Raw genomic sequence first — 229,175 nt, 5'->3', positions numbered from 1 at the left:
GGACTCATGGCCGCCACGGCCCGGACCCCGGGCAGCCGGCCCTGGGACGCGAGCAGAAGGGAACCGAAGCCTCCCATGGAGAGGCCGAAGAGGCCGATCCTGCCGAGGTCGCAGCCCTGGCTGCCGAGGAACGGAACAAATTCCGTCACCAGCATCGACTGGGTGTCGCTGCCGTCGGCGCGGTGGTGCCACCAGGTGTTCCCGCCGTCCACTGCAGCGATCGCGAAGGGCGCGCCGCCGGCGTCGACGTGCTCCTGGAGGGCCTCGTGGGCAGCCAGGCCCTCCAGCAGGGCGACATGGCTGCTGCCAAGTCCATGCAGGAATACTGCCACTGGCAGTTCCGGCGGTTTGCCGCCGGGCGGTAATTCAGGTGCGGTCAGTGACCAGTGGCTGACGACGCCGCGGCGGAAGGCGGAGACGAAGGAGCCGGTGCCGGTCCGGACGGTCCACGGTGACGCGGCGGCCGGGGGCACGGTGGCGGCGGGAGAGGACGCCTCCACGGGCGGGATGCCCTCCGTGCACGCGGGCAGCGCGGCCGCACCCAACCCGATTCCAGCCAAGGCCAGCAGCCGGCGCCGGCTCAGGACGGATTCCTCCATGCCCCGATCATAGGCCCGAGCGCCGGAGGTGTCCTCCGACGGGTCAGACCTGACCGTAGAATGGACAGCGGATGGGTTGACCAGGCGGCCGCGCGTCACGCAAGTGGCTCGAGGAACGTCCGGGCTCCGCAGGGCAGGGTGGTGGGTAACGCCCACTCGGGGTAACCCGCAGGCCAGTGCCACAGAGAACAGACCGCCTGCATGCGGTGCGTGCTTGCACGCGCGGCAGGGCAGGTAAGGGTGAAACGGTGGTGTAAGAGACCACCAGCTTCCCGGGTGACCGGGAAGGCTAGGTAAACCCCACCCGGAGCAAGGCCAGACAGGGCACGTTTGAGGGCTGCTCGCCCGAGTGTCCGGGTAGGCTGCTGGAGGGCGTCGGCAACGGCGTTCGTAGATGGATGGCCGCTACTCCCGCGCCGGTAACGGCGCGGGAACACAGAACCCGGCGTATCGGTCAACCCATCCATTCACGCCGCAGGGAGTCCCTGCCGCCGTTTCGCTGCCGAGGGCCTTCCGCCCGCGCGAATATTCGGGCCGAACCGAATGCGTGGAAAAGGCCGTCGGTGTGGTCCTTCAGTTTGCCTCCAGGTGCCGCACGCGGTGTGAGTCATTTCACGCGGCACCGGGCGCCGGACTCCGCCGGGCCGACGGTAGAATGGTGCGTGAACGTAGAAGTTCTGCCGCCGGGTCTGCGTTCGCAGCCGGTGGCTTTTCTTTGCTCGACAGGCACCCGGGGTGGACCGAATCCCCGGCGCCGAGGTTCCGGACACCCTCCGGCAGCCGATTTCCGCATACGACGTCGTATGCAGTGGATTCTAGGAAGGTATTTTCTGTGAGCCAGACGTCAGATTCTTGTCTTGATACGTGGATGGGCCGGGAGGCGCTCGCCGAGGCCATGATCCCGGTGATCGGCCGGCTGTACCGCGAGAACAACGTGGTCACCTCCATCCACGGTCGCAGTTTGATCAACAAGTCCACCATGAACATCCTCAAGGCGCACCGCTTCGCCCGCCGGATGAGCAAGGAAGAACTGCGTCTCGAAGAGACAGCCCCGCTGCTGGATGCCCTGACCAAGCTTGAGCTCGGCGCCGCTGCAATCGACATTGCCCGGCTCACCGAGAAGTACCGGGTTGAGGGCAAGGGCGCCAGCCTGGATGAGTTCCTTCGTGCGGAACTCGCCGAGGTTGTGGGCAAGCGCGGCGGCGATGACCGCACCAGCACCGACGTTGTGCTCTACGGCTTTGGCCGGATCGGCCGCCTCCTGGCCCGCCTGCTGATCGAAAAGGCCGGCGGCGGCCACGGCCTGCGCCTGCGCGCCATCGTGGTGCGCCGCGGCTCGGACAACGACCTCACCAAGCGCGCCAGCCTGCTGCGCCGCGACTCGGTCCATGGCTCCTTCGAGGGCACCATCAAGGTGGACCTTGAGAACGACACCATCACCGCCAACGGTGTCCAGATCCAGGTCATCTACTCGGACAACCCGGCCACGGTCGACTACACGGCCTACGGAATCCACAACGCCCTCATCGTCGACAACACGGGACGCTGGCGCGACGCCGAAGGCCTGTCCCAGCACCTCCAGAGCAAGGGTGCTTCCCGGGTGCTGCTCACCGCTCCGGGCAAGGGTAACCTGAAGAACATCGTGCACGGCATCAACCACGGCACCATCACCGAGTCGGACAAGGTTGTCTCCGCGGCCTCCTGCACCACCAACGCCATCACCCCGGTGCTGAAGGCGATCAACGACCGCTACGGCGTTGTGCACGGCCACGTCGAGACGGTCCACTCCTTCACCAATGACCAGAACCTGATCGACAACTTCCACAAGGGTGACCGCCGCGGACGCTCCGCTGCGCTGAACATGGTCATCACCGAGACCGGTGCCGCCAAAGCCGTCGCGAAGGCCCTGCCGGAACTGCTGGGCAAGCTCACCGGCAGCTCCATCCGCGTCCCCACCCCGGATGTGTCCTTGGCCATCCTGAACCTGAGCCTGGAAAACGGCACCACCAAGGACGAGGTCAACGACTACCTGCGGGAAATGTCGCTGCACTCCGGTCTGCGCAAGCAGATCGACTACATCGATTCGCCCGAGGTAGTCTCCACGGACTTCGTCGGATCCCGCCGCGCAGGGATTGTTGACGGCCTGGCCACCATCTCCAATGACAAGAACCTCGTGCTCTACGTCTGGTACGACAACGAGTTCGGCTACAGCTGCCAGGTGGTCCGCGTCATGGAGGAAATGGCCGGCGTGAACCCGCCGTCGTTCCCCGCCAAGGATGCAGCAGCCACGCTGGAAGCAGCCGGCCTGCCCGTCGAGGTCACGGCCTGACGCCACCCCCTGCGAACTCTGTTCCACCTTTCCCGGCCGATCCTCTGGAATCGGCCGGGAAAGGGCACCACAATGGTGCAATGGAACAGAACTCGGCAGTAGAGCACGAAACCACGCTGGAACACGCACTGGACGTCGCGCGGCAGAACGCCAAGGAAGCCAAACGGCTCCTCGACGATGCCCGCGCCAAGTACGCGGCCGGTGACGTCAATGAGGCACGCGTACGGCAACTCGAATCGCTCATGGCCATCGCCAACGAAGACCTTGTGCGCATGACGAAACTGAACTAGCAGGGCACCCGTCCTCCACACTGTGGACAACTCCTGCAGCGTCGGAGACCGGGCCTAGGCTTCGGGAGTGGAAAGAGTTCGCCCCGCCCGGGAACGCGCTGGCCCCCAACGCCCTGCCCGGGACGGGCAGGGCGGGGAGCATTCTGCCGGCGTGCCTGCATGACCCGCACCTGGGCCGACTTCCGGCGGGCACGACGGCGGTCCCGCCAGGCCTGGGCCCTCCTGGCCGCGGCAGCACTCGCCGTGGCCGCCGGACTTGGCTGGTTCTTCACCGCCGGACAGTTTGCCGCCGTCGAAGGGCCCGCCGACGGTCCCCGCGAGGCTCCCGTATTCGCTTCCGGCTGGATGAACGCCGTCCCGCCCGTACGGCAGGTCCCACCGGGCCCGGTCGCGGCGCTGCTGGACACCCTGGCAGTCAAGGGCCGGGCGGCCAAGGACAACTACGACCGGGCCGCCTTCGGCCAGGCCTGGCTGGACTCCGACCGCAACGGCTGCGATACCCGCAATGACATCCTCCGCCGCGACCTGCCGGACGCCGAATTCACCGAAGGATCCCGCTGCCTGGTGGCCGCCGGATCGTTCCGGGAACCGTACACGGGGCACCTGGTCACCTTCCGCCGCGGAGCCGCGAGCAGCAAGGCGGTGCAGGTCGACCACGTCGTGGCCCTCGGGGATGCCTGGCAAAAGGGAGCGCAGCAGCTAACCCCCGCGCAACGCGAGCACCTGGCGAACGACCCGCTGAACCTGATCGCCGTCGACGGGCCCGCCAACCAGGACAAGGGCGCGTCCGACGCCGCCACCTGGCTTCCGCCGAACAAGGCCTTCCGCTGCCACTATGTCGCCCGGCAGATCTCCGTCAAGGCGGCCTACCGGCTGTGGGTTACGCCAGCGGAGAAGGAAGCGATGAAGCGGATCCTCGGTTCCTGCCCGGGGCAGCAGACGATTGTCGCCGCTGCTCAGTAGATCCCGGCCCATGGCTCGGGCGGCGGCCCTAGACCGCCAGACCGATCGGGCCTGCGGTGGCTGGCCCGCCGCACTGCTCGCTGCCGCCGACCCTGGTCCAGCCCAGGTCAACTTCCCGCTCGGCCAGAACCGTGCCGTCAGCTGCGAGGGCCCGGACCGTTACGTGTTTCGGGGATTGCATCAGAAAGCTGACCTTCCAGGTCCGGTCGTCAATCCTGGACGCCGTGTAGGAGCTGAAGGGCATGGAGGATGATGCGGGAAGCGGCGAGATGGAGGGCGGCGCTGACAGTGCGGAGGGCGGTCCCGGCGCAACCGGCGCGGGCACGGCGCCCGGGCTCACAGACGTCGAGGGGAAGGGGACCGGGCTATCCATGCGCACCGAGCAGACATCCGCCGCGCAAAGCTCGACGAGGGCCACGTTTTCAACACTGCCGTCAAGCGTCACCGTGAGGGAGTTGGACCACGCGATGGCCGGACAGGCGATCGGTCCGGAGCACCCAGCCGTGCCGGCGGCCAGCAGCAGCGCAACCGCGAGCTTTGCGATTCCCAGTTTCACCGTGGCGTCCATGGCCCCAGCATAGGAGCATCGGGCTGCCGGTGTCCCGGCAGGACGTCCCCTTGTGGGCGGTCGGCCGCTCCGCGAGAATGGGCGCGGCAGCGCCGGCGGCACGAAGTCCGCCGCTACGAGTGGAACGGAAACCATGGCACAGACAAAGGGCGGCCCCGGCAAGGCTCAGAAACGCCGGAAGGGCGCCAAAGGACACCGGTCCGGGCGGCCACGGCGGCTGGCCCTGGACGTCTACGAAACCGAAATGCTCCGGCTCCAGGCCGAACTCGTCGCCCTGCAGGAGTGGGTCCGCAGCACAGGTGCGCGCGTGCTGGTGATCTTCGAGGGGCGCGACGCCGCCGGCAAGGGCAGCGCGATCAAGCGCGTCACCGAATTCCTGAACCCGCGCGTCGTCCGCATCGTGGCGTTGCCGGCCCCCACGGAGCGGGAGCGGGGTCAATGGTATTTCCAGCGCTATGTGCCGCACCTTCCCGCCGCGGGCGAGATCGTCCTGATGGACCGCTCCTGGTACAACCGGGCCGGCGTCGAACATGTGATGGGATTCTGCACACCCACGGAACACAAGCGCTTTATGGCCCAGTGCCCGGTCTTTGAACGCCTGCTGATCCAGGATGGCATCCTGCTGTTCAAGTACTGGTTTTCGATCAGCCACGCGGAACAGGAGCGGCGCTTTAAGTCCCGGCTGGATGATCCCCTGCGGCAATGGAAACTCTCGCCGATGGACCGGGAAGCGATCCTCCGCTGGGAGGACTACTCGCGGGCCAAGGACGATATGTTCATGCAGACTGATACCGCCGAATCGCCCTGGTACGTTGTCGAAGCAGAGGACAAGCGCCGGGCCCGGATCAACATGATCGCCCATCTGCTCTCCAGCATTGACTACACGGAGGTCCGGGCGGAGCCGGTGACCCTGCCGGAAAGGCCGAAGGCGGTCAACTACACCCGCCCGCCGCGGGATCTCTACCGTTACGTTCCGGACCACGCTGCCATCCTCCAGCAGCCCGGCGAGGAATGACCAGGCGGCGGATCCCGCTTCCCGGAGCCGGGTGCCGCAGGCTGGCCCGGGCAGGTAGGGTACCGGCATGGACATTATCCTCGTACCTGGATTCTGGTTGGACGCCTCATCGTGGGACGAAGTGACTCCGCCGCTGCTTGCCGCCGGGCACCGGGTCCACCCGCTCACGCTGCCCGGGCTGGAATCGGCCGGCGCGCCCCGGGCCGGCATCGGGCTCCGCAGCCACGTTGACGCCGTCGTGGCGACGATCGACGCCCTCGATGCCCCGGTGGTCCTGGTGGGCCACTCGGGCGGGGGCGCCATCATCCACGGCGCCGTCGATGCCCGCCCGGACCGGGTGCTTCGGGCAATCTATGTCGACAGCGGTCCGCTCGGCGACGGCGGCGTCATCAACGATGACCTGCCGGCCGACGGCGACGAGGTGCCGCTGCCGCCGTGGGAGCTGTTCGATGATGAAGACCTCACCGATCTCGACGACGCGCTGCGTGACATGTTCCGTGCCCGCGCCATCCCGCAGCCCAGGGGCGTGGCGCAGGACCAGCAGCGGCTGCACGACGAGCGCCGCTACAACGTCCCGGCGACTGTCATCGCGTGCGAGTTCCCGTCCGCCATGCTCATCGACATGATCGGGGCCGGCCACCCGTACGTCGCCGAACTCGGGCGGGTCCGGGAGGTCGACTACGTCGACCTCCCCACCGGGCACTGGCCGCAGTTCACCAGGCCGGCGGAGCTGGGCGAGGCGATCCTGGCCGCCGTCGGCCGGAGCAGCTAGGCGGCACCTCCAGGCGACACCCCGGGCCGGGACCTAGTGGCCGAACGGGTCCGGGTCCACGCCCGGCATCCAGGTCAGCCCGGGCACACCCCAGCCGCTCTTCTTGGCCTGTTTCATGGCCTTGCGGGCGTAGCGGTCGATCAACCGGTTGATGTAGAGCTTGCCGTCGAGGTGGTCGTATTCGTGCTGGATGACCCGGGCAAACCATCCCGTTGCCTCGAAATCGACGGGCTTGCCGTCCCCGTCGAAGCCCTGCACCCGGGCCCACTCCGCGCGTTTGAGCGGGTACTGCCCGCCGGGGAAGGACAGGCAGCCTTCCTCTTCCTCGTCCGGATCCGGCAGTGCGCCGGAGATTTTGGAGAGCGTCAGCACCGGGTTGACGACCGCGCCGGACGGCGGGGCGCCGTCGTCGTTCTCGTACTTGTAGATGAAGAGCCGTTTGCCGACCCCGACCTGGGGCGCGGCGAGACCCACGCCGTTGGCGGCCTCATTGGTCTCGAACATGTCGGCGATCAGGGTCCGGAGCCCGTCGTCGAAGACGTCGACCTCCGCGGCGCGGCGGTGCAGCACGGGCTCGCCCCAGATCGTGATGGGCAAAACGGTCATGTCAGAAAAGTTCCTCTGCTGCTTGGCGGCCGGGTCGGATCAGTCGGCGATGGTGCGGCCGACGACGTCGCGCATTATTTCATTGGTGCCACCGAAGATGGTCAGCAGCCGGGCGGCCAGGTAGGCCTGTGCCACGGGGTACTCCAGGATGTAGCCGTAGCCGCCGTGCAGCTGCAGGCACCGGTCGGTGACGGACTTGGCGCGCTCGGACGCCCAGAGCTTCGCGCGGGCGGCGGAGGCGGCGTCGAGCTCGCCGGCGTTGAAGGCCAGGATGGCCTGGTCGACGTAGGTTTCGGTGACCTCGACCTCGGTGAGGATGTCGGCCAGTTCGAAGCGGCTGTTCTGGAAGTCGATAATGCGATCGCCGAAGGCGTTGCGGTCCTTCGTGTAGCGGACGGTCTCCTCGTAGACGGAGCGGACGACGGCGGAGCTCGCCACCGCGATCGCGAGCCGGCCCTGGGGGAGCTGCCCGGCGGCGTACTGCAGGCCCTTGCCCTCCTCACCGACGAGGTCCGCGTGCTGCACCCGGACGTTGTCGAAGAACAGTTCCGCGGTGTCCGAGGCCTTCAGGCCCATCTTGTCCAGCTGGTTGCCGGTGCTGTAGCCCTCGCCCTTGCGGACCATAAACAGGGAGAAAGAGTCGCGGCTGCCGCGGCCGCTGCTGCCGTCGGTGCGGGCCAGGACGAGGGAGGCGTCACCGGAGATGCCGTTGCCGATGAAGGTCTTCTGGCCGGTGATCAGCCAGTCATCGCCGTCGCGGACGGCCTTGGTGCGGATCCCGCGGAGGTCAGAACCCGCTCCGGGCTCGGTCCAGGCGATCGAGGTGACCGTCTCGCCGGAAACCATGCCGGGAAGCCAGCGGCCCTTGAGCTCGTCGGAGCCGTAGGCGAGCAGGTGCGGCAGGACGAGGTCATCGTGGAGGTGGAAGGCCAGGCCCACGGCGAGGTGGTTGCTCTTGGCGAATTCCTCGTCCAGCACAGCGCGGAACCGGTAGTCGTTCATGCCCATGCCACCGAATTCTTCCGGGACGGCCAGCCCCAGCAGCCCCTGTTCGCCGGCCGCTGTCCACAGGTCACGGGACATCATGTGATCCTCGTCCCATTTGGCGTAGTGGGGCGCAATGGCGCGGGTGTTGAACTCGGTGGCCATCTCACGGAACATCTCGTGGTCTTCTTCAAAAAGCGTGCGCTTCATCGCTGTTCCTTCCGTTCACGGTTCCATGGACAGACAACAAAGGCCGCACCGGATATCCGGTACGGCCTTCGTCTAAGGTCGGACAATTACTGCCGTCCTTCATGAGGGTGAGCGACGGGGGTTGAACCCGCGACCTCCTGGACCACAACCAGGCGCTCTGCCAACTGAGCTACGCCCACCATGTGCCCTTGCACGCCCTCCGGCGAACCGGCTGGCTGAAAAGGCAACGACAAATAGCTTACCTGCTCTTTGGGGCCGCTTTTGCCACTTTTCGGGTTTTCGTCAAAATTTTCCGCAAAACGTGGCGCAGATTACTCGGCCGGGGCCGGTTCCTCCGCGGTTCCCATCACCTTCCGGGCGATCCGCTGAGCGGTGGCGCTGTCCGGCCCCGGCGCGGGGACGAAGACCGCCTCGCGGTAATAGCGCAGCTCGTCGATCGAATCCTGGATGTCGCCGAGCGCGCGGTGGCCGCCGAGCTTGGCGGGGGACTGGAAGTAAGCGCGCGCGTACCAGCGCCGGGAGAGTTCCTTGATGGTGCTCACGTCGATGACGCGGTAATGCAGGTGTTCGACGAGTTCGGGCATGTCGCGGACCAGGAAGACACGGTCGGTTCCCACCGAGTTGCCACCCAGCGGGGCCTTTTTGGGATCCGGCACCCACTTCTTGATGTAGTCAAGGACGATCGTCTGGGCCTCCGCCATGGTCTTGCCGTGCGGAAGCTCCTTCAGCAGCCCGGAGCGGGTGTGCATGTCGCGGACGAAGTCGTTCATCTGCGCCAGGGCGGCGTCATCGGGCTTGATCACGACGTCGACGCCGTCGCCGAGGATATTGAGCTCCGAGTCCGTCACCAGCGCGGCCACCTCGATGAGGGCGTCGTTGATGGTGTCCAGGCCGGTCATTTCGCAGTCGATCCAGACGATGCGTTCATTAGATATAGGCACGCGCCCAGCCTACCGTTTCGTCGCCGCCGGACGGTCCGGTGCTAGGATTTCGGGTACGCGGGCGGAGACATTCTTCGCCGCCGCGGCGTGCCCCGGGCCGGTTCTCAGGCCGGCTGAGGGTGGAGACGAGCCCCACAACAGATTGGACGATCCTGCGATGACGGTGCCTGTGCCTGCGGCGGGGAAAACGGCTGCCGGCACGTCCCCGACGGCAGCCCTTGCTGATGTGGACAATGCCCGTTCACCGCTGCTGGCGGGATTTGTTGGCTCGCTGTTCATGGCAATCGGATCGCTGGGTGTGGGCTGGCTCGCTCCCGTGTCCGAACTGCGCCGCGTGCCGTTGTTCATCTGGATGCGCACCGAGGCGGTCGGCGTCGCGCTGTGCATTGTGCTGCTGGCCGTCGGCGGGATGCTGCTGGTCCGGTCCTGGCTCAGGCTCGGCCAGCGCGTGCGGGTCTGGGGGGCCGAGGCCCGCAAGGCCACCCTGCAGGCGGTCGCGCTCTGGGGCCTGCCCCTGATGTTCTCCGTCCCGCTGTTCAGCCGCGACGTCTACGCCTACATCGGGCAGGGCCGCCTGATGGTGGAGGGGTTCAACCCCTATGAGAACGGCATCTCGGCGCTGTCGAACTATTTCCAGCTTGGGGCCGACAAGATGTGGACCGAGGCGCCGGTGCCGTACGGCCAGCTCTTCCTTTGGATCGAGCAGCTGGTGGTCTGGTCGACCAACGTGCACCCGGAAGCCAGCATCATGCTGTTCCGCCTCGCCGCGCTTGCCGGGATCGTGCTGTGCATCATCTACGTGCCGAAGCTCGCCGAGCTGCACGGCGTCAACCCGCACCGCGCCCTCTGGCTGACCGCAGCCAACCCGCTCTTCCTCACCAACTTCATCGCCAGCGTCCACAACGATGCCCTCATGATCGGCCTGGCCCTGGCCGGGCTGTACTACTGCGCCACCCGGAGGGTCATCCTCGGCCTGGTCCTGGTGACCCTGTCCATCTCGGTCAAGCCCATCACCATCGTCTTCCTGCCCTTCATTGGCCTGCTCTGGGCGGGAAGGGGCGCCAGCTGGCCGCGGAAGTTCGTGTTCTGGGGGCTCACCGCAGGGACCAGCCTGGCCCTGCTGTACGCCATGAGCCTGGTCAACGGCTTCGGGTTCGGCTGGATCAACGGACTCTCCGCCCCGGGCAGCATCTGGATCTGGTACGCCCCGGTCGGGCTGCTGGGCCTGGTGGTCGCGTCCATTTTCAACGCCTTCGGGCTCGACGGCTGGGGGCTTGCCAAATGGGTGTACGACGCCGGGAAACTGCTGGCGGTCGGCATCATCGCCTGGCAGATCTTCCGCGGCGACTATGACCGCCTGATCCGCCGGCTCACGCTGGCATTCGCCGCCGTCGTCGTGCTGGCCCCGATGATCCAGTCCTGGTACGTCGTCTGGCTCATCCCGCTCTTCGCCGTCACCGGCATCCGTGACGACTGGCAGGTCAAGGCCCTGTACTTCATCGTGTCGTTCTTTATGGTGTACGCGATCTCGGACCAGCTCGAGGTGTTCCCCTACCTGCAGACCGCGGATCTCGGCCTGGCCCTGGCCCTCGCCCGCAACGCCGCGGCGATCATCGCGCTGCTCTTCGCCCTCTACCTGATCTTCCTTGACCCCAAGACCAAGCTGCTGTTCAGCAAGTCCGAGGAACCCGTCACCACCCGCCCGGTCATCTGAGTTTCCGCAGGGCTTCGCGGCGGGCGAGCGGACTCAGCGCCTCGCCGTGCCGCGCCGCGAAGTCCCGGACCCAGTCCGGATCCGTGGCGGCGTAGTCCCGCAGGGCCCAGCCGATCGCCTTCCTGATGAAGAACTCCGGGTCGGCCAGGTTGGGTTCGATCACCGCCGCGAGCAGGCCGGGATCCGTCGCGGATTTCGCACCCAGCTGGGACGTGATGGCCGCCCGCCGAATCCAGAAGTCCGCGTCCGTACTCCAGCGGCGGAGTACGGGGGACATGTCCTCCCGGTGTGTCTGCAGCAGCCCGCACAGCCGGTGCGAGACCCCGTCCACCAGATCCCACCAGGCACCGCTGCGGATGATTTCCTCGTAGAGCGGGAGCATGCTCAACTCGCCGGCCGCCTGCCGCAGCCCCGTGAGATCGATGGCCGCGTAGCGTTCCTCCCGCCAGTTGGCGCCCCGCCACAGCTCCAGCACGGTGCACTGCAAATCCTGGAGCGAACCGGGAGGCAGCTCCTTCGCTGCGGTTTTGACGATCCTGCGGACCTCCGGCACCCGGACGCCCAGCGACGGCATCTCGGACTTCAGGTAGGCCTGTGCCCCTGCACCCCTGACAGGATCAGCGGCAGCCCGCAGCCGGGATCGGATCGCGGACATGAGTTCAGCGTTGGCCATGGGGCAACTTTAGCCACGCCCCGGCTGGCCCTAGAGTTGAAGCCATGTCGATGATCAAGAGCCCCGCCGAGATTGCCCTGATGCGCGAAGCCGGCCGGGTGGTGGCCAACACGCTGGAACGGGTCCGGGCCGCCGCCGCCGTCGGCGTGTCCCTCAAGGAACTCGACGGGCTGGCCGCGGCGACGATATCCGACGCCGGGGCGACGCCGGCTTTCCTGAACTACCGGCCGCGGTGGGCCTCCGTGCCGTTTCCCGGGGTCATCTGCACGTCCGTCAACGACGCTGTGGTGCACGGGATCCCCAACGACTACCGGCTCCAGGACGGCGACCTGCTCAGCGTGGACTGCGGCGCATTCCTCGACGGCTGGTGCGGTGACGCGGCAATCAGCTTCATTGTGGGCACGGCCGACCCGGCAGACCAGGCCCTGATCGATGCCACCGACGCCGCCCTGGCCCGCGGCATCGACGCTGCCCGGATCGGTAACAAGATGGGGGACCTGGGCTACGCAATCGGCGGGGCATCACGCCGCGCCGGCTACGGGCTGCTGGCGGACCACGGCGGCCACGGGATCGGCAAGACCATGCACGCCGAGCCGTCTGTGCCCAACGACGGCCGCCCCGGCCGCGGCATCAAGCTGACCGAGGGCCTGGTCATCGCGATCGAGCCGATGCTGATCGTGGGCGGGAAGGACGACTACGTCCACGACGACGACGAATGGACCCTCCGTTCGGCCAACGGCCGCCGCGCCGCCCACAGCGAGCACACCGTGGCCATCACCCGGGACGGACCGGTCATCCTGACCCTGCCGTAGGGCCGGGCCTACGGTGCCCGGCGGGGAATGCCCCGGACGGGCGGCGCGCCCGGCGCGGGCGCCGTCAGGCGGACGACGGCGCGTCCCGGGACCGCGTCGCTGACCACCGTGAAGCCGGCCGCCAGGGACAGGCCCAGGGTGCCGTGGTAGAGGTCGGCCGGACCGGCCTTGGGCCGCTGCGCGGGATCGACCGGGTACCCCTCCACCACCGCCGCGCCGTGGGCGGCGGCGTGCCCGACCGCAGCCGCGAGAAGCGCCCGCGCCACGCCGGTCCGGCGCTCGCCGGGGGAGACCACAAAACAACTCACGGACCAGACCTGGTCCGCGGCGGGGTCCCGGGCCACTTCAGGTCCTGCCGCCGACAAAACCTTCGACCGCAGGATCCTGGGATAGCACCCGCGTGGTTCGACGGCGCACCAGCCCACGGGATTCCCGCCGCGGAAGGCCAGCACCCCTGGCGCGGCGGCGCCGGCGTCGAACCTGTCCCGCAACTGGGCCTTCCGCTGGTCCGGGGTGGCCGCGGACCACTGCGGTCCGGTCAGGGCGAAGAACCGGCACCAGCAGCGCGACGGCTCGCCGCGGACGCCGAAGAGACGCTCGACGTCGGGCCACTGCGCGGCAGCGGTAGTGACGGCTGCCTGCCCCCGGGGTGCTGCTTCGCCCATGGGACGAGGTTAGCGCCCGCCGGCCTGGCGGACGGTGCGCTGGCGATGGGCGGCGAGCCTGAGCTGGATGATGCGGGCGGCACCGGCGATGGCGACCAGGACACCGCCGCCGACGGCCGCAATGAACAGTGCAATTCCGAGCGGAACCGACCCTGTAAGACCGAAGAATTTCACCTGCACATATTCCTGGTTCTGCAGTATGAAGGCGATCAGCAGGATCAGGACCACCAGCGCGCTGGCGACCGCGACCCAGACCATTCCCGCCCGGGTGACCTGACGGGTTTCCGGGGCCGGTGCTTCCGGCGCCGCTGCCGGGGGTGTTTCCACCACCGGCGCCGGCGCTGCGGTGGCTGGGGGCCCGGATACAAGATCGGTGCCGCCGGCCCGGGTGCCCGGGCCGTAGCCGTCGCCGGCCGACCCGGACGGGACGCCCGGCATGTCCGCGTCGGCGGGCGAAACATTATGCGGATCGTGGGGATCGAATCCGCGGGGTGTCTGGGTCATGGCGGCCGTACCTTTCGGTTGCGGGCAGGGCTCGCAGTCCTCCCGTGGACTGTCCTGCCTGTCCCCTCCATACTAAGTGTGCTGATGGCTGACGGGGCCCAAGGGCGGGGTACGGCACGGTGCGGGTACCGGCAGACCGGCCGATGCTGCTGGAACGGGCAGTTGGCACCGGGCGGGCGACGGTATAGCGTCGCAGCCAAGGGATGCCGGGAGGAGGAGTCGCTGCCGTGACCATTGTGGACAACGCGGTTTACGTTGACGGTTACCGTACCGCGGACCCGGAGAGCCTGGACGAGACGTATTTTGTCCTCCGGCAGCGCCAGGGCATGGCCTGGATCGGGCTCTACCGGCCGGATGCCGACGAACTGCGCTCCGTGGCCCAGGAGTTCGACCTCAACCACCTCGCCGTCGAGGACGCGATGGCGGGCCATCAGCGGGCCAAGCTGGAACACTACGGCGAAACGCTCTTCGTGGTTCTGCGCCCGGCCCGGTACCTGGACGACCAGGAAAAAGTTGAATTCGGCGAGATCCATGTCTTTGCCGGCGAGGATTTTGTGGTCACGGTCCGCCGTGCCGAATCACCGGATCTGGCCCGGGTCCGGCGCCGGATGGAATCCCAGCCCGATTTCCTGGCCCTTGGCCCCGACGCCGTGCTCTACGCAATCCTGGACCAGGTCGTTGATGAGTACGAGCCGGTGGCTGCCGGCCTGGAAAACGACGTCGATGAAATTGAGGACGATCTCTTCGCCGCGGACCCGGGCGTGTCCCGCCGGATCTACGAGCTCTCCCGGCAGGTCATTATGTTCCAGCGGGCGACGGCGCCCCTGATCATGATCCTGCAGTCACTGATGGCCGAGGTGCCGGGCCGTCGGCCCCGTCCCGAGCTGCAGGACCACTACCGGGACGTCCTGGACCACGTGCTGCGGCTCAGTGAACGGGTTGCGGCTTTCCGTGCGCTGCTGCAGAACGCGCTCGCCGTCAATACGGCGCTGGTGGCCCAGCGGCAGAACGACGAAATGCGCTTGCTGACGGAGTCGAGCTATGCCCAGAACGAGCAGGTCAAGCGGATCTCCTCGTGGGCGGCCATCCTGTTCGCGCCGACGCTGATCGGGACGATCTATGGAATGAATTTCCGCAGCATGCCTGAACTGGACTGGGTCTTCGGCTACCCGATGGCCCTGGGCCTGATGGTGGCCATGGGACTGGTGCTGTACTGGACCTTCAAGCGCAACAAGTGGATCTAGTGGTCATCGCCCGCGCAGATACCCTGCGGCCGGAGCCGCAGCCCCGGCCGCGGTAAGTTCCGCAGGCCGGGGCCGCGCTGTGTGCCCCAGGAGGGAATCGAACCCCCGACCGGCGGATTAGAAGGCCGCTGCTCTATCCCCTGAGCTACTGGGGCACGTCGGCGCCGGACCGGCTGCTGCCGGGGGACGCCTCAAAAAGTTTACCGTGCCCCGCGGGTGTCCGCCGTCAAGGACACCCGGGCGCGCTGAGTTCCGCCTGGCCGGCCAGCAGCCGGCCTCCCCGGGCTGTGTCCGGCCGGCGTTATCCACATGGAGTGCCGGGCCCCTCGCGAAGGGCCGCCGCTGGCGCGAAGCTGAAAGAGCCTGCTAGGGCACGACATTTCGAGACAGGACATGAGCATGAGTGACACCATCACGATCCGTGGCTTCGTCGCCACGGAGCCCAAGAGTTCGACGACGCCCGGCGGCGTGGCGACGGTATCCTTCCGGCTGGGTTCCACCGACCGGCATTACGACCGTGCCGCCAACGCCTGGGTTGAGGGGACCATCGACTTCTTTACAGTCCAGGGCTACCGGCAATTGGCCGGCAACATCGGCTGTAGCGTCAAGAAGGGCCAGCGGGTCATCGTTGTGGGACGAATCAAGTTGAGGAGTTGGGAAACTAACGGCCAGATCCACCACGTGGTGCAAATCGATGCTGACGCTGTCGGCCACGACCTGAAGTGGGGTTCGGCCAACTACATCCGCACGTCCGGCAACGGTCCGCAGGCCGCTGCCGGTCCCTCCACGTTGCACACCTCATCCCCGGACGCGGACGGTCGCGACGGAACCCACGACGACGACGGCCGCGAACGTGACGAATACGACGGCGCAGACCCGGCCGCCCGCACTGTTTTCCTCAATGACGAGAACGGCGACGTGGAGGAGCTCGATGAGGAAACGGGCGAGCTGAAAGGGGCGGCCGCCTGAAGGGCGACTGGTTCCGCGCGTCCAGCACCGGCGTCACACCACGTCGGGCTGGACCCGGACCGTGCGAAGCGTCGCCTGCGGACCGCATGGATGTGAGATATCCGGGCCGAACCACTAGATTTGTAGGCATGGCGGAATTTATCTACACAATGACCAAGGCCCGCAAGGCTGTTGGCGAAAAACTTATCCTCGACGACGTAAGCATGTCCTTCTTCCCGGGGGCCAAGATTGGCGTTGTCGGCCCGAATGGTGCCGGTAAGTCCACCATTCTCAAGATCATGGCCGGACTGGACACACCATCAAACGGTGAGGCCCGGCTCAGCCCCGGCTACACGGTGGGCATCCTGCTGCAGGAACCGCCGCTGAACGAGGACAAGACTGTCCTGGGCAACGTCCAGGAAGGGGTCGGCGAGATCATCGGCAAGATCCAGCGCTTCAACGAGATCTCCGAAGAGATGGCCAGCCCGGACGCCGACTACGACGTCCTCCTTGAGGAAATGGGTCAGCTGCAGGAAGCGATCGACGCCGCCGATGCCTGGGATCTCGATTCCCAGCTTGAGCAGGCCATGGACGCCCTCCGCTGCCCGCCGGCCGACGCCGACGTCACCCTGCTCTCCGGTGGCGAGCGTCGCCGCGTCGCCCTCTGCAAGCTCCTGCTCCAGAAGCCGGACCTGCTGCTCCTGGACGAGCCCACCAACCACCTCGACGCCGAGAGTGTGCTCTGGCTCGAACAGCACCTCTCCGCCTACCCCGGCGCCGTCCTCGCCGTCACCCACGACCGGTACTTCCTCGACCACGTGGCCGAGTGGATCGCCGAAGTTGACCGCGGCCACCTATACCCCTACGAGGGCAACTACTCCACGTACCTCGAGAAGAAGCGCGCCCGCCTGGAAGTCCAGGGCAAGAAGGACGCCAAGCAGGCCAAGCGGCTCACCGAGGAACTCGAGTGGGTTCGATCCAACGCCAAGGGCCGCCAGACCAAGTCCAAGGCCCGTCTGGCCCGCTATGAGGAAATGGCGGCCGAAGCCGACCGCACCCGCAAGCTGGACTTCGAAGAGATCCAGATCCCGCCGGGACCGCGCCTGGGCGGCCTCGTCCTGGAGGCGAAGAACCTGCAGAAGGGCTTCGAGGACCGCACCCTGATCGACGGGCTGTCCTTCACGCTGCCGCGCAACGGCATCGTCGGTGTCATCGGCCCCAACGGCGTCGGCAAGACCACGCTGTTCAAGACCATCGTCGGACTCGAGCCCCTCGACGGCGGCGAGCTGAAGATCGGTGACTCAGTCAAGATCTCCTACGCGGACCAGAGCCGCGGCGGCATCGACCCGAACAAGACCCTCTGGGAAGTTGTCTCCGACGGCCTGGACTACATCCAGGTCGGGCACGTTGAAATGCCGTCCCGCGCCTACGTCGCCGCCTTTGGCTTCAAGGGCCCGGACCAGCAGAAGAAGGCCGGGGTGCTCTCCGGTGGTGAGCGCAACCGCCTGAACCTGGCCCTGACCCTCAAGCAGGGCGGAAACCTGCTGCTCCTCGATGAGCCGACCAACGACCTCGACGTCGAGACGCTCAGCAGCCTCGAAAACGCACTGCTTGAATTTCCGGGCTGCGCCGTCGTGGTTTCGCACGACCGCTGGTTCCTGGACCGGGTCGCGACCCACATCCTTGCCTACGAAGGCGACGAGGAGAACCCCTCGAAGTGGTACTGGTTCGAGGGCAACTTCGAATCATACGAGGAGAACAAGGTCGAGCGACTGGGCCCGGATGCAGCCAAGCCGCACCGCGTGACCCACCGCCGCCTCACCCGCGACTAGGTCCGCAAGGCACACAGCGGACCAGTAAAGGCCGGCTCCCCAGTTCCGGGGGAGCCGGCCTTTGGCATGTCGCCAGACACAGGGTCCGCAACGGGCAGGCTCAGCCGCGGTCCGCCTTGCGCATCTGGTGCTGCAGGACCCTGGACTGTACCGCGCCCTTGACCTTGTTCTTGAAGTCCGTCGGAACCCGGATCATGCCTTCCTGCGCCACCGTGGCCACATGCCGGCCGTCGCGGCTGAAGATCTTGCCGGTAGCCAGGCCGCGGGCGCCCTGCGCGCTGGGGGACTCCTGCACGTAGAGCAGCCACTCGTCCACCCGGACCGGCCGGTGCCACCACATGGCGTGGTCCAGGCTCGCCACCGACATGCCCGGCGTAATCCAGCTCATCCCGTGCTTGCGGAGGATGGATTCCAGCAGGGTGTAATCACTCGCGTAGGCCAGGGCGGCCCGGTGCAGGTCCGGATCAGCCGGCATCGGCCCAAACGTCTTCATCCAGACGGCGTTCCGCGGTTCCTTGTTCCCCTTGGCCGAGACGTACAGCGCCGGGTCGACATGCCGGATATCGAAGGGCCGCTCGTAGGCCCAGTGGCGTGCCACCGGATGGTCGAACTTGCCGAGCAGGTCGGCCGTGCTGGGCAGCGATTCCGGGTCCGGGATGCCGGCCGGCACCTCGGACTGGTGCTCGATTCCCTCGTCCTCGTCCTGGAACGAGGCGATCATGGACAGGATGGGCACGCCCTCCTGGTACGCGTGGACACGCCGCGCGGAGAAAGAGCGGCCGTCCCGGAGCCGCTGGACGCCGAAGGTGATCGGCTTGTTGGCATCCCCGGGCCGCAGAAAGTATCCGTGCATGGAGTGCACGCCGCGGCCCTCGGGAACAGTCCGGCTTCCGGCGATCAGCGACTGCGCCAGCACCTGGCCGCCAAACACGCGGTGCCGGGGCTGCTGCTGGGAGGGGCCCATGAAGATGTCCTCATCCGTCCGGGCGCCCTCCAGCTCACCGAGGTTCAGCAATTGGAGCAGCGAGGAGGTGGGGTCCTGTGTTGGCGGCGCCTGCAATCCGGCTTCGGCTTCAGTCATGGTTCGACTCTAGACGGCCCCCGGGCACGGTCCCAACGAGGCACAGCCGGTAGAGTCGATATTGTGTCTGACGTCCTCACCCAGCCCCTGAAGTTCACCGATCCGCGAGACCTTGCCGATCTTCGTACTTTCGCCACCCGCGCCCGGTCGATCGACGACGGCGCCATCCGACTCCAGGCGTCCGGTCAGGTGCTCGCCGCCTACGTTTGTGTGCTGCGGCCGCGCCTGCTGGGGGAGTCGACCCCGACGATCCTCGGCCTGCGGACCATGGCGCTGGCTGACCCGGCGGACACTGATGTCACCGTTCCGATCTCGGCCGTGCTGGATCGGCTGGCACGTGCGGGGGAGAACGACGTCGAGCTGCCGCTGCCGCCGGTGACCGTCACCGAATCGTGGGCCGGCGTCGGCGCGCCGCGCGCCGGATGGGAAGCCGTCGGCGCGTTGCCGGACTCCGAGCTGCGCCGGTCCGCCGAGGCCGGGATCACCGAGATCGCCGCCATCATCCCGGACAAACCCGGAGCGTTGATCGTCAACAACGCCCGTGCCACGGTCTGGGGCCGGGAACTGCCGGGTGCCGGCGGACTTCCGCTGGGCGCGGCGTTCGCAGCCCTGACCCTGGGCTTCCTGGCCGATGGGGAACAGCAGCTCTACCGGGCCGGGCGCTGGTTCCGGCTCAGCGGAGCCCGCGGGCACGTCCTGGCCCGAACCGGTTCGGGACTGTAAAAGCCCCCGCACCCGGCGGTGGGCTCACGGACCCCCGCCACGTCGACCGGGCCGGAGTACACCCCAGCGGAATCCTCAGTGACAGGCCCTCCCGCTCAGGCATTCCGGACCGGGCGAGCGTCCGCCTGCGTTATCGCTGTGCCGCTTCGGACGGGCTGTTCACCATGGAGAGGGCCGCCCGCTCCATGTAGTCCCAGAGCGTTCCCTCGTACAGCGGCGGCAGCTCCAGGGCATCCACCGCGGTGCGCATGTGGTGCAGCCACCGCTCCTTGGCCTCGGGGGTGACCCGGAACGGCATGTGCCGCATCCGCAGCCGCGGGTGGCCGCGCTCCTCGCCGTACGTCGTCGGGCCGCCCCAGTACTGCTCGAGGAACATCAGGAAGCGCCGCTTGGCGGGGCCGAGATCCTCCTCCGGATACATAGGCCGCAGCAGCGGATCCGACGCCACACCGTCGTAGAACACGTCGATGAGCTTCACGAAGGTCTCGTGGCCGCCCACGGCGTCGTAGAAGTTGTCCGTGTAGCCGGGCTGGCTGAACGGATCGTTCTGCAGCAGCTGCTTGGGCTGGCCAGGTTCGCCGGCGCTGGGAATCGTCATGCGTCTATTCTCCGGCCTTTTGCTGGCGTGCGTCGTCGGCCTCGTCCGCCTCCGCCTCCGCCGCCGGCGCATCCGGCGGAACGTAGGTGCCCTGGGACCGGTTGCCCACACGCAGGATTTCGCCGTTGCGCAGGTACCAGATGGTGCCGTCTTCTGCCAGGACCCGGGTGATCCGCAGGTTCATGGCCTCCACGACGCCCACCACTTCGGAGGTCTCGATAATGTCGCCGATGCCGTACTGGTCTTCGATCGTAATGAAGATGCCGGCCAGGAAGTCGCGGATCAACTGCTGGGCACCGAAGCCGATGGCCACGCCGAGGATTCCGACGCTCGTCAGGATCGGCGCAACGTCCACGTCCAGGTACTTGAGCACGTACACGATAGTGAGGACGGCCACCAGGACGCCGACCACGCTCCGCAGCAGTGCGCCGATGGTGTGTGCCCGCTGCACCCGCCGCTCGTGGTCCAGGGCGCGGAAGGCAGGAGCCACCCAACGGAAGTGCGAATGCTTAAAGAGTGTGCTGCCCGCAGCAACTCGTTTGGTGATTCCGGTGATCACGAAGGATGCCACAAGCCACACGGCGACGCCGATCCCCAGACTGATGAGGCCACCCGGCAGGTTGACAGCCGAGATGTCCGGCGCGGTGATTGGTTCGATGGTGGTCAGGCTGATCATCGGCGGGGGAGACTCCTTGTTTACTGCGTCCCTGCTGCCGGGCGGCAGCAGGGCTGGACGTCCGGATAGGCGTCCGGCGTTCGCCGGGCGCATAACACTCTGGTCTCCTTCAACATTAGCGCCGTAGCGTGGCCCCATGCGCATCCTGGTTCTCGGCGGGACGATTTTCCTGTCGGCAGAAATAGTCCGGCAGGCCCTGGCTGCCGGCCATCAGGTCACCTGCCTGGCGCGCGGTACCCCCGCTGCGCCGCCCGACGGCGCCACGTGGCTGCACACCGACCGCTCGCAGGGCACAGCGGCGTATTCGGCCGCCTCCGGCGGCGGCTGGGACGCCGTCATCGACGTTTCGCGGGACCCCGGCCAGGCGCGGGAGGCGCTCGAGGCGCTGGCCGGCTCCGCCCGGCACTGGACCTTCGTCTCCAGCTGCTCCGTCTACGCCGACCATTCCATGGCCGGGGCGGCCGAGGATGCCGGCGTGCTGGCGCCGCTCCCGCCCGGGTCGGAGCTCAGCGCCGGAAACTATGGCGAAGCCAAGTCAGCGATCGAGCACTGGACCACGGAGCTCGCCGGGGATAAGGCCCACCTCTGCCGGGCCGGGCTCATCGGCGGGCCGGGCGATGGCTCGGACCGCTACGGCTACTGGCCGGCCCGTTTCGCCCGGGACTCAGATCCCGTCCTGGTCCCGGACATCCCCACGGACTCCACCCAGATCATCGACGTCCGCGACCTCGCGGCCTGGATCCTCACCGCCGCCGGCAACGGGACCACGGGGGCGCTGAACGCCGTCGGCGAGCCGGTGCCGTTTGCCGCCTACCTTGAGGAATCCCGTCAGCTCGCCGACGGTTACGGCGAGGTCGTCGCCGCCCCGGAGGACTGGCTGGCGTCCCACGGGGCGAACTACTGGGCAGGTCCGGACTCGCTGCCATTGTGGCTGCCCCCCGGCCACGAGGGCTTTGCGACCCGCAGCAGTGCCGCTGCCCGGGCCGCCGGGCTGCGCACCCGGGCCTGGATGGACACGCTGCAGGACACCCTGGCGGATGAACGCCGCCGCGGACTCGGCCGCGAACGCAAGGCCGGGATGAGCCCGGTGACGGAACGCCGGATCCTGTCCGAGTACAGGGCAGCGGTCGCGGCAGGGGCAGGCTGAGCAGCTCAGTCTTCCGGGAGCTCCACCACGGCGGTCGGTTCGTGCAGCACCGGGAAGTTGACGCTCCGGGCGATGAAGCAGACCCTGTTCGCCGCGGCGTGGAGTTCCGCCATGAGTTCCGCCGCCGCGGGAGCAGCCAGGGTGACCTGCGGCTTGAGCGTGACCGATTCAAACTGTCCGCTGCCGTCCCGGTTGGTCCGCATCAGGCCCTCGGCCCGGTCCTCGTACGCCGTCACCACCACACCGTGCTTCACGGCGACGTGCAGGAAGGACAGCATGTGGCACTGGGACAGTGCTGCCAGCAGCAGCTGTTCCGGGTTGTAGCGGGTCCGGTCGCCGTGAAAGGTCGCGTCCGCGGAGCCCTGCAGGAGGGGCAGCCCGGGGATCTCGATGTCGTGGTCCCGTGAATAGCCGCGGTACGACGCCGTCCCCTCGCCAAGGTTCCCGGTCCAGCGGACTGTCAGCGCATAGCGGTGTTCGTCAAGGCTCATGCGGCCAGTCTAGAACGACGGAACCCCGGCGCCGCACGGGGCGGCGCCGGGGTTCCAGGACTGCCGGGCAGCGTACTGACGTCCTAGCCGACGTCGGCCTGGCGGGCGCGCAGCGCGCGGGCCACGCCGTCGCGGTTCTCCAGCATCATCCGCCGCAGCGCGGCGCTGTCCTCCGGCAGCGAGGCAAGGAACTCATCCGTGCGGTCCACGGTCGCCTGCGTGGTCAGCTGTGCCGGGTAGAGCCCGACGACGATCTGCTGGGCCAGCGCGTGCGTGCGGTCCTTGACGATGCCCGGGACGGCGTCGAAGTACTTCTCGGCGTACGGCTCCAGCAGCGAAGTATCGAGCACCCGGGTGAAACCGCTGACGGCCGAACCCTGCAGCGCGTTGGACAGTTCGCCCCTGACCACAATCGCCTCCCAGGCGGCGGCCTTGGCCTCGGGCGTCGGAATGGCGGCCTTGGCGAGGGCCGCCGCGTTCTGCCCCGTGGCGGTGTTGTCCTGCTCCAGCTCGGCGTCGATGGCCTCGTCGCCGGCGCGGCCGCCGGCGACGAGGGAGGTAATCAGTTCCCAGCGCAGGTCCTGGTCCACGGTGAGTCCGGGCAGCGTGAGGCTGCCCTCCAGCAGGCCGGACACGGTGTCGAGCTGACCGGCGCTGCGTGCCAGCAGGGCATAGGACTTGACGAACTGCAGCTGTGCGTCGGAGCCGGCCGGGACGCCGGAGGCGAGCTCCCAGAGCCGGTCGGCGGCGGCAGTCGCGGTGGCTTCCTTGTGGTCCGCGGCCACGTAGAAGTTCAGCGTGGTGGCGAGCTGGCGCAGCTGGACCTGGATCACGGAGGAATCGGATTCCTCGGCGATGTTGGCCAGGATCAGTTCCACATAGCCGCGTGCCGGCGTTTCGCCGTCGCGGGCCGCATCCCAGGCCGAGCCCCACACCAGGGTCCGGGGCAGGCTCTGGCCGAAATCCTTGAGGTGGGCCGTGGCCGTGGCGAGGGACGCCGGGTCGAGGCGGACCTTGGCGTAGGCGAGGTCGTCGTCGTTGAGCAGGATCAGGTCCGGCCGGGGGAGCCCGGCCAGCGCCGGCACCTCGGTGCGTGCCCCGTCGACGTCGAGCTCCTCGCGGTGTACGCGTTCCAGTTTTCCCGCGCCGTTGAGGTTGTAGAAGCCGACGGCGAGCCGGTGCGGCCGGATCGTGGGCTGGTCCCCGGTGGCGGCCTGCAGGATCGCGAAGGAGGAGATTGTTCCGTCGGTGTCCACGGACAGTTCGGGCCTGAGCGTGTTGACGCCGGCCGTCTCCAGCCAGAGCCGGCCCCACCGGTCCAGGTCACGGCCACTGGCCTTTTCAAGTTCCGCCATCAGGTCGACGAGCTCGGTGTTCCGCCAGGCATGCTTGCGGAAGTACTCGCGGACACCGGCCATGAACTCCTCCGGGCCCACCCAGGCCACGAGCTGGCGGAGCACCGAGGCGCCCTTGGCGTAGGTGATGCCGTCAAAGTTCACCTCGACATCCTCCAGGTCGTTGATCTCAGCGAAGATCGGGTGGGTCGTGGGGAGCTGGTCCTGGCGGTACGCCCAGGACTTTTCCACCGAGGCGAACGTCGTCCAGGCGCGGTCGAACCGGGTGTTCTCCACGGCGGCCAGGTGGGACATGTACTCGGCGAAGGACTCATTGAGCCAGAGGTCGTTCCACCAGCGCATGGTCACGAGGTCCCCGAACCACATGTGGGCGAGCTCGTGGAGCACGGTGATGGCGCGGCGCTCCACCTGGGCGTCGGTGACCTTGCTGCGGAAGATGTAGCCTTCCAGGATGGTCACGGCCCCGGCGTTCTCCATGGCCCCGGCGTTGAACTCCGGCACAAAAAGCTGGTCGTACTTCTCGAACGGGTACGGGCAGCCGAACTGCGCCTCGAAGAACTCGAAGCCCTGGCGGGTGAGTTCGAAGATGTTGTCCGCGTCGAGGTACTGCATCAGGGACTTGCGGGCGAAGATGCCCAGCGGCGTGGCCTTCCCGTCCGCGGAGACCACTTCGCTGCGGACGGACTGGTACGGTCCCGCGATCAGCGCCGTGACGTAGGAGGAAAGCCTCGGTGTGGGTGTGAATTCCCAGACGGAGCGGGCGCCACCGTCGGTGCCGGGAATGGTCTCGACCGGCACAGGAGTGGGGGAGTTGGACACAACATCCCAGTGCGAGGGGGCGATGACCGTGAAGGTGAAGCTGGCCTTGAGGTCGGGCTGTTCAAACACGGCGAACACCCGCCGGGAGTCCGGAACCTCGAACTGGGTGTAGAGGTAGACCTCCTGGTCCACCGGGTCCACGAAACGGTGCAGCCCTTCGCCGGTGTTCATGTACGGGGCCTCGGCGACGACCAGCAGTTCGTTGTCCGCAGCCAGCTCCGGAAGCTGGATGCGGACGCCGTCGGAAACTTCTGCCGGGTCAAGCTCGCGCCCGTTCAGCGTCACGCTGAGCACGTCGGCTGTCACAGCGTCGATGAACGTCGAGGACCCCGGCCTGGCCGAGAACTTCACGGCGGTGGTGGTGCCGAAGACCTTTTCCCCGCGGCTCAGGTCAAGCTCGACCTCGTAGGAGTCGACGGCGATCAGCTCGGCACGCTCGCGTGCTTCGGCGCGCGTCAGGTTCATTCCAGGCAAAATTGGGCCTCCGGGATGCTAATGGACGGGGAAACTCGTTAGAAGTGAAATCATTCTTTCACTTCCGCGGCCCAGGGCAAGTTGCCTTAGGTCACACCAACATATCGAACCCTGAACCGCCGGGGTAGCGTGGGGGATATGGGAAAGCTGCGGGAATCCGTCGACGCCAGGGCGCTGCGATTCGCGGTGGGGTTCCCCCTGATGCTCGCGGCGGCGTTTGTGGTCTGCGCGTTCCTGATCCGCGCGGACCTGCCGGAGCCACTCGCGATCCGCTGGACCGGGGGCGGTGCCGTGGACTTTGCCCCGTTCGGGGCCGTCGTCGGAGCCGGCGCCGCCATGATTGTGCTGATCGGCTGGGCCGTGCTGGTCCAGGCCGTGCCGCTGTCCCGTCCGGCCATCATGCGCCGGATCATGATGGGCGCCGGACTGTTTGTGAGCCTCTTCCTCACCACCGTTCTCGCCGCGGTGCTGGTCGGCCAGGTCGGGTTGGAGAACGCCCGGCAGGCGCAGGTCGACGTCGCCGTGCTCGCCATGGGCAGCGGCGCCGCGCTGGGCCTCGGCGTCGTGATGGGCTTCGTCTTCAAGGCCGACGAGCGCTGGTCAACGGACGATGACCGGGCCATGGAGGCGGCCCTCGCCCGCGAACTGGATCCGGACCTGGTCCGGGATTCGGTGACCCTGTGGGTCCACGCCCGCAGTTCCGTCTTCGTGATGCTCGGGATCGCCACCCTGCTCCCTGCCGCGCTCCTCACCATCGCCGTGCCCTGGCTGGCTGCGCTCCTCGCCGCCCTGGCCCTGGTCACCGCCGCGTGCCTGGTTGCCCGGCTCCGGGTGGACCGGAGCGGCCTCCGGGTCTTCGCCGCCGGATTCGTCCGGGTCATGGACGTGCCGGCCGCTGCCATCGAGGCGGCGACGCCGAAGGAGATCCGGGCCGCTGACTATGGCGGCTGGGGCTACCGCAGCCAGGGCACCTCGACGGCCCTGCTGGTCAGCAGCGGACCCGCCGTCGTCGTCGACCGCCTGGACGGGCGGAGACTGACCGTCAGCGCCGGGAGTGCCACGACGGCGGACAATATCGCACAGGTGATCTCACGCGTGGCGGCGCGGGCGCGCCGGAACGGCGGCGTCGCGGGTTCATGAAGTCCCGCCGGCCGCACCGGCCGGCCCCGGGCCCCGGTAGGCTGGGAACAGCCCCCAAACTGCCCCGCAGCCCCGGTGATTCCACTGGCCTGCCCCACTGAACGGATACGCCGTGACCCTTACCGACTTCCCGCGCGTGCACATCGCCACCGACCACGCCGGCATGGAACTCAGCGCCCACCTCGTCAAACACCTCAGCGCCAAGGGCTACGAGGTCGTCGACCACGGACCCCAGGAATACGACGCCCTGGACGACTACCCCTCGTTCTGCATCAACGCCGCGCGCGCGGTGGTGGCGGACCAGGAAGCCGGCACCAACGCCCTCGGGATCGTACTCGGCGGCTCCGGCAACGGCGAGCAGATTGCGGCCAACAAGGTCAAGGGAGTCCGCGCGGCGCTGGCCTGGAACCTGTCCACGGCGAAGCTGGCCCGCGAGCACAACGACGCCAACGTGGTCGCCGTCGGCGGCCGCCAGCACAGCGTCGACGAGGCCACGGAAATCATTGAAGCGTTCCTCGCCGAACCCTTCAGCAACGACGCGCGCCACATCCGCCGGATCGGCAAAATCGCCACGTACGAGCGCACCGGCGAGGTCATTGCCTAGTGCCGGAAGGACACTCCGTCCGCCGGCTGGCCCGCCAGTTCGGGGACGTCTTCACGGGGGAGCGGCTCGCGGTGTCGAGTCCGCAGGGGCGTTTCGTCCACGGCGCGGCCCTGCTGGACGGGCACACCCTCACCGGCGCCGACGCACACGGGAAGCACCTGTTCCTGGCCTTCGAACACGGGCTGCTCCTGCACGTCCACCTCGGCCTCTACGGCGCCTGGGACTTCGGCGGCGACGCGACTTTCCGGGGCGCGTCCAGCATTGGGGCGCCCCGCAGGGTGGGGGAGCGGGAGCTCTACGACGGCGGCGGAGCGGCGGAGCCGGCCCGCTACGACGGCCCGCCAGCTCCGGTGGGGGCCGTCCGCGTCCGGCTCGCCGGCGCGCACGGCTGGGCTGACCTCCGCGGCGCGACCACTTGCCAGACGGTCAGCGAGGCGGAGGCTGCGGCCGTCCTGGCCCGGCTCGGTCCCGACCCGCTGCGCAACCTCCCCGGCGACCGCGCGTCCTTCATCGCGGGGATCCTGGCCCGGCGCACGCCGCTCGCGGCACTGCTGATGGACCAGAAGGTTGTGGCCGGCATCGGCAACGTCTACCGCGCCGAACTGCTGTTCCGGCAGCGGCTGGACCCGTGGCTGCCGGGGAAAGGGCTGACCGGGGACGACGCAGGGCGGCTCTGGGACGACACCGTCGCCATGATGTCCGACGGCGTCCGCGACGGACGGATCATCACCACACCGCCGCCCTACTGGGCCGGGACTGCCGGCGGTACCGGCGCCGCCGCCCGCGGCCTTCCCGCCCCGGAGGAATCCCACTTCGTCTACCGGCGGCAGGGACTGGACTGCCGCGACTGCGGAACGCCGGTGGCCCTGACCGAACTCGGCGCCCGGAAGCTCTACTGGTGCCCGGCCTGCCAGGCACCCTGACCGGGACAAACAGACGCCGACACATCAGGAAACAAAACATCAGGAAACAAAGCAGCCCCTCCGGGGAGGGGCTGCTTCGTCACAATTCTGAGGGGACGACGGGAATCGAACCCGCGTAATCAGTTTGGAAGACTGAGGCTTTACCATTAAGCTACGTCCCCGGGAATTCGCAGGAGCTCTCCTGCAAGACTTCCGGGCGGCTGTTGAAGCCGGATACAACTAAACCCAATTCAGGGCCCCGGTGTCAAATGTGCAAACCGGCGCGTTTTGACCGTAGACTGTTCTGTGCACTTACGGGGTGTAGCTCAGCTTGGCTAGAGCACCTGCTTTGGGAGCAGGAAGTCGCAGGTTCAAATCCTGTCACCCCGACTCTGCTGGATCCGCCAGACCTTGGCGGTGCAGAACCCCACCCCCTAAAACCAGGAGTACTTAGACTGTGAAGAGCGCTGTCGAGAACCTCACCCCCACGCGGGTCAAGCTCAATGTTGAGGTCCCCTTTGAGGAATTGAAGCCCAGCATCGCAGAGGCATACAAGACTGTTGCTTCGCAGATCCAGGTCCCCGGTTTCCGCAAGGGCAAGGTCCCCTCCAAACTCATTGACCAGCGCGTCGGCCGCGGCTACGTGCTGGAAACTGCCATCAACGACGGCCTCAACGGCTGGTACCAGGCAGCCGTTCAGGAAACCGGCATCCGCCCGCTGAGCCGTCCCGAGGTCGAAATCACCGAGGTTCCGGACCCCTCCGCCACCGACGGTGAACTCAAGTTCCACGCCGAGGTTGACGTCCGCCCGGAAATCGAACTGCCCGACTACGCCGGCATCAAGGTTGAGGTTGCCGCCGCTGAGTCCACCGACTCCGACGTCGACAAGGCCCTGGACGAACTCCGCGGCCGCTTCGGCACGCTGAAGTCCGTGGACCGCCCCGCCGCGGACCAGGACTTCCTGACCATCGACATCACCGCCACCATCGACGGCGCGGAGGTCGATTCCGCCGCCGGGTTGTCCTACCAGGTCGGCGCCGGCACCATGCTCGAAGGCCTCGACGAGGCCGTCACCGGCCTCAGCGCCGACGAGGACGCCATCTTCGACACCACCCTCGTGGGCGGCGAGCACGCCGGCGAGTCCGCCCAGGTCAAGGTCGTCGTCAAGTCCGTCAAGGAGCGCGAGCTTCCCGAGGCTAACGACGACTTCGCCCAGCTGGCCTCCGAATTCGACACGCTGGCCGAACTGCGCGAGGACCTCGCCAAGCAGGCTGCCGAGTCCAAGGTCGTCGAGCAGGGCGTCGAGGCCCGCGACAAGGTCCTCGACAAGCTCGTTGAGCTCGTAGCGGTTCCCGTCCCGGACTCCGTCGTCGAAGAGCAGCTCGAGCAGCACTTCAACGCCGAGAACGCCCACGGCGAAGGCGAGCACGACACCGAGGAGCACCGCGCCGAGGTCAAGTCCAACACCGAGCGTGCGTTCCAGAACGAGATCATCCTTGACGCCATCGCGGAAAAGGAAGAAGTCAACGTCAGCCAGAACGAGCTGATCGACTACATCGTCACCACCGCCGGCCAGTACGGCATGGACCCGAACCAGTTCGCCCAGATCATCGACCAGAGCGGCCAGGTCCCGATGATGGTCTCCGAGGTCCGCCGCCGCAAGGCGCTGGCCGTCGTCCTGGGCCAGGCCGAGGTCACCGACTCTGAGGGCAACAAGGTTGACCTCAGCGACTTCGTCCGCCCCGGCGGCGAAGAGGCACCGGCCGAGGCAGCTGCCGAGACCGACATCGAGGACGCCGCTTCCGAGGAAGCAGCACCCGAGACCGCGAAAAACGATGACCCGGCAGCAGTGAAGTTCTAACCCTTTCTGTTCCCGTAGTTCCCGCAGCACCCCCGGATCTTTGCTCCGGGGGTGCCGCTTTTTAAGCCCGTAATGAACCCTCCCGGTCAATCGTGCGCCGTCAGCGAACAGCCCCGCGCCTGAGCACAATGCAGGCCGGAAAACCGTTAGTGTCCATGTAGGAAAGTTCAGTGATGCCGTTCAGTGGCGTCACCGTCGCCAGCGAGAGGTAAGTACATATGTCACAGCAAGCAGGGGCACCCCGGATGGCTACTGTCGATCCGGCAGCCCAGGATAACTACATTTACAACCGCCTGCTGAAAGAGCGCATCATCTGGCTCGGCTCCGAGGTCCGCGACGAGAACGCCAATGCGATCTGCTCGCAGCTGCTGCTGCTCTCGGCCGAGAACCCCGAGAAGGATATCTACCTCTACATCAACTCACCGGGCGGCTCCGTCACCGCCGGCATGGCCATCTACGACACCATGCAGTTCATCCCGAACGACGTCGTCACCGTCGCCACCGGCCTTGCCGCCTCGATGGGACAGTTCCTGCTCTCCTCCGGCTCCAAGGGCAAGCGCTACGCCACGCCCAACGCCCGCATCCTGATGCACCAGCCCTCCGGCGGCATCGGCGGCACGGCTTCGGACATCAAGATCCAGGCCGAACTCATCCTGCACATGAAGAAGATCATGGCCGAGCTGACGGCCGACCAGACCGGGCAGACGGTCGAGACCATCCTCAAGGACAACGACCGCGACAAGTGGTTCACGGCCAAGGAAGCCCTCGAATACGGCTTCTTCGACAAGATCGCCGCGCACGCGGGATCCGTGGCCGGCGGCGGCGGAACCAACGCCAACGCCAACGGCGACAGCACCGTCACCTCATCCACCGAGAACTGACCGGCACGCAGACAGCAATGAATTCAGGAGCAATGAACATGAACTACAACTTCGGTTCGACTGCCGGCAACCTGCCGAGCAGCCGCTATGTGCTGCCGCAGTTCGAAGAGCGCACACCCTACGGCTTCAAGCGCCAGGACCCGTACACCAAGCTCTTTGAGGACCGCATCATCTTCCTCGGTGTCCAGGTCGACGACGCCTCGGCCGACGACGTGATGGCGCAGCTGCTCGTACTCGAGTCCACCGACCCGGACCGCGACATTACGCTCTACATCAACTCCCCGGGCGGATCCTTCACCGCCATGACGGCGATCTACGACACCATGACGTACATCCGCCCGGAGATCCAGACCGTCTGCCTCGGCCAGGCCGCCAGTGCCGCCGCGGTGCTCCTCGCCGCCGGTACCCCGGGCAAGCGCCTCGCGCTGCCGAACGCCCGGGTCCTGATCCACCAGCCCTCGCTCTCCGGCGGCCAGGGCGGCCAGGCCTCCGACCTGGAGATCCAGGCCGCAGAGGTCATGCGGATGCGGGCCTGGCTCGAGGACACCCTGGCCAAGCACTCCGGCCGGACACCGGAGCAGGTCAACAACGACATCGAGCGCGACAAGATCCTCACCGCGGCCGAGGCCATGCAGTACGGCCTGATCGACCAGGTGCTGGATTCCCGCAAGATGAAGCCCCAGGCAATCACCAGGTAGCGGACCATTACGTAACAAGCACGACCCGACGCCGGTGCGGCCCCTAAATGTGGCCGCACCGGCGTCCGCTTTCCACCCAACAGGCCCAAAGTGACCTAGAGTGGAACATGTCACGGCGGCCTTCCCCCGGGAAACGTCCGTGATTCCAGTAACGGGTGCAGCGCTGCGCAGGATTTCCACGGAGCCGGCAGCAGATACTAAAAGGGGTTCACATATGGCTCGGATTGGCGAGAGCACGGATCTGCTGAAGTGTTCTTTCTGCGGAAAGAGCCAGAAACAGGTCCGCAAGCTCATTGCCGGGCCCGGCGTCTACATCTGCGACGAGTGCATTGAACTCTGCAACGAGATCATTGAAGAAGAACTCGCCGAAGTAGCCGATCTGGGCAGTTTTGAACTGCCCAAGCCCCGCGAGATCTTTGACTTCCTGCAGGAATACGTGATCGGCCAGGAGCCCGCCAAACGCTCGCTCGCCGTCGCGGTCTACAACCACTACAAGCGCATCCAGGCCGGCCACGCCCCCAAGAGCGGCAGCCTCGCCGACGGCGTCCACCACGACGACGTCGAGATCGCCAAGTCAAACATCCTGCTGATCGGCCCCACCGGCTGCGGCAAGACCTACCTGGCGCAAACCCTGGCCCGCCGCCTCAACGTGCCCTTCGCCGTCGCCGATGCCACCGCGCTGACCGAGGCCGGCTACGTCGGCGAGGACGTCGAGAACATCCTCCTGAAGCTCATCCAGGCCGCCGACTACGACGTCAAGAAGGCCGAGCAGGGCATCATCTACATCGACGAGATCGACAAGATCTCGCGCAAGAGCGAAAACCCCTCCATCACCCGGGACGTCTCGGGCGAGGGTGTGCAGCAGGCCCTGCTGAAGATCCTTGAGGGCACGGTCGCCTCGGTCCCGCCGCAGGGCGGCCGCAAGCACCCGCACCAGGAATTCATCCAGATCGACACCACCAACGTGCTCTTCATCGTCGCCGGCGCCTTCGCCGGGCTCGAGGAGATCATTGGATCGCGGTCCGGGCGCAAGGGCATCGGATTCGGCGCACCGCTCAATGAAGTCAAGAACAACACCGACTCCTACGGCGAGGTCATGCCCGAGGACCTGTTGAAGTTCGGGCTGATCCCGGAATTCATCGGCCGCCTGCCGGTCATCACCACCGTCTCCAACCTGGACCGGTCGGCGCTGATCCAGATCCTGTCCACACCCAAGAACGCCCTCGTGAAGCAGTACCAGAAGATGTTCCAGCTTGACGGCGTCGAACTGGTCTTCGAGGACGAGGCACTGAACACGATCGCCGACCAGGCGCTCGAACGAGGCACCGGCGCCCGCGGGCTCCGCGCCATCATGGAGGAAGTCCTGCTCCCCGTGATGTTCGACCTGCCCAGCCGCGACGACATCGCCACGGTGGTCATCACCGAAGAGGTCGTCTCCAAAAAGGCCGCGCCCACGTTGATCGCCCACGACGTCAAGCGCCGCAAGTCCGCCTGATCCGGAACAGGCCCGCACGGGAATAAACAGCCCGTACCTGTCGCTGTCATCTTTGGCGCGCCGTGTAATTGATCCACCGCAGCGCCGGTCCCGCAGACTTCCTAAAGGAGAACACCTGTGCCTGAAACCATGACCAACAAGGCCGACTTCTGGTTCGACCCGATGTGCCCCTTCGCCTGGGTGACCTCCCGCTGGATCGGTGAGGTGGAAGGCGTCCGCGACATCAGCACCGACTGGCACGTGATGAGCCTGGCCATGCTGAACGCCGGCCGCGAGGAGCTCCCGGAGGAGTACAAGGCCTTCCTCACCAAGGCCTGGGCCCCGGTGCGGGTCATCACCGCCGCCGCGGAGCAGCACGGCACCTCCTACGTCAAGGCGCTCTACGACGCCATGGGCACCAAGATCCACAACGAGGGCAACAAGGACATCGCCGAGGTCATCGCCAAGTCCCTCGCCGAGGTCGGCCTGCCGGCGGAACTCGCGGCAGCAGGCCAGAACGACGAATTCGACGCCACCCTGCGCACCAGCCACGAGGCCGGCATCTCGCTGGTCGGCCAGGACGTCGGCACGCCGATCGTCGCCTTCGACGGAACCGCCTTCTTCGGCCCCGTGCTCACCCGTATCCCGCGCGGCGAGGAAGCCGGCCGCCTGTGGGACGCCACGGTGACGCTGGCATCCTTCCCGCACTTCTTCGAAATCAAGCGCAGCCGGACGGAAAGCCCGGACTTCAACTAGGTTCCCGGAGGGCGCTGAACGAGTCCACAAAGACGCCAAAAAGCCCCGGAAGAATTACTTCGTTGTAGTTCTTCCGGGGCTCTTGCGTATGCCGAAGGGCGGGACAACAATAGAACTTACCCACTTCGAAAGAAGCGGGACGCAGAAACCAAAGATTCAGTGACACTCATCCGACGCAGCCTTCGGCAAAGTCAGATGATGGCTACCAGTGACGAGGTAGGAAGACCTGGAAATCTGAGGATTCTGCCAGATTGTCTAAGACGTCACGTGACAATCGAAAAGTCGAAGCCCCACCAACGGCAACACGCTGATGGGGCTTCCCCTTTGCCTCAAAACAGGCCAGCCCCAAAACAGGCCAGCCCATGAACAGGGTGCCCCCATGAGCAGTGAACCCATCGGCAGCTACGCCCTCCTGTCCGACTGCTCCTCCGCGGTACTCGTAAGCTCGTCCGGCTCCGTGGACTGGCTGTGCTTCCCGCGTTTTGACAGCCCCTCGGTCTTCGGACGGCTGCTGGGCCCGGCGGCCGGGTTCTGGTCGATCCGCCCGGTCGGAGCCCACACCTCAACCCGCCGCTACTTCGGCCCGACGATGGTGCTGGAGACCACCCACACCACCGCGGACGGCAGCGTCACGGTGACGGATGCCCTGGTGCTCGGCGACGGAAGGCGGGGCCACGACCTTGGCGCGGATTCGCCCGGAACCCTGCTCCGGCAGGTGTCCGGCACCGCGGGAACCGTCGAGCTCGACATCATCTTCTGCCCCCGGCCGGACTACGGCCTCACCCGGCCCCAGTTGCGCAAGTTCGACGGCGGCCTGCTGGCCACCGCGGGCAGCCAGCTGCTGGCCCTCTCCAGCCCGGTCGCTTTTGAGCTCGAGGAAGGCACGGCGAGGGCCAGGCTGACGCTTCACGCCGGCGACATCAGCGGCTTCGCCCTCCATCACCAGCCCGCCCCTTCCGGCGGAGGCTCCGACTGGAGCCAGGCTGACATCACCCGCCGGCTCGCCGACACCGTACAGGGCTGGACCAGCTGGGCGGAGATGCACCAGCACTACCAGGGCCCGTGGCAGGAACTCGTCGCCGGCAGCGGACGGATTCTGCAGGCCCTCACGTACTACCCCACCGGCGCCTTCGTGGCCGCCCCGACCACGTCACTGCCGGAGGTGGCCGGAGGCACCCGCAACTGGGACTACCGGTACACCTGGATCCGGGACGCCAGCATGACCCTGCAGGCCCTCTGGGTGGCCGCCTGCCCGGACGAGGCCGGGAAGTTCTTCCAGTTCCTGGCCACCGCGGCCGCACGCCAGCTGGCCGGCGGCGAGGAGCTGCAGATCATGTTTGGCGTCGGCGGGGAACGCGAGCTGCCCGAACGCGAGCTGGTGCACCTGCCCGGCTGGCGCGCCAGCTCCCCGGTGCGGGTCGGCAACGGCGCGTGGAACCAGCGCCAGCTCGACGTTTACGGTGAACTGCTCGACGCCGCCGCCACGCTGCCGAAGTACCTCGCCGGGCTATCACCGGACACCCGGCTGTTCCTCGCCGATGCCGCCGACGCCGCGGCAGCTCGCTGGCGCTCGGCGGACCACGGCATCTGGGAAGTCCGCGGGGAGCCACGCCACTATCTGCACTCCAAGCTCATGTGCTGGGTGGCCGTCGACCGGGCCATCGGCCTCGCCGGGATCCTCAGGACCCCCGAGCGGGTACCGCACTGGGCCGAGGCGCGGGAGCAGATCGCGGCCTCCATCCGCACCGAGGGCTGGAGCCCCGCGGCGAATGCCTACACCCAGGCCTACGGCTCCGACGACCTCGACGCTTCGGCGCTGATGCTCGCCATCGTCGGGTTCCTCCCTCCGGAGGATCCGGGCATGCGCGCCACGATCGCGGCGATTGAGCAACGGCTCACCGATCCCCGCGGCCTCGTCTACCGCTACCGGGCCCGCGACGGCTTCGCGGGCGAGGAAGGGACATTCCTGTTGTGCACCTTCTGGCTGGCGCAGGCCCTGGCCCTGGCCGGCGAGACCCAACGCGCACGGGACGTCTTCGAACGGGCCGCCGGATTCGCCACTGACCTTGGCCTCCTGGCCGAAGAGATCGCCACGGACAGCAGCGAGCTGCTGGGCAACTTCCCGCAGGCGTTCAGCCACATCGGCCTCGTCAATGCCGCCTGGGCGATCCGCCTGGCGGAGGAGCCCGGAAACGGGATAGGGAGGCGTTCCGCCCGGCCTGAGCCGGGCGGAACGCCTCCCTCGTCCTAAGCCGCTAGGCCTGTGCGGGCTCCTCCGCCGGCGGCGCCAGGACGACGTCGCTGACGGTCAGTTCGCCGTCGCCGACCGCCAGGGTCAGCTCCCGGGCGTTGGCGGCAGCCTTGAGGTCGGCCAGGCCGGCCCTCAGCTGCGTGGTGAGGGAGTCCGAGCCCGTGATGGTCGCGGACAGCACTTCGGTGCGCTGCTTGACCTTGGCCTCCGACTTCGCCTTGCGGATGCCGCTGAGCGCCGTTCCCACCGTGGCCAGCAGCGTGGTGTCGCCCTCGGTCGCAACCGCGGACGGCCAGGCGGCACGGTGCACCGAACCGGTGCGCCACCAGCTCCAGACTTCCTCCGTGGCGAACGGCAGGAACGGCGCGAAGAGGCGCAGCAGCGTGTCCAGGCTCGTCGCCAGCGCCGCCAGCACGGAAGCCTGCTCGGCCTCCCCGGCGGCACCGTAGGCGCGGTCCTTGATCAGCTCCACGTAGTCATCGGTGAAGTGCCAGAAGAAGCTCTCGGTGATCTGCAGGGCCCTGGCGTAGTCATAGCTTTCGAACGCCTTGGTCGCCTGGACGACCACGTCGGCGAGCTGGGCCAGCACGGCCCGGTCCAGGGTGTTGCTGAGCACGGACAGGTCTCCGGAGACCACGGAGTTCTCGGTGGCGCCCAGGTTCAGCACAAACTTGGAAGCATTGAGCAGCTTGATCGCCAGCCGGCGGCCGATCTTCATCTGGGCGATCTCATAGGCCGTGTCCGCGCCCAGCTTGGCCGAGGCGGCCCAGTAGCGGACCGCGTCCGAGCCGTACTCCTCGAGCACGTCGGTCGGGACAATCACGTTGCCCTTGGACTTGGACATCTTCTTCCGGTCCGGGTCCAGGATCCAGCCGGAAATGGCGGCGTGCTTCCACGGTGCGGAGTCCTGCAGGGCGTCGGCGCGCACCGCGGACGAGAACAGCCAGGTCCGGATGATGTCGTGGCCCTGCGGTCGCACGTCGAAGGGGTAGACCTTGGCGAACAGCGCCTCGTCGGTGCTCCAGCCGCCCACGATCTGCGGGGTCAGCGAGGAGGTCGCCCAGGTGTCCAGCACGTCGGCGTCACCGGTGAAGCCGCCCGGCAGATCGCGCTGGGCTTCCTGGTATCCGGGTGCCGCGTCCGCTGCGGGGTCCACCGGCAGCTGCGCGTCGGACGGGACGATGGGCGCCGCGAAGTCCGGGTTGCCGTCGGCGTCCAGCGGATACCAGACGGGCACCGGCACGCCGAAGAAACGCTGGCGGGAAACGAGCCAGTCGCCGTTCAGCCCGGAGATCCAGTTCTCGTAGCGGGAGCGCATAAACGCCGGGTGGAAGTCGATCTCGTGGCCGCGGGCAATGAGCCGCTCCCGGCGTTCCGCGTCGCGGCCGCCGTTGCGGATGTACCACTGGCGGGAGGTCACGACTTCGAGGGGCTTGTCGCCCTTCTCGAAGAAGTTCACCGGGTGCATGATCTTCTGTGGTGCACCGTCGAGGAGGCCGGCGGCGGTCAGGAGTTCCACCACGCCTTCCTTGGCGCTGAAGACGGTCTTGCCGGCGATCGCCTCGAAGCTGGCGCGGCCCTCGGCGGTGGTGATCCACTCCGGGGTCTCGCCGATGATGCGGCCGTCGCGGCCCACGATCGCGCGGGTGGGCAGCTGGAGTTCGCGCCACCAGGTGACGTCGGTGAGGTCGCCGAAGGTGCAGACCATGGCGACGCCGGAGCCCTTGTCCGCCTTGGCGAGCGGGTGGGCCTTGACCTCCACCTCCACGCCGAACAGGGGGGAAGTGACCTTCTTGCCGAACAGCGGCTGGTACCGTTCGTCGTCGGGGTTCGCCACCAGGGCGGCGCAGGCGGCCAGCAGCTCCGGCCGGGTGGTTTCGATGTAGATCTTGTCGCCGTCCTCGGTGAAGAACGGGTAGCGGTAGTAGGCGCCGGCCACCTCGCGGTCCTCGAGCTCGGCCTGGGCCACCGCGGTGCGGAAGGTGACATCCCACAGGGTGGGTGCCTCGGCCATGTAGGCGTCGCCGGCGGCGAGGTTCGCCAGGAAGGCGCGCTGGGAGATGGCCCGGGACTTGTCGTCGATGGTGCGGTAGGTGAGGTCCCAGTCCACGGACAGGCCGAGGGTCTGGAACAGGTTTTCGAAGACCTTTTCGTCCTCGACGGCGAGTTCCTCGCACAGTTCGATGAAGTTCCGGCGCGAGACAACGTCGAAGTCGCGCTGGTTCTTGGCAGGCTCGGCCGGCGGGCGGTAGCCGGCGTCGTAGGCGGTGGTCGGGTCGCAGCGCACACCGTAGTAGTTCTGCACGCGGCGCTCGGTGGGCAGGCCGTTGTCGTCCCAGCCCATCGGGTAGAACACGTTTTTGCCGGTCATCCGCTGGTAGCGCGCCAGGACGTCGGTCTGGGTGTAGGAGAACATGTGGCCGACGTGCAGCGACCCGGACGCCGTCGGCGGGGGAGTGTCGATCGAGTAGACCTGCTCCCGGGTGGTGTCCTGGTCGAACTTGTAGGTTCCTTCGTCAAGCCAGCGCCGGGTGAGGGCGTCTTCCAGCCCCTCCAGGGCGGGCTTGTCCGGAACGTTGATGGGGGCGGTGGTGGGCGTGTCTGTACCCTGCGTGTCTTCAGCCATGCGGCAATTCTTTCACGGTCCGTGCGGGCAGACCGCCGGGGCCTGCCGGGCGGTGCGGCGTAGCATGCGCAGATGGAGACATTTGCCGGGCCCTTCGCGATCAAGCGCATCTATGACGAACCCGCCGACGACGACGGCTGCCGGGTCCTGGTGGACCGGCTCTGGCCGCGGGGTATCAGCAAGGAACGCGCGCAACTTCAGCTGTGGCTCAAGGAGGTGGCGCCCTCGCCGCCGCTGCGGACCGAGTTCGCGCACATGCAGGAACGCTTCGCCGACTTCCGTGCCGCCTACGAGGCGGAACTCGACGGCAACCCGGCCGTGCAGACGCTGCGGGACCTGGCCGCCGAGCACGGGAAAGTGACGCTGCTGTTCGCGGCGAGGGACCCGCAGACCAACCATGCCCGGGTCCTGCAGGAGTTCCTGGCCAGCCGTTAGGGTAGTGCCATGACTGAAGGAATCAACAACAAGGCAGCAGTAGCCAAAGCAGCAGTTGTCACCGGGGCCAGTACAGGCATCGGCGAGGCCACCGTGCGCGCGCTCCGAGGCGAGGGCTGGACCGTCTACGCCGTCGCCCGCAGGGCGGACCGGCTGGAGGCGCTCGCCGCGGAAACCGGCGCCGTCGCCCTGCCGGCGGACGTGACCGACGACGCCGACGTCGCCCGGCTCCTCGACGAGGTGACCCGCGCCGGCGGCATCGACACGCTCATCAACATTGCCGGCGGCGCCCGCGGCGCGGACACGGTGGCCGAAGCCAAGACCGGGGACTGGGAATGGATGTTCGAAGTCAATGTCCTGGGCACGATGAAGCTCACCCGGGCGTTCCTGCCGATGCTGCGCGCCGGCGGTGAAGGCACCGTCCTGAACCTGACCTCGACGGCGGGACTCTCCGCCTATGAAGGCGGCGGCGGGTACAACGCCGCGAAGTTCGCCCAGCACGCCCTGACCGGGGCCCTGCGCCTCGAGGAGGCCGAGCACAACCTCCGCGTGATCGAGGTGGCACCCGGCCTGGTCCAGACCGAGGAGTTCGCCCTGAACCGGCTCGGCGACCAGTCCGCCGCCGCCAAGGTCTACCAGGGGGTCGAGAAGCCGCTGACCGCGGCGGACGTCGCCGACGTCGTCCGGTACGCCGTCACGGCACCGCACCACGTCAACCTCGACCAGATCGTGATCCGCCCGGTCGCGCAGGCCGCCAACTACAAGCTGATCCGCAAGGCCTGACTGCCGGTTCCCGCGCGGCCGGTCAGTGCAGGCATTGCGGGCCCAAGACAGTTGTTAGACTTCTCCTAACAGCTTTGACCCGGCCATCACCGGTGAGCTTCCGGAAGAACGCCCCGGCGCCACGAGTTTCTTGCGCCAGGGCCGGTAGAACCGGACGGGTAAGCCCGTCACAGCAGTAATGAGCGGCCGACACCGCGCTCCCTGTCCACAGGGAGCGGGACCGGTGCCGGTAAGTGAGGTGGTACCGCGGTGCCGGTGTTGTCGAAAAGACAGTGCCAGGCCGTCCTCGCATCCTGAATGAATACATGTGTTCACCAGCTCAACCCAGGATGTCGAGATGACTTATTACCCCAAGGCCTCCGCCGCAGGCGCCGGCTCCACCACCTCCACCACCTCTGGTGTGCCGGCCTCCGTGAAGTTCCCGGAGATCGAAGAGCGCATCCTGAGGTACTGGGACCAGGACGGCACTTTCCAGGCCAGCATCGACCAGCGCGCCGCCGACCTTCCTGGCGGCGCGCCCGGCAGCAACGAATTCGTCTTCTACGACGGTCCCCCGTTCGCCAACGGCCTGCCGCACTACGGCCACCTCCTGACCGGCTACGCCAAGGACCTGGTCGGCCGCTACCAGACCCAGCGCGGGCGCCGTGTCGAGCGCCGCTTCGGCTGGGACACCCACGGGCTGCCCGCCGAGCTGGAAGCCATGAAGCAGCTGGGCATGACGGACAAGACCCAGATCGAGGCCATGGGCATCGACAAGTTCAACGACGCCTGCCGTTCGTCCGTGATGAAGTACGCGGACGAGTGGAAGAGCTACGTCACCCGCCAGGCCCGCTGGGTGGACTTCGAGAACGACTACAAGACGCTCAACGTCGAGTACATGGAGTCCGTGCTCTGGGCCTTCAAGCAGCTGCACGAAAAGGGCCTGACCTACAACGGCTACCGCGTGCTGCCGTACTGCTGGAAGGACGAGACACCGCTGTCCAACCATGAGCTGCGCATGGACGACGACGTCTACAAGAACCGCCAGGACCAGACCGTCACGGTCACCTTCCCGATCACGGCGGGGGAGTCGGAGCTGTCCCGGCAGCTCGCCGGAGTTCAGGCGCTGGCCTGGACGACGACGCCCTGGACACTGCCCACCAACGCGGCGCTCGCCGTCGGGCCCGCCATCAGCTACGTCGTCCTGCCGGCCGGCCCGAACGGCGTCAAGGCAGCCTCCGCCGACGCCCCCGTCGCCGGCAGCTTCCTGCTCGCCGGGGACCTGCTCGGCACCTACGCCAAGGATCTCGGCTACGGGGACGGCGCCGAGGGTGCCGCCGCGGCCGAAGCAGCGGTGACCTCCCGCCACACCGGCGCCGAACTCGAAGGCCTGACGTACGAGCCGCTCTGGGACTACTTCGCCGACGACGAGAAGTACGGCAACCAGAACGCCTGGCGCTTCCTCGTGGCCGACTACGTCACCACCACCGACGGTACCGGCCTGGTGCACCAGTCGCCCGCCTACGGTGAAGACGACCAGAAGGTCTGCGAGGACGCCGGGATCCCCGTCGTCCTCTCCGTGGACGAAGGCGCCAAGTTCCTGCCGCTGTTCAGCCACGGCCCGCTGGCGGAGATCGCCGGCCTGCAGGTCTTCGAGGCGAACAAGCCCATCACCCAGGTACTCCGCGCCCAGGGCCGCCTGGTCCGCCAGGCCAGCTACGAGCACAGCTACCCGCACTGCTGGCGCTGCCGCAACCCGCTGATCTACCGCGCCGTGTCGTCCTGGTATGTCGAGGTCACGAAGTTCAAGGACCGCATGTCGGAGCTGAACCAGGAGATCAACTGGATCCCCGGCAACGTCAAGGACGGCCAGTTCGGCAAGTGGCTCGCCAACGCCCGCGACTGGTCCATCAGCCGCAACCGTTACTGGGGCAGCCCCATCCCGGTGTGGCAGTCCAGCGACCCGGACTACCCGCGCACCGACGTCTACGGCTCACTCGCCGAGATCGAGGCCGACTTCGGCCGGCTGCCGCTGAACAAAGCCGGCGAGGTGGACCTGCACCGTCCGTTCATCGACGAGCTGACCCGCCCGAACCCGGACGACCCGCGCACCCCGGCGCAAGGCCAGTCCGTGATGCGCCGCGTCGAGGACGTCCTGGACGTCTGGTTTGACTCCGGCTCCATGCCGTACGGCCAGGTGCACTACCCGTTCCAGAACGAGGAATGGTTCGACACGCACAACCCGGCGGACTTCATCGTCGAGTACATCGGCCAGACCCGCGGCTGGTTCTACATGCTGCATATCCTGTCCACCGCGCTGTTCGACCGGCCGGCCTTCCGCAACGTCATCAGCCACGGCATCGTCCTGGGCTCGGACGGGCAAAAGATGTCCAAGAGCCTGCGCAACTACCCGGACGTCTCCGAGGTCCTGGACCGCGACGGCTCCGACGCCATGCGCTGGTTCCTGATGTCCAGCCCGATCCTGCGCGGCGGCAACCTCGTGGTCACCGAGCAGGGCATCCGCGACGGCGTCCGCCAGGTCATCCTGCCGCTGTGGAACGTGTACAGCTTCTTCACGCTCTACACGAACGCAGCCGGTGGACAAGCGCGCGGCTACGACGCGAAGCTGCGTTACGACGGCTACGCCGACACGCTGGACCAGTACGTGATGGCCAACACCGGCGACCTGGTCCGGAACATGACCGCCCGGCTGGACAGCTACGACATCTCCGGTGCGTGCGATGAACTCCGCAGCTACCTGGACATGCTCACCAACTGGTACGTCCGCCGCAGCCGCCAGCGCTTCTTCGACGAGAACGTGGACGCCTTCGACGCGCTCTACACCGCCCTGGAAACGGTCTGCCGGGTCTCGGCCTCGCTGCTGCCGCTGGTCTCCGAGGAAATCTGGCGCGGGCTCACCGGCGGGCGCTCCGTGCACCTGGCCGACTGGCCGGACGCGGAACTGTTCCCGGCCAACCCGGCACTCGTCCAGGCCATGGACCGGATCCAGCAGATCTGCTCCACCGGCTCCTCGCTGCGCAAGGCCGCCAACCTGCGGGTGCGCCTGCCGCTGCAGGAACTCACCGTCGTCGCGCCCGGCGCGGCCGCCCTGGACGGCTTCGCCGCCGTCGTCGCCGATGAACTCAACCTGCGGTCCGTCCGGCTGCTCGACGCCGACGGAGCCTCCCCCGAGGAATTCGGCATCGAGCAGAAGCTCGTGGTGAACGCCCGCGCCGCCGGCCCGCGGCTGGGCAAGAACGTCCAGCAGGCCATCAAGGGCTCGAAGTCCGGGGACTGGTCCGTGGACGACGCCGGTCTGGTCACCGCGGGCGGGCTCACGCTCGAACCGCAGGAATACACCCTGGAAACCGTCGTGGCGGAAGCCGCGGAAGGCGAAGGCTCCCGCGCGGCAGCCGTCCTGCCCGGCGGCGGCTTCGTGGTCCTCAACACCGAGGTCACGCCCGAGCTTGAGGCCGAAGGTGCAGCCCGGGACATGGTCCGCGCCATCCAGCAGGCCCGCAAAGACGCCGGACTGAACGTCAGCGACCGGATCCGCACGTCCGTCACGGCGGCGCGCGACGTTGTCGACGCCGTGAAAGCCCACGAAAACCTCGTGGTCACAGAAACGCTTACCGTGGAGCTTGGCTTGTATGCCAGCGGGGACGGCACCGAGTTGCAGATCACTGTGGAAAAAGTAGGAGCCTAAACCATGACCGACGAATTCTCCGTGGAAAGCGTCTACGCCGAGCTGCTGGGCCGGGCGCCGGAAAACAAGATGGAACCGCGGCTGGCCCCGCTGTACCGGGCGATGGACATCCTGGGGGAGCCGAACAAGGCGTTCCCGATCATCCATGTCACCGGCACCAACGGCAAGACCTCGACCGCGCGCATGATCGAGGCCGGTCTCCGCGCGCACGGGCTGAGCACCGGCCGCTACACCAGCCCGCACCTGTCCAAGGTCACGGAGCGGATCAGCATCGACGGCGCCCCGGTACCGGATGAGACCTTCGTCCGGATCTGGGACGAGATCCGCCCGTACCTGGCCATCGTGGACAGCGAGCTCGTTGCCGAGGGACAGCCCCGGCTGACCTACTTCGAGTGCCTCACCATCCTCGGCTTTGCGGTCTTCGCCGACCAGCCGGTCAACGTCGCCGTCATCGAGGTGGGCCTGGGCGGCATCACCGACGCGACCAACGTCGGCGACGGCCAGGTCTTCGTGGTCACGCCGATCTCGCTGGACCACACGGACCTGCTGGGTGACACCACCGAGGACATCGCGCACGAAAAGGCCGGCATCATCAAGCCCGGCGGCTTCCTGGTCAGCGCCGCGCAGCCCCGGGACGCGGCCCAGGTGCTGCTGGACAAGGCCCAGGAAACGAACGTCCCGTTCCGCTTCGAAGGCGTCGAATTCGGCGTCGAATCCCGCACCGTCGCCGTCGGCGGGCAGGTGGTCACCATCCAGGGCCTCGCCGGCCGGTACGAGGACCTGCTGGTGCCGCTGCACGGCGCGCACCAGGCCGAGAACGCCGCCGTCGCGATCGCCGCACTGGAGGCCTTCTTCGGCGCGGAAAAGCCGCTCGACGCCGGACTCGTGCAGGAGGCGTTCGCCTCCGTCACCTCGCCCGGCCGGCTTGAGGTGGTGCGCACCGCGCCGACCATCATCGTGGACGCCGCGCACAACCCGGAAGGCATCCGGGTCTCCGCCGAGGCCATCCACGAGGCCTTCAGCTTCACCAAGCTGGTGGTCGTCGTCGGCGTCCTGCGGGAAAAGGACGCCGAGGAGATCCTCCGCCAGCTCAAGGAATCCCTCGGCGGCCTGGCCGCCGAGTACTGCTTCACGGAGTCCAACTCGCCGCGCGCCGTCCCGGCCGAGGACCTCGCGGAACTCGCCGTGGAGCTGGGGTTCGGCGAGGACAACATCCACGTGGCCCAGAAGCTCGATGACGCGCTCGAATGGGCGGTGGAACGCGCCGAAGCCAACGAAGACCTCGCCGGCGGCGTCCTCGTCACCGGCTCCATCACGCTCGTCGCGGACGCCCGGATCCTGCTCGGAAAGGCGGACGCCTAGACCATGGCGAAACTCACCAAGGCCCAGCGCGAATGGCGCCCGGGCATGCCCAAGAAACGCCGTTCCACCAAGGTCATGTTCGCCTCCACGGTGCTGCTGCTGGAGGCCTTCGTGGTGCTTTTCGGCACGCTCACCGTGTTCGGGCTGCGGCGGGACGAGTTCCCGCCGGTCCTGATCTTCTCCGTCGGGATCGCGTTGTGCCTCGTGTATGTCCTCACCTGCGCGGTGCTGTCCAAACCGTGGGGCGTGGCGCTGGGCTGGATCCTGCAGATTGTGCTGATCCTGACCGGGATCCTGGAGCCGGCGATGTTCCTGGTCGGCGGCCTTTTTGCGGTGGCCTGGTGGTACGGGATCCGCACCGGCATCCGGATTGACCGCGAGGCCGCCCAGCGGGAACGCGACCAGGCCGCCTGGGACGCCGCCCACCCCGAAGAGCAAAGCAACTAAACTGATTTCCGAACCCAACCCACACACATTGGAGCACCTGTGAGCATTGAGCGCACCCTCGTCCTGATCAAGCCCGACGGAGTCACCCGCAACCTGACCGGCAGCATCATTGCCCGCATCGAAGCCAAGGGATACACCCTGGCCGAGCTCAAGAAGGTCGACGCCAGCCGCGACCTGCTGGAGCAGCACTACGAGGAGCACGTGGGCAAGCCGTTCTACGAGCCGCTCGTCGAGTTCATGCTCAGCGGCCCGGTCGTCGCTGCGATCTTCGAGGGCCACCGCGTGATCGAGGGCTTCCGCACGCTCGCCGGCACCACGGACCCGACGACGGCGGCTCCGGGCACCATCCGCGGCGACTTCGGCCGCGACTGGGGCCTGAAGGTGCAGCAGAACCTGGTCCACGGCTCGGACTCCGTGGACTCCGCGGAACGCGAGATCAAGATCTGGTTCCAGGGCTAAGCTCCGGGATGCAGCCGCGCCACCGCGAGGTGACAGTTAAGGCCAATGAACGCGCGCGTTCATTGGCCTTAACTGTCACCTCGCGGCGGTTGTGCGTGCTTAGTAGCCGGACGTTCCGATGAAGACCTGGATGAAGGCGAAGAAGATGGAAGCGACCACGGCGATGTAGAGCAGCGCCGTAATGATCCAGCCGGAGTCGCCGAGGATCCGGGTGGGGCCGGCGGGGAGCTTGATCACGCCGTGGGTCACGTTGCGGACGGTGACCCAGACGAACAGTGGAATCATCGCCGCCCAGACGACCATGCAGAACGGGCAGAGGATGTGGATGGAATACAGCGCCTGCGACCACAGCCACACCACGAAGGCGAAGCCCAGGGTCACGCCGGCCTGCAGCCCCAGCCAGTACCAGCGGGCGAAGCTGGCTCCCGCGAGCAGGCCCATGGCGGTGGTGATAATAATGGCGAACGCCACGATGCCCATGAACATGTTGGGGAAGCCGAACACCGATCCCTGCCAGGTCTGCATGACCTGGCCGCAGGAGATCCACGGGTTCACATCGCACACGGTCACGTGGCTGGGATCCTTGAGGACCTCCAGCTTTTCCAGCACCAGGGTCCCGGAGGCAAGCCAGCCCACGACGCCGGTGATCAGCAGGAGCCACGCGAACGGTCGGTCGCGGGTCATCGGGGGCAACGGCCGTTCCGCAGCCGATGCGCTGGAGCTTCGCTGCTGCGCGGCGGCCTCGCCGGTGGCACTGGAGATGCTGGGCATGGAATCAATGTCCTTCGGATCGGGTGCGTCTGGCCCGATTCTATCGCCGGAGGCCGAATGAAGTCCGGGATGCGTCGCGCCGTCACGAGTGATTCGGTACACGGTGTGGGCCGGATGGCTTGCTTACGCCTCCTTTGACGGGTCCTGTGAGACAATGAACGTGGCTGGAACCCGATCCACATCCGGATTCCGGTCCGGCGACTTTGTTCCCAAGACCGCCAATGATGAGCAGGGAGCTACGGATCCTCTGATCCGGGCTGTCCCGCAATGCCATTGGACGGCACCTGGTTGTGGCGTGTAGATCAACGGGTTTCAGAACAATTCCGCCGGCCCTCCAGGGCTGCCGCACCCCACTGCCGGTGCGAACCTGAGGGTATCCAATTGACTTCTGTCAATGCCTGCGGGTGTTGACAAATATTTGCCCCAACGGGTGCCGGATGTGGCGGTACGTCAGGGGCAGGAGTGTCGCCACATATGGATAATGACCAGGTTGTAACAGGCAACGAAGACGCGCTTGTCACGAACGAAACAGCCGGCGAAACAGCGGAAGCCGTGACTGCAGCCACGCCGCCGAAGCGGCCGGTCCGGACCCGCCGCAAGCCGCTCCCCAAGACCGGCGCGGCCGCTGACACAGCAGCGGCTACAACTGTCCCCGCCGAGGGCCCGGTCCCCGCCGAGCACGCAGTCCCGGCCGAGGGCGCCGCGGCTCCGGCCGCCGAGGCCACGGCCAAGGCCCCCGTCCGCCGCTCCCGCGCCCGCAAGGTCGCTGAACCGGCCGAACCCCTTCCGGCCTTCGCCGCCGACGCCGCGACTCCCGCCGCCGGGACCCCGGCGGCAGAGACAGCGGCGGCAGAGACAGCGGCAGCCCAGACCGCTGAGGCCCCCGTTGAGAAGCCGGTCCGGCGCCGCGCCAGCCGCGCCAAAACCGCAGCCCCCGTCGTGGAAGCCCCGGCCGCCGAAGCTCCGGCAGCGGAAGCCGTGGCCGCGGCGGAAGCCCCCGTGGCCGCTGCCGCCGGTGCCCCGGCGCCCGTGGGCGCCGGCGCCGAAGCCCCCGCAGTACCGGCAGACGAGACACCGGCCGAAGCAGCCTCCGCGTCCTCGCTGTTCCTGGAGCCGGGAGCGGTCACCTCGATGATTTTCCAGGCGCCCGACCTGACCGCCGTCGTGCGCCCGGCCCCGGCCCCGGCGGCCGTCGCCGTAGCAGACGCTGACGAAGAAGAAGAGGGCGAGGAAGGCGAGGACGCCGGCAGCCGCCGCCGGCGCCGCAGCCGCGGCCGCCGCGGACGCACCGGCCGCGGGGCCGACAGCGAGACCGGCGCCGGGAACGACTCCGAAGCCGCCGGAGACGAAGAAGAGGAAGGCTCCGAGGAGGCGCTCGAAGAAGGCGTCACGTCGCGCCGCCGCCGTCGCCGCCGCCGTGGTGACCAGGACCTGGAACTGACCGGCGGGGAAGGCGACGATCCGCCCAACACGGTGACCCGCGTCCGTGCACCCCGTGCGGCTGCCGAGGCGCCGGTCAACAACCGCGTCACATCCCTGAAGGGCTCCACCCGGCTTGAGGCGAAGAAGCAGCGCCGCCGCGAATCCCGCGACACCGGCCGCCGCCGCACCGTCATCACCGAAGCCGAGTTCCTGGCCCGGCGCGAATCGGTCGACCGCCAGATGATCGTCCGCCAGCGCGACGACAGAATCCAGATCGGCGTCCTCGAGGACGGCGTCCTGGCCGAACACTTCGTGTCCAAAACCCAGCAGGATTCCCTGATCGGCAACGTCTACCTGGGCAAGGTCCAGAACGTGCTGCCGTCCATGGAAGCCGCCTTCGTCGACATCGGACGCGGCCGCAACGCCGTGCTCTACGCCGGTGAAGTCAACTGGGAATCCGTGAACCTCGAGGGCAAGCAGCGCCGGATCGAGAACGCGCTCAAGTCCGGCGACTCCGTCCTGGTCCAGGTCACCAAGGACCCGGTCGGCCACAAGGGCGCCCGCCTCACGAGCCAGATCTCACTGCCCGGCCGCTACCTCGTGTACGTACCCGGCGGTTCCATGACCGGCATCTCCCGCAAGCTGCCCGACGTCGAACGCAACCGCCTCAAGCGGATCCTCAAGGACCGGCTGCCGGAAAACGCCGGCGTCATTGTCCGCACCGCGGCCGAGGGCGCCTCCGAGGAAGAGCTCACGCACGACATCAACCGCCTCCGCGCCCAGTGGGAAGGCATCGAGGGCCAGTCGACCTCCACCAAGATCCTCGCCCCCGAGCTGCTCTACGGCGAACCCGATCTGACCATCAAGGTGGTCCGTGACGTCTTCAACGAGGACTTCTCCAAGCTGATTGTCTCCGGCGAGGAAGCCTGGGACACGATCGAGGCCTACGTCACCTACGTGGCGCCCGACCTCGTGGGCCGGCTGGAGAAGTGGACCAAGGACACGGACATTTTCGCGGCCTGGCGCATCGACGAGCAGATCCACAAGGCCCTGGACCGGAAGGTCTTCCTGCCCTCCGGCGGCTCCCTCGTGATCGACCGTACCGAAGCCATGACCGTGGTGGACGTCAACACCGGCAAGTTCACCGGCAGCGGCGGAAACCTTGAGGAAACCGTCACCAAGAACAACCTCGAAGCCGCCGAGGAGGTCGTCCGGCAGCTCCGGCTCCGCGACATCGGCGGCATCATCGTCATCGACTTCATCGACATGGTGCTCGAATCCAACCGCGACCTTGTGCTGCGCCGCATGGTCGAGTGCCTGGGCCGGGACCGGACCAAGCACCAGGTTGCGGAAGTGACGTCGCTGGGCCTCGTGCAGATGACGCGCAAGCGGATGGGCACCGGGCTGCTGGAAGTCTTCGGCGAACAGTGCGAAACCTGCGCCGGCCGCGGCATCGTCACCCACGACGAGCCGGTGGAGCACCGCCGCGCCAACGTGGTGGCCGCCGAGCACCACATCCCGCGGACCGAGCACCAGCCCGCCGCCCGGGTCGAACGCAAGAGCCGCCGCCGCGGCCGGGGCGGCCAGGGTGCGGAGGAGCAGTCCGTCCCGGCGGCAGTCCACCCCGAGCCCACCGAGGCCGAGCGCCACGCCAAGGCCGAGGCAACCCGCGCCGCGCTGGCGAATATCGCCGCAGCGGCGCACGCCGCGCACCTGCACGACGGCGAGGCAGCCACCGCTGCCGACGCCGCGACCCGCCATGCCGCTGTCGAGGCAGCCGTCGAGCTGGCCGCAACGGAGGAAGCAGCCGGACGCCCCGCCGCCGTGCTGACGTTCGGCGGCGAGCAGGTCGCCCTGCCGTTCGTCGAGCACCCCGACCAGGCGAGCACACCCGCGCTCACCCTGGACCTGCTGACCGAGGCGTTCGCCCACCTGGGTGAAGCCGAGGCCGCCCCGGAACCCGCAGCCCCGGCAGCAGCCCAGGAACCGGCGGCAACGGCGGCCGCCGCCCCGGCCGCCCGGACGGCGGCGGTCGCTCCGGCGCGCACCGGCGGAACCGGCCCGGGACGCGTCCAGGCGCCGGGTTCCCAGACCGAGGCGGACACCGAGGCTGGCACCTCGCGTGCCCGCCGCGGCCGCCGCAACCGGAGTGCCAGCCGCGCCCAGGGTGCAGCCAACGAGACCTCGGTGGAACAGCGGCGGGAAACCCCGCACGCCGCGCCCGTGTCAGTGCACGAGGCCAAGGTCCCGGCGGCACAGCCGGCCGCCAAGCCTGCCGCGAGCGAGCCGATCATCCTCGGCGTCGGCGTTCCGGCCTCGGAGCTCTAACGCGGGAACAGTTCAACCAGGCCGCGGGTGCGGTCCGGACTGCGTAGCAATACGGGCAGTTTCGGGCCGTGCCCGCGGTTGCGTTAAGGGATCGGGCTAGGCTGTTACCTGACACGGGGTGCCGCGCATCGGGCCGGCTGAGATCCAGACCCGTTGAACCTGTCCGGTTAGCACCGGCGAAGGGATGTCTCCCATGACCATCGCCTCATCGTTTCTTCCGCCTGTCCCTGCCGCTTCCGCCTCCCGGATCCCCAGGGTGCTGGCGATTGCCGGCTCCGATCCCTCCGGCGGCGCAGGCATCCAGGCCGACCTCAAGAGCATTGCCGCGCACGGCGGCTACGGCATGGCGGCCATCACCGCCCTGACCGCCCAGAACACCCGCGGCGTCAGTGCCGTGCACGTCCCGCCGGCGTCCTTCCTGACCGCCCAGCTCGACGCCCTCAGCCAGGACATCAGCATCGACGCCGTCAAGATCGGGATGCTGGGGGAGGCCTCAGTGATTGACGCCGTCCGCGGCTGGCTCGAAAAGGCCCGGCCCGGCGTCGTGGTCCTGGATCCCGTGATGGTGTCCACGAGCGGCGACCGGCTGCTGCGGGAGGCCGCAGCCGATGCACTGCACACGCTGTTGCCGTTCGCGGACCTGATCACACCCAACCTCGCCGAGCTCGCGATCCTGCTCAACGAGCCCGTCGCCGGAAACTGGGCCGGGGCGCTGGAACAGGGCAAGCGGCTCGCCGCCCTCACCGGCACCACGGTCCTGGTAAAGGGCGGCCACCTCGACGGCGGCAGCGGCACCGGAAACCCCGGTGACCGCAGCAATGACGGCGGCTGCCCGGATGCGCTGGTCAACACCGTCGGGCTCCTGGCCCAGGACCTCGTGGTGGTGCCGGGGGAGCGGGTGCCCACCCGCAACAGCCACGGCACCGGCTGTTCGCTGTCCTCGGCGATCGCCACGGTGCAGGCCAGACTCATGGGACAAACCGGAGCCGGGGACTGGGAGGCTGCGCTGCGCGAGGTCAAACCCTGGCTGCGGGAGGCCCTCCGCGCCTCGGACCGGCTCGACGTCGGCACCGGCAACGGCCCGGTCCATCATTTCCACCACGTCCAGCAGCACACCCAGGAGCATGGCCAAACCAGCCGCGTCCCCGCCGAGGGCGCCTTCGCCGCCGCGCTCCGGGACGCGGCAACCGCCGACCTCGAAGCGATCCACGGCCTGGACTTCATCAAGGCCCTGGCGGACGGGTCGCTGCCGGAGAAGGAGTTCGCCTACTACCTCGCCCAGGACGCGATGTACTTAAACGGCTATTCCCGGGTCCTGGCCCGCGCCGCCGCCATCGCGCCCACGGAGGCCGAGCAGCTCTTCTGGGCCCGGTCCGCCCAGAACTGCCTCGAAGTCGAGTCGGAGCTGCACCGGACCTGGCTGAGCACCCGGACGGCCGACGGAACGCTGGGGCCGGTCACCAAGTCCTACGTGGACCATCTGCTTGCCGCCTCGGTCTCCGGCAGCTACGGGGTGCTCGTGGCCGCTGTGCTGCCGTGCTTCTGGCTCTATGCCGAGGTGGGGGAGACCCTGCACGGGCAGTTCCTCGCCGCCGGCGCCCCGGACGCGCACCCTTATGCGGTGTGGCTGCGCACCTACGCGGATGCGGAATTCGCCGCCGCCACCCGGCAGGCCGTCGCCTATACCGACGCTGCGGCGCGGGCGGCGTCGGCGGGCGAACGGGACGCCATGACGCTGGCCTTCCGGCAGTCCGCCCGCTACGAGGTCGAATTCTTCGACGCGCCGCGGCTGCACGCCTGACCGCGGGAGCCGGGGGGAGCCTGTACGATAGGTGGGCACGGTTCCGGAAGTCGTTACAGCGGGCTCTGTCCATACAGAGTTGTGACTACCACGTTCTTCACGTCGGAACCAGCCTCATTTGCGGCCGAAGGCAAAATTAGCGTAGTCTAGATCTTCGGTGCTTACGCCAACACTTGGGTTATGACCTTGAGGACGCTCCACTTGATTTCGAGTGCGATTGTCCACGGGATAGCTCATGGGTTCCCCCGGGGAATCCACCGGCGTAGAGGCACAGCGTGAGCCGGACCAGAAACTTTGGACCCAGGTTCCGCACGCAAATCTAGTAATAAACGTCGAGAGAAGTGAGTTCCCCAGTGGTGTACGCGATTGTCCGCGCAGGCGGCCGCCAAGAGAAGGTTTCCGTTGGAGACTTCGTTACCCTGAACCGCGTCCCCGGTGGAGCCGGCAGCACCTTTGAGTTGCCCGCACTGCTCCTGGTGGATGGTGACAAGGTCACGTCTGCAGCTTCGGACCTGGCCAAGGTAAAGGTTACGGCTGAGATCCTTGAGGACCTTCGCGGTCCCAAGATCGTCATCCAGAAGTTCAAGAACAAGACCGGCTACAAGAAGCGCCAGGGTCACCGTCAGGAATTGACCAAGGTCAAGATCACCGGTATCAAGTAACTACTCGTTACTGTTCAGGTTTTCAGCAGATTCCCCAGAATTTTAAGGCAGGCATTTCCAAATGGCACATAAAAAAGGCGCGAGTTCCACTCGCAACGGTCGTGACTCGAACGCCCAGTACCTCGGCGTCAAGCGCTTCGGCGGCCAGGTAGTTTCCGCAGGCGAGATCATCGTCCGCCAGCGTGGCACCCACTTCCACCCGGGCGCCGGCGTTGGCCGCGGCGGCGACGACACCCTGTTCGCCCTGACCCCCGGCGCTGTCGAGTTCGGCACCCGCCGCGGTCGTCGCGTCGTGAACATCGTGGCTGCTGCAGCTGCAGAGTAACACCAAGTCTTAAATCGGTGGGGCGGGCCATTAGGTCCGCTCCACCGGTGTTTTAACCGCATTACAATCATCTTGGGCGTCTTTGCACGCCCGGGGAACAGCACTGAGGAGATCCACGTGGCCAGCTTTGTAGACCGGGTAGTACTGCATGTATCCGGCGGTACCGGCGGCCACGGTTGTGTCTCCGTCCACCGCGAGAAGTTCAAGCCGCTCGGCGGTCCGGACGGCGGCAACGGCGGCAACGGCGGCGACGTCATCCTGCGCGTGGACCCCCAGACCACCACCCTGCTCGACTACCACCACGCCCCGCACCGGCACGCCACCAACGGCGGCCCGGGCATGGGCGACTGGCGCGCCGGCAAGCACGGCGAAACACTGATCCTGCCGGTTCCCGAGGGCACCGTGGTCAAGTCCAAGGACGGCCGGGTCCTCGCGGACCTCGTCGGTGAAGGCGCCGAATACATTGCGGCAGCCGGCGGCATCGGCGGCCTGGGCAACGCCTCGCTCTCCTCGCAGAAGCGCCGCGCCCCCGGCTTCGCGCTGCTCGGCATCGAAGGCGAAGCCGCTGACGTCGTCCTGGAACTGAAGTCCATCGCCGACATCGCCCTCGTGGGTTTCCCGTCCGCCGGCAAGTCCAGCCTGATCGCGGCGATGTCCGCCGCTCGGCCCAAGATCGCCGACTACCCCTTCACGACCCTGATCCCGAACCTCGGTGTTGTCCAGGCCGGCGAGGTGCGCTTCACCATCGCCGACGTCCCGGGCCTGATCGAAGGCGCCAGCGAAGGCAAGGGCCTGGGCCACCACTTCCTCCGCCACGTCGAGCGCTGCGCCGCCCTGGTGCACGTCCTGGACTGCGGAACGCTCGAATCGGACCGCGATCCACTCTCGGACCTGGCCGTCATCGAGGCCGAGCTGGAAAAGTACGCCGTGGACATGAGCTTCGCGGGCTCCGACGGTGAAGTCGTTCCGCTGAACCACCGCCCCCGCCTCGTCGCCCTGAACAAGGTTGACCTGCCGGACGGCAAGGACATGGCCGAATTCGTCCGCCCGGAACTTGAATCCCGCGGCTACAAGGTCTTTGAAATCTCGGCGACCAGCCACGAGGGCCTCCGCCAGCTCGGCTTCGCGATGGCCGAAATCGTCCAGGCCGCCCGTGACGCCGTCGCGGCTGCCCCGCCGAAGGTGCACGCTCCGGTGCTCAAGCCCCGCGCCGTCAACGAATCAGGCTTCAAGATCCGCCGCGAAGAGAAGAACCTGGAACCCCTGTTCCGCGTCCTGGGCGACAAACCCGTGCGCTGGGTCAAGCAGACCGACTTCACCAATGAGGAAGCCATCGGCTACCTCGCCGACCGCCTGGCCAAGCTCGGCGTCGAAAATGAACTGTTCAAGCAGGGCGCCAAGCCGGGCGACATGGTCGTCATCGGCGAGGACGACGGCGTCGTCTTCGACTGGGAGCCGACCATGATGGCCGGTGCCGAACTGCTGGCCGCCCCGCGCGGCACCGACGTGCGCTTCGCCGACATCGGCGACCGGCCCACCCGCGGACAGAAGCGCGACGAGCAGATCGAGCGCCGCGAGGCCAAAGCCGCTGCCCGCGCGGAACTCGAAGCCGAGCGCAAGGCCGGGATCTGGACCGAATCCGTCAGCAGCCGCAGGGTCGCCAAACCGCTCAAGGAGAGTGGACTGGGCGCAACCGATGACGAGTAAAGCCGTCACTGTTCCTGCCGAGGCGGTCGTCCCGGACCACCGCCCGGCGGCGGACGCCCCGTCCCCGGACCGGTCCGTGCTCTCCAGTGCCCGCCGGATCGTGGTCAAGGTCGGATCGTCCTCGCTGACGTCGATCAAGGGCGGCATCTCGGAGGAGGCCCTGACCGAGCTCGCCGACGCCCTGGCGCACAAACGCAACGCCGGCACGGAGATCATCCTGGTGTCCTCCGGCGCGATCGCCGCCGGCCTCGCCCCGCTCGGGCTGGCGAAGCGTCCGCGCGACCTCGCCACCCAACAGGCGGCCGCGAGCGTGGGCCAGGGTCTGCTGATGGCCCGGTACACCCATGCTTTCGGGGCGCACGGGGTCACCGTCAGCCAGGTGCTCCTCACCGCCGAAGACTTCATGCGCCGCAGCCAGCACACCAACGCCCTGCGCGCCCTCGACCGGCTGCTCAACCTCGGCGTCGTGCCTGTGGTCAACGAAAACGACACCGTCGCCACCCATGAGATCCGCTTCGGTGACAACGACCGGCTCGCGGCCCTCGTGGCGCACCTGGTCCGCGCGGACGCCCTCGTGCTGCTCTCCGACGTCGACTCCCTGTATGACGGGCCGCCCGCACACGGCGCCCGGCGGATCTCCCATGTGTCAGGTCCGCAGGATCTGGAGGGTGTGGCGATCGGACGCACCGGCAAAGCCGGGACCGGCACCGGGGGAATGGTTACGAAGGTGGAAGCGGCCACCATCGCCGCCGGTTCCGGCATCCCCGCCCTCGTCACCTCCACCGGCAACGCCGCCGCCGCGCTGGCGGGCAAGGACGTGGGCACCTGGTTCTCGGTCAACGGCTCCCGCAAGCCGGTCCGGCTGCTCTGGCTCGCGCACCTCGCCTCCGTGGAAGGCACCCTCGTGCTCGACGACGGCGCCGTCATGGCCGTGCGCGACCGCCACACCTCGCTGCTCCCGGCCGGCATTTCCGCGGTGCACGGACAGTTCGAGGCCGGCGACGCCGTGGAGATGGTCTCCTTCGAGGGCACGGTGATTGCCCGGGGCCTGGTCAACTACGGCGCTGCCGAACTTCCACAGATGCTGGGCCGCTCCACCAGGGAGCTCGGCAGGGAGCTCGGCCGCGGATATGACCGCGTGGTTGTTCATGTTGACGATCTGGTGCTGGTCTAAGCCACCTGCTCGCCTAAACTGGAAGCATGACTGAGGCCCTGACCCCCCGCTCCGCCGTACTCGCCGAACAGCTCTTTGCGAATGGTCTGCTCCCCGCGGACGGAGCGGCCGAACGCAGCCCGGAAACGCCCCCGGAAACTGCCGGAGCGGCCGACGTCGAGGCCGCCGTCCACGCCATCGCCGACCGGTCGCGCCACGCCGCCCGCAGGATGGCCCGCGCCAACCGGGCCTGGAAGGACCGCGGGCTGCGCGCCGTCGCGGCGGCGCTGCTGGAGCGCAAGGCCCAGGTCCTCGCCGCCAACGGCAAGGACGTCGCCGCCGGCAAGGCCAACGGCACGTCCGCGGCAATGCTGGACCGGCTGACCCTCACGGGCGCCCGCATCCAGGGCCTCGCCGACGCGCTCGAGAACCTCGCCAACCTGCCGGATCCGGTCGGCAACGTGGTGCGCGGCCAGACACTCCCCAACGGCCTGCGGCTGCGCCAGATCAACGTGCCCATGGGCGTTGTCGCCGCCATCTACGAGGCCCGCCCCAACGTCACGGTCGACATCGCCGGGCTCGGACTGAAGAGCGGCAACGCCGTCATCCTGCGCGGCGGGACCGCCGCCGCCGCCACCAACGCCGCCCTCGTCAGCGTGCTCCGCGACGCCCTCGATTCGGTCGGTCTTCCCGCCGACGCCGTGCAGAGCGTCGACCAGTACGGCCGTGAAGGCGCCAACGCCCTGATGCAGGCCCGCGGACGGGTCGACGTCCTGATTCCCCGCGGCGGACGGGAGCTGATCCAGTCCGTCGTGACCAACGCCAAGGTTCCCGTGATCGAGACCGGCGAGGGGAACGTGCACATCTTCCTGGACGCCTCCGCGAACGAGGAAATGGCCGTGGAAATCCTGCTGAACGCCAAAACCCAGCGGCCCAGCGTGTGCAATACCGTCGAGACCCTGCTGGTCCACTCCGGCTCGACGGTGCTGCCGGCCGTCGCCGCGGCCCTGCGGGCCGCCGGTGTCACCCTGCACGCCGACGAGCGGATCCGGGCCGCCCTGCCGGCCTCGGTCGCTTCGGTCCCCGCCACCGATGAGGACTGGGCCACCGAATACATGGACCTGGACCTCGCCGTCGCGATGGTGGACAGCCTGGACGACGCCGTGAAGCACATCCGCACGTGGTCCACCGGCCACACCGAGGCCATCCTGACCAACGACCTCGGCAACGCCGAACGGTTCATCGCGGAGGTCGATTCGGCCGCTGTGATCGTCAACGCCTCCACCCGTTTCACCGACGGCGGCGAACTGGGCCTGGGAGCCGAGGTCGGCATCTCCACCCAGAAGCTGCACGCCCGGGGGCCGATGGGATTGACGGAACTGACGACCACCAAGTGGATCGTCCAGGGCGAGGGCCAGATCAGGGCCTAGCAACGCTGTAACATGGAACAGAAGTCCGGAACGGCGGGGATAACCGCCGTCGTCACATTTTGAACTCACTAGGGGAGAACATGCTCTCGCAGCAGATTGCCACCATCGTCGCCGCCGCCGGCGGATCCGGCCACGAGGAACTTGCGCCGCTTATTGCACCGCCGTTCGTCGTCGGCGCCGTAATTTTCGCTGTCCTCATGATCATGCTGTTCGTCACGCTGTCCTACTCCAACCTGGGCAAGCGCCACGTGGCCGTCGAGGAGCACGCGGACCCGCACCGCCAGCACCCCAACAAGCACGACCACGGCCAAGGGCACTAATATTTCGGCCATCGTCAAGCAGCGCGGCGCCCAGCGCCGCCTGCGCCTGGGTGTGATGGGTGGCACGTTCGATCCCATCCACCACGGCCACCTTGTCGCGGCCAGCGAAGTCGCGGCCAAGTTCGACCTGGACGAAGTGGTCTTCGTGCCCACGGGCCAGCCTTGGCAGAAGATGAGCAAAAAGGTCAGTGAGGCCGAGCACCGCTACCTCATGACCGTCATCGCCACGGCCTCTAACCCCCGCTTCACCGTCAGCCGGGTGGACGTGGACCGGCCCGGGCCCACGTACACGATCGATACCCTCCGGGACCTGCACACGCTGCGTCCCTACGCGGACCTGTTCTTCATCACCGGAGCCGACGCCCTGGCGCAGATCCTGTCCTGGAAGGACATCGACGAGCTGTGGTCCCTCGCGCACTTCGTCGGCGTCACCCGTCCCGGCCACGTCCTGGACGGGATGGGCCGTAAGGACGTCAGCCTGCTCGAGGTTCCCGCCATGGCGATCTCCTCGACCGACTGCCGCACCAGGGTGGCGGCGGGGAACCCCGTCTGGTACCTCGTCCCCGACGGCGTGGTCCAGTACATCGCCAAATACGGACTCTACGGCGGCGACCCGGACACCGGGGACACCTCCGCCGGCAATGGCGCCGCACGCTATGATCGCAGCACTGAGATAGCCCAACCCGCCAGCACCGAATGAGTTTGCCATGAGCCAGGAACAGCCTCCAATCCGCAGCCGCCGCCAACTGCGGCAGGCCAGAGATGAACGCCTGGAAGCGAACCGGGAGACCGGCACGCCGGGTCCTGGCGCGGTTCACCCTGCCTCCAATAGTGCTGCCCCGAATGGTGCTGCCCCGAACAGGCCTGCTGTCCCGCGCCCCGCGGCCGCTGCGGAGCCCGGCGGGCCCACCGAGTCGGAAGTCAGCGGCCGCCGCCGGATTCCGGGTCCGGTGGACTCCGTCGGCAGCAGCGCAGGCTCCGAACGGTCCTCGCAGGTCCGCGCCCGGGACCGTGCCACCCTGCGCACCATCAAGGAACTTGCCGAAAAAGAGGGCAATCTCGCCGGCGGCGGAGCGCCCACGCGGCGCCAGCTCCGGCTGCTGCAGTTGGCGGCCGAAACCGCCCCGGCAACCTCCGCCAACCTGATCGTCCCCGCCTCGCCGCGGACCCGCGCCACCCCGGTCGTTCCCCGGCCCGGCAAGGGCCCCGGCGCGCAGCCCGGCGTCGAGCCTGCTCCCGGACCCGGCGGTGACGTCCCCGGGCAGAAGGCCGACGGCGGCCCCGCCGGTCCCGGCGCTCAGGTTCCCGGGGGAATGACCGTGGAACAGGCCCTGGCCGCCCGCGAACTTCTTGCCCAGCAGGCCAAGAACCAGCTGGCCAAAATGGAGCACATCAACGCGACCGACCCCGACGCCGTCGATCCTGACTTGCTGGCGGAACAGATCGCCCTGGCCGAGCGGGCCGCCGTGCTGAACCGGCGGGCCGCCGCCAAGCAGAAGCTGGCCGACGCGAACAGCACACCGGTTCCAGCGCGCAATGATCCGACCACGGCCAACAACCTGGCCATGGTGACACCCCTGGAGTTCGTCCAGGTCCCCGGCGTGGAGCGGCCCGTCCTCAAGCGCCCTGCCACGTCCTACGTTCCGGTCGTCACCAACCCGGGTCCCCGGGTGGCACCGCCCCGGAAGTCCGGCAACCGCCGCCCGGCGCCCTCCCGCCAGCGTGGAGAGGGATCCGGCAGCGGCCGCTCCGGCGTGCTGGCCCGCGCCGAGGCCGCCGCGACCCGGCCCGCGGCAGCGGACCCCGCCGCAGCCCAGTCCGAAGAAGACTTCACCGGCAGGGGACCCGTCGCGGCTAATGCCGCCTACGGGCTCGAACCCCTGGACGCGGCCACCGCCGGCCTCGGCCGGGCCCGCCGCCTCCGCCTGGTGCAGCTGGCGGTGCTGGCCCTGGGCCTGGTAGCCCTGATCGCCGGCATCACGCTGATCATCACCGGCCTCTCCGGCTAGTCAGCCCCGTTCCGGGCCGCGCTGCCCCCGCAGCCGGCCGCTCCCCGCATATTCACCACACAAGCTTTTTCACCCCAACAACTTTTCACCACAACAAGGAGTCCCGTGACTGCAACAGATTCAGCCATCGCCACAGCCCGCCACGCAGCCCGCGCTGCCGCGGAAAAACTCGCCGAGGACATCATCGCCATGGACGTCAGCGAGCGGCTGGCCCTGGCCGACATTTTCCTGATCGCCTCGGCACCGTCCGAACGCCAGGTCAACGCCATCGTCGACGGTATTGAGGACGAGCTCTCCAAGTTCGAGCTCAAGCCGATCCGCCGCGAAGGGCGCTCCGGCGGCCGCTGGGTCCTGCTCGACTACGGCGACATCGTCATCCACGTCCAGCACGAGGAAGACCGGGTCTTCTACGCCCTGGAGCGCCTCTGGAAGGACTGCCCGGTCGTGGACCTGCAGCTCGGCGACGACACCTCGGCGAAGGCCGCGGCAGCAGTCGAATCCGAGTAGCAGCCGGGAAGCAAAAGCGGAATATGCCCGATTTGGAATTTTCCGACGGGCTGTTCTAAGATATTTGAGTTGCTTCGGAGAGATCCGGACAAAGAACCGGAGCCGAAAGCGCAAGCTGACGGAGCCGAAGCAACGAATATCCGGGGCTGTGGCGCAGCTGGTAGCGCACCTGCATGGCATGCAGGGGGTCAGGGGTTCGAGTCCCCTCAGCTCCACCGGACAATCCGCCGGAATCGAAAGATTCCGGCGGATTTTTTTGTCTTTGAATTAGTCTCCCGGCCCGGAAAAAAGGACGCGAACCGGCGGTTTTGTCACGGGCGGGCGCGCCGATTCGCGTGAACGGGAATTGTGGTTTAAGATAAACAGGTTGCTTCAAGGAAGACGGTCCTAGCAGGAAAGTCTCCAAGGCAAATTCGGGGCTGTGGCGCAGCTGGTAGCGCACCTGCATGGCATGCAGGGGGTCAGGGGTTCGAGTCCCCTCAGCTCCACCGAAGAGGTCCTGCTCACTGAGCAGGGCCTCCTTTGTTTTAACGGCAACGCTGAGGTGGCTGATGCCGGCAATGTACCCCCACAGGCCCAGGTCCTGCCCACTGGACTAATATTGGGGACGTGAATGAGACCCTGCCCCCGTGCCCCGAATGCTCCAGCGAGTACACCTACGAAATGGGGGCGCTCCTGGTCTGCCCGGAGTGCGCGCACGAGTGGTCACCGGCCGCGGAACCGGAGTCCGATGATCAGGAAGCAAAGCCGATCAAGGACGCCGTCGGCAACATCCTCGCCGACGGAGACACCGTCACGGTTGTCAAAGACCTCAAGATCAAAGGCAGTTCCACCGTGATCAAGGTCGGCACCAAGGTCCGCGGGATCCGGCTCGTCAACGGCGTCGGCGACCACGACATCGACTGCAAGGTCGACGGCGTCGGGCCCATGCAGCTGAAATCCAGCGTCGTCAAGAAGATCTGAGCATCATGTCCGCAGGGATCGACGGCCCGGTCCGGTCCGCCGACGTCGTCGTCATCGGCGCCGGCCAGGCGGGGCTCTCCGCCGCCTACCACCTGCAGCGCCGGGGCTTTGTCCCGGCGGGAACCGGTCCGGAAGACCGGGATCCAGCCGGCGCGCCGGCGCGGAGCTACACCGTCCTCGACGCCGAGGACGGCCCCGGCGGCGCCTGGCGCCACCGCTGGAAAAGCCTTCTGATGGCCACCGTCAACGGCATCAGCGACCTGCCCGGCATCCCGCAGCCCTCCGTCGACCCGGAGGAAGCCAGCGCAAGCTTCCTGACCCGCTATTTCGGCGGCTACGAGGAGCAACTCGCGCTGGCCATCGAACGTCCCGTCAAGGTCCGCGCCGTCGCCCGGGAGGACCACAACCCGGCCGGACGGCTGCGAATCGCCACCTCCCGCGGCGACTGGTCCGCCCGGGCCATCATCAACGCCACAGGCACCTGGACCCGGCCGTTCTGGCCGATCTACCCGGGCCAGGCCTCCTTCCGCGGCCGGCAGCTGCACGTCGCGGACTACGTCTCCGCCGAGGAGTTCCGCGGCAAGCACGTCATCGTGGTCGGCGGCGGGATCTCCGCCGTCGGCCTGCTCGACGAGATCTCCCAGGTCACCAGCACCAGCTGGTTCACCCGCCGGGAACCTCTCTGGCGGGACGCAGTCTTCGACCGGCAGGCCGGACACGACGCCGTCGCCCTCGTCGAGGAGCGCGTCCGGCAGGGCCTGCCGCCGCAAAGCGTCGTCGCGGTGACCGGACTGATCTGGACCCCGGCGCTGCGCGCTGCCGCCGCCCGCGGTGTACTGGAGCGCCAGCCCATGTTCAGCGCCATCGAGCCCGGGGGAGTACGGCTGGCGGACGGCGGCTTCCTGGCAGCCGGAGTGATCCTCTGGGCCACCGGGTTCCGGGCCGAGCTGGAACACCTCGCCCCGCTGCAGCTGCGCGGTCCAGGCGGCGGGATCGCGATGGACGGCACCCGGGTGGCTGCCGAGCCGCGGGTCCACCTGGTTGGCTACGGACCGTCCTCCTCCACGATCGGCGCCAACCGGGCCGGCCGGACGGCGGTGGCAGGCATCCTGCATTTACTCGGTGAGCAGGATAAGTTGGCAGAGGCCCTCAACGTCCCGGCCGGAACACCCTGACCCAGAATAAAGGCGGCAGCTCGCGCGTGGCGGACAACACTCTTGAATCCCTCTTCTCCCGGCTGGGCAGGTTCCCCGACGTGGAGTCGGCCAACCTGCAGGCCTGGGACGCCACGGACCGGCTCCTCCTGGACACCGCCGTCGAGCTGCGGGCTGCCGGCGGACTGCCGCCAGGCGGCCGGCTCGCCATCGTGGGGGACCGCTACGGGGCGCTGACCCTCGGCGCGCTTGCCCAAGGCGCGGCGGGCCCCGGGCCGGTCCGCGTCCACCAGGACCTCATCACCGGGGAGCGTGCCCTCCGGAACAACGCCGCCGCGCTGGGCGTCGACGGCGGTTTCGAACAGCTCCCGCTCGGCGCCGGGCTCCTCTCCGGGGCCGGCCTGGTGCTCCTCCAGCTGCCCAGGTCCCTCGCGGAGCTCGAGGAGATTGCCGACGCCATCGCCCGCCACGCCGCGCCCGACGTCGTGCTGCTGGCCGGCGGCCGGGTCAAGCACATGAGCCTGGGCATGAACGCGGTGCTCGAGCGCCACTTCGGCTGGGTCCAGCCCCAGCATGCCCGGCAAAAATCCCGCGTCCTGCTGGCCCGCGGCCCCCGTCCCGCCGACGGCCCGCCGCCGTTCCCGGTCACCGAGGCCAACTCCGAGCTGGGACTGACCGTGTGCGCCCGCGGAGCCGTCTTTGCCGGCACCGGGCTGGACATCGGCACCCGGTTCCTGCTGGAGTTCCTGCCCCGGATGCCGGCGGCACGGCACGCCGTCGACCTGGGCTGCGGCACCGGGATCCTCGCCGCCATGTACGCCCGCAGCAACCCGGGCTCCCGGGTGACGGCCACCGACCAGTCCGCGGCCGCCGTCGACTCCGCGAGGGCGACGGCGGAAGCCAACGGGCTCACGGCGCAGATCACCGTCCTCCAGGACGACGCCATGGGCCTGCTGCCGGCCGGTGACGCGGATTTGATCCTGCTCAACCCGCCCTTCCACGCCGGCGCGGCGGTGCACGCCGGGGCCGGCGTCAAACTCATTGAGGCGGCCGGGCGGGTCCTCGCGCCGGGCGGGGAGCTGTGGACGGTGTTCAACAGCCACCTGCACTACCAGCCCGCACTGCAACGGCTGATCGGCCCGACCCGGGAGGTCGGCAGGAACCCGAAATTCACCGTGACCGCCAGCATCCGAAAATCAGCCGAAGTGTGAAGCGCACAGGCTGGGCGGTCACAGGAGCGTAACGTACGATTCTGACATAAGCAGTGCGCAACCAAAGACGTTTAGGGGTTACCAGTGCCTGAGATCCGCCAGCCCTCGCCGCGGCGCGGAACGAATCTGCCCCGCATGGGTGACTTCAACCTGACGGTGATCCTCGACGCAATCCGCCGCTCCCCGGCTGGCCTGAGCCGCGTCGAGCTGGCCCAGATCGTCGGACTGTCCCCGCAGACGATCTCCAACATCTCCCGCCGGCTGCTGGACCAGGACCTGATCTACGAGGCCGGCAAGGAAGGCACCGGACCGGGTAAACCCCGGACCATGCTCCGGCTCAATTCCACCGGAATGTACGCCGTCGGAGTCCACCTCGATCCGGCCGTCACAACCTTCGTGGTGCTGGACCTGGTCGGGGCGGTCGTCAAGCACTCCCGGATCAAGACCCCGGCCGGCACCGACGCCCGGGCCGTCATCGACACCATCGCCGCGGAAATCAAGCAGCTCATCTCGGAGTCCGGCGTCGACCCGGCCAGGATCGCCGGCCTGGGTATCGCCTCGCCCGGACCAATCGACCTCGAGGAGGGCACCGTCGTGGACCCTCCGCTCCTGCTCGGCTGGGACCGCGTGCCGCTCCGCGACGCCCTGGCCGCGGCCACCGGTCTGTCCACCATCGTGGACAAGGACGTCACCAGCGCGGCCGTGGCGGAGACCTGGGCCGGCGGCCCCAGCGGTGCCGGCAGCTTCGTCTTTATGTACATGGGCACCGGAATCGGCTGCGGCATCGTCCTCAATGATGAGGTGGTGCGCGGCACCTCGGGGAACGCCGGTGAAATCGGGCATATCATCGTGGACCCGGAGGGCGCACCCTGCGATTGCGGCCTGCGCGGCTGCATCAAGTCCTCCTGCATCCCCCAGGTCCTGGTGGCCCAGGCGGTCGAGGCCGGAGTGCTGGACGGACCCCTCGCTGACGTGACCGGTCCCGCGCTCCAGGAGAGCTTCCTTGAACTGTGCGCCGCCGCCGGCTCCGGCGATCCGCGGGCAGCGGCGATCATCGACAATTCCGCCGTGCTGGTTGCCCGCGCCGTCTCGACCATCACCAACGCCCTGGACGTGGACCGGGTGGTCTTCGGCGGACCGTTCTGGACCTGCCTCTCCCAGCGCTACCTCGAACGGATCCCGGCCCTGGTCCGGGAAGGCAGTGCCACCCGGAAGATCCACGAGATCGAGGTCGTCGGCACCGGCGTCGGCGAGGATGTCGGCGCGGTAGGCGCCGCCTGCCTCGTGCTGGAGCACACGCTGGCACCCCGCTCGCAGCGGCTCCTGCTGGGGGACTAGCCGATCCTGGGGGACTAGTCGATGTCCTCGACGACGGTGCCGAAGGGGATTGACTCGTCCACGTGCGCCTGGTGGCCCGTGGGTCCGGGATTGTAGGAAACCCGCACACCGTGCGACTTGTCCGCCGCCGACTGCATCAGGATGGGCCGGACGGTGTTGATGAAACTCTCGCTCTTGCCGGCGAGATACTCCTGGTAGCTGGCTGGAAGCTGGATCATGGCAAAAGAATAGTCCTGAGAGGCCAGGTTGGGGAGGGCCGGGGCGAAACCGCCACCCCGTCCGTATCGTGGACCGGACAGTCATAGGGACGTTCGGGGCGAAGAATGTTCTGTGCCGGGACGAAATGTGCCGTAAAGGTGAGTCTTAATTCGGAAACGGACTTGAACCACCTCCCGGGTGGCCCTAGAGTTCTATCCAAGTTACCTCAGTAACGTGTCAGCGATCCTCCGCTGAAGGCACGCCCCACGGCGGCCGAGGAGGGTGTGGGTGCCCCCATGTGGGCCTGACATTTGCTCACGGAGAACTTCGTATCAGGCGTAACAGTCGCGGCTGCGTCCTGCTGGAGTTTCCTCCGTGTTCCCCAAACTCAATCCACCGACGGCCCCCGTTTTCCGGGCAAAGCTGTCAGTGTTCACAGCCAAGGACGCAAATGTCTCCACCCAGCCTTATTGACACCCACCCAAATCTGGCCGGCACGGCCCCGGTCGCGCTGTCCTATGAACTGTTCCCGCCGCGGTCGGCCGCGGCGGCGGAATCGCTCTGGACCACCATCGGCGAACTGGAAGCCACGGACCCGGACTATGTGTCCGTGACGTACGGCGCCAGCGGCTCCAACCGGAACACCGCCGTCGAACTCATCAACCGCCTTGTCCAGGAAACCACCCTGCGGCCGCTGGCGCACCTGACCTGCGTGGGGAATTCCCCGGAGGAGCTCGCGGACATCATCGGCGAACTGCTCGACGTCGGCGTGCGGGGCATCCTGGCCCTGCGCGGCGACCGGCCCAAGGACGGCCGCGTCCCTCCCGCGGGAACGCTGCGCTACGCCCAGGACCTGATTGAGCTCATCCGCCGCGTCGAACAGCGCCGCTCCGCGCTGCTGTGCGCCGGGAAGGTGGCCGTCGGTGTCGCCGCGTACCCCACCCGGCACCCGGAATCCCCGAGTGAGGCGCACGACGTCGAGGTGCTGCTCGCCAAGCAGCGCTCCGGCGCCGACTTCGCCATCACGCAGGTCTTCTTCCACACCCAGCAGTACGCGGACCTGCTGACCCGGGCACGCCGGGCCGGCGTCACCATCCCGATCATCCCGGGTGTTATGCCGCTCACCAGCCTCCGCCGGCTCGCCCGCCTCAGCGAGCTGACCGGCGTCGAACCCGACCCGGCCCTGATCGAACGGCTCGCCGCCGCCGGGACCGACGCCGAGCGGACCCGGATCGGGGTCAGTGCCACCGTGGACCTGGCCAACGCGGCCCTGGCCGCCGGTGCACCCGGTCTGCACCTCTACACCTTCAATGAACACGCCGCTGCCCTCGATGTGCTGGACAAGCTCGCGCTGCCCCGGCCGCACCGCAGCCACCAGCGCTCCGCCGGCCGCCGCCAGCTCGCCAGCTGACGGCGCCGGTACGGCATCCCTGCTTCCCTCCGCACCACACCACCAACCCCAAGGACATTCCCATGACTGACCAGATCACGCTCAACCCCACTCCGTTCCCGGCTGCCTCGATCCTGGGCTACCCGCGCATCGGCCGCCGCCGCGAACTCAAGAAGGCCGTCGAGGCCTACTGGGCCGGCAAAATCGACGCCGCAGCCCTGGATGCCGCCGCCAGGGAAATCCAGCTCGGCACCGCCAGGCGCCTCCAGGGTCTGGGCCTGACCGACGCCGCCGCCGTCCCCGGCACGTTCTCCTACTACGACCAGGTGCTCGACGCCGCCGCCCACCTCGGCGCCGTGCCGGCCCGCTTCGGGAACCTCCTCAACGCTGAGGCACAGCTCGACATCGACGGCTACTTCACCCTGGCCCGCGGCAACACGGACCAGCAGCCGCTGGAAATGACCAAGTGGTTCGACACCAACTACCACTACCTCGTGCCCGAAATCGGCCCGGAGACCAACTTCGCGCTGACCTCCAGCCGGATCGTGGAGGAATTCGAGTACGCCCTCGCCAACGGGGTCGAGACCCGCCCGTACCTCGTCGGCCCGGTTACCTTCCTGCTGCTGAGCAAGGCCTCCGACGGCGCTCCGGCCGGCTTCAACCCGCTGTCCCGCCTCGAGGACGTCCTCCCGGTCTACACCGCCCTGCTTCAGAAGCTCGCCGCCGCCGGCGCCAGCTGGGTCCAGCTCGACGAGCCCGCCCTCGTGGTGGACCAGGACACCCCGGCCGAGGCGATCCAGGCCGCCGTCGCCCGCTCCTACGAGGTCCTCTCCGCCGCCGCCCGCCGCCCGCAGCTGTTCGTTTCCACCCCGTACGGTGCGCTCAACGGCCAGCTCGGCACGCTCGCCGCGACCGGCATCGACGCCCTCCACCTGGACGTCTTCAAGGGCGGGGTGCCCTCCGCCGCGGCCCTGGCCGCGCTGGGCAACAAGACCCTCGTCGCCGGCGTCGTGGACGGCCACAACATCTGGCGCAATGATCTCGCCGCGTCCGCGAAGAAGATCGCCGAACTGAAGAAGTCGGTGGCCAAGCTCGCCATCAGCACCTCCACGTCCACCCAGCACGTCCCGCACGACGTCGAGGAGGAAGTCCAGCTGTCCGCGCAGCTGCGCAGCTGGCTCGCCTTCGCCGACCAGAAGGCCACCGAGGTGGTCACCCTCGCCGGCCTGCTGACCGACCCGGAAGCCGTCCAGCCGGCCATCGATGAGGCCACCCGCGTCATCGCCTCCCGCGCCGAGGCCGAGGGTGTCCGCCGCGCCGGGGTCCGGGCCCGCACCGCGGCCCTGGCCGGCGCCGACTTCAGCCGCTCCGCCTACGCCGTCCGCGAAGCCGCGCAGACCAAGGCCCTGCACTTGCCGCCGCTGCCCACCACCACGATCGGCTCCTTCCCGCAGACCGGCGAAATCCGCACCGCCCGGGCCCGCGCGATCAAGGGCGAGCTCAGCACCGAACAGTACGAACAGCTCATGAAGGATGAGATCAAGCGTGTGGTGGAGCTGCAGGAAGAGCTCGGCTTCGACGTCCTGGTCCACGGCGAGCCCGAGCGCAACGACATGGTCCAGTACTTCGCCGAGAACCTCGAAGGTTTTGACGTCACGGTGCACGGCTGGGTCCAGTCCTATGGCTCGCGCTGCACCCGACCGTCGATCCTGTGGGGCGATGTCACCCGCAGCGCCCCCATCACGGTCGAGTGGGCCAGGTACGCACAGTCGCTCACGAACAAGCCGATGAAGGGCATGCTGACCGGCCCGGTCACGATCCTCGCGTGGTCCTTCGTCCGCGACGACCAGCCGCTCGGCGAGACCGCCAACCAGGTGGCCCTCGCCCTCCGCGACGAGATCGCCGACCTCGAAGCCGCCGGCATCAAGATCATCCAGGTCGACGAGCCCGCCCTCCGTGAGCTGCTGCCGCTGCGCAAGGCCGACCAGGCCGCGTACCTGGACTGGTCCGTGAAGTCCTTCCGGCTCGCCACCGCCGGCGCCGGGGACGCCACCCAGGTCCACACGCACCTGTGCTACTCCGAGTTCGGCGCCATCATCGACGCGATCGACGGCCTCGACGCCGACGTCACCTCGATCGAGGCCGCCCGCTCCCGGATGGAGGTCGTCCACGACCTCGAATCCCACGGCTTCGGCCGCGGCGTGGGCCCGGGCGTCTACGATATCCACTCGCCGCGCGTCCCGGGCGAGCAGGAAGTCACTGAGCTGCTCAGCACCGCCGTCAAGCACGTCCCGTCCCGCCAGCTCTGGGTCAACCCGGACTGCGGCCTGAAGACCCGCGGCTACGCCGAGACCGAGGAGTCCCTGCGCAACCTGGTCACCGCCACCCGGACGGTCCGCGCCGGACTGCTGGAAAAGGCCAAGTAGCACCCGCCCGAACCAATCTGAAACAACGACGCCGGCCGGCCACCTTCGAGAGGTGACCGGCCGGCGTCGTACGTTCTATTCATCGACTGCTGAGCAGCCGCCCTTTTCAGCGCCCGGAAGGGCCGTTACGGAGCAGTCGATTCAGGATTCCCAGAGGATCTCGTCGTCCACGACGCCGTCCTCGTCCGCGGAGGCCACCAGGACCTCGTCGGTGAAGTGCTTGCCGAGCGTGAAGTCGAGCACGAAGTAGCGTTCCGGCTGGCCGGGGAAGATGCCCACATGGCCCAGCTTCAGCGCCTTGAGGAAGACCGCGTCGGTGAGCTGGTTCTTGTCCTCGACGCCGAACACCGTCTTCAGCTGCTCGTCCTTGATCGCGTTGCAGTGGAAGTGCCGGTACTCCTGCGGGCTGGTGCCGTCCTCCTGAAGCTCCTCGGCGATCATTTCGCGGACCTGGTCCACGAGTTCAGGCAGGAAGCGCAGCCGGTAGTCAACTTTGTGCAGGGCCGCTTCGTCGAAGTGGTCATGCGCATTGACATTCAGGTCAAGCTCCACGGTCTGGCCCGCCAGTTCGCGCGTGGCGGTGAAGTTGTGGTCCCTTCCGTGGTTGAGCTCGACCTCGCCGAAGTGTTTGCTCGCTACCTTGTTCATATCTTCAACATAGTCCTCAAAACCGGCCCGTTCCAGCATTCCCAAGGTTTTATCCGGTACCGGACCCGGGCGGCCGCCCGCTGCCGGTACATTGGGCGGATGCAAACCGTTGCCCCCGCCGTCGCCCGCGCCCGTGACCTTTTCAACACCGGAGCCACCCGCCCGCTGGCCTGGCGGCTCGAGCAGCTGGGCAGCCTGCGCCGGATGCTGGCCGAGCGCCGCACGGAATTTGCCGAAGCGCTGGGCAGCGACCTCGGCAAGCACGCCACCGAGGCCCTGCTGACGGAAATCGGTTTTGTCACGGCCGAAGCCGCGCACCTGGAAAGGAACCTTGAGGCGTGGCTGCGTCCGCGTCCGGTCGCCGTGCCCCTGGCCGTCCAGCCGGCCAGGGCCTGGACCGAACTGACGCCGCTGGGTGTGGTCCTGGTGATCGGCCCGTGGAACTACCCGCTGCAGCTGCTGCTCGCCCCGCTGGCCGGGGCCCTCGCAGCGGGCAACACCGTGGTGCTCAAGCCGAGCGAACACGCCCCGGCCACCTCGGCGGCCCTGGCGCGCTGGATTCCGGAGTACCTGCCCGGCGCGGCCGAGGTGGTGGAGGGCGGCATCCCGGAGACCACCGCCCTGCTGGCGCTGCGCTTTGACCACATCTTCTTCACCGGCGGCGACGCCGCCGCCAAAGTGGTGCTGCGCGCCGCGGCCGAGTACCTGACCCCGGTCACCCTGGAACTGGGTGGCAAGTCCCCGGCCTACGTGGACTCCTCCACGGACCTGGCCAAGGCGGCCAAACGGCTCGCCTGGGGCCGGTTCATGAACGCCGGGCAGACCTGCGTGGCGCCCGACTACATCCTGGCCACCGAGGACGTGCTCGTCCCGCTGGAGCGCGAACTTGTCACGGCGATCGGCGCGCTCTTCGGCGCGGACGCCGCCGCCAGCGAGTCCTACGGCCGGATCGTCAACGACCGGCACTTCGCCCGGATCGCCGCCCTCGCGGACGGCAGCACCGTGGTGCACGGCGGCGAACGGAACGCCGCCAGCCGCCACTTCGCCCCCACCCTGCTCCGGCCCGCCCCGGGGGACGCCGTCATGGGGGAGGAGATCTTCGGACCGCTGCTCCCGCTGGTCCCGGTGGCCGGGCGGGATGAGGCCATCCGGATCATCAACGACGGCGCCAAACCGCTGGCGCTGTATGTGTTCAGCAACGACGCCGGCACCCGCCGGGCGTTCGCGGAACGCACCTCCTCGGGGGCGCTGTGCTTCGACGTCCCGGCGGCGCACCTGATGGTTCCGGGCCTGCCGTTCGGTGGGGTCGGCGGCAGCGGCATGGGCGCCTACCACGGGGAGCACTCGCTGAAGACCTTCTCGCACGAGCGCTCGACCCTGGCCAAACCGTTCCGTCCGGACACCCTGGCCCTGATCTACCCGCCGTACACCAGGACCAAGCACCGGATCATCAGCGCCCTCGCTGGCGCCGGCGCCGGGCTACGGCAGCGGTTCCGGCGGCGCTGACTCAGCCCCTGCGCTGGTCCGCCGGCCTGGGGACCGGCTTCAACGCCGGGGAGTTGAAGGTGTCGGCGAGCAGGTCAAGGAACAGCCGGACCTGCGCGGTCTGCTTCTCATTGATCAGCAGGGCAAAGACGTTTCGCGCCAGCCGAATCTCGGGAACGTCCAGCACCACCACCCCGGCCGGGCGGTGCAGCAGGGCGAGCTCGGGAACCAGCGCCGCGCCGAGCCCGGCCGCGGCCATCTCGAGGCTCGCGTGGAAGTCATCGCTGTACGCCACCACGCGCGGGTGCAGGTTACAGCTGGCAAAGAGCCGCTCGATCACGGTCGCGTCGGAGGTGCCCGGGTGGTGCACAATCCACGGCATGTCCGACAGGTGGTCCGCGGCGACCTTGGAATCCGTGCCGATGCCCCAGGCCGCGGGCAGCACCACCCGGAAGTCGTCGTCGCCGATCCATTGCCGGTTGATGGTGTGCGGCCAGGCGAGCCCGGACTGCCCCACCTGGTAGACCAGGGCGACGTCGAGTTCGCCGCCGGTGCGCAGGCCCTGGATGGTCTGGGCCGGCTCCGCCACGGACACCCGCAGGTCGATGCCGAGCTTCTTCCAGGCCGGGTTCGCGAGGATCCGCGGCAGCACATAGGTGGCCAGGCTCGGGAAGATGCCGAGCCGGAGTTCCTGCCGTGCGGTGTCCCCGGTGCGGGACGCCGCCGCCATCAGCGCCTCGATATCCGTGAGGACCTTGGCCGCGTGCCGGGTCATGACCAGGGCCGCGTCGGTGGGCTGGATGCTGCGGGCGGAGCGCTGGAACAGCTCGACGCCGGTGTCGCGCTCCAGCGCGGACATCTGCTGGGACACCGCCGATGCCGTGTAGCCGAGCCGGATGGCGGCCGCCGCAAAGGACCCCAGCCGGGTCACTTCGACAAGGGTCCGCAGATGGACGGGGTTAATCAAGGGCTGCCCTTCGCCTGGTGCCGGTGTGCCGGGACCGCAATCCCGCTTCATTCTGGCACATTTGGCACCAGCGGAATTGCTGGGAAGTCGCACACATCCATCAGCCCTCCGGCGACGAATTGCCCATAAGAGGATTCACCAGAACGATTCAGGCAGTCGACGTACCAGCCAACAGGAGCAGATCAGTGTCAGATGCAGCAGGGATACCCGGGGGCCGGCGGATAGCCGTGATTGGCAGCGGCGTGGCGGGACTGACCGCCGCGTACGTCCTGAACCGGCAGGACACCGTGACCCTGTTCGAAGCCGAGCCGCGGCTCGGCGGCCACGCCCACACCCACGACGTGCCGCAGGCCGGCGGTCCGGTGCTCGGGATCGACACCGGCTTCATCGTCCACAACGCGCGGACCTACCCGACGCTGCTGCGGCTCTTCGCCGAGCTGGGCATTGAGACCCAGGACTCGGAAATGAGCATGTCCGTCCGCTGCGACGGCTGTGGCCTGGAATACGCCGGCGCCCGGGCCAAGGGCCGCGGCATCCTTCCGCGGCCCTCCACCGTGCTGCGCGGCCGCTACCTGCTGATGCTGCTCGAGGTGCTGCGCTTCTACCGCCGGGCCCGGGCCCTGCTCGCCGAGGCGAGCGACGCCGGGAACGCCGCCGGGAGCGCGGCGGGCGGCACGCCGGGGGAGACCGAGCTGACCCTGGGCGCCTTCCTGGCCCGGGAGAAGTTCAGCGGCTACTTCATCTCGCACTTCATGACCCCGATAGTCAGCGCCGTCTGGTCCTGCGACCCCACCATGGCGCTCGCCTACCCGGCCCGCTACCTCTTCACCTTCCTGGCCCACCACGGCCTGCTCGGCGTCTCGGGCTCACCTCAGTGGCGCACCGTCACCGGCGGCTCGCGCAGCTACGTGGACAAGATCGCCGCCACGCTGCCGGAAATCCGCCTCGCCAGCCCGGTCACCGGAGTGCGCCGGCACGCGGACGGGGTGGTCCTGACCACCAGCACCGGTTCCGGAACATTGAGCACAGAGACCTTCGACGCCGTCGTGATCGCCACCCACCCGGCCCAGGCGCTGGGCATGCTCAGCGACGCCTCGCCCGCCGAACGCGACGCGCTCGCCGGGATGCCCTACTCGGTCAACCACACCGTCTTCCACCGCGACGCCGCCGTGCTGCCGGCCAGCGACAACGCCAAGGCGTCCTGGAACTACCGGCTGCCGTCCTGCGACGCGCGCCCGGACAAGGTCCTGGTCAGCTACGACATGACCCGCCTGCAGCGGCTCGAGCCCGCGGACGGCGGGCGCTACATCGTCAGCCTGGGCGAATCCGAGCTGATCGCGGACCACACCGTGCTCGAACGCATGGTCTACGAACACCCGCAGTACACCCCCGAATCCCTCCACGCGCAGCAGCGGATCCTGGCACTCGGCGACGGCCGGCTGGCCTTCGCCGGCGCCTACCACGGCTGGGGTTTCCACGAGGACGGCGCCCTCTCCGGGGTCCGCGCCGCCGCGCGGCTCGGACGCGGCTGGGATGACCCCGCCGTCGCGCTGAACGAGCAGTACCATGCCGTCGCCATCGACCCGGACCTGCAGACCGTCGCCGCGGAGGGCTCATGAGCGCACCGGCCATCTACCGCACCTCGATCGCGCATGTGCGGCGCACGCCGCTGAAGAACGCCTTCACCTACCGCAGCTACAGCTGGTATGTCGACGTCGACCGGCTCCCCGCGGTGCCCCGAATGCTCCGGCCGCTCGCCGGCTTCAGCGTGGCGGACCACCTGGGCGACCCGGACGGCACGCTCCGCGGCAATGTGGAGGCGTTCCTCGCCACGCGGGGGATCGGACTGGACGGCGGCCGGATCACCATGCTGGCCAGCGCCCGCGTGTTCGGGCACGTTTTCAACCCGCTGAGCCTGTTCTGGTGCCACGACGCCGCCGGGGAACTGCGCTGCGTCCTCGCCGAGGTCCACAACACCTACGGGGAACGGCACTGCTACCTGCTCGAAACGGACGACGCCGGCCGGGCCAGCGTGCCGAAGGCGTTGTACGTCTCACCCTTCAACGACGTCGACGGCCAGTACCGGATGAAACTTCCGGAACCCGGCGAACGGCTCGCCGTCTCGATCGTGCTGGAACGCGCGGGGCACCAGCCCTTCCTCGCCAGCGTCGACGGCGAACGCCGCGGGGCCACCGTGCCGAACATCCTCGCCGCGGCGCTCGCGGTCCCGCTGGCACCCTTGCGCGTCGCCGCGCAGATCCGCTGGCAGGGAATCAAACTTTGGGCCCGCCGGCTGCCCCTCATCAAACGACCCCACCACCCCTCACAGGAGGCAGTCCAGTGACAATGACCGAAGCGACCGGATCAGGCGCTGCGCGCCAGACCAGCGAGGCCGCAACCCCGTATACGGTGCCGCAGCCGCCCGCGGTGGTCGACGCCGCCATCTGGCCCGGCATCGCCACCGTCCCCTCCGGGCTGAAAGCAGCGGTGGCCGGCCGGGTGGCCGAGGCCATCTTTAAGGCCGCCGTCCGCCGGCTTCCGCTGGAGGTCCGGTACCCAGACGGGACCGTGCTCGGGAAGGTCGACGCCGGCAAGGCCGCCGCCACCGCCGGGTCCCGGACGGCCGGATCACCGACGTCGTATCCCGTCATGACCATCAACCGGCCCGGCGCCTTCGCGGCCCGGGTCGGCGACGGCGGACTGATCGGCCTGGGCGAGTCGTACATGGCCGGCGACTGGGACGCCGAGGACCTCACCGCGGTGCTCGAAGTGTTCGCGGCCAGCGTCGGCAACCTCGTGCCCGAACCGCTGCAGAAACTGCGCGCCCTCTACCTGCCGCGCCAGCCCCGCCGGGAACGCAACACCGAGCAGAACACCCGCTCGAACATCTCGCGGCACTACGACCTCTCCAACGAGCTCTTCGCCACGTTCCTGGACGAGACCATGACCTACTCCAGCGCGCTCTTCCCGGAGGCCGGCGGGGCGCTGCAGAGCGTGGCCTGGGACGGCTTCGCCGCGGCCCAGCAAGCCAAGATCGACCGGCTCCTGGACAAGGCCGGCGTCGGACCGGGCACCAGGGTGCTGGAGATCGGCACCGGCTGGGGCGAACTCGCCCTCCGCGCGGCCCAGCGCGGCGCCACGGTCTACTCGGTCACGCTGTCCAGCGAGCAGCAGGAACTGGCCCGCCAGCGGGTGGCCGAGGCCGGCCATGCCGCCGCGGTCACGATCGAGCTCAAGGACTACCGCGCCGTCGAAGGCGAGTACGACGCCGTCGTCTCCGTCGAAATGATCGAGGCGGTGGGCTTCGAGTACTGGGCCACCTACTTCCAGACAATCGAGCGGGTCCTCGCCCCGGGCGGGAAGGTCGCCATCCAGGCCATCACGATCGCGCACGACCGGCTGCTGGCCACCCGCTCCAGCTACACCTGGGTGCACAAGTACATCTTCCCGGGCGGCGTCATTCCCTCCGTGCGGGCCATCGAGGAGATCACCGAGAAGCAGACCGGACTCCGGGTCCGCGAACGCCTCGCCATGGGGGAGCACTACGCCCAGACACTGCGGCTCTGGGAGGACCGGTTTATGGCCCGCGCCGCCGAGGTCCATGGCCTGGGCTTCGACGAGATCTTCCAGCGCATGTGGCTGTTCTACCTCTGCTACTCCCGCGCAGGCTTCGAGACCGGCTACCTCGACGTACAGCAGATCGTGCTGGACCGGCGGACGGCGGGCGAGCCCGGCCACTGACTGTCGCTGTTAGGCGCCTCACGTTCGAAGAAGGCGGACACCCCTCCGGTGTCCGCCTTCTGCGTGTTCCCGGACACCACACCTAGTGCTTAACGGCACTCCGGACCTGGGTGGGCAGGGACCGCGACACGCCGTCTCCGGCACGACACGCGGGGGAGTTAATTGTGCAAAGGTACTCCACAGCCTGTGGATTTCGTCCGGTTAAACTGCGGAACTACGGACATTTTGCGGCACCCTGCCTGTGGACTGGCGGTGCATTAAATGACATACTTGTAATACATCATCTTGGGGTCCACATCGGGCTCATGCACAACATGTAGTATCGAGATACAGTTCCAGCGGAGCAGCAGTGCTCGCCAGGCAACGCCAGTAGCGGATCAGGATTCCTGTCCCGGACCGGCCCGCCCGGACCACTGGCACCAGAGACTCAGCTCAACAGCCGCAGCTCCACACAGTACACATTTCGCAGGACCAAAGACTTCAACAAAGGGGACAGGAACCATGACCGTAACGGTTTACACCAAGCCGGCCTGTGTTCAGTGCAACGCGACATACCGCGCGCTGGACAAGAAGGGCATCACCTACCAGAGCGTCGACATCTCGCAGGATGCGGATGCCCTCGAGCGCCTGAAGGCCCTCGGTTACATGCAGGCCCCGGTTGTCGTCACGGACCAGGACCACTGGTCCGGCTTCCGCCCCGACAAGATCGAAGAACTGGCACAGGCCGTCGCCGTCGCCTGAACCGCTTCGCAAGAATTCACGTCAGATGAGGTGAGTGACTCCATGGCACTGGCAACAGCCGACGCGCCGCTGGCAGCAGGCTCCGCCCGAACCACCAGCAGCCACCTCATCTACTTCTCCTCCACGTCGGAGAACACCGCACGCTTCGTCCGGAAGCTGGGCATCGACGCGGCACGGATCCCGCTCCACCCGAGGGAACCCGCGCTCGTGGCCATTGAGCCCTATGTACTGGTGCTTCCCACCTACGGCGGCACCGGGGGAGAGGGATCCGTTCCGAAGCAGGTCATCCGCTTCCTGAACGATCCGCGCAACCGGCAGCAGCTCCGGGGAGTGATCGGGGCGGGCAACACGAACTTTGGGGACAACTACTGCATGGCCGGCGACATCATCGCCGCGAAGTGCCAGGTCCCGCATTTATATCGTTTCGAACTCATGGGGACGCCGGAAGACGTCAGCCGTGTACAACAAGGATTGGAAGAATTTTGGACACGACTGTCGCAGACACAGAAGTAGCCGGGTCCGGCTCCGCCGCGAAGACCAGCGCCGCCGTCGAGAAGCACACCGTCCCTGGTGAGAAGCCGGCCATGCCGGCCGCCTACCAGGGCCTGGGCTACCACGAGCTCAATGCCATGCTGAACCTCTACGGCCCGAACGGGGAGATCCAGTTCGGGGCTGACCGCGAGGCCGCGCACCAGTACTTCCTGCAGCACGTGAACAACAACACCGTGTTCTTCCACGACCTTGAGGAAAAGCTCGACTACCTCGTGAAGAACGAGTACTACGAGCGGGAAACCCTCGACCAGTACACGATGAACTTCATCCGCGATCTCTACAACCGCGCGTACAAGAAGAAGTTCCGCTTCGAGACCTTCCTCGGCGCATTTAAGTTCTACACCTCCTACACGCTGAAGACGTTCGACGGAAAGCGCTTCCTGGAGCGCTACGAGGACCGCGTCTGCATGGTGGCCCTGCACCTGGCCCGCGGCGACGAGCAGCTCGCCACCCAGATGGTGGACGAGATCATCGAGGGCCGCTTCCAGCCGGCCACCCCGACGTTCCTGAACGCCGGGAAGAAGCAGCGCGGCGAGCTGGTCTCCTGCTTCCTGCTCCGCATCGAAGACAACATGGAGTCGATCGGCCGTTCCATCAACTCCGCCCTGCAGCTGTCCAAGCGCGGCGGCGGCGTGGCGTTCGCGCTGACCAACATCCGCGAGGTCGGCGCGCCGATCAAGCAGATCGAGAACCAGTCCTCGGGCGTCATCCCCGTGATGAAGCTCCTCGAGGACAGCTTCTCCTACGCCAACCAGCTCGGTGCCCGCCAGGGTGCGGGAGCCGTGTACCTGCACGCGCACCACCCGGACATCTACCGCTTCCTGGACACCAAGCGCGAGAACGCGGACGAGAAGATCCGGATCAAGACCCTCTCCCTCGGCGTCGTGATCCCGGACATCACCTTCGAGCTGGCCAAGAAGGACGAGGACATGTACCTGTTCTCGCCGTACGACGTCGAAAAGGTCTACGGCATGCCGTTCTCCGACGTCTCGGTCACCGAGAAGTACTACGAGATGGTGGACGATTCCCGGATCAAGAAGACTAAGATCAAGGCGCGCGAGTTCTTCCAGACCCTCGCCGAGATCCAGTTCGAATCCGGTTACCCGTACATCATGTTCGAGGACACCGTGAACCGGGAAAACCCGATCGACGGCAAGATCATCATGTCCAACCTCTGCTCCGAGATCCTCCAGGTCTCCCAGCCCACGACGTACCACGATGACCTGTCCTACGACCAGACCGGCAAGGACATCTCCTGCAACCTGGGCTCGCTGAACATCGCCAAGGCCATGGACTCGCCGGACTTCGGCCTGACCATCGAGACCGCCATCCGCGCGCTCTCGGCCGTGTCGGACATGTCCAACATCACGTCGGTTCCCTCGATCGCCCGCGGCAACGACCAGAGCCACGCGATCGGCCTCGGCCAGATGAACCTGCACGGCTACCTGGCCCGCGAGCGGGTGCACTACGGTTCCGAAGAAGGCATTGACTTCACCAACATCTACTTCTACTCGGTGGTGTTCCACGCGGTCCGCGCCTCCAATCGGCTGTCCATCCAGACCGGGCAGACCTTCGGCGGCTTCGAGAAGTCCAAGTACGCCTCCGGTGAGTTCTTCGACAAGTACACGGACCAGGAATGGGTCCCGCAGACCGCCAAGGTCGCGGAGCTGTTCAAGAACATCCACATCCCCACGCAGGATGACTGGCGCGAGCTGAAGGCCTCCGTCATGGAGCACGGCATCTACAACCAGAACCTGCAGGCGGTGCCGCCGACGGGCTCGATCAGCTACATCAACAACTCCACCTCCTCGATCCACCCGGTGGCGTCCAAGATCGAGATCCGCAAGGAAGGCAAGCTGGGCCGCGTTTACTACCCGGCGCCGTACCTGACGAATGACAACCTGGACTACTACCAGGACGCGTACGAGATCGGCTACGAGAAGGTCATCGACACCTACGCCGCGGCCACGCAGCACGTGGACCAGGGCCTGTCCCTGACGCTGTTCTTCAAGGACACCGCCTCCACGCGCGACATCAACAAGGCCCAGATCTACGCCTGGAAGAAGGGCATCAAGACCATCTACTACATCCGTCTCCGCCAGCTCGCGCTGGAAGGGACTGAGGTGGACGGCTGCGTCAGCTGCATGCTTTAATCTTCAACTAAAATCGTGACAGTACGACGGCGGGCGCCCGCCCGCCGTCGTACGCTTTAACCAGAGAACCGACCCAACTTTTAGGGGATGACATGACCGAGAAGGTCAAGCTGCTTAGCCACGTTGAAGCCATTAACTGGAACCGCATCCAGGACGACAAGGACGTGGATGTCTGGAACCGCCTGGTCAACAACTTCTGGCTGCCGGAGAAGATCCCGCTGTCCAACGACGTGCAGTCGTGGGCGACGCTGACTCCGGACGAGCAGCAGCTCACCATGCGAGTGTTCACCGGACTGACCCTGCTGGACACCATCCAGGGCACCGTCGGCGCGGTCTCGCTGATTCCGGATGCGATCACCCCGCATGAAGAGGCTGTCTACACGAACATCGCATTCATGGAGTCCGTGCACGCCAAGAGCTACTCCTCCATCTTCTCCACGCTGGCCTCCACCAAGGAGATCGACGAGGCATTCCGCTGGTCCACCGAGAACGCGAACCTTCAGAAGAAGGCGCAGATCGTCATGGACTACTACCAGGGCGACGACCCGCTGAAGCGCAAGGTGGCTTCCACGCTGCTGGAGAGCTTCCTGTTCTATTCGGGCTTCTACCTGCCGATGTACTGGTCCTCACGGGCCAAGCTGACGAACACGGCCGACCTGATCCGTCTGATCATCCGCGACGAGGCTGTGCACGGCTACTACATCGGCTACAAGTTCCAGAAGGGCCTGGAAGGCCTGTCCGAGGAGCGCAAGCAGGAGATCAAGGACTACACGTTCGAGCTGCTCTTCGAGCTGTACGAAAACGAGGTCCAGTACACGCACGACCTCTACGACTCCGTCGGCCTGGCCGAGGACGTCAAGAAGTTCCTGCACTACAACGCCAACAAGGCGCTCATGAACCTCGGCTACGAAGCCATGTTCCCGGCCTCCGTCACCGACGTGAACCCGGCGATCCTGTCAGCGCTGTCACCGAACGCTGACGAAAACCATGATTTCTTCTCGGGATCGGGTTCGTCTTACGTGATTGGCAAGGCAGTCAATACTGAGGACGATGACTGGGACTTCTGAACTGACTGGACTGTGAGGTCGGAGGAGGCATGGCGGTTTGAACACTAGTTGGCGAAATGGGACTAGACGTTTGGCGAAGACCGACGATCCAGCTGGCGATACGGACGCCCGGGCTTGGTTGCAGACTCGCAACTAAGCCCGGGTTTCCTCGGGACTGACACTGGCTCCTCCAGCGCCAAGGTGCCAGCCTTTACTATGGCCGCCGGGTGGCTGGTGAGAATGGTTCCTGGCCCTCACCACCGAGGAGAAACAGCGAACCCGCGACGGCCGGCGTGCCACTGGCATCGCCCAATCACGGGACTTCGTTGCCTGGGCCCGGGACCACCGGCTCGCGGTTCTCGCCGCCGACAACTTCGCGTTCGAATGCCTCCCAGTCGTGTCCGGAAGCCCCTTCCTAAAGTCAGCCTCGAACGACCACGGCATGATGCACCAGCAACTCCTCACCAAACTCGGCATGCCCCTGGGCGAACTGTGGCGGCTTGGACCCCTCAGCCGACACCTGAAAACCACCGGCCAATGGGACGCCTTCATCAGTGTCAAACCGCTGAACATCACCGGAGGAACAGGCTCACCTGCCAACGCCACCGCAATGACGTGACCCCTCCCCACGAACCCGGCAACGCCCTCTCCAGCCCTTCCGCGCCACCTCACCCATGGCCGCCCGCTCCTACACTTACGGATTTCTGCCCGCAGACCTCCGCAGCGGAAAGCCGCCGCCAGTCGCGTAGTGGATCGAGCACACCCGTCACCGTCTTGAGTTCGCCGTCGTCACCGAATGCATCCGGGGTGAACTTCACGTGGACGTCCAGGGCCTTGAGCTGCTGGGCTTCCAGGAAGCTCAGTACAGCGCATGCAGCATCACGCTGTGCCATGGTCCCGGGCGAGGCGCCGCTGATGCCCGTGGGCTTGCGGGGGAGTTGGTGTCCCCGGGGGCGAACCCCTCACCGGCGTTTTTCTTTGCCCCGGGGATTGGAACGGATGTATTCGGGCGGCACGTAGGGGATTCCGTCTGAGGCTGGACCGACGCGTTATCTGTGCGGGAGGCAGGCACGCTTCTTGCAGTCTTGAAACCTTTGCGGGTACACGGCAATCCGTCCGCGGCCTCCGTCTAGCCACATCCAGCATGAGTCCGGCGACCCGCTGAACCAGGACGCAATGGCCTTCCTCCAGCTGTCCCCAGGCACTGGACGGAAGCTCCTCGCCTTTGTCATGCGTAATGGGTGGCAGGGAGCCCGCGAATCTCGATGGATTTCACCTGAAATCACCAGCCCCGTTCGGGGGGCCGGTGGGGCTGGGGGATCTCGTCGACGTTGATGCCCACCATGGCTTCGCCCAGGCCGCGGGAGGCCTTGGCGATGACGTCGGGTCGTTGTAGAAGGTGGTGGCCTTGACGACGGCGGCGGCTGGGCGGGGTTGCCGGACTCGAAGATGCCGGAGCTGCGGAACACGCCGTCGGCACCGAGCTGCATCATCATGGCCGCGTCGGCTGGGGTGGCGATGCCACCGGCTGTAACCGGGGAGCTTGCCGGCTGCGACGACTTCCTTGACCAGTTCGTACGGGGCCTGGAGTTCCTTGGCCGCAACGTACAGCTCGTCCTCAGGCAGGGAGGACCGCTTGGCGATCTCGGAGCGGATCTTGCGCATGTGTCCGGTGGCGTTGGAGACGTCATCGGTGCCGGCTTCACCTTTGGAGCGGATCATCGCCGCGCCCTTGTTTATGCGGCGCAGGGCCTCACCGAGGTTGATGGCGCCGCTGACGAAGGGAGAAGTGAAGTTCCACTTGTCGACGTGGTTGATGTAGTCGGCCGGGGTCAGGACCTCGGACTCGTCGATGTAGTCGACTCCGAGGGACTGCAGGACCTGGGCCTCGACGAAGTGGCCGATACGGGCCTTTGCCATGACCGGGATGGGCACGGAGTCGATGATCTTCTCGATCATGTCCGGATCGGACATCCGGGACACGCCGCCCTGGGCGCGGACATCAACCGCAACGCGTTCCAGCGCCCATCACAGCAACAGCACCGGCATCCTCCGCGATGCGGGCCTATCTGTAGGTCGATGTGGACGTGGGAGTGGTGAGAGGGCCCGTTGCGACCCGGGAGGGGCAGGCGTGAACTGGTTCAGCCCACATCGCGGCCGAAGAGCTCGTCCTTTTGTTTCTCCCCGACGATGACGCGGGCGCGGCCTCTTGAGACCGCGCCCGCTGGAAAGTACCGCCACCGGTTGGCAGTTACGTCTCTTTGTTTAGACGTTTCGTTGTGAAGCCGGGGAGCCTACGGCATCTTCAACTGCAGCCACGAGAGATTGGACGTCGGTTTCGGTGGTGTCCCAGGAGCACATCCACCGGACTTCGCCGCGTGCTTGGTCCCAGTCATAGAAGCGGAAGGATTCCCGGACTTTCGCGGCTGCCCCGGGTGGGAGGACGGCAAAGACGCCATTGGACTGTGTTGCTTGCGTCAGCGAGACGCCGTTAATGGCCGAGATTCCTTCGCTGAGACGTTGAGCCATCTCGTTGGCGTGACTGGCGGACCGCAGCCACAACCCATCCGTTAGCAGGGCTACCAGTTGCGCAGAGACGAAACGCATCTTTGAGGCAAGCTGCATGTTCATCTTGCGCAGGTAGCTCATGCCTGGGTCGGACTGTGGGTTGAGCCAGATAACGGCTTCGCCGAACAGCAGCCCGTTTTTGGTGCCGCCAAAAGACAGGACGTCGACACCGACGTCCGTGGTGAATGCCTGCAAAGGAAGCCCGAGATGTGCTGCAGCGTTGGCCAGCCTTGCTCCGTCCAGGTGGAGTTTCATTCCCTTCGCATGGACGTGTTCAGCGATCCGTTGGATTTCTTCCGGCGTGTAGCAGGTGCCGAGTTCGGTGGTCTGGGTGATCGATACGACCAGCGGTTGCGCCCGGTGCTCGTCTCCCCACCCCCAGGCTTCGGCGTCGATCAATTCCGGGGTGAGTTTGCCATCCGGTGTGGGGATCGGGAGGAGCTTTATTCCGCCAATCCGTTCCGGGGCGCCGTTTTCGTCGGTATTGATATGCGCTGTTGCTGCGCAGATGACAGCGCCCCAGCGCGGGAGCAGGGCTTGCAGGGCAAGGACGTTGGCCCCTGTTCCATTGAAGACCGGATATGCGGTAGCAGTTGTCCCGAGGTGGGACTGGATGACCTCTTGAAGCGCTGCTGAGTAGACATCTTCGCCGTATGCGGTGACGTGGCCTTCGTTGGCTGCCTGAACTGCTTCGATGATTTCGGGGTGAGCCCCGGCGTAGTTATCCGAGGCGAAGCCCCGGTATGCCGGGTCGTGCAGGCGCCCCGCCAGTACCTGCGGGACGCCTGCTTTGGTATCAACGCTGACGCTCATGCCGGTGCGCCCACGAGGTGGCCGGCCGTGAGGGGAAAGCGCTGCCCGTTGATCTGTTCTGCCTCCAGGTCGAAGATCCGCTGTACAGCGTCGGCAAGGACACTGACATCGGTGAAGCCCGGAAATTTCCGTTCCGGCTGGGCTGCGCGCATCCGCTCATCGACCAGAGCCTTGACGACGAAGACCAGGGCGGCTGAGTGCTGAGCGGAGAGGGGGCTTTCGGCTCCTCCCTGCAGGTGCCGGAATCCGTCGGCCACGGCCAGAGTCCATGCCTCGGCGGCGGACTTGACGGCGGCATAGGCGGCGCCGTCCGCTGTCGGCGAGGAAGCGGACTGTGCGGAAACGATGGCCAGGCGACCCACAGGGGAGGTAGCCAAGTCCTGGTATAATGCGCGGCTGGTGTTCCTCAGGGTGGTGAGGACGCTGGTGTGCAGGAAGTCCCAGTCTTCATCCGTCTGGCCTTTAATGCCGGTACCGCCTCGCCACCCTCCTACAAGATGGATAAGGCCGTCCACGGGGCCCAGATCGTTCCGGACAGACGTCGCCAAGTCCTCAACGGCTTGCAGGTCCGCGAGGTTGCAGACATAGCCCGTGACGTTGTCGTACGCTACCGAGAGCTCCTGCACTCGGTCCTCAAGAATGTCCACGGCGGCCACGCGTGCCCCTGCTTGCGAGAGGGTGCGGACTACCGCGACGCCGGCAGCGCTTGTCGAACCGGCGACGACGACCGTACGCCCCGAGAGGTCCTGGCTCATGCGCCCGCCTCGCCCTCAGTCTTCACAGGCCTCTTACCGGTGATCCCGGCAGTTGATTCAATGACCCAGGACATCTTCTTCTCCAGTGCCTCGTAGAACATCGACAGGGGGAATTCGTCATCAAGGATCTGGTCCGTCAGACCCCGGGGAGGGCCGTCGAGCAAAAGGGCCTCCGGTCCCTTGGCCCACACGGAGGCCGGGTGGGGGGCGAGGGTTTCCGAGACGAGCTCGTAGGCAGCCAGCCAGTGTGCGGTCTTCGGCCGGTCGATTGAACGCCAGTACAGTTCCTCGATGCGGAGACCCAGCTCGACGACCACGCCGGCGACGTCCTTCCAGTCGATGCTCAACTTTCCATCGGTCCAGTGCAGGACCCGGTGCTGGTGCATCCAGGCGAACAGCAATTGGCCGCCCACGGCGTCGTAGTTACGGATCCGGTTCCCGGTAATCGCAAAGCGGAAAATGCGGTCGAAGATCACGGCGTACTGGACCAGCTTGGCGTGCTTGCGGGCGTCCTCGGAAGCCGTTTCGTCCCGCTCGATGAGGACTGATTCGCGGAAGGCGGTCAGGTCACAGCGGAGCTCCTCCAGGGAGTACAGGAAATACGGCATCCGCTGCTTGATCATGAACGGGTCAAAGGGCAGGTCACCGCGCATGTGGGTCCGGTCATGGATCAGATCCCACATCACGAAGGTCTTCTCCGTGAGGTGCTGGTCTTCCATGAATTCCGCGGCGTCAGCCGGCAGGTCCAGGGAAGTGATGTCGGCAGCAGCTCTTAGGACGCGACGGAACCGGGCAGCTTCGCGGTCCGCGAAAATGCCTCCCCAAGTGAAGGAGGGGGTGCTCCGGACCGCTACGCTCTCGGGGAAGAGAACTGCGGAGTTCGTGTCATAGCCGGGCGTGAAATCGACGAAGCTGATGGGGACGAACAGCTTGTTGGAGTAGTTTGCTGCCTCCAGTTCAGCGACGAAAGAAGGCCAAATGACCTCGATGAGGACCGCCTCGAAGTAGCGGTTGGTGCTGCCGTTCTGCGTATACATAGGGAACACAACCAGGTGCGCCAACCCATCGATGCGCCACTGCTCGGGGTGGAAGGCCACCAATGAGTCGAGGAAATCCGGTACGACGAAGCCCTCGGACGCCCACCGCTGGAAGTCCTGCACGAGCAGTTCAAGGTAGTCCGTGTCGTGGGGGAGGTGGGGGCGCAGGTCGTTGATTGAGTCAGTAATGATGCCGACATTCTGGCGGGCCTGGCCATGATCAGCGGGTTCCGGAACGGAACCGTCCTGCACTTGAACCTGCTGCAGTCCGATGACGGCTGCCTTCAGAGCCTGCCATGCCGGGAGTGCCTTGAGGTCTTCTGCCCGGGTGGTTGTCACTTCCGGGTTTGCGATTACAGACATGCTCGTTCCTTCCGTTGAGGGGATCCCTGAAGAAGCTAGCACTGCGTAAGCACACGTGAAGGGTTCTTCCATCATGCATAAGAAATGCTTTTGCTCGGTGCCGTCTCTTCAGTGCTATGCCTACGCCTGACCCTAAGGTCGGGTGTCTTTAGGACATCCCATGAACGGCGCATCAGGATTGCAGAAGCGCACTATCAGGATGATCCGAGGTTCAGCTCCTGCCACTCGTGCCGATCAGTGGATGCCTTGGCAGTAAGACCGCACCGGGGCTGCTGTGTCTGTCTCTGGTTCAAATTCCCGCTGATACTCCCAGTGGGACAACAGCGTTGACCCGTTGCTCATCTGTCGGGGGGCCACGGCGTTGTTCGGGCGGCTCGCGGACGAAGTGCGGCAGCCCCGGGTTCCTGGCGATCTTCCTGGTTTACGAGATGACGGCTCCTTCTGCGCCCGGCACAGCCAGAGTGTTGCTGCTCAGCGGGGCCCGTGCGGCTGCCTCTGGATATCCAACTCGACAAGTTGGGTGTGATGGCCTTACTCGCCGCCTATCGACGCGGCGGGTCGTTGCAAAGCAGAAAGGGCTTCCTCCGGGGCTAGTTTCTGAGGCGCTTGCTGGTCGAACCGGTAAGTTCATCGAGGGGCACGCCCCGCTTGACGAGATGCTCCGACACCTCTTGTGCATCTTTACCCTTGGCATCATTCGCCTAACGCCGCCCGCCTGCCATAGCAGATCGTCAGAGCTGCTTACTCACCCGACGAAATCAAATCAGCAACTCTTATGCTCAAATCGGGTAACCCATGCCTATGCGTAAGGACTTGACCCGTCGGACGTGCAACATTCGCCACGCCAAAGGTCGCTGCCTTCACGTGTGTTAGCTTGATCACCATCCTTCCCGGCCCGGGACTCCGGAAGGCTTAAATCCACCGCAGCTACCTTTTCGGAGGCACCATGGGACTTAGCTCCCACACGCAAAAAAACGATCGGGTTATCGCTCCCCGCATCCCTGAAACCGATCTGTGTTTCGGTGCGGGACTCTTCCTCAGCTCGGGAGACAGCACCGCGGAGGCGAGACCTGTCGGGACCATTTTTTCCTACCAGCTCGCCACGGCAGTCGTAGACGCCTGCACCGGTCGAGCCGTCACCGGCACCAAGAATTCAAGCCGGATCGCAGCGATGCACCTTGGTGGTGTTGCATGACGCCAGTCAGTGAAACATCCGTTGAAATCACACCCGATGCAGTGGCACAACGCGGTTCATCCCCCGAGACAGGGGCAGTCCGCGCCTCGGGCGAAACCGGCAACGAACTCAAACGCGGGCTAAGCAGCCGCCATCTGCAGATGATCGCTATCGGCGGTGCGATCGGTACCGGGCTGTTCGTGGCCTCGGGCGCCACCATTTCCCAGGCGGGTCCCGGCGGTGCGCTGGTCGCCTACGCGCTGGTCGGGCTGATGGTATTCCTGTTGATGCAGTCACTGGGCGAGATGGCGGCCAAAATTCCGGTCGCCGGTTCCTTCCAGTCCTTTGCCACCCGTTTCGTCTCCCCGTCCTTTGGGTTCGCGATCGGCTGGAACTATTGGTTCAACTGGGCCATCACCGTGGCCGCCGAGCTGGTCGCGGCCGGAATCATCATGGACTTCTGGTTCCCGGGGGTCCCAGGATGGATGTGGGCTGGGTTATTCCTGCTGGTGCTGACCGGGCTCAATGCCCTCTCGGCGAAGTCCTTCGGAGAGTCGGAGTTTTGGCTCTCCCTGATCAAGGTCAGCGCAGTGGTGCTCTTCCTGATCGCCGGCGTGCTGATGATTTTCGGCATCCTCGGGGATAACTCTCCGGGACTGAGCAACTGGGAAAACCGCGATGACGTGTTCCACGGGGGATGGGTCTCGATCATCTCGGTCTTCATGGTTGCCGGGTTCTCCTTCCAGGGCACCGAACTCGTGGGAGTCGCCGCAGGCGAAGCCAAGAACCCCCGCCGCGAAGTGCCGAAGGCTATCCGGACTGTCTTCTGGCGCATCATGCTTTTTTACATTGGTGCCATCTTCATCATCGGCTGCCTGATCCCGTTCACCGATCCGAGCCTGCTGGCTTCCGGCGAGTCCGATATTGCAACATCGCCGTTTACCCTCGTCTTCTCGCGCGCCGGAATTGCCTTCGCAGGGGCCTTGATGAACGCCGTGATCTTGACCGCAATCCTGTCTGCGGGCAACTCGGGACTATATGCCTCCACTCGGATGCTTTACGCCATGGCCCATGACGGCATGGCACCGAAGATCTTCGGCCGAACCAATGCGCGTGGCGTGCCGATTCCGGCGTTGCTGGCCACCGCAGCCGTGGGACTCTTCGGGTTCCTCTCCGCGATCGTCGGTCAGGGCGCAGCTTACTCCTGGCTGCTGAACATATCGGGCCTATGCGGCTTCATCGTCTGGGCGGGAATCGCGGTCTCCCACTACCGCTTCAGGCGCGGCTTCCTGGCCCAGGGGAACAAAGTCAGTGACCTGCCGTACAAGGCGTCCCTGTTCCCCATTGGCCCACTGCTGGCCTTCGCCCTGCTGATACTGGTAATCGCGGGACAGAACTACGAGGCTGTGCTTGCCGGGCGGAGCATGGAGGTGCTTTCCTCCTACATCGGGTTGCCAGTGTTCATCATCCTGTGGCTGGCTCACCGCTTCATCACCAAGTCCAAAGTGGTGCCGCTGCTCGAGATGGATCTCACGGCACCTAAGGACCTCGAGGACGAACCTAGGGGCGGCACCCAGTAACCATGCTGCGCGGGCTACCCCACGCATTGCGGGGCCCCGCCGTAGCCGAGGGCTAGAACGCGGGATCTAGACCAGAAAGAGGGAAGCCGGGTGTAAATTGCACCCGGCTTCGCTCTTCCCCCAGGTCAATAACGGTCGTTTCTGACCCGCCCATGGCAAGGGGAGAAACACTATGACCGCAGGCGTTGATACGTCCTTTGACTACCGCTCGATACTCCGCCGGGAAAGGACCCCGACAAGCGCAGCCCGACCCTACGCAGGCACCACCAGCTGCTGTGGAGCAGGGATCTGCCCTACGGCGGAGGACGCTTTGATCTGGTACAAGAGCCCGGCAGGTACCTCGTGCACCAGTCCGAGCTGGGTGTCTTCCTTCTTGCCAGCGACGCCATCACCACCAGGCTGACGGACAAGGCGTCCAAAGCCATAGCGAAGATTCCGGCCCATGAACTGCCCCAATACGGCGGCTACACCGCCGGCAGCGCCCTCGAGCTTCCTGGCAACCGCATCGGCAGAAAAATGGAGTCAATAGTGCACGGGGATGCAACCCCAGCATCGCCGACCGCTTCGACGTGACCCTGGAATGCATCCACCGCCACTATTCAGGCGAGCCGTCGAACAAATTCGGAGAAGTCCTGGACAGGTATTCAGACTTCTTCGCCCTGTTCAGGACTTTGACGGGTACGTTGAATTCTTCCTACTGCAGGACCTCATCAATGAGGATGGCACCATCCGGTTACCGCGGAATCACGGTGGTCCGCATCTGGCGCTTTTCGCCAAGTGCCCTTGGGTCTCACACCTGTGAGATGTCGACCTAAATGGAAGAATGGCACCCTATTGAGAGGTTCCATAGTACTTGGCCAAATCCCAACTTAGATGGCCACGTTTCACGGTAGTTGGCCAACCGTTTCATACAGTTGGCCAGCTGTGAGATGTCGACAGTTGGAAGTCTTCCAAGTAGCTGCCACAGAGGCGGGTCCTGCACGGTAAGTCGTGCAGGGCCCTCGTCATGAGTTCAACTAGTGTGAGATGCCGACTTAGTGAGTGCCCGCTCACCCGGGGCAGGCAGGAGCTGTTTGAGGCGGCTGGTGTTTTCCAGAAGCAGTTTCAGGAGATGGCCGCAACTCCAAGTCGTGGCCGGGGGCCGTCCGTGGCCCGGCCATCTGTCGATGCTTGGTGGGTTGAGGATTCCGCTGTCGGTATCGCCCGCGGCGCCGACGCATCTCCCAAAAGCTGCCATGGGGTTGAGTCACTTCACGCGGGACTCCACGACGCGCTCCCGACCGGTGCCGCGTGATGAAATCGAGCATCCCGTAGTGCCAGCGGTTTCGGGCCCGCACGCAAACTCGTTGACATCCGGTGTGACGGGGTCTAGTGGTTGGCATGTCCAACACATCCAGACCAGCCAAGGAGCAAATATGGAAGCCGCGCCCTACGGAATCGTGCATTTCTTCGCGGGAGGCACGAAGGACCAGTACGAAGCCTCGATTGCCGCTGTTCATCCGGGGGAGGGGCGCCTGCCAGACGGTCAGATCTTCCATGCCGGAGGCTCTTCTGCCGGCGGTTGGACGATCATGGCTGTCCACGAGTCGAGGGAGAGTTGGGAGAAGTTCCGTGACGGTATCCTCCTTCCCCGGATGCAGCAGGGCATCGAGGGCGGATTCTCAGCGCCGCCCGAAGAGACGGTCATCGACCTGTACAAGATCATGCCCTAGTGATGCGGGGAGGGCGCCACCGAGGACTCTGGAGGGCCGGCCGGCGTGCGTTTGAAGTCGTTATGGAAAGGAGACGGGCACTACCCGGGAGTGAACTATTTCGAGATCGGCTCGGCCGCCCGGATGCCGCACGGAGCTTCTAGTGTCCTGCGCCTGAAGTTCGGTTCAGAAGTCGGCCGATTGATTCGAGGATCTGTTCTGCGGTCTTTGTCCAGATGAACGGGGTTGGATTCTCGTTCCATGCTTTGACCCATTTGCGGATGTCGGCTTCGAGGGCCTGGACGCTGCGGTGATCACTGCGGCGCAGCAGGTCCTCGGTGACGAAGCCGAAGAACCGCTCGACCTGGTTCAGCCAGGAGGAGTACGTCGGCGTGAAGTGCAGGTGGAATCGCGGGTGGTTCTGCAGCCAGGTTTTCACGACAGGAGTCTTGTGCGTCTGGTAGTTGTCGCAGATCAGGTGCACCTCCAGCCCCTCGGGGACCTCGGTGTCGATTTTGGCGAGGAACTTCCTGAACTCGGCGGCCCGGTGCTTGCGGTGCAGGCTGGAGATCACGGAACCATCCGCGGTGTTCAGTGCCGCGAACAGTGTCGTGGTCCCGTGCCTGACGTAGTCGTGGATCCGTTTCTCCGGCATGCCCGGCAGCATGGGGAAGGCCGGCTGGGACCGGGCCAGGGCCTGAACCTGCGATTTCCCGTCCACGGACAGCACCACCGCCGATTCCGGCGGATTCAGGTAGAGCCCGACCACGTCATAGACCTTCTCCACGAACACGGGATCGTTGGAGAGCTTGAACCCCTCGGCGCGGTGGGGCTTGAGCTCAAACGCCTTCCAGATCCGCCCGATCGTGGACTTTGACAGACCCGACCGCTCGGCCATCTTCGCCCTTGACCAGTGCGTCGCGTTCTTCGGCGTCGATTCCAGCGTCGCAACCACGACATCCTCGACCTGATCGGTGGTGACGCTCGCAGGACGGCCGAGCCTCGGCTCGTCCACGAGCCCGTCCAGCCGGCGCTCCAGGAAACGGCGCCGCCACTTCGCCACGGTGTGTGAATCAACCCCGCACCGGGCGCCCACCTCCACATTGCTCAGGCCTTCGGCGCTGCCGAGCACGATCCTCGAGCGCGTGGCCAGCGCCTGGGACGATTTCGCCCGGCGCGCCCACCGGGACAGCGTCTCCCGCTCTTCCTTCGACAGTTCCACAGGGACCTTCGGCCGTCCAACATTCGCCATACCCCATTCTATAATTAGGAAGCGAACTTCAGGCGCAGGACACTAGTTGGCAGCGACCCGAACGTCTGCTTCTGGACCTCATGTGTGCGGACGTTTCAAACCCTCTCACCGCTCACATCTGGGGAGCAGCTCCGGGTCCGCCAGGAAGTAGGGCTCCGGGACCTCATCGTGCAGTCGCCGGCGCTGGCGCAGCCTGGGCGAAGGGGCCAAACGCGGCTGCTAGGTTGTAATCATGGGGAAACTGGTCGAGGCCTTCAAAGCGGAATTGGTCCGCGCAGGCTTCGTTGTCCTGCCCGATGATGTGCGCAATAAGAAATTCCTTGCCAGTACCGTCGGGCTTCCTGAGAACGTGAGGGACGGGATCGTCGACCACTACCGGGGCCTGGGCGGAGCAGCCGCCTACACGAATTTCACCTCGGGGAAATGGGACATCGCCACCGGCGACGGCCTGCTCATCGAGTTCGACGAGCAGCTCCACTTCAACCGCTACCGGCACCGCACCCTGGCGTCTCCCTGGTCCGCAGAGATCCCCTGGACGGTGGCATACCTTCACTACAGCTCCATCCACGAGGATGAATGCGTGAAGGCGGGGTCCTACGGCCAGAAGTGGACGAGCCCCAGCACGGAGAAGATGTTCGGCCCGGCCGATCCACCGAGAACTTTTGACCCGAACGGTTCACCACGCTGGAAGCAAAGGGCACTCTACGACGCGGTCAAGGACGCATACGCCGTCCACACACCGGGCATCTCGATGACACGGGTCTCCCTTTACGACCACATCGGCGGCGCGGGCATCCACCAGGCCTTGAAGCCGTCGGGCGCCCGTCTCGACCCTGCGGCTCTCCGCGAGTTCGTCACGGAGAACACCATCCGTTGATGGGCCGGAAGTCCCCAGCAGTCGATAGTGAATGAGCCGGGCGGTGCGCGGGCAGGTTGCCTGGCATTGTGGCCAGAAGGCCCTGGCGGCCCGCGAGGTGCACCCTCGCAGCGAACACTGCGCCCCGCTGTATGTCGCGCTCGGGGCAGCCTACGAGTCCGGCGACCTGCACGCCAAAACCGCCATCGACGGATGGTTCGGCCTGTCAAAGCGCTCCTGGACCCTGACCTAAGACAAAACATCGGCTTCGGGACTGGCGTTGCTCTAAGTTGGACCATCGGGTCGGCGCGCGGCGGCGGCTCGCCCCTACCTGCGTTGGTAACCGGTCGGGTATCTCAGCGGGGCGCCTTGCTCTTCCAGTCCCGGCCGGCGATGCGAGGGGCGGCGCCCTCCCTGTCTCGCATCGATTTACTTGGTTGCAGTCGCTCCATCATCAGCAGCCCACGTGGCTAGGTCTCGCGTTGTGCCTGCTTCCGCATCAGCTCATGAAGCCTCGAGCCGTCGCTGGCGCGTCGTCGCAGTCGCGATTCCCACAGAAGCGCCCCTGCGCCGGTCTCCTTGCGGGGTGCGGCCTGGACCTGACCCTGATCAGCTGTCGGCGGAAGGGGCCGGGATCCGGACGGCCCTGCCGCTGACCACTATCCCGCCGGCAGCGGGAATGTCCACTGTGAGTAAGCCCGGCCGGCCGACGTGCCGACCCTGCCGGATTAGGACCCTCGATGGAGGCTCGACTAAGCCCAGGATGCGCAGGTAGGCACCGACCGCAGCCGCGGCGGCCCCTGTCGCAGGGTCTTCCGTGATGGCCCCCACTGGGAACAGATTCCGGGCTTCGAATTCGCCATCTGCAATACGGTGCAGGATCGTCACCGTTGCGGCCCAGCCCTGAAGATCCATAAGGCGGCGCATCGCCACAGGATCGAAGCCAAAGGCATCGAAAAGGGTACGGTCGGCCACCACGAGCACCGGATGCCAGTTTCCCGAATACGCGATCCTCGGCGGATAGGCCGGATCGAGATCGCCCTGCCCGACGCCGAGCAATCCGAAGAGTTCAGCCAGGACGGCGTCGTCGAATTCGGCCAGCCGCGGCTCAACGGCGGTAAACGATGCGGTCGTGTCGGCGCCCTCGCCTGCTGTCTCGATGACGAGCGGGCCGACAGGGGTGTCAAAGGTGAAGGATCCAGCCCCGTCGCGAACGCTCAACGCAACGGCCAACGCAATCGTTGCATGGCCACAGAATGGCACCTCGGCGATTGGCGAGAAGTACCGAACCCGGCTCCGACGCGGGTCGCCGTCGACGTCCGGCTCCGTCACAAAGGCTGTTTCGGCATACCCGACGGCGGCCGCCACCGCCAGCATCCCGGCTTCATCCAGGTGGCGTGCATCCAGGACCAGCCCGGCAGGATTGCCGCCGTCCGGCGTCGTGGAAAAGGCCGCATAACGCAGGACCTCGGGGGTGTTTTCCATACCCCGATCCTCCCATGCCCGGTTACTGCGTCAGCGGCTCAAGAGCTGCTCGACCGCCGGCTATCCGCGGCGCTACCGTTGAAGCGGAGTCATGGATGGACGAGTTTGAAGGGTTGCTGGCCACAGCGCGGACGGCATACGCCCGCGGCGACTGGCATGCCGCTTACCGGGAGCTCAGCCAGGCCCGGGCATTGTCGGAACTGGAGACGGGGGACTTGAGTCTCCTGGGCAGAGCCGCGTGGTGGATCGGACACGCCAAGGAATCGTTTGAGATTTCCGAGGACGTCTACCACCGCTACCAGGACGACGGCGATGCACCAGATGCGGCCATGAAGGCCCTGCACCTGGCGCTGCTGTGGTTCATCAGCGGAGATGTGGTCATCGCTTCCGGTTGGGTGAGCCGTGCCCGGAGACTACTGCAGGGTCTTCCAGAAGGTCCGGAGCACGGCTATCTGCTTTACCTGGATGCCTGCCTCGCGCTTAGTCTCGCGGACGTTGGCCCGGCCAGTGAGACCGCGGCCAAGTTGCAGGATTTGGGCCGGAGCCTGCGCGACCCCGCACTCACCTCCTTCGGTTTGGTGCTCGCCGGCCTGGCAGACCTGCGCAGCGGCAGCACCGCATCGGGCTTTGCCCAACTGGACGAGGCAATGCTCCCGGTACTCGCCGGCCGGCTGCCTCCGGAATGGGCAGGAGAAATCTATTGCACGGTGATCCACGCGTGCCACGAGCTCGCCGACCTGCACCGGATGCGTGCCTGGACTGACGCCACCGAGCAGTGGGGCGAGCAGTTCGTGGGAGACGTGGTGTATGCCGGCATCTGCCGCATCCACCGGCTGCAGCTGCAGAGCATAGAGGGTGGCTGGGACGATGCTGAACCTGCGATCGAGCAGAGTGGGGCGGAGCTCGTGGGCCGGAACAACTGGGTGGCGGGCGAGGCCTACTACCAGCTGGGCGAAATACGCCGGCTTCGCGGGGACAGCGGCGGCGCTGAGGAAGCTTACGCCCGGGCGTGGGAGTTGGGAACCGAACCGCAGCCGGGCGAGGCGCTGCTCCAGCACGCCGCCGGGAAGAACGAGGCGGCGTGGGCCGGCCTGTGCGCCGCCCTGGCCGGGCGGGACCGACTGGCGTGCGCTCGGCTGCTGTTGTCCGGCGTCGAAATTGCTCTGTCTCTCGGGCACTTTGATGAGGCCGAACGGCTCTGCGCCCGGCTGGAGGAAACCGCAGCCGTGTTTGCCACCGCCGGCTTCCGCGCGTGGGCCGGGCAGGCCCGGGCCGCCATACTGATCGCACAGTCGCAGTACGCCCAGGCGTTGCCCGTGCTGCAGGCCGTCGTCCAGCAGTACCGGAGCCTGCACGCCCGGTACGACACCGCCAGGGCCTACGAACTGCTCGCCCAGGCGCACCACGGGCTGGGACAGTCCAGCGTCGCCGCCGCGGATTCCGCGACCGCATTGGCGATCTATCGTGAACTCGGTGCCCTGGCGGATGTCCGGCGGCTCGACGGCGGCGGCAGACTTCCCGGCGGGCTGACCGAACGCGAGGCGGACGTGCTGGCGTCCACCGCCGCGGGAGCCAGCAACAAGCAGACCGCTGAGGCCTTGTTCATCAGCCAGAAGACGGTCGGCAGGCACCTGGCGAACATCTATGCCAAGATCGGCGTCTCCTCGCGCACGGCCGCCGCAGCCTGGGCCCACGAACACGGCCTTCAGCCGCGCCGCTAGTTTCTGCGGACTTCCGGCCGCCGCCGGGCAGCACCTGCCGGACCGGCGTCTGCACGATTCGCCCCATGGGACCGCGAACAGAACGCATCATTTGCCCGATGCCGGCGGCAGCTGGCAATTCCTACGCTGGAAGCAATCAGGCACAGACGTCTGTAGCAACGGAAGGAACAACAACAATGACCATCGAGTTGGAAACATCACTGGAGGAGTTCGACGCCGAGGCCTCCAAGGCTTTTGCCGGACGTTTCGTGGGCATCCTGAACGATGCCGCGGTCGCCCTGCTGACCAGCGTCGGGCACCAGACGGGTCTGTTCGAGACGCTGGCCGGCCTGCCTGCCGCCACCAGCGAGCAGGTGGCCGACGCCAGTGATCTAAACGAGCGCTATGTGCGCGAATGGCTGGGCGGAATGACCGCGGCGCGCGTGGTCCAGTACGACCCGGCGGACGGGACGTACCGGCTGCCGCGGGAGCATGCTGCCGTCCTGACCAGCGCCGCGGGACCGGACAACATGGCCATTCTGATGCAGCACATTTCCATGATGGGCGAAGTTGAACAGAGGATCATCGAGCGTTTCCGGCACGGCAGCGGGCTGTCCTACGAGGACTACCCCCACTTCCACCGGAACATGGCCCAGACCAGCGCGGCGGTGCACGACGCAGCACTGCTGGACGTGATCCTGCCGCTGGTACCCGGTCTGCCTGAACGGCTGAAGGCGGGGATCGACGTCGCCGACGTCGGCTGCGGCAGCGGCCACGCGATCAACCTCATGGCCCGGGCTTTCCCCGCCAGCAGGTTCACCGGCTACGACTTCTCCGAGGGAGCCATCCGTGCCGCCCGCGGCGAGGCGGAGCGGTGGGGACTGGCGAACGCCAGCTTCGAGGTCGCAGATGTGGCAGGCCTGGACGTCGAGGCCCGCTTCGACGCGGTGACGGCTTTCGACGCCATCCACGACCAGGCGCATCCGGCGGCGGTGCTGCGCAACATCCACCGGGCGCTGCGGCCGGACGGGATCTTCCTGATGGTGGACATCAAGGCATCCAGCAACGTGGAGGAGAACATTGAGCTCCCTTGGGGCAGCTACCTGTACGCGATCTCAACCTTCCACTGCATGAGCGTTTCGCTCGGACTCGACGGCGACGGGCTGGGCACCGTCTGGGGCGGACAGCTCGCGCTGTCGATGCTCGCCGACGCCGGCTTCGCGAATGTGGAGTCCAAGGACATCGAATCGGATCCGTTCAACGCGTACTTCATCGCCAGAAAGTAGCACGCTGCCGACAAGCGCATACGCGGACAGTCCCGCCCATGCCCTGAACTGCTCCCCGGAAGTCGGACTGAGAATTCAGCTCTGACTTTCGGGGAGCAGTTTTCTGAGTGCAGTTCGTTGACCGTCCTCCTCCGAAGCTGCCGCGGAGGTTGCGCAAGTTACTAGCATCGAAGTCATGACACAGGCTCCCCACGGCGCCCGGTTCGGCCACGTCAATGTAATTGCCACAGATTGGCGGAGACTCGCCGACTTCTATGAGCGTGTCTTCGGTTGCCAGCTCGTCCCGCCCGAGCGCGATTACGGCGGTTCCGATCTGGAGCGGGGAACAGCCGTGCCCCGGGCGACTCTGCGGGGCGTCCACATGCGATTGCCCGGCCACGGTGATACCGGGCCGACGCTCGAGATCTACACATACGGCGAGAACGTGGCCGGCGGTGAGCCGGCTGCCAATCGCATCGGCTGGGGCCACATCGCCTTCGTGGTGGACGACGTCAGTGCTGCCCGGGAAACCGTCCGCGAAAACGGCGGGGCGGACGTCGGCGAGATCGTGACGCTCCAGACGGCCGACGGACGGCGGGTCACATGGTGCTACGTGAGTGATCCGGAGGGCAACCTCGTCGAGCTGCAAAGCTGGTCCAACCCCAGCTAGGCTGCGAGCATCCTTCAGGATGCGTGCCACCGGCCACGCCGGGATTTAATGCGAAGCCATTGCACTGAGTGTCTGCGTTGCGTAGCGTAACCGTAGTCGCAGGGAGAATGCCGTGAAGCTGACATTGACTGAGTTCGTGAGCCTCGACGGCGTATCGCAGGGCCCGGGATCGCCTGAGGAAGACACCAGTGGCGGGTTTACCCGCGGTGGATGGCTTGTGCCTTATATGGACCAAGCCTTCATTCGCCAGGCCGCGGAGTGGCTCGGCCATGCCGACGCGCTCTTGCTCGGCCGGCGCACCTACGAGGCCTTCGCGAGGGACTGGCCGCAGATCACAGATCCGGACGATCCCTTCACCGTGATCATGAACAGCCTGCCGAAATACGTCGCCTCGCGCACCTTGACTACGGGCACCTGGAATCCGACCACGATTCTCTCCGCCGACGTCCCAGCCCAGGTCGCAGAATTGAAGAGGCAACCCGGACGGGAACTCCAGATCCATGGAAGCGCTCGGCTCGCCCAATCCCTGCTGGCCGCAGGGCTGATCGATGAGTTCCGGCTCGTCGTTGCTCCCGTCATCGTCGGTCTCGGTCGCCGCCTCTTTCCCGACGGCGGCCCGTCCGTGGGATTGCGTCTCGTCAGCAGTCAGACCACCCCCGGCGGACTCACCCTTCAGGTCCACGAACCGGCTGGAACCGCCACCTACGCGACCTATACGGGCGTCTCAGATCTGCCCTAGCGGTGCTTCACGCGCCGGGGGACGGCGTACCATCACCGTGCGGGCTGGGTCTCGGGGACAGGCTCCGGCCTCTGTTCGGTTTCGGGGGCGAGGTCCGCCGGCAGGGAGTCCTGATCACGATCGGCACCATTGGCATCTGCTACCCGTTCGCCGTCGTCCTTGTCGAACGGTGGCGGGCCGAGAACACCTATCGTCACGGCCGGCAGCTTCGGTTCATCGGCACCGGCTGGGGCATCTTCGGCCTGTGGATCAAATGGCTGGTCCTGAGCATCATCACGCTGGGCATTTACACCTTCTGGGTCTACCCGAGGCTCAAGCAGTGGAAAGTCGAAAAGACCGTCTACGCGTAGACGGAAGAGCCCTGCACCCCGGGCGCAGGCTTCTCGCTGGCCGAAGCCCGGGCGGGTTCATTGCTGTTCTGGCAACTGCGAGATTCGACTGCCACACCCTGCCAGGAAAAACCGAGACTAGCCTTCATCCACGTCTGCCGTGCGAGGGAGAAGGCATGAGCTCCGGAATCCGGCGGCGTAAGCGGATCGTGTCGGAAAGTTCTGCATGGGTCGCTGCTTGGCATCATCGGTCATCTTGCCCGTTTCGGAGACTCGGGCCCTTCCCTGCAACACGCTGAAACTGAAGTAGCCTCGATTGCTTGGGGTCACGGCCACTCCGTGTGGGTGCTGCCCTGGTTGGCAGGTTTCACAAGGTCAGGGTTGCCAGGAACATACATCGTCCGCTCGAACTCCGCCCACGAGGTTGCCACGAAGATCTGTACCCTTGAGCTGCCAGGTGATGACCCCACATCACCCATTGATTTCGCCAACCAGATCAGTCATTCGACATGGGTAGTAGCTGAACAAAACCGCGGAATCACGGTGGTTCACATCTGGCACTTCGCCAAGCAGCCCTAGGTCTCACACTTCGCGCGCGCCGCTGAGGCTGTCCAGCGCCCACTGAAAGGAGAGCGGGTTCCGTCGGAGCGTGAAGGTCCGCAGCGGGGACTGGGTGCCGGATCTGACCTGGATCCGCCAGTATTCGATGCTCACCAGGTCACCGTTGCCCGCGGCAGCCGTGCGCCGAGTGTCCCGCCAGTCCTCCCTGGCGAACCAGTGCACCGGATCTGCTGCCACGGCCCAGATGATGCCCTCGTGCCGGACGGCCAGGGGAGTGCCAGCCGGGGTGAACCGGACGTCAACAGCAATGTCCAAGGCCGATCTATTCGCTACTGTCGTCACGGTTTACGCGCTCTCCCAAGTTCCTGTTCATCATTTCTCCCCGGCGGGTGACCGCCGAACACCACACTCAGGTCCGGTAGGGTTCCGGACCGTCTTTCCATGTCACTTCCGCGGCCTTGGGCGTCCGGGCGCACACCTCGCCGTCCACCCGACGATCCGTGACCTGACCGCGGCCGGCATTACGCTGCGGGCGATTGCTGACGAACTTGGCCGCTCCCGTCCAAAATCAGCAGGGAACTCTCCCGCAACAGCATGGAAGGCTGGCCGGCGCCCGATGGGGGCAGGCGCCGGCAAGCGTTTACGGTGAAGGGCCGACCGGAGACCAGATGGGGGGAAGGCGCCGGCCGGCGCTTACGGTGAAGGCCGGCCGGTGCCCGATGGGGGTCCTGGCTCCGAGCGGCGCTTACAAAGGAGTAATCGTTGGGGTAGCACCGAAAGGTTACGCACCGATCGGAAATTCTTTTTCTTTTTCATGCCGCCCTGCGGGGCATGGACCGTTGACGATCGCAACTCCACTGCCTGGGTGCGGGCAAAGTTAGCAAGACTCCGTTCGTTCGAGTGTCTCGACGACCACTCTTGCAACCCCAGGGTTGTGAGACGCCAGGAGCGTTGCACTTGGGGCACCATCACCGGGCATTAGTCGAGCGGGGTATGCGGGCATCCATGTCTTGGCACTGACATGGTGAGCGTTTGAGGTTTGCCTGCGCGGTGATGGACCGGCTTGCGGGACAGCGCACACGGATTTAGCTGCCAGGGATGGGCAGCGAAGCGGAGCCCGGACGCAGCACCGGCGGCCTAGGATCGCCAGGATGCCGTGGTTACCCGCCAGGGCCGGGAGCAAGCACTTGGTCTTGCGGCTACCGGCAGCGAAGGCTGTTGCCCGCGGGGAGTGACCTCGACCGCCGTCCCGGCGGTCGAGGTCAGCCGAAGGAAGAAAAAGAAATTCCGATTGGTGCATAACCTTTCGGGGTTCCCCAGCGATTACTGCTTTGTAAGCGCCCCGCCGGAGCATCAAGCATCCGGCCGACCTTCCACTGTCAGTGCTGGTCGGCGTCCGCCCCCAAGAGTCGCCGGCCAGCCTTCACGCAACCAAAGGATGTACGTTTCTTGTGAAGAGTGTTAGCAAGACCGCAACGTGCTGACCATGCAGGGAAACCGGCTCTGTGCCGCGCTCCGCATGGACGCCCCGTTCGGCGCCGATCCGCTAGCCCACGCTCAGACGCTGGTCAGTTACCTGACCGCCGACGAAGCGGCCACTGGCAGCATCCTCGTGATCTACACCGACGAAAACAGCTCCGACAACCCGCGCTCCTACTCCGAGCACGTCGCCGCACTCCGCACCGAACTGGACCAGGCAGGGATGCCGTTGTGGGACGCATGGATGGTCACCTCCGCAGTTTGGGTGAAGTACCTCTGGACAAACCCGCTGCGCTGCTCCGAGGAGCCGCTGGACGCGATCTCCACCAGCACCGGAAACGCCGCCCTGGTCTACGCCGGGAGCAACGTCAGCGGATTCACCGAACCGGCACCGTTCACCGGGGACGCGGGAACCCGCGAAGCCATCGCAGCCTACCGCCCCGATGAATGGCCCGAAGCACTGGAGGACAGCCGCGACGCGTGGGCCCAGGTGCTGGGGAACCCCGCCACCCTGACCGCCCGGACCGCGCAGGAACTGTCAGCAGCATTCCAGCGCCCCACCACCCGGGACTACCTGATGACCGACGCCATCACCAGTGCACTGGATCAATTTACGTCCGTCCTGCTCGGTGTGTTCCCCACTCGCCCCGACTGGACACGCGTGGACACCGCCCAGGAAGTCGCGTTCGAACTGATGAAGGCAACCCCCGAAGGACAGCGTGCCCCGATGCTGTGCCTGATCGGCTGGCTGGAATGGCTTAAAGGCAAGTCCAACTTCGCCGCCCGGTACTTCAAGCTGGCACTGGAGGACGTCACCGACTACCGCCTCGCCGTGCTGCTGGCCGAACTCGTGAACCGAGGGGTGGTTGCTGACTGCGCGCGGAATCCGGGAAAGTCCTACGCACGCCCGAAGAACCCCCAACCGGAGAGACTGCGGCCAGACCCCAGTCGAAGGGGTCCGACTTCAGCCGTCGGGACCTTCCCCCAGGTGCGTGGCGGCCTCCCCCGCTCCGCTCCGCCGGCCGCCGGCACGCTGGCGCGGCGCAGCCCTATCACCAGTGAACGCGCAGGAACTCCCGCTACCGTGAAAGGTCACCGCCATCCGACACACCAGGTAAGGAACCCCAGCTGTGGCCGATGAGATCCGCATGACCGATGAAGACACCGTGGCCCCTGGCGCTAGCCAGCTCGAAGACATCCTGGAGCTGAGCATTCTGACGGCCGGCCCGCGCACCGGCCCGGTGGACTATCCCGTCGAAGCCCACTGGCTCGACGAGCCGTAACCCTCGTCCAACTCGATCCTGTTGACATTGGTGGTCTCGACCTGAGCACTAAATCGTGATCTGGCCTGCTCTGCCGTCGGGGCGATCGTGCCTGTACGAGGGCACGTTTTCTGACCCTGAAGCATTCCTTCAGTCTTCGGCTTTGGTAGGCGCCGGCTCTATTCGGCGTCGGGCACGCCGCCCCCTGACCCTTCCGCTGACTTGAGCTTCCGGCGTCTGCGCCGGCGCCAGACAATCACCAGACCAAGCACGACGATGGGGACCAGCACCCAGCCGCCGATGTCGAGAGCGTCACCGATGGCATGGGCCAGCGCCCCGGCCAGATAAGCGAGAACGCTGAGGCTCGCGACCCAGGCAATGGACCCTGTGATGGTCCACAGCAGGAACTTGGGCCACGGCATCTTGGCAGCCCCCGCGGCAATGGCGCCCCAGAGACGGACGACAATGACCCAGCGGCCGAAGAACAAGGCTGAGCCGCCGTGCCGATCGAAGAACGACTCCAGTTGGACGATGCGGTTCTCGTCGGCGTGGAAGCGCTGTGCAAGTCGCAGCATCAACGGACGGCCTCCCACCCGCCCGAGTACGTAGCCAATAGTGCTCCCGAGCATGGCGCCCAGGCTGCCGACGGCGATAACGGCAACAAGGTTCAGATCTCCGTGGCGCGCCGAAGCGTAGGCCCCAAGCAGTACGGCCACGGCGGGAAGCGGTACACCTGCGCACTGGGCCAGCACCACCACGAAGACGCCGAAGTAGTACCCCCATTCGTCCGCAATCCCTGCTTCCGCGGCGACGAAGCCCGCCCAGCCGAGCGCCACGACGCGGAGGGCAGCTAATCCGGTCATCCCTCACACCTCACTCCGCTGCTCCGCCGTGGTTCATAATGACGTTCCCCGTGCTGCCCGCGTTTGTTCTGCGGCCGTGACCCCCGCGACGACACCGGGATGGCCCTTGTATACGCTTGTGGCCCGGCCGCGTCAAGAGCACGCTGCGGTCGCAGCCCGGCGCGGCGGCGATACCGGGTTTTCAGGTCTGCGGCCCCAGCCTCGGCGCTCGCCGGATCACCGGCAACCGCACGACCGCCTCCGCCGCTACTACCGCTGGCTTCTGTGCGTCTTCTACCCCTCGGCCCTGAAGAGCCGCCCGGTTCCCCGGGCCTTCTACGACCGCAAACGCACCGGGAGGGCCCACTGTCCCACATCTCCGCGGCAGCTCAGGCCGGCGGCGGCTCCGCGCCCCGTGAGGTAGTCGCGGGCATGGGCCCGGTGGGAAATTTCAGGGCACGCCGGGTCAAGTTACTGCAGTCCGAGGTTCTGGCCACCAAGAAAATGCCGCACTTTCGTCGAGGATCGAGCGGATAATTGTGCCTAATAGTCAGGTCCACAGGTTCAGCCGGGACCGTCAACGGGAGAGATGACATGGGTGATCCCATCGCTTACCTTGATACCTCCGACGTCCGTGCCGGCAAACTTGAGGAGCTCAAGGCAGCCATGGCAGAACTCGCCGCGTTCGTTGAGCAGAATGAGCCGCGAATCTTTTCCTACTGCGTCTGTTTCTCAGAGGACGGATCCATCATGAGCGTCCTCCATTTTCATCCTGACGTCGCCTCGTTGGAGCTGCATATGAAGGTGGCAGGCCCCAAGTTCCCGCCAGTCGCACCGCTCATCAAGCTAAGAACAATCGAAATATTCGGCCGCCCAACCGAGGACCTCGTGAAGCAACTTCGAGCGAAGGCACAGCTCCTCGGCGCCGAATCCGTCATAGTCCGTGACCTTCACGCCGGGTTCGCCCGTTTTTCCCGCGGCTAGCCTCCTTTGCCGTCGTCGCACAGGCAGCCCGTCGTGGGGGACTGTGGAATCTAGCGTGTATCTGGCTCGACACGCCGCGCGGTGGGCCTGCCCGCTGGTGAGCTGGCCCCAAGGAGCAGGGCCTGGCCCTGACCGGTCCTGACGGGCCGCTGAAGCAGCTGACCAGACCGTTATAGAGGCATTTTGCCGTAAAGGCTCGGTCCGGTCGTGCTCAGCGGATGGTGCAGGCATGAATTTGCTTCGGGTTGGTCTTGCAGGAACCCTAGTAGCCGGCCCTGCATGGGACGCCCACAGCCCGGACGTGGCTAGTTCCCGGAACCCACTTCCGCGTCATGGCCCCCTTCGCCATACTGGGCTCATCATGCTGTTCGGTGCCAGCCACTTAGCGGTGCCCGCCTCTTAGCGGTGCCCGGACGCGTGATAAACGAGCGGCGCAATGCGTCTGACCGTAATTCAGGCAGGACTCCAACCTAAGGGGGGTGGGCAGTCTCTTGGGAAGCAGGGCGTAACCTGCTTTTTCCTGCAAACCTCGCAAATCTGATAGTGAGGCAATGATGCTTTCGATCAAAAACATTCCGTGGATAGAACTTCTGAAAGAGAACCACCGCCACCCGTCTCCCCGCGATTGGTCGGACCAGGTGATCTACTTCCTGCTGATCGACAGGTTTTCCGACGGCAAGGAAGACGGCTACATAGATGTGGCCGGCCAGGCCATCCCAGGGAATACCCCGCCGTTTGCCCCGGGCGACGCAGGCAACGCGGTCACGACGCCGGCTGACACACTGAAGTGGGAGTCCGCCGGGGCCCGATGGCTCGGCGGCAACCTCAAGGGGATCACATCCAAGATCGGCTACCTCAAGAGACTGGGCATAACGACCCTCTGGATCAGCCCCGTGCTGCGGCAGCGCCCCGGGGTGGACGACTACCACGGTTACGGGATACAGAACTTCCTTGAAGTCGACCCGCACTTCGGCACGGACCAGGACTTCAAGGACCTCGTCGCAGCCGCGCACAACGCCGGGCTCTACGTGATCCTGGACGTGATCCTCAACCATTCCGCCGACGTGTTCCAGTACAACACCGCCGATCCGACCGGCAAGCTTTACACACCCGCTTGGAGCGGGACTACCTATCCCGTGCTCGGGTGGCGGGATCCCACTGGCGCCCCCACGCTGCCCTTTCCGGCGCCGGTCAATCCGGTGGACGTGGACAGTGCAGTCTGGCCGGAAGAGCTCCAGGCCGCGGACGCCTTCACCCGCATGGGAAACATTGCCCACTGGGACGACAGGCCGGAGACCACCGAAGGCGACTTCGACGGATTGAAAAACGTTCACCAGGGGACTGGACCGCTGTCCGACTACACGCCGTCGGGAGCCCTTCGAACCCTCACCGAGGCCTACCAGTACTGGATCGCCTATGCGGACTTGGATGGCTTCCGCGTTGATACCGTCAAACACATGGATCATGGGGCAACCCGGTTCTTTACCTCCGAGATCCATGAGTTCGCCCAGGCCATCGGCAAGGATTCATTCTTCCTGGTCGGCGAGATTACCGGCAGCCGGGAAGAGGCCATCAGTACCCGTGACCGGACCGGGCTCGATGCGGCACTGGGGCTGCGGGACGTTCAGCAATACATGGTGGACGCCGTCAAGGGCTGGGGGAACCCGGCCAACTACTTCGAACTCTTCCGGAACTCAGTCGAGGTCGACAAGCCGTCTCACACGTGGTTCCGTAACCACGTGGTCACTGCCTTTGATGACCACGACCTCGTCAGGCTGGACAAGGAATGGAAGGCGCGGTTCGCAGCGGATCAGGAAGGGCGTGCGCTCGAGCTCGCCATCCTGGCCATGAATGCAACGACGCTGGGTATCCCTTGCATCTATTACGGAAGCGAACAGCGTTTCGACGGCAAGTTTCCGTCCGACTTCAATCCCGCTCCCGATCCCAAGGACAAGGCGGATCGCTATATCCGGGAAGCGATGTTCGGGGCCGGCTTCGGTTCATTCAGGAGCCGGGACAGGCACTTTTTCAACGAGAATTCGACGACCTACATTGAGCTTGCAAAGATTCTGTCTGTTCGGAAGAGCGACCTCGCCATACGCCGCGGCCGGCAGTATCTGCGGCCAATCTCCGAGGACGGCGTCGCTTTCTGGTATCCGAACCGGATCGGTGAGGGGCGGATGACCTCCATTGTGGCTTGGAGCCGGATCATGTCGAACAGGGAAGTGGTGTGTGCCATCAACACCGACCTGGCAGCGACAAGGACAGCATGGGTGACCATTGACGCGCGCCTGCATGCAATTGGTGCCAAATTTAAATGCGCCTATTCCACGGACCCGACCCAGGTTGGGTCGCCGGTGGCGGTCGAGGGGCGGAACGGTCTGGCGATCAGCGTCAGCATCCCGCCGGCTGGCTTCGTTATCATGACGCCTTAAGACAGCCCAGGGGGCCAGAAGTCCGGCCCCCTGGGCTGCCGGATCAGGGGGTCGCGGACGACGGCGGCGAAACCGCGTCAGTCAGTCTGGCGATAATCTTCGGGGCAGACTCCCGTTCATTCAACGAAAGCTCCATGGCTCACAATGTCGGGACCGGCGAACTACAACACGGCGCGCACACCGCGGGCATCTTTGATGAGTAAACGCGGGTGCTGGACGAGGCCACCCGACTCACGCCATAATGCACACCACCGCAAAGCAACGTGCCCAACGATTCACACCACCCCACGGGACACGATCGCCGGGAGCGTCCGACTCGTTTTTCGATGGGTTGCGTCAGGCGGTTGGATGCAAGAAGACGTCGTGGAGGGAGAGACTCATGACCGCACAGGAAACCGTGCGAAAGAGTATCGGGGGCCCGGTGTCGGTCCGCCCGCTGCGCGAGACGGAGCTCGATCGCGCCGACGAGATCTGCAGGGCGGCGTTCGGGACGTTCCTCGGGGTCCCCGATCCGTTCGGGACCGCCGACTACGTCCACACTCGCTTTGCCGCCGATCCGCACGCGGCCTTCGCCGCAACGGTCGACGGCGATCTCGCCGGCTCAAACTTCGCCGCCAACTGGGGCAGCGTCGGGTTCTTCGGACCGCTGACCGTGCGCCCGGACCTGTGGGACCACGGCGTCGGCAAAAGCCTGATGGAGCCGATCATGGGCTGCTTCGAGACCTGGGGGAGTAGCCACCTCGGCCTGTTCACCTTCTCGCACAGTCCTAAACACCTCGAGCTCTACCGCCGGTACGGCTTCTGGCCCCGGTTCCTGACCGCCGTCATGCGTAAGCAGGTCGCGGTCCGTGGCGCGGTGCCGGGCCGGGTTACGTATGCCGAACTGTCCGCCGTCGAACGGCCCGACTACCTCAGTGCCTGTCGCGCCCTGACCGATGCCGTGTACGAGGGTCTGGACCTGGAACGCGAGATCGTGGCCACGCACGCGCAGGGACTCGGCGATACCGTCCTGCCACCGGGCGAGTCGGGACTCGACGGGCTGGCCGTGTGTCACTGCGGACCTGGCTCGGAGGCCGGCGCGGATGTGTGCTTGGTCAAGTTCGGTGCCGTACGCCCCGGCCGGCAAGCTGGTGACAGATTCGAACGACTACTCGACGCTTGCGAGCAACTGGCCGCCGAGCGCGGACTGGCTAAGCTCGACGCCGGGATGAATCTGGGCCGCCCGGATGCCTATCAGCGCATGGTCGCCCGTGCTTTCCGCACCGGCTTGCAGGGCGTGACCATGCACCGGCCCAACGAGCCCGGCTACAGCCATCCCGACGCTTACGTGATCGACGACTGGCGCTGACATCCTCACGCTCGCGGTGGCACAAGGAACCACTGCATTCTGCGCTGAGTTGGCCCTCCGAAAGGTTTTGACGCTAGGAGAACGCCAAGGTTCCACACCTATGTTTCGTGGTGCCGCGAGTAGGAGGAGCCGGAGGGCGTCCGTTCCAATAGTCCGAAGTCGATCATGTAGCGGCGCAGCATAACCACATCATCGGTATAACTGAGGAGCCGTTCATTGACCTGCTTTTCGGTTAGCTGTTCGCCCGGCTCGATGACTTCGCTGACAATCCAGGCCAGGAGCTCCCGCCGTTCCGCCTTGTTGGCTGGATACCGCTCAATCCTGCCCAGGCGCATGAAGCGAGCCACTCCGGTTTGCGCCTGTCGCCGGGGTTGCTGCCTGAGCAGGTCGCGGAAGATCGCCTCAGACGCCTCCAGTTCGTTGGCAGCATTCCGTTCGACGAGCCCTGACTCAAGCAGGGCGGCGATGGCCCGGTTTCGCCGTTGGTCATTCAGACCAGCAACCACGTCGGATAGCTTGGCGCCCAGCACGATTTGCGCGTAGGCGGTCCGTGCGTCGTTGTTGGCGAGGGCTGCCACCACCCGCCGCCAGTGCGGTCCGCTCAGCCTTGTCCCTCCGCTCACAGCGTATTCCTCACTCTGCGTCCCCACCTGTGCTGGTCACAGTGCGTTTGGTCAACAGGCAAGATCGTAGTCCTGCGCGGGTATGACGGACAGGGTCTGAGGGCTGCCGGCTGGCGACCTGGACCTTGGGACTTACTGGGGCTGCAGGCTTTTCGACAACGAATCGGACGCGCGCGGCGCATTCGGCTGAGACTTGCAGCGCGTGACGTCATGCTAAACAGCTTTGTTCCGTCACAATGATGAGGGCACGTGGATTCTTGGGGGAAAGCTGTCGTTGACGGTGCTGCCGCCCGGACGCCGTGGGCTGCATCATCACCTCACCGAAAGGCATCACCGTGACCCAGCCCTACCCCGACCCGAACGCCGTTCCGCCGGAAGGCTACGACCAGCCGCCGGCCGCGCCGTACCAGGGCCAGCAGTACCCGTCCGGGCCACAGCCTCAGCAGCCGCAGTATCAGCAGCAGGGCTACGCGGCCGGTCCGCAGCAGCCGTACGCGGGACAGCCCCAGTATCAGGCGCACCCGCCGGCGCCCCAGCAGTACCAGGCCTACCCGCCCGCGCCCCAGCAGCCGATGTACCAGCAGCAGCCGCCGGTGCCGAACCCGGTCTACGGTTACCCGCAGCCCAAATCCAAGATCGTCGCCGGGCTCCTGGGCATCTTCCTGGGCGGACTCGGCATCCACCGCTTCTACCTGGGCTTCACCAAGATCGCGGTCATCCAGCTGATCCTCACCCTGGTCCTGGGCGCCGTCACCTTCGGCATCGTCGCCCTGTGGGGTGTCATCGAGGGCATCATGATCATCGCCGGCTCGGCCTACTTCCGCGCCGACGCGAACGGTGTCCCGCTCCGCGACTAACCTTCGTCACACCGCACCACTCATCCAATCGGCGTCGGCACCGGCTTCGTCGGCATCACGAACATGCGGGTCATCCTGCAGGACAAGAGCTTCGTGGGCAACAAGCTCGCCATCGTCTCCGTGCCGTACAAGAACATCCGGTCCGTCTCCACGCTGTCCAACAAGTCGATGATGGGGCGGTTCGCATCGACCTCCAGCATCGGCATCGACACCGGAGGCAGCATCAAGGAGGCGGACTTCCGCGGGGACGACAAGGCCAGGCATGCCCATGACCTGATTCTCTGGAACGTGCTGAACACCCAGTAGCACTTCCCAGACGGCGGCCGGATACCCCGGCCGCCGTCTGTTGTTCCCGGAGCCCGGCGGCACCTGCACCTATCCCGCGATGGCCCCGGTTGCCGGTCCCCGAACCGCAGTCCCTTCGCTGGCTTCTTGGGGGATGCGCCGAAGCATCCAGAAGGCTAGCCAAGTGATAGCTACGGCCAGCCCGACCAGGCCCAGCTGCAGCACAGCTTCCGGAAAAACTGTATGCAAGGCGATGGGAATGACACTCGCCGTGTAGAGGACGACCGCACCCTTGGGCACGCCATCGGTGCGCCAGAGCGCCAGCATGAAGACCACAGTACCTAGCAGGAACAGCACCGAAACGGCTGTCAGGGCGATACCAAGCGGTCCGGCGCGAAGAACGGTGACCGCACCTCGATCTACGTAGGGAAAGACAAGATTGAGAACAAACTCGACTCCGACGAGGCCGGCCAGTGACAACACGGAGAGCATGGCACCTACGGTTCCCAGCGCGCCGGGTTCGCGGGAAATCAGCAAGTAAATTCCGATCACCAGCCCGATGGCGGCGAGTTGAGCAATCGGTGCAGCCAGTTGGGTGAAAGGCGATGTGGGGATGACACCTGCCCGCTTGGCCGCGTTCACCACCAGTATGGCTGCGGAGAGAAATCCTGCGAAGGCAGAGACCTTAATGAATGCGGCAGGCAGGAATACTTGAATCTTTGAGGACATCAGAGGCTCTTGACTGTGGGGGAGTGCACGCAATAACGAGTGCTGAAACAAACGTCATGGTCCGGGACGGGTGCCGGGGACAACTCGAAGCTACCGGTGCATGTGGTGACCGGGCGTCACCATATGTGGTGATTGATGTGGTGATCGGTTTGGCGTCGGGCCGCTTGGTCATCGGCCCGGTGGCCAGCAGGGTGGAATGGAACGGCAAATTTCGCGACGTCGCCCGCGACTTCTGGCGCGGCACACCGGGTCTCACCGCCGAGCTCGCGAACCGCCTCACCGGCTCCGCCGATCTCTACCAGGACGACGGCCGGCAGCCCAGTACGTGAATTTCGTAACGGCCCACGACGGCTTCACCTGCGGGACCTCGTCTCCTACGACCACAAGCACAACACGGCGAACGGCGAAAACGACCGCGACGGCGAGTCCAACAACCGCTCCTGGAACTGCGGCGCCGAGGGACCCACCACGGACCCGGCGATCACCGCCCTCCGCGCACGCCAAATGCGCAACCTCATGATTACCTGCGTCCTGGCCCAGGGTGTCCCCATGCTGCGCCACGGTGACGAATTGGGCCACAGCCAGAGCGGCAACAACAACGCCTACTGCCAGGACAACGGGATGTCGTGGATTGACTGGGCTTCTGCCGACAAGGACATGATCGAGTTCACCTCGAAGCTGGTCAGGCTGCGCCGGGACTACCCCGTGTTCCGCCGCCGCACCTTCTTCGACGGCAGGCCGGTGGCCCCGGCCGAGGGCGCCAGGCTGCCGGACATCTTTTGGCTCAACGCCGCCGGCACGAACCCGAACAGCGGAGCAGCGGGACCAGTCCTGGTGAAAGTCCCTGGCCTGCAACCTGAGCGGCAAGGGCGTGCGGACCCGCCGGCACGAACCCGAACGCGACTTTCTCATCGTTTTCAACGCGTCCTCGAAGGATGTGCCGCACCAAGCGCCAAAGGAGTACTTTCCCGCGGAGTGGGAAGTCGCGCTGACAAGCTGGGACGGCCCGGCCCCGACAAGGTTTCACGCAGGCACCGTCTATAAAATACCCGCGCGCACCGCCTGGATCCTCCGCTCCCTTGACGATAGCGCTGCACGTAATGGACATGCGATGTGCGCACCCTGGCCGCCGTTCTCCACCTTCCTGCCTGTCCGCCCTGTTAGAATGCCGTCGTCGGTTCGTTGAGGCCGGAAGGAGTGCCGGATGCCGCAGGCCGCGCCGTGGACACCAGGGGATCAATCGTGGGTCAGGGACAATCTGCGCCACGCCATCGACAATCTCGTTGAGCTCGGTTACTCGGTGCGCGGCGGACAGGGCGAGGACCCGGAACTGATCGATCCCGGCGGTTCGGCCGTGGAGACGTGGCGGGAGGGCTATCCCTACCAGGAACGGATGTCCCGTGAGGACTACGAGCTGGAGAAATACCGGCTGCAGGTTGAGCTGCTGAAGTTCCAGTACTGGGGCCAGGACCAGGAGCACCGGCATGTCATCGTCTTCGAGGGCCGGGATGCGGCCGGCAAGGGCGGAACGATCAAGCGCTTCACCGAGCACCTGAATCCCCGCTCCGCCCGGGCCGTGGCGCTGGCCAAACCCTCCGACCGTGAACAGGGCCAATGGTATTTCCAGCGCTACATCCAGCACCTGCCCTCGGCCGGGGAGATTGTGATGTTTGACCGCTCCTGGTATAACCGGGCGAATGTCGAGCGGGTAATGGCCTTCTGCACGCAACAGGAGTACGACACGTTTATGGTTCAAGCACCGCTCTTCGAGAGGATGCTGGTGGACTCCGGCCTCCACCTGACGAAGTTCTGGTTCTCGGTGACCCGCCATGAACAGCGCACCCGCTTCGCGATCCGGCAGATCGATCCCGTGCGGCGCTGGAAGCTCTCGCCGATGGATCTGGCCTCCCTGGACCGATGGGAGGACTACACGGTGGCCAAAGAGGAGACGTTCCTGCGCACCGACACGGACCATGCGCCGTGGATCACCATCAAGTCCAACGACAAGAAGCGGGGGCGCATCAACGCCATGCGCTTCTTCCTCAACCAGTTCGACTACGACGGCAAAGACACCTCGGTGGTCCACGACGCCGACCCGCTCATCGTCCGCCGGGGCCGCGAGGCGGTCGGCGACTGAGCCGGCCGGTCATTCGAGGGAAGCCGCATCGCGCTTTCCTACGGCAAAGGGCAGACAGCATGTCTGTGCGTCAGCTCAGTAAGTTCGGCCAGTTCGGCAAGTCGATGGGCGCGGGCGGATTCAGCTCGGCATGGGTGATGTGGTCCGGCGCCGCCACGACCAGCTCGTTCAGCACGCCGCCTGTGACCTGATGACTTCTGCGGACGAGGATGTTGGCTTCGACGCGGGAGACACCGTCCGCCAGCTTGTCCTGCCCTTCAGGACCATCAGGACCAGTACCTTCACAACGTAGGGCAGTGCCGTGTTGACTACGGCGGCGTGGACCACGAGTTCTATGGGCAGCATGGCCGCGATGTTGGCCAGGGTGAGTCTGCCCTTTGCGGGATGGGGGAGCTGACCGCAGGAGTCGCAGGCAAACCCCTGGGCGGTGTGTCTGTTCTGTCGTGTCATGGCTCCACTGTGGAGCGCGCGCCGCCGGGCCTCAAGGTCAGGAGCGTGAACAGTGGGCAACGGTGCATGACCGCCGGCATCGGTGCAGGTGCGCCCTGGGCAGTCGCCATGGCTGTGTTTGCGGGCCAGCTGGCTGCCAACAGCTCAGCGTATTACGGTCGAACGCCCGACGCCGGGTCCCTTGGACTTCGTGAGCCGCAAGCGATGTGAGGCGGCACACATCGGTTGACTTTTCAAGTATTAGTGGCAATATAGATGCATACGCATATAGATGCGTATCGCGGGAACGCCAACACGACCGTGACCGCAAAATCGTTTACAGATTGGACTGACTCATGCAACTCGAGAACAAGGTCGCATTCATCACCGGCGGCGGATCGGGGCTCGGTCTCGCCACCGCAAAAACCTTCATTGCCGAAGGTGCGAAGGTCATGATCTTCGACTTCAATCCCAAGTCGCAGGAAGTAGCCGACGAGATCGGCGCGAAGTTTGTCCAGGGCGACGTCTCAAAAGCCGAGAGCGTTGAGGCTGCGGTCGCGAAGACGGTCGAGGAATTCGGCCGTCTTGACATTGCCGTCGCCTCCGCGGGTGTCGGAGGCGAGGGCGACGTCGTCACCTCGACCGTCGAAAACTGGGAGCGCACCAACGGCATCGACTACTCGGGCGTCTTCTACACCAACAAGTACGTCATCGGGCAGCTCCTCAAGCAGGGCGAGGGCGGCGTCGTAGTCAACCTCGCTTCGATGTTCGGCCTCGTGGCCGTCTCGAACAACATCGCCTACTCGGCCTCGAAGGGCGGCGTCGTGAACATGACCCGCGCCGCCGGGACGATGTACGCAAAGGAAGGCATCCGCGTGAACGCGGTGGCCCCGGGCGTCATCCGTACGCCGCTCATCGACGAGCCGACCCTCGAGCAGTACGCAAACCTGCATCCGGCCGGTCGCGTCGGCGAGGCACAGGAGGTCGCCGACCTCATTACCTTCCTTGCGAGCGACAAGGCGAAGTTCATCACCGGCGCAACCATTCCGATCGACGGTGGATATACGGCCGTGTAGCCCGAAGCCCGCACCATCCGAGCGCGCCTCCTCCAGCCGAGGGGGCGCGCCTCGTTGTGTGCCCAGAGCGAGGCGCGGCCTGTCCAAACCCGGGGCAACAGTGCCGACCGTGAAGGCTGGGCCGCTTCTGGCCGTCCGGTCCGGCCACTAGCCGAAGCTCACGCATGTTCGGCGACGGATGTCGCGTTCGACTGGATAAAAGAGCGGGTCGAGACGCTTGAACCTTCAAGTAAAACCGGATAGAGTGATGTCATGACATCGACACTTGACCGCCCTCCGGTTCTCTTCCTCAGCCATGGTGCGCCGCCGCTGGCTGACGACGCCACCTGGACCCGCGAACTCAGCGATTGGTCCGGCACCTTTGACAAGCCCAAGGACATCCTGATGGTGTCTGCCCACTGGGAAAACGCCCCGGTCACGCTCAGCGCCACCGGGCGCAATCCGGGACTGGTTTACGACTTCGGCGGTTTCCCCCAGAAGTACTACGACGTCACCTACGACGCCCCGCAGGCCCCCGCGCTGGCGACCGAGGTGGAGAAGCTCGTGGCCGGCCATGGCCACCATGTCGAGCGCGACGAGAGCCGCGGCTTGGACCACGGCGCCTACGTCCCGCTCAAGGAGATGTTCCCGGACGCGGATGTACCGGTCGTGCAAATGTCCATGCCCACCCTTGACCCGCAGGGACTGTTCGATCTGGGCCAGTCGCTGGCGCCGTTGCGCGACCGCGGCACGCTGATCGTCGGTTCGGGGTTCACCACGCACAACCTGCGCTGGTTCAACCCCGCCGGCGGACCCGACAGTGCCCCGCCCTCGGTCTCCCGTGAGTTCGATCACTGGGCTGAGGAGGCAATGGCGCGCGGCGACGTCGACTCCATCCTGGACTTCCTCCACAAGGCCCCGGCGGCCCGCGAGGCGCACCCTCGCAGCGAACACTGGGCCCCGCTGTATGTGGCGCTCGGGGCAGCCTACGCGTCCGGTGACCTGCATGCCAAGACCGCGATCGATGGGTTCTGGTTCGGCCTGTCAAAGCGCTCGTGGACTCTGACTTAAGCCAAACATGCCTGCACCTGTCTTCCGCTGGTAGTCGACGGCGGCGGCGGCAGCGGCAGCTCAGGGCTTGGTCATGGACTCGGGCGGTGGAGCGAAGGCAGCGGCCGGGTAGAGTCCGGCCACCTTCTGCATGTAGTTCGCCCACTGCGGTCCGGCGAGCATGTAACCGTCAATGTTCTTGTAGAACTTGCCATTGATGGTGACGTTCTGGCCGGGCCGATTCTGGCCGTCCAGGGTGTCCCCGAAGAAGGACGCCGTGGCAAGGCCGGTGGTGTAGCCCACCACCCAGGTCGCGCCGTTGGTGTTGGACGTGCCGGTCTTGGCCGCGACCGGGACTTGATCCTGGACCTTGGGCTGGATGTAGATTCCGGACCCCCGTTTCAGCACGTCCTGGAGCACGGAGTTCACGCCGCGGGCTACCTCGGGCTTAACCGCGCTGCGGCAGTCGCTAATCTGGGCCGGAAGCTGCCGACCCGATGCGTCGGTCACGCCCGCGATGGCGATCGGGGCGCAATAAGTGCCGTCAGCGGCGAACGTCGCAAAGGCATTGGCCAGATGGAGCGGCGCCACACCAATGGCACCCAGCAGATTGCCCAGCTGGTGCATGTTCACCGGGGCGTTATCCACCCCGCTGTGAAGTCCCACGGCATCCACCATTCTCTGGATGCCGCAGAAGTCCAGTTGGGCGGCCTCCGCGAAAGTTGCCGTGTTGATGGAGTTGTAAAGGCCGTAATTGACGGGCATTTTGCGGTAGTAGCCCTCGTCGTTGTTCTGGAGGTCGTCGGCAGCGCCGAGGGCCTTTTCGGCCGTATTGTAGGCCCCGAGGACCTTGCCACAGCTGGACTTCCAGGGAAAGTCCAACGGATAACTCCGCTGGGCGGCGTCGACCTCGGCGACCATGGACCTGCCTTCATTGAGCCATTCCGCGAATGTGAACGGTTTCATCGTGGAACCGGGTTGGAACCCGCCGGCGCCGTTCAGGTCGTTGCCGTCGGCGTCCTTGGCATCCACATTGAAGTTGAGCTGGGTATCGAATTTGCCGGGGGCGGGAAGAAACACGGTGTTTTGCGCCATGGCGAGGATCCTGCCCGTGCCTGGCGCGATCGAGACCAGCGACGCTCCCCACTTGTCCGGGTTGGCCCCGGCGGTGGCGTCGACCTGCTCCTGCGCGGCCGCCTGCAGCCTGCTGTCCAGCGTAGTGGTGATGGTCAGGCCGCCGCGGTACAGCTTCTTCTCGCGATCCGTGGCGTCGACACCGTAGGCCGGGTTGTTGAGGATCAGGTGGGAAACGTAGTCGCAGAAGTACGGCGCAATGTCGGCCGCCGAGCACCCCTGTTTTGCAGGCGCGATCTTCAGCTCGACACCGGTGGCGACGGCGGCGTCGTGATCAGCCTGGGGGATTTTTCCCTCGCTGAGCATTTTGTCCAGGACCTGGTTGCGCCGCTTGATGGAGTTTTCCGGATGGGCGGTGGGATCGTAGAAGCTGGGGCTGTTGACCAGGCCGGCGAGCAGGGCGGCCTGCGGCAGGGTGAGGTCCCTAGCGGACGTGCTGAAGAAATGCCGGGCGGCGGCCTCAATGCCGTACGCGTCCCGGTTGAAGAACACAATGTTGAGGTAGCCCTCAAGGATCTGGTCCTTGGTGTATTTCTTTTCCAGCTCGAGGGCGAGCTTCATCTCCCGCACCTTGTCGCCGAGGCTCTTCTGCCCGCTGAGGATGACCTGATCGCTTCTGTCCGCCGACAAGAGGGATTCATTGATCACGTTCGTCACGTACTGCTGGGTCAGCGTGGATGCGCCCTGCCGGCCGCCGCTCGTCAGGTTGGAGGTGAGCGCCCGTAGAATCCCCTGCGGGTCGATGCCGGCGTGCTCGTAGAAGCGGCTGTCCTCGATGGCGACAATCGCGTCTTTGATGTAGGGCGACATCTGGTCCAGCCCGACCTTCACACGGTTCTCCGCAAAGAAGGTTGCGATTGGCTGTCCGTCCGCACTCAGCACTTTGGTTGACTGCGACGGCGGAGCAACCGCCAGCTGAGCGGGGAGATTGTTGAAGTAGGTGATTGACCTGCTGATGGCGACGCCGGCAGAAGCGACGCCGGGGATCGCCAGGCTGGCGACCAGAACACCGCAGATCACGCTCACTGTTAAGAATCCGACGACTCTCCAAAGGGCCGCGGCCAGACGAGATCCGATTCGGTTATTCGGCGCCATTTACCGACCAGCTATCGCGCTCAAATTGTGTGTGACCAGACTACGCCGGAACGGGGGGATATAACATGCTGCCGCCCCTGGCATCGCGGCCCGTGAAGATCGTGCGCGACCTTTACGGCTTTAAGTCAACGAGTCGATGGCAACGGTGACAGCGAGGATAAGCGGAACGTCCTCGCCCGCTGCGATTTCGACGCCATAGGAGTCACGCACGCGGAACCACTTCTTGGAAATCGTTGCAACTGTGTGGCCGTCGCGCTCTATCTCATACTCGTGGCTGGTGACGTTGCCATGCGCCTTCAGATCGGTGCCGCCCTTCATGTCGACGGTGAAGCGATCCCGGAGCCCGATTAATGCCTTGTGGACAGTGGCTGCGGTATCGCCGCCGCGCTCGATCTCCATCTTGTCCCGGACTGAGAGCTTGCGTTCCTTGATGCGCGCCACCTCGTTTCCCGAGGTGTCCTCGAGAACGAACGTGTCCCGGATCCGGACCGCCTTGCCATTGACCTTGTAGGCGCGTTGGCCCTGGTCGTTTTCGATCCAGAAGTCATCCCCGATCGACAGCAGTTTTTCGCGCATCTGAAACCGTGTGCCTGCGGGTTCGTCATGCCGGTGCCGTAAGAGTCCCATGTTCTGACCCTAGGGCCGCTCCGCCGGCCGGCGCCTCACCCGAACCGGGTGGTAGCGCCGAATAGCTATCAAGACTGCCTTTTCTCGCCGGGTATATGGGGCCGGCCCGCACATCAACTGGTCGACTCAACAAACTGGCCGTTGCGGCCATCATTTTCGCCGTCATCGCTGCATCAGGATTCTGGGTATTCGGCGTCGCGGTCCTTGCGGTTTTTGCAGTGGGGGCAGGACACGTTGCCCTCAATCAGATCCGGCTGAGGGGCGAACGAGGCCGCGGGCCAGCTATTGCTGCCCTGGCCATTGGGTATGGCATAGCCACGCTGGCATTGATCAACACTCTGGGGTTGATGCCGAGCGCGGTCCAGCAGTTCTCGATGTAGTGCCTGCGGCTGACGAGCAGAGCTGATGGGGCTCAAGCGCGGGCACCCACGATGGGTTTGACCGCAGTAACGGGGCAGCCCGCTTCGAGGATGACCCTCTGGGCCGTGCTCCCGAGGAACAGTTTTCCTACCGGGGAACGGCGCCGGACGCCAATGACCACGAGCTCGACGTCGTCCTCGAACGAGGCGTCGATGAGGACATCGGCAGGGTCGTCCCCGCTGCCTGATGGTCGCACCCGCGCTGATACCCCCCTCGACGGACGCCAGGGCCAAGGTCGCCGGTACCTCGGTAGGGGAGATGTTTAGCAGGCAGGTAGGCCGAGCGTTTCCAAAGGCACGCGGGCCGGAATACCATCCCGTCATGAAAGCAAACTCTTTGCCTACCTCAGCTACCCGGATGCACCAGCTGCGCTGGAATGGATGGAGCGGGTCGGGTTCGACGTGGTGCGCCGCCAGGATGCGCCTTCGGGCCAGGTCGTTCATGCGGAGGTCCGGCCCGGTGATGCTGTGCTCATGGTGGCGAGCAATGATGCCAAGTATCAACGGCCGCCGCTGGTCGGCCGATCCACGGGGCAGGGGCTTTACCTGCTTGTCGACGACGTCGATGCCTTCTATCGCAACGCTGTTGCCGCAGGGGGAACCAGCGTGATCGCGCCCGAAAGCACTGAATGGGGTGCCCGTCGCGCACGGGTGGTGGACCCGCAAGGGCAGGAGTGGAGCGCGGGAACTTATGAACCTGGGGCCGCACCTTAGCGGGCGGCGTGGATGCGTGGAAGGCCGGTGCAGGGGCGGGCTCCGCCCCTGCACCGGCCCGTGCACCGGCGACTAAATCAGCGGGCCAGGTACTGTTCGTGCTGCTGGTTCGCCTCGGCCACCTCGGCGCGGATGGTGTCCACGTCCTTGGCCTTGTTGCGGTACTTCGGCTCCATCTGTTCGATTTGCCGGACTTCCTCCCGCAGGGCGTTGTAGATACGCTCGCGCTCGGCGGGGTCCGCGGTGTATTCGAGGTCCAGGTAGCTCACCGCGTGCCGGCGGGCATTATTGATCGCGGTCTGTGCCTTGCCTGCCTTGCTCAGCAGCGATGCCACCACGGTAAAGACCAGCACACCGATGATGACGGTCAGGGACAGGCCCGTGGTGATCTCCACGACCGGGACCGGCTGGCCATCATTGACGAACGGCAGGTTGTTCTCGTGCAGGGCGTGCAGAATCAGCTTGACGCCGATAAAGGCCAGGATCGCCGCCAGACCGTAGGCAAGGTAGATCAGCCTGTCCAGCAGGCCGTCGATCAGGAAGTACAACTGGCGCAGGCCCATCAGCGAGAACGCGGTGGCGGTGAAGACAATGTAGACATTCTGGGTCAGGCCGAAGATGGCCGGAATCGAATCCAGCGCGAACAGGATGTCGGTGCCGCCGATTGCCACCATGACCAGCAGCATCGGGGTCAGGACCTTCTTGCCGTTCTCCATCGTGAACAGCTTGTCGCCGTCGTAGTGATCGGTGGTGTGGAAGAACTTGCGGGCCAGCCGGATGATGAAGTTGTCGGCAGTGTCGTCGCCGTCGGGTTCGGGCTTGAGCAGGTTGCCGGCCGTGATCAGCAGGATCAAACCGAAGGCGTAGAAGACCCAGGCGAAGGAATTGATCAGTGCCGCGCCGAGGAAAATGAAGCCGGTGCGGGCAATCAGCGAGAACACAATGCCGAAGAGCAGCACCTTCTGCTGGTCCTCGCGCGGAACGCGGAAGCTGGCAATAATGATCAGGAAGACAAATAGGTTGTCCACCGAAAGCGCTTTCTCCGTGATGTATCCGGCGAAATACTCCGAGCCCATGGCCGGGCCGCCGAAGATCAGAACGAGAATGCCGAAGATGATGGCGATACCCACGTAGAGGGCGGACCAGGCGGCCGCTTCCTTCAGCGTGGGGACGTGGGCCTTACGGATATGGAAGAAGTAGTCAAAGGCCAGCAGGGCCAGAATGACCACAACGGTGATGCCCCAGATCAGGGGAGAAACAGACAAAGTGTTCCTGCTTTCGTAGGTGGGTAGCAGTGAGCCTCATAAGTCTCTCCGCCCGCCGTCCGGCTGGCCGCTGCACCCGGCCGGGCAACGGTGCCTGACGTGTTGACGGATGCAGCGCTTCGGAATACTCCCCTACGCATTGTCACTCTAACGGGGACTTCGGCCTGAGGCGAATCGGCGTTTCGCACGGGCACCGTCGCTGAGATGCTGGTGGGGTGACCTCGCTCTCGACGCCGCCGCCCCGTACCGCGCTCACGTGGAAGCTCGTGCCAGCGGCATTGCTCTCGGCCTCTGGAGTGCTGCTTTTCGGTGTCGAGAATGACCTTGCGGGCTACAGCTTGCTCGCCTTGAGCCTGGTCACGGCCGCAGCGGTCGACCGCGAACTCGTGCGGCACCTTGCCCTGGTGGCGGCCGGAATGGTTATCATCAGCCTGGTTCCGCTGAACGCTGATTTGAGCGTTCCGCACATGACGCTCATGGGCGGTGCCCTTGCGTTGGCCGTGCTTGTGCCGTGGCTGGTGTCACGGTTCATTTACCGCGAGAAGCTGATCACATTTCCGGTGCACACGGGCCACAAATGGCCATTGGCCGCGAAGCTGTACTTGATCGTTGTTGCAGCGCTCGGCTACCTAATTCTGCCGGTCTACCTGATCCGCACGGGCGTGTATCAAAACTGGCCGGACGCCTCTGAACCCGCCACTTTCCGGCGGCTCTTTCTCGGCGTGAACACTGTTGGCATTTGGGACGAACTGTTCTTTATCTGCACCACCTTCGCCCTGCTCCGGCGGCACTTCCCGGACTGGCTGGCCAACATCCTGCAGGCAGTGGTCTTCTCGTCATTCCTTTGGGAAATCGGCTACCGGTCCTGGGGCCCGCTACTGACGTTCCCGTTCGCACTGATGCAGGGCTACACGTTCAAGCTGACGAAGTCGCTCACCTATGTCGTGACAGTTCACCTGCTCTTTGACTTCGTTCTGTTCCTCGCGCTGGTGCACGCGCACAACCGCGACTGGCTGCCGATCTTCTGGTACTAGTCCCGGCTGACCTACGCAACGAGCCGCAGCGGCCGTTCGCCCAGCCGGACGGTGATTTCCTGGCCCCAGGACGCAGTGAGGCGGTCGCCTTCCATGCCGTCGCCGAACACCACGAGCTGGTCGGATGCCACGGTGGCGCGGAGGACTTCGCCCGCAGCCAGCACACCCTCGGTCAGGGACGTCCCGGTAATGGGGGAGGGCCAGGCCTCGCGGACGAACCACGCGAGCCGGGGATCCGTGGGTGCCGGCAGGGCGCGACCTCCGCGTTCCAGGGCGATGGATGCGCACCAGCCCGTCGCGCCGGTGCCCGTGGAGACGATCAGGCCCGACGAGGAGTGACGTTCGACCTGCCCGTCCGGCGTCGTGAGCTGGTATCGGGCCGACTGGTGCGAGGCGTGCCCGATGAACACCTCGTTGAGCCCTGAGAGTTCCTGCCCGTCGTCGAGCCGCGCCGTCACGGTGGCGAGTTCCTGGCAGCGCAGCCGCTCCGCCGGGCCGGTGTGGCCGGCCGACTGCAGCAGCCTTGCCGCCGCGCCGGGCGTGTGCCTGACCAGGACACCCGGATTCGCGCCCGGCTCCGGATCGATCCCGATGACGGGCTGGCCGGTGAGATACTTCGCGGCGTTGGCCACCAGCCCGTCCTGACCCACCACCGCGATGATGTCCTCCGGGGTGAGCAGGAAGCGGCTCAGGTCCGCGCGCTCCACTTCGGCGTGGCGCCATTCGGCCGGAACGGCGGCGCGGACGGTCGCCAGGGCCGCGGTGAGCCGGTCGTGGCGCTCCTGGACATCCTGGAGGGTGCGGCCGCGCGTGCGGAGGAAGAATTCGGCCTGGCCGCGGGTGGCGTGCCGGTCCAGGAGTTCCTGGAGCTCGGTCCGCCGGTGGACGATAACGAGGCGGGGGTTTGCCATGACCGGTTCCTACTTCCCGACCCGGCCGGCTGTCCCAGCCGTGACAGCGGCCGCTCCGGCGGGAACGGCACCGCCCGCAGGTTCCCGGAGCAGCCCGGCCAGTGCCCCGCTCAGGAGGTCCGGGGTGATGGTGAGATTGCCGATGTTGGGCAGGGAAGCGGCAGCGTCGCGCAGGGCCAGTGCGAGCAGGGTGGCCTGGTCCACGTCCCGGTAGACGTCCATGGTGGCGGCTTCGCGTGCCGCGGCCGCCTCGCCGACGAGCCGGATCTGGTTCGCTTCGGCATCGGCGCTGATGCCCTGGCGTTGGGCCGAAGCATGCGCGTCGATGAGCCCTGCGGCGGCTTTTTCCTCGGCCGCACGCCGTGCATTGGCGCCTTCCTGGCCGACCAGGTGTTCGCGGCGGGTGGCCAGTTCGATCTGGCTCGCCATTTCGTTTTCGGAGATGGTCCGTTCGCGTTCGACGGCGACGGCCCGGCGTTCGTAGACGGCCCGGTCCGCTTCGGCCTGGAGCTGTTCCCGGACCGGCGTCTGCAGTGCCCGTTCGACGTCGGACTCCGGCCGGACCGCCAGGACCTGCACCCCAAGGATCTCGATGCCGGTGGACAGGAGCCGGGTGTCCGCGCGGAGGGCCTCGGCGAGGACGTTGCGGAGCTGGCTGACCCCGCGCTCCAGGGCCTCGGCGAGCGTGGTGGTGGCGATGTGATCGATCGCGTGGCTCTGGCACAGCTGGCCGATGATCGTGGCCACCTGCTCCTTCCCGGTCGCCGGCGCGTCACCGGCCGGCTGCAGGCCGAAGTCGAGCCGGCTGGACACGGACACGGGGTCGATGAAGCGGTAGGTCACGTTCGCCTGGACGCTGACGTCCTGGTGGTCCCGGGTGATGGCGTGGAAGAGCGTGGGAAGTTCCTGGTCATCCACGGGAACCTCGCTGAGCACGGAGTTCGCAGGCCGGAACCAGAAGGCCTGGCCAACTCCCTGGTGCCGGACCGAGCCCTTTTGGAGGTGGACGACATAGCCGGTCGGGCTGCCGAGGAAGTGGCTGATCCAGGGGTAGCGCTTGATGCTGGCCATGGGATGCTCCTAGTCGTTCGATGTTGTCGTCAATTTGACGATAACTGAACCGTAGGACCCTCCCCGATTTATTGTCAAGGTGACGATAAATGCCTACGATGAGTTCATGCCTGAATCCCACCCGGCGCCTGCACGCTTCCCGGTGAGCGTCGACGTCGTCGCCCTTACCGTGTTCGACGACGTCCTGAACGTCCTTCTTGTCACCCGCCTCATTGAACCTTTCCGCGGCAGGCTCGCCCTGCCTGGCGGTTTCGTGCTGCCGGGCGAGGACCTGGTGACTGCGGCTGGCCGCGAACTCGCGGAGGAAACCGGCGTCGAGCACGTCCCTGGCCACTTGGAGCAACTGGGCAGCTACGGCCCGAGGGGACGGGACCCGCGCGGGGATGTGCTCACCGTGGCCCACCTGCTGCTCGCCCCCAACTTTCCCGTCCTGACCGCCGGCAGCGACGCCGAGCACGCGGCCTGGTACCCGGTCAGCACGGTCCTGGATGGCGAAGTGCGGCTCGCCTTCGACCACGAGCGGATCCTTGCCGACGCGGTGGAGCGGGCAAAGTCAAAGCTCGAATACTCGCCGCTGGGGGCAGCCTTTTGCGGCGAGGAGTTCACCGTCGCCCAGCTCCGGGCTGTCTATGAGGCCGTCTGGGGCACACGCCTGGACCCCCGGAATTTCCACCGCAAGGCCACGGGAACGCCCGGTTTTCTGGAGGACACCGGGCGGATGACGACGGGCGAGACCGGCCGCCCCGCTGCGCTTTTCCGGCTGGCCGGGGCAGCCCGTCCGGCCGCGGGCCAGCCCACGCGGTCCGTGCTCAACCCGCCGCTCATGCGGCCGCGTGACTGAGGCCGGGTGGTAGTGATTCCCTCTTGCAGTCCATTCCCGCTGAGGTGTCGTTGCCTAGCGGCTTAGGCGGGTCGCTTGCCAAGCGGTATCGCGGGACAGCACGCTGATCGGAACAGTACGGTGTGTTCGTAGGAAGGCATTGTTATGGGCGATAAGTTGCAGGCGCAGGTCATTTCCCTTTGGGTTGCCACCGCTGGGACCACCGGTTATGCCCCGCTCGACACCGACATCGATGTTGACATCGCGGTGATCGGCGGTGGCGTTGCGGGGCTGACTGCAGCGCTGGCCCTGAAACGTGCTGGCCAGTCGGTTGCGGTAATAGAGGCGGCGCAAGTCGGTTCAGGGGTAACCGGGCACACGACCGGCAAGGTAACCTCCCTGCATCGTTTGGTGTACTCCGAGCTTGCAGGGCGCCACGGCGCTGACACGGCGCGCAGCTACGGGCAAGCGAACCAGGCGGCCGTCGAGCACATCGCGCGCGTCGTCTCGGACGAGGGCATCGACTGCGGTTTCCGCCGCGTACCCAATTTCACTTACGCTGAAACCGACGAGGCCGTGAGCCTCGTCCGGGACGAGGCCGCTTTGGCCGCCAGGCTCGGCCTTCCTTCCGTCTATACCCCCGATGTGCCGCTGCCGTTCCCGGTCAAGGGAGCAGTTCGCTTTGATAATCAGGCGCAGCTCCACGCTGTGAGATACCTCCAAGGCCTTGCGCGCGCGGTCGATGGCGCGGGCAGCTTTGTGTTCGAGCGGTCGCGGGCACTCGCGCTCCGGGACGGCTCGCCGGTTGTCGTGGAGACGGAGCGTGGATCCATCCGTGCGCGGGATGCAATTGTGGCCACGAATGTGCCCTTCGGCGACAAGGGTAGCTTTGCTGCGCTGTGTATCCTGCATCGCTCCTACCTCATCGCCAGCCGAGCGGGTTCCGCGCCGCTGGAAGGGACCTTTATCAGCGTTGAGGAGCCGATGCGCTCGATTCTGGCCGTTGACGTCGATGGCGCCAGTTACGTGCTCGCCGGCGGCGAAGGCCACCGAGCAGAGGACTCCGGCGACACGGCGGAGCGTTATCGCCGGCTGGCCGCTTTCAGCCGTGACCGTCTCGGCACCCGTGAGCCCGTATTCCGCTGGTCCACCCAGGATGGCATCCCCGTAGACGGCCTGCCGTATGTAGGCCTTATGTCCTCCGACTCCACCCACATCCATGTGATCACAGGTTTGAGGAAGTGGGGCTTGACTAACGGCACTGCCGCGGCCCTGATCCTCGCCGACACTTTGTGCGGCCGGGGAAACCCGTGGGCGCGTGTGTTCGACAGCACGCGGGCTGCCCGGGCGGAGGGCGGCTCGCCTGCTGGCCACAGCGTTCCGATTCCGCCCGGGCCACAGCAGGCAGCGCCGGATCAGGAAGACACGGATGCGCCCATGGTTCCTGCCCCGGGGGAGGGGGCGGTCATCGAACGCAAAGGCGAAAAGGTCGCCGTCTACGCTGATCCGGCCGGTAATTTAAGTGCGGTCTCGGCGATCTGCACGCATTTGGGCTGCACTGTCGAATTCAATGTCGCCGACGTGACCTGGGACTGCCCCTGCCATGGCTCGAGGTTTGCCACCGACGGTACGGTAATTCAGGGTCCTGCCAGCACCGACCTCGCCTCACGGCCGTCACCCTTCAAACGATGATCTTCAACGACGTCGGGCGGAAGGTCGGCCCGTCCGGCAGCAGCTGAGCCGAAGGAGGAGCAATGACCCCGCTTCTGAAACGCACCGTCGTGGAGGTCCGCGGCCTGCACTGGGCCAGCTCAAAGGCGGTCGTGGAACACGTCCTGCGGCAGCGCCCCGGAGTGGCGGAGGTGGACGCGAACCCGGTCGGCCAGACTGCGACCGTGAGCTTTGACCCGTCCGTGACCTCCGTGGAGCAGATCTCCGGGTGGATACGGGACTGCGGATACCACTGCCGGGGTGAATCGGTCCCTGACCACGTCTGTTACCCGATGGATGAACCAGGGCGCACCCCCGCGGCGAGGCATGATGCCCAACCTCCGGCGGACAGCCGGGCCGGCCACGGCCCGGGCCCGCACGGTGCGATGACCCGGACCCCGCAGGAGATGATGGGCCACGGCGGACACCACGGCGGAATGTCGATGGATGACATGGTCAAGGACATGCGCAACCGGTTCCTGGTCGCGGCAATCCTGTCAGTGGGCGTGACGCTGTGGTCCCCGATGGGCCGGGACATGCTCGGCTTCACCGCGCCGACGCCGTTCGGGCTACGTGACGACGTCATGGCCCTGATCCTGTCCCTTCCAGTCATCTTCTACTCGGCCTGGATCTTCTTCGACGGTGCGTACCGGGCGCTGAAGGCCCGCACGCTGGACATGATGGTCCTGGTCGCTATCGCCGTGGGCACCGGATGGCTTTACAGCGTCTGGGTCACCTTCACCGGCGGCGGTGAAGTGTTCTACGAAGCCGCCACGGTCCTGACCTCCTTTGTGCTTTTGGGCCACTGGTTCGAGATGCGCGCACGGGGCGGGGCGAACGAGGCCATCCGCACGCTGCTCGAGCTGGCCCCGCCGGTCGCCGTCGTCATCCGCGACGGCGACACCGTCGAGATCCCCACCTCCGAAGTCCAGGCCGGGGACCTGCTGCTGGTACGGCCGGGATCCAAAATCCCTGTGGACGGCGAAGTTGAGGGCGGCCAGTCGGAGGTCGATGAGTCCATGGTCACGGGAGAGAGCCTTCCGGTGACCAAGTCCATCGGCTCGGAAGTCATCGGTGCCTCCATTAACACCACCGGTACGATGCGGGTCCGGGCCACCAAGGTCGGAGCCGACACGGCCCTTGCGCAGATCGTTGCCCTCGTCCAGGAGGCCCAGAACTCCAAGGCACCTGGCCAGCGGCTGGCAGATCGGGCCGCGTTCTGGCTGGTCCTGGTCGCCCTGATCGGTGGAAGCCTGACGTTCGCGGTCTGGCTCGCCCTCGGCGCCGGAGTCCAGACGGCCCTGCTGTTCGCGATCACCGTTGTCGTAATCACCTGCCCCGACGCGTTGGGGCTTGCCACGCCGACGGCGATCATGGTGGGCACAGGCCTTGGCGCCAAACGGGGCGTCCTGTTCAAGAACGCCACAGCCCTGGAGGTCGCCGCCCGGATCGACACCGTCGTGATGGACAAAACCGGCACCCTGACCAAGGGCGAACCGGAAGTGACCGTCGTCGTCGTCGAGGTCATCGGCCACAGCGAACTCCTGGCCCTGGTCGCCGCGGTGGAACAGGAATCCGAACACCCGCTTGCTGCGGCCGTGGTCCGGTACGCTCGCGGACGTGGTGCACCCGTCCTGGCTGCCTCGGATTTCCTCAACATTCCCGGTCACGGGGCCGGCGCTGCCGTGGACGGGCGCCGGGTGCTGGTCGGCAACCGCAGACTTATGGCCAACGAAGGCATTGACCTGGGCCCTCTGTCCGCGGTCCGCGATGAGCTCGCCGACACCGGACGGACCGCCGTGCTCGTCGCCGTCGACGGCAAGGCCGCGGCGGTCATCGCCTTGGCGGACGCCGCGAGGGAAACCGCCGCCGCCGCCGTCGCGGCCCTGCACGAAGCCGGGATCGAGGTCGTCATGCTCACCGGGGACAACGAAGCCACCGCGCGGAGGATCGCCGGGCAGTTGGGCATCGACACCGTCATCGCCGAGGTTCTGCCAGGAGACAAATCGGCCAAGGTAGCCCAGCTTCAACAGGCGGGGAAGAAAGTCGCCATGGTCGGCGACGGCGTCAACGACGCCCCGGCGCTGGCCCAGGCCGACCTCGGCATCGCGATCGGCGCGGGCACCGATGTGGCCATCGAAACGGCCGACGTCGTGCTGATGCGCTCGGACCCGCTGGATGTGCCGATCGCCCTGCGGATCGGCAAAGGCACCTTGCGGAAGATGCGCCAGAACCTGGGCTGGGCCGTGGGGTACAACGCGATAGCGCTGCCCATCGCCGCAGGCGTCTTCGCCTTCGCGGGCGTTGTTCTCAGCCCGGAGATCGCGGCCCTTTCGATGTCCGGGTCCAGCTTCCTGGTCGCCGCCAACGCCCTGCTGCTCAAGAGGCTCAGGCTGCCCCGGCCGGAAACACCAGAAGCCGCCACCGCGCATGCTGACCGGCCGCTGGCCCCGGCAGGGAACCGCTAGAGGGCGGAACAGCAGTGCTCATAACGAGGCTCCCTTGGCGAGGTAAGACAGTGCCGCAACGACCTGGGCTTGGACGCCCATGGACAGCGTCGGGTTGATCACGGGGGCGAAGGCGGGGGAGTGGTTGCCCGGGATGTCCTGGAAAGCAGTCCCCTTGGCGACGGCCGCCCGGTACGTATCCGGTTCGGCCCCGCCCAGGAGCCAGAACGTGTACGGCACACCGAAGGCGTCCGGAATGCGGCTGAAGTCCTCCGACGCCGTCTGCGGTGTGGCACGGCTTACGGCCTCCGCCCCGAAGTGCGCGGTGAAGGCGTTGGTGACCTGAGCTGTCACAGCTTCATCATTGCGGGTCAGTGGGAACTGGTCGTAGAACTCGAAATCGGGTTCCTGCACAGATCCGGCCGTGGCGCACTCGCCCCGCACGATCCGCTCGATCGCCGCGAGCGCCCTGGCCCGCACCTGGTTGTCGTAGCTGCGGATGTTCAGCAGGAGCGTGGCGCGGTCCGGGATGATGTTCGACGTCGCGCCGGCGTTCAGCGCGCCCACGGTCACGACGGCGAAGTCGCCCGGCTTTGTCTCGCGCGACACGATGGTCTGCAACCGGAGCACAATCGAGGAGGCCAGCACCACCGGGTCGACGGACATGTGCGGCATCGAGCCGTGCGCACCCTTCCCGTGCACGGATTTTGAGCGAATCTCCGGCGGACAGGACCGGACCCGGGGTGGTGGCCAGTGTCCCCGCCGCGAAGGGCATAACGTGCTGGGCCAGCGCGACGTCGGGCCGCGGCACCATGGTGACCAGGCCGTCGTCGACCATTGCCTTGGACCCCGCGCCCACTTCCTCCGCCGGCTGGAACAGCGCGATGTAGGTCCCTGCCCAGGCGGCACGGCCGTCCGCCATGAGCTTCGCGGCACCGAGCAGCGCACTGACATGCACGTCGTGACCGCACGCATGCATGACGCCGGCCACTTCCGATGAATATGGCAGGCCCGTCGCCTCGGTGACAGGCAGCCCGTCCATGTCGGCGCGGGCAAGGACGGCTGGGCCGGCTCCGTTGGCGAGGACGCCGACGACGCCGGTGCCGCCGACGCGGGTGATGGTATAGCCGAAGGCAGCGAGCTTCTCCTCGACGAGCTTCGAGGTCGCATGTTCCTCGCGGCTCAGCTCGGGATGCCGGTGCAGCTCGGTGTACGTTTCGCGGATCCAGCCGAGTTCGGAATCCAGGCCGGCCAGGACGGTGTCGGAACTGCTCATGTGTGTCTCGCTCTCGGAAGTCCGGCGCCTGCCCGTGCGGGCGCAGCTGCAACTTCGGTCGCACCAGCGCCCGGCGATTCATCCCGAGTGGCAGGACATCGCTGTTGGCTACCATCTGGCGGCTACGCCGGACGGCAGCCAGTGGTGGGAAGTCGTGGGGGTTCGAACTGAAGGGCGGGGCAGGCGGGCGCCCCCAAGTGGTCGTCAGCGGGTACTGGTCACTCCGGCCGAATGGCTGCAGCCCGTTCTGCGTATGTTGTCGCTGGAGCCCGCCCACTGCGTCATGCAGACCCAGTCGGTTCTCGAATCTCAAACGCCGGGCCGAGTCCCTAAGGCGCCTGAGCGGCTGCGGAACCGGTTTCGTACGCTTCGGGCCTCGTCGCGTAGCGCCTCAACGTCGGCCAACTCACCGGTGTCGCAGTGACGACCCGGACACCGCGATCCCTCCCGCGTGCAGCCGCTCGACGGGTGCCGCGCGTCCGGGTTGAACCGGCATGGTGATCACGTCAGCCGTGACGACCGTCGCGGGCATTCCCAGGTTTACTGAATTGCGGGCGCACGCTGGGGTGAGTAGGCAGGCGACGAGCGCCCGGCCGCCCGGTACCCGGTGGGCCGTGTCCTGGATGGCGAATTGGGCCGCCGACGCCTTGGAGCGGGCGAGGTCAAAGCTCGAATACTCGATGCTGCGGGCAGCCTTTGGCGGCGAGGAGTTCACCGTCGCCCAGCTCCGGGCTGTCTATGAGGCCGTCTGGGGCACATGCCTGCACCGCCGGAGTTTCCACCGCAAGGCCACAGGAACGCCCGGTGAACTGGAAGACACAGGCGGATGACAAATGGGGACAGAACTCGATGGATGGTGCATCGGGAGCCCGCTCTGAATCCTTCGCGGTAACGACGCAATAACGCGTGCCGCCATAGCCTTGGTGACGAGTATTGAAAAGCGGAAGTCGCGGTCGCGCAGTCCCCGGCAGAATCCAGGGTGGCAGCCGTCGACGAGAAAGGCTGCAACATGGTCCGCGCCACGACGCCCCCACTGGAAGATTCGTTGCCTGTTGAGCGTCATGGCCGGATGTATGGTGTTTCTATTTTACCTATCATTTCGCCTGTCCCGATTTCAGCTGACTCCTCCGTATCGCGTGAAGTGCTTCGCATGACATTAACCGAAGCCTCCGCAAGCTGGCGAATGCTTACTGAAGTCCGCTTTAAGCTGTTGGCTCTCCTGCCGACGATTTCCGCGCTCGCCCTATTCGCCATCGTGTCACCGGCTGGAGCCCTTGCCGATGCGAACACACCTGTCCGTGTCGCAGCAGCCGGATTTGGATTTTTCATCACGCTGGGAATTTGGATTTACGATCGCCGGAACGATGAGTTGTATAACGAGTTGATAAGCCGTGCACGACGTGCGGAGTTTGAGCTCGGCATCGATACTGGGGTTTTTCGTGGACGGCCAAAGCCGCGTGCGATTAGGAAAGGGAATATCCAAGTCCACGTGCGACTGGTGCCCCTGGCCAAACGGCTAAAACTAATTAAAAGTCCCAAGGACCCTATCTCAGTCATCAATCACGGAATAGCAGTTCAGATTATCTACGGTTCGGTCCTTGCGGCTTGGGTCCTGGCAGGCGTGTCCGCAGCATTCGGCTGGGTTCCCTGACCGACGGTCGAAATCCGAACCGAGGACCGCACGACATCTCCCAGTGGGTCAGACAGTTTGCTCGACAGGAACGCGCTCCGCGCCTGTCCCGCATAACTCTAATAATTGAGGTGCGTGATGGAGATCCTGCCGGAAGTTCGCTCGGCCTACGGGCGCGGGCGGCTGGTCCCGTTCTTAGGTGCCGGGATGAGCCGACGGGTGTGCCGTGACTGGCTTGGGATGATCCAGGCTTTGGAGGCGTCGGCGGGCATTGTTGCCGCCGCGGAGGATGGTCCAAGGGCTCACTCGACCGAGCTTGACTACATCCGCCGGGCCGCGCAGGCACTGGACCGGCTCCGACTGGGCAGTAGCGAGATAGTAGTGGAAAGCATCCGCAAGGCTCTACTGGAGAACGGCCCGGCTGAGCCCCCTCCGCAGACTCGCGCCCTGGCCTCGTTGTACTGGCCTCTGGTGGTCAGCACTAACTACGACGATCTGTACGCCGCGGCCGTGCACCAAGTGGCGTTGGCCGAGCGCTGGGCACTTAAGTCGCCCGACGCGGAGCGCCGGGCGCCGATTGTCCAGATCGCGGGACGGTCCTCCATCGACTGCCACCGCGTCCTGTCCGCACTCAGCCACCCGGCACCGAGGCTCCTCTGGGCACTGCAAGGGTATCTCGGTGGACAGGCCCTGTTACACACCCCGGAAGGGTCTGTTTTGAGCTACCGGGAGTGGGTACGACGAAACGCCATAGGCATGACGGAAGAGCATGGACCTCACGGCGACTTGCGGCGTCAGATCGTCGTCGGACATGCCGACTACCGCCGCGTTGCACTTCGCTCTGAGGGATTTCGTCGGGCCTTTGCGGAAGTGTTCCGAAGCCGTTCGTTCCTGTTCTTGGGCAGCGGACTGAGCGAGACCTACTTCTTGGACCTTTTTAGCCAGATCATCGAATTCTACGGACCGGGGACTTACCCACATTTCGCGGTGTGCTCTAAAGGCAGGGTGGACGTCGATTTCCTGCGGCACAACTTCGGCATTTGGGTCCTAGAGATGTCGCACGAAGACCTTCCCGAGTTCATCACGAGCATCAAACCGCAGCCAAGGCAGCCACGCCTGCTCGGGATCGGCCACGCCGTCGGCGCGTCTCCAGACGAACGTCTCGGCATTACGACGTCCGAGCTGCCGGCCGCGATCCCACCGTCGACATGCGTGATTCTCAGCGGCGGCGGCTCCGGGGCTGTCCCGCGACTTAGCGATCGTTCGAACGCCTTTCTTCATCGAGCCGGCCTCAGCGGTGAACTCCTCAAGAAAGTTCCGGGAAAGCAGCTCCTGTGGCGTCTTCCCCCCACATCGGGGCCGCTTGTTCTCGTCGCGCGCGCCCGTGTCGACCCTGACTCGCAACTCGGCCGGGAGTTGCGACCGATCGCGCCGTCAGCGCCCCGCGAACTCCGAACATCGGTGAAGCCGGGGCGTCTCTGGCGAGACGTCCGTTTGACACCGTTCGTCCTGCGGGAGGCGCTGAATTTCGCGCTTGAGGACAACCGAAGCAGGGCCGTCTCGACTCTGCTCGCATCTGGAGCGCTGCGCACCTTCCCAACGTCGTATTCCTTGGTCGAGATGATCCGCGCGTGGGCCACGTTCCCTGGCCGCGACCGGATCGCGCTGACGATTCACGCGGGTGACGAGGTAGCAGCGCACGATCTGGTTGCTGGCCGAATCGACGTCCCGCGACTCTTGTCCACGGACCATGGCCGCGGAACCATCGAGTTCTGGCTGGAGATTGCAGAGTGCGACGGAAATATCACGAGGCTGCTGACACTCAAGGACCCCACCTTGCCGCTCCGTCCGCTCCTCGAACTTCACGGGATCGCAGGTAACCGATGGAAGGTGGACGTTGAGCCTTGGCCCTGTCTGGGCTGGGCACCCTGGACGCTCGAGGACGTTGAAGTCTGGGAGCACGTCGTTGGAGTTCAGCTCTCTCTTGAACGCATCGGAGTGCTGCATGGGTCGACTTTGCGCCTCGTTGAATGCTCCCCGCAAGTTCCGCGATGACTTAAATCATGTACCAGTGGGCTTTGTCTTAGTCCTTCTCGTGGCTATAGCTCTCTTCAAGTACAAGGCCCGGGAGATCTCGGTGATCACACTTTGGCGTCCGGTACTCAGTCTTGACCAGTGCTGCCCAGGGCTCTGCTGCCGTCTTCCTTCAAGTTGCTTTTGTGCTTTTGATCGAGACAGTGCGCCGTCTGGTTCAGATGCCAGCAGAACTGCTCTGCATGCGGCTGCGAAGGCTGATTCTCCTCCGTTGCCTTCTCGACGTTGGTGTAGGCGATCCGCATTTCGGACAGGTGGTAGGACAGCTCCGGTTTCAGACTTAGCACGAAATCAGTGTTGTCTATGGGGTGCCCGACGATCTCTTCATGGAGGCCGGTCGAGCGAGATGGGTATGCCATGGTCCATTAGAGCCGCCGCAAAGGGGCTGCCTCTGCACGTCTAGAAGATCCTTGGCCGTATCACATCCGAGTTCCAATGAAATTGTCCTCCAACGTGCTTCCTGGCATTGACGTCCGTTTGTTCAGATGGCGACCTGTGGATCGGGCTGGCGTGCCACGTATACGTGGGAGGGTCGGTGATCCCCCCGCCCGCTGGCCACTTTCGGATAAATCAGCTCTGCCAGAGCACTTGTGGGTTCGACTCCCAGTTCGCTGCGGGTCAATTTCCGGTAGGCCGTGAAGACTCGATGGGCCTCCACCCAATTGCCTTCGGCAAGGTGGACCTCAATGAGGGCCCGCTGGGCGCTTTCACGCAGAGGTTCAATATCCACGGCATAGAGCGCCGCTTCCACGGCATCGGCCAGTGCCCCCAGATGGACCAGTCTGTGGCTGAGCGCCTCCAGGGCGTGGAGCACTCTTTGGCGCAGTCTCTCGCGCTCCAGAATGATCCAGTCGTCGTACCAGCCGGGCAGCAGATTCAGCGCCTCGACGCCGTGCCTGATGAACTTGAAATCGTCGGGCCCGGGGTCATCCAGGAGCAGCCGGTCAGCCCATGCGCTGACCTCCTGGACGTCGACGCGGATGCCTTCGTACAACGTCACCGCCCATTTGTCGGTGGTGAAGAGGTCGATTCCCGCCTTCTTCAGTCTCCAGAGCGCCGAACGGAGGTTGCCCTGCGCGCGGCACTCATCACAGAACGGCCAAAGGGTTCCAGCGATGTGCCGTCGTTCGACCCTGCCGTGCTGGAGGGCTACGAAGGCGATGAGCCGCTTGCTGCCTTCCGGAATTTCCAACCTCTGGCCGTCGAGTTCGACATAAGGTCCGGCGAAGAGTCGGATGGTAGCCCCGCGGCCGGCAGACCCTACGCTGTGCGAACTCATTTCCGCCCTCCCCGGCCCAAGTGCTCCCAGGTGTATGACACTAAATGTTGCAGCGTCACTGAGGCGTTACCGGGGCCGGCGTCCGGGGTAGTGGCCGGCCGCTCCCCTTGATCGGAGTGGCCCCAAGGGTACTGGCGCAGGAATTCATCCACCGTCTGCAGCGCGTCTTCTATCCGTAGGCAGGTTTGCACGCGGGGGACTGCATCGGAGCGGAGGTGGCGGTCCAGCCGGGATTGGATGGTGACGGTGACTACGGTGTGCTCGCGAAAGGGCTGCACGCGAATGATGCAGACACCGACGCCTGGCCAATCACCAGACTCGCCGGATATTTTCGGTGCTCCTTGGTCCGTCACGGCGTGGCGCCTTTGATCAGAATGGCCAGGACTGGATCCTCGGCAGCAGCTGACAGTTTGGCAATGGCAGGAAGGTCCGGCAGGAGTGAGGCAGCCCGCGCCTTCATCACGTCGACGTCATTCGGATCCGCCGTGAGACCAATGACGGCAATAGGTGTTGTGCCTTTGAGTACGGACATGACCTTCTCGGTGGCCTCGTCAGGCCCTAGGCCGATTAGTGCGTCGGACCGCTCGTGGTAGGAGAAGGCAGCCCTTTCGGTCCAGATATGCGACCATTCCTTCGCCAGCCTCGTGGCTGTTGCTTCAAGATCGCCCTCAAACCAGGTTTGGGACTTTACGAAGCAGACGCCCACCTTCTGTCCGGAATCTTCGGGGGAGTCGCCGTCGCCACGCTCCGGGGCTTCGGTCGCGGTCCGGCGGCGGCGTACAAAGGCGAGCCAGCCGTATGTTTCTGTCCTGACCGCGTCCAGATCTGCCTCGACCGAGGGGATGTAGACGTCGATCAGCGCCTGATTTTCTGTTCGGGGGTTCAACGGAATCCGGTCCAGATGCTGGGCCTCAGCCACTGCTGACAGCGCGGCGTCGGCGCTCGAACGGATCAGTCTCAGTCCGACCTTGCCGCCGAAGAAGGCGGTTAGGGACTGCAGTGACCGTCCTTCCTGGCCCGGGTCCGCGATGAATCCGGCGGGCGGCAGTTCCGTGAAACCTGCTTCGTCCAGTGTCGAGGCCGGGCCCTCCCTGAGCCCTGCAAGATACCCCGAGAGCAGATGCTCTGCCCGTTCTTCGCCGAGCCGCCGGATGGTTTCGCCGATTACCTCGACCGCCCGCTTGATGGAGACCTCGTCGGTGTGGCTGGACTCCAGTGAGGTCTCGGCCAATTGTGCCTGGAACTGGAGGATCTGGGCCATGAAGGTGTTCCACGGCCGCATTCCCAGACGTGAAAGCAGCGCCCGGGACGACACCGCGCCATCGATATCCCGCCGCGCGGCCCAGACATCAAGAACCCACTCATTGCCCACCTTCACTAGCAGCGCCAGTGGGACGCCTTTGGCGTCCGGTTTGGCCGGTAACCCCTGTGCCCATGACCGGGTCAGCAGCGGCGATACCCTTCCGGTGCTGTCCCGGGGGGTCAGCCATGGCTCCAACAGCCTGCGTTCGCGTTCGAAATAGTGGGAGGCGAGCCGGCTCCGGGCCGAATCCGTGTCAAGGTCGTCCAAACCCGGGAAAGTCTCCGCACGCAGGCGGAAAAGTACTGTGTCCTGCTGCCAGGGCTGGATGGTGGCGCCGGGGCAGGAATCCTGGCAGATATTGCCGTAGCTGGGTTCACTGCCTTCGTAGAGCTGCGCCCCGGGTTCGGCCTCGAGTATCCAGTAGGAAGTGCCATCGTTGTTCAACTGCTCCAGGTCAAGAGTTGCCGCCTCGATGGACTGTAACGCGAAGCCTTGGGGATGGATGGCCAGGCCCGGCCCTACTTCCAGGGAGTCCGGCAACAGCCGGAGCGGAAAACCCCAGACGACGCCGGTCCCCGCCGCCATTCCCGCGGACAGCGCGAGGGACCGGGCGTACTCCTGGATGGCTTCAAGGTGTGCGGCGCGCAGGAACAGCCCGTCCGCGGCATGGAGGCCCCTGGCTGCTGCCCTCACGGTGCTGTGGGGCATGGCTTCCGCGTCCTTCCTGGCGGGGACACTACTTGCGGCCATCTTGGCGTTCATGACGCCGCCTCCTTCAGTCGAAGCTGATCAATATTTGGAAAAGTCAGGACGGCATCGAGGCCTTCGTGCGACGGGCCGGTGCGGCGGCCGGAGACGCCGGCCAACGGCACCGCAGGGTCGGAGCCGTAGACGGGCGTAGGCCCTGTTCCTTTGATGACAAGGCGGATGATGGCGTCGTCGGGGAGGGACCGGACAAGTTCCGCAATGATGGCCGGGCCTTCCGCGTCGTCGTATATGACGTTGGCCGTGTCCTCTTCCACCCACCCGCGCTCACCCAGGGTGCTGACCAGGACCGCGCGCCGCTGCACGGATCTGCGATGCAGGGGTTTCGTCACAGGGATGGTGAGGGTCCGCCCGTCCGGGCCGGCAGCTACCTTGTCGCCGATGACCTGTGGTGCTTCGCCGATCGCCGAACCGGGCAGGTGCAAAAGCGCCGGGGCTTCCCCGCAGGTCAGCTCCTGGATGACCGACGACGGCAGAAGAGTGTTCCGGTGATCGTACGAGATCTGCAGCCTGAGAATCTCCGTTTGGCCCCCGCTGTCCCGGACCTCGATCTCTATGCCGGCCAAAACGACTGCGTCGTCGTCGGAAATGGGGAAGAGCCCGAAGTGGTCCAGGCACTCTCCGCAGGGCTGCCCTGTCGTGCCGTCAGCACCGGTCCCGCAGTCATCGGGAGGGCCCAGGGTGTCGAGCGTGGCCATTCTACGGAACTGGTCGCGCAGAGCCCTGGCCCGATTTGCCGGCTCCGCAGCGGTAACCTCCCGCCGGGCGTGACGCGCGTCCTTGGTTGCCTCCGCGACCGCGGGGTCACCTTCGGTAAGGGGGAGCAATCCCAGCAGCATCCGGACGCGTGGGAACTGCAGTGTTGAGGCGGGGCACGGACCGGGCCTGAGCTCAAGGCGGCAAGTCTCCAGAATCCTGGAGTACTCATCATGACGTCGGGTCACATCGCAAGGGTCCACGAGAGTCGGAACAGGATCCGTCATGCAGGCCTCAAAGCAGGCGTAAACACCGGCGTGAACGGTCCGTGTATCACCGGTCGCGCTGCTTCCGTTGTCAGCGTCCAGCAGGTCCTCAAGATCCAGGCAATGGCTGGTTTTCAGCAGAAGCTCGTGGCCGCGCCCGTCAACGGCCAGTCCAGGATCGACTTGCAACTTCCGGCCCGGGGCCCGGCGCATCCGGAATCCCCGCATGACGCCCATTCCGTGTAGGTGGGCGTTGTGCAGCATCATTTTGCCCCGGGGATTGCCGCCCATGACCTGGAAGTCCTTGTCGGTGAGCAGCATTCCGTAGGCCGCGTTGAGGGCGGTAAAAGGATCGGCGGGAATGTTCCCTTGATTGTCGTCGTCCGACGGAAGGTCCGGCCCGTGCTTCCTGGCGGACGGTTCATTCATGATGGTCATGGTCTCTCCTCGGAGGTGATCCCGGGAACGGAAGGGCTGCCTTGGAATACTCGCGTCGGACGGCATCGAGCACGTGCTGCTGCTGAACTGACGAGCCGCGGCCTGCCGCCACAAACGACGCGCCAATCGCGGCGTTGCGGATCCATCCACCAGGGACGGGGTAGAGCCGTGCCAAGGCATCGATATCGACGTCGGGCGCAAGGTGCCCGGCTGGCAGGTGGATGCTCCAGAGGTCCTCTCTGCCGCGCAAGTCCGGGAGCGGAAAGTCCACGACGAAGTCCATCCGGCGAACAAAGGCGGCATCGATGTTGTGCCGCAGATTGGTTGCCAGGATGACGAGTCCATCGAACTGGTCCAGCCGCTGCAGCAGGTAGGACGTTTCGAGGTTCGCGTGCCGGTCGTGGGCATCCGAAACGTCGGTCCGTTTCGCGAACAGCGCGTCCGCCTCGTCCAGCAGCAGGACGGCCTGCGTCCGTTCGGCGACATCGAAAGCTGCCGCCAGGTTTTTCTCGGTTTCGCCGATCCATTTGGAGACCACCTGGGAGACATCGACAAGGAGCAAATCAGTGCCGGCAGCCGTGGCCATCGCCTCCGCGGCCAAGGTCTTGCCGGTGCCCGGCGGGCCGGTGAACAGCAGACGGGTGCCACGGGCCGCGCGTGCGCTGTCCCGCATTCCCCAGTCGTCCAGGACCATGGACTGCAACTCCAGCCGGGCAACCGCGTCCCGCAACTGCCAGGCAGCCTCGGCAGGGACCACCAGACGGGTCCACGGCACATTGGGTTCCGTGAGCCGGATTCCCGCCGGCAGCGTGACGCCGGACCGGGCCCGGATCAAATGGGGCACGGCACCGGACTCGACGTCGGCACCGTCCAATATCGCTTGGTCCCGTGCGTCCACGCCGATTTGCGCGGCCAGGGACGGGTCGACCGGATGACGGGCGGCAAGCTGGGCCGCGTCGGCAGCCAAATGGGGGAGAGCCGCGCTCCACGCGCGGCGGCGGTCCGCCTTCGCCACTCCGGTGGACGGCACGGGGAGGATGGGCCGCCGGGGATCGGCCACCAGCCCATTGCCCGCCGGGCATAGTATGACCGGACCGGAGTAACCGGCCAGCGTGAGATCGAATTGCGAGTGAGCCTGCGCGACGTTCGCCAAATTCTGCGCGGGCAGCAGGATCGGCACGGCTCCCCGCAGAGCGCAATGGGCCAGTATCAGCCGAAGCACGGCCGGATCGGAGGGGTCGCAGCGTGCGGCAACAACGCGCACCCCTGCGCGGCCGGCCAGCGCACACGCACGCCAGAGCGCTGCCTCGGTGTCCCTTTCCTGGACGACCAGAGACCTCGGCGCCGGGTGCGTCAGGGCCATGACGCAACGGCGGACGACGGGCAGCTCCAGCCAGCCTGACAGTCCGGCGAGAATGCCGGCTGTGTCGGGGAGTGGCACTCGTTCGATAGCGCCGGGCCACGCGTCAGTGCCGTGGAGGGCCTCCCACAGCGACTCACCGAGTCTGACCGGGCGCTCGAAAAAGGCGTCGTCGCCCTGACAGGTCAGGATTCCTGACAAGGCAGCATTGCCGCTGCTCAGGACACGCCGGATGAGGTCCCGGTCGCCGCCGGCGGCGGCGAGGGCGGCCATCCCTGCTGTGGGCCAGGGTGAATCGTAGGCACTCAGGTTTCGGAACGTCCTGGCCAGGCCCTCGTGCTCGTGGGGGAGACCCGCGAGGAGGACCAGTTCGACTTCCAAGTCCGTGAGGGCGAAGGCGCCGGCCAGCCGCTCCAGCGCCGGCACAGGCTGTGGCTTTCCAGCAGCCTCCGGTGCGGCGCAGGTGTATTCGGCCCAGACGCGGAAGAACTGGCCCGGCCGCGTGCTCTCGCCAGCTTCGACTGAGATGTCGTCGAGCATGCCCGCCAGCGCCAGGGCTGTGCGTCCGGCGCGGGCCGAAAGCCCGCCATCCGCTGCGGTGTCCCGTCCGGAGTCCCGCGTGCTATTCATAGTGGTACCTCACAACGCGTCCGAGCCATGGAACCCAGCCGGGATCGAGGTCCAACCCGGCGCGCCGGACGGCGGTGTCCACGGCCCCCATTGGAAAGGTGACCTCAATCCATCCGGATTCGGCGGCAATGTCTGCCCGACGCCAGGCGATCTCCTGCACCAGCTGCCGTGCACCAGCAGTGTCGAGGTTGGGCGATCCCATGGCGGCGGCTGTGGCAGCGTTCAGGCGTCGGGCATACGCGGACAGCAGCCCTGCCTCGGCGGGGCTGGCCGGGTCGTCGTGCGGTTCAGCGCCGCAGAGCGTTTGCACGGCGGAATCAGTGCCAGGAACTCCGCACGATCTCACCAGAATCCCTCTCAGTATCCAGCCGAACCGCCGCCCGGTGAGCAGCGGCTCGTCACAAAGGGGCGCGGGGATGCCGGCCGTGCTGGCGGTGGTAATCAGGAAGAAGAGTCCGCCCCACTCAGTGCGCAGGGCTGTCCCGGAAGCTGGTCCGTTGCCGGTCTGGGGGCTGCTGCTCCGTTCCGGGTGGATTCCTTCGTTCCCTGCGGCAGGGGGCTGAGTCGGCCGGTCGACGTCGGCCCGCCGGGCCGCAGAGGGTCCGGCGGCCAGCCCCGTGAGGCGGCCAGTGGCTGGTTCGGACAGCGCGAGCGCCGCGGCCGACAGCGCCGGCAGCAGCGCGGCGGAGGAAAATGTCGACGGCGACTGCTCGGCAACGCACAGGACTGCCCACGCTGCCGCCGCGGGACCTGGGCGGACTCCGGAGTCCAGGAATGACCGCGCGAGGGATGACCCGCTGATGACCGTCGCCGCGTGCCGCCGCGCGGCTTCCGTTGATGACGTGGCGCCGATGGAGGTTGAGTCGGAGCTTCTTGCTGGCTTCGTGGTCCCAGGCGCTGCCGCGGTTTTGCCGGTGAGGCCGGCGGCTGAGTGCGGGTCCGCTCCACTGTGGGTCATCAGGCCGGTGCCGGGGTCGAATATCCAGCCGGCGAGCGCGCCGCTCCCGCTGGCATCGAACCGGCGGAGGACGGCGGAGCCCAGTTCCTGCCATCCTCGCGTACCCAGGAGCCGGTGCACGGCGGCTGCCCCGACCAGCCGGACCGCCGTGGCAACCACCTCGACGAGGCATTCCGGCCGGGCAGTGAGGGCAGCCGCGGCTGCCGTGCCCGCTCGCCCTGCCTCGGAGTCCGGACCGACGAGGCCAAGTTGCCGCCAGGCCCACGACCGGTCGGAGTTGCCCCGGGCAAGCGAGGACAGCAGGTCCGTCAGCGCGTCGGCGGGTCCGCGGTAGTGGACGGCATCACCGGAGCCGACGGCGGCCGCCGCAGCGAATGCCACGGCGGCGGCCCAGTCGCTCTCCAGGGCGGAATCGGGCCGATCCGGATCCAACGTCAGCTTGAGATCCAGCCGGCGCAGGCACCAGTCGCCGGGCGGCAAGTCGAGTGCGTCTACGGCCGCTTCCAGCCTGACTGAGGTGGCGCCGGCGACAAGCCGGTCCAGGCGCCCTGCCAGCCGGTCGGCGTCTGCGGCGGACACTCGCGCGGTGGCGGTCAGCCGGCCAATAGTCAGCAGCGTCATCTCAACCGCCACCTCCGGCCGCAGCACCGGCGGCGGACGACGCCTCGGGCGCGGGGACGGTGATGGAGCCGTAGCCGATGACGGCATCGTCACCGAGGCGGATGTGGCTGACGGTCGCCGGACCTAGTACCGGGTGCTGTGCAGGATAGGACGTCAGGCCAACCCGGAAGCCGCCCACTCGCATTCCCTCGTGGGTCTCGCACAGGGTGTAGAGCGTGTGGGCGGGCCGCTGGCTGTCCAGAATGAGTGCCGCCACCGCACGCTGTTCTGTGCTCAGGGTGCCGGGAACAATGACGGTGAAGCGGTGTGCCGCAGCAGCAAAACTGGACTGGCTGCCGCGCCGGCCGCCCACCGAGAACCGGCCAAGGGCGCCGGTGCTCCGGCCGAGGGCTCCCACGCCGGGGGACTCCGGGCCGGACGGATCCAGCCCGAGCACTCTTCCGCCGAGACCACGAGTTTGCCAGTTCTCGACGATGCTGGGCCGGTTACCGAGATAGAGCTCCAGGATCCGGGCCACGACGGCCAGCGTCCCGCGGTACCGGTACAGCTTGAACGTTTCCGCGATGAGCTGCCGGCGTGCTGCTTCAGGCCACCGGCGGTCCAAAGCGAGGCCGGTGAAACCTGCCAGCCAGGCCAGTGCCTCCTGGGGGACCGCGGCCGGGTCCACGAGCACATGCCTGTTGGCTGCCCTTTCGTCGAGCTCGTGCAGCAGACCCTCGGCCGGTGCCAGCAGCCGCTGCAGGAAGTCTGCCTGGGCGGGTTCGCGGGAGAACTGGCGCGGGAGGGCAGCCAGCAGATCGTGCCCGGGAACTTCTACCCTGATGGACTCAATTGTAGGAGCCACCCTGCCGGTGCCAGTGAGGGTCGCCTCGATCCACAGGTACCTCCCACCGGGTGCCGTAACCGGCTGTTCGAAGGTCTCCATTGGATCGTCAGCGGACCGCTGGTGCCAGGGCTGTTCGGAACCGTTGCGGCGCCGGTGCAGCGGGACAGCCGCGGCGGCTGCGTCCAACAAATCCCGTGGCGGGAATGGCGGGGTCAGGTCTGGGCGCGGTACGACGGCGTCGGCCGACACGCCGCGGGCTGTGTTGCTGGCCGGTGCAGCGTCCAGCGGGCCCGCCAATTCGTCGTCGTCGGTGGTGAGGAACCGGAGGGCAACGCCGGTCTGGGCGGGGATGATGGCATCGAGGAAGAGCCGACCCCAGCGGGTCCCGTAGGCGCCCGAATCGAGCCGATAGCTCAGAACCCGGCCTTCGCGGACAAACCGCGCCGCGCTGCCAGCCGTCCATTGTGTGGCCGCGGCGGAGCTGTAGGCAATCCGCCCCGAGGGCGAGGCCGCAATGGCGCCGCCGTCGAAGCCGGGGGCCTCCAGCGGCTCCATCTCAAGCCAGCCGCCGTCGTGCTCCAGAAAACGCAGGAACGGCCGGCCCGGTCCCCGGGCGACCAAAAGGCCGGGGCGGCCCGAGTTGTCGGTCCAGGCAACGATGTCAGTGGCACCATCGACCTCCAACTCCGCGCCATCGCCCGCCGGTCGATCATGGCGGGCGATGTACCCGCGCCCGTCCGGCCGCCGCCACAGGATGTACCCTCCTGCCACCCGGACCGGACGGGCTTCCCGGGCGCAGCCGGGGACAAGCTCCTGATGGCGGACGGGGCCGCACCTGGCGTCCAGAACCACCAGCCGGTCCGGCCCGTGCAGCAGCACCAAGACCCCCACCTTGCCCAGGGTGGCCCCGGCCGGGGTACCTGGTCCGGGGGAAACTGATTGCAGCGCCGTCCCTGAAACGAGATCGATCAGATGCACACGTGAAGCGCCCGGGTCCAGAATATAAAGCACCTGATCCCCGTCGACAACTAGGGCGGTGGGACGCGTGTACTTGATGTCCGGGGAGGATGGCCCGCCGGTGCCGGTTCCGGCGCCGGCGGGCCCCACCTTCCCGACGCTCACCCGATTGCTGGTCGTGTCGGTGCGGTACAGGCGGCCCCAGCGGTCAAATGCCAGCCCAACTGCTGTGCCGCTGGCGGAGCTTCCGTCCCCGATCGGAGGTGCTGACCGAAGGTCGGTCCACGCCAGGCCGACACCGCCGCCAGGCAACAGTGCCGTGCCCTGGTGGGCGCAGCGCGCCCATTGATCAGCGTCGGCCAGGATCTTCACAGGCCTGGTGCGCATCATGGGCGGGACATCCCGTCCGAGGTTGGAATTCTGATCTGCCGCATGAGTCGATGGTGCCTGTGGCGCCGTCACCGCGCCGTCGCCGTGTGTCCCTAGAGGACAGTCAGCACACTTCCGGCGGCAGCGGAACCGGGAACCTTTCCGGGGGATCGGGTTCGTAGGTGTCGCCGGGAGGAAGCGGCTCGCCGGCAACCACAGTCAGGGAGACGATTTCCGGGACTTCCCACTTTTCCAGCTCCAACAGGTCTACCGGGAAGGCGGATCCGGTGTCATCGACGGCGGCAAAGCGGAAGCCGGCGAGATATTCAACGCCTTCAACCTGCACCGCGACGGCCTCCAGCTCGGCAGCGCGCACCGCGCGTCCCATCGCCCATCCGTGGCCTTCTGGACCATAGGGAGGAACCGGTGCAAGGTACTGCCGCACAATCAGCTCCACCCAGCGCCTGACGGCGTCCACCTGGAAGCCGGGTTTGACCGCAAGCCCCACGGAGATGGCAACTTTCCGGTAAGTCGGGGGAATGACGTAAAGCTCCGTGGTCAGAAGACGACGCGGATTCAGATAGGCCGCCACCCGCCTGAGCAACCCAAGGTCTGGCATCGGTGCCGCCGGTGTGGACGTATCCGAGGCCGGAAAGACCACCAGACTGACGACACCCGCGGCCTCGACGGCTGGAGTGTCGGGCTGCATCAAGGGGATAGGCTCTGCCCTGACGACCCCGGGTACTTCCAGCGCCAGAGCGCGGAAATCATCGGCTGTGACGGCACGGTCCCTCCGGTGCACGCTGATCGGAACGGCGTCAAGCGCTTCGGCGAGGCTGGCCGGGTCCGCACCGCCAGTGGCGGGCAGCGGGTTGGTGACTTTGGCTGCTCCACCGCCGGCGAGAGTGGTGATGGCTCCGGCCGCGACGTTTCCGGCCGTTCCGCCGCCATGGACGTAGGACTGCAACCGGATGCGCTCTCCGATTTGTGGCACACGAGGGCCTCCGAACTCCACCAGGGCCTCAGTGTAGTCGAGCACGAAGTGCCGGTCGTCGGGGGTTCCCGCCTCTGCGCGGTCCGTCTCCGTCCAGTCCCGCCACACGGCTTGTTCCTCCACCTGCAGCTTCACCGTTCCCGGAAGTACGGGCCCGTGGCTGAGGGGAAAGTGCTGGTCCGGATCGCCGGTGCCGGTACCGAGAAATTCAGGTGCGGCGGTCCGGCTGTGGCTCACCTCGGCGGCGTTGAGGCCAAGCCAGCGGATACGGCCGATGGAGTCGTTCCGGCGGGCAGTGCGGGGGCGGGTCACCCGGATCCAGGCGACAACATCTGCGGCCATGGCGTCGTCGTTGAGCGGCGGCGGGCTGTCTTCTCCGCCGTCGGCCCATTCCGCCGGGGTCGGGACAATGAGTTTTTCCGGTAGCTGCAGTTCGATGACACCGGTCGTCGTCAGGCCCCGGGTGGTGTCGGATCCAACCATGAGTGGCGTGAAGGCCGCTTTGGACTCCCGGACACGCGGCGGCAGCCAAAGACTCCAGAGCATGGGCGGCGGATCGGCGGCCAGCGCGCGCGAGCGGAAAGCCTCGGCGTGTCCGGCGTCGATGTCCTGCAAGGCGAAGGGCGTATCGATCTTCTCGTCGAACGCGATCCCGATGAATACGCTCCGGTTGGCGAGCGCCGTCAGACTGGTTCTGGGCTTGCGGAGTACCCCGATCCATACGGCCCGGTCCGCGGTCGCCGCCGGGTCAAGGGGAACGGCGCTCGCCGCAGACTCGACGCTGAGCACACGGGAGGTGTAAAACGATGCCGCGTCGGCGTCCAGCCCCAGGCGGGCAAGCGCGTCCTGCCGGCGCTCCCGTTCAGCCTTCGAAGCCGCTTCCTTTGACGCCAGTTCCTTCCCGACGGCCACGACATCAAGCGGCCAGGCCTGCAAATCTGACTGGGTCTCAAAGACGATCTTTCCGGCGCTGGCCTGGGAATGACGCGGTATGGTGACGCCGTCCGGACGGTCGGTGGAAGCGGTGACGAGTGTCCGGGCACACGTGGCCGGCCGCGGCTCGAGCCCCAGCAGCCGCAGGAAATGGACCTTCGTGCTTTCCGGTATCTGGTTGAACCGGTACAGCGTGGACTCACCGAGGAAGGCGAACAGTTCCAGCAGTGCAACGCCCGGATCGCTCTCATTGTGGTTGGTCCATTCGGGGGTGTAGCTGGCAATCCGCTGGACCAGCTCATCCCGGAGCTGCTGGTAGCTACGGTCGTCCAGAATGGGAGAAATCATTGCCATGGGCCAGCTACTTCAGATAGAACGGATAGGCCAGATTGTCCGGGCGCAGGTCGCCCAGCCGCTGATAGGCGATTTCGATCCATACCAACGAGGGTTCCTCACCGGCCGTCACGGCAACGTTCGTTAGCCGGATCCGGGGCTCCCAGGTGGAAAGCGCCGCCGCGATCTCCTCGCGCATGGCTGTCCGCGTGGCGAGGCTGTTGGGTTCCATGATGTAGCGGCGGAGACCGCAGCCGAAACCCGGCAGCATGATGCGCTCGCCGGGGTCCGTGTCCAGGATGGTGGCGATGGACTGACGGACCAGTTCCATGCCGCTGACAGCGGGCAGCTTGCCCGTCAGGGTTTCCGGCCGCAGCGGGAAGCCGAAGCCGGTACCGAGCCATTGATCAACGATTGTCGCCATGGGTAAATCTTCGACGGCGGTGCGTCACCGGGGCGTTCATTTCCTAGGGCGATTACGGCAGCGGCAGTTGGAGGACATAAGCGGCGAACTCGCCGCGCTGTTTGTGAGCAGCTTCCCGGATCCGGCCGGGCTCTGGTTCCGGCGTGGCAAGCTTTCGTTTGTCCTTATTTTGTTCGTGATCCGCCTTTACTGCCTTGATGGTCCGTTCGATTGCATCCGACGTGAGGTCTTCGAAACGCGCCATTGTCTCATCCGCGCTGTGCTGGCGTGCGAATGATTTGAACTGCCGAATGTGACTGAAGTCCCCCCTGATCTGGTTTTCAGCTCCTCGATTTTCGGTGACGTTCTTTCTGTCGGCAGCCTTGTTGAAAATCATTACTGTTGTCATCTGGTCGTAGAAACTCTCCGTGATCCATTTACTTCCCGATGGGCCGGGGGCTATGGCGCTAAGTGCTGTATCCATGAAGCTCCGGGGAACGACATGCTCCGAGGTCAGGACGAAGTAGGGAACGTCGCCGGACTTGATCTTTCTGTTGCCGGGCCCTTCTTGCTGTTTGTGGGGCTTGATTACGCCGAGGAACTTGAGTGCTTCCTTGAGCCACTCCTCGTCCGCCTTGTGCGCCCCGGGGATCGTCTTACCGGGACTTGCGGTGTAGTCGTAGTCCCAGCGGTCCGCACTGTCGACGACGGTAAATGTCTTGAAAACAGGATGGGCCTTTTTCACCGCTGCGGCCACGGCCTGGGCATGGTCATAGGTAATGTCGGAACCGTCCAGTTGGGCTCCCTGGATGGCAGGCAGCGCGGCAAGCCCGGCCTGGACCGCGGCGTCGTGTTCCGGGGTTCCCGCGGCGGGCTTGTCCTGCCCGACACCCAGCGCATTCAGCGCCGCTTGTCCGAGTCGGATGGCCTGGTCAAACAGCCAGTCGAGGGCCCGGTCCACCAGCGCGCGCAGGCTTTCGATGATCTCCTTGACCTTTTCGGGGACATTGCCGAGTCCCACCTGGTTGGCCAGGAAGCCGATAGCCACGGGGACTGCGTTGGCGAGTCCGCGTTCGACCATGGCGGCTCCCGGTGCCACGTCGCCGCGGGCCACCGCGGCAATGGTCGAGACATATTGGTCCAGGATTTCCAAAAGATCGCGCAGGTACTCGATGGCGGACTGGACGGCATTGAAGAAGGCGATGCAGCCGTTGATCACGGCCATGATGCCGGTTGGGTCCAGCATGGAGATGAGCTTGGCGACTACCCGGTTGACCACCTGCTCCATGATCCAGTTCTGGGCGGTCGTGATGATAGTGTCCCAGAGGCTGCTCAGCTGTCCGGCGAGGAACTCCCAAACCGCGGTGATGCCGCGCTCTTGTACGTCCTTGATGAAGGACCAGGCGCCGGAAAGCTTGTCGACGGCGCCGCGGATCTTCGCCACCTTCTCCTCGCCTATCCGTTCGGCCAGCTTCTTCCACAGCGTTTCCATCGTGACGCCGAGGACTTGGATGACCAGGGTGATGATGGACTCCAGCGTGATGGCGGTCGGCGGTTCGATGCCGAGTCCACGCAGTCCACGGAACAACCAGCCGGCCAGCCCCTGCAGCAGGTAGGTCCCAATTTTGTCCAGGAATCCCAGGAAACCACCCTTGAGGGCCGAGACAATATTCTTGAGGAAGCCGATCGGATCCCTCCGGATGTCATCGATGGCGGCCAGAACGTTGGCAATGATGTTGTTCAGCAGTTCCGTAGGAAAATTCATCAGGGCCAAGATCAACAAGATGACTTCACGGATCACAACTGCGACGAAGCTGATGATCCGTCCCAGGGGTTCGCCGAAGGCAGCCAAAATTTTGTCGAAGGTCTCCAGTGGTGAGAGCAGGCTCTGAAGCGTCACCAGGTCCCAGATGCCCCGGAAGGTGTTGGTCACCAGCTCCCAGGAGATGCCCAGTTCGGCCATCGCTGCTTCGATGTTGGCAGCCGCCTGCCCGATGACGCCGGACTCCGAGAGTTCCTTGTACGTTTGCTCGCCGTTGGGCAGCAGTGTGACGAAGCCTTTGATGATGTTTTCGGCGCTGCGCTCCACCGGCGTCCCGGTGAAGGGGTTCCGGCCGAGGATGACTGTGAGCAGGCGGAACCCCCGGACTCCGTCGGCGTGCTGGCCGAGCCAGCCGAGCAGGGATTTTTTGATGAGTGCCAGAACCTCGGCACCGACGTCCGCCGCGAATTCGCCGATTTTTCGGAGCAGAGCAAGTGCGCGGTCCGCCAGTCCGGAGATCGTGGCAGGCAACTCCGCCAGGTTTTGCGGCGAGATGGCGTTCCATGCGTCCGTGAAGAGGGCCACGGCCTGGCCCTTCAGTTCAAGAAAGCGCCCGATCTGCTGGTCGATCCACTCAGCTGTTTGCTGAAGGGTGCCGCGTTCGGTCATCTGGGCAAGGGCCTCGTCCTTGCCGATCAGATGCAGGAAATCGGCTAGGATCTCGACTGTCGGGGCTGAGACGTCAACGCCGCGCAGTGGATCGTAGCGGAGAACCTTGACGGCAAGTCGCCAGTACGGCCCGATCGGGTCCGCCGTCAGGTACGGCTCGGCGAGCCCGACGACGGCGGTCCGGACCTTGGCGAGCACGCTGTCCACCAGCGAGCCGACAAAGGCCCTGACATCGGCGAAAAAGCGCTCGATCAGCCGGCCGATGACGCCGACGTTGAAGTCCACGCCTTCGATGAGGCTGATTTCATCCCAGGCGGTTTCCAGGTCGGCGAAGATGCGCCGCAGGGTGAGGTTGTGCCGCTGCAAACCGTCGACAATCAGGCTGACGATGTCCTGCAGGACGTTCAGCGTGCCGAGCACCGGTCCGACCGCGGCGGCGAAGGGGCCTTGGGTCAAGAGTTGCTGAACGTAGTCCTGTGGTTCGGTCGTCGACGGGGAACCGGTGAGCAGATCCTGGCCGAGAACGACGGACATCAGCCCGTAGCCCGGAAGCGCGCGGACCGCGGCAAGCACCGCATCCGGAGCAGCCCCCACAATGGTCGACCGGATGTCCCGCATGGCCGTCTCGCGGTAGATGCCGACACTGCGTTGCTGGATCACGTGGGTGACCTCATGGGCCATAAGCTCTAGATCCGCCGGGGACTCGCCCGCTCCCAGAAAGACATGGGAACCCACTGTGAAGGCGCGCGCGTTCAGCCGGGCGGCCGCGGCCCCAGCCTCGCGGCCGCGGTGAAGCCGCACGCCGTCCAGGGGGAGCCGGAAGACCTGTTCGACCCGGCCGAGGATTTCAGGGTCAAGCGGCTCGCCCGGGCCCGGATCGCGGATCAGCGCCGCAGGAGAGGGCGATGACTCAGGCAGCGGCGACGCTGGTCCCTCTCCCGGAGATGCCGTCCCTCCGGGTGCCCTTGCCGCTGTTGTCTTGCCGTCGAAGCCTTCCGGGAGCTCCGGCGACAAGGACCCGCCCGCCACGCGCGCAGCCACAGCCGTTGCCTGCCGTTCGGCAGGCTCTTCCGGCGTGCTGACCTGGAGCATCGATTTTTGGGCCGGACCGAATTCCGTGGGGCTCCGTCCGCCCGTACCTAGTTGAGTTGCCAGCCGAAGGGCCAGCGGCGGTGGACTCGGCGTGGGGGCGCGTGCTCTCGATCCCGCCGGGGCGGGGTGCTGCGGGACCGACTTCTCCGCGGTGGTTGCCGGAATTGGGCCGGCATGGGTCGGGCTCATCGGAGCCGCACCGGCAGGCCCGGCGCAGGAACGTTTTGTCCTCGGTTAAGCAGCCGGAGGTCGGCCGCATCGATTTCGCACAAGGGATCCGGCGGTGAGGATTCATAGACCGGTTTGTCCGGCGCCGGCTCTGCTGCCGGCCGGGCCGCGTCGACTAGCGCCTCTGTGAACGCTCTATCCTTCGCGACGTCCGGGGGCAGCTTCTTGTTCCAGCCCTCGCTGGCCTCAGCCTTATCGAGGCCGCTGAGATCAGTGCCCAGACTGGCGTTTAGTGTCGCAGCCAAGGCCGGAGTGAAATCGGCATGGGTAATCGGTTTGGTCTCCAGAAATGTCTTCAACGCGTCAAAGGCAATGGCCGGCGGGAAGCAGAACCGCAGGGCAAGCATCCACCACAGCTGAAAGGCCAGCACGACGATGGGGAGAAACAACGAGAACAGGAAGAATGCAACAATGAACAGCAGTTCGATGGCGAAGGTGCAGACGCCGCCGCCAGCACCGATGCTCCCCTTTCCGGGCTTTGGCGGACCGTCGAACGGACTAAAGACGAGTTGCGACCTCGGCGGCGTGACAACGCGCAGGCCGCCTGGCCGGGCCGGACCGCCAAGGCTCGCGGCCAGGCGGCGAAAATCCGGGAGAACTACCGTCGTTGTGCGGTTTTCTGTGCCCTCCGGGTCCATCATGGATGCCAGCCGGAAGGTTTCCGACGGAGCGCTCCAGAATTCCGGACGCGGACAATGCTCCCGACCGCCCACGGGTTTCTGCCGGACGCAGCAGGCAAGCTGGTACAGGCCATGGTCGTCAAGTTTTGGTTCGGTCACCGTGGCCTCCTTCCGGGACCCGCTGGGAATTGTCCGAGTCCAATGGTCCGAGGAAAAAGTGGGTACGACGCCGAACCACAACGACCGGGAGGCCACGGCGGCACAGTCACCTTCACGCGGCGGTATCCGCCACATGGGAAATTCCTGTTCCGTTTCGTCGGGACGGGGATCCCGGGCCGCGTCCTCGTCGTCCGCCCACCTGGTCCCGGCTTTGCTTTGCAGCCACTTCTCGACCTGGATCTTGAAGTCGATGGCGCCGAATAGATGAGTGTTCCGCGCAATGAAATCGTTACGCGCGGAATCATCGGCCCACAGGAAGTCGGCCACATCGCAGTCACCGACCAGCGCCTCCGGTTTCAGCCCTTCCGCTTCCGCTTTCTCGATAATCAGGTTCCGGGCAAGGGTGCGCAACAGCGGCCGTCGGCCGGCGACGCTCACGCTGCGGCGCCGTAGTACAAAGCTGACTTCCAGATCGTCGTGGCCGCCCGCACGGGGCAGCCCGGGCCGGTCGCAGAAAACCTCGACGACGACCAGATAGAAGCGATTGTGGGCGGGCTGGTACAACTTGCGCAGTTTCGTGCGCACCAGCCTGCTGGTGGCCAGTCGATTGCGCCCCTGGGCGCTATCACCCGGTTTGGCGGGCACCGGGTAGCTCCAGACGTCCTTCTGACCGAACTTGAGCGAGACGCCTGGGTCAATGAGCAGGTCCTCGACGAAGTCCGGATCCGAGTACATCTGGAGGGACGGCTGGAAAGCTGCCGGATCGGACATGCTCAGCTGGTCGCGCTCCCTGACGTACCAGGGGGCGCGCAACTGGAAGGCCGCTTGCCCGCTCACCAGAGGTTCCCGACGCCGGGCGTGTAGGCGGGGGAGATGACCGAGGCCTCGGCGATGAGAGTCGTGCACTTGACGACCCCGGTAAATGTCGACATCGGCGAGGTCACCTTGACCATGGGGGACGTCACGTCGACGGAAACGTTGGCTTGAATCTCGATTCCCCCGGCGGCATTGAACCGGATCACGCTGCCGCCGGCGTGCCGGATGGTGATCTCCTGCCGACCGGAATCCATGATGATCTCGTGGCCGGAGCGCATGGTGATGCTGACCTTTTCAGCGCCGGCGCCGTCGTTGAATTCCAGCCGGCTGTCCGCCCGGCTGCGCAGCTGGCGGATATTGTTGGACCGCTCCGGCTGGTGTGGCAGCCGGGCCGCGCCATGCCAGGCGGAGCCGAGCACGTAAGGGCGCCGTAGGTCGCCGGCCTCGAAGGCAACGACCACTTGGCTGTCCACCTCGGGCAGAATCTGCAGGCCCTGGTCCTTGTCGGCATATGGGCTGCACAGCGTCGCGAAGGCGCGCACGTCCTGGTCACCACTTTGACCGAGCCAAGGGAACCGGACCTCGACGCGGCCCAGGTTGTCCGAGTCGACGATGTCGGTGACTATGGCCGGATAGACGCCGAAGTAGCCGGGGGCGCCGCCGTCGCTGTAGCTGGGCAGGTGCATCAGGCCGCCTCATTCACAGTGGCGCGTTCTGCCTCGAAGTCCGTACGGAGGCCGTGGGCGAGATCGAAGGTGTGCCGGACATGGGTGACGTAGTAGCCGCTGCCCTCGAATGGTCCGCCGACACACGAGAGCGTCAGCCGGGAACCGACGACCATATCCGGTGAGCCGCGGGTGCTCCCGGCCACGGTAACGAATGCCCGGGCCCGCCGGAGCATTTCCGCGCGGGCCCAGGCGCCGGCTTCCTGGCCGGTCAGGGCGACATCGCGGACCCGGAAGGAGGCAGCGGCCCCGAGGGCCTGCTGGAGGATCCGCGCACCGGTCCGGCCACCGGAGATTTCGGCGTCCACCACCTCTGCACCGGCACGTTCCTCAATGCCTTCGGCCCGTCCGGCGTCGTAGCCGGTCACGACGACTTCGCTGCGTTGATGGGCCAGATCGGCACTCAGCCGTACGGACAAGAGTTGGTTGCCCTGGACGAGGGTCAGTTCCGTGCCGTCCCGCCGGGCCCTGGCGCTCATATGCAGGGTGCTTCCCGTGCACCAGAGTTCGGCCTGCAGCCGCCGGGCCCGGTCGCGCAGGAAGGCAAGGTCGCTTTGGTTGAACTGCTGCACGACGTCGTAGCGCGGACCGTCCAGGTCCACGTCGACCTGCAGGCCGTGCTCCTCGGCCAGCGATGTGGCGATCTGCGCGTCCGTGACATCGCGGTAAGTGCGCATCCGCCTGGTCATCCGCATCCGCATCAAGGCATCCTCCGCGCTGAGGACGACGTACGGGGGCTGGCCATCGCTGAACACTGCTTCGAGGGCCGAAACGACCCCTTCGAAGGCAACACGTTGGGCTTGGGCGGGCCCGATGGCGACCTGCAGCGCCGAGCCGAAGTCCACGGTCCGGCCGTCGAGGTACATCATTGGGGCGGGCGGGCCGGTGGCTCCCGCGCCGACGGCGACCAGTTGGGCGCGAAGCGTCTTCAGTCCGTCAATGCCCTGGTCAATTTGCAGACCGACGCAATCGCGGCCCATGCTGGCTGCAGCCCGTCCGCCGACAGTAAAAACCGGCGCGGAGATGCCGAACAGTTGATCAGTCATCGTAGCCCCTGGCCGAAACACGCAAACCGAGCCGATCAGCCCGGGCAAGGACCTCCAGACAGCGCTGTTCGACGCTTTGCCTGAGTGCGTCACCTGACCCGGCGTCTTGCCGCTCTGTAATCGGAATGATTTCGGCGCGGACTTCCTCGATGTGTACAGCCACTTCCGGTCACCTCCTGGGTCTGAACCTCAGTGTGCTTTCCCCTGCGTCACGGGCGCGTTGCTGTTGATCGGCGGCGGTCCGCCCGGTTCCGTCCACGGGAAGGGAGCGCCACGGTGCGTGCGAAGGGGACTCTGCCAGCCCGATTTCGCCGGCCCGGGCACGCGGGGAGAGGTTGATGGTCCCTTCCGCTGCGGCTCGCCGGAGACTGTCCGGGTCGGCCCTCGCCCGAAGCGGAACGTTTTTTCCGTAGCTTCTGGACCGCTGGTCCGCGGCGGCGTCAGGAGCAGGGGAGGACTGGGAAGATAGGGGCGGCACCGCGAATCCACTCCGGGCCGCAGCGGTGGCTTGCGCGGCGTCCCGGGTCTGGATGGCCGCGCTGGCTACGGCAATCCCGCCGTTGGCCGAGAGGACAAACCCCGCCTCCCGCCGGGCGGCGGCAGTGCCGGCAGCGGAACCCGGCGCTGCAGGTGCTCCGCCACGGGTGGCCCCGAGGGCCTGTTCCAGGGAAGCGTCCCCGCCGGTTGCGGCGAAACCGGCTGATGATCCAACCCCGTTCCCTGCGCCCGTTGCGGCCAGCTGGACTTCGGCGCCGGCACTGAGCCCCAGCGGACTGTCGAGGCCGGTCATGGCGGACCGCCAGGCGGCGGGGTCCAGCCCGCTGCGCCGCAACAGTTGCTGGACGCTTTCGTTGGCCTGTGCGAGTGCGGTGCGGTCCGGGCGGCGGCTCGGCAGGGACCCCGGGCCGACGGCGATTGGCGAGCCTCCGGGTTCGGTAGCATTCGTGGCCGTCCGGGCGCCGTTGCCGCTTTGGTTCCGTTCGAACTTTGGGTCCTGCTCGGTGACGGACAGATTCAGTTTCGCCCGCAGCGCGGTCCCGTCCGCGTCGAAGTAGTCCAGCTCCTCGCTGACCTTCGTGACAATGCCGTCGAACTGGAAGTTTCCCCAGATGAACCGCATCCGCGGTGGCGGGGAGGAAGCATCGTCGGCCCGGGGTTCAACAAACTGCCGGATTTGCTGGGTCTTGTCACGCACATCCTGCGGATTGCCGTCGCCGTCGCCTTCAGCCGTGTCGAACTGCAGGTCGAGGCTCAGGGTGGCGGGGCTGGAGGAGGAGTGCTGGCGGGCCTGGGACTGAGTGGTGGCGCTGCCCTGATTATTGTTCTGCCGTTCGATCCTGAGCGTGGCCGGGTTGAACTGCACGAGAATGGGCTCGCCGGCCGGACTTACAGTGGGCGGGGAATCGGCCGAGCCGGAAGGTGTTTCCTTCAGGACGAAGATCCGGGCCTTTTCCAGTTTGCCGCTCACAGGTCCACCACCATCCGCAGTCCCTCATGGAGGATCTGGAGTTCCTCGATGGCGACTTCCCCGGTCTTTGCATTCAGGACCGGGCCCGATACCTTGCCCGGGAGACCACGTTCAAAGCTCCACTGTGCGAGGACTCGCTGCATCCCCGGATCATGGACCTGAACCAGTCCGTCATAGCGGGGAACCGGCAGACGTCCCGTAACCACCGCAGAGATCCAGTCCCATAACGCCGAGTCCACGATGCCGCCATCCGCGGCCACGACCATGCCCCGCTTGAGCACCAGTGGCGTGCTCTTGGACCGGCCAATCATGCGGATCATGCCAAAGTTCCGCCCGCCTTCTGCGTATTCCTTAATATCGGCCTCCAGATCGAGCCCGGTGCATTCGGCGAACGCGCCGGTGCCCAGCAGCGCGGGCCCCCCCGCTCCGCCCCCGGGACTTCGGGTCAGCGTCACGGTGAAGCGGAAGGTCGCGAGCAATTCCTTTGTCTCAGCCACGTTTTTCCTCCACCTCCAGCAAGCCTCCGGAGTCCTGGGCAACGCGCAGGACCAGATACTCCAGCGGAGCGGCCGGTGCGACGCCCACCTCGGCGAGCAGGAACCCGCCGGCCAGGGATGACGTGGAGTTGAGCACCTCGTCGCAATGGACAAAGAATGAATCCCGTTCGCTGGCTCCGGCGAAGGCACCCTGGCGGAACAGGCCGGTGAGGAAATTCGTCAGGTTGTTGCGCAGCGCCAGTCGAAGGGAGATGTTGTTGGTTTCAAAAACAACCCAGTTGCACTCGCGTTCGATCGACAGGGCCAACATGGTCATAAACCGCCGGATGCTCAGTTGCCGATACGCGGGATCGGCCGATAGGGTCCGCGCTCCCGTAAGCCGGAGCCCGTCCCGCTCGGGCACGAAAGTGTTGATGGCGCTGAGGTGCAGCCGGTCGGCGTTGGCGGCGGCCGAGGGATCGCTGCTTGTCACGGCCCCGGCCGCCAGCTCATTGGCTGGGCCCCAGATCAGACCGCGGCGGCGCTCCCTGGCGGCCAGTATGCCGGCGGCGAAGGCGGACGGCGGCACCAGTACGGTCCGGCCCCGGTCCGCCGGTGCGGAGACGCGCAGCCACGGGTGATATGCGGCCGCAAAGCTCGAATCGAATTCGGCCCGCCAGCTCAAGAGCCCGGCTATGCCGAGGCCCAGTGGGGCGTCGAGAACCACCACAAACCGTTTCCTGACTTCGGCAATGGCCACCAGCCGCTGCTGGCGGCGCGCCAGCTCGGCCAGCTGGCCAGGCACGCGCGGATCGAGGTGGGCCGCCGGCGGCGGCACTGGCTCAGCGGGAGGGGCCGTTCCCGGGGCGCAGGACTGGACAGCCCGCGGCAACCACCGCCGCGGCGGTGGCTCCGGGGGAGGGGCGTCCACGGCCCACGACCAGGTTATGTCGGGCACCGCCAGGATTCCGACGTCGTCCGACCTGGACAGCGCGTTGACGCCCCGGTGGCAGTGCTCATCCAGCGGGTCAGAGTCGACGGACGGGTCGTCAAAGAAGCTCCGGATTGTAATAGCCTCCCAGCGGTCAATCCCGCCCGTCGGGGCGCCGCGGGAGCTGAGGCCGGCCAGCCGACCGTCGGGCGGAAGGACCGGTCCCGGCAGGGGAGCATGGAGCCGAACCAGCTCCGACTCCCGGTGCAGCACGGTCGCGATCCAGCGTGGATGGGCAGGGTGCAAGCCAAGCCGGGGGAGTCTCTCCTCGCGGCCGAACGCAGGGTCGTGGTCCCGGACGGTAAGCGTTGCCGTGATCTCCGTGGCCGCCAGCCGGCTGCCGGCCGCCAGGTCCGTCAGGGGAGTCGCCAGGATGGCGGCGGCGATACCAATCCCGGTCCTCCCGTCAATCACCGTGTCAGGCTCTGCCCAGCGGAGTGCCTCCGCGTTTGCCCCGCCCGGGACGCGGAGCGACAGCAGGGTCCCGGACGTCAGCGCAATGCCGGCGGGAAGGACTAGCATCTGCTGCTCACCAGGACCGGTCACTAACCGGCAGTCGAAGGACTGCCCGGCGTCAAAACTGAGCCGGACTTCAAGCTGGTTTCCCCAGCTTCCCTCATTTGCCGCCGTCAAGGTCAGCACCGGCGTCGAACTGTCGGGCGGGGACAGCTGGCAGAACGCCGTCCCGGGCGGAATCGTGGGTTCCACGTGGGCGGGCTGAGCCGGCACGGTAGGTTCCGAGGGGTCCAGATCCACAGGCGCGACCCGGACGACGACCGCCTCGGATCCGCCCTGGGCAAAAAATGACTGAACGGCCCGGGGAAGGAACCCAGGACAGGCACCCTGAGCACTTGCCAGGGAGCCGAACATCCGCTGAAAATCAGACCAACTCCGCACCGTCGTCGGAATGTTCACAGGGCCCCGGAAACATACGCCGGCAAAGCCAGCGATGTCCAGCCGCACCGGCGCCAGGGGTGCGGGGACGTCCCCTCGTGGAGCGGAGTACAACCCCGGCGCGCCCAGCCGCAGGTCCTCGGCCATCAGCTGGCGACAAAGTCGATACGCTCGGCCACGAGCTGGAGTTCCTCGACGGCAACTTCACCGCCGCCCTTGGCGGCGAGCGTTGGCCCGACCCACTTTTTGGGTTGAGCCCGCTGCAGCACCCACTTGCAGACAGCGTGGCGGCCCTCGTCCAGCAGCGTAATGGTGACCGTCTGCGGCTGGGCGTCACCTTCACGGGTGTTCTTGAGCCAGGTGAACAGCCTCAGGTCCCCGATCACGCCCCGTTTCAGGCTCACGTCGTCCACAGTGTTGATGTTGGGGACCTTCCGGACATGATTTTCCATGTCATTGCCGTTCCGGTATTCGGAGTACTTAATTTCGTTGCCCAGGCCGCTGACATCGCTAAATCCACCGACGATTTGGTTCTCGACCCCCGAGTCACCCAGATTGACCATGAAGTTGAAGGCGCCGTAGGGGTTGTCTCGTTCAGCCACTGTTTCTCATCTCCTCTGTCGGTATTAGCTCTGCGGCGAGTCGGCGGTCCATTGGCCGATTCGGAAAATGACGAACTCCGCGGGGTAGGTCGGGGCAACACCTATCAGGCAGATCAGCCGCCCATTGTCCAGGTCGTTTTGCGTCATCGTCGTCCGGTCACAACGGACGAAGAAGGCCTGTTCGGGTTTTGTGCCCATGAGTGCCCCGGTGCGCCAGGTCACCAGCAGGAAGTCTTCGATGCCTTGCCGGATGTTGCCCCAAAGCCGCTCATTGTTCGGTTCGAAGACGGCCCACTGTGTCGACTTCTCGATGGAATGCTCCAGGTAGATGAAGAGCCGGCGCACGTTGACGTATTTCCACTCGGGGTCAGAGGTCATCGTCCGGGCACCCCAGATCCGGTTGCTCCTGCCGGGGAAGAAGCGCAGCGCGTTGACCCCCTCGGGGTTCAGCACGGACTGGCGGTCGTAGGTGATGTTCTCCTTGAACTTGCTGATCCCGAGCACCACCTCGTTGGCGGGCGCCTTGTGCACACCTCGCCGGACATCGGTCCTGGCATAAATGCCGGCGGCATATCCGGACGGCGGGACGTCCAACAGGGACGTCGGGGAGCCGGGGTCCAGTTTTGCGGTCGGATCGACAGTCTGGATCCAGGGGTAGTAGATCGCCGCATAATTTGAATCGAACTGGGATCTGAACGTCCGCACTCCGGTGATGGAGCTGTCCTTCGGCGGATCGACGACGGCGATCCGGTAGCGGAGGGACTCGCAGTGTCCTATCAGGTGGTCGACCGCCACCTTCTGTATAGTCAGGTCGTCGAAACGAACGGTGTCCGGCATGGCTACGATGGCGATGTCGTCAACTTCTGCAAGCGCTCCGAGGCCCTTGGCGGCTTTCTTCGGGTCGTCCGGGCTCGAAGGTTCACCTTTCAAGAGTCCCGGTGTCAGAGGGTTCCCCTCGTTCCCGCCGGTGAGGAACCGGAAGCCTGCTGTCTGCAGTACAGCGGCCAGCACCTCAGCGTCCGTCGGCGGAGGCGTCCCGGCGGGCGCTCCCGCCGGCAGGCTGCGGTCAAGCCAGACCAGACTGAATTCGTCAACCGGGTCGGCAGCTCGAAGCACGGTTGTGATCGAACGCGGATGCTGGCTCCCTAGTTCCAGACCGCTGTAGGTATCCACGCGGTCCGGGCCGAAACGGACGTCGATATCCAGGGTGATATGGAACGCCGCAGTAACGGCCCCAACCGCGGCGAAGGCACCGGTGTTGTCGAACCCAAGTTCACCGGCGGCATTGGCCATCACAATTCGGATGTTTCCGGCGGCCGGCAACACATCGTCAGCGGGAGCTGCGGCTATCACCTCAACGGCGGCCCCTGGTGCCAGCCCGGTGATGACGTTGATGCCGCCCCGTTGGACGATGACGTTCTTGCTGCGCCGGAACCGGGACCGGATGCTGATGGCATTCCCGGCCCTTCCGGGCCAGCGCGCCCACCAGGTTGGCGTTGCCGCCGGCGGCGCGGCAAGGGGCAGGGCAGCAAAATTCGCCGCGACGTCGATGTCATTGTTGGCGTCGTTCACGAAGTCGAACACCCGTTGGACGTAGAGCCGGCGACCCCCGTTTTCGAAGTAGGCTCGGGCAGCGAGTGCAACATAATTGTGGTTGTCGGTGCCGTCGCCGACGGGCGACAGCCCGCCGAAGGCTCGTTCAAATTCGGTGTAACTGGTCACCAGAGGCGGCCGGGGCACCATAATGACCTCCGGGGACTTCAACTGGTAGGGAACGGGCCCATAGGCCGTCAGGCCGGTAATGCCGAGGGTGCTGGTGGGCACGCCCTCGATGGAACGCGATCGGAAGCTGGTCTCCTCCACGTACACACCTGGAGTCAGGTACTCGGGCATGAATGCCTCCCTTACTAGCTGTTACGGAAAAACGACGCGTGTGGACAGGGAAAACTGAGATCCGATCGGGACGGTGTAGGGGCCAAGGGGAGTCGAACCCGCATAGCCCGGGGGTATGGCCCGGCCCCTGATCGTGTCGTTGAGTAGGTCTCCCGGATTGGGCGGCGCCGCCGGCATGATCAGTCGTTCGATCGGCAGGTCCCCGAGATTGTCCGCCGACGCGGCCGCCTGGGGGCCGGCATGGATCTCGAGGGTGATGTCCAGTTCACTCGGGGCGGGCGGCGGCAGCGAGCCTGTTGACAAAATGATCAGCAGGAATTCGCCACGGTCGTCAGCGTGGGCACGGCCGACGACCATGCCGCCGGGACCCCTGGCCGTAATCCTGGCCCACCGTAGCGCGGACGCGCCTCGCATCAGCGTTCCGCGCACGGAAGTGGAGCCTGGTGGAAGAAGATAGGCAGAGCCGGGCAGGAGCCAAGGCCGCGCCGACCGGGACACGGCCGGCACGGCGGCCAGGGCTGCGTTGGCCCCATCGGGGGCGGGCCAAAGCGGTATGCTCAGCCGGCGCGGAACGGCGTGCCGTGTGGGGTCGGCAATGCGGATCGTCACGACGTCCGGCAGCGGCCGCCCGAAGGTCAGCGCGCCCCGGCCAACGCCTTTGTCCAGCAGGTCTACGCAGGGCCAGCCAGCATCTTGTTCAAGCCCGGTTTGCGGGCCACGTACCTCCCGACCGAGCCGCACGCTGGAGCGGATCGGTCGCTCGGTGACGGAATCGATGCATTCGAGAGCGAGCGCAAGCCGGTGCATTAGCAGTGCAGGTCCGATGCCAGTCTCGAGGATGATCATGGCGTGGCGTCCGTGCGGACGGCTACCGTGCCGACACGGGCGGCGCCGTCGACCTTCCGGCCCGTGATACAGATAACCCTGGCAACATAGGGCAGCGAAAGCCGGTATTCCGTCGTGAGTGCTTGAAACGCGTCGCTCATGGAGTCCTGTGACAGATCATCGGGCACAACCTGCACCACTTCACCGGCCTCCCAGTCGCCGCTGGGATGCAGCAATGGCCCACTGAGAATGCCTTCACTTTCGAGGATCTGCGCGGCCATCCCGAGCCATTCCAGTTCGCTCTCCACCACAGTGTCCCAGGCGGCGATCAGCATGTGCAGGCGAAGCGGGATCCGCGGGACACCGTCTCCGAATGCGACGGCGGACCACCCTGGCCGGGTTTGCGGGTCCACGGTGACACGGTAGCAATAGATGGTAATGACCCCCGGCGGATAGCTGATCGTCGCCACCGGGCTGCCGTTTGCCTCTTCGAAGTCGGCGGTGCCGGCCAGAACGGCCCTCGGCCTCGGGGCGGGGAGCATCTCGGTCAATCTGCGATTCAGCAGGTCAACAATGCTGCGCCCAACGGCAGCCAACGCTCGGTTTCCGGCCATGCAGTCGATAATCCCCGCCGCGCGTCACGGGAGCGTCGCGCGGGGTGGCCCCGTCGTATTCGGGCAGTAAATAAAACGGTGTGGTGACACAGGGAGGCGGAAACTCTTGTTGAAACGGCGAGGACACTGAACAGGAGCGATACATGTCTGACGATCAGAGCCGGGAACAGCACGAAGGCCAGACGAGTCCCGGTCATCAACAGCACGGGCAGGACTGCCACTGTCGTGACGGTCAAAGCGAAACTGAAGAACGCCAGCCAGAGGGCGGGAAACCGAAACCGAAGCCGACGGACTGTGAGTGCGATGCAAACGCGATCGACATTCACTTGTGCAAGAGTGAGGGCCTCGCTCGGCAAGCGGATTTCGTGAAAAAGCAGCAGACCGACGTAGATAACGCAGTCATGTCGCACGCGAAAGTTAGAAAAGAGTATCCGAGCAAGCGACACGAATTGCTTCCCCAGGTGAGGGAAGTGACAGAGCAACTGGAACGAATGCAGGAGCGAATCAAATGCGCCATGCCAAAGGATGCTACGGCAGAGGATCTCGACAGGGCGTTTGAGACGGTCCTTCGCGAGTTGGACAACTGCGCCCCAACCCAGGCCTCGTGTTCCGTGGAGAACTGCGATTTTGATCTGGAAGTGGAGGTGCTCGAGCTAGTAGGAATGCGTCGAAAGTTGGCCGAGTTCGAAGCCAAGATGGCAACATACCATAAATGCCTGCTCGAATTGCTCAATGAGACCGCCAACCTCACCACGCGGCTGGCTGACTCCAACGCCGCAGTCAAAACCCTCGCCGAAGCGATGGCGGCGGACCCGGATGCAGCAAAAATCAGGCAGCTCTATTTAGAAGCGCGCGTCGCGGAACGTGGAGTGGCGAATATTTGGGGGGGATTCACCTCCGCGTCTGAGTACATCGACAAGCTGTGCCGGACGCTGAACTGCTGGCTCGCGTCCGTCGACGCGGCCGCGACCCTAACCGGACATGTCGGCGTCCTTGAATGTCGGGAACGCGCGGAAGCGGAGCAGTGCAGGGCCGTGGCTGACAACATCGTCGGTGAAACCCTGATGCGTTATGAGAAGGACCGCGCCGCAGGCGTTCGGCAGGTCGGGGAGGGAACGCAAACGAAGCGCGACGCTTCCGATGATGTGGCAATGTACTGACTCCGTCAAGGTCGGCAAGGGTGCGGATTGCCGTCAGGCATTGATTCGAACCGACGCCATAATGTGGGCCAATAGTTTCGATATCCGGTTGCAAATATGGCGGCAGGACGGGGCGTGGTCACACGATTTCGCGTCACGAAACTGCCAGATGGTGCCGGCCATTGACCTCCCACCTCGAAATGCGGATCCTCGTGCCTAGAACTGTTCCGGCTCACCCATGCTGGATTTGGGGGTACCAATGGGAAACGGCGGAAATTGCCATTTTCAGCTGAGCCTGTTCCAATCGTGGAAACTTTGTCGGGATGCCTGCATCGTGCCTGTCACCGCACGGCAACATCGGCTCATTACCGCGCTCGCGGTAAACGGTCCCCGCCCCCCGCAGCTACCTCGTCGGTCTCCTGTCGCCGGAGAAATTCGAGAGCCGCGGCAAGGAAAGCCTGCGCGTGACCGTGCACCTTGTCTCGCGGCAGGTTCCGGGTCTGCTGATTAATGGAGGAGCAGTACTCTCCCTGAGCGACCGGGTGGATGTCGATCTGTATCGGGTGCGCTCCCACATCCGCGAGTTGAGCCAGATCGGAGTCCAGGGGAACGCGGCCTCGCGCTTGAACCAGTTACGCGAGGCCGAGTTGCTTCCGGGATGGTACGACGACTGGGTCCTGTCCGAGCAGGTCAGGTTGCGGAAGGGGGCGCCTGCACGCCTTCCAGATAATTGCCCGCGAGTCCCTGGCGCGATGTGACTATGAGCTTGCTTTGGAAGCCTCGGAAGCGGCGCTGGACCTTGAACCCATTTATGAAAGTGCGCTTGGCCTCTTCATTCGGGCCGAACGGCAGCAAGGCAACAACGCTGCCGCGCTGCGGGCCTTTGAACACTACCGAACGAAGCTGATGGACGAGGTGGGCATAGCGCCGTCGGATTCTCTTCGACAACTCATCGCCGACCTTTGGTGACGGGACAAGCCGGGCATGGAACGGGCCCGCACCCAAGTCCAGGTGCGGGGCCGTTCCGCGAGTGACGCGACTATCCACGACCTACGAAACCCCCGGGCGGACGTCACCACGCAGCCACTCGTCGAAGAACGTGTCGAGCTGCTGGCCTGAGGCCTGTTCCATGACGGCTTCGAAGTCTTCGGTCGTCGCCGTCGACTCGTTGTAGGTGGTTAGCCACAGCTGGCTGCCCGCGAAGAGCGACTTGTCGCCGATCTCCAGGCGCAGTGCGTGCAGGGCGGCGGCCCCGCGGAGGTAGACCTGGCCCGCGAACAGGTTGTCCCGGCCGGGATCGGAAATGTCCAGCGCCCAGCGGTCGTTCGCATCGAGGTACGTCAGGGCGTCCTCGAACTGCTGCTGCATTGTCGGAGTGCCTTGCTCCGCTACCCAGAGCTACTCGACGTAGGTCGCCCAGCCCTCGTTGAGCCAGATGTCCCGCCAGTCGGAGGGGCTCACGCTGTTGTCGAACCACTGGTGGCCCATTTCGTGCACCACCGTGTATTCTGTTGCGACGCCCGAGTAGACCGTGTCTGAGTCTCCAGCGCGTACTCCACCGTATCGTCGTCGACAATCGCGCCGAACGCCTCGAACGGGTACCGCCCGAACAGGCCCTCCAGGAACCTGCTCATCTCCGGCTGGAGCGCGAGTGACCTTTTCGTCTCCGCCAGTTCCGGGCCTGGCACGTCCGCGTCGATGGCGTTGATGATCGGCAGCCCGCGCGGACCCACGTCGTAGGACAGTGCAAAGTCGCCGACGCCCGCCGTCGACAGGTAGCTGGCCATCGGGTCCTTTGCCTTCCATGTCCACGTCGTCCAGCCGTCCTTCGTCGCCGGCTGGCCGGACGGCCGTCCGTTCGCCACGGCCGTCTTTCCCTCCGGCACTGTGATGCGGAACGTGTACGTTGCCTTGTCTTCGGGGTCGTCGTTCACGGGGTACCAGGTTGCCGCGCCCTCAGGCTCGTTGACGACCATCGCGCCGTCGGCGGTGGTGACCCAGCCGTACAGGGCGCCGGTGGTGTCCAGCGGCCGGCCGGTGGTCCCGCCGTACTCAATGACGACCGTCGTTTTCTGGCCGGCCTTCAGCTGCTGCGGCAGCCCGATCGTGAGTTGCCAGATGCGGTTCGCGTCGTCCTGCTGCTGTGACCACTCGGCCGGGGCCTTGCCGTTGACCGTGACGGAGGTGACGTTGAGGCCGCGCAGGTCGAAGTTGAGCGACTCCAGGTCCTGCGTCGAGCGGAGGGTGACGGTCGCGACGCCATTGAGCTGGCCGCCCTTTTGAACGTCGCGATCTGCCGGCGGGGCGTAGCGGAGGGCCAGGTCGTAGTGCAGGACGTCGTATCCGCCGTTGCCTGCCTACGGGAAGTACGCATCGCCGCTGCCGGGGGCGCCGGCCGTGTAGCTGGGCTTTTCGGGTCCGGGGGCGGCCTGTGCAGTGCCACTGACCACTCCGACACCGCCAACCGCCAGCACCACGGCGATCGAGAGGTGGCGCAGCCGTCCGTTTCCGCGATCACTGATCCCCGGCCGCGCACCGCAAGGCAGCGAATCGTCGACTTTCATTCCGCCAGCCTGGTTTTGGTTTTCGATCATCTGACGGTCCTTTCCTGCTCAGTAGCCTCGACGTCCACGGTTGATCGGACCCCCAGCCCGCCCATTGTCCTGATGGCACCCTTGGAATACCTTGGGCCCCAAATTCGGCACGCGCAGGCGGCCGCGGCAGCGGGCGAACCTGGACTCGCGCCGTCCCCTGGTGCTGCGGAACTGGCCTGCCGCCCAAAGGATCAGTACCGTCGTCATAACAACACGTTCGCAAGCGGAGGGGCACCATGAGCAAGAACGGCCGGAACCGGCACAAGGGCAAAGGCGCTGGCGGGACGGGACGCCCCGGTACCCGGTCCTCCACACCGCAGTCCCTGAGTACCTTCCGGGCTGAACGCGCCGTGGACGCTCTCACACCGGCGTTCGTCCGGTGGTTCGAGGAGGGCTCTCCCGGCTCGGCGGCTGCCGCCCTGGATTGCCTGACTCCAATCAAAGCCGTCATGGCGCGCTACATGGAAGGCACGCCCGCGGCCGACGTGACGAGCCTTGAGCCTGGCGGCTTGGCAGTCGCCGTCGAGGCCGAAATCCTGGCGACTGTCGACGCCATCGGCGCACTGGCAGGAGCGACGGCCGTCGAGGAAAGCGTGCGTGAGATCACGGGCTTCGTCGTCGACACCGTCCGCGCCTTCATCGAGTTTCTCGTGGAGACGGGCCGGTGGTCCGGCTCCGCGGATCAGCTGGCGGAAGTCATAGAGCACTTCACCGCCACCGCCACTGCCACGGACGACGACGGCGGCGGCTGGGGTCTCGTCGACGTGCCGGACGTCCCCGATCAGCAGGCCCTGGAGGCGTTTTCCAGGCTGCCCCTGATCCGGCGGGTCACGGCGCTGCTGCAGTGGATCGGTGAGGGGAAGCCAGTTACGTCAACCGGTGCAGTCCGCCAGCGGGACATTGAGGCGGCGGCCGCCAGCGTCGGCGTCGTCGTCAGGGGTGGCACCAAACGGGCGGGCTCCCCGCTGCCGGGCACCGGCAGTCCGGCCGATCACGTGCCAACGGTCCGGAGCATGTATGACGTGCCGCTGCTGGCCCTGCTCTGGACCACACTGGAGACGGCGGAGCTGATTGAGATCACCGCGACGAAGGTGGTTCCCACGGCGGATGCCGGCGACTTCCTGGCCGGGGGGCCTTCGGACCGGCTGGCGGAACTGGTGTTTATTGTCGACCAGTACCTGACGGCGGCGGTGCTCGACTGGAATCCGGCCCAGCCGTGGGAGCGAATGATCTCCGGGTTGCAGGTATCGATCCTGCTCGCGGCGGCAACGGCCGACCCGCCCGAGAAGGCGCGGGTTCTGGCCACTGCGGAGCACGCGCCGGAAGCGGAACGGGCCATGGCGGGTCTGCTGACCGGCGTGGTCATGAGGCGCCTGGACGAGCTCGCCGAGCTGGGGCTGCTGACCATCGACACGCATTTCCGGGTACCGCGGGCCCTCATCCGCTGCATTGCAAATGTCTTTGACGACGACAGGGTTCTGGCTGGCCTGGGACTTGGTGAGGCCCCCGAGGATGCCGGGCTTGAACCGGTCGTGCAGTACGAGGCGGCTCCCGTGCCGGCAGTTGCGGCGGCACGGGCGGCCGGCACGCCGGTCCTGCAGCTGAAGATCATGCTCAACGATTCGAAGCCGCCGATCTGGCGGCGTGTCCTGGTTCCGGCCGGCATGCCGCTCCCTCAGCTGCACCAGGTGATCCAGGCCCTGTTCGGCTGGCTCGATTATCACCTGCACGAGTTCCAGATCGGGGGATTCCGGGGCCCCAGGTATGCGCCGCTGAACCCGGACGAGGACGATTTCTACGGTGAACCTCCCCATGACGAGGGCGGGGTGACGGTCGGTGAGCTGCTGCCGGACGTCGGCAGCAGCATGAAGTACACCTACGACTTTGGCGACAACTGGGTCCTCGCCATCAAGGTGGAGAAAATTCTGCAGGACGACGACGGCGGGCGACTTCCGCAGTGCACCGCCGGGCGCGGCGCGGCCCCCGCGGAGGACAGCGGCGGGACCGGGGGCTGGGCGAACATCGTCGAAGCGGTCAACGATCCGCGCCACGAAGACCACGAGCAGTACCGGGAATGGCTGCGGATGCTGCCGGGCGACACTTTGGATCCCAAAGCCTTCGACGTGGATGAGGCCAATGAGGAGCTGGCTTATCTCCATTGAGGCCTGCCTGCCGGCGTCAGTTTCCGTCTGCCCGGTTCCTGGACGCCCGTGCCGGTCCCGCAGCCGGGCCCGACTGGTCACGCCGCGACCCGCGACTCCGGCCGGTCTGCCCGTGTGAGCTCCGCCGTTCCGCGGACTGCTGCGTTGGTCCGGCCGGTCCAAGGTGTCTGCTGGCGTCCGGTTGCTCCTCTGCGCTGCGTTGCTGGAGTTCCTTGGTGATGAGCCCGAGCAGCTCGTCGGCGGCCTCGGACCCGACGAGTTCCACACAGTTCGCAAGCGCGTCCCGGAGCCGGTCCAGCTCGGCGGAGGGCACCAGCGGCCAGCGCCGGAAGGTGCCGAAGATCCGGGCGGAAGGCAACCCTTCCGGAACCTGGCGATGGATCGTCAAACCCTCACCCCCCGGCGCGTGGGCCCCCTCGCGGCAGGGCGAGGGAACAAAAGCCTGGAGATGTTGGCGGGGAACGTTCCCGCATCGGGTGACGGTGCCGGAATCCATGTTCACGGCGACGGTGACATCCGGTTTGCTTGTCATGGACACTATCCCTCTACGAATCACAGGTTGCCGTTGCCAGGCCACATCCAGAATACTGGCTGAGCCGGGGGCAATGTCACATTTTCCGTATTCCAAGGACGCCGCAAACGCCCCACGCGGGCTCCGGGCTCAGCGCCGATCAACGTTTTCTGGTCATGGACTCCGGCGGCGGCGGGAATTCCGCGGCGGGATAGAGCCCGGCGACTTCGAGCATGTAGTTCGCCCACTGCGGTCCGGCAAGCATGTAGCCGTCGATGCTTTTATAGAATTTGCCGTTGACGGTGATGTTCTGGCCGGGCCGTTTTTGACCTTCCAGGGCATCTCCGAAGAACGACGCGGTGGCGATGCCGCTGGTGTAGCCCACCACCCAGGTCGCGCCGTTCGTGTTGGAGGTGCCGGTTTTGGCCGCGACCGGGAAGCGGCTCTGGACCTTGGGTTTGATGTAGACCCCGGACCCCCTTTTCAGCACGTCCTGGAGCACGGAGTTCACACCGCGGGCGACGTTGGGCTGGATGGCATCACGGCAGGACCTGGTCTCGGCGGGAAGCTTGTTTCCCGCCGCGTCGGTCACGTCCGCAATGGCGATCGGAGTGCAGTATTGGCCGTCGTTGGCGAACGTGGCAAAGGCATTGGCCAGAACGAGCGGCGCCACGCCAATCGCCCCCAGCAGGTTGCCCAGCTGATGCATGTTCACCTGTGCGTTATCCAGGCCGCTGTGGAGCCCGGCAGCATCCACAGTCCTTTGGATGCCGCAGAAGTCCAGCTGGGCAGCCTCAGCGAAGGTGGCGGTGTTGATGGAGTTATACAGCCCGTAGTCGACGGGCATGCGGCGGTAGTAGCCGGCGTCATTGTTTTGCAGGTCGTCCGCCGCGCCGAGGCTCCTCTCCATCGTGCTGTAGGCACCCAGCACCTTGCCGCAGCTGGACTTCCAGCGGAAATTTAGGGGATACGACCGCCGCGAGGCATCCACCGTCTCGGTCAGGGACTTGCCCTCCCGAAGCCATTCCGCCAAGGTGAACGGTTTCATGGTGGACCCGGGTTGAAACCCGCCGGCACCATTCAGGTCATTGCCTTTGGCGTCCTTGGAATCAACGTTGAAGTTCAGCTGGGTATCGAATTTGCCATCCTCGGGGAGGAACACGGTGTTTTGGGCCATCGCCAGGATCTTCCCGGTTCCGGGTCCGATGGAGACCAGCGACGCGCCCCACTTGTCCGGGTTGGCCCCGGCCGTGGCGTCGACCTGCGTCTGGGCGGCCAACTGCAGCCGGCTGTCCAGCGTCGTGGTGATAGTCAGGCCACCGCGGTACAGCGTCCTCACTCGCGCGGCAAGGTCGACGCCATAGGCGGGGTTGTTCAGGATGAGGTGCGAGACGTAGTCGCAAAAGTACGGTGCCATATCCGCGCCGGCGCAGCCCTGCCTCCCCGGTGTCATGTCCAGCTCCACTCCGGTGGCAGCGGCGGCGGCATGCTCGGCCGGGGAGATCCGGCCGAGGCTGAGCATGGCGTCGAGGACATGGTTGCGGCGCTGGATGGCGTTGTCGGGATAGACGGCGGGGTTGTAGAAGCTGGGGCTTTTCACCAGGCCTGCGAGGAGGGCGGCCTGCGGCAGGGTCAAATTCCTGGCTGTGGTGCTGAAGAAGTGGCGCGACGCGGCTTCGATCCCATAGGCATCCCGGCTGAAGAACACAATGTTGAGGTAGCCCTCGAGAATCTGGTCCTTGGTGTACTTCTTTTCCAGCTCGATTGCGAGCCTCATTTCACGCAACTTGTCGGCAACGCTCTTTTGCCCGTTGAGGACAATCCGGTCGCCCTTGTCCGCCGACATCAGGGACTCATTGAGCACGTTCGTCACGTACTGCTGGGTCAGGGTGGAGGCGCCCTGCCGGCCCCCGTTGCTCAGGTTGGACGCGAGCGCCCGAAGAATTCCCTGCGCGTCGATGCCACCGTGCTCGTAGAAGCGGCGGTCCTCGATCGCGACAATCGCGTCCTTAATATACGGCGACATCTGGTCCAGGCTGACTCTCACCCGGTTCTCGGCGTAAAAGGTGGCAATGGTCTTCCCGTCCGCGGTCAGGACCTTGGTGGATTGCGACGGCGTATCGACCCTCAGTTCCGCGGGCAGGTTGTTGAACATCGTGGTGGATTCCCTGAGGGCAACAGCGGCCCCGGCAATGGCGGGGACCAGGAGGCTGGCGGCCAGCACGCCGCAGATCGCGCTTACGGCGAAGTAGCCGGAGAACCTCCGGAGTGCCGAGCCCAGTTTCGATCCGGGGCGTGCCATGTGCTGACCCTAGGGGCGGCCCGCCGGCCCGCGCCTCATCCGAACCGGATGGTCCGGCCGGGGCGTCTGGCACGCGGCGTCCCCGCCTTTCGCCAAGATGTTGACACCCTATTCGGGCAAGACAAGACTGGCTCACACAACAAACGCTGAAAGTCTTTTCCAGCGCCTTGGTGAGGTCGGCCATCGCAGGTGCCGGGTGACCTTTCCGCCGCTCGGCAGTTGAATGTCGCGTTGCAGCGCAGTAGCGTGACAACTACTGTCAATGCGCATCACGGGGACTCGGGAGCGATCATGACACTTATGACACGTGGGCTGATGGCCATTACGGCGGCCCTGGCCTTGGCGGTGACGGGCGGCGCCGTCACCGGTCCCGCGTCCGCCGATCCGCGGGAGACGGTCAAGGAACCGATCGCCACCGGGTACGGCGGCGCTGTGAGTACCGTGGACCTGGAGGCGTCCGCCGCGGCGATCGAGGTCCTCCGCAAAGGCGGCAACGCGGCCGACGCCGCCGTCACCGCAGCCGCAACCCTCGGCGTGACCGAGCCGTACAGCGCCGGCATCGGCGGTGGCGGCTATTTCGTCTTCTACGACGCGGAGACTGGCGAAGTCGGTACGATCGACGGCCGCGAAACGGCGCCGGCTGCGATGCCGCCGGACGCGTTCATCGACCCGGCAACTGGCCAGCCGTATCGCTTTACCCCCGAACTCGTCACGAGTGGCGTCTCCGTGGGTGTCCCCGGCACGCCGGCGACGTGGGAGCGTGCCCTGGACCGGTGGGGGACGGTGAGCCTGGACGAGGCGCTCACGCCGGCCATCACGGTGGCCACCCGGGGCTTCGAGGTCGATAAGACATTCCGCCAGCAGACCCTCGACAACAGGCTCCGGTTCGAAGCCTTTACCTCGACGAGCGCCCTCTTCCTTCCCGGCGGCGACGCCCCCGCCGTCGGTAGTGTCTTCCGGAACCCCGACCTCGCCGAAACATACCGGCTCCTCGCCAGGAAAGGAACGAACGGCTTCTACGCCGGGCCGCTCGCGGCGGAGATCGCAGCGACGGTCCAGGCTCCGCCAAAGGCTGCCGGCACCCAGCTGCCCGTCCCGGCGGGCCACCTGACCACGGCGGATCTCGACGCATACCGCGCCCTGGATCAGGAGCCGACGCACGTGGAGTACCGCGGTCTGGACGTTTACGGTATGGCGCCCTCGAGCAGCGGCGGCACCACGACCGGCGAGGCACTGAACATTCTGGACACGTTCAACGTCTCCGAGATGTCCACGCCCGGCGCCCTGCATCACTACCTCGAGGCGAGCGCGCTTTCCTTCGCGGACCGCGGCAAGTACGTCGGCGACCCGGCGTTTGGCGATGTCCCCACCGCCGCGCTCACCGACCCGCTGTTCGGTAAGGAGCGCTCGTGCCGGATCGATCCGCTGCTGGCAGCTGAGAAGCCGGTCCTGCCGGGGGACGTGTCCTCCTACGACGGTGTGTGCCCTGCTCCCGCCGTGGCGCTGGAAGATGAGAAGGACACCGAGAACATCTCCACGACCAACCTGACGGTCGCGGACAAGTGGGGCAACGTCGTCGAATACACGCTCACGATCGAGCAGACCGGCGGGTCCGGCATCGTGGTCCCCGGCCGCGGCTTCCTGCTCAACAACGAACTGACCGACTTCTCCACCGTCTACAACCCGACCGACCCCAACCGGATCGAGCCGGGGAAGCGCCCGCGCTCGTCCATGTCCCCGACCATCGTGCTCAAGGATGACGAGCCGTTTTTCGCCCTGGGCTCGCCCGGCGGCTCGACGATCATCACGAGCGTCCTGCAGACCATCCTGAACCGGGTGGACCTGGGGATGAGCATTTCGGACGCGATCGCCGCCCCGCGAGCCTCGCAACGGAACACGGCAACGGTCACGGCCGAGCCCGAATTCATCGAGGCGTACGGGAGCAAGCTGACCCCGTACGGTCATAAATTCACGCCGTCCGGCGACGCGTTCACGTCGGCGGCTGAGATCGGCGCGGCGACCGCCATCGAGTTCCTGCCCGACGGCGGCATGGTCGCAGCGGCCGAGCCCGTGCGCCGCGGTGGCGGCTCGGCGATAGTTCTTGAGCCGTCGCCCACGCGATGAAACCCGTCGGGGAGCATCAGGTGCCGGGATCCACGATGCCCGGGCGGGGCCCTATGTCTTGGTGCTGCATCCACGCAAGCATGGGGGTTCACCGAAAATGCACAGTGAACCGAAAAGGCACAGTGAGGGGAGTCGATGAAATCCAACGAACTGCTGCTCGACAGCTTCGGCCGGATCCGGGAGATCGTGGCAGCCACTCTTGAAGGGATCGACGACGACGCCCTGGTCCGCCGGCCCGCCGGCAACGGGAACTCGATTGCGTGGCTGATCTGGCACCTTAGCCGGGTAGAGGACGCGCAGCTCGCCTCTGCCGCCGGACTGAAACAGGTCTGGACTGCGCAGGGGTTTGCCGGCCGGTTCGGTCTGCCGCTGTCCGAACGCGATACCGGGTACGGCCATTCCTTCGACAAAGTCAACGCCGTGAAGGCCCCGCCGGAGCTGTTGCAGGAATACTACGACGCCGTTCACCGGCAGACCGTGACCTTCCTGGCCACCCTCGGCGACGCGGACTTCGACCGCATCGTCGACACCCGCTGGGACCCGCCTGTCACGCTCGGAGTGCGGCTGGTGAGCACCATCGCCGACGGCCTCCAGCACGCGGGGCAGGCCGCGTACGCCAAGGGCCTGAACCGCGCCCCCGCAGTTTAGGAAGGATTGGTGCCGGAAGTGCCGGTGACGCCGCGGTCGGCGTCGATGGCTGCGGCAACCAACCGATCGAAACTTGCGGCGCCGTTCTCCGGCGGGACCACAGTAAAGACCGCCAACCATTTCTGCGGGGCATTTTCCTCCGCCGTAGCTACCCGTTCGACGTGCAGGCTCAACCCGGGCACCCCGCCGACGAGCAGAGGCAGCGGCTCGCCGCTCTTGATCAAGCGCCGAAATTCCCCAACCGACAATTGGTCACCGGGGGAGTCCGAAACCTCGGCGATCGTGTCGTTGACCCTCTGCGTCAGCCCCCGCATGAAGGTCCGCTGACCGGAGACCGCGGGAATCGTGAGCAGGGCAGCGAAGGAGACCGTGAACAAGGCGACGGCCCCGCCGCTCCGGAGGCCAGGCATAAAGATCATCAGGAACAGGCACAGGATCAAACCGAAGACAGTGAGAATGATGAACCTGATCACGGGATTCTCGCCTGGCTTCTTGGACCACCGAACAAGTGCCACGGTGCTCTTGTGGGGCTGGGCGTGCAGTGGGCGTTCCATGGTTAGTACCCCTTCACTTCCATCAGCGCTTCGGCCAGGACGACTGCCTCGCGTGCAGCTTTGAGATCACTCAGCAGACCCAAGTCCGGCTGGGCTGAGGTGGCAGCGGCCGAGCTGGTGAGGGCAGAAAAGACGCTGCTCAACCTTTCGCGGTCCTGTGCCAGCAACCGGGACGAATTCAGTTTGACCCTGCTCAGCTCAAGCTCCAGCAGGGAATTGTCGATCGCCTCGCGGCGACTCCGCATGACCGCTAACTTTTCCGTGACGCGCTGGACACGGCCACGGAGCATGGCTTCCATTTTCACCGCCACGTCGTGGAGATCGCTCAGCGCCGTGTACGACCGCGCCGCGCCGGAATGCCGGGCGAGCTGCCCGCTGACGTAAAGGCGCCGCCGTTCCCATTTCCCTACAGCGGATTCATAGGGTCCCAGGAGCAACGTGACGGCCGCCAGCGCCCTGTCCAGCGAACCCGCCCGCGTGCTCAGGCTGGTGGTCGCAGCGTCCAGCCTCGCCATGAATGCCTCGTAATTGTCCTGCGCCGGTGCGCCGTTGTCAGTCATGGCGCACTGCCGCACTGCCGCACTGCACCGCCGCACTGCCGCGCCGCGCGGCACGGGAAGTCCCCGCCAGGCCGGCGCGCCTCCGTCGCCAGAATGCGCCCCCATCTCTCATGGCAAGAGAATAGTGGTTGCGGCCACGTTGTCATAGGGCACGTTGTCACAGGGTCTGCACGCCGACTGCTCCGGGCGAGCCAGGAGCGTCCGGGTCCGTCGGGCGGAGCTTGACACTGACTTTCACGGACACAGACACTGAAGAATCCAGGCGGCCCACTGACACTAAGGAACGTAAAGACAATGACCGGTTCAGGATCGTTCGTAATTGTGGTGGGTTTTGACGGTTCCGAGAATTCCCGACATGCCCTGAAATGGGCCGTGGACGAGGCCAAACTGCGTGACGGCCAGCTTCGTCTCATCACGGTCTGGAGCAAACCGCCGCTCGCCTGGTATCCGGCGCTGCTCGAGACGGCCGTCGGCGACAAAAAAGTGACCGAGGATTCCCCCCAACAAGTGGCAGAGACGATCCAGGCTGCCGCTCTGAAGACCGCTGAGGACGAGGGCGTGACGGCCACCGGGCAGGTTGTGCACAGTGATTCGGCGGCTTCCGCCGTACTCGACGCGGCCACGGCCGCGGACCTCGTTGTCGTGGGCTCCCGCGGGCACGGCGGATTTCCCGGACTGCACCTGGGCTCGGTTTCCACCCAGGTCAGCAGCCATGCCCCATGCCCCGTCCTTGTCGTCCATCCCAAAGAGTCATAGCCGGGAGGCGGTGGCGCAACCGGGCTCTGCAGCAACCCGTTGTCAGGGTGTGGGGGAAAGCCTAGGATGTGCCCACAGCCCCACTCTGGGGACAACACTCCGGGACGTGCCCTTTCAGGGTTTCGAACACCTTGTGGTGCCCGAGTCCTGGACATCACAGGACGGGAAGACCATGGCCAAATATCTGTTCGAAGCGAACTATGTGGGCGACGGCATCAAGGGCCTAATGCGTGAAGGGGGCTCCAAACGCCGTGATGCGCTGGTCGGAGCCCTCAAATCCGTGGACGGCACACTCGAATGTTTCTACTACGCCTTCGGGAAGACCGACGTGCTGGGAGTCTTTGACGTCCCGGGGCCGGCCGACGCCGCGGCGCTTTCCCTCCTGATCAATTCGACCGGCTCTGTGAACGTGCGTCTGAAGCCGCTCATGACCCCGGAGGATCTCGACGAGGCGGCCAAGAAGACCCCGTCCTACCGGGCCCCCGGGCAGTAACGCCCCAGCCCGGCCAGTCGGATGGCCGACCGAGGAAATGCCCACGTAGGATCGCTCCCATGCGATGCCATCTGAAGCCCACACCATGACTTCCGACCTCTCACCAGTGCTGTTAGGAGCGCGGGTTCCAGGCCAGGCTGTCATGGAGGAGTTACTGGCTCTCCAGCGTATGGTCCGACCGCGCTCCACCCTCCAGCGGATCTTTGGCGTCAACCCGTTGAGCGAGGAAACCAGGCCCTGGTTCAAGGGCGCGCTGGGAGAGATCGCGGTCGGTAGAATCCTGGCGGAGCTGGGGCCGGAGTGGCTGGTCCTGCATGCCGTGCCGGTGGGGACGGGTTCCTCCGATATTGATCACGTGCTGGTGGGCCCCGCCGGGGTGTTCACCATCAACACGAAAAATCACTCGGGCCAGGCCGTCTGGGTGGCCGGGCGGTCCCTCCTGGTGGCAGGGAAGAAAACACGCCACCTGTACAACGCGGCGCATGAAGCGGCCCGGGCGGCCAAACTCCTTAGCGCGGCGTCGGGACACGACGTCGACGTCGACGGTGTCGTGGTGATCGTGGAACCCAAAACGCTCACCATTAAGGCAACGCCGGACCAGGTCTCGGTGGTCACGGAGCGGCAGCTTTTGGGCTGGCTCAGGCGGCGAGGGCAGGTGTTGAAGCCGGAGCAGGTGTCCCGGATCGCGGCGGCGGCCGTCCTCGCCCAAACCTGGCACCGCAATCCGGCCCAGCCGGGTGACGCCCGCACAGTCCAGCAAAACTTCGCTGCCCTTCGGCTGCTGGTGAACAGGGCACGACGGCGGCGGGCAACCTGGGTGCTCGGCCTGCCGTGCGCAGGATTTCTGCTGCTGTCCGCCGGAGGGCCGTTGGGCGGGGCCATCCTTCATCTGCTGGCGGGCGGCTGAATTTCATCCGCCACGAAACCGCGGAGCGACCCGGCGGCACTTCAGGCTGCAAGCGGTTTGCCGGGGCGCGAATGGTTGGCAATTTTCAGGCGGTGGCGGAGTTCGCGGTGGTGGTGGTGCCGGTTGGGAGCCACGGGTTGGTCCGGCGCCGTTCCGCTGACCCTGGTTCCCGGTAGTGGGGGTGCTTTTGATTGGTAGGTGTGGCCGGTGGGGGTGGTGATGTGGAGTGTGTGTCGGGGGCCGGGGCGGGGTTGGGCGTTCCAGCCGGGGGTTTCTTTGGTGTGGTTGCAGGCTTCGCAGAGGCCGGCGCCGTTGTTTTGGTCCGTGGTGCCGCCGTGGTGCCAGGGGATGATGTGGTCCAGGTGCCGGATCGGGGCGTCGCAGTAGGGGGTGCGGCAGGTGTCGTCGCGGAGGTGCACGAATCGCCGGAGGCCGGGCGGGAAGAGCCGGGCGCGGGAGTCCATCGCGGTGAGCTCTCCGGTGCCGGGGGCGGTGTAGAGCCGGCGGAGCCAGACGTTCAGGGCCTGGTCCTGGCCCTCGTCCGGGTCTGCCTGGTTCGGGTTCTGGTCGGGGACGAGGAGTGCGCGGGCGTGGCCGGCGGGGATGATGCCGTAGCCGGGGAGCCGGGCGGGTTCGCTGTCGCCCTGGAAGAGGGTGCGGTCGGTCCTGACGAGCTGGATCTCGATGCCGGTGATCCCGCCGGGGGTGCCGGTGGTGCGTTCGACGAGGGTGTCGGCCATGAGCTGGCCGCGGGTGCGGGGGTCCCCGGTGGCCCGGAGGGTGTCGGCGTGCCGGGTCAGGGCGGTGTGCACGGCGACGCCGGCGGCGACGGGCAGCAGGGCGGTGAGGTAGCACATGGTGTCCGGGGCCGGGCGGAGGCTGACGTGCCGTTCGGTCGCGGCGTGCCCGGCGCGCTGGGTGACCGAGCGCGGGTCGCGGCGGTACGCGGCGGCCCGCGCCGCGGCAATGATCTTCCGGTCCCCGGTTCCGTCGAAGGTTCCGGTGTCGGCGGCGAGGTCGGCGTCCACGGCGGCCCGGTCCGCCGCGGACAGGCACGCGGTTTCGCGCACCAAAAGGGTGGCGCGCCATTCGTTGAGCTGGCCGGTGTCCAGGGCGGCGAGGGTGTGGGGCATTTCGGTGACGAGGGCTTTGGCCAGGCCCAGGAGCCGGCCGCCGCGGGCCGGGGATTCCCGCCTTGCGAGGGCGAGCTGCGCGGCGACGCCGGCGCCCAGCTCCGCGGCCGGCATCCCGGTCTCGGCTTGTTCGCGGCGCTGGAGCAGGTCGAAGTCGACCGCGAGCCGGGCCTGGCGGGCCGACAGGGCAGACTTCCGGTCTTCCAGGGCCCGGATTTCAGCAATCAGAGACGCACCCTCGGCGCAGGGCCGGACCGCGGCCAGGGAGCGGGCCACGCCGGTGACCGCCACCCCGCCAGTTGCTGCCGGAGCCATCTTGGGCCCCTGGTTGCCGTCCACAGACCCATTGAACCTCGGGGCCCCGACATTTAAGGCGCCCGTGGATCCAGTGGCCGCGGCGGCGGCGGCCTTCAGCTCCTCGACTTCGGCGGGCTGGCCGATCAGCCCGGCACCCTCGGCGGAGGGCCGGACCGCGGCCAGGGAGCGGGCCACGCCGGGGACCGCCACACCGCCTGCTGCTGCCGGAGCCATCCCGGGCCCCTGATTGCCGTCCATGGAAACAGGCTATCGGGCACCTGCGACAACATACCGGCCTGAGCCATGCGGAAGAATGACTCCATGAGCGATGCCGGCGAATTCATAGACTTGGCGCTGCAGCGTGAGTCGTCCTGGAGCCGCGCCGCGGAAGCTGAGTCAAGGCACGGCAGCGATCACCGCTACTACGGCGCGTCCGTCGGAGCCGTGCGCGGAACGGTCCGCGACGCCCACCGCCGCCACCCGGAACTGACGCACGACGACATCACGGCGCTGAGCTCCGAATTGTGGGAGGTGCCGGTTTTCGAGCGCCGCCTCGCCGCCGTCGTGCTCCTGCAGTCCAGCGTCCGCCTGCTGACCAACACCGACCTGACCCGGATCGAAGGCTTCGTGCGGAGCGCACGGTTGGGTGCCCTGGTCGATCCGCTCGCCGTGGACGTCGTCGGCCCGCTGGTCGCAGGCCTCGACGTCGTGGCGCGGGTGCGTGCGGACAGTGTCCTGGACCGGTGGGTGCGGGATCCCGACGACTGGCTGCGTCGAGCCGCACTGCTGGCCCCGCTGCGCGATCTCCGTGCCGGCGCGGGGGACTGGTCCCGGTTCGTGCGCCACGCCCGCTCGGTGCTGGCGGCGGCGCCGCAGCGTGATGACGGGCGCGACGGCGGCAAGGTCGCCGAGCGCGCCGTCGCCGCCGACGCGGTCTCCCTCGTGCTTGCCGAGATGGCACGGCACCGGCCGGACCTGGAATTCTGACCGCACCGGCTCTGGAAGACTGGCGATATGACGGCAAAGTCCGAAGGGAAACGTCCTACCCTCGTGTTCATTCACGGCGGCGGAGTTGGACCGTGGATGTGGGCGGAGCAAAATGCCAGCTTCGCTCGTGATTTCACTGTCCTTACCCCTTGTCTTCCGGGGCATCATCCGCAGGGCGATGGCACCTTTTCCACGCACGCCGGAGCCGCAGATGCAGTCGCACACGAGGTCGGCCTTTTGGAACGAGCCCGCCCGGTCACTGTCATTGGCTTTTCCCTTGGCGGTCAGATCGCGATCCAGCTGGCAGCGTCCTACCCTGAGCATGTCGAGCGCCTCGTGGTGGTCAGCTCCCTTCTGAGCCCGTGGCGCGGAGCAGCGGCTCTCAGCCTGCTCGCCGCGGCTTCCGCACCGCTGTGCCGGAACCGCCGCTTCGCCAGCGCCCAGGCGGCTCAACTCGGCATTCCCCTAACCAGGTTCGAGGACTACTACGTCTTATCGCGGTCTATATCCGCCGGAACGCTCAAGCGCCTAATACATGCCAATTTCTCGTTCGTCGTTCCTCCTGAGGCTTTGGGCTCTTCACGGCCGGCGATCCTGATGGCCGGTGACAAGGAGGACACCCGGCTCTTGCGCGGATTGGAAGACCACCAGGCGAAATTCCGGAACTGCACACTACAGGTCCACCAGGGCGTGGGGCACGGAATGCCTTTCACTCATCCCGGGCTGTTCAATTCCTCCCTTCACCAATGGCTGGACTCCACCGGGGCGGCCTAACAACGACGTCAGAGGCAAACCTCCCTGGCGTCGCTGGAAAGGTTGCGGTCAGCTGCCCGGGCGGCGCTCCACGACGGCGTAGGCCTTTTCGTCGAAGAACTCCCAATCGGTGATCACCATAAAGCCGAGGGCGTCCACCCGGTCATTCAGGACGTGGACGTCGAATCCGCCGTCGCGGGGCTCGGCGTCCCACGTGGACACATGGATTTCCCCGTTTTCCAGGACCAACAGTTCGGTATTGACGTTGAAGTCCTCCGGCCGCTGATTGCTCAGCTGGCAGATGGCGACACAGTGCCTGGCGGCTTCAGGGCTGTTCATTTTCGGGCCTCCGCTTGCGGGAACGGTGATGGCATCATCCTATGCCTGGGGTGGCGTCCGCCGCGGGTTGCGTGATTCCGGAAGCGGTCACCGGAACCGGGTCCTACGAACACATCGACGACCCGCTGGAACCTCGGGCACCGCCGGCCTTCTGGGATTAAGATCACACTTTCACCGGGCGTTTCCGGCATCGGAATGATGGGCGGCGAGCGCCGCTGCTCTGGGGCGGCAATGTGAGTCTGACCTGCGGGAATCGGAGCTTGACCCTCCCCGGGAGGGGACCTGGAGCCTCACTCCTGGGTGTCAGCCTCGGGACCCCCGCCAACCGCTCCGGCAGTTACCTCAATGTGACTTGTCGTGATCATTCCGTTACCGTTGAAGCGTGCCTGTTGTTTCCGAGACAGGCTCTCCCCAGCCGATTGCCTAACTCTGCCGCGGCGTGGGGATAACTCGCAGCAACGTCCGGCAGAGACGGGGAAACCACTTTTGACCCGCTGTTCTCCAGGGGTCTTGGGGTGAAGCCGCACGGCCCGCCATCGTCGGGCCCGAGTGTGCGGCCGGGTGCCTCCCATCCGAATCCGACAGCTCACCTCGCAGGCATTGGGAGAGGCTCCTTTAATGACTTTTAGCAATACCCGTGCGCCCAAACACGCCGCCGTTCGCAGCAACCGCCGCACCGCCGGCACCATCGGCCGCCAGGCCGCAGTACTCGTAGCCGCTTCCGGAATGGTGCTTAGCGGCGCCATGGCCGCCAACGCCGCCGATGCTCCAACCCAGCGCGACGCCGCCCCGGCGTCGTCCGTCGACATCCAGGGCCAGGTCTCCGCGCCGGTCATGGCGGACTCCGCCGTCCAGATCACCTTCGAGCGCCCGGCCGTTGAGACTGCCCCGGCTCCCGTGGTGGAGGCGCCCAAGCCCGTAGCCGCTCCGAAGGCCCCGGCAGCACCGGCCGCGGCCCCCGCAGCACCGGCGGCCGCCAAGGCGACCGTCAAGGTCCAGGCCGCTCCCGCCGCTGCGCCTGCCCCGGCGGCCGGTGGAGTCAACGCCACCCTGCTGTCCGTGGCCTATGGCCAGATCGGCATCACGCAGGACTGCACCGCCATGGTGGAGAAGGCCCTGAACGCCGCCGGCATCCCGGTCGGTAACATCGGCCCGCAGGCCTTCCTGAAATACGGCAAGGTAGTCGCAGCACCCCTGCCCGGCGACATCATCGTCCAGTCCGGCCACGTTGCCATCTACGCCGGTAACGGCCAGGCCATCAGTGGCGGCATGAACGGCGTGAACGCCACTATGGCGCACCCGCTGTCCTGGCTGACCGCCACGGGCCCCGTGACGTTCGTCCGCGCCGGCTAGCAGTACCGCCAGCGCACAGAAGGCCGGTCGATCGGTTGCCTTGGGGGCAGTGGATCACCGGCCTTCTGCCTGCCCGGTGTCCGGCTCCGCCGCGTACCGCAGCAGCACCACACCGTTGCCGAAGGTGCGGGTCTCCAGCAGCCGGAGCGGCGTCATGTCTTCCATCTGCTGGAACAGCGGCTTGCCGCGCCCGACCAGCACCGGGTGCACATAGATCCGGTACTCGTCGATCAGGCCGAGCCGCCGGAAGGCCGCCGCGAGATCGGCACCGCCAAGTGCGAGGTCGCCGCCGGGCTGTTCCTTGAGCCTGGCGACGTCCTCGGCGACGACGTCGCGCACCACCTCGGTGTTCCAATCCGCCGTCACCAGGGTCCTGGAGTAGACAATCTTCGGCATGTCCCGCCAGATTCCCGCGAACTCGGCCTCCGGGGCGGAGCTTGAGGGGTCCTGGTCCGCAGTCGGCCAGTATCCGGCCATCAGTTCATAGGTGACCCGGCCGTCGAGGAAGGCTCCCATGGTCCGGAGCAGCTCGTTGAAGTGGCTGTGCAGTTCTTCATCGACCCGGTGCCAGCTCAGGTCCCGGTCCGGACCCTCCATGAATCCGTCCAATGACACCTGCATCATCAGAATGACCTTGCGCATTGAGGACTCCTTCGCCGGGCTGCCAGGTTCCAGCGTACGTGATCCAGCTCCTACGGGCGCGCCCTCTTGCGCTAGGCTGAGCCCGGGGCAGAATAAGGAAACTGAAGCCGTACCGCGTTCCCAATTTGAGAAGGACAACCATGCCTGCGAACCAGCCTGTGGCGTCAGCCGACGTTGCGTCTCCTTCGATGTTCCGGCGATGAGTCCCGATGGATTCCTGGGGTTCGGGCCGGCATTACAGCAGCGGCCGACATACACGTGAGCCGGCCCGGGGCGCCGGGCGGGGCCTGCCGGGGCTTCTGGGCGGGATCCGCCCGCAGTTCCTGATTGTGCTGGTCGCCGTCCTGGGCCTGGTCTCCGCCGCGACCGTGTACGCCACCATCCAGGCCCGGCCACCGCTGGATGCCGATGCGCCGCCGGCCACGTCAGCGTCCGCAACAGCAGTCGCGGCCAACCCGCTGTCCGCCACCGGAACAGCACCGCCCGCGGCAGTCACAGCACCGCCGTCAGCAGCCGCAGTCCCGGCGCCCGTCGTCGCTTCCCCCGACCCGACCATCGGACCGGCGCTCGACGCGGAGATCAACGCGGTCATCGAAGCCAACAGCGCCTACCGGGTGGGCGTGGCCCTCATCGACGTGCGCGACGGCGCCGTGCACGAGTATGGCGTAAAGACCAAGTTCGTGGCCGCCAGCACCGGCAAGATCCTCGCCGCTGCCGCCTACTACCATCTGGTGGAAACCGGCAAGGCGTCCCTGGCGGCCCGGATGGGGGCGTCCACCGCCGGGCAGCAGATCCGGCAGATGGTCCAGCAAAGCAACAACGATTCGTGGGCCTTGATCCTGGCTGCCGTGGGCCACAAAGGACTGATCAACTATGCGGCCACGATGGGCATCCCCTACGACCGGACAGTGAACGCCCTGACTCCCGCGGAGATGGGGAAGATCCTGTCCGAGCTGTACAGCGGCCGGCTCCTCAATGCACAAAACACCGCCCAGTTGCTGTCCTACATGCAGCAGACCAATTACGAAACCCTGATCCCGGCCGCCACACCGCCGGGGATCAGCGTCTTCCACAAGTACGGTCTGCTCAACGGCAACTTGCACGACGCGAGCGTTCTGGTCCGGGGGGAGCGGGCTTACGTGTTTGTGGTCTACACGCAGGGACGGGACCTGTCGGATATGGCTGACCGTACCCGCGTTATCCACGAGCTCACGGCCACAGTCACCGCCGGACTCTTTTAGCGGGCGCCGTTCCCCAAAGGGCCACAGAACCGTACGCTGGTGAACGGAGGTGAATGCCATGAAAGCAGCCCAGGGCGACCGCATCGTCATCCGTGGCACCACGGTCGAGTCATCGGACCGGCACGGCGAAATTCTGGAGGTCAAGGGGGCGGACGGAGCCCCGCCGTATCACGTGAGGTTCGACGACGGCCACGAGACCATCCTGTTCCCCGGCGGCGATTTCGTCGTCGAACACAGCAAGAGCGTCTGATCCGGCTAGAAGCTCGAGGAACTGCCGGAGCCGGAGAAGCTGCCGCCGCTGCCGCCGTAGCCGGTGGTGCTGCCGCCCCCGCCCCGGGCAGTGCTCACGCTGCTGACGCCGGTATTGAAGCCGGAGTTGAACGTCGGCACGGAGAAGAAGTAGTAGGCGGGGTAGACCGTGCCCAGAATGCTGGGCTCGTACGTTCGCCCGTACTTGGCTCTGCTTCCGGCCTGTGCGCTCTCCATCTCCTGACGCATCAGCGAGGCTTCCTTCTCGTTCTTGGCGAAGCCGTCGATGACCGTATCGGCGTGGTTCTTGAGCAGCTCCGATAGGTGCGTGCGGGCATCCCGCAGCCGGTCCAGCGCCGTTTCCGGCGTGATCGAGCCGTCCGAGAGCTCCGCGGTCCACCGTTCGATGTCACTGTGGCTTTGGTCGCGGAAAGAGCGCAGGGCCGCCGCGGTCGCGGAGTCGCCCTCCGCGTTGCGCTTGCTGAGCATCTGTTCGATCGCGGCCAGGTCGGCGCGGAAGGGGGCCAGTTGCCGGTCCCAGGCGGGAGCCCACGCGGAGCCCTGGTTGAGCAGTGCGTTCGTGTCCGCGATGACGTCGTCGAGGGCGTCGAGCTCGGCGGCGGCATCCGCGTAGCCCCTGACCAGCTTCAGGTTCGGCCGCCTGCTTAGTCCCCTGGACGACAGGGCATGGACCTGGTTGGCCAGGCCGGTGGCGGTGTTGTACTTCGCCATGAACGTCCGGTGTTTCTCCAGCACGGTACTTCCATAGCGCGAGGCTTCCGGGATAGTGCCGGCGTTGAGTTCCGTGACCTGGAGATCCATGGTCACGCTGGAGTAGCTGGCGTCGCCGCGAGCCAGTTCCCGGCGGCTGCTCACCCTGGTCCGCCACCGAACGATCAGCCAGGCGGCGGCGCCTGCGACAGCCACCACCACAGTGGTCCAGGCCGTGACGAGGAAGGCCGTGGACTGGTACCACGGCTGGTTGATCAGTTCCGCGCCGCGCTGGATCCCGGCGATGGTGCCTTCCGTCCACTGGGCATCGCGCAGCAGATCCTTGGCGGCGTTCTGGATGTCCTCACGTTGTTCGAGCGAGACCTTACGGTCTTCACCCATATAGGTCCCGACATGACGGCCCACCGGGTCAAGGGCGAAGATGAAGAGCCCGTTCGCCCACTTCTGCCCGTCCCCGCTGATCCACTCCGGATGCTCGGCCCGGGCAAAACGCAGGACCTCCTCGTTGAGGTTGTCCGCGGCCGAGCCGTTGTAGGTGTACACAGCCACCTTGGTGGGCTGGTAGAAATGGATCGCCTGCACCGCCGGTCGGAGCGTGTTGTGGTCCAGTACCCCGGCGCGGTCCTCCACGACAATCTCGAGCGGCGTGACGGCCACTGCTGCCGGCCCCGAGCCGACCAGGCTGACCATCACCAACACGAGGAGGCCCAGGACTTTCCGCACGATTCCCATTTCCTGAGCGTAGTGCCTGCCGCAGGCGCCGTCGACGAACCCGCACCGGGCCCCGGGAACGCTGTTTCGGTTAGGCTGGCCACGATTGCCGCGGAAGGGAGCGACAGTGATCCAGGATCCCGAATGCCCGCGGCAGCCGTGACCGCCGCCGCCCCGGTCGACGAGATGACCGGCCTGGCCGGATTCGCCGCGCGCGCCGTCGACGCGCTGGGCGAGTGGGGAGTGGGGCTGTTCACCCTGGCCGAGACGGTCTTCCCGCCGATTCCGAGCGAGGTCATCCTTCCCCTGGCGGGATTCCTTACGCGGCAGGGGACCATGAACATGGCCCTTGTGCTGGTCACCAGCACGCTCGGTGCCTATCTTGGCGCGCTGGTGCTCTATTGGCTCGGGGCGCGGCTGGGGCTGGAGCGGTCGATCCGGTGGCTGTCGAGGCTGCCGCTGATGGACCGCGAAGACTTTGAAAAAGCCGCCGCCTGGTTCAGCAGGCACGGCCGGTCCGCGGTCTTCTTCGGCCGGTTGCTGCCGGGCGTTCGCAGCCTGATCTCGCTCCCCGCCGGGGCCCAGCGGATGCACCTGGGGACGTTCAGTGCGTTCACGGTCGCGGGCAGCGGCATCTGGAACGGGCTGCTGATCGGCCTGGGCGCCCTGCTCGGGGCGCAGTACCGGCTGATCGACGAATACTCGCGCTTCCTCAACCTGGCCGTCTATGCCGCCCTGGCCGTCGTCGTCGGCTCGCTCATCCTGAGGGGCCTCCGACGGCGGCGAAACACCAGGTCAGGGCCGAATGAGGCCTAAAGACATCGTGACGGCCGTCCCCGTCGGCAACATACTTACGGCATGATTCCAGAGTCAAACGAGCCCGGGCCGAACGAACGACAGCCGGCCGCAGCCCAACCCCCGGCGGCGCCCGCCCCGGAACCATCCGCGCCGCCTCGGCCGGACCGGACCCTGCTCGGCATCATTGCCGCCATTGCCGTCCTGGTAATTGTCGCCCTGGTCGTTGTGTTCACCCGTGGCGAGCCTGCACCGTTGGACGAGGCCACCCCCGCCGGTGTGGTCCAGCGGTATTCCGCCGCCGTAATTGCCGGGGACGAGGAGGCCGCGTCCGCCTACCTGTCTGACGCCGCCAAGACCCGCTGCAGCGACAAGCCACGGATGGGGGCGCGCAACCTCCGCGTCACGCTCGTCTCCACGACCGAGCGGCCGGCCACTGCGGACGTCGCGGTGCTGATCACTGTTTCCGAAAACGGCGGGGTGTTCGGAAGCAACGAGTACCAGATGGAGCAGAACTTTGACCTGGTCAAGACAGCGGACAAGTGGCTGATCGACAGTGCTCCCTGGGACCTGGCTGTGTGCCCGAACCCGGTGGTGAAGTGATGAGCGTTGACTCGGCCGCGGGTTCGGCACAGCGGGCCGTCCGCCGCCTGATCACCTACCTGTTGCTCTTCGCCCTCGTGGTGATCGCCGCCGTCGGACTCAGCGGGCTGCTGGAACGACTGCTGGAGTCAGGCACGGAACTGGCGACGGCGGACGTTGCCGGGCTGGCGCGCTCGCTGGCTTTCGCCCTGGTCGGCGGACCCCTCGCTGCGCTCCTCTGGTGGGTCGTCTGGCGGCGGTTGGGCGACGAAACAGAACGTGCCTCGGTCGGCTGGGGCCTCTATGTGACCGCCGCCTATGTGCTCTCCCTGATTCTGGCGCTGAGCAACCTGCTCAGCACGCTGGCCACGCTGATCGGCGGCCAGTCGCTGCAGTGGCGGTCCTCGCTGGCCACGGGGCTGGTGTGGGCTGCCGTCTGGGTCTGGCACCGGTGGATGTGGCGGCATCCGCGCAAGCGGCCCCTGGATCTGGCTGAGGCCCCCACCGTGCTTGGCAGCTACATCGGGCTCGTGATCGGAGTCAGCGGAGCCATCACGGCCCTGTCCCTCCTGCTCGACGTTGCGATCCGGGGTGCCCTGACCACCGGGACACTGGGCAAGCCCTGGTGGATTTCCGCGCTGCAGTCCCTTGTGTGGGCGGCGGGCGGCGGGCTGGTCTGGTGGTGGCACTGGAAGCACGACGGCGGCCGGATGCTGCGCGGCGGGCTCGCCAGCGTCGGCCTGATCGCCGTTGGCGTCCTCGGCGCCGGTGTGCTGACACTCGGCGGTGCGGGAGTGACGGTGTTCGTCCTGCTGCGGCTGGCCTTCGACCGCACCGAACCGATGGATCGGCTGCTGGAGCCTCTGGCGGCGGCGGTCGCGGCCGCCGCCATCGGCTCCCTCGTCTGGGTCTACCACCGCGGACTGGCGCGGGAAAGTTCGGAAGCCATCCGGCAGGGAAGCCGGCTGGTGACCTCCGGAGTCGCACTGGTTGCCGCCGCCTCCGGGATCGGCGTGATCGTCAACGCCGCCCTTGCCCTGGCGGTCACCCCCTTCGTGGGGACCGGGCCCCGCACGCTCCTGCTCGGCGGCATCAGTTCGCTCCTGGTCGGAGGCCCGGTCTGGTGGCTCACGTGGAAGCCGCTCGACCGGACATCCGCGGTGACGGCCGGCCCGGGTGTGTCCGGGACCTGGCAGGGCGCCCGGCGCGTCTACCTGATTGTGGTGTTCGGTCTCAGCGCCGTGGTTGCCGTCGTGACGCTGCTGGTCATCGGGTTCCGGATATTCGAGTTCTTCCTGGCGGACGTCTCGGGCGGCAGCCTCGTGGAGAGCATCCGTGCCCCGCTCGGCCTGCTCGTGGCCACAGGTCTCGTGGCGGGCTACCACTTTGCGGTCTGGCGCCGCGAGCGTGCCGTCCCCGCGGCGGAGGCGCCTGCCCGGAAACGGACCATCGGACATGTCGTCCTGGTGACCGGGACCGATCCGGCGCCGCTGCACCGGGTCATCGAGGAAGCCACCGGGGCCGGCGTGACCGTTTGGCGAAGGGCCGACGGCGGGGCGGGCCCCGCTGCCGACGCCGGCCGGCTGGCGCGGGAACTCGAGGGTGTTGTCGCCGCGCGGGTGCTCGTGACCGTCGGCCCGGACGGCAGGATCGACGTGATCCCGCTGCTGGGCTGATGGCGCGGCGCTGCTACTCCAGGTCGAAGGTCTTCTTGTAGTGCCTCACCGCGTTGTTGACGGTGGGGAAAAAATGGTCCGGGCCAAACCGGCTGCTGACGCCGAACCGGATCAGGCGGTCCTTGATGGGTCCCTTCATTTCGGCGAAGACGAGACTGATGCCGCGTTTCGCCAGTTCATCGTCGAGCGCCACGAGGTCGTCCAGTGCGGTGGTGTCCAGGCCGGTGATGGCCTCTGATGCCACGATCACCCACCGCACCGGTTCCGGGGCGCGGGTGACGAGGGTCCTGAGGTGGTCGGTGAAGACGGCGCCGTTGGCGAAGAACAGCGGGGCGTCGAAGCGGGCGATCACGAGTCCGGGGACACGCTGGCCCTCGGGGTGCCGGCTCAGGTCGTGGTAGCCGGGAACGTCTCCCACGCTGCCCAGTTCGGTGCGGTAGGGATCCAGGGCGCGGAGCACAAAGGCGATCAGGGACAGGCCAATGGCGACCACGATGCCTTCGAGTACGCCCACGAACGCGACGCCCAGGAAGGTGGCAACCAGCAAGGCGGCCTCGGTCCGGCTCATCCTGAGCAAGCGCAAGAGCGTCTTCACGTCAAGGATTGACGCCGCCGCAACAATCACGACGCCGGCCAGCACGCTGGAGGGCAGGAACGTCGTTACCCCCGGCGCCAGAATCATGAACAGCACCACGAGGAGAGCTGCAACGACTCCGCCCAGCGGGCTCTTGGCACCGGCTTCGAGGGCGATGGGCGTGCGCGAGGTGCTGCCCGAAATCGGAAATCCGCCAAAGAGTCCGCTGGCCACGTTCGCCACTCCGAGGGCACCCATTTCCTGATTGCCGTCCACCTGCCCGCCCCGCCGGGCGGCGAGGCTCTTGGAGAGCACGGAGGTATCCGCAAAGGCAATCAGTGCGATGCCGGCCGCCGGGCCGATCAGGGCGAGGGCATCCTCGACGCTGACGCCGCCGAGCGCGGGCGCCGGCAGGCCGCGGGGCAACGCGCCCACTGTGGGGAGAGCCGTGGTGAGATCCAGGACAGCCGTGAGCGCCGTGGCTGCCACGACGGCGATCAGCACTCCGGGGAGTTTCCACGGCAGGAAGCGGCAGGCGACAATGACGGCGATGGTGCCCACTCCGAACAGCAAAGCGAGAGAATTCGTCTCGCCCTGGGCCACAGCCTGGGCGGTGCCTCTGGCGCCGGTGATCAGCGAGCCGCCCGTGGCCGGGATGCCGAGGAGTTTGGGCAACTGGCTGATCATGATGGCAAGGGCGATTCCGTTGAGGTATCCCACGCGGATGGGTTTGGACAGCAGCCCGGTGACGAATCCCAATTTGAAGACCCGGCCGGCTAGGAGCAGCCCGCCGATCATTAGCGCCAAAACGCCCGCGAGGGCCACAGCCTGGTCCGGATCCTTGCTGGCGAGCGGCAGGATGGCCGCGGCGATCATCGGGGCAAGGCTGGAATCCGGACCGATGATCAGGACCCGGGATGGTCCGAAGACGGCGTAAGCGAGCAAGGGGATGATGGAAGCGTACAGCCCCGTGACGGCGGGCAGTCCGGCGGCTTCGGCGTACGCCATGCCGGCCGGAATCAGGAACGCGCTGAGGGCGGCGCCGGCGGCGAGATCGGATTTCAGCCAGGGACGCTCATAGACCCGCAGCATTCCCAGGCCGGGCGGGACTTTTAGTGCCCGCGTTCCCCGCACGGTGGCCCCTGGCTACGCAGCAGGGGCCGCGGAGCCGCCGGCCGCCGGAGCGTCCTGGCCGTACTCCGCCGAAATGAGGATGGGAAGGTGGTCGGAGGCGCCACGCGGCAGGGTTTCGACGCTCTCGATGTTGAGGCCCTGCGAGGTGGCGAAGTCGAAATGGCCCTTGAACACCTTGTACCGCGTGTAGGTGCGGCGGTCGCTGAGGGTCAGGTCGTAGCCGGCGTCCTTCATCTGTGCCGTGAGGTACTTGGTGAAGAACGGATAGTTAAAGTCACCGACCATCAGGGACATGAGGCCGCCGCCCATGCTCAGCAATTCCGCATGCGCGGCGTGGATCTGGTTCCTGCGCAACGAGTTCGACGCCGTGAGGGGGGCCGCGTGGAAGGAAGCGATGACCAGGTCATGGTCCGTTTCATTGTCGACCACCCGGGTGCCGATGAGCCGCTCGTGGGCGGGGGACAGGACGTGGTCGTGCAGCGACTTCTTGAGGGCGAACGTCTTGGTTTCGTAGGCGGTGAACCGGTCCATGCGGTAGTAGATCGCCAGGCCCAGCCGGTTGCCCTTGGTGGCGTCGGCAAGGTGCAGATCGCCGATGGTGTCCGGAATATCGTTAGTATCGCACTCCTGGAGGCACAGGGCATCGACCTCAAAATCCCGGGCCAGATCCACCAGTTCACCGCTGGCATGGTGCTTACGCAGGTTGTAGCTGATGACTCGAATCAGGGGAGCACCTCTTCGGTGGGTAGTCGCGGAAAGTCTGATTCCGAGTCTACCCAGTCCGGCGAATCCGGTGAGAACTGAGACCGCGGGTCCGGCACGGAGGGTCGGAATCAACGGGCTGGCCCTGAGATCACCCCGGGAACGCGCGGTCATCGCGGACAGCGGCCGCACCGGCGTGCTCAGCGGCCGCCGGGACCCCGCGCCGCCGTGTACTCGCCGGCGGTGACGCTGCCCTGCTGCCGGGCGCCGTCCAGCGTTCCGTTGCCGAGGCCCGCAGCGACCTGGGCCTTCCCCCCGGTGTAGACGGTGTAGTCCTCGCCGGCCGTTATCGCGGACGATGAGTAGACGACCGAGGCGGTCTTCTTGGCTGCCACGAAGGTTGCCACCAGGTTTCCGCCGGAGTCTGCCAGTTGGATGGTGGTTCCGGCCGCGACCGCCGTGCCGAAGGTCAGCTGGACGCCGGACTGCGTCGACGACGAGCCCGGCGTCACCGCCATACCCGCGCTGCCGGCCGCCGCGACCGTGCCCCCGGTGACGGCGAGTTCCCCGTTGACGTCCAGCGCGCCGTTGCCGTCGTTGCTGGGCCCGTTCACGACGACGGTGCCGCCGGAGATGGTGGCGTTGCCGTTGGAGTCCAGCCCGTCGCCCTGTGAATTGATGGTCAGGGTGCCGCCGCTGATGTCAACGGAATAGTCGCCGACGGTTTCGCCGCCGCCCATTCCGCCGCCCATTCCGCCGCCCATCCCGCCTGCCAGGGTGCCGGTGCCGGAGCTGCCGCCGGACGCGTTGACGCCGTCGTCGGTGGCGGTGACGTTCACCGTGCCGCCGCTGACGGCGATGTGGGCCGCTTCGAGTCCCTCGTTGGATTGGTCCACGGTGACGGTGCCGCCAGCGACGGTCAGCTGGCTGAAGGCCTCGACCCCGTCGTCGCCGGCGCTGACGGCCAGCGTTCCTCCGCTGACCAGGAGCCAGCCGCGGTCCTCGTCCGTCTCGTTGTCAGCTTTTACCCCGTCACCGCCGGCGGTGACGCTGTAGGCGCCGTCCAGCAGGACGGTGTAGTCCTTGCCCCGGATGCCGTCGTCCGCCGCGTTTACGGTTACATTGCCGGCGGCCAGCACGAGGCCGTCCTTGGAGACGATGCCGTCGTTGTACTGGCCGTTGACCGTCAGGGAGCCGCCGCCGGCGATGGTCAGGTCAGCCAGGGAGTAGAGCGCGGCGTTGGGGGAATCCTCGGCCTGGTCCGCGTAGCCGGCAGCATCCTGCAGGGAATTGGTGCTGCCGTCCGCGAGGTAGACCAGGGCCTCGTTGGCGCTTTGGACCACGAACGGGGAACCCGCGGAGTTGCTGAGGTCCACACCGTCCAGGATGATGCGCACCACGTCTTCCTCACCGGTGGCGACGAGCACCTGGCCGTCGGTGAGCGTGCCTGTCAGCCGGTAGGTGCCGGCGGCGCTGATGGTGACCGTGCCGCCGTCGACTATGACAGCGCCCGACGCCGGGCCGCCCTCCACCGTGCTGGCACCGTCCGCGAGCGTCACCGCGACCTCCCCGGCAGGATCCCAGCTGAGGTCGTCGGAGTCGAAGTGGGTGTCCTGCTCCACGGAGGCGGCCGTCCGGGGCTGCGTGCCCGCTGCCGACGTCTACCCCCCCTGGCCGGTGGACGCGGCGGTGCCGGCGACTGAGCAGCCGGTCAGGGAGACGGCGAGCGCCAGCGCGGCGATGGAGAAGGAGCTGCGGAGCTTGTTCATGGTGTGGTCCTGTTCTGCTGACGTGCGTTTCTGCGCACGTGCGGGGGAAATAGTGCGGGAGCCGGGGGTGCGGTCAGCCTGGTGGTGCCGGGATGAGATGAAGGCTTCGGCCCAGTGTGCTGTGCCAGCGGTTGGCCGGAAGCTCCGGGCACAGGGCCGCCATGCCGGTGGCGAACTTGGAAATGCGGCTGGGCCTGATGCCGTTGGCCCAGAGATGCCGGTCCAGCGCGCCCGGGGCCGAGCCCGACTTGGTCTCCAGCACGATGGAACGGTCCAGGAGCCAGGGATTTTGTCCCGGTCGCTGCCAGGTGACGCCCTCATCGATGGTCGCCCGGCTGCCGGATCCCGGCAGGAACAGCGTGGTGCGGCGGTACCGGGTCTCGAGCACGGGGTCCAGGGGGCCGGCCGGGACCGCTCCGACGGCGGCGGCGAGCGTCTCGTTGACGTAGGCCAGGCCTTCGGCGGTGATCCGGCTCCGGTCCGCCGGGTGGTAGGGGATGCGTTCCTTCACGGTGGCCTCGCGGCCGCCTTCGGTCTTGACCTCCAGGAAGCTTGCCTCGCTGTCGAGGTAGGTGCGGGTGCGGATCTTGAAGCGCCGGCGCCGGCCTCTGGCGGCCAGCAGATAACTTTCCCGTTGGGGGGGTATCGAAGTACACCGAGTCGTAGTCGAAGGTCCGCAGCCCGTCTATCTCCAGGACCCGGGCATCGGCGTCCAGCGAGGCGAAGAGCCGCTTGGCCTGCAGGACGGGGATCACGTATTTGCGGTCCACCCGGGTCTGCAGGGCCGCTGCGGTGTTCAGCTCCTCCAGCCCCACCACCGGCAGGGGCCGGAGGCCGGCTGCGAGGCCGTTCGAGCCGGCGTCTGCGCCGGCGGCGCTCATGCCGCACCTGCTCCGGCCGGGGCCGGCTGATCCTGCCGGGGCAGCTCCCGCCGGGATTCTGCCGCCGAGGATTCGGTGCGGGCGGGCCCGAAGGGGGCGCCCGCCGTGCGGTAGGCGTACCGGACGTCGACGATCGTTTTGTCATTGACGAGGTCCAGTTCCTGCACGGTGGCCGAGTGGACGGTGCCGTGGAGGACCTCCTCAAGGCGGGCATGCAGTTCGCTGTCCCCGGCGATGGCACGGTCCAGGATCACCGTCTGGTGGCGGTACGCCGGCAGGACCCGGGGGTGGTCGCCCACGAACATCACCAGCAGGATCAGGGCCATCAGTGCCAGCGGCAGCCACACCGGCTCGATCCCCAGTCCCGCAATGAGACCCAGGGCCAGGGCGGAGAAGTAATAGGCCACCTCGTGCTGGGCCAACTCCGTGGAGCGGAGCCTGATGATGGAGAGGACACCGAAGAGGCCCAGGCCGAGGCCGATGCCGGCGGCCGAGCCGGAGAGCGCGACTGCCACGGCCATGACGCCGACGTTCATGCCGAGGTAGGACACCACGAGGTCGCGGCGCCGGTGCCGGCGCAGGTACAGGGCGAACGTCAGTACGGTGATGGCGGCCAGGTCGGCGGCGATAAGAACTAGGGGTGTCATGGGGTACTCCGGAATCAGTGGGTGGATTGGTCTCTACGATTCCCGGCAAGGCTGTGCGGGAACTGTGGCGGGACCATGGCTGGAATATGAGTCGCGTTTGTTGCGTCGGCAGTGCCGGAGGTGGCCGGGGTTCCGGCGGCTGCGGTGGTGGACGGTTTCCGGCTGAAGAGGAACCGCTGCTGGACGGAGAAGCTCACGGCGAGCAGTGCCGCTTCCACCATGAGCTTGGCGGGAAGGGGCGGCACCGCTAAAGTTCACTGCCGAGCTGAGACCCCGCGCCGCCACGACGGCGAACAGGACCGAGCCGGTGGCGCCCAGCAGGACCAGGAAAACGCCCGTATCGACGACGAAAGCGGCCAGGGACGACGCCAGGAACTTCAGCAGGGGTGCATAGATCCGCGCGGAGTCGGCGAGGGGCCGGAAGCGCGAACCCGTGTTGTGGTCCAGGTAGACGGTGGCGATGCCGACTGTCCGGATGAGGTAGCCGGCCCGCCTGGCTTCGAGCAGCAGGTTGAGCCCGTACTCGTAGCGCTCGCCGGGGACGCCGGTGAGCCAGGGAAGCATGGCCGCCGGATAGCCCCGCAGGCCGGTCTGCGTGTCCGGGATGTTTTCTCCGGTGGCCAGCCGGAACAGCCACCGTGTTGCCGTGTTGCCGACCCGACTGGGCGCCGGAACGTCGCCGCTGAAATTCCGGCTGCCCAGGACCATTGCGTCGGACGCGGCCGGCAGCCGCCCGGCAACGCGAAGAATGTCCTGCACCCGGTGCTGTCCGTCGCTGTCGGCGCAGACCACGTCCCGGCCGGGGAAAGCGGCGGCGATGAAGGCGAAGCCTGTCTTCAGCGCATGTCCCTTGCCCCGGTTGGCCGGAAAGCCGATGACGGTGCTCCCAAGCCGGGAGGCGTCGTCGAACACCTGCCGGAAGTCCGGTCCGCTGCCGTCGTCCACCACCACAACGGTGGGTTTGGGGTCCGCTGCGGCGACCGAAGCGATGAGTTTAAGCAGCTGTCCGTCCGGCTTATAGGCCGGGATCAGGATGATCATGGCTTCGCCTCACTGCCCGATGTACAGGATGTCGGAGGTGCCGCGTTCCTTGTTCTGGCCCAGCGGGTTGTTGACGACTTCGCCGTTGAAATACATGGTGGAGGACCCGCCGCCGTCGAGGTTATACGCGGTGCTGGCGCCCAGGCCCTGCATGATTTCCGCAAGCCCGGTCATGGTGACGCCGGCGCTGTAGCCGGGGCTGCGCCCGTCGACGACGACGAAGACCAGGTGGTTGGTTCCGATGATGCCGACGGCGGTCCGGGGCTGCTCGCCCTGGATCGAGTGGTTGCCGACGTTGGTGTCCACTTCCACGTCCTCGATGCCGTCCGCGACCTCGCCTCGCGCCAGCACGGCCGGCCCCGAACGACAGCGTGTTCCAGACGCCGCCGGCCACGAGTTGGGCGGCCGTGGTGCCGGTCTCGTCGTAGACCTTGACGGTGAAGGCGGACTGCAGCACGGTCGCGTCCGTGAGGACGACGTCGGCCACGTAGCAGGTGACGGTGTTGTCGCCGCTGCCGGTGGCGACTTTGGAAATGCTGATGGCGGAATCGTCCGAGGTGTAGGAACTGTCCGTGGTCTGTGCTGTGGAAGCTGTGGAGGAGTCCGTCGTGGAGTTGGTTCCGGACGTTGCGCCCTGGCTTGCCTCGTAGGCTGCGACGTCGGAAATCTCGACATGTTCGACGACGAAGCGGTCCAGTGCCCAGGCGGTGGCGCCGCCGGCCGAGAGGGTCAGGGCCAGGGCTCCGGCCAGGACGGCGCGCCGCACCCGGCCGCGCTTTGTCGGTGTCCTTTTGTCTGGAGTCATGCATTTCCAGGCGCCGGACTTATGCGGGCCGTGAGGCCAGGCACAGCGTGAGCTGTGAAAGCGATAGTGTGTTCGGGAATTACCAGCCACGCGAAAGGGCAGACGTTGACTGCTGAACTACCGGTGCTTGCCGAGGGCGACTTCTACTACGAGGTGCTCGGCGGCGGGCGTTTCCGCTCCACCATCCACGCCCAAGGCGCCTGGAACGAGCACGAACAGCACATGGCTCCCGCCTCCGGCATCATGGCCGACTGCCTGGACCGGCATGAGCCGCGCGAGGACATGCGGATGGCGCGCCTGAGCTACGAGATTCTTGGCCTGATTCCTGGCGGCGAGTTCGAAGTCGTCACCACTACGCTGCGTCCGGGCCGGACGATCGAACTGGTGCAGGCCGAGCTGATCGCGGAGGGGCGGGTTGCCATCCGCGCGACGGCCTGGCGGATGATCATGTCCGACACGACGGCCGTCGCCGCCTTTGAGGATCCCAGGATTCCCGCGCCGGAGGACTGCAAACCGTACGACGCGGCCAACATCTGGCCGGGCGGCTACATCGCGTCACTGGAAATGCGGATTGCCGACGGGCACCGTGCCGGGTCGGGCACCGTCTGGCTGCACACGGAACATCCGTTGACGGACCGGAAGGACAGTAGCGATCTCGCCCGGCTGGTCGGCCTGGTGGACACCGCCAACGGGATCGCCGCCCGCGTCCCGCCGGGCGAGGGCAGTTACGCGTTCCCCAATCTGGACCTCCAGGTCCACATGTACCGGAGGCCCGAAGGGGAGTGGCTGGGGCTGGACAACGAGGTCTCCTTCGGCACGGACGGGATCGGCCTGACTTCCACCGTGCTGCATGACCTCACCGGCCCGTTCGGCCGCGCCGAGCAGATCCTGACGCTCCGGAAGTCCTAAGTCCGTGAGTCCCAAATGGCGGTGCGCATGACCCCAGGAGGGTCATGCGCACTTGAGGGTGCCGGCGAGCCGGCTAAGCCGCGGGAGTCAGTCGCGACGGTCGTCCCGCCGGTCGCCGCGGTCGTCCTGGCGGTCGTCCCGGCGGTCGTCCCGGCGGTCGCCGCGACGGTTAATCCCGTGGGCGACGACAATTGCCCCGCCGACGGCGGCGGCGGTCCGGCGCCTGCGTCGTGCTGCGAGTGGCATGTCAGATTCCTTCCTTCATTGCTTCGGGCGACTGGGCGTCGGCTTCGGCGTCGGCCTCAAAGGCGGCGATGACGGCCTGCGTCGGGATTCGGCCGCTGGCCACGAGCTGGCCGCCGGCCTTGCGGACGGCTGCGCCGAACGGGGCCGCCCACTGGTTCTCCCAGACGAGCACCGCGGCGGAATGGCCGGGCGCGATCGTCTCGGCCAGGTCCATGACGTCCTGCTCCGAGAGCACCATGGCCAGGTCGGCCTCGGCCATGCGCACCTCGCCGAGCTCGCTCGCATCGAGGTCGGAGATCTCCGCCGTCTCGAGCGTGCCGTCCTCGTTCTTCCTCAGGAACACCATGTCGAGGACCCTGATGAGGTCACGCTTGACCAGGTCCTCCAGAAACGGGGCGATCTGACCCTTGCCGAAGTCGGGACCGGGGAACTCCACGACGAGCCAGTCCACCGGACCTAGATCATCCAATGTCTCAGCCATGCTGATGACCTCCGTTCTCATTGGGGTAATAGGCGATCCGACGGACCGCAGCAGCTCCAGTCTGTGCCCCGGAGAGGTGCGGCGCCTCATCCCCGCCGGGTGACCTCACCCGGCTTCGGCACTGGGGAGAATAGGGCCGTAGCCTTGAGTTCCTTGATGCGGAGCCGGAGAAAGCTCAGCCATGAGCCGTCTGGAGGCGTGGTCCCTAGTGGAAGACCAGCCAGCCGACCACCGTGGCCAGGCCGGTGAGCACTGCGCCCCAGGCGATGTCCGCCACCACGATGACGAGCGGCCAGTTCTTCAGGGTTGCGGCGTTGGTGAGGTCGTAGGTGGCGTAGGCGAAGGTTCCCAGCGCGGCGCCGTAACCGAGCGCCGTGAGCCAGCTGCCGCCGTCGAGCGCGGGCCGGAGGGCGAAGAAGACAATCCCCGCGATGTACAGGACGTAGAAGGCGACGGCGTACCCTAGATGGGGCTTGTCCGCCATGAGGTGGCCCAGATGGCGCCGGTAGAACTTGCTCATCGACTTGAGCCAGACGGAATCGATGACGGCGAACGCGGCGGCTACGACGAGGAACTGCAAGATGACCATAAGGGAGCATAACAAGATGCCGGAGGCCGCAGGCGCAGCGCGGACGCTGACCATTTTCCGGCAGGGGCACTCCCTTGGCGCGGCCGCGGACCTGGACCTCGCCCTTGAGCTGCTGGGGAAAGTCAAGACCGGGGTGCTGGGACCCATGCTCCGGTTCTATCGGCCGGCGCCCACGGTGGCCTTCGGCCAGCGGGACACGCACCTGCCGGGCTTCGATGCCGCCGCCCGGGCCTGCCGCGGTCTGGGCTTCGAACCGCTGGTCCGCAAGGCCGGGGGACGCGCCGCCGCCTATCACGAGGGAACCCTCGTGATCGACCATCTGGAACCGGACACGGACGCGATCGCCGGGGCGAAGGGGCGGTTCTCCCTCTTCGGCGAACTGCTGGCGCACGCGCTGCGGACCGCCGGCGTTGACGCCGCCGTGGGGGAAATCCCCGGTGAATACTGCCCGGGTGAGTTCAGCGTCCACGGCCAGGATCCGGAGTTTCCGCAGCACCAGCTCAAGCTGATCGGCACCGCCCAGCGGGTGGTGGCGGGCGGCTGGCTGTTCAGCTCGGTCATCGTGGTGGAGAACTCGGCCCCGATCCGTGCGGTGCTGGAAGCCAGCTACGCGGCCCTGGGGCTGGGCTGGGACCCGGCCACGGCGGGCGCCGTCAACGACCTCGTCCCGCACCTGGACGTGGACGCCATCGAGGCCGCCGTGATCGACACGTACGCCCGCTACGCCGCCCTGGACTACGGCGACTTCAGCAGCCTGCTCGGCTGAGACCGGGCCCTGCCCTAGTGGCCCCGGGCGATCCATTCCTCCAGCTGCGGCGCCTCGGCGCCGACCGTCGTCGGGTCGCCGTGACCGGTCCGCACCACAGTGTCCGCCGGGAGCGTCAGCAACCGCGTCCGGATCGACTCGATGATGGTGGGGAAGTCGCTGTAGGACCGTCCGGTGGCGCCCGGGCCGCCCTGGAAGAGGGTGTCGCCGCTGAAGACGGTGCCCTCGCTTTCCAGCGAGAAGCACACGGAGCCGGGGGAATGTCCCGGCGTGTGCAGCGCCACGAGCCGTGCGCCGGCGACCTCGAACGTGTCCCCGTCCTCGATCGCGCGGTCCGGTTCGGTTCCCGGGAACACACGCTCCCAAAGCATCCAATCCGCCCGGTTCAGGTACACCGGGGCGTTGACACGGCCGCGGAACTCGCCGACGGCGGCGATGTGGTCATCGTGGCCGTGGGTCAGCAGGATTGCGGTAACCTGGCGGCCGGCGACGGCGGCCTCGACTTGGGCGGCGTCGTGGGCCGGGTCGATGACGATGCATTCCGCGTCGTTACCCACGATCCAGACGTTGTTATCGACGTCCCAGGTGCCGCCGTCGAGCGAGAACGTGCCGGAGGTGACCAGCCGGTCGATCCGGAGCCCGCTCACTGAACCGGCGTTCACAGCTCGACCACCGAGCGGAGCACCGAGCCGGAGTGCATCTTCTCGAAGGCTTCCTCGATCTGGTCGATCGTGATCCGCTCCGTGACGAAGGCGTCCAGGTCCAGCTTGCCCAGCCGGTAGAGGTCGATCAGCATGGGGAAGTCGCGCGAGGGAAGGCAGTCGCCGTACCAGGAGGACTTGAGCGAGCCGCCGCGGCCGAACACGTCCAGCAGCGGCAGCTCCAGGGTCATTTCGGGGCTGGGAACGCCGACCAGGACCACGGTGCCGGCCAGGTCGCGGGCGTAGAACGCCTGCCGGTACGTTTCCGGGCGCCCGACGGCGTCAATCACCACGTCGGCGCCGAAGCCGCCGGTTAGTTCGCGGATTGCCTCGACCGGATCGACCGCGGAGGAATCGATGGTGTGGGTGGCGCCGAGGTCCTTGGCACGGTCGAGCTTCTTCGGGTCGATGTCGACGGCGATGACGGTGGTGGCGCCGGCGAGCGCGGCGCCGGCAACGGCCGCCACGCCCACGCCACCGCAGCCAATCACGGCGACGGAATCGCCGCGCTGGACGTTGCCGGTGTTGATGGCGGCGCCGATGCCTGCCATCACGCCGCAGCCGAGCAGGCCGATCGCGGCCGGGTCCGCCTCGGGGTCAACCTTGGTGCACTGGCCGGCGGCGACGAGGGTCTTCTCGGCGAAGGCGCCGATGCCGAGGGCGGGCGAGAGTTCGGTGCCGTCCTCGAGGGTCATCTTCTGGGTGGCGTTGTGGGTGTTGAAGCAGTACTGCGGCTGGCCCCGGCGGCACGCCCGGCAGTCACCGCAGACGGCGCGCCAGTTCAGCACCACACGGTCGCCGGGGGCAACCTCGGTGACATCGGGACCGACGGCACTGACGACCCCGGTGGCCTCGTGGCCGAGCAGGAACGGGAAGTCGTCGCTGATGGCGCCCTGCTTGTAGTGCAGGTCGGTGTGGCAGACGCCGCAGGTGAGGATGTCCACGAGGGCCTCGCCGGGTCCGGGATCGGGGACCAGGATGGTCTCCAGAGTGACCGGGGCTCCCTTGGAGCGGGCTATGACGCCTTTGACTTTATGGACCATGGGAATAGCTCCTCTGCTCGTGTCGCGGTTCTCGCCGCAAATCTCGTTGTCCCGGGACGGTGTCGCCACAAATTCTGCCGCATAACGCGGGGCGGCGCCGCCCCCGGGGAGGCCGCGCCGTCGTCGTCATCGCGGAAAAGGGCGGCCTTAGGCCGCGAGGCGGCTCTTGACCTCGGCCGCGGAGGGGTTGGTGGCTGCGGTGCCGTCCGGGAACAGCACGGTGGGAACGGTGCGGTTTCCTCCGTTGAGCTTCTCCACGAGATCTGCGGTGCCGTCAACTTCTTCGATGTTGATCTCCGTGTACCCGATGCCCTGGGCGTCCAGCTGCTTCTTCAGGCGGTTGCAGTAGCCGCACCAGGTGGTCGAAAACATGGTGATGGTGCCGGATTCGGGAGTGAAGTCCACGAAGTTCTCCTTCAAGCTGGTTGGCGGCGCTGGGACGCAGCGCGGGTTGCCGACAAAAGTCGTACGTCATTGGCAACAACCGTAACCCGCAGGCCGCTATTCCCGCACAGTATGGCGCGGTGGCATGCTGGTGCCATGTGTGGACGTTACGTGATGGCCCGGGCCGTCGGAGACCTGCTGGCCGAGTTCGACGCCGAACTTGAAGTGGAAATCGCTGTTCCGCCGTCGTGGAATGTGGCCCCGACGGCGGACGTGCCAATCCTGCTGGAGCGGCTGGTGGACGGGGAACCCGTCCGGCAGCTTCACCTTGCGCGCTGGGGACTGGTGCCGTCCTGGGCCAAGGACCCGGGGATCGGTTCGAAGATGATCAATGCCCGCAGCGAGAGCGTGCTGGAGAAGCCGGCGTTCCGGAAGGCCACCCGCGCCCGGCGCTGCGCGGTCCCCGCCGACGGGTATTACGAGTGGAAGGGCGAGGGGCGCGGCAAGCAGCCGTATTACGTGCACCCGAAGGATGGCCGCCCGATTGTGTTCGCCGGCCTCTACGAATGGTGGAAGGATGCCTCCAAGGCCGAGGATGATCCGGAGCGCTGGCTGCTCTCGACGTCGATTATGACCACCGACTCGCCGCCTGCGGGCTACGCCGGGGGAATGCTGGCCGAACTCACGGCACTGCACGACCGGGTGCCGCTGCCGATGGACCGAGGGACGATGCAGGCGTGGCTGGACCCGCAGGCCGACGATGCCGCCGGACTGGTGGACCTGGTCCGGGCCGGGGCCCACGACGTCGCGGAGGGCTGGACGATCGACGCCGTCGGCACCGCCGTCGGGAACGTCAAGAATGACTCGCCGGAACTCATCCAGCCCGTGGGGAGCCTGTTTTAGCGAGTCGCCGACGCACGGCGGTAGCTGGTCGGGCTGGTGAAGACGAGGGGCTCCGATCCCGCCGGGAACCATCCTCCGTTGTTCCGAATGCTGCGGGGTGCCGCCGGCGGACGCGGCACCACCGCTGTTTCATAGCTCACTGCACACCGGCTCGAATAGCGTGCCGCCGTGTGCTCCAAGTCACGTTAGCGGCGCGTACGAGCAGCTCAATAGGGTCATAGTGCCCTTGGCCGCAGCGCGTCGGGTGTATCTACTTTTTGATTTCGGGAAGCAGCCGCCAGCGATGCTGCACTGCGGCGCGGGTCACTGGTCGCCGTCGCGAATGACGGTTCCAAAACTGCCGCAGGAGATTGTTCGCGGCCTTCAACGCCGCTGGCGACGCACGCCTGGCTGCGACAGCATCAGATCGGCATTGGGACAAACCAGCAGGAGCCCCCTGAGGCCAGCACCCTCCACAACCAGCCGTTGGACCGCCAGGAGGGCGATCAGGCCCCCGGCGCTGTCACAGGCAAGGCGCGGAGAACCATAGATTGATTCGAGGATTTCCGCTGGCTTGATAGCCCGGTTCAGTGTGGCGACGACATCGTCAAGACATCGTCAATAGCCGCCGTGCCGGATGCTCAGGCGCTCGCCGATGAGGACCGCCAGTACCGCGGCCTTGGCTTCCCTGACGGCCTCACGCGTGCGGCGCGCAGCTTTGTTCACGTCCAGGGCCGGGGCCTCTGCTGGTTGTGACTGGACGTCCGATATCCACTGCCCCGGTTCGTCATCGGCGGGTATCTCGTTCCCGCGTCGTCAGAGCGTCACATTTCCGCCGCCGTCGACCGCCCAGCCGGGATTGAACGCGACCTCCCAGCGGTAGCCGTCAGGGTCGGCGAAGTACCCGGTGTAACCGCCCCAGGACTGGGTCATCGGCGCTGCGATGATTTCTGCTCCGGCCGTCTGCGCCTCAGCCATCACCCGGTCCACTTCCGCCCCGCTGGCCAGGTTGTGGCTCAGGGTGATGCAGGGAATGCCGGCCGGGGGATCAGTGGCCGCTTCGGCCTGCATCCGCCCTGCGTCCCAGAGCGAGAGGATGAGCCCGTGATTTGCCTGGATGAAGAGGACCTCGCCCCGGACTTCCCGGTGGACGGGCCAGCCCAGGCCATCCACATAGAAACTGCGGGAGGCGTCAACACTGCGGACACCCAGTGAAATTAGATCGACTCGTGGCTGCATCTTTCGATACTGTCATGCACATGTCCACAAATCACCAAGACGAAAAAGCTGCCAAGGCCGACCGGGACCAGCTCGCCGCCGTGCGGGTGGCCGTCGACGAGGTGGATGAGCAGATTGTGTCGCTGATTGGCCGCCGCGAGCGGTTGATCCGGATCGCCGGTACCCTCAAGGCCGACAGCGCAGAGGTGCGGGCCCCCGGGCGCGTGGAGCGGGTCATTGAACACGTCCGCGCCACGGCGGAGCAGAAAGACATCGACGTCGACCTCGTCGAGAAGACCTACCGGGCAATGATCGACGCGTTCATCACGCTCGAACTGGAAGTCTACAAAGCCAGCTCCTAGTCCCGGTGCCTAGAGGGCTTCCTCCACCGGGACATTCGCCTGGTAATCGCGCCCGTCACAGTCGCTGAACGCCGTCATGAGGTGGCCCTTGGCCAGGCCCATGATCGTGCTGAGCGGAAAGTGCCCGGTGATGGTGTTGCCGGAGTGCTCCACGCCCTTGAGGTCAAAGTTCTCCTCCGTCCCGTCGTGGCTGAAGCAGTAGAAGGACACGGCCTCCCCGTTCATGAACTCGATCCCCATTCGTCGCTGGTGGGAATGGTCCGGAGTTGAGGCCAGGAGCCCCACCACGTAGGCGCCCTGGCCGGGGATATTTCCGTCTATATCGAACTTCGCCACCAAGGACGTGTCCTCGGCGGCGATGCTTACGTGCTTCAGGAGTGCGTTATGGGAGCTCATGGCTCAATCCTGCTACCTGCGTCTGCGTCCGTCCACCCCCGATCTAGGTTTTGCCCCGGCACCGTCGTAGACTGGAATTATTCGAAGATATATTCGAATAGTACTGCTTGGTTAGTTCAAAGGGTGAAGTCCGGGAGGCGCGATGGGCATGTTCAGCGAGTCGGTTGACGTCGTCTCCACGCCCTCCGGCCAGCCCCAGGAACTCGTCTGGGCGGGCCGCCGCTATACCGTCTGCGCCGAACCGGTCCGCTGGTACGAGCGGCGCCAATGGTGGGCGGAAGAACAGCGGGCACCTTTGGGCAGCGGACCGGGGCTCGTGGACCATGAGATCTGGCGGGTCCAGGTCCGCCGGGCAGATGCCCCCGAGACTGAAAGCCTCACCCTTGACCTCGCCCGGCATGCCGGCAGCGGACGCTGGCGACTGCTGCGGATCCACGACGCGCTGCTTCCAGTCCGGAAGCCCGAATCAGCATGAGCTTCACCCATCTCCACGTCTCCACCGCCTTCAGTGCCCACTACGGGGTCTCCTGGCCGGATGAACTGGCGGCCGCCGCAGCAGCGGACGGGGCGACGGCGCTCGCCTGCACGGACCGCGACGGTCTCTACGGGACGGTCAAGCACCTGTTGGCCTGCATGGCAGCCGGGCTGGACCCGGTCGTCGGAGTGGACCTTGCCGTCTTTGACGACGACGGCGACCTCCGCACCCAGCTTGGGGGACGCGTCGTCGTGCTGGCCCACGGGCACAACAACGGCGCCGGGTACCGTGCGCTGTGCCGGCTGATCTCCGATGCTCATGCCCGCACCACGGGCAAAGCCGGGGGAGCGGTGCCCGCCGCCGTGACCCGGGCCGAACTGGCTTCCCGCACCCTGCACCCGGAAACCCTCAAGCCGGTGCTGACCGTGTTGATCGGCCCGGACTCCGACGTCGGACGTATGATGGGAGGCAGGCGGTACCTGCGCCCCCGCACCCTGTTCAAACGCTGGCTCGATGCCATGCCGCCCGGAACCATCGCCGCCGAGGTGGTCAGCCAGCTCAGCCCGCCCGGCGAACCGCTCAGCACCGCCCACGCGGTGCGGATGCTCAAGCTCGCCGCCGAGCACGGGGTACCCGCCGTGCTCAGCAATGCAGTGCGGTATGTCGCCGAGGACGGAGCGGCCACCGCCGATGTGCTGGACTCCGCCCGCACATTGAAATCGCTGCCCGAACTTTCCGCTGCCCCGCTGCTGCAGCCAAACGGGCAGGCCTGGCTGAAATCCGCGGCGCAGATGCACCGGCTGGGCAAGGAGATCATGCACGCCGCCGGGTATGGCGCCGCGGACCTCAAGAGCCTGATGGCGCAGACCGAGGCGCTCGCGGACCGTTGCCGGATGGATCCGGTGACGGACATGGGATGGAAGCAGCCCGTGGTGCCGGAAGCCGCGGTGATCGGAATCGCCGGGGACCCCCTCGTGGAGCTCACCCAGCGCTGCGAGGCGGGCATCAGCAGGCGGTTCCCCGGGATCACCGGCAGGCCCGCGGAGGAGCTGCGCTCGCGGCTGGAACACGAACTGCGGATCATCGACAGCCTGGGTTTCGCCGCGTACTTCCTGACCGTGGCCGAGGTTTCCCGGATGATCCTGGACATGGGAGTCCGGGCAGCGGCTCGCGGTTCGGGGGCCTCCAGCCTGGTCAACTTCCTGATCGACGTCAGCCAGGTGAACCCGCTGCAGCACGACCTCATCTTCGAACGTTTCCTCTCCCGGGACCGCGCCACCTTGCCGGACATCGATATCGACGTCGAAAGCGCCGAACGGCACAACGTGTACCGGAAGATCTTCGAGCGCTTCGGCTCCGAGCGCGTCACGCTGATGAGCATGCAAAACGGCTACCGCGCTCGCGGTGCCGTGCGCGACGCCGGCCTGGCGCTGGGCATGGAGGAAGACGAAATCGGGGACATCGCCAAGCAGCTGTGGCGGTTCTCGGCCCGGAACTTCCGCGAAGCCCTCGAGGAGAAGCCGGAGCTGAAGGAATTCGCCGGCCGGGTGGGGCAGCGGGACTTCAGCGGCAACCAGCAGCTGGACCTGCTGGTGGACCTCACCGAACGGCTGGACCGGCTGCCGCGCCACATCTCCATGCACCCCTGCGGGGTCATCCTGGGCGACGCCACCCTGCTGGACCGCACCCCCGTGCAGCCCAGCGGGCTGGGCCTGCCGATGAGCCAGTTCGACAAGCACGACATGGACCCGATGGGCATGCTCAAACTCGATGTCCTCGGCGTCCGGATGCAAAGCGCCATGGCCTTCGCCGTCCGCGAAGTGATCCGGCTGCATCCCTCCAAAGCCGAGGTGGTGGCCGCCGGCGCCCACCCGGCGGGACCCGACGGGACCGGGCCGGACTACATCGCCGAGGACGGCCGGATCGACCTCAACGCCGTGCCGCTCGACGACGAACCCACCTATGAGCTGATCCGCAGCACCCACACCCTGGGCTGCTTCCAGATCGAATCACCCGGGCAGCGGGAGCTCATCGGCAAACTCGCCCCCCGGGAGTTCAATGACCTCATTATCGACATTTCCCTCTTCCGGCCGGGGCCGATGAAATCGGACATGGTGCGGCCCTTCCTGGAGCACCGGCACGGCTTCGCTCCCGAGGTCTACCCGCACCCGGACCTCAAACCCGTTCTCCAGGAGACGCACGGCGTCACCGTGTTCCACGAGCAGATCCTGAAGACCTTCGACGTGATGACCGGCTGCGGGCTGGCGCGGGCCGACGAGTTCCGCCGCGCCCTCGGCAACGAGGTCCTGGAAGGCAAAGTGGAGGAGTTCTTCCGGAAGGAGGCCCGGGCCCGGGCGTACAGCCCCGAAGTGGTGGACAAGGTCTGGGGGACGCTCAAGGCCTTCGGCAGCTTCGGGTTCTGCAAGGCCCACGGCGCCGCCTTCGCCGTTCCCACCTACCAGTCGGCCTGGCTGAAGACCCACCACCCGGAGGCGTTCCTCGCCGGGCTGTGGGAGCACGACCCCGGCATGTATCCCAAGCGGCTCCTCGTCTCCGAGGCACGGCGGCTCGGGATTCCGATCCTGCCCCTGGACATCAACCGCAGCCGGGCCGAGTACCGGGTGGAACGCGTGGCCACCGGCCCGGACCGCGGAAAGCTGGGCATCCGGCTGAGCCTGAATGGCATCTACGGCCTCTCCGGAACCGAGCTGAAACGGATCGTGGCGGGACAGCCCTATGACTCGCTCGCGGATCTGCGGGCCAGGTCCCGGGTGAGCAAACCGAGCATCCAGCGGCTGGCCCGGCTGGGCGCCTTCGATTCCCTGAACCGGGCCTCCGGCGGGACCGCCAACCGCGCCGACCTGGTGCAGCATCTGCAGGCCCTGCAAAGCCGCCCCCAGCGCAAAGGCATCGAGGTGATCGACGGGCAGCTGTCGCTCCCGCTGGGCGACATCGAGCTGAAAAACCTCAAGGCGGTGCTGCCGGCCCCCACCCTGGTAGATACCGTCCGGGCCGAGCTGGACCTGATGGCCGTGGATGTCAGCGACCACCTGATGGCCAGCCACCGGCCGCTGCTGGACCGGCTCGGCGTCACCACCGCGGACAAGCTGCTGGGACTGCGCAACGGCACCGAAGTGCTGGTCGCCGGAGTCCGCGTCGCCACCCAGACCCCTCCCATGCGGGGCGGCCGGCGGGTGGTGTTCATCAGCATCGACGACGGCACCGGCTGTGTGGATTCGGTGTTCTTCCATGAGGCCCAGGAGCTGGCCGGGCCGCTGTTGTTCGGCACCCGGCTGCTGCTGATCCGGGGGAACACCCGGCGGACCGGGCCGAGGGGGATCAGCATCAGCGCCAGCATGGCCTGGGACCTGAGCCGCACGGAGACCCTGCCGTTCCCGGCCACGCCTTCCGGGATCCCCGAGCACCGGGAACCGGAGCCGCCCGGCCCGCTGGACGGCATCAGCCGAAACCTCGCGATTACCGGGCTGGGAGGCTGAGTGGCGCGTTGGTTGGCCCCTGCAGAAACCGATAGCATGGACGAGGCTGGCTGTGGTCCCCGTACGCCACAAGCTACGAAGCCTTAACTTTGAATAGGAGACACCCGTGTCAGATGCCCAGCAGATCACCCTTCTCGTCGATGGCGAAGAGACCAAGGTGGCTACCGGGACCACCGGCGCGGAACTCTTTTTTGAGCGCCGCGACGTCGTTGTGGCCCGAATCAACGGCGAGCTGAAGGACCTGGACCAGCCGCTGCCCGAAGACGCCACCGTCGAGGCCGTCACCATCGATTCACCGGACGGACTCAACGTCCTGCGCCACTCCGCCGCCCACGTCATGGCCCAGGCCGTGCAGCAGCTGCGCCCCGACGCCAAGCTGGGCATCGGCCCGTACATCACCGACGGCTTCTACTTCGATTTCGACGTCGAGGAGCCGTTTACGCCGGAAGACCTGAAGACCCTGGAAAAGATGATGCAGAAGATCATCAACCAGAACCAGAAGTTCGTCCGCCGTGTGGTGTCCGAGGACGAGGCGCGCGAGGCGATGAAGAACGAGCCGTACAAGCTCGAACTGCTGGGCAAAAAGAACAACGCCGCCGACGCCGGTGAAGGTGTCAACGTCGAGGTCGGCGCCGGCGATATCACCATCTACGACAATGTGGACCGCAAGAGCGGGGACACCATCTGGTGCGATCTGTGCCGCGGCCCGCACCTGCCCAACACCAAGCTCATCTCCAACGCCTTCGCGCTTACCCGGTCGTCTGCCGCCTACTGGCTGGGCGACCAGAACAACCAGCAGCTGCAGCGCATCTACGGCACCGCCTGGCCCACCAAGGACGCCCTCAAGGCCTACCAGGAACGCATCGCCGAGGCCGAACGCCGCGACCACCGCAAACTCGGCGCCGAGCTGGACCTCTTCTCTTTCCCGGACGAGCTGGGCTCCGGGCTGCCGGTGTTCCACCCCAAGGGCGGCATCATCCGCAAGGCCATGGAGGACTACTCCCGCCAGCGCCACGTGGACGCCGGCTACGAGTTCGTCTACACCCCGCACATCACCAAGGGGCACCTTTACGAGGTCTCGGGCCACCTGGACTGGTACAAGGAGGGCATGTTCCCGGCGATGCACATCGACGCGGAACTGAACGAGGACGGCACCGTCCGCAAGCCCGGCCAGGACTACTACCTCAAGCCGATGAACTGCCCCATGCACAACCTGATCTTCCGCTCCCGCGGCCGGTCCTACCGCGAACTGCCCCTGCGGCTGTTCGAATTCGGCTCGGTCTACCGCTACGAGAAGTCCGGCGTGGTGCACGGACTGACACGGGTCCGGGGCATGACCCAGGACGACGCCCACATCTACTGCACCCGGGACCAGATGAAGGACGAGCTGACCACCACGCTGAACTTCGTCCTCGGCCTGCTCAAGGACTACGGCCTGGACGACTTCTACCTGGAGCTGTCCACCAAGAACGAAGACAAGTTCGTGGGCGACGACGCCACATGGGAGGAAGCCACCCGCACCCTCGCCGAGGTGGCCGAAGCCTCCGGGCTGGAGCTCATCCCGGATCCGGGCGGAGCTGCGTTCTACGGCCCCAAGATTTCCGTCCAGACCAAGGACGCGCTCGGCCGCACCTGGCAGATGTCCACGATCCAGCTCGACTTCAACCTGCCCGAACGCTTCGAGCTCGAGTTCCAGGCCGCGGATGGAACGCGGCAGCGCCCGGTGATGATCCACCGCGCCCTGTTCGGATCCGTCGAACGGTTTATGGGTGTGCTCACCGAGCACTACGCCGGCGCCTTCCCGGCCTGGCTGTCACCCGTGCAGGTGGTCGGCATCCCGGTGGCCGAGGCGTTCAACGACTACATGTTCGACGTCGTGGGCCAGCTCAAGGCCGCCGGCATCCGGGCCGAGGTGGACATTTCCTCGGACCGCTTCCCGAAGAAGATCCGTACCGCCAGCAAGGACAAGATCCCGTTCGTGCTGATCGCCGGGGGCGACGACGCCGAAGCCGGCGCCGTGTCCTTCCGCTTCCGTGACGGCAGCCAGGACAACGGTGTGCCGGTGGCCGAAGCCGTCCAGCGAATCGTGGACGCCGTCCGCAACCGGACCAGCTAGCGGACAGGGAAGAACCAGGCATGCAGGAAACCACAGGGGCCGGCCCGGAGTACCCGGGGGACGACGGCGTGACCGACGACTTTGGCCTGGCCGGGGTGCCGGACGCGTTCCAGCGCCTGTGGACTCCGCACCGGATGGCGTACATCAAGGGCGGGCAGCACCAGTTCAAGAACGTAGACGACTGCCCGTTCTGCGTGGCGCCGGAACGCGAGGATGACGATTCGCTGATCGTCTACCGTGGACGGACCAGCTACGTGGTGCTGAACCTTTTCCCCTATAACCCGGGCCACCTGCTGGTCTGCCCGTACCGGCACATTCCGGATTACACGGACCTGACCGTGGAGGAAACAGCCGAATTCGCCGAGCTGACCCAGACGGCCATGCGTGTGCTGCGCAAGGTCGCCAACCCCACCGGCTTCAACCTCGGGATGAACCAGGGCGTGACGGGCGGTGCCGGGATCGCCGGGCACCTGCACCAGCACGTGGTGCCGCGCTGGGGCGGGGACGGCAACTTCTTCCCGATCATCGCCCAGACCAAAGCCATTACGCAGACCCTGGGTGAGGTCCGCCAGCAGGTGGCGGAGGCCTGGCCGCAGGCAAACGACGCGGGGCAGGCGACGGCCGGGGCGACGGATGCTCAATAGGCACGCGCGCGGTTTCTTCACCGCGCTGTTCTCCCCGCTCGCCCGCTGGCTGTTGAAGATCGGCGTCTCCCCGGACGCCGTGACCATCGTCGGAACGCTCGGCGTTGTGGTCGGCGCCCTGGTGTTCTACCCCTTGGGTGAGCTCTGGTGGGGCACGCTCTTCATCACCGCCTTCATCTTTTCCGACGTCATCGACGGCATCATGGCGCGGATGCAGAAGGGCGGAGGCCGGTGGGGCAACTTCCTGGACTCCACCCTGGACCGCGTTGCCGACGGCGCGCTGTTCGCCGGCGTCGCGGTCTGGTTCTTCACCGGAGGAGCAAACACCCCGATCGCGATTGCCGCCGTCCTCTGCCTGGTCCTGGGCATGGTGGTCTCGTACGCCCGCGCCAAGGCCGAGGCGTTGGGCTTCCACGCCAATGTGGGCATCGCCGAGCGCGCCGAGCGGCTGGTTTCCGTGCTGGTGGTCACCGGTTTCACCGGACTGGGGCTGCCCACCGTGGTGCTTTTTGTAACGCTTTGCCTCCTTGCTGCCGCGAGCCTCGTGACAATCATCCAGCGGATCGTCTCGGTGCACCGCCAGTCGCTCGAGGAGACTGAAGGCACCACCACCGGACAGGCCGCCTGAGCGCGCATCGCCGGCGGGTCCCGCGGCTGTCACCGGAATTCAGCCGGGTCGCGGCGGGGGACTAGTATTAGCACTACCGGCCAATGGATCCGGTAATCCGGTGTGTGCGAAGAGGCATTTGTGTGCCGTCCGCGCTCCGGCGAGGTCATCTATCTACCCATAGGGGTTTTTGTGTCTACACCTGATGTAAGCAGCGAAGCCGGCGCGTCCGCGAAGAGCGTTACGGGCAGCAACCGCGTTAAGCGCGGCATGGCGGAGATGCTCAAGGGCGGCGTCATCATGGACGTCGTCAACGTCGAGCAGGCCCGCATCGCTGAGGATGCCGGCGCCGTCGCAGTCATGGCGCTGGAACGCGTTCCCGCCGACATCCGTGCCCAGGGCGGCGTGTCCCGGATGTCGGATCCGGACATGATCGAGGCGATCATCGCGGCCGTGTCCATCCCGGTCATGGCGAAGGTCCGGATCGGGCACTTCGTCGAGGCGCAGGTCATTCAGACCCTCGGTGTGGACTACATCGACGAGTCCGAGGTCCTGACCCCGGCCGACTACTCGCACCACATCGACAAGTGGAACTTCACGATTCCCTTCGTCTGCGGCGCCACGAACCTCGGTGAGGCCCTGCGCCGCATCAACGAGGGCGCGGCGATGATCCGTTCCAAGGGCGAGGCCGGCACCGGCGACGTCTCCAACGCCACCACGCACATGCGCCAGATCCGTGCGGAGATCAACAGGCTCGCCGGCATGGCCGAGGACGAACTTTACGTCGCAGCCAAGGAACTCCAGGCCCCGTACGAACTGGTCAAGGAAGTCGCCGCGACCGGCAAGCTCCCCGTTGTGCTGTTCACCGCCGGCGGCATCGCCACCCCGGCCGACGCCGCGATGATGATGCAGCTCGGCGCGGACGGTGTGTTCGTCGGGTCCGGCATCTTCAAGTCCGGCAACCCGGCCCAGCGTGCCGCCGCCGTCGTGAAGGCCACCACCTTCTTCGACGACCCGGAAGAGGTCGCCAAGGCCTCCCGCGGCCTGGGCGAGGCCATGGTCGGCATCAACGTGGACGAGATCCCGCAGCCGCACCGCCTCGCCGAGCGCGGCTGGTAATTACCAGTCGATTGCTCCGCAACTGCCCTTATCAGGCTCCAAAAGGGCGGCTTCGGAGCAGCCGCTGGGCTTTTCGAGGCCACAGCGCTTGAGTAACTGCAGTCGAACGCACGACGCCGGCCGGTCACCTTCTCCAGGTGGCCGGCCGGCGTCGTTCGTTTCCCTATCGATTGCTCCACAACGGCCCTTATGGGGCTCCAAAAGGGCCGTTGCGGAGCAACCGTTGGGGGTGGGGAGGGGATTATTCCAGGCCGCGGCGCTTGAGGAGCGGTTCGAGTTCGGCGTCGCGGCCGCGGAAGGCGCGGAAAGAGTCCAGCGGATCGCGGCTGTTGCCCCGGGAGAGCAGTTCGGCGCGGAAGTAGTCGCCATTGGCCCGGGTAAGGCCGCCGTGGTCCTTGAACCACTCCACCGTGTCGGCGTCGAGCACCTCGCTCCAGATGTAGGAGTAGTAGCCAGCGGCGTAACCGGCGCCGGCGAAGATGTGCTGGAAGTAGCCGGTGCGGTAACGCGGCGGGATCAGGCGGTGGGCCACACCGGCCGCGGCCAGTGCCTTGGCCTCGAACTCCAGGACATCCTCGGGCACCTCGCTGCTTTCGAGCACGTGCCAGGCCAGATCGAGCAGGGCAGCGCCGAGGTATTCGGTGGTGCCGAAGCCCTCGCCCCAGAGCTGCGCGGCGTCGAGCCTGTCCACAACCTCCTGCGGCAGCGCTTCGCCGGTGGCGTAGTGGCGTGCGTAGTTGGCGAGCACCTGCGGCCACATGATCCACATTTCGTTCACCTGCGACGGGTACTCCACGAAGTCCCGCGGCACGGAGGTGCCCGAGAACCGCGGATAGGTGACCGAGGAGAACAGCCCGTGCAGGGCGTGGCCGAACTCGTGGAACGTGGTGCGGAGCTCGTCGAGGGTCAGCAGCGTGGGTTCCCCGGCCGGCGGCTTGGAGATGTTGAGGTTGTTGATCACCACGGGCCGGGTGTTGAGCAGCCCGGACTGTTCCACCAGGGAGTTCATCCAGGCCCCGCCGCGCTTGGATTCGCGGGTGTAGTAGTCGCCCAGGAACAGGCCCAGCTCAGTGCCGTCCGGGTTGCGGACTTCCCAGACGCGCACGTCCGGGTGGTAGCCCGCCAGGTCGGTCCGTTCATGGAACGTGATCCCGTACAGCGCGTTGGCAGCGAAAAACACGCCGTCGTTGAGGACGCGGTCCAGCTCGAAGTAGGGGCGCAGGGCCTGCTCGTCCACGGCGTACCGTTCGCGTTTGACCTTCGCGGAGTAGTAGGCCCAGTCCCACGCCTCCAGGGCGTGCCCGGCGGTTTCGGCCAGCGCCTCTGCCTCGGCGTCGGCGTTCCGGACCGCGGCCGGCGCGAGCCGGTTCAGCATGGTCTGCACGGCGGCGAAGTCCGGCGCGGTCTGCTGGTCCACGACCAGTTCGGCGTAGTTGGCGAAGCCGAGCAGCGTGGCCTTCCCGGCGCGCAGCCGGACCATGTCCTTGACCAGGTCCAGGACGTCGAAGGCGCCGCCGTCGCTGCCGCGGCCGATGGAGGCCTGGTACAGGCGGCGGCGGACATCCCGGTTTTCCAGGGCCGCGAGCGCGGGCTGGTTGCTGGGCTGGATGAGGGTCAAAAGGAACTTTCCCTCGTGCCCGGCGGTGCGGGCGGCTTCCGCGGCGCTGGCAACATCGTCAGCGGGGAGCCCGGCGAGATCGCCGGCGTCGTCCAGCAGCAGCGCGGCGGACTTCATTGCTTCCTTGACCCGCTGGCCGAATTCCGTTCCTAGCCGGGAGAGCTCGGCGTTGGCGGCCTTGAGCCGTTCCTGGCCCGCGCCGTCGAGCTGGATGCCGGACTGCCGGAATTCCTTGAGGTACTCGTCCACAAGCCGGGCGGATTCAGCGTCGAGCTGGTCTGTGTTGATGGCCGAAAACCGCTCGAACAGTCCGCGGTTCAGGTAAACGGCGTCCTGGTGGGCCGAGAAACGCGGCGACAGCGTGGTCTCGAGGTCGCGGATGGCGTCCGAGGCGTCGGCCGAGACGAGAGTGAAGAAGGAGGCTGCCGCGCGCTGCAGCAGCCGTCCGGCCCGCTCCATCGCCAGCGCAGTGTTTTCGAAGGACGCCGGCTCCGGCGAATCCACAATGGCCTGGATCTCTGCCAGATGCTCGGCGAGGCCGGCCTCCACGGCTTCGGCGTAGTGCTCGGTGGTGATGTCCGCGAACGGCGGCAGGCCGAAGGGCAGGGTGCTGGGGCTCATCAGGGGATTGGTCATGAAATAACTCTTTCATGTAAAGCGGGGAGTCTCAACGGTCGGCTATGCGTGTTGTCACCGCTGCGGCCGTAGGATTGGCGCCATGCGTACCATCACCCCCACGCTGCGCGGCCGTCTGCTTGCCGCCGCCGCAGCGCTCTCCCTTTTGGCCTCTGTGGCCTCCTGCGGGATCAGTGCCCGACCGGACAGCGATGCGTCAGGTTCTCCGGCGGCCTCTGGCGGCACCGCCGGGACGGCCGCGGGACAGGTTCCGGGAACTACGCCGGCGTCGTCCTCGGCGACGTCGAGCACCCCGACGCCGTCACCGACGCCGACGCCCGGGAAGGGGCCGGATTGCGCGGCCGTCCGCTGCACCTCGGTGCTGGTCACCGGGGACATGCTGGTCCACAACCAGCTCTGGGAGCAGGCCCGGGCGGACGCCCTGGCCGCCGGAGCCAAGGGGCTGGACTTCGGCCCGATGCTTGAGGGCCAGCGCAAGTACCTCGCGAAAAGCGACCTGGCGATCTGCCACCAGGAAACGCCAGTGGCCGGCCCGGCCGGGCCGTTCTCCGGTTACCCTTCGTTCAACGTTCCCCCGCAGATCCTCACGGCGGCCCAGCAGGTCGGCTACCAGGCCTGCACCACCGCGAGCAACCACACCGTTGACCGCGGCACCGCCGGGCTGGTGCGCACCCTGGATGCCCTCGATGCTGCCGGGCTGCAGCACACGGGCTCCTACCGGAGCGAGGCCGACGCCGAGGGCGTGCTGATCCTGCAGACCGCCGCGGCGAAGATCGCTGTGATCAGTGCGACGTACGGGCTGAACGGGCAGCTCCCGGAAGCGGCCTGGCAGGTGGACATGCTCGACCCCGAGGTCATGATTGCCAAGGCCAAGAAGGCCCGGGACGCGGGCGCGGACATCGTCCTGGGCGCCATGCACGCGGGCGAAGAATATTCGAGTGTGCCCAATGCCGAGCAGAAGAGCGTCGCCCACGCTCTCGCGGACAGCGGCCAGTTCACCATGATCTACAGCCACCACTCGCACTCGGTGCTTCCGATCGAACAGTACAAGGGGACCTGGATTGCCTACGGTCTGGGCAACGGCATCACTGAATTGTCGCCGAACTATGTGGTGAACAACGAGGGGCTGCTGGTCCGGGCCCAGTTCAGCCAGGACGCCGCCGGCACGTGGACCGCCTCCGATCTGGCCTGGGCGCCGTCGGTGATGGTCCGCGGACCCTACCGCTGGTGCTCCGTGGCCTCCGACGCCCCGCAGGGTCCCTGCGCCGGCGCCGCGGCCGACGCGGCTACCCGCCAGCGCACCCAGACCGTGGTCGAGTCAATGGGGGCCGCGGCTGCGGGCGCCCACGAACTGCTCATCACCAGGGAACCATAGGAGCCGCAGGACAGGAGGCTTTCGTGGGCAAAGCAGCGATGGTGGACCGGGAACCCCGGAACGGGACCTTCCCCAACGGCATGGACTACCTGAGCTGGGGCAACGGCCCCAAAACAGTCCTTTTCATCCAGGGCGGCCCAGGGAGCTCCGTGCCCCAGGGGATGCTGCGCCGGATGTTCCGGCGGCAGTTCGATGCCTTTCTGCACGCCGGATACGCTGTCTGGATTGTCACCAGGCGCCGGGGCATGCCGCCGGAGCACACCGTCGCCGACATGGCCGACGACTATGCGCGGCTGATAGCCGGGGAGTTCGGCGGGCGCATCGACATCGTCCTGGCGGAATCGTTTGGCGGGATGATCGGCCAGTATCTGGCGGCCAGGCATCCTGACTCCTTCGGCGACATCGCCATGGTAGTCACCGCAGCGGAGTTGAGCGACTGGGGCAAGGACGTCGATTCCCGGATGGCCCAGGCCCTCGCCGGCGGTGACACGAACGGCGCCGGTACGGTCTTCGCCGAGTATCTGTTGCCGGGCCGGCGCCTTGCGTGGCTGCGGCGGCTGATTGGGCCGGCTATCAGCCGCCGGCTTCTCAGCGGATCCGATTTTCCTCGCCAGGACGTCCTCACCGAGGTGCAGGGCGAAGTGTCCTTCGATTCCCGGGCGGTGCTCCCGTTGATCCGGCGGCCGGTGCTGCTGATCTGCGGGGGCTCCGACCGGTTCTTCCCCCGCGACGTCGCCCAGGAGACGGCCGGGCTGATCCCGGATTGCACCCTCATCTGGTACGAAGGCAAAGGCCACATCCGGGCAGCCTCAAGCGGCCGGGTCGCGCCGGACGTGCTGGAGTACGCCGGCCGCAGGTGAGCCGCGGCCGGGGGAGCGCTACGGCCGCCCCAGGTCCAGAGCCAGGGTCATGTAGACACTGTTTCGGTCGTCCCCGTAGCCGGCAAAGGGCGGGCAGACGTCGAATCCGTGACGCTGGTACAGCCGCCGTGCCGGAGCGAAAAAGTCCTGGCTCCCGGTCTCGAGGTACAAGCGGTGGTATCCGCCCCGCCGGGCTTCGGCCACGATGTGGGCCAACAACAGAGTGGCGATGCCGCGGCCACGGGCGTGGGCGGCGGTGCGCATGGACTTGATCTCACCCTCCCTGATTTCGCCTTGGCCCTGCTGGAGCTGCTTCAGCGCTCCGCAGCCAAGCACTTCATCATCCTCGCGCGCGGTCCAGAACGTGATGCCCGGTCCCGAAAGCGCCGCAGAATCGAGGGCATGCACACTCTCTGCCGGGGAGGTGGCGAACATGTCCGCGAGGTGCTCGCTCAGGAGCTGCCGGACATCCGCGCTGCCGGGGTCGTCACGGTCAATCCGGATCATCGTGAACTGCTCCTCGCCAGAATCTGTCATCGCTCGCTCAACTTAACGCCGAGCCTGTCCGCAGGGGTCGCCGCAACCTTCCGGCGATTTCGCGTCCGACGGCGGTTGTATCCGGGCGCATTTCGCGGCGCTTGGCTGACTCAGTGCCTGCTCAGCGCGGGCGGCGGGCGGCGTGCTCGCGGGCGAGGACGGCGTAGGTGTCGTCCGGGGTTCCGGGGGAGAAGCTGCCATACTTACGTTCGACGGCGGTCCGGATGAGGAAGTCGGCCAGCGCAGGGTTCTTCGGCAGCAGGGAACCGTGCAGGTAGCTCGCCACGATGTTCCGGTAGCGGGCGCCCTCCTGGCCGGCGCTGCTGTTGTTCCCGGTGCCCTTGGCTGTGGTTCCCAGCGGTGAGACGCCCGGACCCAGAGTGGTCTGGCCGCTGTGGTTCTCGTAGCCCAGGACGGTGCCGAACTCGGCGGTGGACACCGTGACGTTGCCGATCAGCCTCTCGTCGGTGCCGTGCGTCTCCACGTCCAGGATGCCGATGCCCGGGATGACGGACCCGAGCCGGGTCTTGAAGAACTTCCCGAAGAGCTGGTAGAGCCCGCAGATGACCAGCATGGGGGTGCCGTCCTCGGCGAGCTCCTTCAGGACGGTCTCGCGCGACAGCAGGTCATCCTGGATGACCAGCTGTCCGCTGTCCTGCCCGCCGCCGCCGACGATCAGGTCGACGTCGGATGGGAACGCGTCGCCGACGTTGTACTCGAGCAGCTCCGGCGTGTAGCCGTGCCAGCGCAGCCGCTGGGCCAGCACCAGGGCGTTGCCCCAGTCGCCGTAGATGTTCATGTCCCGCGGGTACAGCTGCAGGATCCGGATGGTGCCCTTGCTGGGGGCCGGGGTTTTCTCGGCCGGAAGCTCGTGCCCGAAAGGAAACTTGGACGCCGGCTGGGGGGTCATGAGACCACCTCCACTGTGGTGATTTTGGACAGCTCGCGGCGGATGGCCAGCATCGCTGTGTAGGTGCAGAAGATCCGCTTCGGTTTGTCCGGCGCGCCGCTGATGAAGGCCGCCAGCGCGGGCGCAATCTCGGTGTCAACCGCGCCGACCCCGACGTCGTCGTACTGCAGGCGCAGCGCCATGTCGTAGGCGCGGGAGCCACTCAACTGGTCCACGCCGCCATCGCGGAGGGTGTCGAACTCGACGTCCCAGAGCCAGGACATGTCCCGGCCGTCCGCGTAATTGTCATTGATCGCGATCATCGTGGCGTATCCCGCGGCCGGGAAGGACTTCAGCCCCAGGCGGAATCCGCTGGGGTTCTTCACCAGCACCAGATCCAGCGGCAGGCCGTCGACGACGAGGCTCTCGCCGCGTCCAAACGCCGGCGCCACCTCGGACAGTGCCTTCAGCAGGCCCTCGTTGTCCGCGGCGGCCGTTTCTCCAAGGACAGAGTCCCGCATCGCGATGGCCCGGGCCAGGGTCAGTGCGGCCGCGGCATTGAAGATGTTGTAGACGCCGCGGAGCTTCATCGCGGTGGTGGCCGTGACGCCGTCGAACTCAAAGTCCGCGTCGGCCGCACCCACCCGGCGCAGCACGACGTCGGCGTCCGGCCTGGCGGGAGCCGCCGGTACCGGGCTGCCGGGAGCCGCCCGCATCTCGTCGTCGTTCGGGAAGGTGCTCAGCAGGGAGTCATCCAAGCCGAAGTAGAGGACCCGGGCGCCGGTAACGGTGTCTGTTTTGAGCGTTTCCGCGATTCGCGCGACGCGCGGGTCCTCGCGGTTCAGCACAACGGTTCCCGTGGTCTTGGAGGCGATGTGCTGCAGCAGTTGCGCGGTCTTGTCGATCTCGCCGAAGCGGTCCAGCTGGTCGCGCAGGACGTTGAGCAGGAGGCAGTAGCGCGGTGGCACCTGGTTGACGAAGTGCACCGCGTGGGCCTCGTCGAGTTCCAGCACGGCGACGTCGGCCTGCAGCCGTCCCCGCCAGTCCACCTCGCCGAGCAGCGCGGCGGCCACGCCGCGGGTGAAGTTGCTGCCGGTGCGGTTGGTGAATACCTTCAGGCCCTGGCTCTCCAGCAGTTCCACGACCATTTTGGTGGTGGTCGTCTTGCCGTTCGTGCCGCTGACGACGGCGACGCCGTGCGGCAGCGTCGACAGGGTCCTGCGCATAAAGCCAGGGTCGATCTTTTCCACCACGAGCCCGGGAAGGGCAGAGCCTCCGCCCCTGAGCCGGGAGACCCGGCGGACGAGCTTGCCGAGCGGAACGCTGAAGTAAAACATGCTTTGTAATATATCCCAGCGGCAGCGGGGAAGCCCGCCGGGAAGCTGCCGGGGACCCGCCCGGGCCATTATGCTGTTCGGATGACCAACCCCTCTTCTGTGCCTCCTTCCCGCGTGGGAACAGGCCTCCGGATCGGCGTCCTGGCTCTCCAGGGCGACTTCCGGGAACACCTGCACGCGGTGGAAGCCGCCGGTGCCGCCGGCATCGGCGTCCGCCGGCCGGCCGAACTCGATGGCCTCGATGGCCTCATCATTCCCGGCGGCGAATCGACCACCATTGACAAGCTGTCCCGGGCCTTCGGGCTCAGCGACCCGCTGCGCCAGCGTATCCAGGACGGGCTGCCGGTCTATGGCTCCTGTGCCGGGATGATCCTCCTCGCGGACGAGATCACCGACCCCGCGAAGGACCTCGCCGGCAACCCGCAGCAGACGTTTGGCGGCCTCGACATCACGGTGCGCCGGAACGCCTTCGGCCGGCAGCGCGAGTCCTTTGAGACGGACCTGGATTTCAAGGGCCTCGACTTCAGTGCCACCCGGGACGGCGTGGCCCCGGTCCACGCGGTCTTCATCCGCGGACCCTGGGTGGAACGCGTCGGTGAAGGCGTGCAGGTCCTCGCCAAAGTGGAACCTTCCAGGGCATCCCACCCCGAGGCGCTGGCCGGGACGGCTAGAATTGTTGCTGTGCGTTCCGGCAAGCTGCTGGCCACCTCCTTCCACCCGGAAGTGACGGGGGAGAAGCGCGTGCATGAATTGTTTATTCGAATGATCAGAGGAGAAGCGTAAAGCATGTCAGGCCACTCCAAATGGGCGACGACCAAGCACAAGAAGGCCATCCTCGACAGCCGCCGGGCCAAGTCGTTCGCCAAGCTGATCAAGAACATCGAAGTTGCCGCACGCATGGGCGGCCCGGACCTTGCCGGCAACCCGGGCCTGGAACTCGCCGTCACCAAGGCCAAAAAGACTTCGGTCCCCGCTGACAACATCGACCGTGCCATCAAGCGCGGCGCCGGCCTCACCGGCGAAGTCGTGGACTACACCGAGATCATGTACGAATGCCGCGGGCCGCAGGGCTCGGCGCTGCTGATCGAATGCCTCACGGACAACAAGAACCGTGCCGCCTCCGAGGTCCGCCTCGCCATCTCCCGCAACGGCGGAACCATCGCCGATCCGGGTTCGGTCAGCTACCTGTTCTCCCGCAAGGGTGTCGTCTCGCTGCCGAAGAACGGCCTGAGCGAGGACGACGTCCTGATGGCCGTCCTCGACGCCGGCGCCGAGGAAGTCAAGGACAACGGCGACAGCTTCGAAATCCACTCCGAACCGACCGACCTCCAGGCCATCCGCGATGCGCTCAAGGACGCCGGGATCGAGTACGAGACCGACGAAGCTGAGTTTGTGCCGTCCATGCAGGTGCCGCTGGATCTGGACGCCGCCAAGAAGTTCATGAAACTCGTGGACGCCCTCGAAGAACTGGATGACGTCCAGAACGTTTACAGCAACGCCGACCTCAGCGACGAAGTGCAGGCCGCACTGGAAGCCGAGTGACCCTTCGCGTCCTCGGCGTCGATCCGGGCCTCACCCGCTGCGGGATCGGCGTCGTGGACGTCGAGAAGAACCGCCGCGCCACCCTGGTGGCGTTCGGCGTCGTCGGCACCTCGCCCGAGGAAAGCCTGGACCAGCGCCTGCTGGTCATCGCCACCTCGATCGATGAGTGGCTGGACCAGTACCAACCGCACGTCCTCGCCGTCGAACGCGTCTTCTCGCAGCTCAACGTCAGCACCGTGATGGGCGTTGCCCAGGCCTCCGGCGTCGTGATCGCAGCCGCCGCACGCCGCGGCATCCCGGTGGCGCTGCACACCCCGTCCGAGGTCAAGGCCGCCGTCACCGGCAGCGGAACATCCAACAAGGATGCCGTCACCAAGCTGGTCACCAAAATTCTCCGGCTCGACGCCCCGCCGCGGCCTGCCGACGCCGCCGACGCCCTCGCGCTGGCCATCACCCACGCCTGGCGGGCCGGGAGCGGCGCCGCGATCGCGACCAGCGGGCCGGGGAGCATGTCCCTGACCCCGGCCCAGCGGGCCTGGGCGGACGCCGAAGCCAAAGCGCGCCGTACACGCTGAATGTCCGACTGTGCCGCCACAGAACTTGGTAGGGTATTCGTAGATATGTTCGGATAGCCGGGTCAGCCCGGTTCTATTTTCAGCTGAATTTTTCAGGAGCCCGGCTTTGATCAGTTTTCTCCGCGGAACCGTAGCGCACGTCGGCCTGTCCTCCGCCGTGATCGACCTCAACGGCGCCGGCATGAGCGTGAACGCCACGCCACAGACCCTCAGCACCCTCCGCACCGGCGAGGAGGGCAAGCTCTTCACCTCCCTGATCGTGCGCGAGGACTCCCTGACCCTGTACGGCTTCGTCAGCGACGACGAACGCGAAGTCTTCGACGTCCTGCTGAGTGTCAGCGGCGTCGGGCCCCGGCTGGCGCTGGCCGTCCTTGCCGTGCATGAGCCCGAGGCGATCCGGGTGGCCGCGCACTCCGGCGACGGCAAGGCCTTCACCTTGGTGCCCGGCATTGGCCCCAAGGTCGCCGGCCGGATCGTGCTCGAACTGGCCGGAAAGCTGGTGCCGCACGGCACAACCGCCGGAGCCACGATGCCGGCGGCGTCCGCCGAGTCGGTCTGGAAGCCGCAGGTCGTTGCGGCCATGACGAGCCTGGGCTGGTCCGAGAAGGACGCCACAGCCAGCATCGACAAATCGCTGGCCGATTCACCCGAACTGGCCGAGAAGGGCAACGTCGCGGAGATCCTGCGCGCCACCCTCCGCTGGCTGGGCCAGGACGGCGCCCGCGCCGGGAACCGGGTAGGCGCCCGTGGCTGAGCCGTCGATTGTCACCGGGGGAGAGGAACCGGAGGAGCGGGTCATCGAAGCCGCCCTCCGGCCCAAGAACCTGCATGACTTCGTCGGCCAGCACCGGGTCCGGAAACAGCTTTCCCTCGTGCTGGAGGCCTCGCGCATGCGCGGCCGCAGCGCCGATCACGTCCTGCTTTCGGGTCCGCCCGGGCTGGGCAAGACCACACTGTCAATGATCATCGCGGCCGAAATGAACGCCCCGCTGCGGATCAGCAGCGGACCTGCCATCCAGCATGCGGGTGACCTGGCGGCCATCCTGTCCTCGCTCTCCGAAGGCGAAGTGCTGTTCCTCGACGAGATCCACCGGATGTCCCGGCCCGCCGAGGAAATGCTCTACATGGCGATGGAGGACTTCCGGGTCGACATCGTGGTCGGCAAGGGCGCCGGGGCCACCGCGATCCCGCTGGAACTCCCGCCCTTCACCCTGGTGGGTGCCACCACCCGCGCCGGGCTGCTGCCCGGCCCGCTCCGGGACCGCTTCGGCTTCACCGGCCACCTCGAGTTCTACTCCGTGGCCGAGCTGGAACTCGTGCTCCGGCGCTCCGCCGGGCTCCTGGACCTCAAGGTCAATTCCGCCGGCTTCAGCGAAATCGCCGGACGTTCCCGCGGCACACCCCGCATCGCCAACCGGCTCCTGCGCCGGGTCCGCGACTGGGCGCTGGTGCACGGCATCGAGCAGATCGACGCCAGGGCCGCCTCCGCGGCGCTGGACATGTATGAAGTCGACAAGCGGGGCCTGGACCGGCTCGACCGGGCCGTCCTCGAGGCCCTCATCACCAAATTCGGCGGTGGCCCGGTTGGCCTGTCCACCCTGGCCATCGCCGTCGGCGAAGAGACCGAAACCGTCGAAACCGTCGCCGAGCCGTACCTCGTCCGTGAGGGACTGCTGGGACGCACCCCGCGGGGGAGGATCGCACTCGCCCCGGCCTGGACGCACCTCGGTTTCGCGGTGCCGCCCGGTATCTTCGCGCAGGACCCGCTGGAGCTCTTCCGGGCCGAGGACGACGCCCCGGACGCGGCGGACGGGCTGGGCCAGGACGCCGATCCGGAATGGATCCGTAACAGTCAATAGCACCGCGCCGTAACCTTTTCCCTTTAGACTGGAATGACGCTCGGCACGTTCGGGTCTTTGTTTCTGTGCGCGGCCAGCACCGGCCGCCGACGGTTCGGCATGATTCCCGGCCAGCCAGAAGCCAAGCGGACGTTGCTGGAAAACCAGCTACGCAAAGTACAGAACGGAACTATCCCTGTGTTCGGACTTATTTCTGCCCAGACCCAGCCGCAGGCCGGCGGCGGCATCGACTTCATGACCATCCTGCTGTTCGCCATGCTCGGCGTCTTCGTCTTTATGATGTTCCGCCGCAACAAAAAGACCCAGAAGACGCAGGCGCAGCTCCAGTCGAAGTTCGCCCCGGGTGTCGAGGTCATGACCAGCTTTGGCCTGTACGGCCGCATCGTGGAGATCGACGAGGACGAGAACAAGGTCCTGCTCGAGCTCTCCCCGGGCAACACCGCCACCGTGCACCGCCAGGCCGTCACGAAGATCATCGAGCCCGTTGTTGTGCCGGAGGAGCCCACGGTCGTTCCCAACGACGCGTCTTCGCTGTCCGTCGACAAGGCCGACGGCGCCGCTCCGGTCAGCGAAGCCCCGATTGTTGAGACGCCCGAGGAAACCCTGCGGCGCCTGAACAACGAAGGCAAGAAAGACAGCTAGCCTGCCTGTTTGAGCTATCCCGCGAAGTAACGGCTGCGGGCAACCGCCGGAGCGGGCCCGCCAGGGCCGCACGGCGGTTCCTCCGTAATAATAGAAAGATCGACAATGGCACGAACTGGCCCTAAAAACTCAGCCCTCAGGGTGCTGGTCTGGCTCGGCGTTATCCTCGCCGTCATGACCGCTGTCCTGGCAGGCGGCACGATGGCCGGCCAGGCGAGCTGGGCTCCCAAGCTTGCCCTGGACCTTGAAGGCGGCACCCAGATGATCCTGGCGCCCAAGGTTGAGGGCGGTTCGGACATCAACGAAGATCAGCTCAACCAGGCCGTGGCGATCATCCGCCAGCGCGTGGACGGTTCCGGCGTGGCTGAAGCCGAAATAAGCACGCAGTCCGGACGCAACGTCGTCGTCAGCCTGCCGGGGACACCGTCCAAGGAAACCCGCGCCCTGATCCAGGCGTCCGCTGACATGAACTTCCGGCCCGTCCTCCAGGCCGGACCGGGCGCAGCCGTCCCCGCGGAGGCGCAGACCCCGGTGGACCAGCTGCCCAAGCCCACCGCGGAGCCCACCAACGGCAGCGACCTGAACTGGGTGACGCCCGAGATCTACCAGAAGTTCGAGGCGCTCGACTGTGACAACCCGTCGCAGGAAAAGCAGGAACGCTCCGACCCGGCCAAGCCGCTGGTCACCTGCGAACCGGCCTCGGCCAACTCACCGGCGATCAAATACATCCTTGGCCCGGTTGAGGTCAAGGGCTCCAACATCTCGGGTTCGACCTTCCAGCTGCAGCGCGGGGCCCAGGGCGCCGTGACCAATGAGTGGGCTGTGAACATCCAGTTCAACGAGGAAGGCACCGCCAAGTTCAAGGAAGTCACCGAACGGCTGTACCAGTTCTACATCGCCGGCGGCGGCCAGACCGGCTCGGATCCGAAGGCCCAGTTCGCGATTGTCCTCGACGACCAGGTCATTTCCGCTCCGCGGTCCCTCGCCGTGATCACCGATGGCCGTCCGCAGATCACCGGCGGTTTCACCGAGGAGTCCGCGAAGGCCCTCTCCGACCAGCTCCGCTTCGGCGCCCTGCCGATCAGCTTCGAGATCCAGAGCGAACAGCAGATTTCGGCGACCCTGGGTGGTGAGCAGCTCCGGATGGGTATGCTCGCCGGCCTGATCGGATTGCTGCTGGTCGTGGTGTATTCACTGGTTCAGTACCGGGCGCTGGGCCTGGTCACCGTCGCCTCCCTCGTGGTGGCCGGCGCGCTGACGTACCTGGCCATCGCGGTCCTCGGCTGGACCGAAAACTACCGGCTGTCCCTCGCTGGCGTCGCAGGCATCATCGTGGCCATCGGCCAGACCGCGGACTCGTTCATCGTCTACTTCGAACGTATCCGCGATGAGCTCCGTGAAGGACGCGGCCTGGTGTCGGCCGTCGAGAACGGCTGGAAGCGTGCCAAGCGCACCGTCCTGGCCTCCAAGGCCGTCAACCTGCTGGCTGCCCTGGTGCTGTACTTCGTGGCAGTGGGCAACGTCCGCGGCTTCGCGTTCACCCTCGGCCTGACGGCCATCGCCGACCTCATCGTCGTCTTTATGTTCACGCACCCGACCCTGCAGTTGCTGGCCCGCACCAAGTTCTTCGGGGAGGGACACCCGCTCTCGGGACTGGACCCGAAGAGCCTCGGCGCCGTACCCCTGTACCGGGGCGCGGGCCGGTTCCGCACTCCTGCGGACAAGCCGGCTGCTGTTGCCGCGCTCCGCGCCAAGAACGCCGGCGCGGCGGCCGAGGCCGAACGCCGGATGACCATCGCAGAACGACGCCAGGCGGAACGACAGGAACAGCTTGCCGGTTCCTCCAAGAGCGCGTCCAAGGAGGGCAACTAAATGGCCACCAGCTTCGCCAATTTCGGCAATGAGCTTTACACCGGCAAACGCTCCTACGACTTCGTGGGGTCCAAGAAGATCTGGTTCGGGATCGCGGCGCTCCTGGTTGCGCTCTCGATCCTGCTGCCGGTCGTCAAGGGTGGGTTCAACCTCGGCATCGAATTCCGGGGTGGCTCGGAGTTCACCGTCTCCAACGTGAAGACCACCGACGCTGCCATCGGCGAAAAGGCTGTCCAGGACGTGGTCTCCGGCAGCGTCCCGCGCGTGGCGAACGTCGCAGGAAGCACGATGCGGATCCAGACGGACAAGCTCACCGAAGACGAGACGCTCCAGATCAAAGCCGGCCTCACCGAGGCCTACGGCGTGACGGACAACGAGGTGACGTCCACCTTTATCGGCCCCACCTGGGGTGCTGACGTCACCAAGCAGGCCCTGCTGGGCCTGGGGATTTTCGTCGCCCTCGCCGCCGTCATGATGGCGCTGTACTTCCGGACCTGGAAGATGTCGCTCTCAGCGATCGTCGGCATGCTTGTGACGATGTTTATCACGGCCGGTGTCTATGCCCTCAGCGATTTCGAAGTCACGCCGTCGGCCATCATCGGCTTCCTGACCGTGCTGAGCTACTCGCTGTACGACACGGTGGTGGTCTTCGACAAGATCCGTGAGAACACCTCGGACTTGCAGGCCTCCACCAGGCGGACGTTCGGCGAGGAAGTCAACCTAGCCGTGAACCAGACCCTGGTGCGTTCCATCAACACCATGATGGTGGCCATCCTCCCGGTCGGTGCCATCCTCTTCATCGGGGCGGGTCTGTTGGGTGCCGGAACGCTGCGGGACCTCTCGCTGGCACTGTTTGTCGGAATCTTTATCGGCACAGCGGCCACGATCTTCATCGCCGCGCCGCTTTATGCCTGGCTGCGCCACAGCGAACCGGAGCTGGTGAAGCAGGCCCAGCGCGTGCACCAGCGCCGCGCCCAGGCAGCCGCCAAGGAGGACGCAGCGGCGGCACCGGCCACGGCGTAGCCTCAGCTGTCCTGCCGGACCGCTGACCGCAGGGGTTCCCGCCCGGCCGGCCCACGGGCTGGAGAACGTCATTTCATGGCGCTCTCCGGCCCGTTGCCGTCCCTGCGCCGGTTATCGAAGTATCCTGCTGCGGGAATACACTGGAAGAATTGACGGGTTCGGAGAGGTGCTCCATTGGAAGAACGTTCGACGCCGGTGCCAGCAGCACCGGCGGATAAGGCCCCAGGCCAGGGTATGCAGACTGGTGTGGTGGCTTCCGGACGCGCCGAACCGTCGGTCCCCGTGGACAGCTCGGGCGCACGCCCCACGTTCCCCGGCCGGCGGGAACGCACCCGGTCCCGCCTTGCCCGGCTGACCGGGCGTGGCGCCCCCGCGTATTCCCCGATTCTTGAACCGCTGCTGCGCACCGTGCGTGCGAACAACCCCAAAGAGGACTTCGACCTCATCCAGCGCGCCTTCATCGTGGCGGAGACCTGCCATCGGGGCCAGAAGCGCAAGAGCGGCGATCCCTACATCACGCACCCGGTGGCGGTGGCCACGATCCTGGCTGAGCTGGGGCTCAGCGGCACCACGCTCGCCGCGGCGCTCCTGCACGACACCGTCGAGGACACCTCCTACACCCTGGATGACCTGAGGGCCGAGTTCGGGCCGGAAGTCGCCATGCTGGTCGACGGGGTCACCAAGCTGGACAAGGTCAGCTTCGGCGAGGCCGCGCAGTCTGAGACGGTGCGCAAGATGGTCGTGGCCATGGCCAAGGACATCCGGGTCCTGATGATCAAGCTGGCCGACCGGCTGCACAACGCCAGGACCTGGCGTTTCGTCTCGGCCGAGTCCTCGGCACGCAAGGCCCGGGAAACCCTGGAAATCTTCGCCCCGCTGGCGCACCGGCTTGGCATGAACACCATCAAGTGGGAACTGGAAGACCTGTCCTTCGCGGCCCTGTACCCGAAGGTCTACGAGGAAATCGTGCGGATGGTGGGGGACCGGACGCCGGAGCGGGAAAAGAACCTCTCCGTCATCCGCGACCAGATCACCGAGGACCTGCGCGCGGCCAAGATCAAGGCCACGATCACGGGCCGGCCGAAGCACTACTACTCCATCTACCAGAAGATGATCGTGCGGGACAAGGACTTCGACGACATCAACGACCTGATGGGCGTCCGTGTCCTGGTCGACTCGGTCCGGGACTGTTACGCGGCGCTGGGGGCCATGCATTCGCGCTGGAACCCCCTGCCCGGGCGGTTCAAGGACTACATCGCGATGCCCAAGTTCAACATGTACCAGTCGCTGCACACCACGGTGATCGGCCCGGGCGGCAAACCCGTGGAGATCCAGATCCGCACCCACGAGATGCACCGCCGCGCCGAATACGGCGTCGCTGCGCACTGGAAGTACAAGGACCAGCCGAACCGCACGGCAGCCGGGCCGGGAAGCCCGCGCGACGGCGACATGGGCTGGCTCCGGTCCCTGGTGGACTGGCAGCAGGAAACCTCGGACCCCGGCGAGTTCCTTGACTCGCTGCGCTTTGAAATCAATGCCCGGGAAGTGTTTGTCTTCACGCCCAAGGGTGAGGTGATGGCCCTGCCCGCAGGTTCCACGCCCGTGGACTTCGCGTATGCCGTCCACACCGAGGTGGGCCACCGGACCATCGGCGCCCGCGTCAACGGCAAGCTGGTCCCGCTCAACAGCGAACTGAACCATGGCGACTGGGTGGAGATCTTTACCTCCAAGGCTGAGGGTGCCGGGCCCAGCCAGGACTGGCAGCACTTCGTCAAGAGTGCCCGTGCCCGCAACAAGATCCGGCAGTGGTTCAGCAAGGAACGCCGCGAAGAGTCGATCGACCGTGGCAAGGAACTGCTGACCAAGGCGATGCGCAAGCAGAACCTCCCGCTGCAGCGCCTGATGACGCATGACGCCCTCGCGGCGATCGCCGAAGACTTCAAGTACGTCGACATCTCCGGCCTGTATGCCGGCGTGGGCGATGGGCACACCTCCGCCCAGTCCGTGATGGAACGCCTCGTGGAGAGCCTTGCCGGCAACGACACCCCCGAGGACGACCTCACCGAGGTTTCCATCCCGACCCAGGTCACCAAGGCCCGGTATTCCGATTCCGGTGTTGTGGTGCGCGGCGTGGACGACGTCTGGGTCAAGCTCGCCCGCTGTTGCACTCCGGTGCCACCTGACCCGATTCTGGGTTTTGTGACCCGCGGCTCCGGCGTCTCCGTGCACCGGACGGACTGCACCAACGTCAGCGGACTGCTGGAGCAGCCGGACCGGATCGTCGAGGTCGAATGGGCGCCGACGCAGTCGAGTGTCTTCCTGGTGGAGATCCAGGTCGAAGCGCTCGACCGCAAGTCCCTGCTCTCGGACGTGACCCGGGTCCTCTCGGAGAACCACGTCAATATCCTGGCGGCGAGTGTGCACACATCCACGGACCGGGTGGCCATCTCCAAGTTCGCGTTCGAGATGGGTGACCCCAAGTACCTGAGCCATGTCCTGAGCGCCGTCCGCCGCATCGACGGTGTCTTCGACGTCTACCGCACCACCGGCAACCGGCGGCGCAGCTAACTGCGGACGGCTGCCGGGGCAGCTGTGCCTACCGCTAAGGCGCTACTGGCGAACCTCGATCTCGGGGCGGTGCTCCATGACCCACTCGGCCATCCGGCGGCCCCGTCCTGCGATGAACTCCAGCGTGGCTTCCCGGTACGTCACATAATCATCGGTCGTGGCCGGTGTCCCGGAACGCTCGAAGTTGTCGAAGGGCAGGTAGAACCGAACCTCGCCATAGCCGGGCGTCACGAGGTCCTGAAAGTGGAAGAAGTCCACGAACTCCGCGAACCCGTCGAAGAGCGCGAAGAAGTCCGCGTAGGCGTTGATGACATCGGCGAGGGGGCTCTCAGGCTCTCCTGCGTAGTGACGCCGGATGCACTCCAGGGTGAGGTCCATCCGGTCACCGACCGACAGACGAAGCCCTCGTGCCTGGTTCAGGGTGGGTTGGTCCTTCCTCCTGACGGGCCAAATCATCGCACTGCCGATGGTGTACGGAGGGTTCAGGTAACGGGACTTCTGGTCCTCGTTCAGCCCGGCGACAGCGTTGACCAGAGCGTTCGGCTTCAACCAAGTCGTGTAGGAGCCGGTGACGGCGTCGCTGCCGTAGCAATGCCTCGCCTCGGAAGTGTCAGTGAAGATGAGGTACTCGTTCGAGCGAGCCGATGACACTTTCGGGGCGAAAACGACGCCGGAGCACAGGTTCTTGGTCCACAGCAGTTCATGGTCCGACCGGAGCCTCTGACTGTCCCTGTCGGCGTCGGGTCTGGTCCTAGCAGGGGTGTCAGTTTTGTAGTCGTATGAGGTATCGAAGACGCGCATGTTGGCAGTGAATGGGCACGTCAAGTTCTTGAGAGTTGTTCTTCGTTGTTTTTCGGGTGTGGCGTGGCCGCGGCAAGTCATATCCCTCTATGGTTCCCGAACCGGTTGAGCGAGAACCGGCAGCCCAGGGACCTGAACGAATCGCCCCGACGCGCGCTAGCATGTGACTCATGCCCATCAAACTCGAGAACGTAGGCATAGCCGTCCGTGACCTCGAAGCAACGATCGCCTTCTTCACCGACCTCGGTCTGACCGTCGCCGGCCGTGACACGGTCAGCGGCGAGTGGACCGACACCGCCGTCGGCCTCGACGGCAACCACGCCAAGATCGCCATGCTCCAGACGCCAGACGGCCACG

The 229,175-nt window shown here is 66.4% G+C and carries 202 protein-coding genes, 6 tRNA genes, 1 other RNA gene, 8 pseudogenes and 2 riboswitches (2 of these 219 running past the window's edge); of the genes and pseudogenes, 125 read left to right on the top strand and 92 right to left on the bottom strand.

Annotated elements, in window-relative coordinates:
• Window positions 1–599 carry the 5' portion of an alpha/beta hydrolase gene (locus tag J2X01_RS02145; RefSeq protein ID WP_310050154.1) on the bottom strand. It extends 280 nt beyond the left edge of the window, so the window shows 599 of its 879 coding nt (coding positions 1–599); it begins with the start codon at window positions 597–599; its stop codon lies beyond the left edge, outside the window.
• 72 nt (window positions 600–671) lie between these two features.
• Here J2X01_RS02145 and rnpB point away from each other — a divergent pair.
• The 4 genes from rnpB (at window position 672) to J2X01_RS02125 (ending at window position 4,181) form a co-directional block, all read left to right on the top strand.
• Window positions 672–1,065: RNase P RNA component class A (gene rnpB, locus J2X01_RS02140), an RNA gene on the top strand.
• A 366-nt stretch (window positions 1,066–1,431) separates the two neighbouring features.
• Window positions 1,432–2,928: a glyceraldehyde-3-phosphate dehydrogenase gene (locus J2X01_RS02135; RefSeq protein ID WP_310050153.1), complete on the top strand. Its 1,497-nt coding sequence runs from the start codon at window positions 1,432–1,434 to the stop codon at window positions 2,926–2,928.
• Window positions 2,929–3,008: 80 nt separating this feature from the next.
• Entirely contained in the window at window positions 3,009–3,218 is a 210-nt protein-coding gene (locus J2X01_RS02130) for a hypothetical protein (protein WP_310050151.1), read from the top strand.
• 159 nt (window positions 3,219–3,377) lie between these two features.
• Window positions 3,378–4,181: an HNH endonuclease family protein gene (locus J2X01_RS02125; RefSeq protein ID WP_310050149.1), complete on the top strand. Its 804-nt coding sequence runs from the start codon at window positions 3,378–3,380 to the stop codon at window positions 4,179–4,181.
• Between the two features lie 28 nt (window positions 4,182–4,209).
• On the opposite strand, the gene J2X01_RS02120 is transcribed toward J2X01_RS02125, so the two are convergent.
• On the bottom strand, window positions 4,210–4,749 hold the full coding sequence (locus tag J2X01_RS02120) for a hypothetical protein (RefSeq protein WP_310050147.1): 540 nt from the start codon (window positions 4,747–4,749) through the stop codon (window positions 4,210–4,212).
• Between the two features lie 133 nt (window positions 4,750–4,882).
• Here J2X01_RS02120 and ppk2 (J2X01_RS02115) point away from each other — a divergent pair, with 133 nt between their 5' ends.
• Window positions 4,883–5,764 (top strand): polyphosphate kinase 2, encoded by an 882-nt coding sequence (gene ppk2 / locus J2X01_RS02115; RefSeq protein ID WP_374724909.1) that lies wholly within the window; start codon window positions 4,883–4,885, stop codon window positions 5,762–5,764.
• 67 nt (window positions 5,765–5,831) lie between these two features.
• Complete coding sequence (locus J2X01_RS02110; protein ID WP_310050146.1) at window positions 5,832–6,536, top strand: alpha/beta fold hydrolase; 705 nt, start codon at window positions 5,832–5,834, stop codon at window positions 6,534–6,536.
• Between the two features lie 33 nt (window positions 6,537–6,569).
• Here the strand turns inward: J2X01_RS02110 and def are convergent, their stop codons facing one another.
• The 4 genes from def to orn all read right to left on the bottom strand — a co-directional run bounded on the left by def (window position 6,570) and on the right by orn (window position 9,277).
• Window positions 6,570–7,142 carry a peptide deformylase gene (def, locus tag J2X01_RS02105; protein ID WP_310050144.1) on the bottom strand — a complete coding sequence of 191 codons (573 nt, stop codon included), beginning with the start codon at window positions 7,140–7,142 and terminating at the stop codon, window positions 6,570–6,572.
• A gap of 39 nt (window positions 7,143–7,181) precedes the next feature.
• A complete protein-coding gene (locus tag J2X01_RS02100) occupies window positions 7,182–8,336 on the bottom strand; it encodes an acyl-CoA dehydrogenase family protein (RefSeq protein WP_310050142.1) in 1,155 nt (384 codons plus the stop codon).
• Between the two features lie 106 nt (window positions 8,337–8,442).
• Window positions 8,443–8,515 (bottom strand) — tRNA-His (locus J2X01_RS02095).
• Between the two features lie 132 nt (window positions 8,516–8,647).
• Window positions 8,648–9,277: an oligoribonuclease gene (gene orn, locus J2X01_RS02090; protein WP_310050140.1), complete on the bottom strand. Its 630-nt coding sequence runs from the start codon at window positions 9,275–9,277 to the stop codon at window positions 8,648–8,650.
• 157 nt (window positions 9,278–9,434) lie between these two features.
• Between orn and mptB the strand changes: the two genes are divergently transcribed.
• Window positions 9,435–10,991 carry a polyprenol phosphomannose-dependent alpha 1,6 mannosyltransferase MptB gene (gene mptB / locus J2X01_RS02085; protein ID WP_310050138.1) on the top strand — a complete coding sequence of 519 codons (1,557 nt, stop codon included), beginning with the start codon at window positions 9,435–9,437 and terminating at the stop codon, window positions 10,989–10,991.
• Here mptB and J2X01_RS02080 read toward each other — a convergent pair.
• Complete coding sequence (locus J2X01_RS02080; protein WP_310050137.1) at window positions 10,984–11,664, bottom strand: DNA alkylation repair protein; 681 nt, start codon at window positions 11,662–11,664, stop codon at window positions 10,984–10,986. The genes mptB and J2X01_RS02080 overlap by 8 nt on opposite strands.
• 44 nt (window positions 11,665–11,708) lie before the next feature.
• Here J2X01_RS02080 and map point away from each other — a divergent pair, with 44 nt between their 5' ends.
• Complete coding sequence (map, locus tag J2X01_RS02075; protein WP_310050134.1) at window positions 11,709–12,476, top strand: type I methionyl aminopeptidase; 768 nt, start codon at window positions 11,709–11,711, stop codon at window positions 12,474–12,476.
• 8 nt (window positions 12,477–12,484) lie between these two features.
• On the opposite strand, the gene J2X01_RS02070 is transcribed toward map, so the two are convergent.
• Together J2X01_RS02070 and J2X01_RS02065 are read right to left on the bottom strand one after the other, a co-directional pair.
• The gene (locus J2X01_RS02070) at window positions 12,485–13,141 is read right to left on the bottom strand and encodes a GNAT family N-acetyltransferase (RefSeq protein WP_310050132.1); all 657 of its coding nucleotides are present in this window, start codon (window positions 13,139–13,141) and stop codon (window positions 12,485–12,487) included.
• A gap of 9 nt (window positions 13,142–13,150) precedes the next feature.
• Window positions 13,151–13,645, bottom strand: coding sequence for a LapA family protein (locus J2X01_RS02065; protein WP_310050131.1), 495 nt, complete (start codon window positions 13,643–13,645; stop codon window positions 13,151–13,153).
• Between the two features lie 227 nt (window positions 13,646–13,872).
• Between J2X01_RS02065 and J2X01_RS02060 the strand changes: the two genes are divergently transcribed.
• Complete coding sequence (locus J2X01_RS02060) at window positions 13,873–14,889, top strand: magnesium and cobalt transport protein CorA (RefSeq protein ID WP_310050128.1); 1,017 nt, start codon at window positions 13,873–13,875, stop codon at window positions 14,887–14,889.
• A gap of 82 nt (window positions 14,890–14,971) precedes the next feature.
• Here the strand turns inward: J2X01_RS02060 and J2X01_RS02055 are convergent.
• A tRNA-Arg gene (locus tag J2X01_RS02055) sits at window positions 14,972–15,044 on the bottom strand.
• Window positions 15,045–15,288: 244 nt separating this feature from the next.
• Here J2X01_RS02055 and J2X01_RS02050 point away from each other — a divergent pair.
• Window positions 15,289–15,858 carry a single-stranded DNA-binding protein gene (locus tag J2X01_RS02050; protein WP_310050127.1) on the top strand — a complete coding sequence of 190 codons (570 nt, stop codon included), beginning with the start codon at window positions 15,289–15,291 and terminating at the stop codon, window positions 15,856–15,858.
• A 128-nt stretch (window positions 15,859–15,986) separates the two neighbouring features.
• Window positions 15,987–17,669, top strand: a complete 1,683-nt coding sequence (ettA, locus tag J2X01_RS02045; RefSeq protein WP_310050125.1) for an energy-dependent translational throttle protein EttA — start codon at window positions 15,987–15,989, stop codon at window positions 17,667–17,669.
• Between the two features lie 100 nt (window positions 17,670–17,769).
• Here ettA and J2X01_RS02040 read toward each other — a convergent pair whose 3' ends face one another.
• Complete coding sequence (locus tag J2X01_RS02040; protein WP_310050123.1) at window positions 17,770–18,750, bottom strand: acyl-CoA thioesterase; 981 nt, start codon at window positions 18,748–18,750, stop codon at window positions 17,770–17,772.
• Between the two features lie 63 nt (window positions 18,751–18,813).
• On the opposite strand from J2X01_RS02040, the gene J2X01_RS02035 reads away from it, so the two are divergent.
• Window positions 18,814–19,473 (top strand): DUF8185 domain-containing protein, encoded by a 660-nt coding sequence (locus tag J2X01_RS02035; protein ID WP_310050122.1) that lies wholly within the window; start codon window positions 18,814–18,816, stop codon window positions 19,471–19,473.
• Window positions 19,474–19,603: 130 nt separating this feature from the next.
• Here J2X01_RS02035 and J2X01_RS02030 read toward each other — a convergent pair whose 3' ends face one another.
• Entirely contained in the window at window positions 19,604–20,071 is a 468-nt protein-coding gene (locus J2X01_RS02030; protein WP_310050119.1) for a globin, read from the bottom strand.
• 4 nt (window positions 20,072–20,075) lie between these two features.
• Window positions 20,076–20,747: a mechanosensitive ion channel family protein gene (locus J2X01_RS02025; protein WP_310050116.1), complete on the bottom strand. Its 672-nt coding sequence runs from the start codon at window positions 20,745–20,747 to the stop codon at window positions 20,076–20,078.
• A 136-nt stretch (window positions 20,748–20,883) separates the two neighbouring features.
• Between J2X01_RS02025 and J2X01_RS02020 the strand changes: the two genes are divergently transcribed.
• Window positions 20,884–21,894 (top strand): Rossmann-fold NAD(P)-binding domain-containing protein, encoded by a 1,011-nt coding sequence (locus J2X01_RS02020; RefSeq protein ID WP_310050113.1) that lies wholly within the window; start codon window positions 20,884–20,886, stop codon window positions 21,892–21,894.
• A 5-nt stretch (window positions 21,895–21,899) separates the two neighbouring features.
• Here the strand turns inward: J2X01_RS02020 and J2X01_RS02015 are convergent, their stop codons facing one another.
• Window positions 21,900–22,385, bottom strand: a complete 486-nt coding sequence (locus J2X01_RS02015) for an OsmC family protein (protein WP_310050111.1) — start codon at window positions 22,383–22,385, stop codon at window positions 21,900–21,902.
• 83 nt (window positions 22,386–22,468) lie between these two features.
• Complete coding sequence (gene pepN, locus J2X01_RS02010) at window positions 22,469–25,024, bottom strand: aminopeptidase N (RefSeq protein ID WP_310050108.1); 2,556 nt, start codon at window positions 25,022–25,024, stop codon at window positions 22,469–22,471.
• Window positions 25,025–25,171: 147 nt separating this feature from the next.
• Here pepN and J2X01_RS02005 point away from each other — a divergent pair, with 147 nt between their 5' ends.
• The 3 genes from J2X01_RS02005 to J2X01_RS01995 all read left to right on the top strand — a co-directional run bounded on the left by J2X01_RS02005 (window position 25,172) and on the right by J2X01_RS01995 (window position 27,700).
• The gene (locus J2X01_RS02005) at window positions 25,172–26,173 is read left to right on the top strand and encodes a hypothetical protein (protein ID WP_310050107.1); all 1,002 of its coding nucleotides are present in this window, start codon (window positions 25,172–25,174) and stop codon (window positions 26,171–26,173) included.
• A gap of 112 nt (window positions 26,174–26,285) precedes the next feature.
• Window positions 26,286–26,777 (top strand): ribose-5-phosphate isomerase, encoded by a 492-nt coding sequence (locus J2X01_RS02000; RefSeq protein ID WP_310050104.1) that lies wholly within the window; start codon window positions 26,286–26,288, stop codon window positions 26,775–26,777.
• Window positions 26,777–27,700, top strand: coding sequence for an Fpg/Nei family DNA glycosylase (locus J2X01_RS01995; protein WP_310050101.1), 924 nt, complete (start codon window positions 26,777–26,779; stop codon window positions 27,698–27,700). Before J2X01_RS02000 ends, J2X01_RS01995 begins: the two co-directional genes overlap by 1 nt.
• Before the next feature lie 90 nt (window positions 27,701–27,790).
• On the opposite strand, the gene J2X01_RS01990 is transcribed toward J2X01_RS01995, so the two are convergent.
• Window positions 27,791–27,861 (bottom strand) — tRNA-Gly (locus J2X01_RS01990).
• 133 nt (window positions 27,862–27,994) lie between these two features.
• Here J2X01_RS01990 and J2X01_RS01985 point away from each other — a divergent pair.
• From J2X01_RS01985 to J2X01_RS01955, 7 genes are all read left to right on the top strand, one after another.
• A tRNA-Pro gene (locus tag J2X01_RS01985) sits at window positions 27,995–28,069 on the top strand.
• A 67-nt stretch (window positions 28,070–28,136) separates the two neighbouring features.
• On the top strand, window positions 28,137–29,540 hold the full coding sequence (gene tig / locus J2X01_RS01980; protein ID WP_310050100.1) for a trigger factor: 1,404 nt from the start codon (window positions 28,137–28,139) through the stop codon (window positions 29,538–29,540).
• Window positions 29,541–29,785: 245 nt separating this feature from the next.
• On the top strand, window positions 29,786–30,421 hold the full coding sequence (locus tag J2X01_RS01975) for an ATP-dependent Clp protease proteolytic subunit (protein WP_310050217.1): 636 nt from the start codon (window positions 29,786–29,788) through the stop codon (window positions 30,419–30,421).
• A gap of 38 nt (window positions 30,422–30,459) precedes the next feature.
• Window positions 30,460–31,119, top strand: coding sequence for an ATP-dependent Clp protease proteolytic subunit (locus tag J2X01_RS01970; RefSeq protein WP_310050099.1), 660 nt, complete (start codon window positions 30,460–30,462; stop codon window positions 31,117–31,119).
• Between the two features lie 214 nt (window positions 31,120–31,333).
• Entirely contained in the window at window positions 31,334–32,614 is a 1,281-nt protein-coding gene (gene clpX / locus J2X01_RS01965) for an ATP-dependent Clp protease ATP-binding subunit ClpX (RefSeq protein WP_310050097.1), read from the top strand.
• A 117-nt stretch (window positions 32,615–32,731) separates the two neighbouring features.
• Entirely contained in the window at window positions 32,732–33,349 is a 618-nt protein-coding gene (locus tag J2X01_RS01960; RefSeq protein ID WP_310050094.1) for a mycothiol-dependent nitroreductase Rv2466c family protein, read from the top strand.
• A gap of 379 nt (window positions 33,350–33,728) precedes the next feature.
• On the top strand, window positions 33,729–35,600 hold the full coding sequence (locus J2X01_RS01955; RefSeq protein ID WP_310050092.1) for a glycoside hydrolase family 15 protein: 1,872 nt from the start codon (window positions 33,729–33,731) through the stop codon (window positions 35,598–35,600).
• 4 nt (window positions 35,601–35,604) lie between these two features.
• Here the strand turns inward: J2X01_RS01955 and valS are convergent, their stop codons facing one another.
• Window positions 35,605–38,226, bottom strand: a complete 2,622-nt coding sequence (gene valS / locus J2X01_RS01950) for a valine--tRNA ligase (RefSeq protein WP_310050088.1) — start codon at window positions 38,224–38,226, stop codon at window positions 35,605–35,607.
• A 72-nt stretch (window positions 38,227–38,298) separates the two neighbouring features.
• Here valS and J2X01_RS01945 point away from each other — a divergent pair, with 72 nt between their 5' ends.
• The 6 genes from J2X01_RS01945 to ndk all read left to right on the top strand — a co-directional run bounded on the left by J2X01_RS01945 (window position 38,299) and on the right by ndk (window position 45,397).
• Window positions 38,299–38,661 carry a DUF488 domain-containing protein gene (locus J2X01_RS01945; RefSeq protein ID WP_310050086.1) on the top strand — a complete coding sequence of 121 codons (363 nt, stop codon included), beginning with the start codon at window positions 38,299–38,301 and terminating at the stop codon, window positions 38,659–38,661.
• Between the two features lie 9 nt (window positions 38,662–38,670).
• The gene (locus J2X01_RS01940) at window positions 38,671–39,444 is read left to right on the top strand and encodes an SDR family oxidoreductase (RefSeq protein WP_310050084.1); all 774 of its coding nucleotides are present in this window, start codon (window positions 38,671–38,673) and stop codon (window positions 39,442–39,444) included.
• A 337-nt stretch (window positions 39,445–39,781) separates the two neighbouring features.
• Window positions 39,782–43,129: an isoleucine--tRNA ligase gene (ileS, locus tag J2X01_RS01935; protein ID WP_310050082.1), complete on the top strand. Its 3,348-nt coding sequence runs from the start codon at window positions 39,782–39,784 to the stop codon at window positions 43,127–43,129.
• A 3-nt stretch (window positions 43,130–43,132) separates the two neighbouring features.
• Window positions 43,133–44,491 (top strand): bifunctional folylpolyglutamate synthase/dihydrofolate synthase, encoded by a 1,359-nt coding sequence (locus J2X01_RS01930; protein WP_310050080.1) that lies wholly within the window; start codon window positions 43,133–43,135, stop codon window positions 44,489–44,491.
• A 3-nt stretch (window positions 44,492–44,494) separates the two neighbouring features.
• Complete coding sequence (locus tag J2X01_RS01925) at window positions 44,495–44,938, top strand: DUF4233 domain-containing protein (protein WP_310050076.1); 444 nt, start codon at window positions 44,495–44,497, stop codon at window positions 44,936–44,938.
• Between the two features lie 39 nt (window positions 44,939–44,977).
• Window positions 44,978–45,397: a nucleoside-diphosphate kinase gene (ndk, locus tag J2X01_RS01920; protein ID WP_310050073.1), complete on the top strand. Its 420-nt coding sequence runs from the start codon at window positions 44,978–44,980 to the stop codon at window positions 45,395–45,397.
• 99 nt (window positions 45,398–45,496) lie between these two features.
• Here the strand turns inward: ndk and J2X01_RS01915 are convergent, their stop codons facing one another.
• Window positions 45,497–46,168 (bottom strand): vitamin K epoxide reductase family protein, encoded by a 672-nt coding sequence (locus tag J2X01_RS01915; protein ID WP_310050071.1) that lies wholly within the window; start codon window positions 46,166–46,168, stop codon window positions 45,497–45,499.
• Between the two features lie 474 nt (window positions 46,169–46,642).
• Here J2X01_RS01915 and J2X01_RS01910 point away from each other — a divergent pair, with 474 nt between their 5' ends.
• From J2X01_RS01910 to J2X01_RS01830, 17 genes are all read left to right on the top strand, one after another.
• Window positions 46,643–49,918, top strand: a complete 3,276-nt coding sequence (locus tag J2X01_RS01910; RefSeq protein ID WP_310050070.1) for an Rne/Rng family ribonuclease — start codon at window positions 46,643–46,645, stop codon at window positions 49,916–49,918.
• A 104-nt stretch (window positions 49,919–50,022) separates the two neighbouring features.
• Window positions 50,023–50,120: riboswitch (TPP riboswitch) on the top strand.
• Window positions 50,112–51,719 carry a bifunctional hydroxymethylpyrimidine kinase/phosphomethylpyrimidine kinase gene (locus J2X01_RS01905; RefSeq protein ID WP_310050068.1) on the top strand — a complete coding sequence of 536 codons (1,608 nt, stop codon included), beginning with the start codon at window positions 50,112–50,114 and terminating at the stop codon, window positions 51,717–51,719. It overlaps the preceding riboswitch by 9 nt.
• 353 nt (window positions 51,720–52,072) lie before the next feature.
• The gene (gene rplU, locus J2X01_RS01900) at window positions 52,073–52,381 is read left to right on the top strand and encodes a 50S ribosomal protein L21 (protein WP_024368343.1); all 309 of its coding nucleotides are present in this window, start codon (window positions 52,073–52,075) and stop codon (window positions 52,379–52,381) included.
• Window positions 52,382–52,442: 61 nt separating this feature from the next.
• Window positions 52,443–52,706 (top strand): 50S ribosomal protein L27, encoded by a 264-nt coding sequence (rpmA, locus tag J2X01_RS01895; RefSeq protein ID WP_009372867.1) that lies wholly within the window; start codon window positions 52,443–52,445, stop codon window positions 52,704–52,706.
• 117 nt (window positions 52,707–52,823) lie between these two features.
• Window positions 52,824–54,413 carry a GTPase ObgE gene (obgE, locus tag J2X01_RS01890; RefSeq protein WP_310050065.1) on the top strand — a complete coding sequence of 530 codons (1,590 nt, stop codon included), beginning with the start codon at window positions 52,824–52,826 and terminating at the stop codon, window positions 54,411–54,413.
• Window positions 54,403–55,587 carry a glutamate 5-kinase gene (gene proB / locus J2X01_RS01885; RefSeq protein WP_310050061.1) on the top strand — a complete coding sequence of 395 codons (1,185 nt, stop codon included), beginning with the start codon at window positions 54,403–54,405 and terminating at the stop codon, window positions 55,585–55,587. Before obgE ends, proB begins: the two co-directional genes overlap by 11 nt.
• Before the next feature lie 26 nt (window positions 55,588–55,613).
• The gene (locus tag J2X01_RS01880) at window positions 55,614–56,996 is read left to right on the top strand and encodes a glutamate-5-semialdehyde dehydrogenase (RefSeq protein WP_310050057.1); all 1,383 of its coding nucleotides are present in this window, start codon (window positions 55,614–55,616) and stop codon (window positions 56,994–56,996) included.
• Window positions 56,997–57,076: 80 nt separating this feature from the next.
• Complete coding sequence (locus J2X01_RS01875) at window positions 57,077–57,316, top strand: hypothetical protein (RefSeq protein WP_310050054.1); 240 nt, start codon at window positions 57,077–57,079, stop codon at window positions 57,314–57,316.
• Between the two features lie 55 nt (window positions 57,317–57,371).
• Window positions 57,372–58,016: a nicotinate-nucleotide adenylyltransferase gene (gene nadD / locus J2X01_RS01870; protein WP_374724908.1), complete on the top strand. Its 645-nt coding sequence runs from the start codon at window positions 57,372–57,374 to the stop codon at window positions 58,014–58,016.
• Window positions 58,017–58,023: 7 nt separating this feature from the next.
• Window positions 58,024–59,325 (top strand): hypothetical protein, encoded by a 1,302-nt coding sequence (locus J2X01_RS01865; protein WP_310050051.1) that lies wholly within the window; start codon window positions 58,024–58,026, stop codon window positions 59,323–59,325.
• A gap of 105 nt (window positions 59,326–59,430) precedes the next feature.
• Window positions 59,431–59,832 (top strand): ribosome silencing factor, encoded by a 402-nt coding sequence (rsfS, locus tag J2X01_RS01860; protein ID WP_310050048.1) that lies wholly within the window; start codon window positions 59,431–59,433, stop codon window positions 59,830–59,832.
• Between the two features lie 142 nt (window positions 59,833–59,974).
• Window positions 59,975–60,047 (top strand) — tRNA-Ala (locus J2X01_RS01855).
• 200 nt (window positions 60,048–60,247) lie between these two features.
• Window positions 60,248–60,320, top strand: a tRNA-Ala gene (locus J2X01_RS01850).
• Between the two features lie 121 nt (window positions 60,321–60,441).
• Window positions 60,442–60,795 carry a zinc ribbon domain-containing protein YjdM gene (locus tag J2X01_RS01845; protein WP_310050046.1) on the top strand — a complete coding sequence of 118 codons (354 nt, stop codon included), beginning with the start codon at window positions 60,442–60,444 and terminating at the stop codon, window positions 60,793–60,795.
• A gap of 5 nt (window positions 60,796–60,800) precedes the next feature.
• Complete coding sequence (locus J2X01_RS01840) at window positions 60,801–61,970, top strand: NAD(P)-binding domain-containing protein (protein WP_310050044.1); 1,170 nt, start codon at window positions 60,801–60,803, stop codon at window positions 61,968–61,970.
• Window positions 61,971–61,996: 26 nt separating this feature from the next.
• A complete protein-coding gene (locus tag J2X01_RS01835) occupies window positions 61,997–63,160 on the top strand; it encodes a class I SAM-dependent methyltransferase (protein ID WP_310050042.1) in 1,164 nt (387 codons plus the stop codon).
• Window positions 63,161–63,295: 135 nt separating this feature from the next.
• Window positions 63,296–64,498, top strand: a complete 1,203-nt coding sequence (locus J2X01_RS01830; protein WP_310050214.1) for an ROK family transcriptional regulator — start codon at window positions 63,296–63,298, stop codon at window positions 64,496–64,498.
• Between the two features lie 14 nt (window positions 64,499–64,512).
• On the opposite strand, the gene J2X01_RS01825 is transcribed toward J2X01_RS01830, so the two are convergent.
• Window positions 64,513–64,716 carry a hypothetical protein gene (locus tag J2X01_RS01825; protein WP_310050039.1) on the bottom strand — a complete coding sequence of 68 codons (204 nt, stop codon included), beginning with the start codon at window positions 64,714–64,716 and terminating at the stop codon, window positions 64,513–64,515.
• A gap of 431 nt (window positions 64,717–65,147) precedes the next feature.
• Here J2X01_RS01825 and J2X01_RS01820 point away from each other — a divergent pair, with 431 nt between their 5' ends.
• Window positions 65,148–66,107 (top strand): methylenetetrahydrofolate reductase, encoded by a 960-nt coding sequence (locus J2X01_RS01820; protein WP_310050037.1) that lies wholly within the window; start codon window positions 65,148–65,150, stop codon window positions 66,105–66,107.
• A 62-nt stretch (window positions 66,108–66,169) separates the two neighbouring features.
• Complete coding sequence (gene metE, locus J2X01_RS01815; RefSeq protein ID WP_310050035.1) at window positions 66,170–68,512, top strand: 5-methyltetrahydropteroyltriglutamate--homocysteine S-methyltransferase; 2,343 nt, start codon at window positions 66,170–66,172, stop codon at window positions 68,510–68,512.
• 141 nt (window positions 68,513–68,653) lie between these two features.
• Here metE and J2X01_RS01810 read toward each other — a convergent pair whose 3' ends face one another.
• A complete protein-coding gene (locus J2X01_RS01810; protein ID WP_310050032.1) occupies window positions 68,654–69,160 on the bottom strand; it encodes a DUF2004 domain-containing protein in 507 nt (168 codons plus the stop codon).
• Between the two features lie 99 nt (window positions 69,161–69,259).
• On the opposite strand from J2X01_RS01810, the gene J2X01_RS01805 reads away from it, so the two are divergent.
• On the top strand, window positions 69,260–70,666 hold the full coding sequence (locus J2X01_RS01805; RefSeq protein ID WP_310050029.1) for an aldehyde dehydrogenase family protein: 1,407 nt from the start codon (window positions 69,260–69,262) through the stop codon (window positions 70,664–70,666).
• 1 nt (window position 70,667) lies between these two features.
• Here J2X01_RS01805 and J2X01_RS01800 read toward each other — a convergent pair whose 3' ends face one another.
• On the bottom strand, window positions 70,668–71,612 hold the full coding sequence (locus J2X01_RS01800) for a LysR family transcriptional regulator (protein ID WP_310050028.1): 945 nt from the start codon (window positions 71,610–71,612) through the stop codon (window positions 70,668–70,670).
• A gap of 185 nt (window positions 71,613–71,797) precedes the next feature.
• Here J2X01_RS01800 and J2X01_RS01795 point away from each other — a divergent pair, with 185 nt between their 5' ends.
• The 8 genes and pseudogenes from J2X01_RS01795 to J2X01_RS21990 form a co-directional block, all read left to right on the top strand.
• A complete protein-coding gene (locus J2X01_RS01795; protein WP_310050025.1) occupies window positions 71,798–73,231 on the top strand; it encodes an NAD(P)/FAD-dependent oxidoreductase in 1,434 nt (477 codons plus the stop codon).
• Entirely contained in the window at window positions 73,228–73,956 is a 729-nt protein-coding gene (locus tag J2X01_RS01790; protein WP_310050023.1) for a DUF1365 domain-containing protein, read from the top strand. Before J2X01_RS01795 ends, J2X01_RS01790 begins: the two co-directional genes overlap by 4 nt.
• Window positions 73,953–75,353, top strand: a complete 1,401-nt coding sequence (locus J2X01_RS01785; RefSeq protein WP_310050021.1) for a class I SAM-dependent methyltransferase — start codon at window positions 73,953–73,955, stop codon at window positions 75,351–75,353. The genes J2X01_RS01790 and J2X01_RS01785 overlap by 4 nt, the downstream gene beginning before the upstream one ends.
• Before the next feature lie 501 nt (window positions 75,354–75,854).
• Window positions 75,855–76,094 (top strand): glutaredoxin-like protein NrdH, encoded by a 240-nt coding sequence (gene nrdH / locus J2X01_RS01780; protein ID WP_310050019.1) that lies wholly within the window; start codon window positions 75,855–75,857, stop codon window positions 76,092–76,094.
• 42 nt (window positions 76,095–76,136) lie between these two features.
• The gene (gene nrdI, locus J2X01_RS01775; RefSeq protein WP_310050017.1) at window positions 76,137–76,607 is read left to right on the top strand and encodes a class Ib ribonucleoside-diphosphate reductase assembly flavoprotein NrdI; all 471 of its coding nucleotides are present in this window, start codon (window positions 76,137–76,139) and stop codon (window positions 76,605–76,607) included.
• A gap of 71 nt (window positions 76,608–76,678) precedes the next feature.
• On the top strand, window positions 76,679–78,799 hold the full coding sequence (nrdE, locus tag J2X01_RS01770; RefSeq protein WP_310050213.1) for a class 1b ribonucleoside-diphosphate reductase subunit alpha: 2,121 nt from the start codon (window positions 76,679–76,681) through the stop codon (window positions 78,797–78,799).
• Between the two features lie 92 nt (window positions 78,800–78,891).
• A complete protein-coding gene (nrdF, locus tag J2X01_RS01765) occupies window positions 78,892–79,866 on the top strand; it encodes a class 1b ribonucleoside-diphosphate reductase subunit beta (RefSeq protein ID WP_264354130.1) in 975 nt (324 codons plus the stop codon).
• A 217-nt stretch (window positions 79,867–80,083) separates the two neighbouring features.
• Window positions 80,084–80,464 (top strand): annotated as a pseudogene (locus J2X01_RS21990) (cyclase family protein); the annotation flags it as partial.
• 49 nt (window positions 80,465–80,513) lie between these two features.
• On the opposite strand, the gene J2X01_RS01755 reads toward J2X01_RS21990, so the two are convergent.
• The 5 genes and pseudogenes from J2X01_RS01755 to J2X01_RS01735 all read right to left on the bottom strand — a co-directional run bounded on the left by J2X01_RS01755 (window position 80,514) and on the right by J2X01_RS01735 (window position 85,381).
• Complete coding sequence (locus tag J2X01_RS01755) at window positions 80,514–80,738, bottom strand: hypothetical protein (RefSeq protein WP_310050012.1); 225 nt, start codon at window positions 80,736–80,738, stop codon at window positions 80,514–80,516.
• A 389-nt stretch (window positions 80,739–81,127) separates the two neighbouring features.
• Window positions 81,128–81,910: pseudogene (pdxS, locus tag J2X01_RS01750) on the bottom strand (pyridoxal 5'-phosphate synthase lyase subunit PdxS); the annotation flags it as partial.
• Window positions 81,911–82,110: 200 nt separating this feature from the next.
• The gene (locus J2X01_RS01745; RefSeq protein WP_310050010.1) at window positions 82,111–83,226 is read right to left on the bottom strand and encodes a threonine aldolase family protein; all 1,116 of its coding nucleotides are present in this window, start codon (window positions 83,224–83,226) and stop codon (window positions 82,111–82,113) included.
• Complete coding sequence (locus J2X01_RS01740) at window positions 83,223–83,981, bottom strand: SDR family NAD(P)-dependent oxidoreductase (RefSeq protein ID WP_310050008.1); 759 nt, start codon at window positions 83,979–83,981, stop codon at window positions 83,223–83,225. The genes J2X01_RS01745 and J2X01_RS01740 overlap by 4 nt, the downstream gene beginning before the upstream one ends.
• A complete protein-coding gene (locus J2X01_RS01735; RefSeq protein ID WP_310050006.1) occupies window positions 83,978–85,381 on the bottom strand; it encodes a DUF6421 family protein in 1,404 nt (467 codons plus the stop codon). Before J2X01_RS01735 ends, J2X01_RS01740 begins: the two co-directional genes overlap by 4 nt.
• Window positions 85,382–86,572: 1,191 nt before the next feature.
• On the opposite strand from J2X01_RS01735, the gene J2X01_RS01730 reads away from it, so the two are divergent.
• The 3 genes and pseudogenes from J2X01_RS01730 to J2X01_RS01720 all read left to right on the top strand — a co-directional run bounded on the left by J2X01_RS01730 (window position 86,573) and on the right by J2X01_RS01720 (window position 89,847).
• Window positions 86,573–88,135 (top strand): amino acid permease, encoded by a 1,563-nt coding sequence (locus J2X01_RS01730; RefSeq protein WP_310050005.1) that lies wholly within the window; start codon window positions 86,573–86,575, stop codon window positions 88,133–88,135.
• A 270-nt stretch (window positions 88,136–88,405) separates the two neighbouring features.
• Window positions 88,406–88,950 (top strand): annotated as a pseudogene (locus J2X01_RS22125) (DUF6994 family protein).
• A 600-nt stretch (window positions 88,951–89,550) separates the two neighbouring features.
• Window positions 89,551–89,847 (top strand): hypothetical protein, encoded by a 297-nt coding sequence (locus J2X01_RS01720; protein ID WP_310050001.1) that lies wholly within the window; start codon window positions 89,551–89,553, stop codon window positions 89,845–89,847.
• A gap of 139 nt (window positions 89,848–89,986) precedes the next feature.
• Here J2X01_RS01720 and J2X01_RS01715 read toward each other — a convergent pair whose 3' ends face one another.
• Complete coding sequence (locus J2X01_RS01715) at window positions 89,987–91,078, bottom strand: IS630 family transposase (protein WP_310050000.1); 1,092 nt, start codon at window positions 91,076–91,078, stop codon at window positions 89,987–89,989.
• Between the two features lie 232 nt (window positions 91,079–91,310).
• On the opposite strand from J2X01_RS01715, the gene J2X01_RS01710 reads away from it, so the two are divergent.
• Both J2X01_RS01710 and J2X01_RS01705 read left to right on the top strand, forming a co-directional pair.
• A complete protein-coding gene (locus tag J2X01_RS01710) occupies window positions 91,311–91,955 on the top strand; it encodes a DUF7255 family protein (protein WP_310049996.1) in 645 nt (214 codons plus the stop codon).
• A 76-nt stretch (window positions 91,956–92,031) separates the two neighbouring features.
• Window positions 92,032–92,187: pseudogene (locus J2X01_RS01705) on the top strand (dioxygenase); the annotation flags it as partial.
• A 356-nt stretch (window positions 92,188–92,543) separates the two neighbouring features.
• On the opposite strand, the gene J2X01_RS01700 reads toward J2X01_RS01705, so the two are convergent.
• Entirely contained in the window at window positions 92,544–93,419 is an 876-nt protein-coding gene (locus tag J2X01_RS01700) for a PhzF family protein (protein ID WP_310049993.1), read from the bottom strand.
• 95 nt (window positions 93,420–93,514) lie between these two features.
• On the opposite strand from J2X01_RS01700, the gene J2X01_RS01695 reads away from it, so the two are divergent.
• The 5 genes from J2X01_RS01695 to J2X01_RS01675 all read left to right on the top strand — a co-directional run bounded on the left by J2X01_RS01695 (window position 93,515) and on the right by J2X01_RS01675 (window position 98,143).
• Window positions 93,515–95,140 carry a LuxR C-terminal-related transcriptional regulator gene (locus J2X01_RS01695; RefSeq protein WP_310049991.1) on the top strand — a complete coding sequence of 542 codons (1,626 nt, stop codon included), beginning with the start codon at window positions 93,515–93,517 and terminating at the stop codon, window positions 95,138–95,140.
• Between the two features lie 176 nt (window positions 95,141–95,316).
• Window positions 95,317–96,405: a class I SAM-dependent methyltransferase gene (locus J2X01_RS01690; protein ID WP_310049989.1), complete on the top strand. Its 1,089-nt coding sequence runs from the start codon at window positions 95,317–95,319 to the stop codon at window positions 96,403–96,405.
• 175 nt (window positions 96,406–96,580) lie between these two features.
• Complete coding sequence (locus J2X01_RS01685) at window positions 96,581–97,054, top strand: VOC family protein (protein ID WP_310049986.1); 474 nt, start codon at window positions 96,581–96,583, stop codon at window positions 97,052–97,054.
• Between the two features lie 112 nt (window positions 97,055–97,166).
• Window positions 97,167–97,793, top strand: coding sequence for a dihydrofolate reductase family protein (locus J2X01_RS01680; RefSeq protein WP_310049984.1), 627 nt, complete (start codon window positions 97,167–97,169; stop codon window positions 97,791–97,793).
• Window positions 97,794–97,795: 2 nt separating this feature from the next.
• Complete coding sequence (locus tag J2X01_RS01675) at window positions 97,796–98,143, top strand: DUF898 family protein (RefSeq protein WP_310049981.1); 348 nt, start codon at window positions 97,796–97,798, stop codon at window positions 98,141–98,143.
• Between the two features lie 561 nt (window positions 98,144–98,704).
• Here J2X01_RS01675 and J2X01_RS01670 read toward each other — a convergent pair.
• Entirely contained in the window at window positions 98,705–98,998 is a 294-nt protein-coding gene (locus J2X01_RS01670) for a hypothetical protein (RefSeq protein WP_310049979.1), read from the bottom strand.
• A gap of 1,171 nt (window positions 98,999–100,169) precedes the next feature.
• Between J2X01_RS01670 and J2X01_RS01665 the strand changes: the two genes are divergently transcribed.
• Entirely contained in the window at window positions 100,170–101,303 is a 1,134-nt protein-coding gene (locus J2X01_RS01665) for a DUF4192 family protein (RefSeq protein ID WP_310050212.1), read from the top strand.
• Window positions 101,293–101,445, top strand: a complete 153-nt coding sequence (locus J2X01_RS01660) for a hypothetical protein (protein ID WP_310049974.1) — start codon at window positions 101,293–101,295, stop codon at window positions 101,443–101,445. Before J2X01_RS01665 ends, J2X01_RS01660 begins: the two co-directional genes overlap by 11 nt.
• A 158-nt stretch (window positions 101,446–101,603) precedes the next feature.
• Here J2X01_RS01660 and J2X01_RS01655 read toward each other — a convergent pair whose 3' ends face one another.
• The gene (locus tag J2X01_RS01655; RefSeq protein ID WP_310049972.1) at window positions 101,604–102,287 is read right to left on the bottom strand and encodes a DedA family protein; all 684 of its coding nucleotides are present in this window, start codon (window positions 102,285–102,287) and stop codon (window positions 101,604–101,606) included.
• 573 nt (window positions 102,288–102,860) lie between these two features.
• On the opposite strand from J2X01_RS01655, the gene J2X01_RS01650 reads away from it, so the two are divergent.
• From J2X01_RS01650 to J2X01_RS01640, 3 genes are all read left to right on the top strand, one after another.
• Entirely contained in the window at window positions 102,861–103,250 is a 390-nt protein-coding gene (locus J2X01_RS01650; RefSeq protein WP_310049970.1) for a hypothetical protein, read from the top strand.
• Between the two features lie 551 nt (window positions 103,251–103,801).
• The gene (locus tag J2X01_RS01645) at window positions 103,802–105,685 is read left to right on the top strand and encodes an alpha-amylase family glycosyl hydrolase (RefSeq protein ID WP_310049967.1); all 1,884 of its coding nucleotides are present in this window, start codon (window positions 103,802–103,804) and stop codon (window positions 105,683–105,685) included.
• A gap of 379 nt (window positions 105,686–106,064) precedes the next feature.
• A complete protein-coding gene (locus tag J2X01_RS01640; RefSeq protein WP_310049965.1) occupies window positions 106,065–107,033 on the top strand; it encodes a GNAT family N-acetyltransferase in 969 nt (322 codons plus the stop codon).
• 98 nt (window positions 107,034–107,131) lie between these two features.
• On the opposite strand, the gene J2X01_RS01635 is transcribed toward J2X01_RS01640, so the two are convergent.
• On the bottom strand, window positions 107,132–107,656 hold the full coding sequence (locus J2X01_RS01635; protein ID WP_310049963.1) for a DUF2087 domain-containing protein: 525 nt from the start codon (window positions 107,654–107,656) through the stop codon (window positions 107,132–107,134).
• 335 nt (window positions 107,657–107,991) lie between these two features.
• Between J2X01_RS01635 and J2X01_RS01630 the strand changes: the two genes are divergently transcribed.
• Window positions 107,992–108,513, top strand: a complete 522-nt coding sequence (locus tag J2X01_RS01630) for a TM2 domain-containing protein (RefSeq protein ID WP_310049961.1) — start codon at window positions 107,992–107,994, stop codon at window positions 108,511–108,513.
• Window positions 108,514–108,540: 27 nt separating this feature from the next.
• Window positions 108,541–108,819 carry a PH domain-containing protein gene (locus tag J2X01_RS01625; RefSeq protein WP_310050211.1) on the top strand — a complete coding sequence of 93 codons (279 nt, stop codon included), beginning with the start codon at window positions 108,541–108,543 and terminating at the stop codon, window positions 108,817–108,819.
• 69 nt (window positions 108,820–108,888) lie between these two features.
• Here J2X01_RS01625 and J2X01_RS01620 read toward each other — a convergent pair whose 3' ends face one another.
• Complete coding sequence (locus J2X01_RS01620) at window positions 108,889–109,527, bottom strand: hypothetical protein (RefSeq protein WP_310049956.1); 639 nt, start codon at window positions 109,525–109,527, stop codon at window positions 108,889–108,891.
• Window positions 109,528–109,664: 137 nt separating this feature from the next.
• On the opposite strand from J2X01_RS01620, the gene J2X01_RS01615 reads away from it, so the two are divergent.
• The 3 genes from J2X01_RS01615 (at window position 109,665) to ppk2 (J2X01_RS01605) (ending at window position 111,664) form a co-directional block, all read left to right on the top strand.
• Window positions 109,665–109,856, top strand: coding sequence for a hypothetical protein (locus tag J2X01_RS01615; RefSeq protein ID WP_310049953.1), 192 nt, complete (start codon window positions 109,665–109,667; stop codon window positions 109,854–109,856).
• A gap of 187 nt (window positions 109,857–110,043) precedes the next feature.
• Window positions 110,044–110,571, top strand: coding sequence for a hypothetical protein (locus J2X01_RS01610; RefSeq protein ID WP_310049950.1), 528 nt, complete (start codon window positions 110,044–110,046; stop codon window positions 110,569–110,571).
• A gap of 160 nt (window positions 110,572–110,731) precedes the next feature.
• A complete protein-coding gene (gene ppk2 / locus J2X01_RS01605; RefSeq protein WP_310049948.1) occupies window positions 110,732–111,664 on the top strand; it encodes a polyphosphate kinase 2 in 933 nt (310 codons plus the stop codon).
• Between the two features lie 261 nt (window positions 111,665–111,925).
• On the opposite strand, the pseudogene J2X01_RS01600 reads toward ppk2 (J2X01_RS01605), so the two are convergent.
• Window positions 111,926–112,114 (bottom strand): annotated as a pseudogene (locus J2X01_RS01600) (amino acid-binding protein); the annotation flags it as partial.
• A gap of 335 nt (window positions 112,115–112,449) precedes the next feature.
• Here J2X01_RS01600 and J2X01_RS01595 point away from each other — a divergent pair.
• A complete protein-coding gene (locus J2X01_RS01595) occupies window positions 112,450–113,169 on the top strand; it encodes an SDR family NAD(P)-dependent oxidoreductase (protein WP_310049942.1) in 720 nt (239 codons plus the stop codon).
• A gap of 252 nt (window positions 113,170–113,421) precedes the next feature.
• A complete protein-coding gene (locus J2X01_RS01590; RefSeq protein ID WP_310049940.1) occupies window positions 113,422–114,219 on the top strand; it encodes a dioxygenase family protein in 798 nt (265 codons plus the stop codon).
• A 60-nt stretch (window positions 114,220–114,279) separates the two neighbouring features.
• On the opposite strand, the gene J2X01_RS01585 is transcribed toward J2X01_RS01590, so the two are convergent.
• The 3 genes from J2X01_RS01585 to J2X01_RS01575 all read right to left on the bottom strand — a co-directional run bounded on the left by J2X01_RS01585 (window position 114,280) and on the right by J2X01_RS01575 (window position 117,670).
• Entirely contained in the window at window positions 114,280–116,427 is a 2,148-nt protein-coding gene (locus J2X01_RS01585) for a transglycosylase domain-containing protein (RefSeq protein WP_310049938.1), read from the bottom strand.
• A 120-nt stretch (window positions 116,428–116,547) separates the two neighbouring features.
• Entirely contained in the window at window positions 116,548–117,003 is a 456-nt protein-coding gene (locus J2X01_RS01580) for an LURP-one-related/scramblase family protein (RefSeq protein ID WP_310049936.1), read from the bottom strand.
• Between the two features lie 463 nt (window positions 117,004–117,466).
• Window positions 117,467–117,670: a universal stress protein gene (locus J2X01_RS01575; RefSeq protein ID WP_310049933.1), complete on the bottom strand. Its 204-nt coding sequence runs from the start codon at window positions 117,668–117,670 to the stop codon at window positions 117,467–117,469.
• Window positions 117,671–117,782: 112 nt separating this feature from the next.
• Here J2X01_RS01575 and J2X01_RS01570 point away from each other — a divergent pair, with 112 nt between their 5' ends.
• Window positions 117,783–118,187, top strand: a complete 405-nt coding sequence (locus J2X01_RS01570; protein WP_310050210.1) for a VOC family protein — start codon at window positions 117,783–117,785, stop codon at window positions 118,185–118,187.
• A gap of 77 nt (window positions 118,188–118,264) precedes the next feature.
• On the opposite strand, the gene J2X01_RS01565 is transcribed toward J2X01_RS01570, so the two are convergent.
• Window positions 118,265–119,452, bottom strand: a complete 1,188-nt coding sequence (locus tag J2X01_RS01565) for a TerC/Alx family metal homeostasis membrane protein (RefSeq protein ID WP_310049931.1) — start codon at window positions 119,450–119,452, stop codon at window positions 118,265–118,267.
• Window positions 119,453–119,667: 215 nt separating this feature from the next.
• On the opposite strand from J2X01_RS01565, the gene J2X01_RS01560 reads away from it, so the two are divergent.
• On the top strand, window positions 119,668–120,486 hold the full coding sequence (locus tag J2X01_RS01560; RefSeq protein ID WP_310049928.1) for a CPBP family glutamic-type intramembrane protease: 819 nt from the start codon (window positions 119,668–119,670) through the stop codon (window positions 120,484–120,486).
• Between the two features lie 11 nt (window positions 120,487–120,497).
• On the opposite strand, the gene J2X01_RS01555 is transcribed toward J2X01_RS01560, so the two are convergent.
• Both J2X01_RS01555 and J2X01_RS01550 read right to left on the bottom strand, forming a co-directional pair.
• A complete protein-coding gene (locus J2X01_RS01555) occupies window positions 120,498–121,397 on the bottom strand; it encodes a diacylglycerol kinase catalytic domain-containing protein (protein WP_310049926.1) in 900 nt (299 codons plus the stop codon).
• Window positions 121,398–121,406: 9 nt separating this feature from the next.
• Window positions 121,407–122,468: an SPFH domain-containing protein gene (locus tag J2X01_RS01550; protein WP_310049924.1), complete on the bottom strand. Its 1,062-nt coding sequence runs from the start codon at window positions 122,466–122,468 to the stop codon at window positions 121,407–121,409.
• A gap of 106 nt (window positions 122,469–122,574) precedes the next feature.
• On the opposite strand from J2X01_RS01550, the gene J2X01_RS01545 reads away from it, so the two are divergent.
• From J2X01_RS01545 to J2X01_RS01535, 3 genes are all read left to right on the top strand, one after another.
• Window positions 122,575–123,309, top strand: a complete 735-nt coding sequence (locus J2X01_RS01545) for an NUDIX hydrolase (protein ID WP_310049921.1) — start codon at window positions 122,575–122,577, stop codon at window positions 123,307–123,309.
• 144 nt (window positions 123,310–123,453) lie between these two features.
• Entirely contained in the window at window positions 123,454–124,980 is a 1,527-nt protein-coding gene (locus J2X01_RS01540; RefSeq protein ID WP_310049917.1) for an FAD-dependent oxidoreductase, read from the top strand.
• Between the two features lie 62 nt (window positions 124,981–125,042).
• On the top strand, window positions 125,043–127,466 hold the full coding sequence (locus J2X01_RS01535; RefSeq protein ID WP_310049915.1) for a heavy metal translocating P-type ATPase: 2,424 nt from the start codon (window positions 125,043–125,045) through the stop codon (window positions 127,464–127,466).
• 18 nt (window positions 127,467–127,484) lie between these two features.
• On the opposite strand, the gene J2X01_RS01530 is transcribed toward J2X01_RS01535, so the two are convergent.
• Together J2X01_RS01530 and J2X01_RS21980 are read right to left on the bottom strand one after the other, a co-directional pair.
• Complete coding sequence (locus tag J2X01_RS01530) at window positions 127,485–128,111, bottom strand: peptidase dimerization domain-containing protein (protein WP_374724906.1); 627 nt, start codon at window positions 128,109–128,111, stop codon at window positions 127,485–127,487.
• Window positions 128,053–128,487, bottom strand: a pseudogene (locus tag J2X01_RS21980) (M20/M25/M40 family metallo-hydrolase); the annotation flags it as partial. The pseudogene J2X01_RS21980 and the gene J2X01_RS01530, both read right to left, overlap by 59 nt.
• 857 nt (window positions 128,488–129,344) lie before the next feature.
• Between J2X01_RS21980 and J2X01_RS01520 the strand changes: the two are divergent.
• From J2X01_RS01520 to J2X01_RS01510, 3 genes are all read left to right on the top strand, one after another.
• Entirely contained in the window at window positions 129,345–129,551 is a 207-nt protein-coding gene (locus J2X01_RS01520) for an NrtR DNA-binding winged helix domain-containing protein (RefSeq protein WP_374724905.1), read from the top strand.
• Window positions 129,552–129,700: 149 nt separating this feature from the next.
• Window positions 129,701–130,372: a hypothetical protein gene (locus J2X01_RS01515; RefSeq protein ID WP_310049907.1), complete on the top strand. Its 672-nt coding sequence runs from the start codon at window positions 129,701–129,703 to the stop codon at window positions 130,370–130,372.
• Between the two features lie 117 nt (window positions 130,373–130,489).
• Window positions 130,490–132,406 carry an SIR2 family protein gene (locus J2X01_RS01510; protein WP_310050208.1) on the top strand — a complete coding sequence of 639 codons (1,917 nt, stop codon included), beginning with the start codon at window positions 130,490–130,492 and terminating at the stop codon, window positions 132,404–132,406.
• Window positions 132,407–132,513: 107 nt separating this feature from the next.
• Here the strand turns inward: J2X01_RS01510 and J2X01_RS01505 are convergent, their stop codons facing one another.
• The 20 genes from J2X01_RS01505 to J2X01_RS01410 form a co-directional block, all read right to left on the bottom strand.
• On the bottom strand, window positions 132,514–132,804 hold the full coding sequence (locus tag J2X01_RS01505) for a hypothetical protein (RefSeq protein WP_310049904.1): 291 nt from the start codon (window positions 132,802–132,804) through the stop codon (window positions 132,514–132,516).
• Window positions 132,805–132,926: 122 nt separating this feature from the next.
• Window positions 132,927–133,724: an AfsR/SARP family transcriptional regulator gene (locus J2X01_RS01500; RefSeq protein ID WP_310049901.1), complete on the bottom strand. Its 798-nt coding sequence runs from the start codon at window positions 133,722–133,724 to the stop codon at window positions 132,927–132,929.
• Window positions 133,725–134,073: 349 nt separating this feature from the next.
• Window positions 134,074–135,789: a hypothetical protein gene (locus tag J2X01_RS01495; RefSeq protein WP_310049898.1), complete on the bottom strand. Its 1,716-nt coding sequence runs from the start codon at window positions 135,787–135,789 to the stop codon at window positions 134,074–134,076.
• Complete coding sequence (locus J2X01_RS01490; RefSeq protein WP_310049896.1) at window positions 135,786–137,192, bottom strand: type 1 periplasmic-binding domain-containing protein; 1,407 nt, start codon at window positions 137,190–137,192, stop codon at window positions 135,786–135,788. Before J2X01_RS01490 ends, J2X01_RS01495 begins: the two co-directional genes overlap by 4 nt.
• A complete protein-coding gene (locus tag J2X01_RS01485; RefSeq protein WP_310049894.1) occupies window positions 137,176–139,182 on the bottom strand; it encodes an ATP-binding protein in 2,007 nt (668 codons plus the stop codon). Before J2X01_RS01485 ends, J2X01_RS01490 begins: the two co-directional genes overlap by 17 nt.
• Complete coding sequence (locus J2X01_RS01480) at window positions 139,175–140,761, bottom strand: hypothetical protein (protein ID WP_310049893.1); 1,587 nt, start codon at window positions 140,759–140,761, stop codon at window positions 139,175–139,177. The genes J2X01_RS01485 and J2X01_RS01480 overlap by 8 nt, the downstream gene beginning before the upstream one ends.
• A gap of 1 nt (window position 140,762) precedes the next feature.
• Window positions 140,763–142,934, bottom strand: a complete 2,172-nt coding sequence (locus J2X01_RS01475; RefSeq protein ID WP_310049892.1) for a phage tail protein — start codon at window positions 142,932–142,934, stop codon at window positions 140,763–140,765.
• A 103-nt stretch (window positions 142,935–143,037) separates the two neighbouring features.
• Window positions 143,038–145,194 (bottom strand): putative baseplate assembly protein, encoded by a 2,157-nt coding sequence (locus J2X01_RS01470; protein ID WP_310049890.1) that lies wholly within the window; start codon window positions 145,192–145,194, stop codon window positions 143,038–143,040.
• A 7-nt stretch (window positions 145,195–145,201) separates the two neighbouring features.
• Window positions 145,202–145,597, bottom strand: a complete 396-nt coding sequence (locus tag J2X01_RS01465) for a GPW/gp25 family protein (RefSeq protein ID WP_310049889.1) — start codon at window positions 145,595–145,597, stop codon at window positions 145,202–145,204.
• A gap of 52 nt (window positions 145,598–145,649) precedes the next feature.
• A complete protein-coding gene (locus J2X01_RS01460; protein WP_310049887.1) occupies window positions 145,650–149,048 on the bottom strand; it encodes an eCIS core domain-containing protein in 3,399 nt (1,132 codons plus the stop codon).
• 236 nt (window positions 149,049–149,284) lie between these two features.
• The gene (locus J2X01_RS01455) at window positions 149,285–150,877 is read right to left on the bottom strand and encodes a hypothetical protein (RefSeq protein ID WP_310049885.1); all 1,593 of its coding nucleotides are present in this window, start codon (window positions 150,875–150,877) and stop codon (window positions 149,285–149,287) included.
• A 62-nt stretch (window positions 150,878–150,939) separates the two neighbouring features.
• A complete protein-coding gene (locus tag J2X01_RS01450) occupies window positions 150,940–151,608 on the bottom strand; it encodes a phage baseplate assembly protein V (RefSeq protein WP_310049883.1) in 669 nt (222 codons plus the stop codon).
• Window positions 151,608–152,693 carry a phage late control D family protein gene (locus J2X01_RS01445; RefSeq protein ID WP_310049882.1) on the bottom strand — a complete coding sequence of 362 codons (1,086 nt, stop codon included), beginning with the start codon at window positions 152,691–152,693 and terminating at the stop codon, window positions 151,608–151,610. The genes J2X01_RS01450 and J2X01_RS01445 overlap by 1 nt, the downstream gene beginning before the upstream one ends.
• Before the next feature lie 169 nt (window positions 152,694–152,862).
• Window positions 152,863–154,161: a CIS tube protein gene (locus J2X01_RS01440; RefSeq protein WP_310049880.1), complete on the bottom strand. Its 1,299-nt coding sequence runs from the start codon at window positions 154,159–154,161 to the stop codon at window positions 152,863–152,865.
• On the bottom strand, window positions 154,158–154,658 hold the full coding sequence (locus tag J2X01_RS01435) for a phage tail protein (protein WP_310049878.1): 501 nt from the start codon (window positions 154,656–154,658) through the stop codon (window positions 154,158–154,160). Before J2X01_RS01435 ends, J2X01_RS01440 begins: the two co-directional genes overlap by 4 nt.
• Window positions 154,651–156,336, bottom strand: a complete 1,686-nt coding sequence (locus J2X01_RS01430) for a phage tail sheath family protein (RefSeq protein WP_310049875.1) — start codon at window positions 156,334–156,336, stop codon at window positions 154,651–154,653. Before J2X01_RS01430 ends, J2X01_RS01435 begins: the two co-directional genes overlap by 8 nt.
• A gap of 332 nt (window positions 156,337–156,668) precedes the next feature.
• Window positions 156,669–157,124: a phage tail protein gene (locus J2X01_RS01425; RefSeq protein ID WP_056628886.1), complete on the bottom strand. Its 456-nt coding sequence runs from the start codon at window positions 157,122–157,124 to the stop codon at window positions 156,669–156,671.
• 24 nt (window positions 157,125–157,148) lie between these two features.
• Window positions 157,149–159,017, bottom strand: coding sequence for a phage tail sheath family protein (locus J2X01_RS01420; protein ID WP_310049869.1), 1,869 nt, complete (start codon window positions 159,015–159,017; stop codon window positions 157,149–157,151).
• Between the two features lie 21 nt (window positions 159,018–159,038).
• Window positions 159,039–159,863, bottom strand: a complete 825-nt coding sequence (locus J2X01_RS01415) for a hypothetical protein (protein ID WP_310049867.1) — start codon at window positions 159,861–159,863, stop codon at window positions 159,039–159,041.
• On the bottom strand, window positions 159,860–160,456 hold the full coding sequence (locus J2X01_RS01410; RefSeq protein WP_310049864.1) for a Pvc16 family protein: 597 nt from the start codon (window positions 160,454–160,456) through the stop codon (window positions 159,860–159,862). The genes J2X01_RS01415 and J2X01_RS01410 overlap by 4 nt, the downstream gene beginning before the upstream one ends.
• Before the next feature lie 143 nt (window positions 160,457–160,599).
• Here J2X01_RS01410 and J2X01_RS01405 point away from each other — a divergent pair, with 143 nt between their 5' ends.
• Both J2X01_RS01405 and J2X01_RS01400 read left to right on the top strand, forming a co-directional pair.
• On the top strand, window positions 160,600–161,616 hold the full coding sequence (locus tag J2X01_RS01405; RefSeq protein WP_310049863.1) for a hypothetical protein: 1,017 nt from the start codon (window positions 160,600–160,602) through the stop codon (window positions 161,614–161,616).
• A gap of 690 nt (window positions 161,617–162,306) precedes the next feature.
• Window positions 162,307–162,564, top strand: coding sequence for a bacterial transcriptional activator domain-containing protein (locus tag J2X01_RS01400; RefSeq protein ID WP_310050205.1), 258 nt, complete (start codon window positions 162,307–162,309; stop codon window positions 162,562–162,564).
• An 81-nt stretch (window positions 162,565–162,645) separates the two neighbouring features.
• Here the strand turns inward: J2X01_RS01400 and J2X01_RS01395 are convergent.
• From J2X01_RS01395 to J2X01_RS01385, 3 genes and pseudogenes are all read right to left on the bottom strand, one after another.
• A pseudogene (locus tag J2X01_RS01395) lies at window positions 162,646–163,083 on the bottom strand (M1 family aminopeptidase).
• Entirely contained in the window at window positions 163,053–163,916 is an 864-nt protein-coding gene (locus tag J2X01_RS01390) for a gluzincin family metallopeptidase (RefSeq protein ID WP_310050203.1), read from the bottom strand. The pseudogene J2X01_RS01395 and the gene J2X01_RS01390 overlap by 31 nt, the downstream one beginning before the upstream one ends.
• Window positions 163,917–163,952: 36 nt before the next feature.
• Complete coding sequence (locus tag J2X01_RS01385; protein WP_310049862.1) at window positions 163,953–164,189, bottom strand: hypothetical protein; 237 nt, start codon at window positions 164,187–164,189, stop codon at window positions 163,953–163,955.
• 236 nt (window positions 164,190–164,425) lie between these two features.
• Between J2X01_RS01385 and J2X01_RS01380 the strand changes: the two genes are divergently transcribed.
• The gene (locus tag J2X01_RS01380) at window positions 164,426–166,351 is read left to right on the top strand and encodes a plasmid pRiA4b ORF-3 family protein (RefSeq protein WP_310049860.1); all 1,926 of its coding nucleotides are present in this window, start codon (window positions 164,426–164,428) and stop codon (window positions 166,349–166,351) included.
• Between the two features lie 16 nt (window positions 166,352–166,367).
• Here the strand turns inward: J2X01_RS01380 and J2X01_RS01375 are convergent, their stop codons facing one another.
• Together J2X01_RS01375 and J2X01_RS01370 are read right to left on the bottom strand one after the other, a co-directional pair.
• Entirely contained in the window at window positions 166,368–166,883 is a 516-nt protein-coding gene (locus tag J2X01_RS01375) for a hypothetical protein (protein ID WP_310049858.1), read from the bottom strand.
• A 139-nt stretch (window positions 166,884–167,022) separates the two neighbouring features.
• Window positions 167,023–169,164 (bottom strand): transglycosylase domain-containing protein, encoded by a 2,142-nt coding sequence (locus J2X01_RS01370; protein ID WP_310049855.1) that lies wholly within the window; start codon window positions 169,162–169,164, stop codon window positions 167,023–167,025.
• A gap of 291 nt (window positions 169,165–169,455) precedes the next feature.
• On the opposite strand from J2X01_RS01370, the gene ggt reads away from it, so the two are divergent.
• Complete coding sequence (gene ggt / locus J2X01_RS01365; RefSeq protein ID WP_310049852.1) at window positions 169,456–171,288, top strand: gamma-glutamyltransferase; 1,833 nt, start codon at window positions 169,456–169,458, stop codon at window positions 171,286–171,288.
• 135 nt (window positions 171,289–171,423) lie between these two features.
• Window positions 171,424–171,936, top strand: a complete 513-nt coding sequence (locus J2X01_RS01360; RefSeq protein WP_310049850.1) for a mycothiol transferase — start codon at window positions 171,424–171,426, stop codon at window positions 171,934–171,936.
• Here J2X01_RS01360 and J2X01_RS01355 read toward each other — a convergent pair.
• Together J2X01_RS01355 and J2X01_RS01350 are read right to left on the bottom strand one after the other, a co-directional pair.
• On the bottom strand, window positions 171,933–172,490 hold the full coding sequence (locus tag J2X01_RS01355) for a hypothetical protein (RefSeq protein ID WP_310049848.1): 558 nt from the start codon (window positions 172,488–172,490) through the stop codon (window positions 171,933–171,935). The genes J2X01_RS01360 and J2X01_RS01355 overlap by 4 nt on opposite strands.
• Before the next feature lie 2 nt (window positions 172,491–172,492).
• The gene (locus tag J2X01_RS01350) at window positions 172,493–173,050 is read right to left on the bottom strand and encodes a hypothetical protein (RefSeq protein WP_310049846.1); all 558 of its coding nucleotides are present in this window, start codon (window positions 173,048–173,050) and stop codon (window positions 172,493–172,495) included.
• 294 nt (window positions 173,051–173,344) lie between these two features.
• On the opposite strand from J2X01_RS01350, the gene J2X01_RS01345 reads away from it, so the two are divergent.
• From J2X01_RS01345 to J2X01_RS01335, 3 genes are all read left to right on the top strand, one after another.
• Complete coding sequence (locus J2X01_RS01345) at window positions 173,345–173,806, top strand: universal stress protein (RefSeq protein ID WP_310049845.1); 462 nt, start codon at window positions 173,345–173,347, stop codon at window positions 173,804–173,806.
• A gap of 172 nt (window positions 173,807–173,978) precedes the next feature.
• Entirely contained in the window at window positions 173,979–174,299 is a 321-nt protein-coding gene (locus J2X01_RS01340; RefSeq protein ID WP_310049844.1) for a GYD domain-containing protein, read from the top strand.
• 142 nt (window positions 174,300–174,441) lie between these two features.
• Window positions 174,442–175,206 carry a nuclease-related domain-containing protein gene (locus tag J2X01_RS01335; RefSeq protein ID WP_310049842.1) on the top strand — a complete coding sequence of 255 codons (765 nt, stop codon included), beginning with the start codon at window positions 174,442–174,444 and terminating at the stop codon, window positions 175,204–175,206.
• 41 nt (window positions 175,207–175,247) lie between these two features.
• On the opposite strand, the gene J2X01_RS01330 is transcribed toward J2X01_RS01335, so the two are convergent.
• Complete coding sequence (locus tag J2X01_RS01330; protein WP_310050202.1) at window positions 175,248–176,654, bottom strand: HNH endonuclease; 1,407 nt, start codon at window positions 176,652–176,654, stop codon at window positions 175,248–175,250.
• A 303-nt stretch (window positions 176,655–176,957) separates the two neighbouring features.
• Between J2X01_RS01330 and J2X01_RS01325 the strand changes: the two genes are divergently transcribed.
• The gene (locus J2X01_RS01325) at window positions 176,958–177,623 is read left to right on the top strand and encodes a DNA alkylation repair protein (protein WP_310049839.1); all 666 of its coding nucleotides are present in this window, start codon (window positions 176,958–176,960) and stop codon (window positions 177,621–177,623) included.
• Window positions 177,624–177,650: 27 nt separating this feature from the next.
• Window positions 177,651–178,397: an alpha/beta fold hydrolase gene (locus tag J2X01_RS01320; RefSeq protein WP_310049838.1), complete on the top strand. Its 747-nt coding sequence runs from the start codon at window positions 177,651–177,653 to the stop codon at window positions 178,395–178,397.
• Between the two features lie 48 nt (window positions 178,398–178,445).
• Here the strand turns inward: J2X01_RS01320 and J2X01_RS01315 are convergent, their stop codons facing one another.
• A complete protein-coding gene (locus J2X01_RS01315) occupies window positions 178,446–178,715 on the bottom strand; it encodes a hypothetical protein (RefSeq protein WP_310049837.1) in 270 nt (89 codons plus the stop codon).
• Between the two features lie 444 nt (window positions 178,716–179,159).
• Window positions 179,160–179,329: riboswitch (cyclic di-AMP (ydaO/yuaA leader) on the top strand.
• Window positions 179,330–179,333: 4 nt separating this feature from the next.
• Between J2X01_RS01315 and J2X01_RS01310 the strand changes: the two genes are divergently transcribed.
• Window positions 179,334–180,068 (top strand): C40 family peptidase, encoded by a 735-nt coding sequence (locus tag J2X01_RS01310; RefSeq protein WP_374724904.1) that lies wholly within the window; start codon window positions 179,334–179,336, stop codon window positions 180,066–180,068.
• A 54-nt stretch (window positions 180,069–180,122) separates the two neighbouring features.
• Here J2X01_RS01310 and J2X01_RS01305 read toward each other — a convergent pair whose 3' ends face one another.
• Window positions 180,123–180,710, bottom strand: a complete 588-nt coding sequence (locus tag J2X01_RS01305; RefSeq protein WP_310049835.1) for a dihydrofolate reductase family protein — start codon at window positions 180,708–180,710, stop codon at window positions 180,123–180,125.
• A 209-nt stretch (window positions 180,711–180,919) separates the two neighbouring features.
• Between J2X01_RS01305 and J2X01_RS01300 the strand changes: the two genes are divergently transcribed.
• On the top strand, window positions 180,920–181,951 hold the full coding sequence (locus tag J2X01_RS01300; RefSeq protein ID WP_310049833.1) for a serine hydrolase: 1,032 nt from the start codon (window positions 180,920–180,922) through the stop codon (window positions 181,949–181,951).
• Between the two features lie 58 nt (window positions 181,952–182,009).
• Complete coding sequence (locus tag J2X01_RS01295) at window positions 182,010–182,201, top strand: DUF1918 domain-containing protein (RefSeq protein ID WP_310049832.1); 192 nt, start codon at window positions 182,010–182,012, stop codon at window positions 182,199–182,201.
• 5 nt (window positions 182,202–182,206) lie between these two features.
• Here J2X01_RS01295 and J2X01_RS01290 read toward each other — a convergent pair whose 3' ends face one another.
• Window positions 182,207–183,664, bottom strand: a complete 1,458-nt coding sequence (locus J2X01_RS01290) for a DUF5129 domain-containing protein (RefSeq protein ID WP_310049831.1) — start codon at window positions 183,662–183,664, stop codon at window positions 182,207–182,209.
• 123 nt (window positions 183,665–183,787) lie between these two features.
• Here J2X01_RS01290 and J2X01_RS01285 point away from each other — a divergent pair, with 123 nt between their 5' ends.
• Genes J2X01_RS01285 through J2X01_RS01275 form a run of 3 tightly spaced genes read left to right on the top strand, consistent with a single transcriptional unit; the run spans window position 183,788 to window position 186,696 of the window.
• Window positions 183,788–184,459 carry a DedA family protein gene (locus tag J2X01_RS01285; RefSeq protein ID WP_310049830.1) on the top strand — a complete coding sequence of 224 codons (672 nt, stop codon included), beginning with the start codon at window positions 183,788–183,790 and terminating at the stop codon, window positions 184,457–184,459.
• A 42-nt stretch (window positions 184,460–184,501) separates the two neighbouring features.
• Window positions 184,502–185,041, top strand: coding sequence for an LpqB family beta-propeller domain-containing protein (locus tag J2X01_RS01280; RefSeq protein ID WP_310049829.1), 540 nt, complete (start codon window positions 184,502–184,504; stop codon window positions 185,039–185,041).
• Window positions 185,041–186,696 carry a DUF5671 domain-containing protein gene (locus tag J2X01_RS01275; protein WP_310049827.1) on the top strand — a complete coding sequence of 552 codons (1,656 nt, stop codon included), beginning with the start codon at window positions 185,041–185,043 and terminating at the stop codon, window positions 186,694–186,696. Before J2X01_RS01280 ends, J2X01_RS01275 begins: the two co-directional genes overlap by 1 nt.
• Window positions 186,697–186,709: 13 nt before the next feature.
• Here the strand turns inward: J2X01_RS01275 and J2X01_RS01270 are convergent, their stop codons facing one another.
• The 7 genes and pseudogenes from J2X01_RS01270 to J2X01_RS22115 all read right to left on the bottom strand — a co-directional run bounded on the left by J2X01_RS01270 (window position 186,710) and on the right by J2X01_RS22115 (window position 194,249).
• On the bottom strand, window positions 186,710–188,404 hold the full coding sequence (locus J2X01_RS01270) for a SulP family inorganic anion transporter (RefSeq protein ID WP_310049825.1): 1,695 nt from the start codon (window positions 188,402–188,404) through the stop codon (window positions 186,710–186,712).
• 12 nt (window positions 188,405–188,416) lie between these two features.
• Window positions 188,417–189,127, bottom strand: a complete 711-nt coding sequence (locus tag J2X01_RS01265) for an endonuclease/exonuclease/phosphatase family protein (RefSeq protein ID WP_310050198.1) — start codon at window positions 189,125–189,127, stop codon at window positions 188,417–188,419.
• A gap of 179 nt (window positions 189,128–189,306) precedes the next feature.
• Complete coding sequence (locus J2X01_RS01260) at window positions 189,307–190,728, bottom strand: carbohydrate-binding domain-containing protein (protein WP_310049823.1); 1,422 nt, start codon at window positions 190,726–190,728, stop codon at window positions 189,307–189,309.
• A gap of 220 nt (window positions 190,729–190,948) precedes the next feature.
• On the bottom strand, window positions 190,949–191,461 hold the full coding sequence (locus J2X01_RS01255; RefSeq protein ID WP_310050196.1) for a VTC domain-containing protein: 513 nt from the start codon (window positions 191,459–191,461) through the stop codon (window positions 190,949–190,951).
• Window positions 191,462–191,752: 291 nt separating this feature from the next.
• The gene (locus tag J2X01_RS01250; protein WP_310049820.1) at window positions 191,753–192,403 is read right to left on the bottom strand and encodes a DUF4956 domain-containing protein; all 651 of its coding nucleotides are present in this window, start codon (window positions 192,401–192,403) and stop codon (window positions 191,753–191,755) included.
• 33 nt (window positions 192,404–192,436) lie between these two features.
• Window positions 192,437–193,444, bottom strand: a complete 1,008-nt coding sequence (locus J2X01_RS01245; RefSeq protein WP_310049818.1) for a glycosyltransferase — start codon at window positions 193,442–193,444, stop codon at window positions 192,437–192,439.
• 9 nt (window positions 193,445–193,453) lie between these two features.
• A pseudogene (locus tag J2X01_RS22115) lies at window positions 193,454–194,249 on the bottom strand (phosphodiester glycosidase family protein).
• Between the two features lie 105 nt (window positions 194,250–194,354).
• On the opposite strand from J2X01_RS22115, the gene J2X01_RS01235 reads away from it, so the two are divergent.
• The gene (locus J2X01_RS01235; RefSeq protein WP_310049816.1) at window positions 194,355–195,158 is read left to right on the top strand and encodes a thioesterase family protein; all 804 of its coding nucleotides are present in this window, start codon (window positions 194,355–194,357) and stop codon (window positions 195,156–195,158) included.
• A gap of 87 nt (window positions 195,159–195,245) precedes the next feature.
• Here J2X01_RS01235 and J2X01_RS01230 read toward each other — a convergent pair whose 3' ends face one another.
• From J2X01_RS01230 to J2X01_RS01220, 3 genes are all read right to left on the bottom strand, one after another.
• Window positions 195,246–195,404 carry a hypothetical protein gene (locus tag J2X01_RS01230; RefSeq protein ID WP_310049814.1) on the bottom strand — a complete coding sequence of 53 codons (159 nt, stop codon included), beginning with the start codon at window positions 195,402–195,404 and terminating at the stop codon, window positions 195,246–195,248.
• A gap of 1 nt (window position 195,405) precedes the next feature.
• Window positions 195,406–195,885, bottom strand: coding sequence for a DUF6325 family protein (locus J2X01_RS01225; protein ID WP_310049812.1), 480 nt, complete (start codon window positions 195,883–195,885; stop codon window positions 195,406–195,408).
• A gap of 205 nt (window positions 195,886–196,090) precedes the next feature.
• Complete coding sequence (locus tag J2X01_RS01220) at window positions 196,091–196,474, bottom strand: DUF2177 family protein (RefSeq protein WP_310049809.1); 384 nt, start codon at window positions 196,472–196,474, stop codon at window positions 196,091–196,093.
• On the opposite strand from J2X01_RS01220, the gene J2X01_RS01215 reads away from it, so the two are divergent.
• Window positions 196,467–197,240, top strand: coding sequence for a lipoate--protein ligase family protein (locus J2X01_RS01215; RefSeq protein ID WP_374724902.1), 774 nt, complete (start codon window positions 196,467–196,469; stop codon window positions 197,238–197,240). The two genes, J2X01_RS01220 and J2X01_RS01215, sit on opposite strands and share 8 nt — an antisense overlap.
• 14 nt (window positions 197,241–197,254) lie before the next feature.
• Here the strand turns inward: J2X01_RS01215 and J2X01_RS01210 are convergent, their stop codons facing one another.
• The 3 genes from J2X01_RS01210 to J2X01_RS01200 form a co-directional block, all read right to left on the bottom strand.
• Complete coding sequence (locus J2X01_RS01210) at window positions 197,255–197,887, bottom strand: MBL fold metallo-hydrolase (protein WP_310049806.1); 633 nt, start codon at window positions 197,885–197,887, stop codon at window positions 197,255–197,257.
• A gap of 11 nt (window positions 197,888–197,898) precedes the next feature.
• Window positions 197,899–198,984 (bottom strand): S-(hydroxymethyl)mycothiol dehydrogenase, encoded by a 1,086-nt coding sequence (locus J2X01_RS01205; RefSeq protein WP_310049803.1) that lies wholly within the window; start codon window positions 198,982–198,984, stop codon window positions 197,899–197,901.
• Between the two features lie 147 nt (window positions 198,985–199,131).
• On the bottom strand, window positions 199,132–199,389 hold the full coding sequence (locus J2X01_RS01200; protein WP_056429693.1) for a mycoredoxin: 258 nt from the start codon (window positions 199,387–199,389) through the stop codon (window positions 199,132–199,134).
• A 135-nt stretch (window positions 199,390–199,524) separates the two neighbouring features.
• Between J2X01_RS01200 and J2X01_RS01195 the strand changes: the two genes are divergently transcribed.
• Complete coding sequence (locus J2X01_RS01195; RefSeq protein ID WP_310049800.1) at window positions 199,525–200,271, top strand: SOS response-associated peptidase; 747 nt, start codon at window positions 199,525–199,527, stop codon at window positions 200,269–200,271.
• A gap of 795 nt (window positions 200,272–201,066) precedes the next feature.
• Here the strand turns inward: J2X01_RS01195 and J2X01_RS01190 are convergent.
• On the bottom strand, window positions 201,067–201,489 hold the full coding sequence (locus J2X01_RS01190; RefSeq protein WP_310049799.1) for a VOC family protein: 423 nt from the start codon (window positions 201,487–201,489) through the stop codon (window positions 201,067–201,069).
• 14 nt (window positions 201,490–201,503) lie between these two features.
• Here J2X01_RS01190 and J2X01_RS01185 point away from each other — a divergent pair, with 14 nt between their 5' ends.
• Window positions 201,504–201,830 (top strand): chorismate mutase, encoded by a 327-nt coding sequence (locus tag J2X01_RS01185; protein WP_310050191.1) that lies wholly within the window; start codon window positions 201,504–201,506, stop codon window positions 201,828–201,830.
• Between the two features lie 9 nt (window positions 201,831–201,839).
• Here the strand turns inward: J2X01_RS01185 and J2X01_RS01180 are convergent, their stop codons facing one another.
• Window positions 201,840–202,226 (bottom strand): hypothetical protein, encoded by a 387-nt coding sequence (locus J2X01_RS01180; protein WP_310049796.1) that lies wholly within the window; start codon window positions 202,224–202,226, stop codon window positions 201,840–201,842.
• Between the two features lie 142 nt (window positions 202,227–202,368).
• Between J2X01_RS01180 and J2X01_RS01175 the strand changes: the two genes are divergently transcribed.
• The 6 genes from J2X01_RS01175 (at window position 202,369) to pdxS (J2X01_RS01150) (ending at window position 210,684) form a co-directional block, all read left to right on the top strand.
• Window positions 202,369–202,701 (top strand): DUF6504 family protein, encoded by a 333-nt coding sequence (locus J2X01_RS01175; protein ID WP_310049793.1) that lies wholly within the window; start codon window positions 202,369–202,371, stop codon window positions 202,699–202,701.
• On the top strand, window positions 202,698–206,198 hold the full coding sequence (locus J2X01_RS01170; protein WP_310049791.1) for a DNA polymerase III subunit alpha: 3,501 nt from the start codon (window positions 202,698–202,700) through the stop codon (window positions 206,196–206,198). Before J2X01_RS01175 ends, J2X01_RS01170 begins: the two co-directional genes overlap by 4 nt.
• Before the next feature lie 106 nt (window positions 206,199–206,304).
• The gene (thrS, locus tag J2X01_RS01165) at window positions 206,305–208,314 is read left to right on the top strand and encodes a threonine--tRNA ligase (protein ID WP_310049789.1); all 2,010 of its coding nucleotides are present in this window, start codon (window positions 206,305–206,307) and stop codon (window positions 208,312–208,314) included.
• A gap of 20 nt (window positions 208,315–208,334) precedes the next feature.
• Entirely contained in the window at window positions 208,335–208,958 is a 624-nt protein-coding gene (locus J2X01_RS01160; protein WP_310049787.1) for an HIT family protein, read from the top strand.
• Window positions 208,948–209,586, top strand: a complete 639-nt coding sequence (gene pgsA, locus J2X01_RS01155; protein WP_310049785.1) for a phosphatidylinositol phosphate synthase — start codon at window positions 208,948–208,950, stop codon at window positions 209,584–209,586. The genes J2X01_RS01160 and pgsA overlap by 11 nt, the downstream gene beginning before the upstream one ends.
• A 171-nt stretch (window positions 209,587–209,757) precedes the next feature.
• Entirely contained in the window at window positions 209,758–210,684 is a 927-nt protein-coding gene (gene pdxS / locus J2X01_RS01150) for a pyridoxal 5'-phosphate synthase lyase subunit PdxS (RefSeq protein ID WP_310049782.1), read from the top strand.
• 241 nt (window positions 210,685–210,925) lie between these two features.
• Here pdxS (J2X01_RS01150) and J2X01_RS01145 read toward each other — a convergent pair whose 3' ends face one another.
• The gene (locus J2X01_RS01145; protein WP_310049781.1) at window positions 210,926–212,938 is read right to left on the bottom strand and encodes a M3 family metallopeptidase; all 2,013 of its coding nucleotides are present in this window, start codon (window positions 212,936–212,938) and stop codon (window positions 210,926–210,928) included.
• 82 nt (window positions 212,939–213,020) lie between these two features.
• Here J2X01_RS01145 and J2X01_RS01140 point away from each other — a divergent pair, with 82 nt between their 5' ends.
• Complete coding sequence (locus J2X01_RS01140; RefSeq protein ID WP_310049779.1) at window positions 213,021–214,313, top strand: CapA family protein; 1,293 nt, start codon at window positions 213,021–213,023, stop codon at window positions 214,311–214,313.
• Window positions 214,314–214,336: 23 nt separating this feature from the next.
• A complete protein-coding gene (locus J2X01_RS01135) occupies window positions 214,337–215,173 on the top strand; it encodes an alpha/beta fold hydrolase (RefSeq protein ID WP_310049776.1) in 837 nt (278 codons plus the stop codon).
• A gap of 18 nt (window positions 215,174–215,191) precedes the next feature.
• On the opposite strand, the gene J2X01_RS01130 is transcribed toward J2X01_RS01135, so the two are convergent.
• The 3 genes from J2X01_RS01130 to J2X01_RS01120 all read right to left on the bottom strand — a co-directional run bounded on the left by J2X01_RS01130 (window position 215,192) and on the right by J2X01_RS01120 (window position 217,936).
• A complete protein-coding gene (locus tag J2X01_RS01130; protein ID WP_310050189.1) occupies window positions 215,192–215,680 on the bottom strand; it encodes a GNAT family N-acetyltransferase in 489 nt (162 codons plus the stop codon).
• Window positions 215,681–215,831: 151 nt separating this feature from the next.
• Window positions 215,832–216,620 carry a type 1 glutamine amidotransferase gene (locus tag J2X01_RS01125; RefSeq protein WP_310049775.1) on the bottom strand — a complete coding sequence of 263 codons (789 nt, stop codon included), beginning with the start codon at window positions 216,618–216,620 and terminating at the stop codon, window positions 215,832–215,834.
• Complete coding sequence (locus tag J2X01_RS01120; protein WP_310049773.1) at window positions 216,617–217,936, bottom strand: Mur ligase family protein; 1,320 nt, start codon at window positions 217,934–217,936, stop codon at window positions 216,617–216,619. The genes J2X01_RS01125 and J2X01_RS01120 overlap by 4 nt, the downstream gene beginning before the upstream one ends.
• A gap of 81 nt (window positions 217,937–218,017) precedes the next feature.
• On the opposite strand from J2X01_RS01120, the gene pdxT reads away from it, so the two are divergent.
• The 9 genes from pdxT to J2X01_RS01075 all read left to right on the top strand — a co-directional run bounded on the left by pdxT (window position 218,018) and on the right by J2X01_RS01075 (window position 228,017).
• Window positions 218,018–218,719 carry a pyridoxal 5'-phosphate synthase glutaminase subunit PdxT gene (pdxT, locus tag J2X01_RS01115; RefSeq protein ID WP_310049772.1) on the top strand — a complete coding sequence of 234 codons (702 nt, stop codon included), beginning with the start codon at window positions 218,018–218,020 and terminating at the stop codon, window positions 218,717–218,719.
• A gap of 3 nt (window positions 218,720–218,722) precedes the next feature.
• Window positions 218,723–219,478, top strand: a complete 756-nt coding sequence (locus J2X01_RS01110) for a YebC/PmpR family DNA-binding transcriptional regulator (protein ID WP_310049770.1) — start codon at window positions 218,723–218,725, stop codon at window positions 219,476–219,478.
• Window positions 219,475–220,053 (top strand): crossover junction endodeoxyribonuclease RuvC, encoded by a 579-nt coding sequence (ruvC, locus tag J2X01_RS01105; protein ID WP_310049766.1) that lies wholly within the window; start codon window positions 219,475–219,477, stop codon window positions 220,051–220,053. Before J2X01_RS01110 ends, ruvC begins: the two co-directional genes overlap by 4 nt.
• Window positions 220,054–220,159: 106 nt before the next feature.
• Window positions 220,160–220,807 (top strand): Holliday junction branch migration protein RuvA, encoded by a 648-nt coding sequence (gene ruvA / locus J2X01_RS01100; protein WP_310049764.1) that lies wholly within the window; start codon window positions 220,160–220,162, stop codon window positions 220,805–220,807.
• Window positions 220,800–221,912 carry a Holliday junction branch migration DNA helicase RuvB gene (gene ruvB, locus J2X01_RS01095; RefSeq protein ID WP_310049762.1) on the top strand — a complete coding sequence of 371 codons (1,113 nt, stop codon included), beginning with the start codon at window positions 220,800–220,802 and terminating at the stop codon, window positions 221,910–221,912. Before ruvA ends, ruvB begins: the two co-directional genes overlap by 8 nt.
• Before the next feature lie 234 nt (window positions 221,913–222,146).
• Window positions 222,147–222,554: a preprotein translocase subunit YajC gene (gene yajC, locus J2X01_RS01090; RefSeq protein WP_310050187.1), complete on the top strand. Its 408-nt coding sequence runs from the start codon at window positions 222,147–222,149 to the stop codon at window positions 222,552–222,554.
• A gap of 105 nt (window positions 222,555–222,659) precedes the next feature.
• Window positions 222,660–224,426, top strand: a complete 1,767-nt coding sequence (gene secD, locus J2X01_RS01085) for a protein translocase subunit SecD (protein ID WP_310049760.1) — start codon at window positions 222,660–222,662, stop codon at window positions 224,424–224,426.
• Window positions 224,427–225,449 (top strand): protein translocase subunit SecF, encoded by a 1,023-nt coding sequence (gene secF, locus J2X01_RS01080; protein WP_310049759.1) that lies wholly within the window; start codon window positions 224,427–224,429, stop codon window positions 225,447–225,449.
• A 174-nt stretch (window positions 225,450–225,623) separates the two neighbouring features.
• Complete coding sequence (locus J2X01_RS01075; RefSeq protein ID WP_374724901.1) at window positions 225,624–228,017, top strand: RelA/SpoT family protein; 2,394 nt, start codon at window positions 225,624–225,626, stop codon at window positions 228,015–228,017.
• Window positions 228,018–228,059: 42 nt separating this feature from the next.
• On the opposite strand, the gene J2X01_RS01070 is transcribed toward J2X01_RS01075, so the two are convergent.
• Window positions 228,060–228,818 (bottom strand): DUF6994 family protein, encoded by a 759-nt coding sequence (locus tag J2X01_RS01070; RefSeq protein WP_310049754.1) that lies wholly within the window; start codon window positions 228,816–228,818, stop codon window positions 228,060–228,062.
• A 170-nt stretch (window positions 228,819–228,988) separates the two neighbouring features.
• On the opposite strand from J2X01_RS01070, the gene J2X01_RS01065 reads away from it, so the two are divergent.
• On the top strand, window positions 228,989–229,175 hold the beginning of the coding sequence (locus J2X01_RS01065; protein ID WP_310049750.1) for a VOC family protein. The gene runs 251 nt beyond the window's last position; only the first 187 of its 438 coding nucleotides appear in the window; it begins with the start codon at window positions 228,989–228,991; the stop codon falls past the right edge of the window.

This window comes from Arthrobacter ginsengisoli (genome assembly GCF_031456935.1).
Classification (GTDB): domain Bacteria; phylum Actinomycetota; class Actinomycetes; order Actinomycetales; family Micrococcaceae; genus Arthrobacter; species Arthrobacter ginsengisoli.
Note: the sequence above shows the minus strand (reverse complement) of the source record. Positions and strands in the feature narration are given on the sequence as shown.

Bases quoted from the DNA above. Each gene is read 5' to 3' on its own strand.
- secF (WP_310049759.1), top strand. From the start codon at position 224,427: ATGGCCACCAGCTTCGCCAATTTCGGCAATGAGCTTTACACCGGCAAA.
- J2X01_RS02110 (WP_310050146.1), top strand. From the start codon at position 5,832: ATGGACATTATCCTCGTACCTGGATTCTGGTTGGACGCCTCATCGTGG.
- ppk2 (WP_310049948.1), top strand. From the start codon at position 110,732: ATGCCGCAGGCCGCGCCGTGGACACCAGGGGATCAATCGTGGGTCAGG.
- J2X01_RS01110 (WP_310049770.1), top strand. From the start codon at position 218,723: ATGTCAGGCCACTCCAAATGGGCGACGACCAAGCACAAGAAGGCCATC.
- J2X01_RS01160 (WP_310049787.1), top strand. From the start codon at position 208,335: ATGCAGGAAACCACAGGGGCCGGCCCGGAGTACCCGGGGGACGACGGC.
- J2X01_RS01645 (WP_310049967.1), top strand. From the start codon at position 103,802: ATGATGCTTTCGATCAAAAACATTCCGTGGATAGAACTTCTGAAAGAG.
- secD (WP_310049760.1), top strand. From the start codon at position 222,660: ATGGCACGAACTGGCCCTAAAAACTCAGCCCTCAGGGTGCTGGTCTGG.
- J2X01_RS01905 (WP_310050068.1), top strand. From the start codon at position 50,112: ATGACCATCGCCTCATCGTTTCTTCCGCCTGTCCCTGCCGCTTCCGCC.
- J2X01_RS01320 (WP_310049838.1), top strand. From the start codon at position 177,651: ATGACGGCAAAGTCCGAAGGGAAACGTCCTACCCTCGTGTTCATTCAC.
- J2X01_RS01715 (WP_310050000.1), bottom strand. From the start codon at position 91,078: ATGGCGAATGTTGGACGGCCGAAGGTCCCTGTGGAACTGTCGAAGGAA.
- J2X01_RS01125 (WP_310049775.1), bottom strand. From the start codon at position 216,620: ATGACCCCCCAGCCGGCGTCCAAGTTTCCTTTCGGGCACGAGCTTCCG.
- J2X01_RS01455 (WP_310049885.1), bottom strand. From the start codon at position 150,877: ATGTCCGATCCGGCAGCTTTCCAGCCGTCCCTCCAGATGTACTCGGAT.
- J2X01_RS01650 (WP_310049970.1), top strand. From the start codon at position 102,861: ATGGGTGATCCCATCGCTTACCTTGATACCTCCGACGTCCGTGCCGGC.
- ettA (WP_310050125.1), top strand. From the start codon at position 15,987: ATGGCGGAATTTATCTACACAATGACCAAGGCCCGCAAGGCTGTTGGC.
- J2X01_RS02080 (WP_310050137.1), bottom strand. From the start codon at position 11,664: ATGGCCAACGCTGAACTCATGTCCGCGATCCGATCCCGGCTGCGGGCT.
- J2X01_RS01340 (WP_310049844.1), top strand. From the start codon at position 173,979: ATGGCCAAATATCTGTTCGAAGCGAACTATGTGGGCGACGGCATCAAG.
- J2X01_RS01315 (WP_310049837.1), bottom strand. From the start codon at position 178,715: ATGAACAGCCCTGAAGCCGCCAGGCACTGTGTCGCCATCTGCCAGCTG.
- J2X01_RS01620 (WP_310049956.1), bottom strand. From the start codon at position 109,527: ATGTCCTCAAAGATTCAAGTATTCCTGCCTGCCGCATTCATTAAGGTC.
- J2X01_RS01975 (WP_310050217.1), top strand. From the start codon at position 29,786: ATGGCTACTGTCGATCCGGCAGCCCAGGATAACTACATTTACAACCGC.
- J2X01_RS02125 (WP_310050149.1), top strand. From the start codon at position 3,378: ATGACCCGCACCTGGGCCGACTTCCGGCGGGCACGACGGCGGTCCCGC.
- J2X01_RS01325 (WP_310049839.1), top strand. From the start codon at position 176,958: ATGAGCGATGCCGGCGAATTCATAGACTTGGCGCTGCAGCGTGAGTCG.
- J2X01_RS01290 (WP_310049831.1), bottom strand. From the start codon at position 183,664: ATGGGAATCGTGCGGAAAGTCCTGGGCCTCCTCGTGTTGGTGATGGTC.
- J2X01_RS01745 (WP_310050010.1), bottom strand. From the start codon at position 83,226: ATGAGCGTCAGCGTTGATACCAAAGCAGGCGTCCCGCAGGTACTGGCG.
- pepN (WP_310050108.1), bottom strand. From the start codon at position 25,024: ATGAACCTGACGCGCGCCGAAGCACGCGAGCGTGCCGAGCTGATCGCC.
- J2X01_RS01730 (WP_310050005.1), top strand. From the start codon at position 86,573: ATGACGCCAGTCAGTGAAACATCCGTTGAAATCACACCCGATGCAGTG.
- J2X01_RS02065 (WP_310050131.1), bottom strand. From the start codon at position 13,645: ATGACCCAGACACCCCGCGGATTCGATCCCCACGATCCGCATAATGTT.
- J2X01_RS01335 (WP_310049842.1), top strand. From the start codon at position 174,442: ATGGAGGAGTTACTGGCTCTCCAGCGTATGGTCCGACCGCGCTCCACC.
- J2X01_RS01530 (WP_374724906.1), bottom strand. From the start codon at position 128,111: ATGTCCGTCGACCCGGTGGTGCTGGCCTCCTCGATTGTGCTCCGGTTG.
- J2X01_RS01360 (WP_310049850.1), top strand. From the start codon at position 171,424: ATGAAATCCAACGAACTGCTGCTCGACAGCTTCGGCCGGATCCGGGAG.
- J2X01_RS01445 (WP_310049882.1), bottom strand. From the start codon at position 152,693: ATGACTGATCAACTGTTCGGCATCTCCGCGCCGGTTTTTACTGTCGGC.
- J2X01_RS01495 (WP_310049898.1), bottom strand. From the start codon at position 135,789: ATGAACGCCAAGATGGCCGCAAGTAGTGTCCCCGCCAGGAAGGACGCG.
- J2X01_RS01735 (WP_310050006.1), bottom strand. From the start codon at position 85,381: ATGTCTGTAATCGCAAACCCGGAAGTGACAACCACCCGGGCAGAAGAC.
- J2X01_RS01510 (WP_310050208.1), top strand. From the start codon at position 130,490: ATGGAGATCCTGCCGGAAGTTCGCTCGGCCTACGGGCGCGGGCGGCTG.
- J2X01_RS01485 (WP_310049894.1), bottom strand. From the start codon at position 139,182: ATGAATAGCACGCGGGACTCCGGACGGGACACCGCAGCGGATGGCGGG.
- metE (WP_310050035.1), top strand. From the start codon at position 66,170: ATGACTGACCAGATCACGCTCAACCCCACTCCGTTCCCGGCTGCCTCG.
- ggt (WP_310049852.1), top strand. From the start codon at position 169,456: ATGACACTTATGACACGTGGGCTGATGGCCATTACGGCGGCCCTGGCC.
- J2X01_RS01410 (WP_310049864.1), bottom strand. From the start codon at position 160,456: ATGGCCGGAAACCGAGCGTTGGCTGCCGTTGGGCGCAGCATTGTTGAC.
- J2X01_RS01955 (WP_310050092.1), top strand. From the start codon at position 33,729: ATGAGCAGTGAACCCATCGGCAGCTACGCCCTCCTGTCCGACTGCTCC.
- nadD (WP_374724908.1), top strand. From the start codon at position 57,372: ATGGGTGGCACGTTCGATCCCATCCACCACGGCCACCTTGTCGCGGCC.
- J2X01_RS01805 (WP_310050029.1), top strand. From the start codon at position 69,260: ATGCAAACCGTTGCCCCCGCCGTCGCCCGCGCCCGTGACCTTTTCAAC.
- J2X01_RS01120 (WP_310049773.1), bottom strand. From the start codon at position 217,936: ATGTTTTACTTCAGCGTTCCGCTCGGCAAGCTCGTCCGCCGGGTCTCC.
- J2X01_RS01695 (WP_310049991.1), top strand. From the start codon at position 93,515: ATGGACGAGTTTGAAGGGTTGCTGGCCACAGCGCGGACGGCATACGCC.
- J2X01_RS01585 (WP_310049938.1), bottom strand. From the start codon at position 116,427: ATGGCGCCGAATAACCGAATCGGATCTCGTCTGGCCGCGGCCCTTTGG.
- J2X01_RS01590 (WP_310049940.1), top strand. From the start codon at position 113,422: ATGACATCGACACTTGACCGCCCTCCGGTTCTCTTCCTCAGCCATGGT.
- J2X01_RS02025 (WP_310050116.1), bottom strand. From the start codon at position 20,747: ATGATCAGCCTGACCACCATCGAACCAATCACCGCGCCGGACATCTCG.
- J2X01_RS01970 (WP_310050099.1), top strand. From the start codon at position 30,460: ATGAACTACAACTTCGGTTCGACTGCCGGCAACCTGCCGAGCAGCCGC.
- J2X01_RS01825 (WP_310050039.1), bottom strand. From the start codon at position 64,716: ATGATCCAGCTTCCAGCCAGCTACCAGGAGTATCTCGCCGGCAAGAGC.
- J2X01_RS01655 (WP_310049972.1), bottom strand. From the start codon at position 102,287: ATGACCGGATTAGCTGCCCTCCGCGTCGTGGCGCTCGGCTGGGCGGGC.
- nrdF (WP_264354130.1), top strand. From the start codon at position 78,892: ATGACCGAGAAGGTCAAGCTGCTTAGCCACGTTGAAGCCATTAACTGG.
- J2X01_RS01880 (WP_310050057.1), top strand. From the start codon at position 55,614: ATGACTGAGGCCCTGACCCCCCGCTCCGCCGTACTCGCCGAACAGCTC.
- J2X01_RS01205 (WP_310049803.1), bottom strand. From the start codon at position 198,984: ATGGTCCATAAAGTCAAAGGCGTCATAGCCCGCTCCAAGGGAGCCCCG.
- J2X01_RS01305 (WP_310049835.1), bottom strand. From the start codon at position 180,710: ATGCGCAAGGTCATTCTGATGATGCAGGTGTCATTGGACGGATTCATG.
- yajC (WP_310050187.1), top strand. From the start codon at position 222,147: ATGACCATCCTGCTGTTCGCCATGCTCGGCGTCTTCGTCTTTATGATG.
- J2X01_RS01915 (WP_310050071.1), bottom strand. From the start codon at position 46,168: ATGCCCAGCATCTCCAGTGCCACCGGCGAGGCCGCCGCGCAGCAGCGA.
- J2X01_RS01535 (WP_310049915.1), top strand. From the start codon at position 125,043: ATGACCCCGCTTCTGAAACGCACCGTCGTGGAGGTCCGCGGCCTGCAC.
- pdxT (WP_310049772.1), top strand. From the start codon at position 218,018: ATGACCAACCCCTCTTCTGTGCCTCCTTCCCGCGTGGGAACAGGCCTC.
- nrdE (WP_310050213.1), top strand. From the start codon at position 76,679: ATGCCGGCCGCCTACCAGGGCCTGGGCTACCACGAGCTCAATGCCATG.
- J2X01_RS01310 (WP_374724904.1), top strand. From the start codon at position 179,334: ATGACTTTTAGCAATACCCGTGCGCCCAAACACGCCGCCGTTCGCAGC.
- J2X01_RS01215 (WP_374724902.1), top strand. From the start codon at position 196,467: ATGACCATAAGGGAGCATAACAAGATGCCGGAGGCCGCAGGCGCAGCG.
- J2X01_RS01405 (WP_310049863.1), top strand. From the start codon at position 160,600: ATGTCTGACGATCAGAGCCGGGAACAGCACGAAGGCCAGACGAGTCCC.
- J2X01_RS01285 (WP_310049830.1), top strand. From the start codon at position 183,788: ATGCCCGCGGCAGCCGTGACCGCCGCCGCCCCGGTCGACGAGATGACC.
- J2X01_RS01690 (WP_310049989.1), top strand. From the start codon at position 95,317: ATGACCATCGAGTTGGAAACATCACTGGAGGAGTTCGACGCCGAGGCC.
- J2X01_RS01790 (WP_310050023.1), top strand. From the start codon at position 73,228: ATGAGCGCACCGGCCATCTACCGCACCTCGATCGCGCATGTGCGGCGC.
- J2X01_RS01295 (WP_310049832.1), top strand. From the start codon at position 182,010: ATGAAAGCAGCCCAGGGCGACCGCATCGTCATCCGTGGCACCACGGTC.
- J2X01_RS01190 (WP_310049799.1), bottom strand. From the start codon at position 201,489: ATGCAGCCACGAGTCGATCTAATTTCACTGGGTGTCCGCAGTGTTGAC.
- J2X01_RS01550 (WP_310049924.1), bottom strand. From the start codon at position 122,468: ATGGCCAGCATCAAGCGCTACCCCTGGATCAGCCACTTCCTCGGCAGC.
- J2X01_RS01945 (WP_310050086.1), top strand. From the start codon at position 38,299: ATGGAGACATTTGCCGGGCCCTTCGCGATCAAGCGCATCTATGACGAA.
- J2X01_RS01925 (WP_310050076.1), top strand. From the start codon at position 44,495: ATGGCGAAACTCACCAAGGCCCAGCGCGAATGGCGCCCGGGCATGCCC.
- J2X01_RS02020 (WP_310050113.1), top strand. From the start codon at position 20,884: ATGCGCATCCTGGTTCTCGGCGGGACGATTTTCCTGTCGGCAGAAATA.
- J2X01_RS01520 (WP_374724905.1), top strand. From the start codon at position 129,345: ATGGCGAATTGGGCCGCCGACGCCTTGGAGCGGGCGAGGTCAAAGCTC.
- J2X01_RS01245 (WP_310049818.1), bottom strand. From the start codon at position 193,444: ATGATCATCCTGATCCCGGCCTATAAGCCGGACGGACAGCTGCTTAAA.
- J2X01_RS01875 (WP_310050054.1), top strand. From the start codon at position 57,077: ATGCTCTCGCAGCAGATTGCCACCATCGTCGCCGCCGCCGGCGGATCC.
- J2X01_RS01545 (WP_310049921.1), top strand. From the start codon at position 122,575: ATGCCTGAATCCCACCCGGCGCCTGCACGCTTCCCGGTGAGCGTCGAC.
- J2X01_RS01175 (WP_310049793.1), top strand. From the start codon at position 202,369: ATGGGCATGTTCAGCGAGTCGGTTGACGTCGTCTCCACGCCCTCCGGC.
- ileS (WP_310050082.1), top strand. From the start codon at position 39,782: ATGACTTATTACCCCAAGGCCTCCGCCGCAGGCGCCGGCTCCACCACC.
- J2X01_RS01540 (WP_310049917.1), top strand. From the start codon at position 123,454: ATGGGCGATAAGTTGCAGGCGCAGGTCATTTCCCTTTGGGTTGCCACC.
- J2X01_RS02130 (WP_310050151.1), top strand. From the start codon at position 3,009: ATGGAACAGAACTCGGCAGTAGAGCACGAAACCACGCTGGAACACGCA.
- J2X01_RS01755 (WP_310050012.1), bottom strand. From the start codon at position 80,738: ATGGCACAGCGTGATGCTGCATGCGCTGTACTGAGCTTCCTGGAAGCC.
- J2X01_RS01865 (WP_310050051.1), top strand. From the start codon at position 58,024: ATGAGCCAGGAACAGCCTCCAATCCGCAGCCGCCGCCAACTGCGGCAG.
- mptB (WP_310050138.1), top strand. From the start codon at position 9,435: ATGACGGTGCCTGTGCCTGCGGCGGGGAAAACGGCTGCCGGCACGTCC.
- J2X01_RS01130 (WP_310050189.1), bottom strand. From the start codon at position 215,680: ATGATCCGGATTGACCGTGACGACCCCGGCAGCGCGGATGTCCGGCAG.
- map (WP_310050134.1), top strand. From the start codon at position 11,709: ATGTCGATGATCAAGAGCCCCGCCGAGATTGCCCTGATGCGCGAAGCC.
- J2X01_RS01250 (WP_310049820.1), bottom strand. From the start codon at position 192,403: ATGACACCCCTAGTTCTTATCGCCGCCGACCTGGCCGCCATCACCGTA.
- J2X01_RS02015 (WP_310050111.1), bottom strand. From the start codon at position 22,385: ATGAGCCTTGACGAACACCGCTATGCGCTGACAGTCCGCTGGACCGGG.
- J2X01_RS01810 (WP_310050032.1), bottom strand. From the start codon at position 69,160: ATGAACAAGGTAGCGAGCAAACACTTCGGCGAGGTCGAGCTCAACCAC.
- J2X01_RS01195 (WP_310049800.1), top strand. From the start codon at position 199,525: ATGTGTGGACGTTACGTGATGGCCCGGGCCGTCGGAGACCTGCTGGCC.
- J2X01_RS02040 (WP_310050123.1), bottom strand. From the start codon at position 18,750: ATGACTGAAGCCGAAGCCGGATTGCAGGCGCCGCCAACACAGGACCCC.
- J2X01_RS01500 (WP_310049901.1), bottom strand. From the start codon at position 133,724: ATGAGTTCGCACAGCGTAGGGTCTGCCGGCCGCGGGGCTACCATCCGA.
- pgsA (WP_310049785.1), top strand. From the start codon at position 208,948: ATGCTCAATAGGCACGCGCGCGGTTTCTTCACCGCGCTGTTCTCCCCG.
- J2X01_RS01345 (WP_310049845.1), top strand. From the start codon at position 173,345: ATGACCGGTTCAGGATCGTTCGTAATTGTGGTGGGTTTTGACGGTTCC.
- J2X01_RS01330 (WP_310050202.1), bottom strand. From the start codon at position 176,654: ATGGCTCCGGCAGCAACTGGCGGGGTGGCGGTCACCGGCGTGGCCCGC.
- J2X01_RS01180 (WP_310049796.1), bottom strand. From the start codon at position 202,226: ATGAGCTCCCATAACGCACTCCTGAAGCACGTAAGCATCGCCGCCGAG.
- J2X01_RS01480 (WP_310049893.1), bottom strand. From the start codon at position 140,761: ATGACGCTGCTGACTATTGGCCGGCTGACCGCCACCGCGCGAGTGTCC.
- J2X01_RS02030 (WP_310050119.1), bottom strand. From the start codon at position 20,071: ATGACGATTCCCAGCGCCGGCGAACCTGGCCAGCCCAAGCAGCTGCTG.
- J2X01_RS01225 (WP_310049812.1), bottom strand. From the start codon at position 195,885: ATGGCTGAGACATTGGATGATCTAGGTCCGGTGGACTGGCTCGTCGTG.
- J2X01_RS01370 (WP_310049855.1), bottom strand. From the start codon at position 169,164: ATGGCACGCCCCGGATCGAAACTGGGCTCGGCACTCCGGAGGTTCTCC.
- valS (WP_310050088.1), bottom strand. From the start codon at position 38,226: ATGGCTGAAGACACGCAGGGTACAGACACGCCCACCACCGCCCCCATC.
- J2X01_RS01450 (WP_310049883.1), bottom strand. From the start codon at position 151,608: ATGCACCTGCCCAGCTACAGCGACGGCGGCGCCCCCGGCTACTTCGGC.
- rpmA (WP_009372867.1), top strand. From the start codon at position 52,443: ATGGCACATAAAAAAGGCGCGAGTTCCACTCGCAACGGTCGTGACTCG.
- ppk2 (WP_374724909.1), top strand. From the start codon at position 4,883: ATGGCACAGACAAAGGGCGGCCCCGGCAAGGCTCAGAAACGCCGGAAG.
- J2X01_RS01465 (WP_310049889.1), bottom strand. From the start codon at position 145,597: ATGGCGACAATCGTTGATCAATGGCTCGGTACCGGCTTCGGCTTCCCG.
- J2X01_RS01595 (WP_310049942.1), top strand. From the start codon at position 112,450: ATGCAACTCGAGAACAAGGTCGCATTCATCACCGGCGGCGGATCGGGG.
- J2X01_RS02005 (WP_310050107.1), top strand. From the start codon at position 25,172: ATGGGAAAGCTGCGGGAATCCGTCGACGCCAGGGCGCTGCGATTCGCG.
- J2X01_RS02070 (WP_310050132.1), bottom strand. From the start codon at position 13,141: ATGGGCGAAGCAGCACCCCGGGGGCAGGCAGCCGTCACTACCGCTGCC.
- J2X01_RS01170 (WP_310049791.1), top strand. From the start codon at position 202,698: ATGAGCTTCACCCATCTCCACGTCTCCACCGCCTTCAGTGCCCACTAC.
- J2X01_RS01555 (WP_310049926.1), bottom strand. From the start codon at position 121,397: ATGGCAAACCCCCGCCTCGTTATCGTCCACCGGCGGACCGAGCTCCAG.
- J2X01_RS01230 (WP_310049814.1), bottom strand. From the start codon at position 195,404: ATGCCACTCGCAGCACGACGCAGGCGCCGGACCGCCGCCGCCGTCGGC.
- proB (WP_310050061.1), top strand. From the start codon at position 54,403: ATGACGAGTAAAGCCGTCACTGTTCCTGCCGAGGCGGTCGTCCCGGAC.
- J2X01_RS01720 (WP_310050001.1), top strand. From the start codon at position 89,551: ATGGAAGCCGCGCCCTACGGAATCGTGCATTTCTTCGCGGGAGGCACG.
- J2X01_RS01610 (WP_310049950.1), top strand. From the start codon at position 110,044: ATGATTACCTGCGTCCTGGCCCAGGGTGTCCCCATGCTGCGCCACGGT.
- J2X01_RS02100 (WP_310050142.1), bottom strand. From the start codon at position 8,336: ATGAAGCGCACGCTTTTTGAAGAAGACCACGAGATGTTCCGTGAGATG.
- J2X01_RS01700 (WP_310049993.1), bottom strand. From the start codon at position 93,419: ATGGAAAACACCCCCGAGGTCCTGCGTTATGCGGCCTTTTCCACGACG.
- J2X01_RS01710 (WP_310049996.1), top strand. From the start codon at position 91,311: ATGGGGAAACTGGTCGAGGCCTTCAAAGCGGAATTGGTCCGCGCAGGC.
- J2X01_RS01930 (WP_310050080.1), top strand. From the start codon at position 43,133: ATGACCGACGAATTCTCCGTGGAAAGCGTCTACGCCGAGCTGCTGGGC.
- J2X01_RS01505 (WP_310049904.1), bottom strand. From the start codon at position 132,804: ATGGCATACCCATCTCGCTCGACCGGCCTCCATGAAGAGATCGTCGGG.
- J2X01_RS02120 (WP_310050147.1), bottom strand. From the start codon at position 4,749: ATGGACGCCACGGTGAAACTGGGAATCGCAAAGCTCGCGGTTGCGCTG.
- J2X01_RS01185 (WP_310050191.1), top strand. From the start codon at position 201,504: ATGCACATGTCCACAAATCACCAAGACGAAAAAGCTGCCAAGGCCGAC.
- nrdI (WP_310050017.1), top strand. From the start codon at position 76,137: ATGGCACTGGCAACAGCCGACGCGCCGCTGGCAGCAGGCTCCGCCCGA.
- def (WP_310050144.1), bottom strand. From the start codon at position 7,142: ATGACCGTTTTGCCCATCACGATCTGGGGCGAGCCCGTGCTGCACCGC.
- clpX (WP_310050097.1), top strand. From the start codon at position 31,334: ATGGCTCGGATTGGCGAGAGCACGGATCTGCTGAAGTGTTCTTTCTGC.
- J2X01_RS01350 (WP_310049846.1), bottom strand. From the start codon at position 173,050: ATGACTGACAACGGCGCACCGGCGCAGGACAATTACGAGGCATTCATG.
- J2X01_RS01820 (WP_310050037.1), top strand. From the start codon at position 65,148: ATGTCTCCACCCAGCCTTATTGACACCCACCCAAATCTGGCCGGCACG.
- J2X01_RS01275 (WP_310049827.1), top strand. From the start codon at position 185,041: ATGAGCGTTGACTCGGCCGCGGGTTCGGCACAGCGGGCCGTCCGCCGC.
- J2X01_RS01355 (WP_310049848.1), bottom strand. From the start codon at position 172,490: ATGGAACGCCCACTGCACGCCCAGCCCCACAAGAGCACCGTGGCACTT.
- J2X01_RS01385 (WP_310049862.1), bottom strand. From the start codon at position 164,189: ATGATCGAAAACCAAAACCAGGCTGGCGGAATGAAAGTCGACGATTCG.
- J2X01_RS01070 (WP_310049754.1), bottom strand. From the start codon at position 228,818: ATGCGCGTCTTCGATACCTCATACGACTACAAAACTGACACCCCTGCT.
- J2X01_RS01940 (WP_310050084.1), top strand. From the start codon at position 38,671: ATGACTGAAGGAATCAACAACAAGGCAGCAGTAGCCAAAGCAGCAGTT.
- J2X01_RS01640 (WP_310049965.1), top strand. From the start codon at position 106,065: ATGACCGCACAGGAAACCGTGCGAAAGAGTATCGGGGGCCCGGTGTCG.
- J2X01_RS01685 (WP_310049986.1), top strand. From the start codon at position 96,581: ATGACACAGGCTCCCCACGGCGCCCGGTTCGGCCACGTCAATGTAATT.
- J2X01_RS01830 (WP_310050214.1), top strand. From the start codon at position 63,296: ATGGGTGACTTCAACCTGACGGTGATCCTCGACGCAATCCGCCGCTCC.
- J2X01_RS01490 (WP_310049896.1), bottom strand. From the start codon at position 137,192: ATGACCATCATGAATGAACCGTCCGCCAGGAAGCACGGGCCGGACCTT.
- J2X01_RS01475 (WP_310049892.1), bottom strand. From the start codon at position 142,934: ATGATGCGCACCAGGCCTGTGAAGATCCTGGCCGACGCTGATCAATGG.
- J2X01_RS01300 (WP_310049833.1), top strand. From the start codon at position 180,920: ATGGATTCCTGGGGTTCGGGCCGGCATTACAGCAGCGGCCGACATACA.
- J2X01_RS01910 (WP_310050070.1), top strand. From the start codon at position 46,643: ATGGATAATGACCAGGTTGTAACAGGCAACGAAGACGCGCTTGTCACG.
- nrdH (WP_310050019.1), top strand. From the start codon at position 75,855: ATGACCGTAACGGTTTACACCAAGCCGGCCTGTGTTCAGTGCAACGCG.
- J2X01_RS01380 (WP_310049860.1), top strand. From the start codon at position 164,426: ATGAGCAAGAACGGCCGGAACCGGCACAAGGGCAAAGGCGCTGGCGGG.
- J2X01_RS01580 (WP_310049936.1), bottom strand. From the start codon at position 117,003: ATGCGCGAAAAACTGCTGTCGATCGGGGATGACTTCTGGATCGAAAAC.
- J2X01_RS01140 (WP_310049779.1), top strand. From the start codon at position 213,021: ATGCGTACCATCACCCCCACGCTGCGCGGCCGTCTGCTTGCCGCCGCC.
- J2X01_RS01840 (WP_310050044.1), top strand. From the start codon at position 60,801: ATGTCCGCAGGGATCGACGGCCCGGTCCGGTCCGCCGACGTCGTCGTC.
- J2X01_RS01665 (WP_310050212.1), top strand. From the start codon at position 100,170: ATGCAGGGAAACCGGCTCTGTGCCGCGCTCCGCATGGACGCCCCGTTC.
- J2X01_RS01145 (WP_310049781.1), bottom strand. From the start codon at position 212,938: ATGACCAATCCCCTGATGAGCCCCAGCACCCTGCCCTTCGGCCTGCCG.
- J2X01_RS01420 (WP_310049869.1), bottom strand. From the start codon at position 159,017: ATGCCCGAGTACCTGACTCCAGGTGTGTACGTGGAGGAGACCAGCTTC.
- J2X01_RS01280 (WP_310049829.1), top strand. From the start codon at position 184,502: ATGATTCCAGAGTCAAACGAGCCCGGGCCGAACGAACGACAGCCGGCC.
- J2X01_RS01220 (WP_310049809.1), bottom strand. From the start codon at position 196,474: ATGGTCATCTTGCAGTTCCTCGTCGTAGCCGCCGCGTTCGCCGTCATC.
- J2X01_RS01470 (WP_310049890.1), bottom strand. From the start codon at position 145,194: ATGGCAATGATTTCTCCCATTCTGGACGACCGTAGCTACCAGCAGCTC.
- J2X01_RS01740 (WP_310050008.1), bottom strand. From the start codon at position 83,981: ATGAGCCAGGACCTCTCGGGGCGTACGGTCGTCGTCGCCGGTTCGACA.
- J2X01_RS01375 (WP_310049858.1), bottom strand. From the start codon at position 166,883: ATGACAAGCAAACCGGATGTCACCGTCGCCGTGAACATGGATTCCGGC.
- J2X01_RS01415 (WP_310049867.1), bottom strand. From the start codon at position 159,863: ATGATCATCCTCGAGACTGGCATCGGACCTGCACTGCTAATGCACCGG.
- J2X01_RS02050 (WP_310050127.1), top strand. From the start codon at position 15,289: ATGAGTGACACCATCACGATCCGTGGCTTCGTCGCCACGGAGCCCAAG.